General features: G+C 38.9%; 208 protein-coding genes, 2 tRNA genes, 1 other RNA gene, 2 pseudogenes and 1 riboswitch (2 of these 214 cut by a window edge). Of the genes and pseudogenes, 81 read left to right on the top strand and 132 right to left on the bottom strand.

The annotated features are described in order from the left end of the window. The 3 genes from H5122_RS07340 to H5122_RS07330 all read right to left on the bottom strand — a co-directional run. Positions 1–515, bottom strand: partial view of a TonB-dependent receptor domain-containing protein gene (locus tag H5122_RS07340; RefSeq protein ID WP_182681807.1) — the beginning only. 1,312 nt of this gene lie to the left of the window's left edge; the window shows 515 of its 1,827 coding nt (coding positions 1–515); its start codon is at positions 513–515; its stop codon lies off the left edge, out of view. 36 nt (positions 516–551) lie between these two features. Next, positions 552–736, bottom strand: a riboswitch (cobalamin riboswitch). A gap of 54 nt (positions 737–790) precedes the next feature. Then, a complete protein-coding gene (locus H5122_RS07335) occupies positions 791–1,585 on the bottom strand; it encodes an ABC transporter substrate-binding protein (protein ID WP_182681806.1) in 795 nt (264 codons plus the stop codon). A 188-nt stretch (positions 1,586–1,773) separates the two neighbouring features. Next, complete coding sequence (locus H5122_RS07330) at positions 1,774–2,256, bottom strand: YajQ family cyclic di-GMP-binding protein (RefSeq protein ID WP_002958753.1); 483 nt, start codon at positions 2,254–2,256, stop codon at positions 1,774–1,776. Positions 2,257–2,408: 152 nt separating this feature from the next. Here H5122_RS07330 and H5122_RS07325 point away from each other — a divergent pair, with 152 nt between their 5' ends. Together H5122_RS07325 and H5122_RS07320 are read left to right on the top strand one after the other, a co-directional pair. Beyond that, a complete protein-coding gene (locus tag H5122_RS07325) occupies positions 2,409–2,762 on the top strand; it encodes a VanZ family protein (protein WP_002958754.1) in 354 nt (117 codons plus the stop codon). Then, on the top strand, positions 2,755–3,657 hold the full coding sequence (locus tag H5122_RS07320; protein ID WP_182681805.1) for a ketopantoate reductase family protein: 903 nt from the start codon (positions 2,755–2,757) through the stop codon (positions 3,655–3,657). Before H5122_RS07325 ends, H5122_RS07320 begins: the two co-directional genes overlap by 8 nt. 40 nt (positions 3,658–3,697) lie before the next feature. On the opposite strand, the gene thiI is transcribed toward H5122_RS07320, so the two are convergent. Beyond that, positions 3,698–5,155: a tRNA uracil 4-sulfurtransferase ThiI gene (thiI, locus tag H5122_RS07315; RefSeq protein ID WP_149602230.1), complete on the bottom strand. Its 1,458-nt coding sequence runs from the start codon at positions 5,153–5,155 to the stop codon at positions 3,698–3,700. Between the two features lie 97 nt (positions 5,156–5,252). Next, the gene (locus H5122_RS07310) at positions 5,253–5,906 is read right to left on the bottom strand and encodes a TetR/AcrR family transcriptional regulator (RefSeq protein ID WP_182681804.1); all 654 of its coding nucleotides are present in this window, start codon (positions 5,904–5,906) and stop codon (positions 5,253–5,255) included. 198 nt (positions 5,907–6,104) lie between these two features. Here H5122_RS07310 and coaD point away from each other — a divergent pair, with 198 nt between their 5' ends. Then, positions 6,105–6,596, top strand: coding sequence for a pantetheine-phosphate adenylyltransferase (gene coaD, locus H5122_RS07305; RefSeq protein ID WP_024595945.1), 492 nt, complete (start codon positions 6,105–6,107; stop codon positions 6,594–6,596). A gap of 35 nt (positions 6,597–6,631) precedes the next feature. On the opposite strand, the gene H5122_RS07300 is transcribed toward coaD, so the two are convergent. The 9 genes from H5122_RS07300 to argC form a co-directional block, all read right to left on the bottom strand. Further along, positions 6,632–7,138: a hypothetical protein gene (locus H5122_RS07300; protein WP_182681803.1), complete on the bottom strand. Its 507-nt coding sequence runs from the start codon at positions 7,136–7,138 to the stop codon at positions 6,632–6,634. A 102-nt stretch (positions 7,139–7,240) separates the two neighbouring features. Continuing rightward, positions 7,241–7,756 carry a hypothetical protein gene (locus H5122_RS07295; protein WP_182672979.1) on the bottom strand — a complete coding sequence of 172 codons (516 nt, stop codon included), beginning with the start codon at positions 7,754–7,756 and terminating at the stop codon, positions 7,241–7,243. Between the two features lie 961 nt (positions 7,757–8,717). Continuing rightward, positions 8,718–9,251: a hypothetical protein gene (locus H5122_RS07290; protein WP_024596069.1), complete on the bottom strand. Its 534-nt coding sequence runs from the start codon at positions 9,249–9,251 to the stop codon at positions 8,718–8,720. Positions 9,252–9,267: 16 nt separating this feature from the next. Next, positions 9,268–9,468 carry a hypothetical protein gene (locus H5122_RS07285; protein ID WP_024596070.1) on the bottom strand — a complete coding sequence of 67 codons (201 nt, stop codon included), beginning with the start codon at positions 9,466–9,468 and terminating at the stop codon, positions 9,268–9,270. A 260-nt stretch (positions 9,469–9,728) separates the two neighbouring features. Then, positions 9,729–11,594: an argininosuccinate lyase gene (gene argH, locus H5122_RS07280; RefSeq protein WP_149602222.1), complete on the bottom strand. Its 1,866-nt coding sequence runs from the start codon at positions 11,592–11,594 to the stop codon at positions 9,729–9,731. Between the two features lie 51 nt (positions 11,595–11,645). Next, complete coding sequence (locus H5122_RS07275) at positions 11,646–12,848, bottom strand: argininosuccinate synthase (RefSeq protein WP_007377844.1); 1,203 nt, start codon at positions 12,846–12,848, stop codon at positions 11,646–11,648. Beyond that, positions 12,845–13,777, bottom strand: coding sequence for an ornithine carbamoyltransferase (locus tag H5122_RS07270; protein WP_149593651.1), 933 nt, complete (start codon positions 13,775–13,777; stop codon positions 12,845–12,847). Before H5122_RS07270 ends, H5122_RS07275 begins: the two co-directional genes overlap by 4 nt. Before the next feature lie 7 nt (positions 13,778–13,784). Continuing rightward, complete coding sequence (gene argB, locus H5122_RS07265) at positions 13,785–14,552, bottom strand: acetylglutamate kinase (RefSeq protein WP_182681802.1); 768 nt, start codon at positions 14,550–14,552, stop codon at positions 13,785–13,787. Further along, positions 14,553–15,563, bottom strand: coding sequence for an N-acetyl-gamma-glutamyl-phosphate reductase (gene argC / locus H5122_RS07260; RefSeq protein ID WP_024596072.1), 1,011 nt, complete (start codon positions 15,561–15,563; stop codon positions 14,553–14,555). A gap of 224 nt (positions 15,564–15,787) precedes the next feature. Between argC and argE the strand changes: the two genes are divergently transcribed. Further along, on the top strand, positions 15,788–16,936 hold the full coding sequence (gene argE, locus H5122_RS07255; protein ID WP_149602219.1) for an acetylornithine deacetylase: 1,149 nt from the start codon (positions 15,788–15,790) through the stop codon (positions 16,934–16,936). A gap of 53 nt (positions 16,937–16,989) precedes the next feature. Here argE and H5122_RS07250 read toward each other — a convergent pair whose 3' ends face one another. Together H5122_RS07250 and radA are read right to left on the bottom strand one after the other, a co-directional pair. Then, entirely contained in the window at positions 16,990–17,922 is a 933-nt protein-coding gene (locus tag H5122_RS07250) for a hypothetical protein (protein ID WP_182681801.1), read from the bottom strand. Positions 17,923–17,997: 75 nt separating this feature from the next. Next, positions 17,998–19,383, bottom strand: coding sequence for a DNA repair protein RadA (gene radA / locus H5122_RS07245; RefSeq protein WP_182672976.1), 1,386 nt, complete (start codon positions 19,381–19,383; stop codon positions 17,998–18,000). Positions 19,384–19,747: 364 nt separating this feature from the next. On the opposite strand from radA, the gene H5122_RS07240 reads away from it, so the two are divergent. Continuing rightward, on the top strand, positions 19,748–22,225 hold the full coding sequence (locus H5122_RS07240; RefSeq protein WP_182681800.1) for a PilZ domain-containing protein: 2,478 nt from the start codon (positions 19,748–19,750) through the stop codon (positions 22,223–22,225). Positions 22,226–22,245: 20 nt separating this feature from the next. Here H5122_RS07240 and serB read toward each other — a convergent pair whose 3' ends face one another. Continuing rightward, positions 22,246–23,274 carry a phosphoserine phosphatase SerB gene (serB, locus tag H5122_RS07235; protein WP_182681799.1) on the bottom strand — a complete coding sequence of 343 codons (1,029 nt, stop codon included), beginning with the start codon at positions 23,272–23,274 and terminating at the stop codon, positions 22,246–22,248. Positions 23,275–23,426: 152 nt separating this feature from the next. On the opposite strand from serB, the gene H5122_RS07230 reads away from it, so the two are divergent. Further along, on the top strand, positions 23,427–24,047 hold the full coding sequence (locus tag H5122_RS07230; protein ID WP_182681798.1) for an AhpA/YtjB family protein: 621 nt from the start codon (positions 23,427–23,429) through the stop codon (positions 24,045–24,047). Here H5122_RS07230 and H5122_RS07225 read toward each other — a convergent pair. The 4 genes from H5122_RS07225 to prfC all read right to left on the bottom strand — a co-directional run bounded on the left by H5122_RS07225 (position 24,014) and on the right by prfC (position 29,262). Continuing rightward, positions 24,014–24,781 (bottom strand): TatD family hydrolase, encoded by a 768-nt coding sequence (locus H5122_RS07225; RefSeq protein WP_182681797.1) that lies wholly within the window; start codon positions 24,779–24,781, stop codon positions 24,014–24,016. The two genes, H5122_RS07230 and H5122_RS07225, sit on opposite strands and share 34 nt — an antisense overlap. 21 nt (positions 24,782–24,802) lie before the next feature. Further along, entirely contained in the window at positions 24,803–25,441 is a 639-nt protein-coding gene (pdxH, locus tag H5122_RS07220; protein WP_002958774.1) for a pyridoxamine 5'-phosphate oxidase, read from the bottom strand. A gap of 428 nt (positions 25,442–25,869) precedes the next feature. After that, complete coding sequence (gene argS / locus H5122_RS07215; protein ID WP_002958775.1) at positions 25,870–27,612, bottom strand: arginine--tRNA ligase; 1,743 nt, start codon at positions 27,610–27,612, stop codon at positions 25,870–25,872. Positions 27,613–27,672: 60 nt separating this feature from the next. Beyond that, a complete protein-coding gene (prfC, locus tag H5122_RS07210; protein ID WP_002958776.1) occupies positions 27,673–29,262 on the bottom strand; it encodes a peptide chain release factor 3 in 1,590 nt (529 codons plus the stop codon). A 741-nt stretch (positions 29,263–30,003) separates the two neighbouring features. On the opposite strand from prfC, the gene H5122_RS07205 reads away from it, so the two are divergent. Next, positions 30,004–32,670 carry an ATP-binding protein gene (locus H5122_RS07205; RefSeq protein ID WP_182672969.1) on the top strand — a complete coding sequence of 889 codons (2,667 nt, stop codon included), beginning with the start codon at positions 30,004–30,006 and terminating at the stop codon, positions 32,668–32,670. Positions 32,671–32,743: 73 nt separating this feature from the next. On the opposite strand, the gene rimI is transcribed toward H5122_RS07205, so the two are convergent. The 5 genes from rimI to guaB form a co-directional block, all read right to left on the bottom strand. Continuing rightward, on the bottom strand, positions 32,744–33,211 hold the full coding sequence (gene rimI, locus H5122_RS07200) for a ribosomal protein S18-alanine N-acetyltransferase (RefSeq protein WP_182681826.1): 468 nt from the start codon (positions 33,209–33,211) through the stop codon (positions 32,744–32,746). Continuing rightward, the gene (locus H5122_RS07195) at positions 33,198–33,503 is read right to left on the bottom strand and encodes a hypothetical protein (RefSeq protein ID WP_182681796.1); all 306 of its coding nucleotides are present in this window, start codon (positions 33,501–33,503) and stop codon (positions 33,198–33,200) included. The genes rimI and H5122_RS07195 overlap by 14 nt, the downstream gene beginning before the upstream one ends. A gap of 64 nt (positions 33,504–33,567) precedes the next feature. Next, a tRNA-Trp gene (locus H5122_RS07190) sits at positions 33,568–33,644 on the bottom strand. Positions 33,645–33,799: 155 nt separating this feature from the next. Next, positions 33,800–35,377: a glutamine-hydrolyzing GMP synthase gene (gene guaA / locus H5122_RS07185; protein WP_002958782.1), complete on the bottom strand. Its 1,578-nt coding sequence runs from the start codon at positions 35,375–35,377 to the stop codon at positions 33,800–33,802. 102 nt (positions 35,378–35,479) lie between these two features. Continuing rightward, entirely contained in the window at positions 35,480–36,949 is a 1,470-nt protein-coding gene (guaB, locus tag H5122_RS07180; protein ID WP_182681795.1) for an IMP dehydrogenase, read from the bottom strand. Positions 36,950–37,084: 135 nt separating this feature from the next. On the opposite strand from guaB, the gene xseA reads away from it, so the two are divergent. Beyond that, positions 37,085–38,416 carry an exodeoxyribonuclease VII large subunit gene (gene xseA / locus H5122_RS07175; RefSeq protein ID WP_182681794.1) on the top strand — a complete coding sequence of 444 codons (1,332 nt, stop codon included), beginning with the start codon at positions 37,085–37,087 and terminating at the stop codon, positions 38,414–38,416. On the opposite strand, the gene H5122_RS07170 is transcribed toward xseA, so the two are convergent. The 3 genes from H5122_RS07170 to H5122_RS07160 all read right to left on the bottom strand — a co-directional run bounded on the left by H5122_RS07170 (position 38,413) and on the right by H5122_RS07160 (position 43,027). Then, positions 38,413–39,093: a hypothetical protein gene (locus H5122_RS07170; protein ID WP_182681793.1), complete on the bottom strand. Its 681-nt coding sequence runs from the start codon at positions 39,091–39,093 to the stop codon at positions 38,413–38,415. The genes xseA and H5122_RS07170 overlap by 4 nt on opposite strands. A 35-nt stretch (positions 39,094–39,128) precedes the next feature. Beyond that, positions 39,129–39,947, bottom strand: coding sequence for a serine O-acetyltransferase (gene cysE / locus H5122_RS07165; RefSeq protein ID WP_002958786.1), 819 nt, complete (start codon positions 39,945–39,947; stop codon positions 39,129–39,131). 197 nt (positions 39,948–40,144) lie between these two features. After that, entirely contained in the window at positions 40,145–43,027 is a 2,883-nt protein-coding gene (locus H5122_RS07160; protein WP_182681792.1) for a pitrilysin family protein, read from the bottom strand. A gap of 250 nt (positions 43,028–43,277) precedes the next feature. On the opposite strand from H5122_RS07160, the gene H5122_RS07155 reads away from it, so the two are divergent. After that, positions 43,278–44,234 carry a methylenetetrahydrofolate reductase gene (locus tag H5122_RS07155; protein WP_182672964.1) on the top strand — a complete coding sequence of 319 codons (957 nt, stop codon included), beginning with the start codon at positions 43,278–43,280 and terminating at the stop codon, positions 44,232–44,234. Between the two features lie 259 nt (positions 44,235–44,493). Here the strand turns inward: H5122_RS07155 and H5122_RS07150 are convergent, their stop codons facing one another. From H5122_RS07150 to H5122_RS07140, 3 genes are all read right to left on the bottom strand, one after another. Beyond that, positions 44,494–45,474: a sensor domain-containing diguanylate cyclase gene (locus H5122_RS07150; protein ID WP_182681791.1), complete on the bottom strand. Its 981-nt coding sequence runs from the start codon at positions 45,472–45,474 to the stop codon at positions 44,494–44,496. Positions 45,475–45,533: 59 nt separating this feature from the next. Beyond that, positions 45,534–46,781: a DEAD/DEAH box helicase gene (locus H5122_RS07145; protein WP_039484965.1), complete on the bottom strand. Its 1,248-nt coding sequence runs from the start codon at positions 46,779–46,781 to the stop codon at positions 45,534–45,536. 176 nt (positions 46,782–46,957) lie between these two features. Continuing rightward, positions 46,958–47,659 carry a DUF3581 domain-containing protein gene (locus H5122_RS07140; RefSeq protein WP_039484969.1) on the bottom strand — a complete coding sequence of 234 codons (702 nt, stop codon included), beginning with the start codon at positions 47,657–47,659 and terminating at the stop codon, positions 46,958–46,960. Positions 47,660–47,771: 112 nt separating this feature from the next. On the opposite strand from H5122_RS07140, the gene H5122_RS07135 reads away from it, so the two are divergent. Both H5122_RS07135 and H5122_RS07130 read left to right on the top strand, forming a co-directional pair. Further along, the gene (locus H5122_RS07135; protein ID WP_175413884.1) at positions 47,772–48,641 is read left to right on the top strand and encodes a CPBP family intramembrane glutamic endopeptidase; all 870 of its coding nucleotides are present in this window, start codon (positions 47,772–47,774) and stop codon (positions 48,639–48,641) included. Between the two features lie 104 nt (positions 48,642–48,745). Beyond that, on the top strand, positions 48,746–49,138 hold the full coding sequence (locus H5122_RS07130; protein ID WP_182681790.1) for a hypothetical protein: 393 nt from the start codon (positions 48,746–48,748) through the stop codon (positions 49,136–49,138). 16 nt (positions 49,139–49,154) lie between these two features. Here H5122_RS07130 and H5122_RS07125 read toward each other — a convergent pair whose 3' ends face one another. From H5122_RS07125 to proB, 5 genes are all read right to left on the bottom strand, one after another. Further along, positions 49,155–49,454: a hypothetical protein gene (locus H5122_RS07125; protein ID WP_021032137.1), complete on the bottom strand. Its 300-nt coding sequence runs from the start codon at positions 49,452–49,454 to the stop codon at positions 49,155–49,157. 163 nt (positions 49,455–49,617) lie between these two features. After that, positions 49,618–51,102: a glutamate--tRNA ligase gene (gene gltX / locus H5122_RS07120; protein ID WP_002961608.1), complete on the bottom strand. Its 1,485-nt coding sequence runs from the start codon at positions 51,100–51,102 to the stop codon at positions 49,618–49,620. 39 nt (positions 51,103–51,141) lie between these two features. After that, positions 51,142–51,501: a glutaredoxin domain-containing protein gene (locus tag H5122_RS07115; protein WP_002961611.1), complete on the bottom strand. Its 360-nt coding sequence runs from the start codon at positions 51,499–51,501 to the stop codon at positions 51,142–51,144. A gap of 56 nt (positions 51,502–51,557) precedes the next feature. Further along, a complete protein-coding gene (locus H5122_RS07110; protein ID WP_182681789.1) occupies positions 51,558–52,532 on the bottom strand; it encodes a GGDEF domain-containing protein in 975 nt (324 codons plus the stop codon). Positions 52,533–52,633: 101 nt separating this feature from the next. Further along, a complete protein-coding gene (gene proB, locus H5122_RS07105) occupies positions 52,634–53,737 on the bottom strand; it encodes a glutamate 5-kinase (RefSeq protein ID WP_182681788.1) in 1,104 nt (367 codons plus the stop codon). Between the two features lie 119 nt (positions 53,738–53,856). Here proB and H5122_RS07100 point away from each other — a divergent pair, with 119 nt between their 5' ends. After that, entirely contained in the window at positions 53,857–54,816 is a 960-nt protein-coding gene (locus H5122_RS07100) for a DMT family transporter (protein WP_024597327.1), read from the top strand. On the opposite strand, the gene H5122_RS07095 is transcribed toward H5122_RS07100, so the two are convergent. From H5122_RS07095 to pdsO, 3 genes are read right to left on the bottom strand one after another with little or no spacing between them, the layout of a single operon-like run. Next, positions 54,711–55,316: a class GN sortase gene (locus H5122_RS07095; RefSeq protein WP_081824594.1), complete on the bottom strand. Its 606-nt coding sequence runs from the start codon at positions 55,314–55,316 to the stop codon at positions 54,711–54,713. The two genes, H5122_RS07100 and H5122_RS07095, sit on opposite strands and share 106 nt — an antisense overlap. Further along, positions 55,313–57,343: a marine proteobacterial sortase target protein gene (locus H5122_RS07090; RefSeq protein WP_182681787.1), complete on the bottom strand. Its 2,031-nt coding sequence runs from the start codon at positions 57,341–57,343 to the stop codon at positions 55,313–55,315. Before H5122_RS07090 ends, H5122_RS07095 begins: the two co-directional genes overlap by 4 nt. A 46-nt stretch (positions 57,344–57,389) precedes the next feature. Next, complete coding sequence (gene pdsO, locus H5122_RS07085) at positions 57,390–58,121, bottom strand: sortase-associated OmpA-like protein PdsO (protein ID WP_182681786.1); 732 nt, start codon at positions 58,119–58,121, stop codon at positions 57,390–57,392. 204 nt (positions 58,122–58,325) lie between these two features. Between pdsO and pdsR the strand changes: the two genes are divergently transcribed. The 3 genes from pdsR (at position 58,326) to H5122_RS07070 (ending at position 61,599) form a co-directional block, all read left to right on the top strand. Continuing rightward, positions 58,326–59,015, top strand: coding sequence for a proteobacterial dedicated sortase system response regulator (gene pdsR, locus H5122_RS07080; RefSeq protein WP_182681785.1), 690 nt, complete (start codon positions 58,326–58,328; stop codon positions 59,013–59,015). Then, entirely contained in the window at positions 59,015–61,153 is a 2,139-nt protein-coding gene (pdsS, locus tag H5122_RS07075) for a proteobacterial dedicated sortase system histidine kinase (RefSeq protein ID WP_182681784.1), read from the top strand. The genes pdsR and pdsS overlap by 1 nt, the downstream gene beginning before the upstream one ends. 281 nt (positions 61,154–61,434) lie before the next feature. Further along, positions 61,435–61,599 (top strand): hypothetical protein, encoded by a 165-nt coding sequence (locus tag H5122_RS07070; RefSeq protein ID WP_182196201.1) that lies wholly within the window; start codon positions 61,435–61,437, stop codon positions 61,597–61,599. Between the two features lie 5 nt (positions 61,600–61,604). Here H5122_RS07070 and H5122_RS07065 read toward each other — a convergent pair whose 3' ends face one another. Further along, positions 61,605–62,855 (bottom strand): multifunctional CCA addition/repair protein, encoded by a 1,251-nt coding sequence (locus tag H5122_RS07065; protein ID WP_182681783.1) that lies wholly within the window; start codon positions 62,853–62,855, stop codon positions 61,605–61,607. A gap of 132 nt (positions 62,856–62,987) precedes the next feature. Here H5122_RS07065 and H5122_RS07060 point away from each other — a divergent pair, with 132 nt between their 5' ends. After that, positions 62,988–63,215, top strand: a complete 228-nt coding sequence (locus tag H5122_RS07060) for a hypothetical protein (RefSeq protein WP_007581571.1) — start codon at positions 62,988–62,990, stop codon at positions 63,213–63,215. 30 nt (positions 63,216–63,245) lie between these two features. On the opposite strand, the gene H5122_RS07055 is transcribed toward H5122_RS07060, so the two are convergent. The 4 genes from H5122_RS07055 to H5122_RS07040 are packed head-to-tail and all read right to left on the bottom strand — an operon-like array spanning position 63,246 to position 67,111. Next, on the bottom strand, positions 63,246–63,746 hold the full coding sequence (locus H5122_RS07055; protein WP_002961636.1) for a DUF1543 domain-containing protein: 501 nt from the start codon (positions 63,744–63,746) through the stop codon (positions 63,246–63,248). A gap of 8 nt (positions 63,747–63,754) precedes the next feature. After that, positions 63,755–65,104, bottom strand: a complete 1,350-nt coding sequence (locus H5122_RS07050) for a sigma 54-interacting transcriptional regulator (protein ID WP_024597600.1) — start codon at positions 65,102–65,104, stop codon at positions 63,755–63,757. 2 nt (positions 65,105–65,106) lie between these two features. Continuing rightward, positions 65,107–65,652 (bottom strand): hypothetical protein, encoded by a 546-nt coding sequence (locus H5122_RS07045; RefSeq protein WP_182681782.1) that lies wholly within the window; start codon positions 65,650–65,652, stop codon positions 65,107–65,109. Between the two features lies 1 nt (position 65,653). Continuing rightward, positions 65,654–67,111 (bottom strand): sensor histidine kinase KdpD, encoded by a 1,458-nt coding sequence (locus H5122_RS07040; protein WP_182681781.1) that lies wholly within the window; start codon positions 67,109–67,111, stop codon positions 65,654–65,656. Positions 67,112–67,441: 330 nt separating this feature from the next. Between H5122_RS07040 and H5122_RS07035 the strand changes: the two genes are divergently transcribed. From H5122_RS07035 to H5122_RS07020, 4 genes are all read left to right on the top strand, one after another. After that, positions 67,442–67,675, top strand: coding sequence for an EF-hand domain-containing protein (locus H5122_RS07035; protein WP_182681780.1), 234 nt, complete (start codon positions 67,442–67,444; stop codon positions 67,673–67,675). Positions 67,676–67,699: 24 nt separating this feature from the next. Further along, complete coding sequence (locus H5122_RS07030) at positions 67,700–67,927, top strand: hypothetical protein (RefSeq protein ID WP_024604359.1); 228 nt, start codon at positions 67,700–67,702, stop codon at positions 67,925–67,927. Between the two features lie 186 nt (positions 67,928–68,113). Then, positions 68,114–68,350, top strand: a complete 237-nt coding sequence (locus H5122_RS07025; protein ID WP_182681779.1) for an EF-hand domain-containing protein — start codon at positions 68,114–68,116, stop codon at positions 68,348–68,350. A 9-nt stretch (positions 68,351–68,359) separates the two neighbouring features. Next, a complete protein-coding gene (locus H5122_RS07020; protein WP_182681778.1) occupies positions 68,360–68,596 on the top strand; it encodes an EF-hand domain-containing protein in 237 nt (78 codons plus the stop codon). A 56-nt stretch (positions 68,597–68,652) separates the two neighbouring features. Here the strand turns inward: H5122_RS07020 and H5122_RS20195 are convergent. The 3 genes and pseudogenes from H5122_RS20195 to H5122_RS07010 all read right to left on the bottom strand — a co-directional run. Next, positions 68,653–68,889 (bottom strand): annotated as a pseudogene (locus H5122_RS20195) (energy transducer TonB); the annotation flags it as partial. A 12-nt stretch (positions 68,890–68,901) separates the two neighbouring features. Beyond that, positions 68,902–69,105: a hypothetical protein gene (locus H5122_RS20190; protein WP_259395751.1), complete on the bottom strand. Its 204-nt coding sequence runs from the start codon at positions 69,103–69,105 to the stop codon at positions 68,902–68,904. A 109-nt stretch (positions 69,106–69,214) separates the two neighbouring features. Beyond that, on the bottom strand, positions 69,215–69,697 hold the full coding sequence (locus tag H5122_RS07010) for an energy transducer TonB (RefSeq protein ID WP_182672839.1): 483 nt from the start codon (positions 69,695–69,697) through the stop codon (positions 69,215–69,217). 172 nt (positions 69,698–69,869) lie between these two features. On the opposite strand from H5122_RS07010, the gene H5122_RS07005 reads away from it, so the two are divergent. After that, on the top strand, positions 69,870–71,552 hold the full coding sequence (locus H5122_RS07005) for an amidohydrolase (protein WP_182681777.1): 1,683 nt from the start codon (positions 69,870–69,872) through the stop codon (positions 71,550–71,552). A 55-nt stretch (positions 71,553–71,607) separates the two neighbouring features. Here the strand turns inward: H5122_RS07005 and H5122_RS07000 are convergent, their stop codons facing one another. Continuing rightward, positions 71,608–72,447 carry an HDOD domain-containing protein gene (locus H5122_RS07000; RefSeq protein ID WP_039485043.1) on the bottom strand — a complete coding sequence of 280 codons (840 nt, stop codon included), beginning with the start codon at positions 72,445–72,447 and terminating at the stop codon, positions 71,608–71,610. A 296-nt stretch (positions 72,448–72,743) separates the two neighbouring features. Here H5122_RS07000 and H5122_RS06995 point away from each other — a divergent pair, with 296 nt between their 5' ends. Continuing rightward, positions 72,744–74,444 carry a dipeptidyl-peptidase 3 family protein gene (locus tag H5122_RS06995; protein ID WP_182681776.1) on the top strand — a complete coding sequence of 567 codons (1,701 nt, stop codon included), beginning with the start codon at positions 72,744–72,746 and terminating at the stop codon, positions 74,442–74,444. A gap of 41 nt (positions 74,445–74,485) precedes the next feature. Here the strand turns inward: H5122_RS06995 and H5122_RS06990 are convergent, their stop codons facing one another. Next, the gene (locus H5122_RS06990) at positions 74,486–74,890 is read right to left on the bottom strand and encodes an HIT domain-containing protein (protein ID WP_182681775.1); all 405 of its coding nucleotides are present in this window, start codon (positions 74,888–74,890) and stop codon (positions 74,486–74,488) included. 111 nt (positions 74,891–75,001) lie between these two features. Between H5122_RS06990 and H5122_RS06985 the strand changes: the two genes are divergently transcribed. Then, positions 75,002–77,227 (top strand): S9 family peptidase, encoded by a 2,226-nt coding sequence (locus H5122_RS06985; RefSeq protein ID WP_182681774.1) that lies wholly within the window; start codon positions 75,002–75,004, stop codon positions 77,225–77,227. Positions 77,228–77,369: 142 nt separating this feature from the next. Beyond that, positions 77,370–79,007, top strand: coding sequence for a methyl-accepting chemotaxis protein (locus H5122_RS06980; RefSeq protein WP_182673317.1), 1,638 nt, complete (start codon positions 77,370–77,372; stop codon positions 79,005–79,007). Between the two features lie 71 nt (positions 79,008–79,078). Here the strand turns inward: H5122_RS06980 and H5122_RS06975 are convergent, their stop codons facing one another. Further along, positions 79,079–80,599 (bottom strand): leucyl aminopeptidase family protein, encoded by a 1,521-nt coding sequence (locus tag H5122_RS06975; protein WP_039485056.1) that lies wholly within the window; start codon positions 80,597–80,599, stop codon positions 79,079–79,081. Positions 80,600–80,728: 129 nt separating this feature from the next. Then, a complete protein-coding gene (dinB, locus tag H5122_RS06970; RefSeq protein ID WP_039485058.1) occupies positions 80,729–81,781 on the bottom strand; it encodes a DNA polymerase IV in 1,053 nt (350 codons plus the stop codon). A 728-nt stretch (positions 81,782–82,509) separates the two neighbouring features. Here dinB and H5122_RS06965 point away from each other — a divergent pair. The 3 genes from H5122_RS06965 to H5122_RS06955 all read left to right on the top strand — a co-directional run bounded on the left by H5122_RS06965 (position 82,510) and on the right by H5122_RS06955 (position 85,049). Then, positions 82,510–82,938, top strand: a complete 429-nt coding sequence (locus H5122_RS06965) for a thioesterase family protein (RefSeq protein WP_182681773.1) — start codon at positions 82,510–82,512, stop codon at positions 82,936–82,938. A gap of 18 nt (positions 82,939–82,956) precedes the next feature. After that, on the top strand, positions 82,957–84,009 hold the full coding sequence (locus tag H5122_RS06960) for an aldo/keto reductase (protein WP_182681772.1): 1,053 nt from the start codon (positions 82,957–82,959) through the stop codon (positions 84,007–84,009). Positions 84,010–84,125: 116 nt separating this feature from the next. After that, a complete protein-coding gene (locus H5122_RS06955) occupies positions 84,126–85,049 on the top strand; it encodes an ABC transporter substrate-binding protein (RefSeq protein ID WP_182681771.1) in 924 nt (307 codons plus the stop codon). On the opposite strand, the gene H5122_RS06950 is transcribed toward H5122_RS06955, so the two are convergent. The 6 genes from H5122_RS06950 to H5122_RS06925 form a co-directional block, all read right to left on the bottom strand. Further along, positions 85,000–85,620 carry a fumarylacetoacetate hydrolase family protein gene (locus tag H5122_RS06950; RefSeq protein ID WP_149602190.1) on the bottom strand — a complete coding sequence of 207 codons (621 nt, stop codon included), beginning with the start codon at positions 85,618–85,620 and terminating at the stop codon, positions 85,000–85,002. The two genes, H5122_RS06955 and H5122_RS06950, sit on opposite strands and share 50 nt — an antisense overlap. A 332-nt stretch (positions 85,621–85,952) precedes the next feature. After that, on the bottom strand, positions 85,953–87,920 hold the full coding sequence (locus H5122_RS06945) for a hybrid sensor histidine kinase/response regulator (protein ID WP_039485072.1): 1,968 nt from the start codon (positions 87,918–87,920) through the stop codon (positions 85,953–85,955). 10 nt (positions 87,921–87,930) lie between these two features. Next, on the bottom strand, positions 87,931–88,392 hold the full coding sequence (locus H5122_RS06940; protein WP_039485075.1) for a response regulator: 462 nt from the start codon (positions 88,390–88,392) through the stop codon (positions 87,931–87,933). Beyond that, positions 88,393–89,877, bottom strand: coding sequence for an ATP-binding protein (locus tag H5122_RS06935; RefSeq protein ID WP_182672848.1), 1,485 nt, complete (start codon positions 89,875–89,877; stop codon positions 88,393–88,395). Positions 89,878–89,915: 38 nt separating this feature from the next. After that, a complete protein-coding gene (locus H5122_RS06930) occupies positions 89,916–90,125 on the bottom strand; it encodes a histidine kinase (RefSeq protein ID WP_039485081.1) in 210 nt (69 codons plus the stop codon). A gap of 14 nt (positions 90,126–90,139) precedes the next feature. Further along, complete coding sequence (locus H5122_RS06925; RefSeq protein WP_182673313.1) at positions 90,140–91,480, bottom strand: sigma-54 dependent transcriptional regulator; 1,341 nt, start codon at positions 91,478–91,480, stop codon at positions 90,140–90,142. Between the two features lie 237 nt (positions 91,481–91,717). Between H5122_RS06925 and H5122_RS06920 the strand changes: the two genes are divergently transcribed. From H5122_RS06920 to H5122_RS06905, 4 genes are all read left to right on the top strand, one after another. Further along, positions 91,718–92,233, top strand: coding sequence for an NUDIX hydrolase (locus H5122_RS06920; RefSeq protein WP_182672850.1), 516 nt, complete (start codon positions 91,718–91,720; stop codon positions 92,231–92,233). Positions 92,234–92,448: 215 nt separating this feature from the next. Beyond that, positions 92,449–93,825 (top strand): NAD-dependent succinate-semialdehyde dehydrogenase, encoded by a 1,377-nt coding sequence (locus H5122_RS06915; protein WP_182672851.1) that lies wholly within the window; start codon positions 92,449–92,451, stop codon positions 93,823–93,825. 414 nt (positions 93,826–94,239) lie between these two features. Continuing rightward, entirely contained in the window at positions 94,240–95,169 is a 930-nt protein-coding gene (locus H5122_RS06910) for a hypothetical protein (RefSeq protein ID WP_182681770.1), read from the top strand. Between the two features lie 282 nt (positions 95,170–95,451). Continuing rightward, a complete protein-coding gene (locus H5122_RS06905; protein WP_182673310.1) occupies positions 95,452–95,880 on the top strand; it encodes a hypothetical protein in 429 nt (142 codons plus the stop codon). A gap of 122 nt (positions 95,881–96,002) precedes the next feature. Here the strand turns inward: H5122_RS06905 and H5122_RS06900 are convergent, their stop codons facing one another. The 3 genes from H5122_RS06900 to H5122_RS06890 form a co-directional block, all read right to left on the bottom strand. Continuing rightward, positions 96,003–97,082 carry an endonuclease/exonuclease/phosphatase family protein gene (locus H5122_RS06900; protein ID WP_182681769.1) on the bottom strand — a complete coding sequence of 360 codons (1,080 nt, stop codon included), beginning with the start codon at positions 97,080–97,082 and terminating at the stop codon, positions 96,003–96,005. 23 nt (positions 97,083–97,105) lie between these two features. Continuing rightward, complete coding sequence (locus H5122_RS06895; protein ID WP_024595125.1) at positions 97,106–97,468, bottom strand: hypothetical protein; 363 nt, start codon at positions 97,466–97,468, stop codon at positions 97,106–97,108. Between the two features lie 76 nt (positions 97,469–97,544). After that, a complete protein-coding gene (locus H5122_RS06890; protein ID WP_024595124.1) occupies positions 97,545–97,793 on the bottom strand; it encodes a TIGR03643 family protein in 249 nt (82 codons plus the stop codon). A 123-nt stretch (positions 97,794–97,916) separates the two neighbouring features. On the opposite strand from H5122_RS06890, the gene H5122_RS06885 reads away from it, so the two are divergent. The 3 genes from H5122_RS06885 (at position 97,917) to H5122_RS06875 (ending at position 101,427) form a co-directional block, all read left to right on the top strand. Then, positions 97,917–98,606, top strand: coding sequence for an ABC transporter substrate-binding protein (locus H5122_RS06885; RefSeq protein ID WP_182681768.1), 690 nt, complete (start codon positions 97,917–97,919; stop codon positions 98,604–98,606). A 29-nt stretch (positions 98,607–98,635) separates the two neighbouring features. Continuing rightward, positions 98,636–99,292: a YoaK family protein gene (locus H5122_RS06880; RefSeq protein ID WP_182681767.1), complete on the top strand. Its 657-nt coding sequence runs from the start codon at positions 98,636–98,638 to the stop codon at positions 99,290–99,292. A gap of 74 nt (positions 99,293–99,366) precedes the next feature. Continuing rightward, complete coding sequence (locus H5122_RS06875; RefSeq protein ID WP_182681766.1) at positions 99,367–101,427, top strand: TonB-dependent receptor; 2,061 nt, start codon at positions 99,367–99,369, stop codon at positions 101,425–101,427. 19 nt (positions 101,428–101,446) lie between these two features. On the opposite strand, the gene H5122_RS06870 is transcribed toward H5122_RS06875, so the two are convergent. Beyond that, positions 101,447–102,238, bottom strand: coding sequence for a helix-turn-helix domain-containing protein (locus H5122_RS06870; protein ID WP_182681765.1), 792 nt, complete (start codon positions 102,236–102,238; stop codon positions 101,447–101,449). Between the two features lie 106 nt (positions 102,239–102,344). Between H5122_RS06870 and H5122_RS06865 the strand changes: the two genes are divergently transcribed. Next, complete coding sequence (locus H5122_RS06865; protein ID WP_149602180.1) at positions 102,345–103,541, top strand: MFS transporter; 1,197 nt, start codon at positions 102,345–102,347, stop codon at positions 103,539–103,541. On the opposite strand, the gene H5122_RS06860 is transcribed toward H5122_RS06865, so the two are convergent. The 10 genes from H5122_RS06860 to H5122_RS06815 all read right to left on the bottom strand — a co-directional run bounded on the left by H5122_RS06860 (position 103,530) and on the right by H5122_RS06815 (position 112,268). Continuing rightward, positions 103,530–103,751, bottom strand: a complete 222-nt coding sequence (locus H5122_RS06860) for a hypothetical protein (RefSeq protein ID WP_182673303.1) — start codon at positions 103,749–103,751, stop codon at positions 103,530–103,532. The genes H5122_RS06865 and H5122_RS06860 overlap by 12 nt on opposite strands. Before the next feature lie 112 nt (positions 103,752–103,863). Continuing rightward, complete coding sequence (locus H5122_RS06855; RefSeq protein WP_182673302.1) at positions 103,864–104,706, bottom strand: glycosyltransferase family 2 protein; 843 nt, start codon at positions 104,704–104,706, stop codon at positions 103,864–103,866. Further along, complete coding sequence (locus H5122_RS06850) at positions 104,696–105,754, bottom strand: glycosyltransferase (protein ID WP_182681764.1); 1,059 nt, start codon at positions 105,752–105,754, stop codon at positions 104,696–104,698. Before H5122_RS06850 ends, H5122_RS06855 begins: the two co-directional genes overlap by 11 nt. Then, positions 105,738–106,802 (bottom strand): glycosyltransferase, encoded by a 1,065-nt coding sequence (locus tag H5122_RS06845; protein ID WP_182681763.1) that lies wholly within the window; start codon positions 106,800–106,802, stop codon positions 105,738–105,740. The genes H5122_RS06850 and H5122_RS06845 overlap by 17 nt, the downstream gene beginning before the upstream one ends. Continuing rightward, positions 106,799–107,818 carry a glycosyltransferase gene (locus tag H5122_RS06840; protein WP_182681762.1) on the bottom strand — a complete coding sequence of 340 codons (1,020 nt, stop codon included), beginning with the start codon at positions 107,816–107,818 and terminating at the stop codon, positions 106,799–106,801. Before H5122_RS06840 ends, H5122_RS06845 begins: the two co-directional genes overlap by 4 nt. Continuing rightward, a complete protein-coding gene (locus H5122_RS06835) occupies positions 107,815–108,399 on the bottom strand; it encodes a glycosyltransferase (protein WP_182672954.1) in 585 nt (194 codons plus the stop codon). Before H5122_RS06835 ends, H5122_RS06840 begins: the two co-directional genes overlap by 4 nt. Positions 108,400–108,480: 81 nt before the next feature. Continuing rightward, a complete protein-coding gene (locus H5122_RS06830) occupies positions 108,481–108,633 on the bottom strand; it encodes a hypothetical protein (RefSeq protein WP_182681761.1) in 153 nt (50 codons plus the stop codon). Positions 108,634–108,957: 324 nt separating this feature from the next. Then, entirely contained in the window at positions 108,958–109,371 is a 414-nt protein-coding gene (locus H5122_RS06825; RefSeq protein WP_182672953.1) for a GFA family protein, read from the bottom strand. Between the two features lie 234 nt (positions 109,372–109,605). Continuing rightward, positions 109,606–110,898 carry an amidohydrolase gene (locus H5122_RS06820; protein ID WP_182681760.1) on the bottom strand — a complete coding sequence of 431 codons (1,293 nt, stop codon included), beginning with the start codon at positions 110,896–110,898 and terminating at the stop codon, positions 109,606–109,608. A gap of 380 nt (positions 110,899–111,278) precedes the next feature. Beyond that, positions 111,279–112,268, bottom strand: a complete 990-nt coding sequence (locus H5122_RS06815; RefSeq protein ID WP_182681759.1) for a fatty acid desaturase — start codon at positions 112,266–112,268, stop codon at positions 111,279–111,281. Positions 112,269–112,659: 391 nt separating this feature from the next. Between H5122_RS06815 and H5122_RS06810 the strand changes: the two genes are divergently transcribed. Next, positions 112,660–112,744: transfer RNA gene (locus H5122_RS06810), tRNA-Leu, on the top strand. A gap of 218 nt (positions 112,745–112,962) precedes the next feature. Here the strand turns inward: H5122_RS06810 and H5122_RS06805 are convergent. The 4 genes from H5122_RS06805 to H5122_RS06790 all read right to left on the bottom strand — a co-directional run bounded on the left by H5122_RS06805 (position 112,963) and on the right by H5122_RS06790 (position 117,259). Beyond that, the gene (locus H5122_RS06805) at positions 112,963–113,436 is read right to left on the bottom strand and encodes a VOC family protein (RefSeq protein ID WP_182673298.1); all 474 of its coding nucleotides are present in this window, start codon (positions 113,434–113,436) and stop codon (positions 112,963–112,965) included. Between the two features lie 100 nt (positions 113,437–113,536). Next, positions 113,537–114,007, bottom strand: a complete 471-nt coding sequence (locus H5122_RS06800; protein ID WP_182681758.1) for a GFA family protein — start codon at positions 114,005–114,007, stop codon at positions 113,537–113,539. Positions 114,008–114,110: 103 nt separating this feature from the next. Then, positions 114,111–116,183: a catalase gene (locus H5122_RS06795; protein ID WP_182681757.1), complete on the bottom strand. Its 2,073-nt coding sequence runs from the start codon at positions 116,181–116,183 to the stop codon at positions 114,111–114,113. Positions 116,184–116,425: 242 nt separating this feature from the next. Next, on the bottom strand, positions 116,426–117,259 hold the full coding sequence (locus H5122_RS06790) for a mechanosensitive ion channel family protein (protein ID WP_182681756.1): 834 nt from the start codon (positions 117,257–117,259) through the stop codon (positions 116,426–116,428). Between the two features lie 299 nt (positions 117,260–117,558). On the opposite strand from H5122_RS06790, the gene gss reads away from it, so the two are divergent. The 6 genes from gss (at position 117,559) to H5122_RS06760 (ending at position 127,337) form a co-directional block, all read left to right on the top strand. Then, positions 117,559–119,427 carry a bifunctional glutathionylspermidine amidase/synthase gene (gss, locus tag H5122_RS06785; protein WP_182681755.1) on the top strand — a complete coding sequence of 623 codons (1,869 nt, stop codon included), beginning with the start codon at positions 117,559–117,561 and terminating at the stop codon, positions 119,425–119,427. Positions 119,428–119,562: 135 nt separating this feature from the next. Continuing rightward, entirely contained in the window at positions 119,563–119,931 is a 369-nt protein-coding gene (locus H5122_RS06780; protein WP_182673294.1) for a DUF2237 family protein, read from the top strand. Positions 119,932–120,167: 236 nt separating this feature from the next. Further along, a complete protein-coding gene (gene dps, locus H5122_RS06775) occupies positions 120,168–120,692 on the top strand; it encodes a DNA starvation/stationary phase protection protein Dps (protein ID WP_182681754.1) in 525 nt (174 codons plus the stop codon). A gap of 608 nt (positions 120,693–121,300) precedes the next feature. Further along, complete coding sequence (locus tag H5122_RS06770) at positions 121,301–124,240, top strand: TonB-dependent receptor (protein WP_182681753.1); 2,940 nt, start codon at positions 121,301–121,303, stop codon at positions 124,238–124,240. Between the two features lie 309 nt (positions 124,241–124,549). Beyond that, on the top strand, positions 124,550–125,341 hold the full coding sequence (locus tag H5122_RS06765; RefSeq protein WP_182681752.1) for a hypothetical protein: 792 nt from the start codon (positions 124,550–124,552) through the stop codon (positions 125,339–125,341). Positions 125,342–125,597: 256 nt separating this feature from the next. Beyond that, positions 125,598–127,337, top strand: coding sequence for a SulP family inorganic anion transporter (locus tag H5122_RS06760; RefSeq protein WP_182681751.1), 1,740 nt, complete (start codon positions 125,598–125,600; stop codon positions 127,335–127,337). Positions 127,338–127,389: 52 nt separating this feature from the next. On the opposite strand, the gene H5122_RS06755 is transcribed toward H5122_RS06760, so the two are convergent. After that, complete coding sequence (locus H5122_RS06755; RefSeq protein WP_154903450.1) at positions 127,390–128,067, bottom strand: glutathione S-transferase family protein; 678 nt, start codon at positions 128,065–128,067, stop codon at positions 127,390–127,392. A 485-nt stretch (positions 128,068–128,552) separates the two neighbouring features. On the opposite strand from H5122_RS06755, the gene H5122_RS06750 reads away from it, so the two are divergent. Then, positions 128,553–130,730 carry a response regulator gene (locus tag H5122_RS06750; RefSeq protein WP_182681750.1) on the top strand — a complete coding sequence of 726 codons (2,178 nt, stop codon included), beginning with the start codon at positions 128,553–128,555 and terminating at the stop codon, positions 130,728–130,730. A gap of 3 nt (positions 130,731–130,733) precedes the next feature. Here H5122_RS06750 and H5122_RS06745 read toward each other — a convergent pair whose 3' ends face one another. Continuing rightward, a complete protein-coding gene (locus H5122_RS06745) occupies positions 130,734–131,075 on the bottom strand; it encodes a YajD family HNH nuclease (RefSeq protein WP_058154187.1) in 342 nt (113 codons plus the stop codon). Positions 131,076–131,219: 144 nt separating this feature from the next. Here H5122_RS06745 and H5122_RS06740 point away from each other — a divergent pair, with 144 nt between their 5' ends. Further along, a complete protein-coding gene (locus tag H5122_RS06740) occupies positions 131,220–131,696 on the top strand; it encodes a YqhA family protein (protein ID WP_007581432.1) in 477 nt (158 codons plus the stop codon). 95 nt (positions 131,697–131,791) lie between these two features. On the opposite strand, the gene H5122_RS06735 is transcribed toward H5122_RS06740, so the two are convergent. The 5 genes from H5122_RS06735 to H5122_RS06715 form a co-directional block, all read right to left on the bottom strand. After that, entirely contained in the window at positions 131,792–132,727 is a 936-nt protein-coding gene (locus tag H5122_RS06735) for a hypothetical protein (RefSeq protein ID WP_182681749.1), read from the bottom strand. Positions 132,728–132,812: 85 nt separating this feature from the next. Further along, positions 132,813–133,427 carry an ACP phosphodiesterase gene (locus H5122_RS06730; protein ID WP_182681748.1) on the bottom strand — a complete coding sequence of 205 codons (615 nt, stop codon included), beginning with the start codon at positions 133,425–133,427 and terminating at the stop codon, positions 132,813–132,815. Positions 133,428–133,659: 232 nt separating this feature from the next. Continuing rightward, positions 133,660–133,893, bottom strand: coding sequence for a ChaB family protein (locus tag H5122_RS06725; protein WP_182681747.1), 234 nt, complete (start codon positions 133,891–133,893; stop codon positions 133,660–133,662). Between the two features lie 16 nt (positions 133,894–133,909). Beyond that, entirely contained in the window at positions 133,910–134,479 is a 570-nt protein-coding gene (gene sodC, locus H5122_RS06720) for a superoxide dismutase family protein (protein ID WP_182681746.1), read from the bottom strand. A gap of 384 nt (positions 134,480–134,863) precedes the next feature. Beyond that, positions 134,864–135,358 (bottom strand): hypothetical protein, encoded by a 495-nt coding sequence (locus H5122_RS06715; RefSeq protein ID WP_182681745.1) that lies wholly within the window; start codon positions 135,356–135,358, stop codon positions 134,864–134,866. Positions 135,359–135,821: 463 nt separating this feature from the next. Here H5122_RS06715 and H5122_RS06710 point away from each other — a divergent pair, with 463 nt between their 5' ends. The 4 genes from H5122_RS06710 to H5122_RS06695 all read left to right on the top strand — a co-directional run bounded on the left by H5122_RS06710 (position 135,822) and on the right by H5122_RS06695 (position 138,844). Then, entirely contained in the window at positions 135,822–136,205 is a 384-nt protein-coding gene (locus H5122_RS06710; protein ID WP_182681744.1) for a hypothetical protein, read from the top strand. Between the two features lie 271 nt (positions 136,206–136,476). Beyond that, positions 136,477–136,722, top strand: a complete 246-nt coding sequence (locus H5122_RS06705) for a DUF4235 domain-containing protein (protein WP_002958040.1) — start codon at positions 136,477–136,479, stop codon at positions 136,720–136,722. Positions 136,723–137,106: 384 nt separating this feature from the next. Further along, positions 137,107–137,415, top strand: coding sequence for a hypothetical protein (locus tag H5122_RS06700; RefSeq protein ID WP_182681743.1), 309 nt, complete (start codon positions 137,107–137,109; stop codon positions 137,413–137,415). Between the two features lie 280 nt (positions 137,416–137,695). Further along, the gene (locus H5122_RS06695) at positions 137,696–138,844 is read left to right on the top strand and encodes a hypothetical protein (RefSeq protein ID WP_182681742.1); all 1,149 of its coding nucleotides are present in this window, start codon (positions 137,696–137,698) and stop codon (positions 138,842–138,844) included. Between the two features lie 729 nt (positions 138,845–139,573). Here the strand turns inward: H5122_RS06695 and H5122_RS06690 are convergent. The 3 genes from H5122_RS06690 to H5122_RS06680 all read right to left on the bottom strand — a co-directional run bounded on the left by H5122_RS06690 (position 139,574) and on the right by H5122_RS06680 (position 142,223). Beyond that, positions 139,574–140,548, bottom strand: coding sequence for a transposase (locus H5122_RS06690; protein ID WP_182681741.1), 975 nt, complete (start codon positions 140,546–140,548; stop codon positions 139,574–139,576). Between the two features lie 305 nt (positions 140,549–140,853). Continuing rightward, entirely contained in the window at positions 140,854–141,204 is a 351-nt protein-coding gene (locus H5122_RS06685) for a hypothetical protein (protein WP_310735956.1), read from the bottom strand. After that, positions 141,201–142,223 (bottom strand): hypothetical protein, encoded by a 1,023-nt coding sequence (locus H5122_RS06680; RefSeq protein WP_182672932.1) that lies wholly within the window; start codon positions 142,221–142,223, stop codon positions 141,201–141,203. The genes H5122_RS06685 and H5122_RS06680 overlap by 4 nt, the downstream gene beginning before the upstream one ends. A gap of 964 nt (positions 142,224–143,187) precedes the next feature. Here H5122_RS06680 and H5122_RS06675 point away from each other — a divergent pair. From H5122_RS06675 to H5122_RS06665, 3 genes are read left to right on the top strand one after another with little or no spacing between them, the layout of a single operon-like run. Further along, positions 143,188–143,871 (top strand): GNAT family N-acetyltransferase, encoded by a 684-nt coding sequence (locus H5122_RS06675; protein ID WP_182681740.1) that lies wholly within the window; start codon positions 143,188–143,190, stop codon positions 143,869–143,871. Beyond that, complete coding sequence (locus H5122_RS06670) at positions 143,868–144,719, top strand: ImmA/IrrE family metallo-endopeptidase (RefSeq protein WP_182681739.1); 852 nt, start codon at positions 143,868–143,870, stop codon at positions 144,717–144,719. Before H5122_RS06675 ends, H5122_RS06670 begins: the two co-directional genes overlap by 4 nt. After that, positions 144,712–145,761 carry a beta family protein gene (locus H5122_RS06665; RefSeq protein WP_182681738.1) on the top strand — a complete coding sequence of 350 codons (1,050 nt, stop codon included), beginning with the start codon at positions 144,712–144,714 and terminating at the stop codon, positions 145,759–145,761. Before H5122_RS06670 ends, H5122_RS06665 begins: the two co-directional genes overlap by 8 nt. Here the strand turns inward: H5122_RS06665 and H5122_RS06660 are convergent, their stop codons facing one another. The 10 genes from H5122_RS06660 to H5122_RS06615 all read right to left on the bottom strand — a co-directional run bounded on the left by H5122_RS06660 (position 145,762) and on the right by H5122_RS06615 (position 156,503). Then, positions 145,762–146,313: a sce7726 family protein gene (locus tag H5122_RS06660; RefSeq protein WP_182681737.1), complete on the bottom strand. Its 552-nt coding sequence runs from the start codon at positions 146,311–146,313 to the stop codon at positions 145,762–145,764. It abuts the gene before it with no gap. 821 nt (positions 146,314–147,134) lie between these two features. Further along, the gene (locus tag H5122_RS06655; protein WP_007579952.1) at positions 147,135–147,419 is read right to left on the bottom strand and encodes an addiction module antidote protein; all 285 of its coding nucleotides are present in this window, start codon (positions 147,417–147,419) and stop codon (positions 147,135–147,137) included. A 446-nt stretch (positions 147,420–147,865) separates the two neighbouring features. Continuing rightward, positions 147,866–148,066, bottom strand: coding sequence for a hypothetical protein (locus H5122_RS06650; protein ID WP_006794791.1), 201 nt, complete (start codon positions 148,064–148,066; stop codon positions 147,866–147,868). Between the two features lie 105 nt (positions 148,067–148,171). Continuing rightward, positions 148,172–148,906 carry a hypothetical protein gene (locus H5122_RS06645; RefSeq protein WP_182681736.1) on the bottom strand — a complete coding sequence of 245 codons (735 nt, stop codon included), beginning with the start codon at positions 148,904–148,906 and terminating at the stop codon, positions 148,172–148,174. Further along, positions 148,903–149,736 (bottom strand): hypothetical protein, encoded by an 834-nt coding sequence (locus H5122_RS06640; RefSeq protein WP_182681735.1) that lies wholly within the window; start codon positions 149,734–149,736, stop codon positions 148,903–148,905. Before H5122_RS06640 ends, H5122_RS06645 begins: the two co-directional genes overlap by 4 nt. A 20-nt stretch (positions 149,737–149,756) precedes the next feature. Beyond that, the gene (locus H5122_RS06635) at positions 149,757–151,118 is read right to left on the bottom strand and encodes a TnsD family Tn7-like transposition protein (RefSeq protein ID WP_182681734.1); all 1,362 of its coding nucleotides are present in this window, start codon (positions 151,116–151,118) and stop codon (positions 149,757–149,759) included. A 5-nt stretch (positions 151,119–151,123) separates the two neighbouring features. After that, positions 151,124–152,128 carry a hypothetical protein gene (locus H5122_RS06630; protein ID WP_156797363.1) on the bottom strand — a complete coding sequence of 335 codons (1,005 nt, stop codon included), beginning with the start codon at positions 152,126–152,128 and terminating at the stop codon, positions 151,124–151,126. Continuing rightward, positions 152,125–153,417: an ATP-binding protein gene (locus H5122_RS06625; RefSeq protein WP_182681733.1), complete on the bottom strand. Its 1,293-nt coding sequence runs from the start codon at positions 153,415–153,417 to the stop codon at positions 152,125–152,127. The genes H5122_RS06630 and H5122_RS06625 overlap by 4 nt, the downstream gene beginning before the upstream one ends. Next, positions 153,418–155,598: a hypothetical protein gene (locus tag H5122_RS06620; RefSeq protein WP_182681732.1), complete on the bottom strand. Its 2,181-nt coding sequence runs from the start codon at positions 155,596–155,598 to the stop codon at positions 153,418–153,420. Further along, on the bottom strand, positions 155,589–156,503 hold the full coding sequence (locus H5122_RS06615) for a TnsA endonuclease N-terminal domain-containing protein (RefSeq protein ID WP_182681731.1): 915 nt from the start codon (positions 156,501–156,503) through the stop codon (positions 155,589–155,591). Before H5122_RS06615 ends, H5122_RS06620 begins: the two co-directional genes overlap by 10 nt. A gap of 249 nt (positions 156,504–156,752) precedes the next feature. Here H5122_RS06615 and H5122_RS06610 point away from each other — a divergent pair, with 249 nt between their 5' ends. The 8 genes and pseudogenes from H5122_RS06610 to H5122_RS06575 all read left to right on the top strand — a co-directional run bounded on the left by H5122_RS06610 (position 156,753) and on the right by H5122_RS06575 (position 167,608). Beyond that, positions 156,753–156,989, top strand: coding sequence for a hypothetical protein (locus H5122_RS06610; protein ID WP_182681730.1), 237 nt, complete (start codon positions 156,753–156,755; stop codon positions 156,987–156,989). Next, complete coding sequence (locus H5122_RS06605) at positions 156,986–157,480, top strand: hypothetical protein (protein WP_182681729.1); 495 nt, start codon at positions 156,986–156,988, stop codon at positions 157,478–157,480. The genes H5122_RS06610 and H5122_RS06605 overlap by 4 nt, the downstream gene beginning before the upstream one ends. Positions 157,481–157,645: 165 nt before the next feature. Beyond that, positions 157,646–158,551, top strand: a pseudogene (locus H5122_RS06600) (restriction endonuclease). A 15-nt stretch (positions 158,552–158,566) separates the two neighbouring features. After that, on the top strand, positions 158,567–160,636 hold the full coding sequence (locus H5122_RS06595; protein ID WP_182681728.1) for an N-6 DNA methylase: 2,070 nt from the start codon (positions 158,567–158,569) through the stop codon (positions 160,634–160,636). Continuing rightward, complete coding sequence (locus H5122_RS06590; protein ID WP_182681727.1) at positions 160,629–161,900, top strand: restriction endonuclease subunit S; 1,272 nt, start codon at positions 160,629–160,631, stop codon at positions 161,898–161,900. Before H5122_RS06595 ends, H5122_RS06590 begins: the two co-directional genes overlap by 8 nt. A gap of 80 nt (positions 161,901–161,980) precedes the next feature. After that, a complete protein-coding gene (locus H5122_RS06585; protein ID WP_182681726.1) occupies positions 161,981–165,196 on the top strand; it encodes a type I restriction endonuclease subunit R in 3,216 nt (1,071 codons plus the stop codon). Positions 165,197–165,204: 8 nt separating this feature from the next. Further along, positions 165,205–166,761: an AAA family ATPase gene (locus H5122_RS06580; protein WP_182681725.1), complete on the top strand. Its 1,557-nt coding sequence runs from the start codon at positions 165,205–165,207 to the stop codon at positions 166,759–166,761. Next, positions 166,748–167,608 carry an HNH endonuclease gene (locus tag H5122_RS06575; protein WP_182681724.1) on the top strand — a complete coding sequence of 287 codons (861 nt, stop codon included), beginning with the start codon at positions 166,748–166,750 and terminating at the stop codon, positions 167,606–167,608. The genes H5122_RS06580 and H5122_RS06575 overlap by 14 nt, the downstream gene beginning before the upstream one ends. A gap of 124 nt (positions 167,609–167,732) precedes the next feature. Here the strand turns inward: H5122_RS06575 and gcvP are convergent, their stop codons facing one another. The 4 genes from gcvP to H5122_RS06555 form a co-directional block, all read right to left on the bottom strand. After that, complete coding sequence (gene gcvP, locus H5122_RS06570; protein ID WP_182681723.1) at positions 167,733–170,624, bottom strand: aminomethyl-transferring glycine dehydrogenase; 2,892 nt, start codon at positions 170,622–170,624, stop codon at positions 167,733–167,735. 161 nt (positions 170,625–170,785) lie between these two features. After that, on the bottom strand, positions 170,786–171,175 hold the full coding sequence (gene gcvH / locus H5122_RS06565; protein ID WP_024590231.1) for a glycine cleavage system protein GcvH: 390 nt from the start codon (positions 171,173–171,175) through the stop codon (positions 170,786–170,788). Positions 171,176–171,248: 73 nt separating this feature from the next. Beyond that, positions 171,249–172,331, bottom strand: coding sequence for a glycine cleavage system aminomethyltransferase GcvT (gcvT, locus tag H5122_RS06560; protein ID WP_182681722.1), 1,083 nt, complete (start codon positions 172,329–172,331; stop codon positions 171,249–171,251). 98 nt (positions 172,332–172,429) lie between these two features. Further along, positions 172,430–173,029 (bottom strand): hypothetical protein, encoded by a 600-nt coding sequence (locus tag H5122_RS06555; RefSeq protein WP_058154172.1) that lies wholly within the window; start codon positions 173,027–173,029, stop codon positions 172,430–172,432. A 126-nt stretch (positions 173,030–173,155) separates the two neighbouring features. Between H5122_RS06555 and H5122_RS06550 the strand changes: the two genes are divergently transcribed. Beyond that, entirely contained in the window at positions 173,156–174,001 is an 846-nt protein-coding gene (locus H5122_RS06550) for a LysR family transcriptional regulator (RefSeq protein WP_182681721.1), read from the top strand. Between the two features lie 212 nt (positions 174,002–174,213). Then, complete coding sequence (locus H5122_RS06545) at positions 174,214–176,370, top strand: TonB-dependent receptor domain-containing protein (protein WP_182681720.1); 2,157 nt, start codon at positions 174,214–174,216, stop codon at positions 176,368–176,370. A 419-nt stretch (positions 176,371–176,789) separates the two neighbouring features. Here H5122_RS06545 and rlmB read toward each other — a convergent pair whose 3' ends face one another. The 6 genes from rlmB to H5122_RS06515 all read right to left on the bottom strand — a co-directional run bounded on the left by rlmB (position 176,790) and on the right by H5122_RS06515 (position 182,941). Further along, entirely contained in the window at positions 176,790–177,533 is a 744-nt protein-coding gene (gene rlmB / locus H5122_RS06540) for a 23S rRNA (guanosine(2251)-2'-O)-methyltransferase RlmB (protein ID WP_002958023.1), read from the bottom strand. Further along, the gene (rnr, locus tag H5122_RS06535) at positions 177,530–180,025 is read right to left on the bottom strand and encodes a ribonuclease R (RefSeq protein WP_182681719.1); all 2,496 of its coding nucleotides are present in this window, start codon (positions 180,023–180,025) and stop codon (positions 177,530–177,532) included. The genes rlmB and rnr overlap by 4 nt, the downstream gene beginning before the upstream one ends. A gap of 201 nt (positions 180,026–180,226) precedes the next feature. Then, entirely contained in the window at positions 180,227–180,961 is a 735-nt protein-coding gene (locus tag H5122_RS06530) for an enoyl-CoA hydratase/isomerase family protein (protein ID WP_002958021.1), read from the bottom strand. Between the two features lie 98 nt (positions 180,962–181,059). Continuing rightward, complete coding sequence (locus H5122_RS06525) at positions 181,060–181,674, bottom strand: DNA-binding response regulator (RefSeq protein WP_182681718.1); 615 nt, start codon at positions 181,672–181,674, stop codon at positions 181,060–181,062. After that, complete coding sequence (locus H5122_RS06520) at positions 181,674–182,774, bottom strand: sensor histidine kinase (protein ID WP_182681717.1); 1,101 nt, start codon at positions 182,772–182,774, stop codon at positions 181,674–181,676. The genes H5122_RS06525 and H5122_RS06520 overlap by 1 nt, the downstream gene beginning before the upstream one ends. Further along, the gene (locus tag H5122_RS06515; protein ID WP_167380508.1) at positions 182,771–182,941 is read right to left on the bottom strand and encodes a hypothetical protein; all 171 of its coding nucleotides are present in this window, start codon (positions 182,939–182,941) and stop codon (positions 182,771–182,773) included. Before H5122_RS06515 ends, H5122_RS06520 begins: the two co-directional genes overlap by 4 nt. Positions 182,942–183,100: 159 nt before the next feature. Between H5122_RS06515 and H5122_RS06510 the strand changes: the two genes are divergently transcribed. From H5122_RS06510 to queG, 4 genes are all read left to right on the top strand, one after another. After that, complete coding sequence (locus H5122_RS06510; RefSeq protein WP_024594632.1) at positions 183,101–183,967, top strand: DMT family transporter; 867 nt, start codon at positions 183,101–183,103, stop codon at positions 183,965–183,967. Beyond that, entirely contained in the window at positions 183,964–184,668 is a 705-nt protein-coding gene (locus H5122_RS06505; RefSeq protein WP_182681716.1) for a glycerophosphodiester phosphodiesterase family protein, read from the top strand. Before H5122_RS06510 ends, H5122_RS06505 begins: the two co-directional genes overlap by 4 nt. Before the next feature lie 45 nt (positions 184,669–184,713). Then, entirely contained in the window at positions 184,714–185,934 is a 1,221-nt protein-coding gene (locus tag H5122_RS06500) for a methyl-accepting chemotaxis protein (RefSeq protein WP_182681715.1), read from the top strand. 66 nt (positions 185,935–186,000) lie between these two features. Continuing rightward, a complete protein-coding gene (gene queG, locus H5122_RS06495; protein WP_182681714.1) occupies positions 186,001–187,134 on the top strand; it encodes a tRNA epoxyqueuosine(34) reductase QueG in 1,134 nt (377 codons plus the stop codon). A gap of 34 nt (positions 187,135–187,168) precedes the next feature. Here the strand turns inward: queG and H5122_RS06490 are convergent, their stop codons facing one another. From H5122_RS06490 to H5122_RS06480, 3 genes are all read right to left on the bottom strand, one after another. Beyond that, the gene (locus H5122_RS06490; protein WP_058154163.1) at positions 187,169–188,296 is read right to left on the bottom strand and encodes a PleD family two-component system response regulator; all 1,128 of its coding nucleotides are present in this window, start codon (positions 188,294–188,296) and stop codon (positions 187,169–187,171) included. A 54-nt stretch (positions 188,297–188,350) separates the two neighbouring features. After that, positions 188,351–190,345: an ATP-binding protein gene (locus H5122_RS06485; RefSeq protein ID WP_058154162.1), complete on the bottom strand. Its 1,995-nt coding sequence runs from the start codon at positions 190,343–190,345 to the stop codon at positions 188,351–188,353. Between the two features lie 119 nt (positions 190,346–190,464). Further along, positions 190,465–190,953 (bottom strand): GNAT family N-acetyltransferase, encoded by a 489-nt coding sequence (locus tag H5122_RS06480; protein ID WP_058154161.1) that lies wholly within the window; start codon positions 190,951–190,953, stop codon positions 190,465–190,467. An 81-nt stretch (positions 190,954–191,034) separates the two neighbouring features. On the opposite strand from H5122_RS06480, the gene H5122_RS06475 reads away from it, so the two are divergent. From H5122_RS06475 to H5122_RS06450, 6 genes are all read left to right on the top strand, one after another. After that, entirely contained in the window at positions 191,035–191,610 is a 576-nt protein-coding gene (locus tag H5122_RS06475) for a glutathione peroxidase (protein WP_002958010.1), read from the top strand. 86 nt (positions 191,611–191,696) lie between these two features. Continuing rightward, complete coding sequence (locus H5122_RS06470; RefSeq protein WP_002958009.1) at positions 191,697–191,978, top strand: peptidylprolyl isomerase; 282 nt, start codon at positions 191,697–191,699, stop codon at positions 191,976–191,978. Positions 191,979–192,042: 64 nt separating this feature from the next. Beyond that, positions 192,043–192,621, top strand: coding sequence for a glutathione S-transferase family protein (locus H5122_RS06465; RefSeq protein ID WP_024605976.1), 579 nt, complete (start codon positions 192,043–192,045; stop codon positions 192,619–192,621). Between the two features lie 17 nt (positions 192,622–192,638). Continuing rightward, positions 192,639–192,989, top strand: coding sequence for a DUF2750 domain-containing protein (locus H5122_RS06460; protein ID WP_002958007.1), 351 nt, complete (start codon positions 192,639–192,641; stop codon positions 192,987–192,989). A 99-nt stretch (positions 192,990–193,088) separates the two neighbouring features. Beyond that, the gene (locus tag H5122_RS06455) at positions 193,089–193,769 is read left to right on the top strand and encodes a hypothetical protein (RefSeq protein ID WP_182673276.1); all 681 of its coding nucleotides are present in this window, start codon (positions 193,089–193,091) and stop codon (positions 193,767–193,769) included. A gap of 148 nt (positions 193,770–193,917) precedes the next feature. Continuing rightward, positions 193,918–196,491, top strand: coding sequence for a M1 family metallopeptidase (locus H5122_RS06450; RefSeq protein WP_182681713.1), 2,574 nt, complete (start codon positions 193,918–193,920; stop codon positions 196,489–196,491). Between the two features lie 82 nt (positions 196,492–196,573). On the opposite strand, the gene H5122_RS06445 is transcribed toward H5122_RS06450, so the two are convergent. Continuing rightward, positions 196,574–196,939 (bottom strand): hypothetical protein, encoded by a 366-nt coding sequence (locus H5122_RS06445; protein ID WP_007376965.1) that lies wholly within the window; start codon positions 196,937–196,939, stop codon positions 196,574–196,576. A gap of 75 nt (positions 196,940–197,014) precedes the next feature. Beyond that, the gene (locus tag H5122_RS06440) at positions 197,015–197,890 is read right to left on the bottom strand and encodes a hypothetical protein (protein WP_182681712.1); all 876 of its coding nucleotides are present in this window, start codon (positions 197,888–197,890) and stop codon (positions 197,015–197,017) included. Between the two features lie 157 nt (positions 197,891–198,047). On the opposite strand from H5122_RS06440, the gene H5122_RS06435 reads away from it, so the two are divergent. The 3 genes from H5122_RS06435 to yjjG all read left to right on the top strand — a co-directional run bounded on the left by H5122_RS06435 (position 198,048) and on the right by yjjG (position 200,244). Then, complete coding sequence (locus H5122_RS06435; RefSeq protein ID WP_002958002.1) at positions 198,048–198,947, top strand: phosphoribulokinase; 900 nt, start codon at positions 198,048–198,050, stop codon at positions 198,945–198,947. A 63-nt stretch (positions 198,948–199,010) separates the two neighbouring features. After that, positions 199,011–199,556 carry an inosine/xanthosine triphosphatase gene (yjjX, locus tag H5122_RS06430; RefSeq protein WP_100218333.1) on the top strand — a complete coding sequence of 182 codons (546 nt, stop codon included), beginning with the start codon at positions 199,011–199,013 and terminating at the stop codon, positions 199,554–199,556. A gap of 13 nt (positions 199,557–199,569) precedes the next feature. Beyond that, on the top strand, positions 199,570–200,244 hold the full coding sequence (yjjG, locus tag H5122_RS06425; protein WP_002958000.1) for a pyrimidine 5'-nucleotidase: 675 nt from the start codon (positions 199,570–199,572) through the stop codon (positions 200,242–200,244). Positions 200,245–200,325: 81 nt separating this feature from the next. Here the strand turns inward: yjjG and lpxC are convergent, their stop codons facing one another. From lpxC to mraZ, 16 genes are all read right to left on the bottom strand, one after another. Then, positions 200,326–201,237, bottom strand: coding sequence for a UDP-3-O-acyl-N-acetylglucosamine deacetylase (gene lpxC / locus H5122_RS06420; protein ID WP_002957999.1), 912 nt, complete (start codon positions 201,235–201,237; stop codon positions 200,326–200,328). Positions 201,238–201,343: 106 nt separating this feature from the next. Next, positions 201,344–202,588, bottom strand: a complete 1,245-nt coding sequence (ftsZ, locus tag H5122_RS06415) for a cell division protein FtsZ (protein WP_058154155.1) — start codon at positions 202,586–202,588, stop codon at positions 201,344–201,346. A 21-nt stretch (positions 202,589–202,609) separates the two neighbouring features. Then, on the bottom strand, positions 202,610–203,842 hold the full coding sequence (gene ftsA, locus H5122_RS06410; protein WP_007582937.1) for a cell division protein FtsA: 1,233 nt from the start codon (positions 203,840–203,842) through the stop codon (positions 202,610–202,612). Beyond that, the gene (locus tag H5122_RS06405) at positions 203,839–204,624 is read right to left on the bottom strand and encodes a cell division protein FtsQ/DivIB (protein WP_182681711.1); all 786 of its coding nucleotides are present in this window, start codon (positions 204,622–204,624) and stop codon (positions 203,839–203,841) included. The genes ftsA and H5122_RS06405 overlap by 4 nt, the downstream gene beginning before the upstream one ends. A gap of 1 nt (position 204,625) precedes the next feature. After that, positions 204,626–205,546 carry a D-alanine--D-alanine ligase gene (locus H5122_RS06400; RefSeq protein ID WP_182681710.1) on the bottom strand — a complete coding sequence of 307 codons (921 nt, stop codon included), beginning with the start codon at positions 205,544–205,546 and terminating at the stop codon, positions 204,626–204,628. Beyond that, complete coding sequence (gene murC / locus H5122_RS06395; protein WP_039485322.1) at positions 205,543–206,994, bottom strand: UDP-N-acetylmuramate--L-alanine ligase; 1,452 nt, start codon at positions 206,992–206,994, stop codon at positions 205,543–205,545. Before murC ends, H5122_RS06400 begins: the two co-directional genes overlap by 4 nt. After that, positions 206,995–208,071 carry an undecaprenyldiphospho-muramoylpentapeptide beta-N-acetylglucosaminyltransferase gene (murG, locus tag H5122_RS06390; RefSeq protein ID WP_024596376.1) on the bottom strand — a complete coding sequence of 359 codons (1,077 nt, stop codon included), beginning with the start codon at positions 208,069–208,071 and terminating at the stop codon, positions 206,995–206,997. Then, the gene (ftsW, locus tag H5122_RS06385) at positions 208,068–209,243 is read right to left on the bottom strand and encodes a cell division protein FtsW (RefSeq protein ID WP_024606332.1); all 1,176 of its coding nucleotides are present in this window, start codon (positions 209,241–209,243) and stop codon (positions 208,068–208,070) included. Before ftsW ends, murG begins: the two co-directional genes overlap by 4 nt. Then, positions 209,240–210,574, bottom strand: coding sequence for a UDP-N-acetylmuramoyl-L-alanine--D-glutamate ligase (gene murD, locus H5122_RS06380; RefSeq protein ID WP_182681709.1), 1,335 nt, complete (start codon positions 210,572–210,574; stop codon positions 209,240–209,242). The genes ftsW and murD overlap by 4 nt, the downstream gene beginning before the upstream one ends. Then, entirely contained in the window at positions 210,575–211,657 is a 1,083-nt protein-coding gene (gene mraY, locus H5122_RS06375) for a phospho-N-acetylmuramoyl-pentapeptide-transferase (protein ID WP_002957990.1), read from the bottom strand. Next, positions 211,657–213,039 carry a UDP-N-acetylmuramoyl-tripeptide--D-alanyl-D-alanine ligase gene (murF, locus tag H5122_RS06370; protein ID WP_165743106.1) on the bottom strand — a complete coding sequence of 461 codons (1,383 nt, stop codon included), beginning with the start codon at positions 213,037–213,039 and terminating at the stop codon, positions 211,657–211,659. The genes mraY and murF overlap by 1 nt, the downstream gene beginning before the upstream one ends. Beyond that, complete coding sequence (gene murE / locus H5122_RS06365; RefSeq protein WP_182681708.1) at positions 213,036–214,514, bottom strand: UDP-N-acetylmuramoyl-L-alanyl-D-glutamate--2,6-diaminopimelate ligase; 1,479 nt, start codon at positions 214,512–214,514, stop codon at positions 213,036–213,038. The genes murF and murE overlap by 4 nt, the downstream gene beginning before the upstream one ends. Beyond that, a complete protein-coding gene (locus tag H5122_RS06360) occupies positions 214,507–216,324 on the bottom strand; it encodes a peptidoglycan glycosyltransferase FtsI (RefSeq protein ID WP_002957987.1) in 1,818 nt (605 codons plus the stop codon). Before H5122_RS06360 ends, murE begins: the two co-directional genes overlap by 8 nt. Beyond that, complete coding sequence (gene ftsL, locus H5122_RS06355) at positions 216,321–216,647, bottom strand: cell division protein FtsL (protein ID WP_002957986.1); 327 nt, start codon at positions 216,645–216,647, stop codon at positions 216,321–216,323. Before ftsL ends, H5122_RS06360 begins: the two co-directional genes overlap by 4 nt. Beyond that, on the bottom strand, positions 216,644–217,582 hold the full coding sequence (gene rsmH / locus H5122_RS06350) for a 16S rRNA (cytosine(1402)-N(4))-methyltransferase RsmH (protein WP_024606338.1): 939 nt from the start codon (positions 217,580–217,582) through the stop codon (positions 216,644–216,646). The genes ftsL and rsmH overlap by 4 nt, the downstream gene beginning before the upstream one ends. A 28-nt stretch (positions 217,583–217,610) precedes the next feature. Next, a complete protein-coding gene (mraZ, locus tag H5122_RS06345) occupies positions 217,611–218,069 on the bottom strand; it encodes a division/cell wall cluster transcriptional repressor MraZ (protein WP_007582904.1) in 459 nt (152 codons plus the stop codon). Between the two features lie 496 nt (positions 218,070–218,565). Here mraZ and H5122_RS06340 point away from each other — a divergent pair, with 496 nt between their 5' ends. Genes H5122_RS06340 through H5122_RS06330 form a run of 3 tightly spaced genes read left to right on the top strand, consistent with a single transcriptional unit; the run spans position 218,566 to position 219,610 of the window. Beyond that, positions 218,566–218,904: a hypothetical protein gene (locus tag H5122_RS06340; protein WP_002957982.1), complete on the top strand. Its 339-nt coding sequence runs from the start codon at positions 218,566–218,568 to the stop codon at positions 218,902–218,904. A gap of 6 nt (positions 218,905–218,910) precedes the next feature. After that, the gene (locus tag H5122_RS06335) at positions 218,911–219,366 is read left to right on the top strand and encodes a hypothetical protein (protein WP_024596382.1); all 456 of its coding nucleotides are present in this window, start codon (positions 218,911–218,913) and stop codon (positions 219,364–219,366) included. A gap of 1 nt (position 219,367) precedes the next feature. Continuing rightward, positions 219,368–219,610, top strand: a complete 243-nt coding sequence (locus H5122_RS06330; protein WP_182681707.1) for a hypothetical protein — start codon at positions 219,368–219,370, stop codon at positions 219,608–219,610. Positions 219,611–219,613: 3 nt separating this feature from the next. On the opposite strand, the gene H5122_RS06325 is transcribed toward H5122_RS06330, so the two are convergent. Both H5122_RS06325 and H5122_RS06320 read right to left on the bottom strand, forming a co-directional pair. Further along, entirely contained in the window at positions 219,614–220,588 is a 975-nt protein-coding gene (locus H5122_RS06325) for a glutathione S-transferase family protein (RefSeq protein ID WP_182681706.1), read from the bottom strand. Positions 220,589–220,609: 21 nt separating this feature from the next. Then, the gene (locus H5122_RS06320) at positions 220,610–221,452 is read right to left on the bottom strand and encodes a pirin family protein (protein WP_182681705.1); all 843 of its coding nucleotides are present in this window, start codon (positions 221,450–221,452) and stop codon (positions 220,610–220,612) included. A 201-nt stretch (positions 221,453–221,653) separates the two neighbouring features. On the opposite strand from H5122_RS06320, the gene H5122_RS06315 reads away from it, so the two are divergent. Both H5122_RS06315 and H5122_RS06310 read left to right on the top strand, forming a co-directional pair. Next, on the top strand, positions 221,654–224,758 hold the full coding sequence (locus H5122_RS06315; protein WP_182681704.1) for an EAL domain-containing protein: 3,105 nt from the start codon (positions 221,654–221,656) through the stop codon (positions 224,756–224,758). Between the two features lie 88 nt (positions 224,759–224,846). After that, positions 224,847–225,755, top strand: coding sequence for a LysR family transcriptional regulator (locus tag H5122_RS06310; RefSeq protein ID WP_182670938.1), 909 nt, complete (start codon positions 224,847–224,849; stop codon positions 225,753–225,755). On the opposite strand, the gene H5122_RS06305 is transcribed toward H5122_RS06310, so the two are convergent. Continuing rightward, a complete protein-coding gene (locus H5122_RS06305; RefSeq protein ID WP_182670939.1) occupies positions 225,731–226,684 on the bottom strand; it encodes a YihY/virulence factor BrkB family protein in 954 nt (317 codons plus the stop codon). The two genes, H5122_RS06310 and H5122_RS06305, sit on opposite strands and share 25 nt — an antisense overlap. 135 nt (positions 226,685–226,819) lie before the next feature. On the opposite strand from H5122_RS06305, the gene H5122_RS06300 reads away from it, so the two are divergent. Beyond that, entirely contained in the window at positions 226,820–227,899 is a 1,080-nt protein-coding gene (locus H5122_RS06300) for a mechanosensitive ion channel family protein (protein WP_182681703.1), read from the top strand. Between the two features lie 74 nt (positions 227,900–227,973). Here H5122_RS06300 and rnpB read toward each other — a convergent pair. Together rnpB and rsmI are read right to left on the bottom strand one after the other, a co-directional pair. Next, positions 227,974–228,351, bottom strand: an RNA gene (gene rnpB / locus H5122_RS06295) — RNase P RNA component class A. A gap of 41 nt (positions 228,352–228,392) precedes the next feature. Continuing rightward, positions 228,393–229,250, bottom strand: coding sequence for a 16S rRNA (cytidine(1402)-2'-O)-methyltransferase (gene rsmI / locus H5122_RS06290; RefSeq protein WP_024595588.1), 858 nt, complete (start codon positions 229,248–229,250; stop codon positions 228,393–228,395). Positions 229,251–229,311: 61 nt separating this feature from the next. Here rsmI and H5122_RS06285 point away from each other — a divergent pair, with 61 nt between their 5' ends. Then, positions 229,312–230,686, top strand: partial view of a penicillin-binding protein activator gene (locus H5122_RS06285; RefSeq protein WP_182681702.1) — the 5' portion only. It continues 503 nt past the right edge of the window; 1,375 of the gene's 1,878 nt are visible here — the first part of the coding sequence; it begins with the start codon at positions 229,312–229,314; its stop codon lies beyond the right edge, outside the window.

Genomic DNA, 230,686 nt, shown 5'->3' with positions numbered 1-230,686 from the left:
TGATAATTTTGATAAGAGTCAGAACCAAATGTAGCGCTTAGGGATAAGTTATCTGACTCACGCGTAATAATATTAATAACACCAGCGAGTGCATCAGAACCATAAACAGCCGCGCGAGAGCCTTTAATAATTTCTATGCGTTCAATACTATTTAGAGGGACATTATTTAATGCTTTTTGACCTAGTGTTGCTGAGCCTGTACGTACACCGTCAATTAAAATCAACGTATCGCCAGAGCCCGTACCACGCAGTGACACACCTGTATTTTGACCAAAACCACCGTTTGGATTAACCTGAAAACCCACTCGCGTGCTTAAAAGTGTAGGTAAATCGCGTACATTACTAGCTTCTATTTCAGCACGTTCAATAACATTTACACTCGCTAAAACGTCGTTAATTGATTGCTCAAACTTATTAGCTGTAACGGTTATTTTTTCAATTGATTGCTCTGCACCAGACACAGAAAATGAAAGCGCAGCAGAAATTGCAACGCCTAGAGTTGTTTTGTTTAACATGAGGTCCCCTACCTTTGCCCACCGCAAAGATTTAAGTAAGTAAGATTGCATCAAGGCCGGTCTCCGGACTCAGTAAGCACATAAAAACATGCAATACTCTACCGTTGCGGGGGCAGTGTTGGGCTTGTAGTCATCATGAAAACGCACCAACTTCCCGATTATCCTGCTAAAAAAATCATTACATGAAGTGGCTAGCAAGCACCTTGAAAATATGCCGTCATTGTGAGTATTTTGTTTACAAATGTCAATGGACGTCTATATAGCTAAAAGCTATTTCAGTTCAGTGCTGTATTATTATAGCTTGAAGGAATACCGTACTTATCAAGTAGCTTCTGAAGTTGCATTTGTGTAGTAGGTAAATTTAATATTTCATCCATTTTGTGACTAGATATTTTATTTGATTGTGAGTTAATCAAAAAATGTGTTTCATACACTGCATCTGGTACGTCACTCTTAAATAGTAAATCCATATTTAAGATATTCTGCTTTTTAAAATACTGATAAGCAATACTGTTTAAAACCCCGACTTCAGCGCGCCTTAATAGCAGCATTTTAACTACATTGAATTCATCGATTGTAAGGCTTACCTGGTGCTCTTCTCTCAAGTATTCGGTATTTGTATTAAATCCTGCAAATTGATACGAGTACCCTAAAACCCCAACTTTGGTTAATTTGTCCAGATTGTCAAAATAAGTTTGTTCTGACGCATTCTCTTTGAGTGTATAAAGCTCGTTTTTGGTGATGGTATAAAATTCAGTTTTTTCAATATTTTTCTGCGTTTTTTTTGGCAACCATTGCATTGCCATTAAAAATAAAACGTCGAAGTTATTTTTTTCAACAGACAAAGTAAGCCTTTTTACAGGTAAAGAAATAAGTATAAAGTTAAATTCCTCCTGTGCGTCGTTTAAAATATTAATAAACTCAGGAGCAAAGCCCTGCTTTTTTTGCGCGTTTATAATAATTGGAAAGTAACCATCTTCGACCAATACATCAATATCAACTGGTTTTGATAAGCTTGGCTTAGTAAATATAAGCAAAACAAATAACAGAAATAATTGATGGGGTCTCATTTTAATGCCTTCTAGAGTGAAATTTTTATTATATTCAATTAAATATAATAGCTTAAATATCAAAAAATGGATTAATACATGCAGAACTACGAGAGGATAAGGAGGGAAAGTTGTAAAAAATTAAGTAGCTTTAATCTGTCTGCAAATACAGACAAATTAAAGCTCTTTTATTAAAAACAGTTTATAAATTAGTCGCGAAAGTTTTTAAACTGAAAAGGCTGACCTAAATCGGCACTGCGTACTACCTGCATTGCCTCTTGAAGATCGTCACGCTTTTTACCTGTCACACGTACTTCTTCGCCTTGAATAGCGGCTTGTACTTTAACTTTTGAATCTTTAATGGCTTTAACCACTTTTTTGGCCATGTCTTTTTCGATACCTTGCTTTAACCCAACGTTACGAAATACATTTTTTCCTGCACGGCTAATATCTTGAAGCTCTAAACTAGCTACATCCATACCGCGCTTTGAAATTTTTCCCGCTAAAATATCGAACAACTGCATAACTTGAGAGTCAGCTTCTGCTTTAAGCTTAATTGTTTTATCGTTTAGCTCAATAGATGCATCAACGCCTCTAAAATCAAAGCGAGTCTCTAGTTCACGGTTTGCGTTATCAACCGCATTTTTAGCTTCGTTCATTTCTACTTCAGATACAATATCAAATGAAGGCATTAGTATACTCCTAACTATTTAATCTTAATTTTATGTGGCAATTATAACGCTAAAATTATAAATCTTTACATTTTTCTGCATCTTGTTCAGGTGCGATACTAAATTAGTTTGATATACTTGCGCCTCTTTTTTAAGCGATTTTAGGATTTGTCGTGACAAGGCGTGTTTATCAAGCAGTTTTTTTAATCAGCATAGTGGCTTTCACCTTTTTATTTGCTAAAGAAATAAAAGGTGGCGTTGTAAATTTATTCCCTCATGTTGATAAAGTAGCCCATTTTGGGATTTTTTTTATATTAGCCATAATAATGGATAAGGCTTTTAAGCTTCCTTTATATGCTCAAATACTCTTATTAGCAGGCTATGGCGCCTCGATAGAAATAATGCAAGACGCACTTCCTTATAGGCAAGCATCACTTGGTGATTTTTTTGCTGATTTTGCAGGTGCTGCAAGCTACTTTTTACTTAGAGTAATTTTTACACCTCGAAAAAAGAACCCACATGGCTAATATTTTAATCGTTGGCGATGGCGCTATTGGCTTATTGCTGAGCCACTTTTTGAGCGCATCGCATAATGTCAGTGTTTTAACTCGTAAAACCCCAACAAACACCCGCTTTTACAGCAGAGGTAAGGGTGCATCAAAAAAAATTGACGCAAAATTTATTTCACTAAATCAGTTAGATAAAGCAACTGAATTTGATGTAATTTTATTTACCGTTAAAGCTTTTCAAGTGCTTGATGCTTTTTCTCAAATAAAGCCATTTTTACCAACACATTGCTCTGTTGTACTTTCGCATAATGGAATGGGCAACGTTGATGAGATAAATAACCAGCTAAACACTCATCAAGCACTCTACTTTTTAACGACAAGCATAGCGGGCTTTAAATCAAACCAATATATTGTGCAACACACAGGTGAAGGACAAAGCGTTATTGGTGGCTGTAATGCGCTTGCACTTCAAAATAGTGCGCCAATAGCTGATATTTTTAAAGTAATACCCAACCTAAAGTTTACTAATAACATTCAGCAGCTTCGTTTTGAAAAGCTACTCGTCAATATTGCCATTAATCCATTAAGCGCTTTAAGTAATGTAAAAAATGGCGAACTACGTGCACCTAAGTACAATACAATAATTTTTAATGCACTCACTGAAGCATGCAATATTGCAAAGGCTCAAGGGCTTAATATCCCATTAATTAAAGCTCTCAATACCGCTTATAAAATAATGGAGTTAACCGCAAATAATTACTCATCAATGCAGCAAGATATAGCTCACAATAGAGAAACTGAAATATCAGCTATATGTGGCTATATTAGCCAACAAGGTAAACTTCACAGTATTCCAACGCCTTACAACGATGAGTTGTTAGTCAAAATTCAGGCAAAAAAAAGCGTGGTATAAACCACGCTTATATAAATTCTTAACTTTAAGACGACAAACCTTATGGGCGATAAACTTTTACAGTTTCGAAGCCCTGTTCGTGCAGCATAAGTGCCTGTAGTTGGCTCATAACGCCTCTGTCACAATATAAATAGTAGTCAGTGTCTTTTGGTAAATCACCAAACTTTGTAGCCAAACGGAAGAACGGTAAATGCACCACCTCAACACCATCGATTGCAAGCGGTGCAGCTTCTTCTTCTTCAGGTGAGCGAATATCAATAACTACAGAGCCTGCAGGTAAATCAGCAACCGACTCAGCCTCTTTTAGCTCTTGCTTTGCCTCTACGTCAATATCGCGTACATCCATTATGCGAGCGTTATTTACTACGGTATCTAGCACATCAAAATCGAACTTTTCTTCTTCAGCTTCTATTACTTCAATTTTGGCTTTAACTGTCGGCTTTTTAGAAATAACACCACAATATTCAGGCATCGTTTCAGCCATTTCAGCAGTACCAATTTGGCGAGCAAGATTAATAATTTCTTGTTTATCATTTTGAATTAGCGGGCGTAAAATAAGCGTTTCAGTAACACGGTCAATCACACTTAAGTTCGCTAATGTTTGACTAGATACTTGGCCAATACTTTCACCAGTGACAAGCGCCTGAATGTTCAACTTTTCAGCCACTACACTTCCTGCTCGCATCATCATACGTTTAAGCACAACACCCATTTGGCTGTTTTCAACATTTTCTAGAATTTCAGCAACAACAGGTTCAAAATCAACTGTTATAAATTTCACTTTATGTGTTGAGCTGTATTTTTTCCATAAAAAATAGCTCGCTTGCTTAACACCAATCTCGTGCGCTGCGCCACCTAAATTAAAGAATAAAAAGTGCGTACGTGCGCCTTTACGAATCATTTGGTAACTTGCTACGCCAGAGTCAAAACCACCCGACATAAGCGAAAGCACGTCTTCTTGCGTTGGTAGTGGAAAGCCCGCCATACCAAAATGCGTTTGCGAAACAATGTAAGCTTTATCGTCTTTTACTTCTAAGCGTATTGTTACTTCTGGACGGCTAAGCTTTACGCTTGCGCCTTCAATATGTTGATTTAGCCCACCACCAACATAACGCTCTAAATCAGTCGAGGTAAAGTCGTGCTGGCCTATACGCTTAGCACGCACACAAAAGGTTTTGCCCACAATTGTGTGACCCACTAACGCTATTGTTTTTTGATAGATGTCATCAAGAGTTTCAAATTGCGTTTCAGTTACTTCAATAAACTGAACGATACCAGGTATGCGTTTAAGGCTGTCGATAAAATCAAGGCGAACTTGTGCATCTTCAAGCTTTGTAACAACTGAAATATTATCCCAGTTATTTCTTACTTGTACTTTTTCGTCAAGACGTCGCAATACAATTTTAATGTTATTTTCTAACACTTTAGTAAAGCGTTTACGGACCGAACGGCTTTTGATGGCTATTTCAGGATGTAGTTTGACGATAAATTTAAGCATAGTTCACTCTTAGACTGCGGGAATTCGCGCTCCCAGGCATTTGGCGCGCGATTATAGCAAAAAATTCAGCGTCTAGGAAACAGCCAATAATTATCGATTAAGCAACCGCAAGGGCCTGTTGTGCTAATTCGGTGTATTTTTCGCGTAGCAGGTTCATTTTATCAATGCTTTTATCGGTACTGTACGCTCTAAATAATGTAAGTACTTTTAAAATACCATGATATATATCTTGCTCAGCAAGGGTACCGCTTGGCCTACGAGCCTTAATATAAGGCGTCCAAAAGCTAACAGTTAACTTTAGTGTATGGGCCAAATCAATCACATCTTGCTCATCAATAGCAATCATTTCACTATCGCGAAGACCTAGAATAATTTTACGAACTTGCTCTAATAACTCTAACTGAAAATCAATGTAAGCTTGTTTTAGCTCAGTGTCTCTGGCGAGTATATCGCCAAGATTGTCGTAAAAAAAATGGTAACGCCACATCAATTCAAATAACGAATCTAAATAAGCCGTTAAATGATTAAATGCATCATCATCTTTATTAATAGGTTTAAAGTGAGTATTTAAATGATCGCGATACAGCGCAAAAATATGACGGATAATGTCTTCTTTATTTTTAAAATGATAATAAAGATTACCCGGGCTCATCCCTAAGTTTGATGCAATATGATTTGTCGTTATTGCACGCTCACCATTTTCGTTAAACAACAAAATACTGGTGTGTATTATTTTATCCTTGGTATTCATATGCTAATACTCAAATTATCTATAGGCTACATTACACTCAAAAGAGGTAAACAGTATAAACAAATATGAATCATTAAAACACTCAAACCTTGGACTGACCTGTTCAAAGAAAGTAAGTGTTTATATGCTTTATTAGCTAGGCTGCTTTGTGCCATAAACACTGTTAAACTAGCGCTAAAATCATAAATAGTGAACATTATGAAAGTTATTGCAATTTACCCGGGCACCTTTGATCCACTAACCAATGGTCATACAGATCTTATTCAACGTGCAGCTAAAATGTTTGATACTGTATTAGTTGCGGTTGCGAACAACCCAAGTAAAAAACCCTGTTTTAACCTTGAAGAACGTGTTGAACTTGCAAACTCTATTTTAAGTCACTTAGATAATGTTAAGGTCATTGGTTTTTCTGGCTTATTGGCTGACCTTGCGCGCGATCACAATGCTAATGTGCTTATTCGTGGTATTAGAGCGGTATCTGATTTTGACTATGAATTTCAATTAGCTAACATGAACCGCCGCCTGAATCCTGATTTAGAAAGTGTATTTTTAACACCCGCAGAGCGAAATTCATTTATTTCATCAACGCTTGTTAAAGAAGTAGCACGTCACAATGGTGATGTAAGCGAGTTTGTAGACCCTGTAATTGTCAAAGCGCTAAAAACTAAATTGGGCTGTGGTGCCAGTTAATAATAAATAAGGCCTGTTAGCACTGAAATCCATTACTAATAGGCCCTTTTATTAAACACTTTATTTAGCTTTCCTTCTAACCAAGCAAGTTTTAAAACATCTTTACCTATAAAGAAAACTAAAACCATGGTCAAATCTGTAAAATTTATACCTACTATGTACACCCACCAGAACCACCAAAATTCATAATGGTGCATAACATCATTATCTATATACATTGCAAAAAATAAAAAAGTGTTTATACCTAAACCAAATAATAAATAAATGTATACACCGCTAATTTTTATAAAAAAACCAGATAAAATAATAACAAATAGAGTAATACTATCGAATAAGAAAAAATCGAAGTAAGTTATCGAGTCCATATCAATAAAAATACTAGAAGAGTAAGAAAGTGCCATGATGAAAGATAGCCAAACAATGCTTTTATCTGCGTTATTTATAGAGCTTACTAAAGAATATAGAAAAGCCATCAAAAAGCCCCACTGTACAAAAGCACCTATATAAAAAGAGATATTTGTATTTAAAAGTAGCTCAATCATCTCACCCCAACACTATATAAACCGTTATTGTACCGCTTAACATATAACGGCAACATAAAAAATGCACAAAATCACTCTTCTTTTAAGTTGAGCTTTACTGCCTCAGCGATCTAAACTTAACCTTCTAACACACCTTAAAAGCTTGTTTAAGCCTAAAACATCCTTATTGATGATTAATACCAATGCCATTGTAAAGTCGACAAAATACATTCCAAAAATATAAACTGTCCAAAACCACCAATAGTAAAGAGTACCTGCAATTTCAATATCGTAATGCATACCTAAAAATAAACATGCATTAATAAAAAGCCCTACAATTAAATAGTCAAAAGCAATTGGTACTAATTTTTTATATATAAATCGCCAAAGTATCAGGGCGCTAATAGTAGCAAGATCATAATAGAAGTAATTTAGGTGAGGATTTTCAATCAGTGGATCCATAAAAAGACTAGATATGTATGAAACCATCATTATAAATGAAAGATGCGCTCTACTTTTATCATTTTTATTAATACTCGCTGATAGGTTATATAAAAATGCGATTAGGAAGAACCATGTAAATAGTATTGCTACGTTATATCCTAAATCTACCAGTGCCCAAAGTATGTCAGCTACCACTATTATTCCTTTTCATAATACTATTGTGGAACCATATTTTAATTGCAGCTAAAGCTAAAAAATCTTTGTTTATAAAAAATATAGCTAGCATCATAAAGTCGGCTAAATTAATAACAATTGAATAAAAAAACCAAAACCACCAAGGTTCGTAATTATTAAAAACTGACACATCTATATACATACCAAGAAATAATGATGAGTTTATAATCAACCCTAACAACAAGTAGATCGATATAAGATTTTCAATAATGAACAACCTTAAAATAATAATGGCGAAAATAGTTGTTATATCAAACAAAAAGAGCTGAAGATACGATATGTGTTGTATATCTATAAACAGGCTTGAGGAATAAGAAATTGACATAACAAATGATAACCATACAGCTTCTTTTCGAGGTTTGTTAATACTTATAACTAATGAGTACAAAAAAGCCATTAAAAAGCCCCACTGTACAAATGCACCTATGTAAAAAGAGATTGCTGGATTAACTAGAATATTATCCATTATTTTTGAGATTTTTGTTGAATACTAGTGACAGAATCATTAAAACATCGAACATATTTACACCAACAGAATAAACACTCCAATACCACCAAGGCTCATAGTTATACAAGACGTATAGATCGTAATGTAATATTAAGGTAAGCACAGCATTTATTATTAACGCAAAGATGATGAAGTGAAAAGCCATAGAGCGGTGAAGTACTTTAAAGTACTCTAAAATTAATAAAGCTAAAATAGTAACAAAATCGTAGAGCATCGAGTTTAAATATAAACCTTCTAATAAGTCTATATAACCACTAAAAACATATGAGCAGAGCATAAGCGCAGATAAATAAACAGGAGACTTATTTTCTTTATTTATCGTAGAGGTCAAACAATACAGAAAGGCCATTAAAAAGCCCCACTGAGTGAAGGCTTGTACATAAACCATTAGGGGTTCAGTAACGTACATTTAAGCTAAGTTACTTTGTGGGTATCGTTTGACTTGAAGTAATTAAGGAGTTTGCTTTTTAATTTATGAAAACCAAGTAAGTCTCTATCTACAATCAAAATAACAATCATTATAAGATCGATTATATTGACTGAAAATGTATACAAATCCCACAAGAACCAAGGTTCCCTGTTATTGTAAACATACATATCTAAGTACATACACAAACTCAATAATGAATTAACTATAAGGCCTATTAATAAATACATAAATGAGGGAGTTGTTTTTTTTAATAGTAAATAAACTGATAATAAGGCACCCACCGTAGCATAATCATAAAGTGCCCAATCAAGATAAAGTGAGCTTTCAACTGATAACCATGAGAAAAAATAGTCTGATGTAGAATAAGAAAACATCATAATGAAAGAACTGAGCAATAAGGTTGTATTTCTTTTTATATCTAATGAAAAAACAAAAATATTAAAAAAAAATGCCATCAAAAAACCCCACGAGGCAAAAGCTGATAGCGAAAAGAAACCAAAAAACTCAGTTAAAAACATTCATTACCTTCATTAATTATTTTGGTTTATTTGGGGGATAAAGTATCACACCACCACGCTGTAAATCAGTACTCGCAGCAGCCATAGCTTCTTGTGAGATGCTTACTGTATCAGATTGCAGGGTTTTAGGGCTAGCAGTTTGTTCCATTGCAGGCTTTAATTGTTGTGTTTTGTTGTATGCTTGCATTTGTAATTGGCTATTAGCTGAAACTTGCATGTGATTGATCCTTGTAAAAGTTTTAATTATATTTGGTGCAACTTTTAACCACATTATTATGTAGATAAATGCATTACCTGTTTTAAGCAGTGATAGCTATTTTGCTATCTATCTTATACTTAGCAACCAATGTGCCAACTTTTTTTGACGCATTAAAACTCACTCAAAAAAATATAATCAAACCAAACAACTCCGACCAGTTTACTGCAAATATAAAAAAACGCACAGGGATAACCGTACGTTTTTTGTATCCAGGGAGTTTAAGCTACGTATTTACACGGGATCTCCGCACGTGTACTTAGCTTCAAAATATATTCCATTGCTACTTCGTCGCAATTTTCTTTACGAAGGCAAAGTTCACAATCTTTCATTACTTTTTCTGGCAAAGAGTCTTTGCTACAAAAAGTAAAACGTTGCTGTTCAAAAAAATCGGGGACACGGGTCAATACAATAACTCGGTTAAGTGCCAATTTTTTGGCTTTAGCAAGTAGGTGCTCTACAAGCTGCCTACCCTGCCCCGTCACTTTACTTTTTGGGTCTATACCCAATGAGCGTATTTCAGCAAGGCCGGTATCGTAAATGTATAACGATGCACAACCTGACACTTTTCCATTTATTTCAGTAACTGCAAACTCGTTAATAGAGTGCACCATATCGCTTTTTGCACGAGGTAGGTTTTCGCCTACCGTTGCCCAGTGCTGTATAAGTGTGGCAATTGCCTCTACATCATCTAAATTTGCATCACGTACCGTTATTTGCTGTTTTTTTTTGGCTTCTTTAACAGCATTAGTTACTTGCTCAATAGACGTCCCACCAAGCGCTTGACGCGCTTTTATACACGCATCAATTTCAAGTACTGGGTAAACATCATCTTCAAATACAGTGTTTACTGATTTGTACTGCTCAAGTGATAGCTCCTCAAGCGTTTTACCTTCGCTAATCGCAAGCTGTACAAGTACACCAACAATGTGATGCCCTTCTCTAAATGGCACACCTTTAGCAACTAAGTAATCAGCAAGTTCGGTGGCATTAGCGTGGCCGCCTTTTGCCGCTGCTAACGTTTTATCACCATTTACTTTTACGCCTTTAATACATGCTTGCGCCATATGAATACATGCAAGCCATGTTGGCATGGCGTCAAACAGCCCTTCTTTGTCTTCTTGCATATCTTTATTGTATGCAAGTGGCAGCGCCTTTAATGTCATCATCATAGCGCTAAATGCACCAAATACACGTCCGGTTTTACCGCGAATAAGCTCAAGTGCATCAGGATTTTTTTTCTGAGGCATGAGCGATGAGCCTGACGTGACGTTATCAGCAAGCTCTATAAATCCGGCTTCACCTGAATTATAAAAAATCAGATCTTCAGACATACGAGATAAGTGAATCATCGAAATAGACGCACAACTTAAAAGATCTAACACGAAGTCACGATCAGATACGCCATCAAGGCTATTTTTTGTAGCCGCTGTAAAACCTAGCCCATGCGCTAATGCTTGGCGATCAATCGGATAAGCTGTACCTGCTAATGCACCACTGCCTAATGGGCAAAAATTCATGCGCGCTTTAGCATCTTGCAGGCGGCTTTCATCGCGCTCTAGCATTTCTACATACGCCATACACCAGTGGCTAAACAATACTGGTTGTGCGCGCTGTAAATGCGTGTAACCTGGTAATATTGTGCCAAGCTCTCGCTCTGCAAGCGCTACAAACTCGCCTTTTAGCTGTGCAATGGCATCTAGTAAATGATCGGCTGTATCACGGCACCATAGTCTAAAATCGGTGGCAACTTGGTCATTACGGCTTCGGCCTGTATGTAATTTTTTAGCTAAATCACCTACTTTTTCAATTAGAGCAGCTTCAACATGTGAATGAATGTCTTCTGCACCTGAAGTAGCAACTGATTGTGGATCAGCTTTAACTTCTTCAAGTAGCTCATTTAATGCAGCAACTAATTTTGTATGCTCATCACTTGAAAGTACATTTACCTGTTCAAGTGCACCAGCCCATGCCACAGAGCCAATAATATCTTGCTCTGCTAACTGGTAGTCAAAGGGAAGAGAGTCGTTAAATTGCTTAAACGCCTCATCTGGACCCGTAGAAAAACGTCCGCCCCATAATGCCATGAAATCTCTCCAAACCCTGTAATGCCCCTTTTATAAGGGGCTATAAATAATTTACTTTTTAGCCAATGCTGAAATTCTGCTTGAAAGCGAGAATAAACGAATAAAGCCTTCAGCGTGTGACTGGTCATATACATCATCTTCGCCAAATGTAGCAAATGCTTCGCTGTATAAGCTATTTGGTGATTGCTTTTGAACCGCAGTTACTTGACCTTTATATAGCTTAAGTACCACTTCACCTGTTGCCACTTTAGAAAGTGCTTCTGCACCGGCTAAAATAGAATCTTTAAGTGGTGTAAACCAACGTCCGTCATACACTAAATGTGAAAATTCACCACCTAGTACTTCTTTCCACTTACGGCTTGCTTTATCAAGCACTAGCTCGTCAATGGCTTGAAGCGCAGCCATAATTACTGTGCCACCTGGTGTTTCATAACAACCGCGTGACTTCATGCCAACTAAACGGTTTTCTACAATATCAACACGTCCAACGCCATGAGGTGATGCAATATCGTTTAATTTAACTAAACAGTCATATGGTTTAAGTTCTTCGCCATTTACAGCAACCACTTCGCCTTCAACAACTTTTAAAGTTACTAGTTCTGATTTATCTGGCGCTTGCTCTGGAGAGTTAGTCCAAGTCCATACTTGCTCAGTTGGTTGACACCATGGATCTTCAAGCTCACCACCTTCGTGCGAAATATGCCAAGCGTTAGCATCACGGCTATAAATTTTTGTAGCAGATGCTGAACACGGAATGTCACGCTCTGCTAAGTAATCAAGTAATGATTCACGACTCGATAAGTCCCACTCACGCCATGGCGCAATTACTTTTAAATCTGGAGCAAGGGCTGCAAAACATGATTCAAAACGAACTTGGTCATTACCTTTACCAGTACAACCATGAGAAAGTGCATCAGCACCTACTTTACGTGCAATTTCAACTTGTGCTTTAGCAATAATAGGACGCGCCATAGACGTACCTAGTAAATAAGTACCTTCGTAAATCGAGCCCGTTTTAAGTGTTGGATAAATGTAATCACTTACCATTTCATCTTTTAAATCAACAACGTAACACTCTGAAGCACCTGAAGCGATTGCTTTAGCTTCTACGCCTTCAAGTTCTTCTGCGCCTTGACCTACATCCGCTACAAACGCAACAACTTCACAACCGTAGTTTTCTTTTAACCATGGCACGATAGCCGATGTATCAAGACCACCTGAATAGGCTAAAACGACTTTTTTAATTGAACTCATAGGTGTTCCTTAACAAAATTTGGATTTAGTAATGTAACTAGCAAAGCATTTTGCGCGTGCATGCGATTCTCTGCTTGTTGAATAATTTTCGATGCTGGACCATCCATTACCTCAGAGGTAATTTCAAATTCACGGTGTGCCGGTTGGCAATGTAATACCGTAGTTGCACCTGTTTGATCTAGCAATGCCTGATTTAATTGATAAGGCATATATTTTTCTTTAACTTGCTCAAGTGGTGTTGTATCACCCATTGATACCCATGTATCTGCATATACAACGTTTGCACCCACAGCCGCTTCAACACGGTCACTTACCATCACTGATGCGCCATTCATTGCCGCTATTTGCTCTGCCTTTTTAAGAATTTGCGAATCAGGCGAGCTGCCTTTTGGCGTTACAGCAACAAAATCAGTGCCAAGCGTTGCCGCTAAAAGCATTAATGAATGAGTTACATTGTTGCCCTCACCTAAGTAAGCCACTTTAAGCTCGCTCACATCGCCGTGAACTTCTTGAAGCGTTAAAAAATCAGCAAGAGCTTGGCATGGGTGGTATAAATCACACAAACTATTTACTACCGGTACTGATGCGTATTCACCTAATGTAGTTAATGTGCTGTGCTGATTTACGCGCGCAACAATACCATCGGCCCAAGTAGAAATATTAAGTGCGAAATCTTTAATTGATTCACGTGCACCCATAGCGCCATTTTGCTGATCTAAATAAACTGCATGGCCACCAAGGCGGTTAATACCTATATCAAACGATAAGCGAGTACGTAAACTTTGTTTTTCAAACAATGTTACGATTGATTTACCCGATAATACTTGGCTGTATTTTTCTGGCTTTGCTTTTATATCTTGCGCTAACTTTAATAAATTAAGTGCGCCTTCTTGGTCTAATTCTAAACCCGTTAAAAAATTCTCAAACATAATAAACCTATGGTGTAATCTTTGTTCCGACATGCTCGCCTTGCAGCAGAGCAATTAAATTTTCTGGCTTTTGCCAGCTGGAAATATACACACCGCGTCGTAAATGTTGGGCAGCGTGAAGGCTGGTCTTAACTTTGACCTCCATCCCGCCCACAATTACTCCATTTGTAATTAAAGTATCAATGTGTTTTGTGTCAAGTTGATGTAACGGCTGTTTATTTTCGTCAAGCACTGCTTCAACATCCGTCATAAAAATAAGCTCAGCATTTAAGTTACTAGCAATAGCCGCTGCTGCTTCATCTGCATTTACGTTGTACCAAAGCCCTTGCTCATCAAAGCCTATAGAGCTAACGATGGGTAGGCGACCGATTTTAAGTAAATCATTAACAATAGAATCGTCGTTGCTTTTACATTTACCCACTAAGCAAAGCGCTTTTAGCTTTTGAGTGGCAGTAACACCTGCCTCAAAAAGACTTAAGCCCACAGGCTTGTGCCCAGCACTAATAGCTTGAGTCATTAATTGTTTATTAGCGCAACCTGCGAGTGCTCCGACTATATAAGGCATTTGCTCTGCTGGGCTAATACGTAATCCTTGGTGTTTAGCACTGGCAAAACCCGCTTGTTTTAACCATGTATCAACTAAAGCGCCACCGCCATGTACAATCACAAACTCATCATTTGTTTGCTCATTTAATACATCAAACAACGCTTTTGCTGCATTTTCTGTATTAAGTACTGCACCACCTAGTTTAATTACCCACGTTTTTTTACTCATTTAAAACGCTCCTTTTAAACCAGTGGTATGATCTAAATTCATAGAAATATTAATACACTGCAAAGCTTGTCCAGCAGCGCCTTTTAATAAGTTATCAATAGCAGACATCACAATTAACTGCGTTCCTTGTTGCTGCCAGCCAATATCAACAAATGGCTGCTTAGCTACACCTTTAATTGAAGGTACTTTATCGCCTAATAAGCGAATTAATGGCTCGCTCGAAAGTACTTGATAAGCCGATGCAACGTTTTCCTTGGTAACGCCTGGCTTAAGCTGTACATAAATAGTTTCTAAAATACCGCGCGGAAAATTACCTAGATGCGGTGTAAACAACACTTTGTGGCCAAGGTGTTGTTCAATTTCAGGGCCGTGGCGATGGTTAAACAAACCATAAGGTGCAAGCGACACTTCACAAAAATGCGTTCCTACACTGGCTTTACGCCCTGCGCCTGTAACGCCCGAAACCGCATTAATAATAATACTTTCGCTGCTCAATAAGCCTGCTTGCTTAAGCGGTTTTAGCGCATTAAGCGCTGCTGTTGGGTAACAGCCTGCAACAGCAATTAGCTTTGCATTAGCGATAGCATCATGGTTCCACTCAGCTAGACCGTAAGCCGCTTCATTTAAAAGCTCTGGATGTTGATGCTCAAAACCATAGTAAGTAACGTAGTCGTCATTGCTTGCTAAACGATAGCCACCAGATAAATCAAATACCTTTTTACCCATAGCTAAAAATTGCGGCGCTAGATCAACACTTACTTTGTGATCGGTACATAAGCATACGTAATCAGCATCACTTTGAATGTCATCAAAAGCTGATACGCTAAGAGGAAGTAAAGGGCAGTCTAGTAAGCCAAGGTGCTCCGGGTATAAATCACTTAGCAATTTATTTTTATCTAAGCTACCCTCTGATACATAACAGCCTGTTAAAGTTAAGTTTGGATGCTTAGCAACTAAACTTGCTAACTCTGCGCCGCTGTATCCGCTTGCGCCAATAATCACTACATTCATTTGTTACTCGTTATCTTAAAATTAATTACTACTTATCTATAATGTTCGCTTAAACTAGCTTAGACGCTAATTAAGTCTTTTTTATTAATGAATTTTGATTATCGTCGCATTATTTTCATGGCGTTACTTTTAATATATTTATGCTTAAAAAGTGAATTGATATTCATCATAAATACTTTTATATTGTTATGCAATTAAATTGAATAATAATTTTGGATTTTTTTATGCCTTTGCCTTCGTTTATTTCCATGTACCAACAATTGATTGCAGCCCCTTCTATTAGTGCTATTGAAGACAACCTGTGTATGAGCAATAAAAACGTAATCGAACTCCTAGCCAGTTGGTGCGAAACAATCGGTTTTACGTGTGAAATTATAGAATTAGAAGGAGGTAAAGGGCGCTATAATTTATTAGCAAAACGCGGAGAAGGTGATGGCGGATTAATGCTAGCTGGTCATACCGACACAGTGCCTTTTGATGACAGTCGTTGGAATCATAATCCATTTAAACTTACCGAACTCGATAACAAATTGTATGGGCTAGGAAGTATTGATATGAAAGGCTTTTTTGCTTTTGTATTACAAGCGATTAGTGAACTTGATGAAAAGCAGCAAACTCAGCCTATTTTAATCCTTGCCACCGCCGACGAAGAAACAACGATGGCTGGTGCACAACAAATATGTAAGCACCCGAATTTAAAACCTGCGCGTTGTATAATAGGCGAACCTACTGATATGACGCCAGTATTTATGCACAAAGGCCATATGAGTACAGCAATAAGAGTAGTTGGTCGCTCTGGGCATAGCTCCGATCCCGAACGTGGTCTTAACGCCATTGAAGTAATGCATAAAGTGATTACAAAATTAATGATCTTAAAAGAACAATTAAAGCATAAGTATTCAATAAACCACTTCGAAATCCCTTATCCAACATTAAACTTAGGTAATATTCATGGCGGCGATAACGCGAATAGAATTTGTGGTTGCTGTGAAATGCATATAGATATGCGCCCATTACCAGGTTTAAGTGTACAAGAACTACAAGCATTAGTACTCGATGCAACGAAAGAAATAAATCAGCAATACCCAAATGCGGTGAGCGTTATTGATTTACATGAACCAATACCGGCATTTAGTGGTAGCACCGACAGTGCTTTAGTAAAAATGGCTGAAAAAATAGCGGGGCAAAAAGCGGTCGCGGTAAATTACTGCACTGAAGCGCCGTTTATCCAGCAACTCGGTTGTGAAACGATTGTAATGGGCCCAGGCTCAATTAACCAAGCACACCAGCCTGATGAATTTTTAGCGATGGAAAAAATAAAACCATCACAACAAATAATCACTGATCTTATAAAAGCAAATTGCTTTAGCTAATAAGATTACAATAAAGGCGCCAATTGGCGCCTTTATTAATACAGAACTAAGGCCTAATCACCTTTAACTTCTAAGTTAATAAACTTAACTAGTTCTTCAGGTTGCCCTACTAGCATCATAACTTGTTGGTTAATTTCCATCATAGTTTTACCTTCAGGTAGCTTTGCAGACACACTGAATGAATTTAAACCTTTCGCAAAGCTAGTTAAAGCCTCTGCAATATCTTCAGTTACAGGAGCTTGTTGTAACTGTTGTTCTAGCGTCATTTCCATTTGCTCAAGCGTCATACCTTGCTTTTCAAGCTCGCTTGATAGTAAATCTTTTAATTTACCTTGGTTATTTAAGGCAAAGCTAACATTACGCGGCTCTAATTTACTCATTGCTTGCATAACAAGTGTTTGCTGCTGTAATTCTTGTTCATACGTCAGCGGTTGATCACCCGCTTCTTGCTGCGCCTTGCTAATAGCCAATGAAGCATCCATTAACGCTTTTGAATTAGCTAAACCCATATCCATATTAAAACTAACAATGTCTTTTGCATCAAGCTTAACTACTACATCACTATTGCCAGACTCTTCATCGTAATCAAGTGATGAATGTAAGTCGTAACTTGCCGACGCTAACATTTCATTTTTATCAGCTGGTAATTTTAATACGAAGCTTTTATCAAACTGAAAGCTTTTTACATCAAATGATGTATGTGGTGATATTTTATCCGGCTCGTAGCCAGTTATTTCAATGCTTTGAATATTAGCAACATTGTCACCTTCAGGGCTTATTACTTCCATGTTTGTTATTTCTACACTCTTTGAAATAACACTTGCCGATAAACCAGCGTATTTAAATGTAGCGCCAGTTTGCTCGCTTACTAAAGCAAGTTGCTTATCTACTTCTGCACGCACTTCTTGAGTTGCTACGTAGTTTGCGTAACTAACACCACCCACGCCTGCGGCCACAAGAGCTGCCACTATAACTAATTTTTTCATGTCATTTCCTTATTTAATTCTTTCTATAAAGTGTCTCAACTTAAGAGTAACACTGAAGAACATCACCGATAAGTGTTAATTAATCAAACTAAGTAACTCATGTACAGTTTTTACAGGGGTAATTTTAGCGCCTAGCCCCTCCATCGATTTATGGTAATTGCGAAATGGAATATATATTTCTGTAAAACCATGTTGTGCAGCCTCTTTAACACGCGGTACACCACTGTCTATTGGGCGTACATCACCGTTTAAGCTAAGTTCTCCCATAATACACGTGGTACGAGGTACAACAAATTCGTTTAAACTGCTAAGTAACGCGGTTACTAATGCTAAATCGATGCAGGTTTCTGTCTCATCAATTCTTAAACCACCCACAATATTAAAAAACGTATCGTGAAATATTTTAGTTTTAGTATGCTTACGTAATATACCGGTCAGCATTTTTATACGATTCATATTTAAACCAACACAAACACGCTGCGGAAATTCAGCTTCTGTTTCGGTAGTTAAACATTGAATCTCAAGCAATAAATTACGATTCCCTTTACGAATACAGGTAATAGTAGAGCCAGGTGAGTCAGTGGTTGAACCCGATAAAAATATTTCACTTGGATTATCAACACTTAACATCCCACGTTCACACATTTTAAAAATGCCAACAGTATCAATATCACCAAAGCGGTTTTTATTTGCCCTAAGGGTTCGTATTTGCCCATCGTTGGTATCTATGTGTAAAAGCGCATCAACAATATGTACAAGTGTTTGAGGGCCTGCTATTTCGTTATTTTTATTTACGTGAGCAATAATGAACATGGTTACATCATTTTGCTTACAGTACTGAGTTAATGCTTGGGCGGCGCTTTTTACTTGCGAAGGCGAACCTGGGCTACCATTTGCCGTATCGGTTACAACAGCTTGAATAGAGTCAATAACAGCAAACTTAATTTTATTTTTCTCGAGCTCTTCGATGATGGTTTCAACGCTCGTTTCTGAAAGTAAATAAAGCTCTTCCGGGTTATAGTTTAACTTTAAACGATTTACCCTGTTTTTAAACTGCGATAAAGATTCTTCTGCCGTACAGTAAAGTGACGGCATCCGTTGTGACATTCTCGCCACTAAGTCAGATAGCAAAGTTGTCTTACCCGCCCCCGGATCGCCCGAAATTATATTAACAGAGCCAGTAGTCACCCCGCCGCTTAGTACGCGATCAAGCTCGCCGATTTCAGTTAGCTGCTTTTCAGCCTCTGATGTAGCAATATCATTGATTTTTTTAGAGCCACCACCAACACCACCAGCATAACCACCAACGTTCGCTCGTATTGATGCTTTTTTACTGTGCCCTGCTGAAGGCTTAAATTCCGCTAATGTGTTCCACGCACCGCAGCGACATTGACCCTGCCAACGTTGATAGTTCATGCCACATTCGGTACAAACAAATTCTACTTTTGCCGCTTTAGCCATTGATAACTTTACCTACTATTCTTTAATTAAAAAAAATTCTTACTATTAAGCGCTTATTTTGCCATTTCAGGCATTTACTTAGCAACAAACTCTTGCCTGCTTAAAAATCTAGCGTCACAATCAATAAATACACATGGTGTTTCTTTTTAGCTATAATTTAGGGCATACTTTTTGCTTTGTAATAGTTTAAAGTAACTTGCCAATAAAATGGCAAATAACACATACATAACAAGAGCTAAACAGTAGTAACTCAAATAATCGTACCTATATTAATAACATAGCGCGATTTAACGTTTATTGAACTTCTAATAAATGGACTTAACAGTATACCTACTTTTTCAATTAGACGGTGATGGTTTTATAAATGGCTGATGACATAATGCTCAAACACGAAGACCTCGTGAATGAGTTAAAAACATATTTAGGCAACGCTAAATTTGATCTAATTTTCAAATCAAAAACCGCAGGGTTAACTAAACCTGAGCAATTTTTAATGAAAATGGAAATGTCGCGTTTATCTCAGCCAGTGGCACGTTTTGTTGATCTTCGTGGATTAGTGACAGGCCAAGTAAAACCATATGAGCATAACGGCAAGCAACACTTTATGGATGACACAGCCATTGAAGTGTTTGAAAAAGCGCTTAAACAACATGGTGAATACACCTTAGCTGTTTACGAAGCCGTAATGAATACAGAAAATAACCACCGCGTATTACAAAAACAAGCAGCCGAAAAATCAGAGTTACAAGAGTTAGAAAATAACTTAAACACTGAAGTAATTAAGTTTGCCTCTTACGAGAGCCGCCGTGAAGAACGGATGAATTACTCAATAAAAGTAACGATTGATTACAAAGATAAAAAGAACATTGCTGCTAGCACCTCAGATATATCTTTAAGTGGTTGTAAAGTTAAGCTTGCAACGCGCTACTCTATAAAAAAAGGTGAGCTCATCGCAATGCGCTTAGTAGGCCTTGAGCAAGACTTTGAACTTGGCCTAAAAAGCGGTATTCAATACGAAGTTGTTGCAGTAGAAAATATCTCTCGTGAATTTAATCACATCCGCTTAAAGCGCACTTATATAGAAAACAACGATGCCTTTAATGACTTTTTAGAAAGTTTTATTCATGGTAATAAGCGTCGTTATAAAGTAAATCTAGATAATACGCTCGATGCTGTAGTATCAAAGGGGTATGAGCAGTACTACATTCCTCGCGTAACGTCTTTATATGTATTTTTAAGTAAAAAAGATGAGCAATATTACCCAAGCCTTAGCCTTACCACTGAAAATAATATTTTTATTCAGCGCTACTTTACCGATGAAAGAAAAATACCGTGTTTGTACAATATACTTAATCATCAGCGTATTACACAATTACTAACTCAAATTACCGCAGTAAAAGAAGATTACCTCTATACATTTACACATATATCATCAGGTAAAATTTATTACTACTCAGCGACGCGTACAGAGTTAAATAACAACCCTAAATTACGTGATCTATTTTTAGGTTTTGGTAGCCAAAAAGAGAGCTGGCAGTGCTTTAAAATACAAATAATGCCAAGTCATCCAGATGATTCTTTTATACCGCTTTCACTACCTAATAGTGCCGGTGAAAACATAGAAAAATTAAATAAGCCACCTTCACCTCGTGTAAAAGGCCTTATAAAGGATGTTAAGTATATTGTTGTACTTACAAATATTGGCAATAAAACTGAACAAGCAAATTATAAACAACTTACTTTTGATAAAGCATTAGTAAATCAGCTTAAGCACTTTGGCCACGCAAAACACAAAACACCACCCTACTTAGATATTGTGCCACTTGAATACGTAAATTTACGCTCGCATAAGCGCTATCTTTATAAAACACCAGTTAGTGTTACTATTAATGATGAGGTATTTAACGGCTATACACGTGACTTTTCGGTAATGGGTTTACAGTTAGAGTGCGAACAAACTGCCACATTTAAAAAAGGCGATATAGTACTTTTAGCATTCCCTGAACTTCAAAAAATAACTAAAAAGCATAAGCTTAGTGAACTAAAGTACGAAGTAATGGCCATCAGTAAGTCATTTACTACTATTAACCTAAAAGCAAATCGTATTGCTGATTTACCCCATGCTGGCGTGACCTTTTTCACTCAGCTAATAGAAGGTAATAAAGACAAACTTAAAGTATCTGAAGAAGCACCTAAAGTAGAAGGCTTATCTACCGCACTTAGAAATATGGTAACAAAAAGCGTTTGCCAATTTCCGCTATATTTACACAAAGAAGCCGCACACTTTAAAACGGGTGCAATTGGATATGGGTTATACGCCAGCCCTATGCACGTAATTTTGCAAAACTTTGGTTTATTAAGTAACAAAACTGACTTTTCGAGCATTCTGACTGAAGAGCAAATTATTAATGTAATAACACCAAATATCAAAGATCGCAGCCGCCAAGATGCACCACTTGCTTTTACACTTGCTATTAACTTCGACCCTCGAAAAGGCAGTATTGAAGAGGCTATTGTTAGCCAATGCGCTTTAGGTGAAGACTACTCAAGCTTTTATAAACAAATTAGTAAAGGTATTACATCGCAACTTATATTCGTAATGCGTTTGTATATATCGCGCACAGGTCGCCCCGATACTGATTACCTTTCTAATGAGCTAAAATACGTAAGTCAGTACGCAATGCACAAAGCTAAAGATTTAGAAGAAGCCTTATGGGCCGTAGCTGGTGTGGGTGATGTAGTAGATATAACTGAAGAAGCGCTAAGCCATTTAGAACTTAAAAAAGAGCAAGTTGCACAAATGAGCCGCCGTAAGCTAATTTGGTTAAACCGCTTACGTTAAGCGGTTTAACTTAATTTATTTTAAAGTGTTGGTTGTTTTTCTAACGGAATAGCCAACATATACAACAATTGCAATAATGACCCTTCACAAATAGCCGCTTGTGCTTGCTCAACCACTTTAGGCTTACCATGCACGGCCACACCTAGGCCTGCTTTTGCCATCATCACTAAATCATTTGCGCCATCTCCAATAGCTACAGTTTGTGCTTTTTTAAGCCCTAGCTTTTGCTGAAGCACCTCTAAAACGACCGCTTTTTGCTGCGCATCGACAATCGTACCCAGTACTTTACCTGTTAGCTTGTCGTCTTTAAATTCGAGCACATTAGCGTGCACTTCATCTAAATTAATCAGCTCTTGTACACGCTCTGCAAAAGGCACAAAACCACCTGAGGCAATCGCCAAATACCAGTTATGTTGCTTTAAAATTTGGCACAGTATTTTAATACCAGGCATCAATGGTAATGAACTTTTCAGTTCTTCAATTAAGCTTTTTTCAATACCTTCAAGCTTAGCTACACGCTGATATAAACTCTCACTAAAATCAAGTTTACCCGCCATTGCAAGTGCAGTTACAGAGGCAACTTCATCGTATACGTTCGCAAGGCGTGCTATTTCGTCTATGCACTCAATAGTTATTGCAGTTGAATCCATATCCATAACCAATAAACCAGGCTCATATAAATTAGGCGGAGTAGTAACTTGCACTAATTGACAATCAAGCGTGTTTGAAAATTCTTGTAGTACTAACGGGTTTATAGTTTTATCTGCATTTTGCGCGTAAAAACACAGTGCTGGTGCAAGCCCTAAATCAGGTTGGTATTGGCATATAGCGGTGACGTTTTGGTTATGTGTCGCTAAAAAGTCAACAATATTGGCAATGTGTTTTTCTGCAAAATCACCTGCAAATGCGATGCTAAATAACCCTAATGCTTTGTTTGGAATATAATCGAGAGGTGTAGATACACCACCACTATAGCTAAACCATTTATTTAGAGTTAAGTGTTGTAATGGTTGCTCAGCAGCTTGCTGTGCCATGTTGATTTGCGACATGGGATCTCCGTGTTTATTTTTATTTTCCTGATAGTTGGCATCTCAAAACTGCTATTCTCAACACTAAATTCGCCATCAGGTGGGGTTTAAGGTTATAGTTAGTGTAGTTGTAACATCAAATCAAAATGCTGTCAGTAGCATAAACGGTGACTATGAAAAATAACCATATTAAAAACCCTATAAGCGCATCCCAAAGAAAGCGACTCGTTCGCTTAATTCTTGCGGCTGGCTGTTTTGTATTACTAAGCTGGGTGGGTGTTAATAGTAGTTTTCAGAGTCACCAGTTACTTTACGATAGCGCCGACAGCACCGCAAAAAGCCTCACTCAGTTTATGGCTTTAAATGTTAAAACACCTTTAATCGAAAAAAATAAACCCCAGCTCAATGCAATTTGTAACGATATAAGTAAAGATGAGTTCGTGCTTTCGGCCACTATTTACGATCAACAGGGTATTTTATTAGCCAGTAGCGACAATTGGCAGTCACACCATATTTATGGTCAACTTTCTGATTCTACCCCCGGAATAAGTAAGTTAAAAACACCTTTTATGGAACCTGTTATAAGCGATGATGACCGCCCTATAGGTTTTGTATCTATTACTTATTTAACTCGCGCTGCAATATCCGATAGCCATAATCATTTTCATGACTTAGGCAGGCAGGTTTTACTAATGCTAGTGATTGCTTGTATTTTTACGTGGCAGTTAGGCCGTGGATTAAAGCGCTGGCAGGTAAATCGTTATATGCAAAAAACATCTGAACAAGAATCATAAAGCTGCTTTGCAAGCGTCTCTTTTTCGCTGTGTGGCTTTAAATCACATAGTGCGTCAAACACATCAGGTAAATGCAATGGCGTGTTAACCTCCCCTTGGTAGCCACTTAACGGCATTGAAGGTGAATCCGTTTCAAGCACTAAGTGCTCGGGCTCAATAGCGGCAATAACAGCACGGGTTTTAGCTGCACGTTCATAGGTAATAACACCGCCTACGCCAAGCTTAAAGCCCTGTTTGATATAATACTTCGCTTGTTGGATTGAACCTGAAAATGCATGAATAACTCCCCCATTTTTTGGCTTACAACGTTTAAACGCTTGCGCAATTAAATCATGGCTTTGCCTGTGATGTACAATGAGCGGTAAGCTTAGCTCGTTAGAAAGCTTTATTTGCTGTTCAAATAAATAAGTTTGTTTAGAGAGGTTTTCAATGCTTCTATCAAGCCCACACTCACCAATGGCCACTAACTGATGCTTATTTGTAGTTGCAAACTCGAATAACGCTTCTATGTGCGATTCTTTATGTTGATCTAAGAAGTAAGGATGTAGCCCTGCCGCTATTTTTATACTTGGATAGGTTGCTTTGAGCTCTATAAGAGTATGCGATTGAGCAAGCGTAATACCCGGTACAACAAACTGATTAACTCCCTTTGCTACACACTCGGTTATGAGCGATTCACGACTTGAATCAAACTCACTAAAATCGAGGTGGCAATGAGAGTCAATAAATTGCACGGTTACTTACTCATCTATTTATTAAGGGTTTAAGCGTGTAATTTGCCAGCTGTTATCTGCTTGGCGCTGATACATAAAACGGTCATGTAAACGATGCGCCCCACCTTGCCAAAACTCAATTTTAGTGGGCACTACACAATAACCGCCCCAAAAATCAGGTAATGGAATTTCACCTTTAGCAAACTTGTTTTTCATATTAGCAAAGGTTTCCATGAGTACTTTACGTGATGACACCGGACGACTTTGCGCTGATGCCCACGCTGCTAATTGGCTTTCTTTAGGACGAGATAAGAAGTACTTTGCCACAGCAGAAGTTGGTAATGGTTTAGCCTCGCCATAAACAATAACTTGGCGTTCCATGTGATGCCACGGAAAGTGCAAGGAAATTTTGTTATTGCCTTTAAGCTCCTGCGCTTTACGCGAACCTGTATTGGTAAAAAATACAAAGCCGTTATCATCCAGATGCTTTAAAAGCACTATACGCTGTGAAGGCTGACCGGTTTCATCAACAGTTGCTACAACCATCGCTGTTGGATCGGGTAATTGGCTTGCTACAGCATGCTCAAGCCATGTTTCAAACTGCTTGAATGGGTCATCTTGCAAGTTATCTTCGCTTAACGCGTCTTGCAGGTATTCACGGCGGATATCTTCGAGTTTCATAACAAATCCTTTAAATAAAGACTTAGAAAAGAGCTTAGAGTAGCGAGCTTAAAACAATAGATATTGAGTAATAACAAGTATCGAGTCTCAGGTATATACGATAGAAATAGCACCGAGTCTCAGGTGTATCGTTGGGTTTCGTTTCACTCAACCCAACCTACAATGTAAAACATTACATCTGCAAGTGTAGAAGTGCTGACAAGGCGGAGTGCTTTTTTATGCCAAGGAGCATACATTTAGTATGTGACTTAGGCTAAAAAAGCACGACAACGCAGTCAAAGCGAACTACACGCAGCAGACGGTTCACCTAAGTAGTTTAGCCTAAGACAAGGCGTCCAACCCGACTTATCCCTATGAGCATACGGTTTGTATGTGATTAGGATAAGTCGGATTGGATAACGCAGTATTAGGTTAAAATACGACGGTGATTACATTTGCTCCATGACTTCAATGCCTAGCAAATCTAATCCCGTTTCTAAAGTTCTTGAAACCAAATTACACAATACTAAACGGCTATCGCGCACGCTTGGCTCTACGCCTTCTTTAAGTACTGGGCAGGCTTCGTAAAATGTCATGTATAAGCTTGCAAGCTCGTATAAGTAACCACATAGTACGTGCGGTGTTGCTTCGCTGATCATTAAATCAAGTACTTCTTCGAGCTGTAGTAGCTTAAGTGCAAGTGCTTTTTCTTGAGGCTCAACAATTGCAACGTCTGAATTTAATGTAGCAGCATCAACGCCTGACTTACGGAAAATACTGCGTACGCGTGTATAAGCATATTGTAAGTAAGGAGCTGTTGCGCCTTCAAAACTTAGCATGCTGTCCCAGTTAAAAATGTAATCACTGGTACGGTGCTTAGAAAGGTCGGCATATTTAACTGCGCCAATACCTACTTTACGGGCAATTTCGCTGCGATCGCTATCACTTAAATCAGACTCACGTTCAGCTAATTTTGCTGCTGCGCGGTTAATTGACTCTTCTAATAAATCAGCAAGTTTTACTGTGCCACCAGTACGTGTTTTAAATGGTTTATTATCGGCGCCCATCATGGTGCCAAACGGGCAAAACTCGTAGCTTGTTTCGTCTCTTAATAAACCAGCTTTACGCGCTGTTAGCTCTACTTGGTTAAAGTGTAGATTTTGACGTGCATCTACAAAAATTAAGATGCGATCAGCACCTAATTTATTTGAACGGTAGTCACATGCCGCTAAGTCTGTTGTTGCATATAAAAAACCACCGCCAGATTTTTGTACGATAAACGCTGATGGCTCGCCATCTTTATTAGCTAGCTCATCTAAAAACACCACTTGCGCGCCTTGCGACTCTACGGCAATGTTTTTATCTTTAAGTAGGCTAATAATATCGTTAAGCTCTGCATTGTATGCGCTTTCAGCCATAATATCGGCTTGGGTAAGCGTTACATTTAAACGCTTGTATACTTCTTCAGAGTGTTTAACTGAGGTGGCTATAAATAGTTTCCAAAGTTTTTCACAGTGCGCATCGCCGCCTTGTAATTTAACAACGTAGTCACGTGCTTTATCTGCAAAGCCTTCTTCGTCGTCAAAGCGTTTTTTAGCATCGCGGTAAAAAGTTTCTAAATCAGCAAGCGCAACAGTATCTAAGTCAACGCCTTGACTAATTTGATCTTCTAAATGCGCGATTAACATACCAAATTGCGTACCCCAATCACCCATATGATTTTGGCGCACAACCGTATCGCCTCTAAATTCAAGCGCACGTACAATTGAGTCACCAATAATAGTTGAACGTAAATGACCTACGTGCATTTCTTTAGCTAGGTTTGGTGATGAATAATCAACAACAACTTTTTGTGGCTTAGCGTGCTCGTTTACAGCTAGTTTTGCATCATTGTTAGCCGCTTTAACGCTTTGCGCTAAAAACTCAGGCTTTAAATGGATATTAATAAAACCAGGACCCGCAATTTCAGTCTTTTGTGCAATATCGCTTACATCAAGGTTATCAATAATTTTTTGTGCAAGCTCACGCGGGTTGCTTTTCATTTTTTTAGCTGCGCCCATGGCTGCATTAATTTGGTAATCACCAAATTGTGGACGCGTGCTTTGCGTTACTGCCGGGTTTGTGTCTTCAGGTAAGCCTGCACCGACCATAGCTGCAATGGCTTTTTCAATTAAAATAGTACGAATATTCATATTTTTTTACCTTTATAAACCCGCCAAAGCAGGTTTTCTTTTAATTCTTGTAAATGAGCTCTAGTTTTCGCGTGTATGGCTAAACGTTACTTCTGGGTAACGCTCTACCGATAAGTTAAGGTTTACACGGCTCGGTGCAATGTAAGTTAAGTTATCACCGCCATCGAGAGCTAAATTGCTTTCGCATTTACGTTTAAATTCTTCAAACTTTTTAACGTCATCACTGCTTACCCAGCGTGCCGTATTCACGTTTACGCCTTCATAAATAGCATCAACGTTATATTCTGCTTTTAAACGCGCTACAACCACATCAAACTGAAGTACGCCTACCGCGCCTACTATTAAGTCGTTATTAATAAGTGGTCTAAATACCTGTACAGCCCCTTCTTCAGAAAGCTGTACTAAACCTTTTAGCAATTGCTTTTGCTTAAGCGGATCGCGAAGGCGAATACGACGAAATAGTTCAGGGGCGAAGTTAGGAATACCACTAAATTTAAGTTTTTCGCCTTGCGTGAACGTATCACCAATTTGAATTGTACCGTGGTTATGCAAGCCAATAATGTCGCCAGCGAAAGCATCTGCGGCACGTTCACGATCGCCCGCCATAAAGGTTACCGCATCAGAAATGCTCACTTGCTTGCCAATTCGCACGTGGTTCATTTTCATGCCTTGGCTGTACTTACCCGATACAATACGCATAAATGCAATACGGTCACGGTGTTTAGGGTCCATGTTGGCCTGAATTTTAAATACAAACCCGGTAAAGTTTTCTTCAGTTGCAACAATTAGTCTGTCTTCGGTTTCACGTGGTAATGGCGTTGGCGCCCACTTAGTTAAACCATCTAACACGTGATCAACACCAAAGTTACCAAGTGCGGTACCGTAATAAACTGGCGAAAGCTCACCGGCTAAAAACAGATCTAAATCAAATTCGTTTGATGCACCAATAACAAGCTCAAGCTCATCACGTAACTGCGCAGCTAAGTCTTCACCAATGGCTATATCTAACTCTGGATTATCAAGGCCTTTAATTGTGCGAACATCTTGAATTTTATGACCTTGGCCCGTTTTATATAAAACAGCTTCATCATTATGAATGTGATAAACACCTTTGAACTCTTTACCACAACCAATTGGCCAAGTAATGGGTGCACAGGCAATATTTAGCTCTGTTTCAACTTCGTCCAGCACTTCCATTGGGTCGCGAATATCACGGTCACATTTGTTCATAAATGTAACAATAGGTGTGGTACGCAGGCGTGTAACTTCCATTAGCTTACGGGTACGGTCTTCTACACCTTTAGCCGCATCAATAACCATTAAGCACGAATCTACTGCTGTTAATGTACGGTACGTATCTTCAGAGAAATCTTCGTGTCCTGGCGTATCAAGTAAATTAACAAGTGCGTCGTTATATGGAAATTGCATTACAGACGTAGTAACTGATATACCACGCTCTTTTTCCATTTCCATCCAGTCAGATTTAGCATGCTGGTTAGAGCCGCGACCTTTTACAGTACCAGCTCTTTGAATAGCTTGTCCGAATAACAATACTTTTTCGGTAATCGTTGTTTTACCAGCATCCGGGTGAGAGATGATAGCAAAGGTCCTTCGCTTGCTGATTTCATTGATAATAGTCTGGTCTGCCATTGATAAATTCTTTTAGTTTATATGCGGGGTTGAATGCATTTTAATAAGCGTCTGCGAGTAAACCCGTTATGTTGATCGTAATTAACTACTATTCTCGCTGATTTTCACGTTGCAAACAGCTGATAATAAAGCGTCAATAGTTGATTTTTTAATAATGGCAATTGTAACAGGAGTCGGTATAAAAGTGTGCTATCTACTTAAAAATATCTTAGCTTTAAAATAAATGTGTACAGCAAGCGATATTTAAACGACCTACAATTTGCTCGTAGATCGTTTAAATAAAAATGAGTAGTTACTTAACAACATCAATAGTAGGTACAACCTACATTCCAACACGTAGTTGACTAAGTAAAGGCTGCTTAGCATCTAAACTAATCTTTACCGGTAGGCGCTGCGCTATTTTGGTAAAGTTGCCTGTTGCATTATGCGCACTAATAGTGGAGTAACTTACACCACTTGCTGGACTTAGACTGTCAACGTGTCCTTTTAATGTCACGCCTGGCAATGCATCAACTTTAATTAGTAACTTTAAAAGATGTAAAACTATGTAAGTTTTTTAAACAGCGAATTAATATTATATCCATGTAACTTGTTAAATTTAAATAACTTAAACATAAAAAAAAGAGCTAAAGATCATGCAACTAATGATTGTAATTTAGCCACCAAGACCGCTATAAGCTTGTGTAATCAGGTCGTAACGCATATTATTGGCAGATTGCATGGAGGATAAGTCGTTTGGTCATGAAAACCAGTAAGTTAAGTATAAGATTATTATGGTATATAACACCTCTTGTTATTCTACCACTGCTATTTTTAGGTGGCTTTACGCTCACCAATGTCACTAATTCAACACAAAAACAAGCTGATTTAATAATGAGCCGTTTTGTTGAGCAACAACAGCAAAAAATATTCAACTATATCGACTCTTTTCACTCTACTGCAAAACTACTTTCAAATTCGCCAGTACTTAGTGACTTTTTAGCAAACGATATTAGTGCCAACGGTAATTACACCCGAAAACTTGGCGCGCTTATGGATGTATTTGCCAGTTACAGCGAAGCTTATCCAGATATAATTAGCATTAATTTAGTTTCAGCAAGTGGGAAAAGTGATGCCTACTACTCTAATAACCTAACAACAGCACCTAAAAGCTATCCATTTTTTAATCAAGTATTGCAAAGTAATTTAAGTACACAGCAATTTATGATTCAAAAGGACGATGGCACCACGAGCTTATATTTCATTCAACGAATTGACAGCGTTGATTACTACTTGAAACGTCCACAGCAGCTTGGTTTTATTGTAATACATATAGAGCCTTCAATACTCAACTCCAGTATTTTAGAAGCGCCATATAACAACACACTTAATTTAATGTTGACCAAAGACGGGAAAATTTTATTTAGCTCCGACTACAACATGCGCGGCCAATACATAAGCGAATATGAACTTAACCAAGTACACGATCTTGCCGATATAGGCATGCTTTCTACCATTGAACTCTCAAGCATAGATAAAATAGAGCGTATGATTTTTGCCGTACAAATGCCCGGTGGATATTATTACGTTTCAACCATTCCCAAAGGTGTGCTTTATCAATCTGGTAAAGCCATAAGCTTAATAACAGGCTTAATTGTTATTATTTCGATAATCACCCTGCCAATATTAATTTTTATAGTGGTACGTAATTTATTACTTAACCCAATTGAATTATTAGGTGCTGCAAGCCACCGTGTTGGTGATGGCGATTTGTCGGTGCACTTACCAGCTCATACAAATGACGAAGTGGGTGTTTTGTTTAACGACTTTAACCACATGGTTAATCAAATTAGACACTACCAGCAGCAGCTTGAAGAATATAAACACCACCTTGAAGATAAAGTAGAAAGTCGTACTAAAGCACTTGAAGCCATGAACAGCCAACTAGAGCTTGCAATTGGCCAAGCCGAGCAAGCTAATCAGCTTAAAAGTCGTTTTTTAGCTAATATGAGTCACGAAATACGAACGCCACTTACGGCTATTATGGGCTTTACAGAGCAATTACTCCACAACGACAAAGTAGCCAACGACAAACAACATCTAAGCACTATTTTGCGTAATTCAAAACACTTACTAGAGTTAATAAATAACATACTCGACTTATCTAAAATTGAAGCTGAAAAGCTAGCTGTCGATTTGTCTGCGTTAAACGTAGTGCAGCTTGTGCATGACATTGAATCAATTATTCAACCACTGGCACAAGAAAAACAATTAACCCTTAATATTGATTACCAACTGCCGCTACCTCGCACCATTTATAGTGATGTGACCCGCTTAAAACAAATACTTATAAATATTGCAAATAACGCTGTTAAATTTACCGAAAATGGCAGTGTGTCTATTTGCGTGCATTATTTACAAGCAAGTCAAAAGCTAGAATTTGTAATTAAAGATACCGGCATTGGTATGTCTGAGCATCAAATAGAGCGTGTGTTTAAACCGTTTGAGCAAGCCGATGCCACAACCACACGTCGTTTTGGTGGTACAGGCCTTGGGTTGTGTATTTCTAAAAATTTAGCACTGTTACTTGGTGGCGATGTAACGCTTGAAAGTGAAGTTGGCGTTGGTAGCCGCTTTACAATTAGGGTGTCGTGTCAGTTATCTGATGATCAACCAATGCTTGAGTTTTTAACGCAAGAAAGCCAGTTAATACCAGAGAAAGACCCTCTCTTATCGTTTGCGACCAATAACTTTGAGGCTAATATTTTAGTCGCTGAGGATAACCCTGATAACCAACTATTAATTAAATTATTACTGCAAACTTGGGGCCTTGAACCCGATATTGCTAGTAATGGCGCACAAGCTGTAGAAATGGCACTCGTTAATGACTACCAGCTTATTATAATGGATATGCAAATGCCTGTAATGGGCGGATTAGAAGCGACTAAAATGCTTCGTCATGCAGCATACGATGGCCCCATTATTGCCCTTACTGCTAATGTTATGAACCACGATATAGGTACTTACCTAGAAGCTGGTTGTAACAAAGCACTCGCTAAACCTATTGATAAAGATGCTCTGGAAAATGTACTCGTAAGCTACCTACATCTTGAAAAGGATAATCAAAATAAGTGGGACAGCTTATTAAAAAGCGAAAAGTTTCAGCAAATTACTGATAACTATTTAGCCAACTTACCTACTTATTTAGAAGAAGTTAAAACTCTGCAACATTGTAATGACTGGGAAGCATTAAGAAGTATAGCGCACAGTATTAAAGGTAGTTCTGGGTGCTTTAATTTTGATGAAATTTATCACAGCGCTGCGGCACTTGAAGAAAATTTAAAAAGTAACAATAAAGTGCCAAGAGACGAGCTAGTAAATAAATTAATAGCAGCCATTGAGCAAGCAATTAGTGGCAAAGTAACCTAAAAGAAAACTTACAAAATAGTACAAGTTCGGTGTGTTAGTGCTCTATGCTTAAAACGCTAACCACCGACTTTAATTATGAAAAGTTTAAACCTAATGCCATGCCCATTAAAATAGCGTCTTCAAAGCCATTTTTGGCCGGATTATCACTTGGATAGTAGTTTTTACGCACTGACATCTCTGTAAAGCCAGCGTTCTCGTATAGCGCAATAGCCCGCGTATTAGATTCACGTACTTCTAAAAAGAGGTTTTCAGCATTTTGCTGTTCACCATATTCAATAAACTGGGCTAACAACTGCCTTGCAATACCCTTACCCTGGTAGCTCGGTGTTACACAAATATCCATAAGCGTAAAATCAGGCCCTGCTTTTTCACCAATATAAAAACCAATCATGCTCACCTCATCAAATGCGGCAACATTAAAATAGCGCCCGCCTATACATGAACTCATTGTATTTAAAGTCCACGGATGGCTATGACATGCTGTTTCGATGGCCATTAATTGAGGTATTGCAGTTTCATCTACTGATTTAAAGTTTATCAAGGTGTTCACTCATTAAAGCCCATAAAGCACGCTTCTCAGAGGCGTTAAGCTGTGGGGTTGGCAATGTAAGCTGATTGTCGTTTAATTGCATCTCACTACCCTGTACAACGCTATTTATAATAATAGCCCCTGCACTGAACTTAATGTCTGCAAATAGTTGCTCATTTATCGTTAAAGAACTAGCTGTCGTGCTTTGCGATAAAGTATCTGCTTGATCATTTGCTTGAGAACAATAATGCTGATTGAGTTCAAGATTTTCTATATCAAAAATAGCTGCGTAACGTGGATGCATAACAACTCAGTAGATTAGACATTTGAACAATATAAGAAGTAATAAAAACGATGTAAAGAAGAAATGGCAGGGGCGGAGAGATTCGAACTCCCAACCATCGGTTTTGGAGACCGCTGTTCTACCAATTGGAACTACGCCCCTGCAATGACGACGAATTATAGAGAAGTTTCGCCAAAGGTAAAGAGAAAAATCACTCTTTTAGTTCAACTGCTTTTTAAATAAACAAAACGGCGAATTAGCATGCTAATTCGCCGTTTTTTAATCACTTAAAATTAGTTAATTAAAACTAAAATTAATTATTCCCATTCGATAGTTGCAGGTGGTTTACCTGAAATATCGTAAACTACACGAGAAATACCATCTATTTCGTTAATGATACGGTTTGAAACCACACCTAAAAACTCATATGGTAAATGTGACCAGCGTGCTGTCATAAAGTCGATTGTTTCTACACAACGAAGTGATACAACCCAATCGTACTTACGTGCATCGCCCATAACCCCTACCGATTTAACTGGTAAGAATACAGTAAACGCTTGGCTTACTTTATGATAAAGCTCAGCTTTGTGTAGCTCTTCGATGAAAATCGCATCTGCGCGGCGTAGTAAATCACAGTACTCTTTTTTGATTTCGCCAAGTACACGTACACCTAAGCCTGGTCCAGGGAAAGGATGACGGTAAAGCATGTCGTACGGTAAACCAAGTTCTAGACCAATTTTACGTACTTCATCTTTGAATAATTCACGCAATGGTTCAACAAGGCCCATTTTCATGTCATCTGGTAATCCGCCCACATTGTGGTGAGATTTAATAACATGCGCTTTACCTGTGGCAGATGCCGCAGATTCAATAACGTCAGGGTAAATTGTACCTTGTGCTAACCATTTCGCATTTTTAAGCTTTTTGGCTTGCTCATCAAATACATTAATAAACGTGTGACCAATGGCTTTACGTTTATCTTCTGGGTCTGATTTACCAGCTAAATCATTTAAAAACTGCTCTTCAGCTTCAACTTTAACAATGTTTAAGCCAAATTTATTACCAAACATGTCCATCACTTGCTGACCTTCGTTTAAACGAAGTAAACCATTATCAACAAATACACATGTTAGCTTTGCGCCAATTGCACGGTGAATAAGCATAGCCACAACTGATGAATCAACACCACCAGATAGACCTAAAATAACTTCGTCATCACCTACAGTTTCTTTAATACGCTCAATAGCATCATCAATGATTTTTGCAGGAGTCCATAATTTTTCACAGCCACAAATATCAATAGCGAAACGCTCAAGCAAACGTAACCCTTGATGAGTATGCGTTACTTCTGGGTGAAATTGTACGCCGTAAAAACGCTTTTCTTCGTTAGACATTGCAGCATGTGGACAAGTAGATGTTTTAGCTGTTGTTGTAAAATCAGCTGGAATGTCCATTACTTTATCGCCATGACTCATCCATACGTCAAGTATGCCGTTGCCGCCATCAGTAATATGGTCTTCAATTGCATCAAATAATGCACAGCTGCCTACTTTTTCAACTTGTGCGTAGCCAAACTCTTTTTTATCAGAGCTGTGTACACTTCCACCAAGTTGAGCTGCCATTGTTTGCATACCGTAGCAAATACCTAGCACAGGCACGCCTGCATTAAATACATACTCAGGAGCGCGCGGGCTGTTTTCAAGTGTTGTTGATTCTGGACCACCAGAAAGAATAATACCTTGTGGGTTGAACTCGCGGATTTGCTCTTCAGTCACATCCCATGCCCAAAGTTCACAGTAAACACCAATTTCACGCACACGACGGGCGATTAATTGAGTGTATTGTGAACCAAAGTCTAAAATGAGAATTCGTGAATCGTGAATATCTTTGCTCATGGAGTATCTCGTAAAGTCTGATGCTAAATGCCGTTTGTTAATGTAAACGACTAAAAAGAGGGCTTGCAAAGCAAGCCCAGTATATTAAATTAATTACGCTGCTTAACCTAAGCGGTAATTTGGTGCTTCTTTAGTGATTTGCACATCATGAACATGCGACTCACCCATACCTGCTGAAGTAACACGGACAAATTGTGGTTTTGTATTTAGCTCTTCAATTGTTGCACAACCCGTTAAGCCCATAGCACTACGTAAGCCACCTACTTGCTGATGAATAATCGTTGCAATAGGACCTTTGTAAGCTACGCGACCTTCAATACCTTCAGGTACTAACTTGTCTGCTTCGTTTGATTTTTGGAAGTAACGATCTGATGAACCTTCTTTTTGATCCATCGCGCCCAATGAGCCCATACCACGGTAAGATTTGTAATAACGGCCTTGGTACAATTCAACTTCACCTGGTGCTTCTTCTGTACCAGCAAGAAGAGAACCCACCATTACACACGATGCACCAGCAACAAGTGCTTTAACAATATCACCAGAAAAACGAATGCCACCATCAGCAATAACAGGAATGTCGCGACCTTTTAAGCCTTCAACAGCATCTGAAATAGCGGTAATTTGTGGAACGCCACAACCGGTAACAATACGTGTAGTACAGATAGAACCAGGGCCGATACCTACTTTAACTGCATCGGCTCCGGCATCAGCTAGTGCAATCGCACCTTCAGCCGTTGCAATGTTACCTGCAATAATTTGTAAGTCTGGGTACTCTTTGCGAGTTTTAGTAACACGGTCAATAACGCCTTGAGAGTGACCATGCGATGTATCGATAAGTAAAACATCAATACCCGCTTCTACTAATGCAGCAATACGCTCATCAGTACCTGCGCCAACACTTACAGCAGCACCTACACGTAAACGACCTTGGTCATCTTTACATGCGTCAGGTTTGTCTTGGGCTTTTTGATAATCTTTTACTGTGATCATGCCTTTAAGTTTAAATTGATCATCAACAACTAAGATTTTTTCAATGCGGTGTTCGTGCATTAAGCCTAAAATCTCTTCGCGTGCTGCGCCCTCTTTAACGGTAACAAGCTTTTCTTTTTTAGTCATAACGGTAGAAACAGGCTGTTCAAGCTTAGTTTCAAAACGCATATCACGACTAGTAACAATGCCTACAAGCACATTATTGCTGTCGGTAACCGGAAAGCCTGAAAAACCTTTTTCGTGCGAAAGCTCAATTGCATCTGCAATTGTTAAATCGGCAGTAACCGTTACAGGGTATGAAACAATACCTGCTTCGTAGGTTTTAACTTTACGTACGTTTTTCGCTTGTTCTTCAATAGTCATGTTTTTATGAATAAAACCAAGACCACCTTCTTGCGCAAGGGCAATAGCTAAACGAGCTTCTGTAACAGTATCCATAGATGCTGAAATAAGCGGCAAGTTAAGTTTGATACCACGCGTTAAGCGAGTTGAAATATTTGCCGTGTGTGGCAAAACAGTAGAATGACCAGGTACTAAAAGTACGTCATCAAAGGTAAGAGCTTCTTTAGCGATTCTAAGCATTTTGGCAACTTCTCACATGTGGATCTAAGATAAGGAATTGCGGCCAAATTTTAACAGCGTTGTTGGCATGAGTAAATAATATTTCGCAAATATTTATGATAAAGTAGTGCAATAAATAGTTTTAGGTTGTTTTTTATGTTTTCGAAGCCTTCGCAGGCGGTTTACACCGTGTCACGCCTTAATAGAGAAATTCGCACATTACTTGAGCAAGGTTTTGCATCTTTAGTGCTCACGGGCGAAATTTCTAACTTTATTACCCCTGCATCTGGACATTGGTACTTTTCGTTAAAAGACGATAAAGCACAAATTAAAGCCGCTATGTGGCGTGGGAATAATCGCAACCAAAGCTATCGCCCTGCAAATGGCGCGCAAGTTACAGTAAAAGCGCGTGTATCACTTTATGAACCTCGCGGTGACTACCAACTTATTGTTGAGCATATGGAACCGGCCGGCGAAGGTCAGCTAAAACAAGAATTCGATGCACTTAAAATGCGTTTGGCCGCCGAAGGATTATTTAGCTCTGCGTATAAAAAACCACTTCCGCAAAACATTAATCGTATTGGTGTTATTACCTCTGCAACCGGCGCTGCTATAAAAGATATTTTAACGGTACTTAAACGCCGTGCGCCGCAGCTAGAGGTAATCATTTACCCTGCTATGGTACAAGGCAAAGAAGCACACCTACATTTAATTAATCAAATTGAATTAGCTAATGCTCGTGATGAAGTTGACGTACTTATTTTAGGACGAGGCGGCGGATCACTTGAAGATTTATGGTGTTTTAATCACGAACAGCTCGCACGAGCTATTTTTGAAAGTGAATTACCTATAGTAAGTGCAGTAGGCCATGAAATAGATACAACCATTAGCGATTACGTTGCTGATGTTCGTGCAGCCACTCCATCAGCCGCAGCTGAGCTTGTAAGCCCAAATACGCAAGAGTTACACAACAAAGTAACACAATTAGTTAATCGTTTATCTAACGCGTTTAAGCACGGTATTGCCGATAAACGCGCATTAGCAACGCAGTTACAACACCGCCTTAATTTGTGTCATCCGCGTAATCAGCTTAGTCAAAAATCACAACGTTTGGATGAGCTAAGCATTGCGCTGCAACAAGCTATGCGTAATCGTTTATATCAACAAGAACGCACACTCAATAACTTAACGCCGCGTATGATGCGCCAATCACCTGATAAAAAACTCGCTTCAGCAAGCCATCAACTCTCGCAATTACAAGCTAGGCTAAACCAAGCTATACAGCATCAGTTACAACAAGCGAATAATAGCTTAGCACTGCAAGCAAGCAGGTTAGACTCGGTAAGTCCGCTTAATGTTTTAGCGCGCGGTTATAGCATCACTAAAACACAGCAAGGAAAAGTAGTTAAATCTGTGGGGCAAATTAAAACAGGCGATGTTTTAGTTACAGAGTTAGTCGATGGCTCTATAGAATCACAAATTATTTAAAGCTCTGTACTTAGCAACATTTTAAGTTCGCTATCGCTCGATGTGGAGGTAGTGCTTTTAAATTGTTGCCAAAACTCTTGTTCCATCAACTTGTCGTTTAGCTCTCGCCATTGAGCATTACCAAATGTGTCGTTATCAGTGGGAGCGGCAAGTTCAAATTCACATACTGTTTTTTTACATTTTGCACTAACAACGTCAGGAATAATTGATAAATCAGCAGTTAATAAAAAATCTTGTAATGCCATTTCAGTACGATAAGCCCATTCTTCATCGCGCGTTTGATTTTCAAATTTATCACGTAAAATCTGCTCAAAATCTGAAGGGCCCCTCATTTTCTTTAAAACACTTTTGAGCGCCGCTTTCTGTTCGGCGAGTTGCTGCTTAAGCTGAGTTACTTGCTCTTCTAAAGGTAGTTCATCAAGCATTTGGGTTTCTGAATTGGTTGTAGGCGAGATTTCAGCGGGCTCTATACTAGCGACTTGCTCAGGTACTGCAGAGTCTGCATTACTCAATACCTCATTACTTTGTTGTTCAGTATGAAGCTTTTGCTGTTTTTCATAACTTGGCTGCGACTTAACAGATTCTGGATGACTTGAAGCTGCATTAAAGTAGCTCCAAGTTAAACCTACACCCGCAATAAACCCAATCCCTAGAGCCAATAAACTATTCTTGTTCATGTTAATTCCTTTTAAGTTTTATTATTTTTAGTTACTTATAACATTGCACTCGTGTGCGATTCGTTTTCAGGCTCAGGATTTGCTAAAAAGTTTTGGTTCATACTTTGCGCCGGACACTCACAATCCGGTCGACCAATAATTTTAGCGGGTACGCCAACAGCGGTTGTGTGTGGTGGAACATTGCTAAGTACAACTGAGCCCGCACCAATTCGTGCGCCCTCACCTACTTCAATATTACCCAGTACTTTAGCGCCGGCGCCAATTAATACGCCTGCTCTAATTTTGGGATGACGATCGCCCTGCTCATTGCCCGTACCGCCAAGCGTTACAGATTGCAAAATTGATACGTTATCTTCAATTACCGCTGTTTCACCAATAACAATACCGGTTGCGTGGTCAAACATAATGCCTTTACCCACTTTACATGCTGGGTGAATATCGACCCCAAACACTTCAGAGTTACGGCTTTGAATAAAGCGCGCTAGCTCTTTGCGGTTTTGTTGCCACAAGCAATTAGCCAAACGGTGCGCCTGAATAGCATGAAAACCTTTTAGATTTAATATAACCGTAAGATAGGTTTCTGATGCAGGGTCGCGGTCTTTTACCGCTTTAATGTCCTCAGCAACAAAAGATAGCATACGGTCACATTTTACAAATGCTTGGTCAAACAGCTCTCGGATAGTGAATGCAGATACCACCGCATCAGCCAACTTATTAGCAACAATAAAGCTCAATGCCGAACCTAAACAATCATGATTTAAAACACATGAATAAACATGACTTGCTAATAATGGTTCACGTTTTACTACATCGTTAGCTTCGTCGCGAAGCTGTTGCCAAATTGCATGACGCATAATACTGCACTGCCTTAAGTTGATATAAAATAGCCTTTTCCCAAGTCTAACGGATTTAACCACTAAGGTGTTAATCCCTTAGTTATTTGTTCTGGTTATTAGGTATAACTGTTTATTAAGTTTCATTATTAAATAATAAAAATGCCTCGATGCTTATAGCACCGAGGCATTATTTTAACGCTTAAAAAACACTTAAATTATTGAAATACTTTATCGACTTTCATCACTTCAATATTTTTTGCAGGAATTGCTAATTTATAATCAGCAATTACTTTATCCTCAGCAACCAGCTCAGCAGGTTTATTAGTGTTGTAAACCATTGGTGAGGTTTGCTGCGATGCTAAACGTTTTTGCATATCAGCGCCGTCACCAGTAATAAATACATAGTGAACATTGTCTGTTTGTAAGTTTTCTTTAATAACGCGATTAACATCAGCAAGCGTTAGCGTTTTAAGTTTATTAGTTACGTAACTTACAAAGCTATCAGTGTTGTAAAATTCGCTATCAAGCGCGTAACCTAATTGGCGATTTTGACTTGCAACCATTTGCGGCACAAAGTTAATTAAAAAGTTACGCGTAGCTTCAAAATCGCCTTCGCTCATACCATTTTTAATTAGCTTATCTAGCTCAAACAAGGCGGTACGTGTTGCAAAGTGCGCATCGTTATTAGAGCGAAGTGGGCGTAACCACACTTGAAATATTTGCTCTGAGCGCCCTAGGTTTGCATCTGGCTTGGTTTGAAACATACCACGTGGAAAGTATTCAATGTATGCGTAATCGCCATAGTTCATGCCGCGAGTTTCACGAATGCGCTCATATAAAAAGCTGTTAGAACTACGGTGCTCACCAAAGTACGAACGCACAAGCCAAAGGGCTGTCCAGTCTTCGCTACTTCTTATTGTATCAATAGGGAAACCAAACGATACCGCCGTCGATTGCGCTGACTTTTCTACAATAGTTGCATGATGACCTTTAAGCACTGGCGCATCAGGAATACTTAAACGGCTTTGCTCACCTTTTGGTAGCGTTGCAAAATCGCTCATCATTTTAGCTTTAAGGTTTGCACGCACAGCCCCAATTAAGCCAACCGTGAGTTTAGATTGCGTAAGCTCGCTGTTATAAAACGCTTTAACATCATCTAGCGTCAACGCTTCTAAATCCGAAATATCACCGTAGTTGTAACTTTCGTAAGGGTGATTTTTGTAAAGTGCACTGTATAGCACTTCTTTGCCTAGCTCTTCATCGTTAGATGCTTTTAAGCCTGATTTAATACCATCGATCATTTCTTTTTTAAGGCGTTTAAAGTCATCGTCTCTAAAGCCTGGGTTTAATAATTGATCGCTCACAAGTGAATACCACTGCGCTGCATTGTCTTTATGAATACGCCCTTGAAACGACAGCATTTCTTTATCTATTTGATAACCAAAGCTACCAGCAAGCGGATAAAGTGCTTTTTGAATATCTTTATAGCTTGTCGCCTCTGAGCCTCCTTGTGCAAGCATAGCCGCAGTGAGCGCAGCAACACCTTTTTTGCCTTGAGGGTCGGCAGCCGCGCCGGTATTGAATAAAAAGTTAACATCGATTAACGGCGAGCTATTGGTTTTATCAAGTACTTTAAATGCAGGTGCCGCGGGTGCTTGTTCAAGCTTTGCAGTAAGCGTATTTAAATTAACTTCTTGCTCAAAACCTGGGGCTTTATCAAGTGCCGACATTGTTAATGTGGTACGTGCGTTATCAGTAAAGTATTTATTAGCAACGGCTTTAATATCTGCGCTGGTGATGTTATCTGCCGATTTATACAGCTGGTTTATAACCTCTGGATCGCGCTCAAAATGCATGTAGCTGGCAAGGGTTGATGCAATCGCTTGCGACGAATCTAAGCCATTAATAAAGCTGTATTTAAGATTCGATTTTAAATCACTGAGCTTTTGCTCATCAACAAGCTCAGTGCGTGCTTTTGCATAAGTTCGATTAACGGCATCGCGCGCAGTGGCTAAATCGTCTGCGTTTTCTACTTTAACAAATACGTGTAATAAACCCGGATCTTTAGTCTCTGGGTTATAGGTAAACATTTGGCTGGCAATTTGTTTGTCGACCACTAGCTCTTGATATAAATCTGAATTATTTGAAAAATAAAGCTGCGAGATTAAATCTAGTGCAGCTCTGTCTTTTTTAGCAGGCTCCCACGCAGCGCCTTTGTACGATACAAGTAACCAATGCCCTGGTAGCGCTTCATCTTGCTGGTGCAAATATTTTGGTGCTTGTTGAACAGGTTCTGCTTTAATGTCAGCAACATAGTTACCCTTTTCCCAGCTGCCCCAATGCTTTTTAACCATTGCCATTGTTGCTTGTGGGTCTACATCGCCCACGATGACAAGTGACACATACTCAGGCTTATAAAACTTAGCAAAAAACTCTTTACCATAGGCCATTTGATCAGGCATGGCTTCTATGTCTTTAAAAAAGCCCATAGTGGTGTGTTTATACGTGTGCTTATCAAACGCTTCTTCGCGTACAGCGCTTAATAATTTACGAATTGGGCTCGCGTTGTTTTTTAAGTACTCACCTTTTACCGTTTGTGCTTCTGTTCTAAATTGCTCTTCGGTGTAGGTTAAGTTTTGAAAAATATCAGCTTCAAGCTCAAGTACTTTATCAAGATGCTGCTTTGAAAAGTTTAAATGGTAATTTGTGTAATCGTTTGTTGTATAAGCGCGGTTATCAACACCTGAATTTTTTAATATGTCTGAGTACACATCTTCAGGGTATTTTTTTGAGCCTTTAAACATCATGTGTTCAAAAAAGTGAGCAAAGCCTGTTTTGCCCTCTTCAACTTCGTTACGCGATCCAACCAATACCGGAATTTGCAGCGACACGACATCAGGGTAATCGGTTTTAACAACCATGACACGCAAGCCGTTTTCTAGCTCTTCAATTAAGTAATCTTGTGAAAAAACACGGTCATCAGCTTTATTTACTTGTTCTTGTTGTGCTGTTGTTTGCGTGCTTTGATTTTGTTGCATGGTGCAACCTGTTAACGCCAGCGATACCGCTAAGCTGGTTGCTAATAATTTAAATTTCATTGTTGTCCCTTTTTAAATTGAGCAAATTTGTTGTCAGATTTAACTCTTTAATTATGCCCCAAAGCCAATAAATATAAGAGCCCCAAGGGAATTTATTATGTAAACAACTGTGTCAATTATAAATAATGGGAACAAGCACTATGAATAAACATCATGTTAATTGAAAAACTTTCATTAAATAAATCTATCTAGACGTCTAAATGGCTGCTATATTAAATCCATCAAAACAAACTTAGCTGGAATGAGGATTATGGCTTTATCACTAAAAGAGAAGATAGTGGACACCAATCAAGGTGTTTATCTTATTGGTACTACCCCGCCTAAAATTGGCACCGATAAAGCGCAATTAAAAACCATTGCAGAAAAGCTATTAGGTCGCTTACACGAAATTGAATACGACGGCGTGATAATTTACGACATTCAAGACGAAAGCAGCCGAACTAACCAAGACCGCCCATTTGCGTTTAAACAAACCGTTGATCCGCGTGAATACAGCCATTTACTTCGTAATTTATCTGCACAAGATGTAATTACTTATAAAAGTGTGGCGCAGCGTGGTGTAGGCGAATTTAAAGATTGGCTAAGTGAAACTAAAAACGACTACGATTTACAAAATGTTGTTTTAGTAGGTAGCCCATCATCGATAGGCGATATAAAGCTAAGCCTGCCAGATGCTTATAAAGCATTGGCTGAGCAATCAGATGATTTCTTTTTAGGTGGCGTTACTATTGCCGAGCGCCATTCAAGTAAACGAAATGAGCACGAACGATTAACAGAAAAAACAGCACAAGGTTGTCAGTTTTTTATATCGCAAGCTGTTTACGATGCACAAGCGACTATAGAGCTAATCACTAGCTACGCACGTACATGTAAAGCGCAGGGTATTACACCACAACGTATTATATTAACGTTTACCCCGTGCGGCGGCGAAAAAACCTTAGAATTTATGCAATGGTTGGGTATCTCAGTGCCAGAGGCAACTAAATGGCGCATGCTTGATGCAGACAATACATTAAGCGAATCGGTCCGTATTTGCCGAGAAAACCTCGACTTAATACTTAAAAGCTGTGCACACCTAGACGTGCCACTGGGCTTAAATATTGAAAGCTTAACAAACCGTAAAGAAGAAATTGATGCATCAATTAACTTATACCGTTTATTAAAAGCTATTATGGAATTAAACCTTGCTGAAAAGCTAATAGCTTAAAGGCTAGATAAGAGCTAATTAACACCCTTCTTGGCAAGCCTCATGGCTTGCTTTTTTATGTCCGTACTTTGAAAAATAAATTAAGAAGTACAAGTAAAAATTTGCAGCTTAAGCTATTCATTGAAGCTATTTTTGGTTATTACTCTCAAGCCTTTTTAAGGCAAACCCCATAGAGGAGCACATAACACCTAAAATAAAACCTATCGCAGAAAAAACTAGCCAAGTTTTTGTGGCATGAGTCATGACGAACTTACTTTTATTATTGTGCTTTTTTAGCGAGTCTATACGCTTGTTTATTTTTATACATTGCGTGGTCTGCATCATTTAATAGCGCTTCAAATGGCTGCTTTTGTTTATTAGTAAAACTATAACCTATGCTGAGCGATAAATCGCAAACGTCTTCTTTGAGTAAAGCTTTTGAATACTCAGAGGATATTTTATCTATGATGTAGCTAATTTTACTTTTATCGCTTAATTGCATTACTGCAACAAACTCATCACCACCTAAACGCCCTACTATATCGGCATCTCTTAAATGTTTTTTTAGCGTATCTGCCAATATAATTAAGGCTTTGTCGCCCACTTCATGTCCGCAGGTGTCGTTTAATTTTTTAAAGTCGTTTATATCAATAAACAAGCAACATACGTCGAAGCCCAAACGCAGTGCTAAATTAAGCTTTTGCTGAGCTAGTAAGTTAAGTGCTCGGCGATTATAAATACTCGTTAATGAGTCTAACATGGCTATTTCGCGCATTTGCTCATAGCTATACACAAGCGCTAGGTCGTCTTCAATTAAATCGCGTAGTTGCTCTATGAGCTCAAAGTATTCATCGGTATAGCTAGTTATTTTAGTGTCTTTTAAGCATAGCGTGCCAAATACTTCGCCTTCAGGCCAATGAATAGGTAAACCTAAGTACGATTCAACACCATCCTCAACTACTTCTGGCAGTGTGTTCCATGCATCGTTATTGCTTGCATCATTAACATATAAAATATTATTAGTTTCAGCGACGTGCCGACAAAAAAGAGGTGTTTGAGGGGGAAGTATCGGGTTGGTTTCAAAGCTTGAGCCACCTTCGTTATTTCTAATAACAACGCGATAACCTTTGCTTGTTGCCTGAACTATATAACCAGACGGGGCTGAAAAAAGCCCCGTGATAAGGTCCATTGTTTTTTGCCATTTATGCAAAGATATTTGGCCATCAACACCAGAGAATGCCCATTTATCAGTTTCAAACATTAACTTTACCTCGGCTATTTAATAGCTCCAGTATAGGCAAAAAAGTAAAGTAAAAGCTATTATTTACGACGTCTACTTGGCTCTCTTTTACCCGTAATGCGTTTTTTATCGCGATCTTTTCGAGATTTATTCGTATTTTTACGATTATCTTTGGGCTTTTTATTTAAGTCAGGCTCGTAACCTTCTAACCACTGCGGCGTTAAACGCGTATCGAGTAATACTTCAATTTCTTCTAGCAGCCATTGCTCATCAAGACTTACCAATGACATAGCAAGCCCTTGTTCACCAGCGCGACCAGTACGGCCAATACGGTGCACATAATCCTCGGCAATGTACGGCAGTTCAAAATTAATTACGTATCTAAGTGTAGAAATATCTAAACCACGCGCAGCGACATCGGTTGCAACAAGTACGCGTGTAATACCCTCTTTAAAGTTTTGCAATGCACGGTCACGTGCGCCTTGCGATTTATCGCCATGGATTGATTCGGTTTTTAACCCATCTTTACACATTTCTTTAGCAAGCTGATCGGCCATTTGTTTTGTGCGAGTAAAAATAAGCACTTGGCGCCAGTTTTTCATGCCAATCATGTGCGATACAAGTTCGCGCTTACGGTCTTCATCTACAGCGTAAATAACTTGCTCTACTTCAACCGCAGCTGAGTTACGTTTATCAACTTCAATTAGCTCAGGGTTTTTAAGTAGTTTTTTACTGAGTTCAAACACGCTGTCATCAAACGTAGCTGAAAATAGTAAAGTTTGGCGATCGCCCGGGATATGTCGCAATATACGTCTAATTTCATCAATAAAGCCCATATCAAGCATGCGGTCGGCTTCGTCAAACACTAAAGAGTCTACGCTTGAAAGTACCACACTGCCTTTAACTATATGATCAAGCAAACGCCCTGGTGTGGCCACTATAACTTGTGCTGTTTTAAGTGCTTTTATTTGAGGGCCAATACTTGCACCACCATAGGCTAAAGCACCATTGATGTTAGTACCTTGTGCGTACTTTTCAAAGCTGGCAAATACTTGCTGAGCAAGCTCTCGTGTTGGCGTTAAAATTACAACGCGGGCAAGGCCTTGCTCATCTTTTTTAGGGGTATTTAAAAGCTTATGTAATAGAGGTAAAACAAAGGCGGCGGTTTTACCCGTACCTGTTTGCGCGCTGCCCATTACATCACTTCCGGCTAAAATAGGCGGAATAGTTTTAATCTGAATTGCGGTAGGCTGAGTGTAATTATTTTGCTCAATCGCTGTTAATAATAACGGGTCGAGATTAAGTGATGAGAACGTAGTGGCAGACATAGGCTTAGCTTTAAAATAACAAAGAGCGCTATTGTACGCATATTACTGTACTGCGTAAATTAACCAGTCCAGAAAAGTATTTAATCGTGATTGCTCTCTTTCGCTTTAGCGCTAAAACAATAAAAAAGGCGCTAAATAACTGTTGTATTTAGCGCCTTTTTTAATTTGCTGTAGCTTTAAGCTGGCTTTAGTGTCGCTTTACGTTCGTTGTAAAACGCTATTAAATCGTCAACTGTTGCTTGGCAGTATTCGCGAATACCCGAAACCACCATGTGCTTTTCACCACAACCCACTTTAACGCCGTTTTCTAACAGGTTGAAACGTAGTGTAATTTTTCCGCGCTTACCGGCGTACTCAAAGCTTGGCTCTGCAAATTCAAGTACTGGCGCTGTTATATCAAGGTTATCAAGATTAATAAGCATTGATTCGTAAATTACCATCGGACGAGCAGGGTTTATCATTACCTCTTGCTTGCCCATTAATGGGATAATTACATGCGGAAAGGTAGTACCAGAAAACTCAACATAATTTTTTATTAGACTATTAGTTAGTGCTGGGCATTGGCTGGTTTTACCGCTGCGCTTTACCTTTAAAATTACTTTTTCGCCATTGGTAACATCAAACTCATCTGCTCCCTCAGGGAAATGTAGTTTGGTGTTTTCATCAACCATACCGGCAAAAGTAAATTCCATTTGTTCACTAATACCGTAGCGGTCTAGTACCAATGAAAAAAGTAAGTCTCCTGGCGCGCAAAACTTTTTGGCATCTTTGTCATGAAGTGGATTGTAATCGTCAGCAACGCATTTAGCGAAGCGACAACCCTGCTCACGAGAGATAGAAACATAATCAGCATGCTGCTGAAAAAAAGGACTTAACATAGTTTGTTCACTGCTTAAACTGCTTATAACCTATCTATATTACCAGAAAAAAAATATTGAGAGGTCGAATCTGTTAGATTAATGGCTAAATAAAACAGAGTAATAAAAAACAATGACCTTTTATTTATTAGCACTATCAATTATATGTGTTTTTCCGTACTGCAAAATATCAATAATGCGGCAACCCCTTTGGCACTACTTAATGGCTTTAAGTGTAGTAAGTGGGTATTTTCAAGGTTATGTAAATTTGTATGCTCTGCTCAGCACTGGGCTTTACGTTGTTTTATACTACTGTGTGCTAAATGCAAAGTGGGCAATAATACGCGCTATTTTAAGTACTGTTTTTATAATTTCCTCACTGGCATTAGCACTTCATTGGGTGCCTGGTTTTAATAACCTCCCTATTGTTATAGATGAGCGTATTACAAGCGATGCGATTGCTTTTACCCTTTATGCTAATTTTGATAAAGCTATGGCTGGGTTATTCCTTTGTGCTTACTTTTATTCGAATAAAAAAGCTTTAAAAGCAGACTCTAATAAAGCAGGCCCATTAAACGTTAAACAACCTATTTTTATAATTATTGCTACTGTTTTAGCTTCGCTCACTGCGGCTTTAACACTTGGACTTGTAAGCTTTAACCCAAAAGTGCCCAACTTTTGGTTAGCCTTTATTGCTATTAATCTTTTATTTACCTGTGTAGCTGAGGAAGCTTTGTTTAGAGGTTTATTACAAACCAAACTTAGCCAAATAATCACATCTACTCGCCTAGCGCTACTTGCCCCAATAATGACAGCTGCAGTGTTTGCTTTGGCGCATATTGCTGGAGGATTTAACTATGTATTGGTTTCATTTATTGCAGGCTTAGGATATGGCTATATTTTTTATAAAACGCAGCGCTTAGCGTGGGCTATTTTATGCCATTGGTTAGTTAATGTTTGCCACTTCTTTTTGTTTACTTACCCTATGCTCAGTAAAATCTAAATACATTTACAAATGCTAACAATTTACTTAGTAGTAAACATTGCCCGCATTTAATTTTGTTAGTAATTTACTATTTCAAATAATAAATTAAGGGACTAATAAATATGCTACGTTTTATAATGGCAATAACAGTGCTGGCCACAATAACTGGTTGTTCAGGCATGACTTATCATACAGATATAGACAACGGTGTTTTATCTCAAGAAATTGGCACCCACGTTAATAAAAGAGATTTACAGCAATTTTATAGCGACCAAGAAGCACACGAAAGTGGCGCAACACTTTTAGGCCGAATAGAAGGTGAAAGCTGTGATGGCGACGGCATGGGCAGCAATAATGTAAGTTACAATCGCTCTAAATCAAACGCGATTGATTTACTTAAAGCTGATGCTATGCGCAGAGGCGGAAATGCTTTTACTATTAATTCTTGTAGTGAAACGTCCGTATCGTATTGCGACCTATCTGTTTTATGCACCGGACAGGCCTACGACTATTAATAAGTAAAAGTGCAAATTATATATTAAGCGCAAAGCTAAGTAGTACGCGCTTTCCAGACTCGATTTTAGATACGCTGTGTTCGTACTTATCGGGTCTGAATAAATACACGCGATTAAATAAATTTATAATGCATTTTGAGCATTTAAATACCCCACCCGCTTTAGGTTTTTCTAATACAAAGTTGAGCTTGTAATAGCGCCCTTGCTGTACAGGGTCAATATGGTTCATTACGCTGTGATTAGTTGGGTAAGTAACAAGGTTTATCGAAAATGTATTACTGCTAAAAATAGCTTTGTTTTTAACGGTTGCAATCATACTGACTCCTATGAGTTTATATGCCGCATTGTAGCATTTAGTAAATTATGAATGCTTAGGCTAAACAATATCAAAATACGATGTCATATAGCTAAACAGCCTGAAACAAAAAAGCCGAACTTATTTTACTAAGCTCGGCTTTTAAAAGTACATTGTTTAGTAATTATGCACTTGGGTATTCGCGGTACGCACGCTCTATATTTTTAGCCTGCTTTTTAGAAATACCTAAATGAGCAAGTGCTACACGTAAACGAGCACGTGATAAGTCAGAGCCTAATATTTCCATTGCATCAAGCACCGACGTACTTGATGTTTTGCCTGTAATTGCGACAAAAATTGGCTCTAAAAAGTCTTTAATTTTAAGCTCGTGGAATGTAGCCACTTCTTTTGCAATTGCAAAAATAGCGGGCTTATCAAAGCTACGTAAGCCTTCTAGCTGCCATACAAAAAATTGTAGTGCTTGGCGTATTACGTTTTCGTCTGCTTTACCAGCAGTTAATAGCGCAGGATCGTAAGTTGGAATACCACCTACAAAGTGCCCTGCCAGCTCAACCATATCCGAAAGGGTATTAATACGCGTTTTAGCCTCAGGTAATACTTTAGCTAACATTTCACCGTTAAACTTCCAATCAACAAAGCGCTGAATTAACTGCTCGTCGGTTAGGTTTTCGCGGATCCACATGCCGTTTAACCAGCTTAATTTATCTACGTCGAATACTGGACCACCAAGCGATACGCGCTTCATGTCAAAGTTTTCAATCATTTCATTAAGTGTGAACTTTTCACGCTCATCTGGCATTGACCAACCCATACGACCTAAATAGTTAAGCACGGCTTCTGGCAGGTAACCCATTTCTTTATAGTAATTAATAGATGTTGGGTTTTTACGCTTAGATAGCTTTGATTTATCTGGGTTACGTAGTAATGGTAAATGACCAAGTACCGGCGCTTCCCAACCAAAATCTTCGTAAAGTTTTAATAACTTAGGTGCTGAGTTAATCCACTCTTCGCCACGGAAAATATGACTAATTTGCATATGGTGGTCATCAACTACGTTCGCTAAAAAGTACGTTGGGAAACCATCTGCTTTTAAAAGCACTTGCATGTCTACGTTTTCCCACGGGATCTCAATTTCATCTCGTAGGTAGTCGTTAAACTTAAATGTGCCTTCGCTTGGAATTTTCATACGTATAACGTAAGGTTTGCCTGCCGCTAAGTTTGCTTTAATTTCTTCATCTGTATGGTTTAAACCACGACCGTCGTATTTAGGGCGCAAGCCTTCTGCCATTTGCTCTTCACGCATTTGATCAAGCTCTTCGCTTGTTGCAAAGCAGTAAAACGCTTTACCATCGTCAACTAACTGATGCGCGTATTTTTTATATAAATCGCTACGCTCAGATTGACGGTAAGGACCAAATTCGCCACCCACATCAGGACCATGATCCCACTCAAGCCCTAACCAGCGTAAGCTATCCATAATCGCAAGTTCAGACTCTGGCGTGCTACGTACTTGGTCTGTATCTTCTATACGAAGTACAAATTCACCGCCTTGTTGTTTAGCAAAACAGTAGTTAAATAAGGCGATATAAGCGGTGCCAAGATGCGGGTCACCAGTTGGCGACGGGGCAACACGGGTGCGAATTGTCATGGTAAATTCTCTTTAAATAAGTGAGATAATAAAAGTGGTTTATGCAGCTACTTTGTTTAAGTAAGCAATAATATCGTTTGATTCATACAGCCATTGTACTTGGCCATTTTTCTCTATACGCAGGCAAGGCACTTTAACTTTGCCGCCTTGCTCAAGAAGCTCTTGACGATATTGCTCATTATTTTTTGCATCACGCGTTTCTATGTTTAAGCCTTCGCGCTTAATAGCGCGGCGTACTTTTACACAAAACGGGCATGCTTTAAATTGGTACAGTTTAAATTGTGAGGTTTGCTGATCAAGCTGTGCTTGCTCGTCGCTTGCACGCTTTTTACTGCGAGGAGTAAATACAAAATTAAAGAATAAGATTATACAACCTAAAAACCAACGAACTAATTTCATGTTCTGTGCTCTGCTTACAACAATTTAAGGAGCCAGATTTTAGCACAAATTTACAATCAAAAAAGCTCAATACTGTTATCTATCTTTGGTTCGTTATTAACTTCTAATTCACTGTAGGAGGTAACTCTATTACGGCCAGTATTCTTAGAGTAGTAAAGCGCTAAATCAGCCTGATTTACAATACTCGATACAGTATCAATACTCACTAACTCTAAAAAACCAATGCTAATGGTTAATTGGCCAATTTGTGGAAAAGGGTATTGGGCAACATTAAGGCGTAACCGGTTAAGTGCAACATGTGCATCAGCCTCTGTTTTTGCTTGAAATAACATTGCAAATTCTTCACCACCATACCTAAATACATAGTCTTCTATTCTAAAATTATTTTTTAGTAGCCGTGCAACAAGTAAAATAACCTCATCGCCAATTACATGCCCGTAGTTATCATTAATATTTTTAAAGTTGTCGATATCGGCAATAGCTAAATACCAACGTCGCTTTTTATTGTTATCATTTCTTGGTAACAAAAAACCGTTACCCGATATAATCTCAATTACCTTTTTATCAAATGTTTGCCTATTTAAAAGCTCTGTAAGTGGATCTAACCGCGACTTATATAATAGCCCAAGCTGATTAGCATAAATATTTAAAATATGTACAGCTAACATAGTTGTTCGTTCTGGTAATTCTTGCTCGGTTTCTATTAATAAAGTGCCGACTACTTTTCCAAAATGATAAATAGGCACGTAACTTGTTGTGCTACTAAAGGCATAGCTCACCCTAATTTTATTTTGAGTGACCTTTTGTAATAACAATGATGTTTCATCTGGGCTTAATTGCTCTAAATTACTATTTGGATTAATAAGAGTAGGGGGTATGGGGGCTGAAAAATTTTTATTGACGTAAATGGCAAAATTATCAACTTCGAGCAAGTCGCCAATTATTTGTATTAATGCGCTATCTAAATCACTTTCTTCCTCTTGCTGGGTAAGCTTAATAATCCATTCGTGCCCACACTTATTTGCCTTCATTACACTGCCTAAACTAATTAAACTTTTATTAGTCTAGACAATACTCATGAATTTACTAAGTTATGAGGTAATACTTATTAACTAATCCTTTAGAATAGGTATTAAAGTAATACTAAGTCGTCGCGATGCAATACTTCTGCACCACTATCGTATTCAAGTAACTCACCTATTTGATTTGAGTGTGCGCCTTTAATTTTATTTACCTCGGTACTGCTAAAACGCGTTAAGCCACGCGCAATTACTTGATTTTTAGTATCTATTAAATCAATTAAATCGCCTCTTTCAAAACGTCCAAATGCATTAGTAACGCCTTTAGCAAGTAAGCTTGCACCTTTATTTTGAAGGGCACTAATAGCACCTGTATCTATAACAATTTGGCCGGTGCTTTTAGGCCCCGCTAGTAGCCATTTTTTACGGCCATCTTTTGGGGCGGTGAGTTTTAAAAAGCGTGTACCAGGTAACTCGTCACTCATGCATTTTAAAATAACGTTTTTACCTGCGCCTTTAGCAATAATAACTTCAACGCCTGCACGCCTTGCGATGTCAGCTGCTTGTAATTTGGTTGCCATGCCGCCAGTACCTAAGTTTGTACCACTGCCACCAGCAAGTTGGCGCAGCTCATCGTTTATATGTGTTACTTCACCAATGAGGGTAGCATCGGCATTGGTACGAGGATCGCTGGTAAATAACCCTTCTTGATCGGTAAGTAGCAATAATTTATTAGCATTAGCCAAAATAGCTACAAGTGCCGATAAATTATCGTTGTCGCCTACTTTTATTTCACTGGTAGCGACTGCGTCATTTTCGTTAATGATGGGCACAACATCGTAATTTAATAACGCATTGAGTGTATCGCGGGCATTAAGGTAGCGCTCTCTGTCGTCTACATCAGCGCGAGTAAGCAGCATTTGCCCTACATTTACCCCATATAAAGCAAACAAGCTCTGCCAAATATGAATAAGTTGACCTTGTCCAATTGCAGCAAGCATTTGTTTATCAATTAAGCTTCTGCCACAGGGTTTTAATAGTTGTTCGCGCCCAGCAGCTACCGCGCCGCTCGATACTAAAATAACCTGGTGGCCTTGCTTTTTAAGCTCGCAGCATTGGCGTACTAATTCAACCATATGTGCTTTGTCTAGCTTATCGGTGCCGCCAGTTAGTACGCTTGTACCAAGCTTTACAACTATTACCTGTTCCCTTTGCATGTGCTTTTTACTATTGATTAATTAAAGATGAATTAATTTATACCAGCTCGGTATTTTTGAACAAGTTAAAAATTTTCATGCTAGGATCTGATTTTATCAAATTAAGTAAATTACTCTCTATGCCTGCCAGTTTATGTTTAATTATTGCCACCTTTTTATGGGGCAGCTCTTTTATTGCGCTCAAATACGCCATTGCTATTTACGACCCTGCATTGGTGATATTTTTACGCATGCTCACCACGTTAGTTTTGTCGCTTTGTTTATGGCGCTACGTTATTCGGTTTGAGTACTTAAAAGGTGACTGGAAGTATTTAGTGGGTATGTCGCTTGCTGAGCCTTGCTTATACTTTTTATTTGAAGGCCATGCAATGGAATACACATCAGCCTCGCAGGCCGGTGTTATTGTCTCTTGCTTACCTATTATTATTGCGTTGCTTGCCTTTGTATTACTTAAAGAGCATATAAGCAAAGCCATTGTTGTCGGTTTTACGCTGTGTATAGGTGGCAGTATTTTACTTACGCTTCTTTCACCAAGTACCGACCAAGCACCTAATCCGTTACTAGGTAACTTTTTAGAGCTTATGGCTATGGTGTGCGCTGCATTTTATACCGTAAGTATTAAACATTTAGCTAATCGCTACTCGCCCCTGACTTTAATTGCGTTGCAAGGTATTAGCGGCAGCTTGTTTTTTGCGCCGTTTTTGTTTTTTATCGACCTACCAAGCGAAAACCAACACGACTTAACCGCGCTTATGAGCATTTTGTATTTAGGCTCGTGTGTAACCCTTGGCGGGTATGGCATGTACAACTATGCAATTAGCAAGGTATCGGTATTAACCGCTGCTGCGTACTCTAATTTAATTCCTATTTTTACACTTATTTTGTCAGCTATTATTTTGGGCGAAGTGCTCAACGTTTGGCAATGGCTGAGCATATTTGTGGTATTTATTGGCGTAATGGTAAGCCAGCGCCATCAAGAACTCGTGGTTGATATACCGCTTAGTGAATCAGGCGAAGACATTTGCGCAGATACAAGCAATCTTAAATCAGTACCCGAGGCAAGCGAATCAAAAGGGTAACAGGTAAGCAAATACAGCCCAGGTGTTTGTAAAAATGAGTTTTGGGATTGATGAATAACCTCAATCCCCGTTACTTTATAATTTTGTATCACCCCACTTTGCAGTTGCAAAGTAAACGCCTCTCCCACTTTGGCGTTTTGTAAAAATGCAAAGTGGGTGTCGTTATGCCCGGCTATTAGCGCGCCCTTTTCGTTTCCAAACTCTTTTCCGCCAAGCTCCCCTGCAGGTAAAAATTGGCTAGGCGCAAACGCTAAGTTACGACCACTCGCTCCAGCCAATACACTTAATGTTTTATTATGGCTTGGCCAATCGAGCTTTGCAGTCACGTAGCTGTCGGCGTAATACCACGGTTTTACTTTAGTGCCGGGTGATTTAAGTGCCTCTTGCCATGCTTGCTCAATTAATACCTGAGCAAGCCACGCTTTTGCCTGCATATAAGCGCCGTGACCAAATAATCCAAGCCCAGCGATTAGTAAACCCACGCTTAGCCACTTTTTCATTTACGTGCCCTGCTTAATTTAAGCCCTCTATTTATTTTAAGGGCGCCAAATCCCAATAATAAAATACAGCCTAGTAATATATGTAACCTGCTTTGCCCATCGGTTTGCGGTAAACGCATTGCCATACCTTGTGGTACTGCATTAGTAGCTTGCGCCGTTTGCTCTGCCACTTCTTTTATTTGAGTTTGTTCAATCGCTATAAAAGCAGTAAACGGGCTAAGTAATTGATGAGTAAGCGCAAGCTCCTGTACTTCATCTTTAACTACACTTTGCTCGTTGTATAAAAGTAATGACTTGATTTTTTGGCGCGCCCATAGTTTTGCAATACCTTGAGCGTTTGAGCTGTTTTGGGTGCTTAATTTAATACTTGAAGGACCTTGTGCTGTTTGCCCAGCAAGTACCAAATTTTTAGCATTATTAAGTTTTATAGCGACCATGATAGGCTCGCCAAAATATAAATCAGGTAGTGGTGATGGCCAAAAATCTAAGCTTTTACCGCTTTCATCGCTTAGCGCCAAATTAGTAATAGCCGGATGTGCAAGCTTATCAAACAACTGCTGCATTTTAGGTTGCACCTCGCTTGTGCTGCCTATAAACGTAAATGAGCCTTTACCTATATCTGCCGCTCGGCGCATAAAAAAGCTATTCGGTGCGCTGCCAATACCCACTGTGTATAAGCGGCTATCGCCTAACTTACTTTGAATATTTTTAAATAATGCATCTTCGTTGCTTACGCTGCCATCAGTTAAAAATACAACTTGGCGTACAAAACCATCAAACTCGCTGCCATCAAGTACGGCATTAAGCGCACCTTGTATTTCAGTGCCGCCGTCGGCTTCTAGGCTATAAATAAATCGCTCTGCACGGCGTAAATTAAAGTCACTGGCTATAAGTGGCTCATCGCTCATTGGAGTTACTATGTTGTCAAAACCAATAATGTTAAAGCTGTCGTCGCTATCGAGTAATGACAGCGCATAAAACAAGGCTTTTTTAGCTTGCTCCATAGATTGCCCGTGCATAGAGCCTGACGTATCAACGACAAATACCATTTCACGAGGTAAGCGCTGTGTTTGTGTAAAGTGATCCCCTGGTGGCATTAGCATAGCAAGTCCGTATCGGTCACCATTTTCAAACTGCTGAGTAAAAAATGCAGCTTGAGCTTGCTCTTTTTGCAGAGGTTTAAACTCAAGTACAAAGTCGCGATTAACTGCATTTGTCTCATTTAACGCTATTTTATATTGCCCAAATGCTGTGTTTTGTACATCAACATTGTGAAATTTAGAATTGATATCCACCAGCTCTAAGCCTACGTCTATATCAATGTTTAAGCTAAATTGGCTACTTGGTACGTTATCAGTTTGAGTACTATTTTGAGTGATGTTTTGAATGCTGTAAACAGGGCTTAACCATCCCGTTGGGAGCGGATTAACATGCGCTTGATTTTGAGTACTCACCTCAACCTCACCACTAATCGCGTGATAACGCGGTGTAATGGTAGTAGGAAATCTAATAGCGAATGTACCGCTGCTGTAGTCAATTATTTCTTGATACTCAAGCTCAATAATCACTTGCTCACCGGGGCCAATATTAGCCACATTCGTAATAAACATATTCGCACGTTGTTGGCGTACTAGGGCCGCTTGCTTGCCTGCTTTTTTAGCCTCCTCGTATTTTTTTTCGGCTTCCACTTTTTTATCAATTTGGCCTTTAATGACTCGCTCACCTATACGCATCGTCATGGCATGTACGGCGCTTTCATCAGGCAATGGAAAAACGTAGCGCGCGTTGACTGCAAACGGGTTTTCGTTTTGATAGGTTTGCGTAACTACAACATGATTAATTAGGCCAGTTAAGGTCATATTGGCGTCGCTTTTTAATATTATTGCTGGGCCTGCTGGCGCACCATTGCTATCAAAAAGCTCTAACTTGGGTGATTGCGCATGGCTTTTGAAGCTCGCTAACAGCACAATCGCTATGAATATAAAAATGCTTACTTTAGTAAGCATTTTGGTCGGTTTACTCAACATAAAATCACTCCATCGAACGCTTTGCTTTACTTAGATTCAGTTAGATTTAGTTACTCGCCGTTTGGCCATTTGCTGGGCTCATTGAGCGAGTGGTAAGCGTTACGCGTCTATCAAAAAAGTTATCTTCCACCGTGTCGCTGTTAGCCAATGTTTGCTGCTCGCCAAATGCCTGCGTACTTAAGCGTTTGTGGCTCACACCGTGTTTTATTAAATAGCTTTGCACGGCATTTACACGCGCTTTAGAAAGTAAAAGGTTGGCTTGCTCATCGCCGCGTTGATCGGCAAAGCCACTTAAATCAAGTGCGAGTTGTGGTTGGTTGTTTAACAAGTTAACCAGTTGGTCTAACTGCAGTGCAAAATGCGGGGCAATAACACTTGAACCTGTTTTAAATTGCACCGTCATCGCCAATAAGTTATTAATTTGAACTTGAGTTAACTGCTCATTTTGATTGGCAAGTACTTCTAACTGCTGCTCTAACATATTGTTGTGGTTAAGCACGTGTTGGTAATCGCTGGTTTTTTCTTTCATAACCGTAATTGCACGCTCTTGCTCTGCAATTTTGTTATCAGCTACTTTTGAATCACCTATTAAACCACCGGCAAATGCCCCAATAAACGCACCAATTGGCCCGCCTACTACGCCGCCAATAATAGCGCCTGCACCTAAACCAATAGCCGTTTCTTTATGGGCTTCTTTTGATGGCGTGTTAGATGTTGAGGCAATTGCTGGAGTACAAAAACTAGCAACGAGTGTTAATGCAATTAATGTCTTCTTCATGATTTGATCCTTAAACTTACTTTTTAATTTGTGATGTTTTGTTTTGATGGACCTATTAAAACAAGCTCAAGTGGCAACAAAGGGGATCAAAAATGGCAAACTGCTGAGCAATTGTGGCAAAAAAATGGCAATTGCCTTTTTAAGCGTACTTAGCTTAAAAACTTCGATATAGTGCACAGCAGAGCCGATAGGATAATGATTAAGATGAAAAAAATAGCCATCGTTGAAGATGAACCCGCAATCCGCGAAAACTACATAGAAATGCTGAGCGCACAGGGCTACCAAGTCAGTGGCTTTGAAAATCGCGCCAGCGCAGAAGCTGAATTTAAAAATGCCCTGCCCGATTTAGCCATTGTTGATATTGGCCTAGGCCATGAAATAGATGGTGGTTTTTTACTGTGCCAAACATTGCGATCGCTTTCTAAAACGCTGCCTATTATTTTTTTAACCGCCCGCGATAGCGAAATAGATACCGTATGCGGCCTGCGCATGGGCGCCGACGACTACCTAACAAAAGACATTAGCTTGGCTCACTTGGCTGCACGTATTGGGGCGCTGTTTCGCCGAATGGAAGCACTTGAACAACCCGCTGATGCAAACGCCCTCATAACACGCGGGCAGTTAACGCTCGACACGCAACGTATGCAGGTATTTTGGCAGCAACAATTAGTTGATTTAACCGTAACCGAATTTTGGATGCTGCATTCACTCGCCCAGCGACCAGGCCATGTTAAAAGCCGTAACGAATTAATGAGCGATGCAAAAATTTATGTAGACGACAGCACCATTACTTCACACGTAAAACGTATTCGTAAAAAGTTTATAGCACTCGACAGCTCCTTCGATCGCATAGATACCGTGTATGGCATGGGCTACAGGTGGGAACAACACTAATGCTACGATTTGGTCTGCGCAGTAAATTTATATTACTTTCATGTTTTTTGTTTTTGCTACCGTGGCTTGGCTACGAGTACGTATGGGAAATGGAAAAGTTTTTACGCCAAGGCCAAGAAAAAACTCTCGTAGGCACCACTCGAGCACTTGCTACAGCATTACATGAGCGCCCCGCATTATTTGACGAGCAAACCAACTTTTTAGACCAAGTAGTAAAAGGCCGCGATTTATACGCTTATAATCTTAAAAACCCTATTCAGCTCGACGGTAAACTTAACGATTGGGACAGCTATCAACCGCTATTTTGGCATTACGATAAACGCTACTTACAAAAAACAGATAACAAACATCAAGCCCGTGACTTATCGTTTGATCATATGGTGGGAAAATTTGATAACTACTTATACGCCGTATTTAAAGTCACCGACAATACTCTTATTTATCGCGCTAAAAATAGCTTAAGTATTACCAATAACGATTATTTACAAATTGGCCTAAAAACGCCTAACGGCCAGTTTAATACTTACATTATTGCGCCACGCCAAGACGGCTGGGTTAATGCGTTTGATGCAAATACCAAAGCCCCTTTTACAAAAATTCAGGGCTATTTTGAAAGTACCGAATCAGGTTATAACGTAGAGCTGCGCTTTCCAATTAGCATGCTGGGCAACAAGCTTGGCTTTGCTATTGTTGACATTGATAGTAAAGAGACATTGCTAGAGCCTAAAATAATGTCGACCTCAAACTTAAATAACCCAAACGATTTAGGCTCGGTATTAGTCCCTTCCCCAGAAATTAGCCGTATTTTAAAAGGTATGGGCCACAGCGGTAGCCGCATTTGGGTGGTTGATAACCATCATCGTGTACTTGCCCAATCGGGTACTATTCAAAATGCAGATGGCGTATGGGCTGATGGGCTTGCTAACAAAACACCTGAAACTTGGTGGCAGCGCTTTGAGCAAAATTACTTACACCCAATTTACTATAAAATATTAACGCGCCCCGAAAATGAGTTTTTAGATACCCTGCACGATGTAGCCTCTATGCAGGGCACACATTTAGCGAAAGCATTAAAAGGACAACCAGCATCGTCTTGGCGATTAACACCCGACAGTAAAGCCGTTATTTTATCGGCCGCTTACCCTATTTGGATTCAAGACCAAGTAATTGGCGCGGTAATAGCAGAGGAAACCACAAACGGTGTACGTACGCTGCGTAACAAATCACTCGAAAAACTGTTTAACGTTATTTTAGCTGTGATGCTAATTGGTACTGTCACCTTGTTCTTTTTTGCCTCACGTATATCAAACCGAATTAGGCGACTGCGCGATACTGCTGAGCAAGCGATTGATGCACAAGGGCGTGTTACCGGCAGTATTAATTACAGCGATGCTAACGATGAAATTGGCGACCTGTCTCGTAGTTTTTCAAACATTGTGAGCCGACTTGGTGGCTATACCGATTACTTAGAAAATATGTCGTCGCGGTTATCCCACGAACTGCGCACGCCGGTTGCCGTAGTGCGCTCATCACTCGAAAACTTACAAAGCTTGCCACAAAACGAGCTGAGTCAAAAATACCTCGACCGCGCCAGTGAAGGCGTTGAACGCTTAGGTAAAATAATAACCACCATGAGTGAAGCTACTCGCCTTGAGCAAAGTATTCAAAGCAACGAGCCTGAGCCTTTTGATTTACAAAAAGTAATAAATGGCTGCATGCAAGGCTATCAGCTTACTTACCCACACCAGTTATTTACGCTTGATGTATGCCAAAGCAAATTACCTATGCAAGGTGCACCGGAGTTTATAGCTCAGCTGCTTGATAAACTTATTAATAACGCGCTGGAGTTCAGCAAAGCCAATACGGCTATTAATGTAAGCCTTAAGCAGAGCGAAAATAAAGCAACATTAACAGTGAGAAACACAGGCCCTGCGTTACCCGAAGGATTAACTGAGCATATTTTTGATTCAATGGTGTCGGTACGTAGCCAGCAAATGCAGCAACAGCCACATTTGGGGTTAGGGCTTTATATTGTAAGGCTGGTGTGCGACTACCATAAAGGCAGTGTAACCGCGCAAAACAACGAGCAAGGTAATGGTGTCGTGTTTACCGTAACACTGCCGTTAGCTAATAGTTAGGGCTGTATTTGTACCGTTATATCTGTACCGTTATATTTATAGCCACAGCATTATATGCAAATAGTAAGTACGCAATAAGTTAAATTCAGCTGTATATTTTTAGTTAAAAAAAGCTACTTTAATTTACCTTAACTCCATATAAATTAACAAATACCTCCCTCTCATCCCTTAAAAGCTGCCGGTTACAATTTAGTACAACTACAAATGTAACTATTCACTTTTTATTCAGTCGAATGACCATACCCTACATCATATTAAAGTATTAAATTGAAGGAATACTCATGAAACCATCACTAGAGCGTGAAGAACTAGACTTTATTTTTGACTTATACAGGCCCTCTAAAAAGCCCAAGTCTGAAGAGGTAAAACCAAAAAACACCAATTACAAAGAGCTAAGAAAGCACGACGCGACTAAAAACCAAGGCGTATCGCACTACTTAGTCTAATTTTATTACGCTTGGGACTTCTCATGTTCTAAAAATGCTTTAATGCAGTTTATTTCTGCAAGTTTTACTTCTTCGCCTATTTCAGGGCCTTTTTTGCCATTTTTAAGTGCATCTTGCACTACTTGTTTCTTATCCATTTTTTGCAGTTCAGTATGAATTGCTCGCAGCTTAGCTGCTTGCGGGTATGGCTTATCGACCAGTGTTTCACCACGCCCTTGTGCATCGCATTGGCATGCTTGGGTAAACGCTATAAAACGTTCTGGGTGTACCAACGCATTTAAGTTAGTCACTATTAGCTTGTGAATGGTTTGCGGCCTTAACTGATCAATCGTGTGGCAAAGGGTGTGATTATCACTGGTGAGTACACCAACATCGCGAAAACGGTTTGGCACTTTTAAGCGCTCACAAAACGCCTCAATAACTGCAACGCCTTCGCGTTCGTGCCCTCGTAGGTTTCCATACTTTTTAAAACTCAGCGCTTTTCCAAAATCATGGGTAAGTGCAGCAAAGCGTGCTTCTAAGTTAAAATTCAAATCGGCTGCACGCCTAAGTACCAACATAGTATGCACAAATACATCCCCTTCAGGATGATGGTTTGCCGGTTGCGGTACATTAACCATGCGCTCAAGTTCTGGAAAAATACCTAAACCTTGCAGTGCTTCAAAATAAAGCTCAGGGTGCTTTTCACCCAGTGCTTTTTCGGTTTCAAGCCACACGCGCTCAGGTACTAAATGATTGAGCTCACCTTTATTTTTAAGCTCGCGCATTAATGCATAGGTACTTGGGTGAATACGCCAATCACTGCCATAGCGCGCTAAAAAACGGGCAATACGCAGTACTCGAACAGGGTCTTCTACAAATGCCTCAGTGGTGTGGCGCAGTGTTTTATTTTGTAAGTCAGTTTGGCCATTAAACGGGTCAATAATATTACCGTGTTCATCAAGCGCCATTGAATTTATGGTCAAATCACGCCTTGCTAAATCTTCTTCTAGCGTAACGGTTGGGCTGGCATCAACCACAAAGCCAGTATAGCCTTTGCCACTTTTACGCTCTGTGCGCCCTAGTGCATATTCTTCTTTTGTTTTTGGGTGTAAGTAAACCGGAAAGTCACTACCTATTGGCACAAAACCAAGCGATTCCATCGTTTTTGGTGTTTCCCCAATCACTACATAGTCGTTATCTTTTGATTTTATATTTAGCAGTTTGTCGCGCACTGCACCGCCAACGAGGTAAACTTGTTTTAAGTTACTTTTCACTTTATTCCCAATAACACTTGCCCAATTGTTTGACGCTAATCATATCATTAATTAAAAAATTCTGCGGTATTTGCCAAGCTTAAGTAAGCTCATTACAATGGCGCATTATTTTTAGCTATAGCCTCATAATTAATGAAAAACCATTCATCAAAAAAAGAACTCATGTTACTACCCATTTTATTAGTGGTTATTTTGATGTGTGTGGCGGGTCACTTTTTACTACAAGCAAATTTTCAAGACAGTAATGTGGTTGAATACATGTTGGCAGCACTGCCGTTTGCTATGTTTGGGTTGGTTATTGTGGCGTTTAAAATGGCGGCTAAAAGCGAAAAGGATGAACAAAACGAGCAGGACTCTTAATCCTACTCTGTTTTAGCTACTTATTATAATTTAAAGTATGTGATAGCCAAACCAGTCTGGCTTTATCGGCTGCGATATACCGCTGGGCGTGAGCTTAATGTTTAGCTGGCTGTCGAGTAAATCAATGGCAAAGCAATCGTCCACATCATGTAAATCATCTTTATGAATATGACTAAGCCCTGCGAGCAAATCGTTTTTAGCGCGCTCTTTAGCTTCATGGCTACTGCTTGCAACATACAGTGCAAAGTCATGTTGCTCAGCCATAGAATCACTTCTGTAAGCGCCTAAATTTACAAAATAGAGTTGTTTATTTTGCTCCACATAGCTATCAACAACTTCTACTTTAAAGCCATCAATATGATTAATTGCCATGTAGCTATCCATGTGAACACTACTTCTGTCGCCTACCCATTGGCTTTTTAACTTTGAGTAGGTTTGCTCTATATTCTCCCCTACTACAAAACGAATATCATGCATTTCAATGTGGCAACCCTGAATTCGCCCCCCTAAATACACCATAAATAACTGCATGCTTTTCCTTAACCTAAATTATCAACATCAATATTATGCTTTTTAATCAACTTATAAAAATCTGAGCGATTGCGCTTGGCAAGCTTAGCGCCTTCAGCTACGTTACCACCTGCCATTTTTAAAGTGTTAATTACATAGTCGCGCTCAAACTCTTTTTTAGCGTCGTTTAGTGATAATGGTTCTACGTTTGTTTCGTTACTATTTAGCGCAGCTAACACTAAGTGCTCTGAAATAACATCGCTTGGCGTTAATGCTACAACCTGCTCTACTACGTTTTGTAATTGGCGGATATTACCTGGCCAGTCGTAACGTACAAGCGCATGCATAGCATCGCTTGCAAAGTGTTTTTCAGTTTGGTTCATGCGCTTAGCAATGCTTGCACTAAAGTGCTGTGCTAATAAGCTTATATCTTCGCGGCGCTCACACAGTGGCGGTAATTTTAAATTAACTACGTTTAAGCGATAGTATAAATCTTCTCTAAATTGCTGGTTTAAAATAGCTTCAGGAAGATTTTTATGTGTTGCCGACACTATGCGTACATCAATTGCTATCTCTTCTTGAAAACCTACTGGGCGAATTGTTTTTTCTTGTAATACGCGCAGTAACTTAACCTGTAAGTTAAGCGGCATATCGCCAATTTCGTCTAAAAATAACGTGCCACCCTGTGCTTGTTGAAACAAACCTTGGTGATCTTTAATTGCACCCGTAAACGAGCCTTTTTTATGACCAAATAATTCGGACTCTAAAAGCTCCCCTGGTACAGCGCCGCAGTTAATTGCAACAAAAGGGCCACCGCTTACATGGCTATGCTGGTGAATCGCCTGTGCGAGTAATTCTTTACCAGTACCACTAGCCCCCGAAATAAGTACATTAACTTGGGTTGGCCCAAGTAGTTTTACTTGCTCTAACAAGTGCAGCATGGCACCACTGCGCGTAACTATATTACTTTTAGGTGCAGCTTCATCGGCGTTAACACCATGAATTTCTATCGCTTTAGCAAGGCTGTCAAATAGCTCGTCTTTATCCACTGGTTTAGTTATAAATGCAAAAATGCCCTGCTTAGTTGCCTCTACGGCATCAGGAATTGAGCCGTGCGCTGTCATCATAATGACAGGTAATGCAGGGTAGCGGCTTTGCAGCTGACGATGCAGTGCCATACCATCCATTTCATCCATGCGTAAGTCGGTTATAACGGCATCAAACACTTGGCTTTTAAGTATTTGTAGTGCAGTTAAGCCGCTTTCGCAGGTTGTTACTTCGTATCCTTTTGATTCAATACGAATAGCGAGCAGTTTTAATAAGCTAGCGTCGTCGTCTACGAGTAATACTTTTGCACCTTGTACTTTAGTTGCGGCCATCATTACTGCTCCTTCATTTCTTCTCGTAGTAAAAGTTGCTGCTCAATCGTTGCTAACGATGAGAGGGTTTCTTGCATTTTATTATTAAGTGCTTGCTGCTCTTTTTTAGCATTTATTTGCATAGTTACTTGCTGCTTTTGAAGCCATAAATATTGCTTTATGTCATCAGGCCAAAAGTAAGCAAGATCGAGCTTTAGCAACTGAGTCATTACCGTATTTGGATCATCATTTATGTTTAAGCACATGAACTTAAAAAAGCGTTTAAGCTCGCTTTCGCCTGTAAAAACATCTTTGCTAGGTACCAATTTAAATCCACCACACTGATTAGCATGCCATGCAATAACCTGCTCTGCAGGAGGATAGCTTGGCTCAATTTTTGGTCTAGGCTTTGGACTAGGGTTACTGTTTTTATCGTTCGCTTTTTTTGTATCGACCACAGGTGCAGGTGTAATTGACACACGCTCTTCTTGCCCATTATTAATTTCACAACCTGATATAACCATGCTGCTACTGAGCACACATAAAATAGCGATTAAACGCAAGCGCATGTTAATTAACTCCTAGATTTTTTGTTATGGGAATTTTAATTGAAAACCGGCAACCATGTGGCTCGTTATGCTCAACACTAAGTGTACCTCTTAGCTGTTCAACAGACTCTTTTACAATAGTTAAACCCAGTCCACTGCCTTGCAGCGTAACATTTTTACTGTGTTTACCTTGATAAAATGCGCTGAAAATTTGAGTTTTTTCTTGCTCTTTAATACCGCAGCCTTTATCAATCACAACGATACAAAGCTGGTTTTGCTCAAGCGCTAAATTAATAGTAACGCTTTGCTTATCTTGTGAAAATTTTAAGCCATTTGAAATAAGCTGTATTAAAATCATCTCAATAAGCTCACTAGGTAAAGCAAGCGGTTTGTTAGGTAAAGTGTTTTGCCACTGCAGAGCTTGCTGACGCGCACTTAAGCGATGCTCAAAATGGCTATTAATTTTATTAATAAGAAGACTAAATTCAACTTCGCTTAAGCTGTCTTTACTGGTGCGAATCGCATTATAACTCAGCAAGCTGTCAATCATTGTACGAAGGCGCACCATAGATTGGCTAATAAGCTCAAGCACTGCTTTTTGCTCAGCAGTAATTGGGCCTACTATTTCATCAGTTAATAAGTCAGTGCCTTCAACCATTGAAGCAAGCGGCGTTTTTAGCTCATGAGTTACATGGCGTAAAAAAGTATCTTTTTGCTGCTCAAGCATATGAAGCTGTTCTTGTACCCATTGGAGCTTTTCTCCTAGTTCAACAAGCTCAGCTGAACCTTTCACAGATATTTTTTGCTGCCAATGCCCCTGCCCAAGCTTATCAATAACCGTAGTTAACCCTTTTAGCCGCCCACTTATGCGCCATAAAAAACCTCCCCCAACAATTAAAGTCAGAGGGATAAGTGCCACCAGCCAGTTTATAAATGACGCTTGCAGGCTTGTAAGCTCATTTTGGTTATTGGTAATTTGCGCTTCGTTTTTATCACGTAACCATAAAGTAAGTTCAGCAATTAAATCGCTCACTGGCACAAATAGCTCAGCTTGTTGTTGTTTTTGCTCAACGAGTTTTACATGCGCGGTTTGTAAGGTGGTATATAAGCGTTGCCATTGGTTGATATACTCTTTATTCGTGTTTACAAATTTGAGTTCATCAATGCTTTGTAGGGATGATTGCCATTTATCGACAATGAGCTTATCTAGCGATTCACTTTTTAATACCCAGTTTTGCCTAGTAGCGCGTTCAAGGCTGTTGAGCTCTTGCTTTAAAGTGTTAAACGATTTGGTAACTTGGTAGTTACTACTCACAATACTTTGAGTAACCGCTAATTGCTTATTAAGCGCATTTAAAAATACGATCACCACTATAGAAAGCGGCAGTAACGAAAGCAGCATACTCATTGCAAATTGCCCAATTAAATTAGGCCGCCAGTTAAGCATTGCTTGGTATTTTTTAGCTATGGTTGCTGGCATTTCGTTTAGTCCTTTTAAGTTAAGCGTTCTATTATTAAGTGCTTACCTTATACACTAGCTGAACCAGCAATTATATTTAATACGATTAACAGCCAACACTACAAAACAATGTGTCGCCAAATAGAGACAACGTAACTCGTTGATTTTAATAAACTCCCCTTTAACCCCATTGAATAGTGTTGCAAAAGGCGCACAAAAATTACAATAAACCCAGTAAAAACTTCTCACTGGCTTAAAGCTAAAAAAATAACCATTTGAAAAATAACAACAATTATTATTGGCACCATTTTTGTAATAGGAGTAATAACTTTAATCAATAAGGAAATAATTATGAACAAACGCATTTTAGTAATTTCATCATTACTGACTTTAGGCTTTTTAGGCGCTAATGCACACGCAATGGACGTTCACGCGACTTTTAACGAACTTGATAAAGACAGTAACGGCACATTAAGTGAAGCCGAAGCAGGTGAAGATGCTGTGTTACACGAGAATTTTTCTCAAATTGATACTAATCAAGATGGGCAATTGTCGCTAGATGAATTCAAAAAATTTATTCAATAAACTCATTTAATAAGGAACGTGATTATGAAACAACTTATAGCCGCTTTTTCATTAATGTTTTTAGCAATTAGTGCCACCGTAATTGCATCGCCAACAAATGTGCGTTTTGCCCACTTAGATAAAGACATGGACGGACAAATATCAATTGCAGAAGCAAAGGAAGACAAGGAAGTAATGAGACAGTTTGCCGACTTAGATGAAGACGGTGATGAAAAAATCTCAAAAAAAGAATTTGAAAGCTTTAAACCTTAATGAGTAATTACTGATTAAGCTTTACTTAAGCTTGTTATAGGTAAACTGGAATTAAAAGCATTTGCCATAATCCCTGAGGGAGTGTGTAAAAGGATTTAATGTTGGGAGTTAAATTACGGCAAGTGCTTTTTCCTTTTCACTTTATTTTAGCCACAAACTTTAAATACATCTTTTGGAAGGAACACCATGAAGATACTTCCCCTTATTATAAGCATCTTAATGCTATTAAGCTTTGATGCCGCTGCACTTGATGTAAAGCAACGCTTTGATCACCTCGATAGCGACAAAAGTGGCTATTTAACGCATGACGAACTTGATCCCCAACCACAACTATTAAACACATTTGTAAAATGGGACAAAAACCAAGATAACCAAATTTCGTTAATCGAATTTAAAAATTACCTTACCGATAACCTCTACTGAGTATTTTTCATGAAAAAAACAAGCTATATAGCGCTTTTTGCGTTTAGTATTTTTAGCACATTAGGCTTTGCTGCAAGCAACAATGTTGCAAAGCAATTTGAAAAACTTGATAAAAACCAGGATGGTTTTTTAACACGTTCAGAAACCGCTGTAGACCCCGCTTTGTGGTCTCGATTTTCAAGCTATGATCAAGACAAAGACGGCAAGCTAACGCTAAGTGAATACAGTTTATATGCAAGTAAGTAATCTTATAGCTAGGTACACAAACACCTAGCTTATTATATTTATACTATTAATTACGTTTAGACTTTATTTTTACAACAATGCGCTAAGTACTCTGCATCAGTAGGTTTTGGGCTCACCATAAAATCCATTTTGAGATAAGTTAGAATCGGTTGCTTACTCGTATTTTCAACTGTCGGTTTCCAGCTCCATAAACCCACAGCAGCTGCCGCATCAATATCAAACACGCCCTCAGGGTAAGACGAGACAACCTTATACCCTTGGGCTTCACCTTGTGAATTAATTAACATAGCAAACTCAACACAGCCTTAAATACTTTTCTTTGCAGCTTCTATCTGATATCGCGGCTCAACTCTTTTAGCAACATCCCAGTATTCACCTACCTTACTTCGCAGTTCAGGACTTGATAAATCAATAAAACTCGGCATTTCATCGTTTATTTGTTTATCAGACATTGAGCTACAGACTGTCAGCATCATGCTCAAGGGGAGTAATAAATAGAGAGCTTTCATAGCATTTCCTTATCAATTCGTTATAAATAATTTTTTAAGTAGTTGCATCAATTACCTGTTATGCAAACGCACCACCAAAGTGAGGTATATAAATACTCCACTTAAAATCTTATGACTTTCTTCTTTCTCCCGTTATTTGAAATGCTTCGCCAGCCGGACAATTCTTTAAATATTTTTCACCTACTGGTTTTGATTCAATAGTAAAATCAATTCTAATATGAGTAAGAACAGGCTGTTTAGCTACATTTACGTTAGTAGGCAACCAGGCCCATGTACTTAAAGATTGAGCTGCGGCTTCATCAAATAACCCTTTAGGATATGAGGAGGTTACTTTATATCCTTGCGCCCTACCCTCAGAATTAATGATAGTCATGAGTTCTACACAACCTGCAAGACCTTTTTTTGCAGCAGCTATTGGATATTGTGGTTCTGTTCTTGTTAAAATATTCCAATAGTCTTTCACCCTATCGCGCAGCTCAACACTTGATAAATCTATATAATCTAGCTTTTCAACAGTTTCCTCTGTCGTAGGTGTTGCTCCACATGCCACAAGTAATGAAGTTAATGGGAGTAATAAATAGAGGGCTTTCATAGCGTTTCCTTATGCTTTATTGATTGTTTTACATACTAAATATTCACATCAATTACCTATTTTGTAAACAGTTAGTATAGAGAAAAACCTTAAAATGAGGCCTATCAATTCATTGGTATTATAAAATCAAGTTTGTTAATGTAAGTAAATTAACAATAAAAATTAAGTAACTATGCCGCTCAAAAAAATAATCAAACCACTCATACTAGCCAGCCTTTGCGCTAGTTCTAGTTACACTATTGCACAAACAAAAGTAATTTATAATGCCAACGGTTATACCCCTTTATATCAAGGTGAAGTACAGCAGTTTACTACCCTCGTTATTAAAAATGGCAAGGTAGTAAAACTAGGTAGCGATACACTTAAAGATAGCTACCCATATGCCAAGCTAATTGACGCGCACGGTAATACCTTATTACCAGGCTTAATTGATGCTCATGGGCACGTTATTGGCCTTGGCGATAATTTATCGCAACTTGATGTACGCGGTGCAAAATCGGTTGATGAAGTAACGAATAAACTAAAAGTATTTGCCGATAACAAACAAGGTTGGATTATAGGGCGAGGTTGGAACCAAGAGCTATGGCCTGATACACGCTTTCCTACGGCTAAAGATTTAGACAAAGTAGTTAACGATCGACCTGTGGTGCTTTCTCGAGTTGATAGCCATGCCATTTGGGTTAATTCAAAAGCGCTCGAACTTGCAGGTATTACCGCCCAAACAAAAGCACCTGAAGGCGGTGAGATAATTAAAGACGAATTTGGCAATCCTACGGGTATTTTTGTAGACAAAGCAGAATCGCTAATTACACAGCATATGCCAGCCCCTTCAAAACAAGATATAAGTGACTCACTAGATGCAGCTGGTAAACATTTATTAAGTTTAGGCATTACCTCTACTCACGATGCAGGTATTGATAAAACCACATGGGAGGTTTACAAAGAGCGCGGCGACCTTGGTAATTTACCACTGCGTATTGTGGCAATGTTAAGTGGTGCAAGCCCTGATTTAGACACAATGTTAAAGGCAGGCCGGTACCACGACAAAAATGACTTTATGGAAATTCGCAGTGTTAAAGTTTACGCCGATGGCGCACTGGGCTCTCGTGGTGCAGCACTTATTGAAGAATATGCAGACAGACCTGGTCACCATGGTTTAATGCTTGAAACACAAGAGAAACTCGAAGCACTCTTTACACAAAGCTTTAAAAGCGGCTTTAGCGCAAATACTCACGCCATTGGCGACAAAGCAAATAAAGTAGTACTTGATGCCTATCAAAATGTGTTTAAAAAAACGGGCGGTATATTACTGCGAAACCGAATAGAGCACGCCCAAATTGTAACCCCTGATGATATCCCTCGCTTTAAAGCGTTAAAAATAATCCCTTCAATGCAGCCGGTGCATGCCACTTCTGATATGCATATGGCAGAGCAGCGTTTAACTGAAAAACAACTAAGCGGCGCCTACGCGTGGCAAACATTTTTACAGCAAGGTTCGGTGGTTGCTGCGGGCTCTGATTACCCTGTAGAGCTTGCAAATCCATTTGATGGTTTGTATTCAGCCATTACACGCATGGATCATAACGAACTACCGGAAAACGGCTGGCGCGCAAGTGAAGTACTAAGCCGCGAAGATGCATTACGTGCATTTACTCTTGGTAGCGCCTATGCAGCTCATCAAGAATTTAAGGTGGGTAGTTTAGAAAAAGGTAAATGGGCCGACTTTATTTTAATTGATAAAGACTACTTTAAAGTGCCTGTTGAGGAGATATACAAAACAAACGTACTGCAAACATGGGTAGCAGGAATAAAGCGATACGAAAAAACTAAAACAGAAAATACCACCGAAAAATAAAACTAAAAAAGGGTTAACGCAAGTTAACCCTTTTTGGTTGTGTAGGAAGGCACTTTTAGCTAAACATGTTTTTCACATCTTTTAGCATGTCGTTGTACTCATCACTTGTGAATAGCTGCATAGACGGTATAACGCCTTTGTCTATATACGTTTGCAGCGCTGCAGACTTATCAGAAACTTGTAACGTGCCCTCTAAAATAGCCCCTACTCGAATAAAATCCACGTAACTTACTTTTTCAGGTTTGTAACTTGGGTCAGCCCAGCTCTGAGCTACATCAACAAACTCTTTAGGGAATTCCCACGCTTGCATAATAGATGAGCCAACCTTTCCGCTAAGCTTTTGAATTGCATGAGCCAAAAAGCTTGGATTAGCAAACACCTCTGGGTGGCGCTCAGCTTCAGTTAAAATTGGTAATACACCAATATTATAAACAAGTGCGGCTAGTGTAATAGAATCGCGGTTTAGTGACGTGTGCTTACTATTTTTTAAATAAAACTCCATGAGTGATATTGAATGGCTAGCAACGGTTAATGTTTTTTGCCATGCCTTACCCATGTAGCCTTTAATTAGCTCATTATTTGATACAAATAATTGTTCCATAGCCATAGCTGTAGCAATGTTTTTAATTTGACGTAATCCAATACGAGTCACTGCTTGTTGTAAATTAGATACTTTTACAGAACGTCCCATAATCGCACTATTAGCTACTTTTATCATACGAGCTGAAAGCGCTGGATCTTGTGAGATTACATCTGACATTTGGATTAAATTCACATCTGGGTTATCTGCAGCTTGGCGAACCTTAATCGCTACTTCAGGTAGCGTTGGTAAAACCAACGTATCGTTATTTATTCTATCGACTAGAATCGTTAATAAAGCGTTTTCTGTAGACATAAAGCTGCCATCCTTTTGTGTTCAGCCTGTAAAGTAACCGCAAACTCAGGCATTTAATTTTCGTATTAGTAATATAATTAGTATTGTCTAACTTACCGATAAAGTTAAGAAAATTATAGAAGTTTATTTTTATTTATAATGCTTTACCGCTCATGCTTGCCTTACAACGCCAAATACTTGCTATTTACCATTTAGTTTTGCTTTAATGCACTCACAATAAGGAAGCGTTTGTACATACTTAATATTTTAACTAAAGCAGTACAAATTATTAAACTTACTTTTTAACAGGCAATATAATGATCTTAAATAAAATTAGCCAAGCAATTATGCTCTCTGGTGTTGTTTTTCTTAGCGCATGTTCTGAAAAAGCGCCGTCTTCTACCGACAACACAGCCGTAGAGCTTGCTCAAAAAAGCAGTGCACAGTCAGGCCCTAAGCTTATTAATGCAGATAAACAACGTTTAGATATTTACACCGACTTTAGCTTACAAAGTGATTTATCGCACTTAAGCGATAATCAACGAGCAATGGTTGCAAAGCTTATTGACGCTTCAAAAATAATGGATGAGTTATTTTGGAAGCAAGCATTTGGTGAAAATAAAGATGCTTTTTTAGCAAAACTAAACGATGGAAAAGTACGTAAATTTGCTGATATTAACTATGGTCCATGGGATCGTTTAAATGGTGATGAAGCATTTTTATCCAGCTATAAAGAAAAACCTCTTGGCGCACAGTTTTACCCTGCTGATATAACCAAAGAAGAGTTAAACAATGCAGACGTTGAAGACAAAACAGGGCTTTATTCTGTAATTAAGCGTGATGAGCAAGGCAAGCTTTACAGCGTGCCATATTCAAAAGAATACGCTGATGAGCTTGCAAAAGCCGCTGATATTTTACGTGAAGCAAGCAAGCTTGCTGACGATAAAGAATTTGCTAACTATCTAAACTTGCGTGCCGATGCTCTACAAAAAGATGACTTCCAAGTATCTGACTTTGCTTGGATGGATATGAAAAATAACCCAGTAGATGTGGTTATTGGTCCAATTGAAACTTATGAAGATCAATTATTTGGTTACCGCGCAGCTTATGAATCTTACGTACTTATTAAAGATTTAAAATGGAGCGAACGCTTAGCTAAATTTGCAGCATTTTTACCTGAGCTTCAAAAAGGCTTACCTGTAGATGCTAAGTACAAACAAGAAGTACCAGGCTCTGACGCCGACCTAAATGCATATGATGTTGTTTACTACGCTGGGCATTCAAACGCGGGTAGTAAAACAATTGCAATTAACTTACCAAACGATGAGCAAGTACAGCTAGAAAAAGGAACTCGTCGTCTGCAACTTAAAAACGCAATGCGTGCTAAATTTGATAAAATTTTAGTGCCAATTTCAGAGCAGTTAATTGTACCAGAGCAGCGTAAACACATTACTTTTGATGCATTTTTTGCCAATACGATGTTCCATGAAGTGGCGCATGGTTTAGGTATTAAAAATACAATTACTGGTAAAGGTACTGTTCGTCAATCATTACAAGAACACGCAAGTGCCCTTGAAGAAGGTAAAGCCGATATTTTAGGTCTATACATGATTGAACAGTTACTTAAAAAAGGCGAAATAACTGAAGGCACTATTGAAGATTATTACACGACCTTCATGGCTGGTATATTCCGCTCAGTTCGTTTTGGCGCATCAAGCGCGCATGGTAAAGCAAATATGATCCGCTTTAACTTTTTTGCTCAAGAAGGTGCTTTTTCTAAAAATGAAGAAGGCTTATACCGCGTTAATATGGAAAAAATGAGCATTGCAATGGCCAAGCTTTCTCGCTTAATTTTAACTCTGCAAGGTGATGGCGATTACGAAAAAGTAGATCAACTAATTGCAACGCATGGCGACATTAAAGAAGAACTTGCTAAAGACTTAGAAAAACTAAGTAAAGCTAATATCCCTGTAGATGTAACATTTAAGCAAGGTAAAGAGGTACTAGGGCTTAAATAAGTTTAGTTAAACTTAGTTAAACCCTAAAAAAGCGTTGCGGCTTAAAACTGCAGCGCTTTTTTTAGCTCTGTGATTTGTACATCTGTATACGGCACTGCTGGGTGCTTACCCCATATTGGCGCAGGCCATGCAGCATCACTCGTAAAACGCGCAATATGATGAATATGCAATTGCGGCACCATATTCCCTAAAGCCGCTATGTTTAATTTATCTGGTTTAAATACATCCATTAATAATTTACTTAGCTTGGCTGACTCTTTTAAATAAACAATTTGATCATCCTCAGATAAATCAATTATCTCTTTTAAGTTAGCCTGCCTAGGCACTAATACAAACCACGGATACAAGCTGTCGTTCAGTAAAAGCACTTTACACAATGGCCAATCGGCAAGTTCTATACAGTCGCGTTTAAGTTCTGGCGCTAGTTTAAATTCAGGGTGAGTCATTGCTATGTCCTACTTTGTCTTTGATAATCGCCACTTTATAGCATTTAGTTGCAGTTGCACACGCTTGGCTTTACCATCAAAGCAATATTTATAATAAGCTAAGGCAACCTTGTGCTAAAAAAAATAAAACACCTCTCACTAGCTATACCGTTAATGGTTGGCGCTATTAGTGTTCAAGCAAAACCTTTATCGCTGGAGCGAATTTTTGACGATCCGAGCCTTTCTGGTAAATCACCTGTACAACTTAAATTTTCGCCTGACGGCAGCCGTGTAACTTACCTACAAGGCAAAAGCGATGACTACAACCGCTACGATTTATGGGAATACAATCTAAAAGATAACACCAACCGTGTGCTAGTTGATTCGGCAAAGTTATTTTCAGGCCCAGAAAACCTATCAGATGAAGAAAAAGCACGCCGCGAACGCCAACGTATTTTTGGTAAAGGCATACTTGAATACAAATGGTCTAAAGATGGCAAAGCACTTTTATTCCCACTCAATGGTGACCTTTATTATTACGATTTAGCCTCAGCTAAAAGTAAAAAACTAACCGACACTGAAGCATTTGAAACCGATGCACGCTTTTCACCTAAAGGTAACTACGTATCGTTTATTCGAGAGCAAAACCTATTCGCTTTAGAGCTTGAGACTGGTAAAGAGATTCAGCTTAGTAAAGATGGCGGCGGCGTAATTAAAAACGGCATGGCCGAATTTGTTGCTCAAGAAGAAATGAGCCGCATGACAGGTTACTGGTGGTCAGGTGATGAAACTAAAATTGCCTATACCCGCGTTGACGAAACCCCAGTAAAAGAAGCTATCCGTAATGAAATTTACGCTGACGAAGTTAAATTATTTAACCAGCGCTACCCGTTTACAGGTACCGATAACGTAAAAATTCAACTTGGTGTGGTTAAGCTAAACGACCAAAAAGTAGATTGGATTGATTTAGGTAAAAATGAAGACATTTACATTGCACGCGCTAAGTGGCTAAAAGACGGCAATACACTGTCGTACCAATGGCAAAATCGCTCGCAACATAAATTAGAGCTGCGTTTTTATAACAGCGAAACTAAAGCCCAAAAAGTAGCGCTGACCGAAAACAGCGAAACGTGGATAAACCTACATTTTGATCTTGAGTTTTTAAAAGACAAAAAACATTTTGTATGGGCATCTGAGCGCGACGGCTTTAAACATTTATATCTGTATCGCACAAACGGTCAACTTGTTCGTCAAATCACCTCAGGTGATTGGGCTGTTGATAGCTTAAAAGGTATTGATGAGAAAAAAGGCATTGTTTACTTTGCCGGTCGAAAAGATACACCGCTTGAAAGCCATTTATACAGTGCGCCTTTATTTAAAAAAGGCGATGCCAAACGTATCACCGAAAAAGGTCAGTACCACAATGTTGTGCTAGCAAAGGACAGCAAAACCTTTATCGATAATAGCTCGTCTGATAATAAACCAAACTCAGCAGCACTTCGTAAAGTAAACGGCGAATTTATTACCTGGCTTGAAGAAAATAAGCTAGATAGTAACCACCCGCTTACTCCTTATTTAAGCGACTTAACAAAACCAGAATACGGCACAATTAAAGCCGAAGATGGTCAAGTTATGCATTACCGTTTATTTAAGCCTAGCACTATTGCTGATGGCAAAAAGCACCCCGTTATTGTTAACGTATACGGCGGCCCGCATGCCCAACGAGTAACGAATAGCTGGCGCAGTAAAAATTTGTACTTTCAGTACATGGCGCAACAAGGTTATGTAATTTTTCAACTGGATAACCGTGGTTCGTACAACCGTGGTAAAAAGTTTGAAGATGCTATTTATAAACATTTAGGTGTGGTTGAAGTTGCCGATCAAATTAAAGGCGTAGAGTTTTTACGTACACTTGATTACGTTGATCCACAACGCATCGGTGTTTATGGCCACAGCTACGGCGGCTACATGGCGCTTATGACTATGTTTAAAGCGGGCGATTACTTTCAAGCCGGCGTATCAGGTGCTCCAGTAACCGATTGGGCTCTATACGATACACATTACACAGAGCGTTATTTAGGTCACCCCGATACAAATGCTAAAGGCTATGAAGACAGCGCAGTATTTCCATATGCTGATGGCTTAAAAGGCCCATTAATGATTTACCATGGAATGGCTGATGACAACGTATTGTTTACGCATTCAACTAAGTTGTTTAAACAACTGCAAGATAACGAAAAACAGTTTGAAATGATGACCTACCCAGGCTCTAAGCACAGCCTACGCGGTAAACAAGTGCAAACACACTTACATCAAACAATTACAAACTTCTTTAATCGCCATTTTGACGTTAAATAAGCAAGTAAAGTAATAACAGACTAAAGGCTGATTGATAAATCAGCCTTTTTTTTGCATTAATAGGCGTTAAGCCTAGATTAAACTCTTTTTTTAGCTACGCTTATTCTATGCGCTAAAGCGCACACTTTTTGAGGATAAATGTATGCCTAATCTACGAAGTTTTAGTATAACCCAGCGTTTTTCACTGTTAATAGCCATCGTTGTATTTGGACTAATAATACTTAGTATATCGAGCCTAACTCACCAATATAGTTCGCTAAAAGACGAGCAATACATAAAAACACAAAATGTAGTAGAAACGGCGTACAGTATAATCGAACACTATTATGCGCTTGAACAAGATAACACTCTCACTCAACAACAAGCTCAATCACAAGCACTTAATGCAATAAAAGCACTGCGCTACGACAAAACCAATTACTTTTGGATTAACAATTACCAGCCAACAATGGTTATGCACCCTATAAAACCTGCGCTTGATGGAAAAGATTTAACTAATAACAAGGACCCTGACGGCAAAGCATTGTTTGTTGATATGGTAAATATAGTTAAACGCTCTGGCGAAGGATTTATCCCTTATAAATGGCCAAAACCAGGTAAAGATAAACCGGTTGAAAAAATCGCATTTGTTAAAGGTTTTAATCAATGGCAGTGGATTATTGGCTCGGGTGTTTACCTTGATTCAATTGACGAAGCATTTAGTGAGCAACGTAACCTTATAGTCATCAGTGCAATAATTATGATTATTGCTGTTATTTTACTTAGTTACTTTATAGGTAAGAGTATTTTAATACCGACTCGCTTAGCAGCCGATATGATGAAAGATATTTCTCAAGGCGAAGGCGATTTAACCCGTAAATTAAATGAATCCGGTAATGATGAAATATCTGAACTATCACGTTCATTTAATTTATTTGCTCTAAAAATGCGAGAGTCACTTGTTCATGTAGCACAAAGTGCAAACGATGTAAGCGAACATGCGCATACAGTTGACGACTCAAGTAGAACAAGCCACTCATTTATTGAGCTTCAAAACGATAGTTCAACCCAAGTTGCAGCTGCCATGGAGCAAATGACTCACCAAATACACGATGTGAGCCGTAACGCTGAAGCCGCAGAGCAAGCAGCTAAGGATGCAGCACAAAACGCATCAACGGGTAAAAATGTGGTTGCGCAAACAATTACAGCAATAGAAACACTCTCAAGCAACATTGAAACAGTCAGCCGTGTAACAGAAGATTTAGCCAACGAGAGCCATAATATAGGCTCTGTGCTTGACGTAATAAGAAGTATATCGGAGCAGACAAACTTACTGGCATTAAACGCTGCCATTGAAGCTGCTCGCGCAGGAGAGCATGGTCGAGGATTTGCTGTTGTTGCTGATGAAGTAAGAACGTTGGCAAGTCGTACAGGGCAAAGTACTGACGAAATTCAAACCATGATCACTAAACTACAAGAAGGTGCAAAAGCAGCAGTAGAAGCAGTTAAATCAAGCCAAGCACTTTCAGTTTCTACCGTAGAGCAGGCGTCATCAGCCAATACTTCACTTAATGAAATAGAACGACTTGTTTCAATTATTACCGAAATGAACAGCCAAATAGCACGTGCCACAGAGCAACAAACGCAAGCTGCCGACGAGGTTAATTTGCGTATTAATGAGCTATCTCAATCAACTGAGCAATCATTAAATAATACTAAGCAGCTTACCGATGCCAGTGATAACCTTAAACAAAGTAGCGAAGGTCTTTCGAGCGTAGTTAATCGTTTTAAATTAGATTAATCGATAGCGTTCTCATAAAATGCAAAAGCCCTGAATTAACAGGGCTTTTTTATTACATGTAAGTTTTTAGCTTACAAACAATAACGTGCAAACAAGCTCGTTACTGATGCAGCTGTTGGCTTACCATGCTGCCAATCACCGCCTTCAACACCGCTACCTGCTATATCCATATGAACATAAGGTAGAGGCTGTGCAGAGTCATTACCGTGCTTATCAAGCCCACCAACAATAGCCATAAACGCCATAGGGAACTGATGTCCACGAGCAGTAACGGCAGATGCTGCGTTATTGCTAGATAAAACATCGTCAGCTAGCGTACGTGGTTTAATAAAGTCGTAGTCTTCACGGCGTGAACGCGATACTTCAGCGCCATCGGCCCACAAATCTCCAAGGTCAGCTATTTGACGTGAGACACCAGCACTACGAGCTGGACCATTTTCAACATACGCACCGTAAGGACCCATTGCACGTGCCGCATGACCCGTTAATGTAGCAACAGTAAACAGCGTTGGGTTAATCTCACCTTTAGCTAAATCTTTCATTTCGCTAAGCAGGTCGCCCATTGCTAAACGCCCTTCTGCATCGGTATTACCAATACGTACACGAACACCTTCACGGCTCGTAATAATTTCATCTGGCACAAAACAATCTGAGCCAATAGAGTTACGAACAACAGCTAAGTACGATACCACTTTAACGCCTTTAGGCTGATAATCAGCAACGGCTTTCATAAAGCCCGCAACAGAAGCTGCGCCGCCTTTATCACGACTCATGCCTGCCATATGGCCGCCTACTTTTAAATCTGCACCGCCTGTATCGTATACAAGGCCCTTACCTACAAACATAAGTGTGCGAGTAATTTCTCCCTCTGGTACATATTCAAGCTTAACAACACGTGGGTGATGGCGCTCAACTGCATACGATGCGCGAGCAACTGTACTTAGCATTGGGTAGTTTTTATCGATAGCTGCAATATCATCAATTACGTCAACTGCAATGTTTGAGCCTTTAAACAATTCGACGCAGTAATCAGCAAAACGTGGGGGAGCCATACGCTCAGGTTCAGTGCCACACAGGTCACGCGCTGCATATTGGCCAGCTGCAATTGCATTAACAGCTTTAATAGTTTGCTCGCTTGCGCCAACTAAACCAATCTGTGTAATTGGTTCAATGCTTTCACCGTGATATTCACGCGCTTCTAATGGCTGCCATAAGGCTTGGCAAGCGCCTAAATAAGCAACTTCTAAAGCATGCTGATAACGGCTATCGCCATTTAAATTTGGTAAAAATAATGCAGGGTTAACACTGCCCGACGCTTTTGCTTCGTTAATTGCTAATTTAGCAGCATCAAAATAACGACGCACGTCGTCGTAATCTCTATTTAACGGACCGGTTGGCGCAAGTACAACGCGCTTGTTTTCAATTACTAATAAAGTCACTTGCTTACCGATGCGAGAATCTACGTTTGCTTGAGCTAAAATAGCATCACGTAATGAGTTATTTGGTAACTGAGAAAAGTCATTACTAATAATAATAAGCGCATCATGAGATGTGCATTCAAGGCTTGCACTAACCGCTTGAGGGTATGCCATAAATAAGGTCCTGTTAGAAAACATAAGCCCCTATTATCGTCGATTTAAATATTGAAGACCAGCAAGGAGCGATGAGCTAATCACATAACCTATCAATAAATGGCAACTTGGAGTTACAGGCTTTACAGCTTAATCGAGAATACTAAGTTGGAAGTTTTGCTCTGGCTCGTTTTTAATGCCAACGCCTATGCCAAGTAATCTTACAGGCTGTTGAAGCCCACGCTGGTAAGCCTTAGTAAGTAGTTGAACAAATATTTCTGTATTTAGCTCGTGATATACCTGATCGGCTGAGGTCACTACAAAATTTGCAAACTTCACCTTAACACTCAATTTATTAATACGGTTTTGTAACTGCTGTTTATTTAGCCTTAAAACTAATTCCTCTAACAATCTTGGCAGCTCATCTAAGCACTCTTGCAAACTTGTTTTGTTGTACTCGTAGGTATGTTCAACACTCAGCGATTTTCTTATACGATCTGTGGATACTTTACCAACATACTCACCTGCACATTTTTGATAAAGCGACACACCAAAATTACCCACATGTTGCTGCATCCAGTTAACGCCTTTTTCACGTACATCCTTGCCAGTATATAAGCCTTTTAAATTTAGCTTTTCGAGCGTTACTTTGCCCACTCCTGGAATTTTCCCCAACGGTAATTGCGCTAAAAAGTCATCAACCTCATCAGGCAAAACGACAAATTGACCATTCGGTTTGTTTTCGTCACTGGCTATTTTGGCAATAAATTTAATCGGTGCAATACCTGCTGATGCAGTGAGCCCTGTAGCATTGTAAATATCGGCTCTTATTTGCTGTGCAATAAGTGTGGCACTGCCTTTACATGCGGTGCTGTCTGTTACATCTAGATAGGCTTCGTCTAAAGAAAGGGGTTCAATTAAGTCTGTGTAGCGGCTAAATACTTCACGTATTTGGTTTGAAGCTTCTTTGTATACAGCCATGCGCCCTGGGACAATAACTAAATCGGGGCATAATTGTTTAGCATGATAGTTCGACATAGCCGATCGTACGCCATACTCTCTAGCTATATAGTTAGCGGTTGAGAGCACGCCTCGTCGGCTATTGCCTCCAATAGCAAGCGGTACACATGCAAGTTTTGGATTATCTCGCATTTCTACTGCTGCATAAAAGCAATCCATGTCTATGTGAATAAACTTCTTCATCACCACAACAATAACTGGTTATTTATACAGTCATTATTATAGAATCACATGCGATAAGCAAGCCTAGGGCCTGTTTATCTTTCGAGGTTAAATTTGCAGCAGTATGTTTGGTATTTAGGCAAGGCAGAGCCTATATAGTGTGGTTATTCCCCATAAATAGGCGATAACGTAGCACAAATGCCAAACATACGCTGCCCGAAGGGTTCTGCCTAGGGGCAATTTACTCTTTGTTGCCTACATGGATGTAGGTAAGGGGCGTGAGCAGGACGCGGAAGCTTTGCTCGGTTTTTACTTAGCCCACTAGGTCACAAACCTCGCGCCGCGATTAAATAGCCCCTAGATTGAACAAATTTTAATCCTGAAAGGTCAACAGGCCCTAGTTAACGATTAAAAAAAGTGTTTATTGTCCTCTGATCTCTTATAACCACGTAGCCAATACATAACCTCAAATAAAAATCCTGCCAACATTAAAATGATAGCGCCAGATTCATTCCCCATCGCGTAACAGGTAAAAGAGGCTATAAAAACCAAACAAGCTAAGGACCAATTAATTATATTCTGCATATTTTTACCTTTGTGTGTGTTTTTGTGTGTCTGTGTAATTTAACTGTAGACCTAAAATTAAACAGGTACAATCATCTTATAAAAAAAACATACCATTAATTACCTTGAGCTCGTAACACCATGTTGATAATCTAAGTACTTTAAAAATCAAGGGCCAATAAATAATGCAAACGTTTAAAGATCAGCACCCTATTCATACCGATATCAACGTAGCATGGGCTGATATGGATGCGCTACAACACGTAAATAATGTAGTGTATTTACGTTACTTTGAAATAGCCCGAATCGACTTTTTAAATAAAATAAATCTGTTCGACACAATAAGCCCAAACGGTGTGGGCCCAGTAATAAGCGAAAATAACGTTCGCTATAAACGCCCAGTAACTTTTCCCGACACACTCACTGTAGGCGTTACAATTACAGATCTTAAAACAGATCGCTTTACCATGAACTACACAGTTTACAGCCATGCACAAAAAGCAATAACGACTACGGGTGCATCTAAAGTTGTAATGTTTGATTTTACTACAGGGCAAAAAGCCCCAATCTCCGAGCCTCTTTTATCGGCTTTAATCAGCCATGCTCAAAACTAATTTAGTTAAGGAATTTTTATGCAATACAACCCACTAGGTAGCAGTGGCGTAAACGTATCTCGAGTGTGCCTAGGGAGTATGACTTGGGGTAAACAAAATACTCAAAGCGACGCTGATGAACAAATAGCCTACGCGCTAGAGCAAGGCGTAAACTTTATTGATACAGCCGAAATGTATGCTGTGCCTCCTTCGCCAGAGACCTATGGTAAAACCGAGGAAATTATTGGCAATTGGCTATCGCGTAATCAGCAAAAGCGCAGCGATGTGGTACTAGCTACAAAAATTGCAGGCAATGGATTATCGTGGGTACGTGATGGCGGCAATATTACTCGCCAAACAGTAATAGAAGCCGTGGATGATTCACTTAAGCGACTTCAAACAGACTACATTGATTTATATCAACTACATTGGCCAAACCGCTCTACCCCTCACTTTGGCAGACAATGGCCCGGCACTCTTAAATTTACCGACGTAAATACACAAGAGCAGCAAGCTAGTATGCTTGATATTCTAGAAGGCCTTAATGAATGTGTTAAAGCAGGTAAAATTAAGCACTGCGGTTTATCTGACGATACGCCATGGGGTATAAGCCAGTTTTTAAGTTTGGCCAAAGAGCATAACTTACCGCGTATGGTATCTATTCAAAATGAGTTTAGCTTAGCGCACGCTAAAGACTGGCCGTATTTAATAGAACAATGTGTACACGAAGATATTGCCTACTTACCGTGGTCGCCTTTAGCAGCCGGTTTATTAACGGGTAAATATCTAAATGGAGCTCGCCCTGAAGGCTCTCGTTGGACCTTCATGCAGCGCAACGGTATTTTTAGAGATACACCCAATGCAGAGCAAGCCACTAAGCAGTATGTTGAGCTGGCTCATGCAAACAATATAACTCCAGCACAACTAGCCTTAGCATGGTGTAACCAAGTAGATGGCGTAACTTCTTCAATTATTGGAGCAACATCTATAGCTCAACTAAAGGAAGATATAGACGCATTTAGCATAACGCTAAACGACGAAATTCTTAGTGAGATTAACACCATATTTAGAAGCCATCCGATGCCTTATTAAGCATGTATGAGTTAAAAGCAGCCTTGAATGAGGTTGCTTTTAACTAAAATATTTGACCCTACTACAACCAACACTATACTTTTATTAAGTTTTCTTAATTCAACGAACACTTATCAATGCTGAAAAACGGATACTATGCATTTTGCTTATTGATTGTATTTAACGCGCACGCCGTTGAGCAAAAAGTACAGCCTCTAGAAGAAATTATTTGGCTGCAAAGTTACACGCCCCCTTTTCATATAGCTAAAAGCGAAAGCGCACCACAAGGCGGAATTTGCGACAACCTAACCGAGCAACTCATCAGAACCATAACTGATGTAAAACATACTCGCTTAATTGTTCCTCAGCAGCGTATAAATAAATATTTAAATGAAGGGAAAAATGTATGTTTTCCGTGTGTTATTTATAAAAAAAATAATAACCAACAACTTAACTACTCAAATCCAACAACGGTATATCCCCCATTTTCAATTATCACGACTAAAGAGCTAAAGCCGCAATTAGAAGAAAAGCACGGCTCGCCTATTCACCTGATTAATTTATTAACCGACCCGCAATATATATACGGGCAAGCGGCTGCACGTAAATTTACAACTAAAATTAATACAATTATTGAAAATACAAAACGAGATAAAGAGTCTTCGTTAAGTTGGAGTAGCGAAAATGAAAGTCAGGCTGTTATAGCACGCTTGAGTCACGGCTTTTTAGACTACTCAATTGATTACCCGTTTATGGCTGATTACTTTAATAAACAAGGGGAGTATACGAATATAGAAAGTGTGCCAATTGCAGAAAATGACATTCAATTTATAAGAGGAGCAATAGGCTGTGCGGCTAAAGCACCTAATAATTTTGCAGAGCAAGCCCTTAAAAAAATTAACCGCGCATTAAAAGATAATGTACTTCAATCGCCTGAGTATCAACAAAGTCAGCATAATTGGCTTAAAACCACCTTTACTGACTTTGATAAACACTACCAACAGCAAGTCATTAATTTTTACTTACTTGCCACTGATGCTCAAGCAAACACTGATCATTAGCATAAAGCGCCACTGCAAAAATACTTTTAGCTGTTACCTCACCTACGCCCGACGGTGTACCTGTCATTATTACATCACCGTCTTCTAAGCTCATAAATTCACTAATTTCTTGTAAAATTGAGTCAGGGTTGTGCAGCATAAAATGAGTATCACCTCGCTGAATCACTTCATTATTAATTTTAAGTTCAAAGGTAAAGTGCTTCATTGCATCAGTTAGCGCTACAAAATCAGTTAAAATTACAGAGCCGTCGAACGCTTTAGCGCGCTCCCATGGAAGCCCTTTATTTTTTAATTTACTTTGCACAGTACGCTTAGTTAAATCAAGGCCGAGTCCAACACCTGCAAATTTTTTATCTTTAACTACAAAACACAACTCGGTTTCATAATGCAGCGTATCGCCGTTGTGAGCTGCAAATAACGTATTAGTAATTGCGCTATTTGGCTTATTAAATAAAACCATTTGATCTGGCGTTTCGTTATTTAGCTCTGCAATGTGTGCGGTATAATTACGACCAACACACACTACTTTTGATGGTGTTAATTCTTCAGATACTAACTTTATTGAATGCATATAAATAATGTCTCAGTTATTGGACCTGTTGACCTTTCAGGATTAAAATTTGTTCAATCTAGGGGCTATTTAATCGCGGCGCGAGATTTGTAACCTAGTGGGCTCGATAACTGCTCCTGCGTTATTCTACTGACTTACATCCCTGTAAGAATAAGTAAAAACCGAGCAACAAAGAGTAAATAGCCCCTAGGCAGAAGCCTTCGGGCAGCGCATGTTTGGCATTTGTGCTACGTTATCGCCTATTTATGGGGAATAACCACACTACACAGGCTCTGCCTTGCCTAAAAACCAAACATACTGCTGCAAATTTAACCTCGAAAGATAAACCGGCCCTAGCTAATAAGCGTTTCAAGTAAGCTCAAATTAATAGGTTTAAGTAAAACTCGGTCAATATTTAAATCTTTTATTTCTCTTGGATCTGGCTCTGCGCCACTTACAATCACTAAACGTAATTCAGGATATCGTTCATTAATTTGCTGACCTAAGTCTACGCCACGACCATCAGGTAAATGCATATCTAACAATACCTTATTAAATTGCTGGTCGTGATTAAGTATTTGCAAACATTGTGCGCAGCTAGACGCAATGACGGTTTCAACACCTAAACTTTCTAAAAGTAGTTGCGTAATTTGCGCTGCATCATGATCGTCTTCCACAAGTAAAAAGCGCTGCTTTTTCTCGGTTAAGCCATTACTACAATTTATATCTTTAGCTTGCGGTGCATGCTCTGGCGCTACCAAGTAATCTTGCAAACATTGATATAAAGCCGCGCTATCAACAGGCTTTGGTATTACATCGTTAAAACCAAGTGCAGCAAGCTCCTCATGTATGCCTTTCATAGTAGCGGCAGTGAGCGCAATTATTGGGCCTTTGTAGCCCATTTTTCTAAGCTCTATGGTAGCTTCCTTGCCGCCCATTACAGGCATATGAATATCAATAAAAATAATATCGTAAGGCGCTTTATACGCATCTGCTATGCGTACTTTTTCAAGTGCTTGCTGGCCATGTTCGGCATAATCTACGCGCGCACCACAGGTACTGATCATATGACCAACTAGCATGCGTAAATCACGTAAATCATCAACCACTAATACTCGCCCATGCACTTTGCATGGAGCCGATTTACTTTGTAATTGTGGGGCACTACTAAAATTAAGTACTTGTCGTTCTACTTCGCTAATATCACCTGGATATACCGAAATCGTAAATGTAGAACCTTTGCCTATTTCAGAGTGCAAACTAATATCACCGTGCATACGCGCTAACAATTCAGCACATATTGCCAAACCTAAGCCTGCGCCACCTACAGAGCGTGATTCTACATCGGCTATTTGTTCAAATGGCTTAAATATGAGTTCTTGTTTTTCAGGGGCAATGCCCATACCTGAATCTTTAATGCTAAAAAATAGCATTTCGCGATCATCAACCCATTGCGTCCACGCATTAACAACAATTTCGCCTTTATCGGTAAATTTAACCGCATTGTTTATTAGATTTATTAAAATTTGACGAACTCTTGTTGCATCAAGTCGTGCAACCAAAGGTAATGGCTGATGAGATTCAAAGCGCAGCGTAAGGCCCTTATCAAGCACCGATACGCGCATTAGCGTGTAAACATCGGCAAGCATGCTATCAAGGTTAACTTCGCTTAGGGTAAGTTCCAGTTTATCGGCAGCTATTTTTGATAAGTCGAGCACGTCGTTTAACAAGCTCAATAAGTGTTTACCATTTCGATAAATAACACCCAATTCATTTTCAGCTTGCTGACTAAAATCGCTCTGCATTAACAGTTCGGTGTAGCCTAAAATAGACGATAGAGGAGTACGTAACTCATGGCTCAAATGAGCTAAAAATCGATCTTTTGAACGGTTTTCGGCCTCAGCTTTTAAGCGCTCTACTCTCTCGCCTTCAACATCTTTACGTGCCAAAGCATAACGAATAGCACGCGCAAAGCGGCTCGAACTCATTTCTGTTTTAATTAAGTAATCTACTGCACCGGCATCAAGCGCCGCCGAGTCTAACTCGTCGTTTGACTGCCCGGTAAGCATAATAATCGGTCCGCTAAAGCCATTGGCAATTGCTTCTTTTAATACATCTAAACCATTCGATGCACCCAAGCGGTAATCAAGCAGGCAAATGTCGTGCTCATTTTTACTAAGCGTTGCAATTGCCTGCTCTGGGGAGCTTATCCATTGAATGTTAAACGTGTGTGAATCCAATTGGTCCAGATAGTCGCAGGTGAGTATGTAATCATCTTCATCGTCTTCTACAAGCAGCAACTGAGTCACTTTATCTAACATACAATCTCCATTAATCGTTAAATGTTGTCGGTAGCTCTACAAATTCTACCCAGTATTTTCCTAGCGTTTTCATCAAATCAACCAAACCATCAAACGTTACTGGTTTTGTAATGTAAGATGCAGCACCTAAGTTATACCCTTTAACCATGTCTTCTTCTTGTTTAGACGTAGTTAATATAACAACCGGAATTCCCTTTAAGTTAGGGTTTCCTTTTATAGCTTCAAGCGCTTCACGGCCATCCATTCTAGGCATATTTAAATCAAGTAATATAAGTCCAGGACGCGGCGAAACTGCTTTGTCTTCAAACTTACCTTTACGCTCTAAATACTCAAGCAACTCAACGCCATCTTCAACAAAATGAAGCTCGTTAAGTACACGACTTTCAGCAAGGGCATCCTGTGTTAACAAACGATCATCTTCATCGTCGTCTGCCATTAAAATAGTAATCGGTTTTACTTTTGAATAGGGCATTTAAGCCTCTCCTTGCAATGTGAAAAGCTCAGCTTCCACAGGTAGTTTTATAATAAAGGTTGCACCTTCACCGTCTTTACTTTGGGCTGTAATTGTTCCGCCGTGGCGCTCCACAATACGCCTACATACAGAAAGGCCAATACCCGTGCCTTTATATTGTGAGCGTCCATGCAAGCGCTGAAACGGTACAAATATTTTATCGGCATAGTCTTGTGAAAAACCAATACCGTTATCTTCTATGGTAATAACTTGAAAACTTAAATGAGTATTATGATCAGAGCTGAAAATATCTTCATCTTGATAACTAATTTTTATGTGTGGGTTTACGTCGGGACACCTAAATTTAACAGCGTTCGACAACAAATTTAAAAACAGCTGCTGCATTTGGCTTTTATCTGCCTGAATAACTGGCAAATCATCTACATCAATTTGTGCTTCAGACTCTTTTATCGCTATCTCTAAATCACTTAATATATCAGCTACAACTTCATTTAAATTCGTGTCATCAAAATCTTTACCACGCGTTGTAATTCGCGAAAACTCTAATAAGTCGTTTATTAAATTAGACATACGCTGCGCTGCATTTTTCATGCGCCCAATGTAATCCATCCCCTTTTCACCCAATTCATCTTTAAACATGGTTTCAAGACGGTCGCTAAAGGCTTGGATTTTTCTAAGAGGTTCTTGTAAATCATGGCTTGCTACAAAAGCAAACTCTTCAAGCTCTCGGTTACTACGGCTCAATTCATCTGAATATAATGTTAGCTCTTGTGTCCGTTCAGAAACCTTCATTGCTAATGTTTCGTTTTGTTTTTCAAGCTCAAAACGATATTGTGCTGCATTTCTTAAATTAAGGCGCGTCATAATAAACATACCAATAATCAGTAACGCACTCGTTATTGCTGTTATAGCGAATGTAATTTTAGCTTCATTTTTAATCTGTGCTAATTTAGAAAAATGGCTTACTTTAAAGAGTAATTCACGGTCTTGAATTTCATTAACATACTCTCTAATTTGCTTATAAAGCTTTCTTCCTTTATGCGTATTTAATACATACAACGCACGTCTTTCTTTGTCATCTAGCGCAAGGTTTACAGTTTGTTTTAATTCTTTAATTTTACTATCTACAAGAACTAACAACTGGGCTATACGCTCAGCTTGACCGTCAATCTCAGAGTGAAGCGACTTGACATGATCTGTTTGCGCTTCAATTTGGCCTACAGCATCGTAGTACGGCGTTAAATAGTCAGCCTCTTCTGTCAATAAATAACCACGCTGTCCTGACTCAGCCTGCACTATGGATAGATGCAGCTTCTCAATTGCAGTGGTTAGCATGCTAGTGTTGTCTAAACTTTTTTGGGTTTGTGTTAAGCCTTGAATCGTATTCAATGCTAAAAATGCGTTGCCCACAATAATACCTAGCACAACCACCATAAATGTTGCCCAAGTGATATTCGCCTTACCTTGCTGTTTTTTCTTGCTCATTTAGCTTCCCGAATTAAAGTTTATACAACACTTAATATTTATTGAGAGTCTGATATTTTTTGCAAACTTTCGCTGCACTGTTGGCAATTATTGATAATTTTATCAAGTGCATCTAACGCTTTTTCTTTTGGCATATCGTTTTCAAGTACCAATTTAATCAGCTCAGCATTCATCGAAATACGATTTAGCGGCCCTCTTGCATCGTGCACTAATTTATTGAGTTGCTCTGTTTGGTTATCGGATGTCATGCCCTTCCTCAAATCTATTTATATTCGCCAATACCGCCATATGCATTAAGGCGGTTATAAAGTGTTTTAGTACTAATACCCAGCATTTGTGCAGCAAGCGTTTTATTACCTTGCACCTTATCAAGCGTTGCATGAATAAGTTCTTTTTCAACTTCTTCAATTGTTTGCCCTGCTGATACAGGCTTTTCGGCAGCTTGATTATTAACGCGCGAAAAAGGTGACTCTAAGTTATCAGGTAAAATAATGTCGCTGGTTTGTGGGTCGCTCATAATAAATGCACGGTGTATAGCATGGCGGAGCTCTCGCACATTACCCGGCCATTCATAGCTTTGCAGCTCTTTGAGCTGTGCGGCAGTCCAACTAAAGGCAGTGCCGTTTTCGTCATTAAGTTGATCTAAAAAGGCTTTTGCTAATAAAGGTACATCTTCTTTTCTATCGCGAAGTGGCGGTATATCAATAGGAAAAACAGCCAACCTAAAGTAAATATCTTCACGAATAACATTATTTTGTGCTAAATCGGTAAGCGAGCGGTTAGTAGCTGAAATAACACGGCAATTAGTTGGTATTTCTCTGTTACCACCTACGCGTGTTACCTTTTTAGTTTCAAGCACTCGTAGTAAATTTGGCTGCATATCAATTGGCATTTCAGTTACTTCATCTAAAAACAAAGTACCGTTATTTGATTGCTCAAATACACCTTCTTTACGTGCAATTGCGCCTGTAAATGCGCCTTTTTCGTGGCCAAATAACTCACTACCAATTAACTCTTTGGAAAGTGCGCCACAGTTGCTAGCAACTAATGGCCCTTCGCACTGGCTTGCGTTATGAATAGCTTGAGCCACTACTTCTTTACCTGCACCACTTTCACCCATAAGCATCACGTTAGCATTTGTTTTAGCTACACGTTCAATCATGCTGTAAAGCTTTTGCATTGGCTCAGATTCACCAATCAAACCGCCAAAGTGGCGTACAATACCGCTCGACTTTGCTTTTTTAACTGCTTTTTTAGGGCCATTTAAAACGAGTTCTAAATCTTCACGTTGTAATGGTTTTAATAAATGCCCTACATTTGGCTCACACATATCAGCTAAAATACCTTTAACTGAAGGATGGCCCGAAATAAGTGTAATTTTTGGAGATTGCCCAATCGTTTTTAAGTGATCAAGTAAGTGCAAACCGCTACCATCAGGCAGCATAAAATCAAGCAGCACATGATCAAAGGCATTATTTTCAAACCATTGATGTGCTTCTTTTAAACTGGTAGCTGTGCTTATATTGTGGCCGAGGAATTCGACTATGTGGCAAACAACGTCACTAAATTCAACGTCGTCATCTACTAAAAGTATGTCTAACATGATAAATCCCTATTCTTTTTCCTTATTCTACGCATCCTAGATATTAATTTAAAGGTGCGCACAGAATCTAATTTTTAAAATAAACTTAAGCGATTAAATGCTATTAATGTTACCAACCTAATATTTACGTATGCTGAAAAAAATCGATCATAAATTATGATTAATAATTAAAATCGTTTCTATTTATAGAATGCTAGCAACTATTATTATTATTAAAAACCTAAAAAAGGAGACGAAATGCAGCAATTAAAAACCTTAATACATTCAGGTATTAATATTGACCAAGGCACTCAATTTACACGCTTAACAGCTCGCGCCATTGTAATTAAAAATAATAAAATACTTTTAATGTATACAAACCGTTATGAAGACTACAGCCTACCCGGCGGTGGAGTAGATGACGGCGAAAGCATTGAGCAAGGCTTAATTCGCGAACTAAGCGAGGAAACCGGTGCACAACAAATAAGTGTAGTTAAAGCTTATGGACTCTATGAAGAGTATCGTCCTTGGTATAAAGACGATTTTGATATTATTCATATTAAATCGTATTGCTTTGTATGCAGTATTGCCGACGAGTTTGGCAAAGCGCAGTTAGAGCATTACGAGCAGCAAAATGGCATGACAGCTAAATGGGTTGATATTAACGACGCAATTGCACATAACGAGCGCACCATTGCTAACAGTGAAAAACAAGGGCTTTCTATTTTACGAGAAACTTACTTATTAAAGCGCATTGCAAAGGAGCTAATATAAAGCTCTGTGTTTGTCCCAGAGGGTGTTGTAAATTTTGCAACGCCCAGAATATTTTACTACCTCGAGCACCTCAATTTTTATATTTAAAAAATACCCCTTCAGCAAAAATATAAATTTAACTAATAAAATCAGATGGATAAAAACAAAAGCAACTTTTTTAAAAACTGGCTCTAGCCTTGCACCTTTTGAATAACTAAATTTGTAAGGAGATAGAAATGAGTAACACAGTTAAAACGATTAACCCCGCAACTGAGCAAACCATTGAAACCTACACGCTACTTTCTCAAAAGGAAGCAGAACAGGTAATCGAAAAATCTCACGAAACATATTTAAAATGGCGATTAACGTCATTCACTGAACGTGCAAAATACCTTAATAAGTTAGCATCGCTATTTGAAGATCAAAAAGAAGCTATTGCAAAACTCATGACCGAAGAAATGGGTAAAGTTTACGAGCAAGGCTTTCAAGAAGTTGAACTATGTGCAGGAATTTGTCGTTATACAGCCGAACAAGGCCCACAAGTACTTGCTGACGAAGAACGTGATATGGACGGCGGCCGCGCAATTATCAGCTACCAACCAACAGGTGTACTATTAGGTATTCAACCGTGGAACTTTCCGCTTTATCAGGTAATTCGCTACAGTGCTGCTAACATCATGGCGGGTAACACAACCGTATTAAAACATGCTGGTAATGTATTTGGCATGGCTGAAAAAATAGAAGAGCTATTTAAACAAGCTGGTTTCCCAGAGTATTGCTTTAACAATCTACTTATCGACGGCAAAACAGCCAGTTCTTTAATTTCGCACAAAGCAATTAGCGGCGTAACCTTTACCGGTAGTGATGCGACAGGTAAAAAAGTAGCAGAAGAAGCAGGTAAACACGTTAAGAAAACGGTGTTAGAGCTTGGTAGTAACGACGCTTACTTAGTACTTGATGATGCAGACCTAGAGCTTGCAGTTAAAACCTGTGTAACTGGGCGCATGATCAATAACGGTGAAACGTGTGTTTCAGCTAAACGTTTCGTTGTTGTAGAGTCACTTTACGATGACTTTAAAGCGCAAATTAAAGAGCAATTTGAAGCCATGAAAATGGGCGATCCAATGGCTGATGACACAGACTTAGGTCCAATGGCACGTGAAGACTTACGCGACGGTATTCACGACCAAGTAATGGAATCAGTTAAAGCAGGTGCAAACATAGTAACGGGCGGCGAAATACCTTCGCAAACAGGCTATTACTACCCACCTACTCTACTAGATAACTTAGCCCCTGGTATGCCAGCCTACGACGACGAATTATTTGGCCCAGTAGCTTCGCTTATTAAAGCCAAAGACAACGACGATGCAATGCGCATCGCTAACGACTCTCGCTACGGTTTAGGCGGCGGTATTTTCTCTAAAGATGAGAAAAAAGCCATTGAACTAGCTAAAAAGTACTTTGACACAGGCATGATCAATATTAACGGCTACGGTTTAGCACAACCTAACCTACCGTTTGGTGGTGTTAAAGAAAGTGGCTACGGCCGAGAGCACGGCGGCTTTGGTATGCGCGAATTTGTGAATATCAAATGTATTATGATCAATAGCTAATTTAGCTGCATAAATGAAATAAGTGTTTTAAATACAGATTCTTAATACCTGTTTAAAATACAAAAATTACTAAGCCTAAAAGTGGTTACCCACTTTTAGGCTTTTTTGTGGGCTAGTGTTACTCAGTGTTATGCGCTTTAAAATACAAATTTAAAACCTCACTTCACAATTTAGCTTATTTGATAAAAACACAGGCATGATTTTTAAACAGTTTGAGTGCAAATAGCTCGATAAACTCGATTAAACACAGCACTAATAATTGAAATGTAGAAGCTGATACTGAACTTAGAGTTTATATAGATACAGATAGACTTAATCAGGCTGGCAATAATGAGTGAACAACGATCGTTGATAAAGTTGGTTTTCACGTGCAAAATAAAATCTTAAATTGTTGTTGCTTTGCATGGTGTAAAATTGAATCAGTTTATCGTTACGAATATTGAAAACTATGAGGAGAAAGTCTATGAGCTCTCTGAAAATATTGTTGAAGATTTTTTAAAATCCAAAAAAGTTCTTTCTAACACTTTAAAAGCCGAAACACTCTACGACCAAATAATAGAAGCTCATTTAGATTTTAAAAATAAGTTAAACTATTGGAATATGAGAACAGCAGCGAGCATGCTACTAGATTATAATCTAAACTACGAAATAAGAAGCTCATTGAACCGCCTAGCATTTAATCTTCTAAACTTGGGTAAACTATATTTAGATTGGCATTACTTTGAAGAATCTAAGAGAAATAAAAAAAAGAGTAAAAACAATACCCCTCCCAAAACACTTGCTTACGACATCACAGAAGATGAAGCAGTAATTAAAAAAGTTAGAGAACAACGTGAGAGTATTTTTGATAATAACAACCTTTACCGTATCGCTTGTAAACTAAGGGGCTATAGCCAACACAGTGCATTACCAATTAACAAATTTAGAACGAATAACATTAATAACACCGGAGGTTTTTTTATATGTTTTGAAATATTCTATGAATATGATGAATTAATAAAGATCGGTGTGCCGAAAGAGATTTTAAATGAATTCAAAACTATTGATTTAAAAGAGATTATAGATGGTTATGTTTATGCTATTGGACAGAAACATACACTTAATAGAGAACTAATTAGCGATGCGGTAGAGCTAGCTAAAAATAATATTAATGAGCTTACGAATAACTACTTTAATTCTAGTGGATTTAATAAATGCTATGGTCGAATTATTACCATGGGACTAGTAAAACATAATGTAAATACTGAGTGGTTTGATGTCGTGAATTATCTTCAAAATAAAAATTGCTTTAACATTAACCATTCAAGCGTTAGTTTTGATTCATTTTCAGCCAAAAAAAGTTAATTTTAATGCTCTCTGGACATTTTTCTTAAATTATTTTCTAAATATTCAAGAAAAAAAGCGATTAATTTTGTTTTTTCAGTTATTACTGGCCACTTTCTCCTTAAATAGAATTAGCGACGTTTCTACAATTTAAAAGAAGAAAATACTTATTAAGTGTTTGACTAGTAAATCTAATTAATATTGATATATTGCTTTTGAATATAAATAGGCGAAGTTACGGCAGAAAAAGAGGCTACTTTCTTATAATTAAACCGTTATTCATCTGAAGGGCTTATGAGTGAAATGAATGAGCAGTTAAAAATAGCGACTTCTTTAGCTAAAGAGAAGCGATTTGATGAAGCAATTGAATTATTGCAAACCATTATTCCTCAAATGGGCCAAATCGGTGGTTATAGCCACTCAAGTTATACAAAAATAATCCCTTACTTTCAAAAAGCAGGCAAGTACTTCGAAGTAGAAGAATATTGTAAAGGCGACTTGTTCGCAGCAGTTGTTACAGATTGCAGAAACGTTTTAGGGCATCAACCTGAAGAAACAATCAATGCATTTATTCATTTATTTACCTGTAAAATCTACGATAAGTTACGCCTCTGTGCTCAAAGAGAAAGTGATTTGGATTCCAAGCTACGTTTTGAAGATGCAGGGCGTTATCACTATGAAATCTATGAAAAGTGGTTAGATAAACAAGGTTTCAATCTAGGAAAAATATAACAAAGCTACGATCAGTCGCAAGATATTCGGGTCCGCGTCTTGCACTGCGCGCAGTGTAAGGTGACTAACGACCACTTCACGCTCTAAGACTTATTCAACTGATAGCTAAAAACTAGCAGCTATCACTTTTCCTCAAACCTCGGCACTTTTCGCTTATCTGCCTTATTCATAGCAAGCTCTTGGATTTCTTCATGCTTTAGATCTTCGGGTTTATCTTCTAGTGACTCCTGATTGGCGTTCTCAAAAGAAAGCTCAGTCAGTAGCGCAAAGTGATCAGAGCCATACTTAGCTAAGCGCTTAATACGTTTTACTTTAAAGCCTTCGCTGTGAAATAAGTGATCGAGCGGCCAACGCATAAAAAAGTAGCTTGCATGAAAGGTGTTATAAAAACCACGGCCTTTTCGAGGGTCTAAAAAGCCACTTATTTGCATAAACAAACGGGTGCTACGCGACCATGCTACGTCGTTTAAATCACCGGCAACTATGGTAGGTCGTGTTGGGTTTTTAAGTGCTTTAGCCACCATTATTAGCTCAGAGTCGCGCGGACGTGATGAGTCTTCCTCTGTCGGGCTTGGTGGTGCGGGGTGAATAAAGTGACCTTGCATTTGCAGGCCTTCATCATTTTCAAACAGAATATGAATTGAAGGAATATCTTCTTCTATTAGCTCACATATTTGTGCATCGAGTATTTTAAACTTGCTGTATAAGTGCATGCCATAACGATTGTCTTTAGGGCATTCTATGTAATACGGGTAATTTTTTTTAATGACTGATAATTTATTTTCCCACCAGCTATCGCTCTCAAGCGTAATAAGTAGGTCGGGTTGATGCTCATCTACAAGGCTAATTAGCTGCTCACTTTTATGGTTCGACATAAGTACATTTGCCGACATAATTCGTACGCTGTGGTCTATATGCTTTGGTGCGCTTTGCACTTCTTTTTTAGCAAGCCACGTATACGGGTAAATCCATTTACCTTGTAAAATCATTATAAATAATGAGGTTAAGGCTATAAATACATAACCTATTGCGCTACTTTGCCATAATAAAAACAACGATGTAACGGCTACAAAACTGGCAATATAAAATACTTGTAAGCGCACAAAGTCGCAGCTACGCACTAAGTAATGCTGGCTGTACGACATAGGCAACAAGGTAACCAGTAAAAAAAAGCCAATAATTATAGCCAGCGCAATAAGCATTTTAATATCCTTATAAAGTTAGTTTAGCGACTTAAAATTGAAAGTATTTCTCGGGTGTCGTGCACCATATGGATAACTGTACGGTCTATTTCTATACTCACTGTACCATTATCTCTAGAGCGTTCAATCACTCTACCTCGTTTATATAAATCACGATCTAAATAGTCGCCTCGGTGGTAGCTTTTACTTAGCCCTGGTGGCGTCCAACCTGCGCGAATTAACTGCTTTGCCTCTTTTTTAGAAAGGTAGTCATTGTCGTTGTGTTTATGTGAATGATGCTTATTATGGCCGTGTTTATGACCATGCTTATCTTTATGCGGTTTCGCATCTGCGCTTATTGAACATAAAGCCAATGCTATTAGTGCTGTGTATGTTAGTGCTCTCATAAATAATCTCTAGCGTAATTAATAGCTAAAGGTTAACAAACACGGCTGAACATCATATGAAACAGCTTACATTTATTTAACGTTGTTTATATTGTGTTTTACAGTGGCTTCGCATAATAGCGGGATCGCGTAATTTTAAGTGTTTTGTTTTACGACCAGCATGGCGTTTACGCCACACTTTAAAACTGCCTTTTGAAATATGTTCGCGCATAAATACCACCAGCTGCGGGTATTTTAATCCGTATAACTGCTCTATTGCCTCAAAAGGGGTTCTATCTTCCCACGCCATTTCGATAATGCGTGACTGCTGCTCTGCGTTAAACATGGTATATCTCACAAAATTTAACTTATACGCTAGGTAAAAATACTTAGATCAATGCAATTAAGCTCAGTAACTGTATAATTGGCGTTCAATTTATGTATTTTAAAAGATATCGAATTTTTATTTATGCGCGCAATATTTCTGTTTTTAGCTTTAACTTTACCTTCATTATTACTTGCAGCGCCAAGTAAGACTTTGCGCTGCGTAACAACTCACTACCCGCCTTTTACTATATTTGATGAGAAAAGCGATACGTTCACGGGTTTAGATATTGAATACTTAACCTTTATTGAGCGTAACTTAAATCTTAAAATTGACGTAATTCATCTGCCATGGGCGCGCGTTAAAAAAGAAATGGCGCTGGGCTACTACGACTGCTATTTCTCTTTGGCCAATACAGAGGAACGAGCAAGGTATTTAGATTTTACAAGCGTGCCCTTGCATACTACTAAGTATGGTTTATTTGCTTTAAACAAAGATAAATTGCTCACTGACGATTTATCAAATACCCCAATAGCAATGCTGCGCGGCGTTCCTGTGCCTGAGGTTATTGCTAAAAAGTATAACCTTGATGAGAATAATCTGCTTCGTTCACTTTCAACTAAAGACACTTTTGAGCTGCTAGAAAAAAATCGCGTTGAATATGCAATAACTAACTATCAAGCGGGTTTGTGGTACTCAAAGGAATATAAAAACGTATCCGCTAGGCAGCTCAATGAGTTTACGTTTCCTACTTACATTGCTTTTAAGCGTGGCGTAATAGATACAAAATTAGTTGATGAGCAAATAAAGCGTTTTAAAACACAAACTCAATAATTAACACCGCACACGTTAAGAGATAACCAATGTTTACAAAACTACCAAAGTGGGTTGAATATGGCGCGTTTACGCTCGCATTTATAGCGGGCATAGTAAACGCTGTAGGCTTATTAGGATTTGAGCACCAGGCTATTTCGCATGTATCTGGCTCTGTTACTTTACTTGGTATTAAAGCAATAACTAATCCTAGTACTGCCTTATTGCTACTTTCAATAATTATTAGCTTTATGTTGGGTTCGGCACTGTCGGGCTTTTTGCTCTCTGGTGGCTCATTAAAGCTTGGTCGTCATTACGACACTTTGCTTTTTATTGAAGGATTGCTACTACTTGCGAGTGCTTATTTACTCAAAAACACATTCGTTTACGGCATTGTTTTAACGTCAGCTGCGTGTGGGTTACAAAATGCGCTAGCAACTAATTACAGTGGTGCTGTTATACGTACGACACATTTAACCGGTATTTTTACTGACCTTGGTTTAATGCTAGGTAAAGCGCTTAAAGGTGAGCAATTTGATACCCGTAAAGGCGTTATGTTTTTACTCATTATTGCAGGCTTTTTAATAGGCGGTATAACCGGCTACGTTTTATTTAAGCATTACTTAGTGCTGGCTTTGGTGTTTCCTGCTGTGGCTTGTTTTGTTTTATCAATTACATATCGGGTTTACAGGTTACGTACGCTTTAACGCAACAAGTTTAAATGCATATTAAAACCGCATATTATAGAGGCAATGCAATATAGATTACTTTCAAGGAATGTATGAAACCTTATTTTTTGCCGCTGATATTACCCTTTAGCCACACTGCGTTTGCCAATAATCAAAACAACGATGCAATAGAAACCATAACAACTACGGCATCACGTATTGAAGCACTATCTACCCCACTCCCTTTATCAATAAGTACACTTAGTGAAGCGCAGCTAAATAGCATAGCGCCTACCCATATTGAAGAAGCCCTGCAACGTGTAGCAGGGGCTAATATTCAACGCGGAAATGGCCAAGAGTATTTACCCGCACTTCGCTCTCCGGTACTTTCGGGCGCAGGCGCATGTGGTGGCATATTAACCTTAGAAGATGGTATACCACTGAGAGCCGCTGGGTTTTGTAACATAAACGAGCTATTTGAGGCGCACAGCGAAATGGCGCAGCGCATTGAAGTGCTAAAAGGCCCTGGCTCTGCGCTTTATGGCTCAAACGCTGTGCATGGTGTTATTAATGTAATAACGCCCGACACCACACAAGGCGGTGGCTTAGTTGGTTTAGATTATGGCTCGTACGGTTATACTCGCTACAAATTACGCTCAGGGCAAGATTACGGCAACAGCGGTATAGGCATTAACGCAAGTGTTACCGACGATAGCGGTTACCGCGACGACGAAAGCGTAGAGCAACAAAAAGTAAATATTCGCCATCGCTATTCAATTAATAATTTACTACTAACTTCAGGGCTTACTTACACAAATCTTGATCAGCAAACGGCTGGATTTATTACAGGCTTTGAAAGTTATAAAAACGAAGACCTCGCGCAAAAAAACTTTGACCCTGACGCATTTAGAAAAGCACGTGCATTTAGAGCATGGAGCAATGCAACATGGCAATTAAATAACGATGATGTGCTCTCTACTACGTTATATTTTCGCGACCAAAGCATGGACTTTTTTAAGCACTTTTTACCCGGCACACCGCTTGAAACAAACAGCCAAACAGGTTTTGGCATACAATCGCTTTATCAATATAATTTACAAAGTAATATAAAAATAAACCTAGGGCTTGATGGCGAATACACGCAAGCCGACTTTATTCAAAGCCAAAACGAGCCAACTCAGGGCTCTGCATTTTTAGTTGCTACAGTCCCCCAAGGTAAGCATTACGATTACGATGTAAACGCCACGCTTTATGCCCCTTTTGCATCGCTTGATTGGCAATTAAATAAATGGTTACTTACCGCAGGTTTGCGCTACGAGCATATGCAGTACGACTACACCAATAATATGCTAGCAGGTAGAACAAAAGACGATGGCACAGAATGCGGCTTTGGTGGCTGCCGATACAGCCGCCCAGCGAGTGCTAAAAATAGTTTTAGTAATCTATCGCCAAAGCTTGGGGTTAGTTATCAGTACAATACAAATAACACGCTTTATGCGAACTTTTCTCGTGGTTACAGAGCGCCACAAGCGGCTGAGCTATACCAATTACAACGCGAGCAAACTACTGCAAATTTAAGCGCCGAAATAGCGAATAACGCAGAGCTGGGTATTAAAGGGATTTACGAAAAACTACGTTATGGTGTGTCACTTTACGCTATGAGTAAACACAATACGATTTATCGCGATAGTGATTTTTTTACGGTAAATAATGGCAGCTCTCGCCATCGTGGTATTGAGCTTGAGCTTGACTACCAGCTCACTAAGTCGCTTGCGCTTAACTTTGCAGGCACTCACGCAAAGCATACTTATACTAACAACCAAATACTTAACGGTTTAAATATAAACGGCAACGACATAGACACCGCGCCGCGTAATATTGCTAATCTCGATTTAACATGGCAGGCACTCAGTAATACGCAATTTGCTTTGCAGTGGCACCGCGTTGGTAACTACTACACCGACCCAGAAAACTTAAATAAATACCAAGGGCATGATGTTTTAAGCCTGCGCGCACAGTGGCAAGTTACTAGTAATCTTGAGCTACTTGCTCGTATTATTAACTTAACTGATGAGGCTTATGCGGAGCGCGCCGATTACACCAGTTTCACCGGTGACAGATACTTCCCGGGCAGGCCTCGTAACGCGATGCTTTCGGCAACTTATACGTGGTAGTGCTTATTTAAGGACTAAGCTAATTTAGCTGATTTAAGTCGCTCATGTATTTCATGGGCGACTTTTTCATTACCTTTTTAAACATAGTAATAAACGCACTCACCGACTCATACCCTAATAACTCCGACACCTGCTGCACACTTTGCTTATCAGAAAGCGCTTTTAAGGCTGTAATTATATGCAATTGCGTACGCCATTTTCCAAATGCCATGCCTGTTTCTTTTTTAATTAACCGCGCTAATGTGCGCTCAGTTAATGCAAACTGCTTAGCCCATTGTGGTAGTGTTTTTCGGTTATTTGGCATATTTATAAGCTGATCGCTCATGGTTTGAATTATCTCGTTTTTAGATAATACAAAATCCAGTGGTTGTACGGGCATTTCAATAAGTTGATCAAATAACACCTGCGCTAAACGCGCTGTTTTACTATTTAAAGTATAGTGCTGATTATGCCCAGCCAACTCACACATTAGCTCTTTAACCAGCGGCGTAATGGCTAACGTACAGGTATTTAACGGCATACCGTTTTTACTACTATCAATAAATAAATGACAAAGCTGCGCGTTATCAGACGCCCTATTGCTATGCACCTTTTGTGCTGGGATCCAAATTGCACTGTGCGTAGGCACCATCCACATTTTTGCCGACACTTCACACGTTACATAACCATGTAGCGCTAAAATTAATTGCCCTTTTGGATGGGTATGCAGTGGTATTTCGTGACTTGCATGGGCATGCTCTATTTTGGCTATTATGGGCTGCGCCATAGTTTCAAAATTTTTAATGTCGTCCCAGCCAATTGCATCAAACATAGTTTTGTCTGTTTTTAGTTATTTAATGTCATTATCTCTAAATTATAGTTTTTGCTAAGCCTTTATACTAGCGCCCATTAAGTATTAGCTTTAATGGTCTCCCCTTTTGTTAAATAACACACCTAAATCACGCTTTGCTGGCATATTACTTGTGCTTGGCATATTACTTATTGCCGCAAATTTACGCGCCACATTTACAGGTATTGCACCTGTGCTTGAACAAATTATTAATCACTTTGGGCTTAGCGCATCGCAAGCTGGGTTTTTAACAACATTGCCACTCATTGCCTTTGCGGTTGTATCGCCAATGGCCGCAACTCTTGCTAAAAAGCAGGGGTTAGAGCGCACCTTGTTTGTAGCTTTGTTATTTATACTTGCTGGGGTTGCAGCGCGGGTAATAAATACCTCAGCCATGCTTTTTGTAGGCACCGCTATTATTGGTGTGGGCATTGCCATTGCAAACGTATTATTACCAAGTTTAATTAAGCGCGACTTTCCTGCAAAGGTTGCGTTAATGACCTCAGCCTACGTGCTTACTATGGGCGTGGTATCGGGTGGGTTTTCTACTTTGGTATTTCCGCTTAGTCAGTTAAACGGATTAGGATGGCAACTTGCGCTGGGCTCATCAGCTCTTATTACTTTGGCGAGTATTATTGTATGGATGTCGCAATTAAGTAAGCACACAAAACCCGCGAGTATTGCTCAACACACTGACACGTCAAAAAGTGTATGGCGTTATTTACTAGCATGGCAAATTACTCTACTGCTGGGCTTAAACTCGTTTTTAAATTATATAATTATTACGTGGTTACCAAGCATATTAACCGAAACCGGTCACTCAGCTACCCAAGCAGGTGCTTATCATGGTGCTTTTCAAATAGCGACTGCATTACCGGGTTTAATATTAATCCCCCTATTGGCAAAATTAAAAGATCAAAGCGCGCTTAGCTTTATTTTAGCCATGTTGAGTGCACTCAGTGCATTGGGGCTGCTTTACATGCCTAGCTTTGCTTTTGTTTGGACCCTAATGCTGGGTTTTTGCTCTGGGGCATGTTTTATATTGGGGCTGTCGTTTATTAGTTTACGAACTGACGATTCGCAACAAGCAGCGTCGCTTTCGGGAATGTCGCAAAGCGTAGGTTATTTGCTCGCGGCTATTGGTCCTATGCTAGCGGGTGCATTACACACGACTACGGGAAGTTGGAGTGCACCATTATGGCTGTGCGCTATTGCAGGAGTACTGTGTGCTTTATGTGGTTTGGGCAGTGGTAAAAACACCACTTTAGCTAAATCAGCTAACTAGCTGCTGTAACCACGAAAATAAACCAGACGAAGGTTTACTACTCGCATGCTTTTGCTCATAGCGTTTATTCGTTGCTTCGCGCTGTTCACGGCGCTCTTGTGCTAAATTAGCTTTTGCAGCAAAACGCAAGCGCTGCTCTTGAGTAAGCTCATCATTAAAGCTAATGGCTGACTTTTTAACGGCTCGGCTACTTTTAGGTGAACTACACATATATTTCTCCACATGACGGTCTTATAAATAGACAGTCATGTAGGAAAAAAATTTCAATAATCGTTTGTCATATCCATTGGTTGTTTCGCTTTTAGCATTTAACGCACCTAATTTAATACGGCGAGGTAGAGCGACATGCTTCTATTTCATCGGTGGTCGGTTTTTTTAAAAATTTAACGCTGTGGCTCTTTTCGTCAATTTTAACTATATCCATTGCGGCCATTTTTTTTAGCCAACCAAACATAGGTAAAAATTGCCACTTTTTTGCAAATGTATTGGCGTTGTTACAAATATCTTCGGTGTAATTTAAAGGTGGCGTAAACTTATCGTGGTACTGGTGCAATACCCAGTCATCAATGTAATTAAGCTTTATATTGCTTACTTTGCACTGCATTGCAAAGTCGGTGTCTTCTGCGCCGTAACCAATAAACTGCTCATCAAAACCATTAACTTTATTAAAGTCACGTTTGTTAATCACAAAAATTAAAGACCAAAAAGTTAAAAAATCTACCTCTTCGTTTATAGGTAAGTTTTTGCGTTTAGGGTGATCAACAGCTTCCTCCACTAATAATTCATAGTTACCGCTTTTGGGCACATACGGTAAATACTTTGCTTTAGCACTGACCACTAATCCGTGCGTAAGTTTAGCAAGTAAACTTTCAAAAAGTGTTGGGGAGCAAATGCAATCTACGTCTATAAATATAACGTCGTTTTGCTGCGCATTTTTAACCCCCGTGTTGCGCGCTTTAGCAAGGGGTAAGCCGTTTTCTTGTATGTACACATTTTTAGTCACAAAAGACGTGTTTGGGGTAACATTGTGGCTGTTTTTTTCATCCATCCACACCACCACCATATCAGATGGGCGAAGCGTGCTATTTTCTATACTATGGATAAGGTTAGCAAGCTGCTGGTGGCGGCCTTTTACAATAGTAACGATTGAAAAATTATGACTCAATTGCAACCTCCTTAACTAATTCTACAAACTCGCTGGTAAACTGTTCTGTAGCATTTATTATTTGTGTTTTACTTGTTCGGGTTTTTCTTACATTAACCAACGCAGCCTCTATTTGGGCATTGTTGTGCTGTAAAAACGCTGAAAAAGGCAAATGCACTGCGAGGTTATTTTTAGCTAACATGCGCGCTTTTTCATCTTGCTCTTGGTAGGGTCGGTTTTCGGGTATAACAATCAACTTTTTCCCCAGTGATAACAACTGTGATACTGCGTTATTGCCACCACTTGTTACAACCACATTTGCTGAAATCGCTTGATCTATATTGCTCACTTTGCCTTTGTAGGTTACTCCTTCAATGGCTTCACCTTGGCAACCAATAACCTCAACGTGTTCGGTGTACTTAATCAGTGTACGGGCAATTAATGCCGCGCTTTGGGCATCGGTCATTAGCAAAGTAATACAGCTGCCAAAATCTGTATTGGTGGCGCTTTCACAACCTGTGTATTTTGATATAAATCCTAAATAATGAGTTTTATTAAAATAGCTGTAGTGAGGTGTTTCTAGCTGCTTTGGGTACGGGGCATATAGTTTAGTCGCGCATTCGTAAGCAAACACTTGCGTGGGGTCGCCACTAATATCACCCGAATGGCGCTGCATTAAAACAGGTAAACCAATGCTTCTGGCCATAATAGTCAGTTCGGCCGATACATCACTAATAAATAGTACCGGTTTGTATTGCTGCGCCAATAGGTTAAAGGTTATGGAGCGTTCAAGTGGCGCTTCGCTATGTTCTATTCCTTCAAATGCAGTGTTATAGCTTCTTTGTACAGCGCTTTGGCCTGCCCATTTTGAAGGTAGCTTTTCAAAAATGCTCCGCTTACACACTTTATTCAAAGCAATTTTTACGTTTAAATCACCATAAAGCACCACTACGTTATAGCTATTTTGTAACTTAGTAATAAGTAACTCAGCACGTGTAATGTGGCCCGCGCCATGATGGTGAACATAAAAAAATACAGTCGGTAAATTTGGCTCATATAAGTGCTGCATATTCGGCCTCATAATTTGAAACAGTCACGTTAAAGTCGAAGTTTTTAGCAAAAGATTGGCACGCTTGCGGCGATACTTTGCCTAGCTTTTTAATGGCTGATACAGCTTCATCCACATTGTTTAGTGCAGTACACACGTTAGAAAATCGTAGTTCTTCTGGTATGGCTGTTTTAAAGCCTACAACAGGTATACCATGAGCAAGCGCTTCAATAGTGGTTAGGCCAAAAGGTTCATTCCACTTAGAGGTAGCTAAAAACAAACAAGATTTAGCAAGCTGTGTAAACAATTCATCGTGTTTTAAATGCCCAATATAATAAATGGAGTCTGTAAGTAGCGGTTCGACGTGAGCATTAAAGTATTCCCTATCCTCAACGGGGCCAGCTATGCATAATTTGCGCTGTAATTTTTGCGCTATTTTAATCGCCGATACTAGGTCTTTTTCGGCGTTAATACGTCCCATCCAAAATAAATCGTGGGTTTTATTAATTTTTTGCACACACTCACTTTTGGGTAGAGTAACGCCATTTGAAATCACTTTAATGGCACTACCTAGATGAGCCTCCCACTCTTTGCATAACCTGTTAGATACGGCAATATAGCGGTGATCGCTACGCGCTTTATGCAGCTTATGTATTAAGCCTAACTTTGGTGATACCGGGGCATGTAAAGTAATTACGCTTTTTATATTATGAAGTAATGCTACATCATAGAGTGCATGGTAGTAACTGTGGTAATGCACAACGTCGTAATACGAATTATCTATTAGCGCAAATTGGGCAGCCTGGTACAGCTTTTGGCCTTCTTCCTCTGTGGTTATGTTGTCTTTCATGCGCAGTGGGGATTCGTCTAACTGTAAAATGTTAAACTCGTTTTCTTCATCAGCATCTTTACACAACACATCAACAGTGTGGCCTTTTTTACACAACACATCAACAGTGTGGCCTTTTTTACACAATGCGTTAGCTAAATTAGCAACAAAGGCTTCTGTGCCCCCTTTAAAGGGCTGCCTTAAAGAGACTATTGGGCTTGCGACCATCAGTATTCTCATGCAATTCTCCCCAGTATATTGCTATATTCGCTACACATTTTTGCAATAGGAAAATTACGAGCGCTTTTAATTACATCGCTTTGATTTAGTGAGAATGAAGCTTCGAGCGCGGCGGCTAAACTATTTACATTATTGCCCTTAGCAAGCACGCCTGCGCCTTCACTGACTATTTCAGCAAATGCACCGCGATTAAACGACACCACAGGCGTACCTGTTGCCATAGCTTCTAAAGTAGAAAGCCCAAAAGGCTCATCCCATCGGGTGCCAAATACTGCAGCTTTGGCATGAGCCAATTGGTGTTTGATACTATGGTGATCAAGGTGCCCTAAATAGGTATCGCAGGGTTTTAGTAAAGGCCGCACTACGTCATCCATATAGTGTTGATCGGCTATGGGGCCGGCAAATTTAATAGCAATCCCCATTTGCTGAGCTGTAGATATTGCTATATCAATGCCCTTACTTGGTAATATTCGACCATACGTAAACACATAATCTTGCGGCTTTTTTGTTACCTGCCAGCGTTTAAGGTCTATACCATTGTAGGTCACTTCTACTTTATCGTTTATAAAAGGCTCCCACGCTTCTGCTAAAGAGTGCGACACTGCAGTAAAGTGTATAAATGGCGAGTAAGAAGCCAGCCCTACCACCGCTTTTAATTTTGAGTAAGGCGGTGTGTGCAACGTGGTTAACATAGGAATATTATTTTTACTGGCCCACAGTATGGGAATCGGGTTAAGGGAGTTGTTATGCACTACGTCAAACTGCTCTTTAGTTATATCGTCCATTACCTTGAGCATAAAATCGTTTTCAACTATATCGGGGTATTGTTGATATTGGCTGTTATCTATCGGGAACGATTTTAATTTACAGTCAACCTCACTGTCTGGGTGAGCATATAAAGTAACCTCATAAACTGATTGGTAGTATTCAACTAATGCGCCAGTAAAAGCTTCTAGCCCACCAGCATAGGGAGATTTAATAGGAAATCGGGGATGCGCTATTATTGCTAGTTTCATACAGCAAGCTCCTCGCGACCATGCGGTTTTTTATACAAAAGAACGAGTGGCACTTCCTTTTTGCTTTTTGTAGCAAACATCTTTTTCATTAGCTGCCAATCGCTGCTTGGGGCTGTTTCAAAAGGTAAAAACGCTAATAATGAATTCTTTTTAAATACCAGGGTTTCTATCGGTCTTTGATAAGTGTGCTCTACTTTTTTTGTATTATCAAAGTAATAGGGAGTAAAAACAAAGTCCTCTTCAAAGCCTTCGTTTATTAGTTTAAAAGTGTGCTTTTCATCAAATACATCGTCGTCAGTACGAAAAACAACAAAATCACTCAACGTTGTTTGCAGCCCCACGTTATAAGCCGTAAACCGACAGTTTAGTGTGTGATCAATATAAATAATGTTGGGGTCAATCGCCTTTAATCTTAGGCGTAAGTTATACCTTTGTTTGTACTTTTGTGTTGAGTTATCAACAATCGTGATGATGTAATTACTGGCGTATTTTTGTATTTCTTTAACGCGCTCTATAACACCTTCATTGCAGTGGTAAGTTACTAGCACGATGGCCGTTTTACAGTACCTTTTGCTTTTCATTGTTTTTCCTTAGCCATATTATTTAAAACCGCTTAAACAAGGGGATTAATTTCCATATCTATTACGCTAATAAATCAAACGCTAACTTTTGTATTCGTTAAAGTAAGCGCTTAGTTGTTTTAAGCGCAGCTCTAAGGCTAACTTTTCAGAGAGTTTCCAGTGGGGTAATTTTTTTAAACGTGATTTGGCTGCTTCTAATTCAGCCCCTACTTCGCTCGTGGATAAAATTTTCATTCGTTTCACCTCATCATTAATATGTAGTCCGTGGTGTTTATCAGCAATTAACAAGCCAAATAGGTACATATAAAAATAAACTTTATTTTTATAAATATCATGAGCTTAAATACAAAAACTGAGGTGAGGTATTACTACAAATGAGCATATAGGCATATATTTCAATAAAATATGAAAATAATTCACAAAGTCATTTGGCCTACAAATACTTTAATTTTTATATAAAGAGGAGGTAAAAGGAGGGAGTAAAATGCAGCTAGCGAGATTTTCCCACTAGCAAAGCATAGCTAATTAGCTGTTTTATTTTCTCAACGCTCACAGCACTTATGATTGAGGTGTAGTTTCAAAAGCAGGCACCTGGTGTAAATCGTTTAGCCATTTAAGCGTTGATTGCGACCAAATTTGTGCAGCTGGGGTAAATTCATCTCGCTGATCAACAGCACCTATACGCAGGCCGTACACTCTATCGGCCTTTGCTTCATTAGTTGCGTAAAGTGTAGTGCCGCACGTACCACAAAAGCCTTGCGCACGTTTATTGCCGCTCTGTGCTGTTTTAACATACTCTTTTGGCTCGCCTTTAGTAAAAACGACTGAGTTAGGCTCTGCAATTATGACTGCTCTAAATGGGCCGCTCGACATACGTTGGCAATCGCTACAATGGCAAACAAGTGCGTTGTTATTTTGAGACTTTGCTTGGTATTTAATTTCACCACAGTAACAGCTTCCAGTAATTTCCATTATTTAAATCCTTAATGCTTATGAAGATTGAATCGAGATATAAGACCGGCAATATCGATTCATTATTTTTAAAATATAAAAAACTGCTCGCCGGTTCATTTGTATGTTCGGTTAGATTTTTAATTTTTGAGAGTGATTTTTTAAAAGTTGAGCAAGTGCTAAAAACATGATCCGATGTTTTAAATAAAACAGCAATACCACGTTAAGCTAATAGCGTAACGTGGTGTGTTTAAGCTATCTTTTATGTGCGTTTAAATAATCAACAGCTAACAGGCTAAGCGCCTTAGTGCCTACTTTAAACGATGATTCGTCGGCATAAAAATAAGGTGAGTGATTACTAGCCACTGTATTTAAATCTTGCTCACTTGGTGTACCGCCTAAAAATACAAATACACTCGGCACTTCTAAAGCGTAAAACGAAAAATCTTCTGCGCCGGTTATTTTTCCCATTTCAACTACGTTTTCATTACCTGCTGCTTTTTTAAGGCTAGGTAACATTTGCGCAGTTAACTGTGGGTTATTAATCGTTACCGGATAACCTTCGTGAATGTGTACCTCTGCAGTAGCACCTGACGATTTAGCAATGTGCGTGGCTGTGGTTTTTATTTTTTCAAATATTTGTGCTCGGTTATCCATATCAAAGTTACGAATTGTGCCTACCATTTCGACTTCTTCAGGAATAATATTATTACGTACCCCACCCGCTATCTTACCAAACGAGACAATAGCAGGCTCTTTGGTAATGTTGATTTGGCGACTAACAATATGATTTACGCCTGTTACTATTTGCGCAGCTGCGGCAATGGGGTCAACCCCAGTCCACGGTGCAGAGCCGTGTGCCTGCTTGCCATGTACTGTTATTTCAAATCGGTCTGCACTGGCCATTGCAGGGCCACTTCTATAACCAATTTTACCGCTGTGCAAACTAGATGTTATATGTAACCCAAAAGCAGCCTCTGGTTTGTATTGTTTAAATATGCCTTCTTTAAGCATTAGCTCAGCGCCACCCTCTTCCCCCTCTGGTGCGCCTTCTTCTGCAGGTTGAAATACAAACATAATATTACCGTGTAGCTCATCTTTCATGTTTGCAAGCACTTGTGCAGCGCCCATTAGCATAGCCACGTGCGTGTCGTGCCCACAAGCATGCATTATGCCTACATCTACACCACGGTAATTAGTGGTTTTAGTTGATTTAAAATCAACATCGGCTTTTTCAGTAACGGGCAGCGCATCCATATCTGCGCGTAGCATTACTGTTGGGCCAGGCTTTGCACCTTTTAATAGCCCCACAACGCCTGTATAAGCAATCCCTGTTTGTACTTCCATACCCAGCGACTTTAAGTGCTTAGCGACAATACCTGCTGTGCGGGTTTCGCGATTTCCAAGCTCAGGGTTTTGATGAAAATCACGTCTCCAATCAATAACCTGTTGCTCAACCTTTTCCACTTGCTGATCAATGTTTGCATTGGCATAAAATGCACTAAGGGCAGCAAAGCCCAGCGCTACTGAAATTAGTGATTTTTTCATCCTGTGTGTCCTTATTATATTTATTGGTTTTATAATATTGATGAGCACGAGCCCTTATGTATTATTAAGAACATAATTAGTTCGCTCTATAACCACTATTACTGAAGGCTCTACAATAATCAATCCCATTTAAGTTAGATGCCCAACTATGGGGGGCTTTATCTATTTTTAGTGTAAAGATTTAGCGCTAATTAAACCTACCATTTTTGCTTTTGTTGATTTAAAAATGGCATTGAATAGTCAACCAACGCACGTTAAGTGAGTTTTAATAAGCGCGGTGGTGGATAGAAGAAGCTGGAGAGTAATAGGCTTGGTACATAATTGCTATTCAGATTATAAAATAAGAATAGCAATGTAAGACCTCCTAATGTTGGAGGTAATTATTTATAAGCATTCGCATTTTTAATGCTGTCAAAATCGTTAAAGCGCACGTTGTGCTGCGCCACTACTTTAAGTATTTTTTTACTTAGCATTTGGCGTAAATAAAACGGCTGATTTGGCACAAAATGATGGATGGTATGCGTTTTACCAAAGTTAAAACAAAATAAGTGAAACGGCATGAATAAACGACTCGTTAGTACATGAGTTTGTTCAAGCATGTTATTAACGCCACCATAGTAATGCATGCTTGAGGTAACAAAATTAAGCGAACTTGAACGAATAATATTAGGCACAATGAGCACAACCATTAAAAACTCAAACACATTCATTATGCTTAGTACCCAGCTAGGCGAATTTAGCGAAAGTGGTATAAATAAATCAACAATATGGAATAAAATAACGCTATATAAAATAGCGAAATACGCAGTTGTTACCGGAAATCCTGCATTAAAAACACTCGAAAAACTAAAGCCATTAATTTCTTTTCTAAAACGTTTAGTAGAAATAATTAGCCCTAATAACCCATCTACAATAACTAGCGCACGTAAAAATGGATTTTTAATACCGTTTCCCACCAAGCGTTCTTCTAGGTCTTGTTGTGTGCCTGAGGTTTTGTGGTGGTGTAAATGCATTTTACGTCGGTACCATGGGCTAATAGTATTTGGCCGCATTAACCATACTACTAACATCATAGAATTATGCATGAAAGGCTGATTGCTAAAGTATTGTTTATGTATAAGGTCGTGCTCTAACTCATGGGAAATAGACGCAGCAATAGCCGCAAGTACTATACATACCCAAGCAGGTATTAAGGCTAAATAATATAAAGCACCAACACCAATTAATGCGCTAAGCGACAGCAATAAAATAATTAACCCTAAGGTATTTTGATGTGCAAGTAATGGGTATTTTTGACGAAGTGATGCTTCCTCTGCCTTAATAGCTTTAACAATCGATTGAATGTTCTGTTTGGCACTTAATTGGATCATAATTAATGTCTTAAAAGCCTTGTTGTACAAATAATACCTGAATTAAACGCAAAATCGGCATAAAGCAGGAATAACTATTATAATACGATTCACTATTATCAATAGTTCAATTGCTCATTTATTCAATCGCATGACAATTTAATAGCACTCATAACCCAAAATATTCGCTTTATATATCAGCCCAAAAAGACTTAAAAAATTTGCCGGTGGAGTCTCCTTGCTATAAACGATTAATTATCAATCAGTTGTTATTACAAACAAAAGAAAATGCTTGCCGCCCCCTCTTTTGTTTGTATAATGCGGATACAGAATAAGAGGTATATAAGTATCCTTTTTATTTTAAGTGGTTTTTCTTTATCTTTTTATGCTTAAAAGATTAAAGAAAAATTATGCCAGCGTGATGAAATTGGTAGACATGGGGGATTCAAAATCCCCTTCCGAAAGGAGTGCCGGTTCGAGTCCGGCCGCTGGTACCACTTTTTGAACCTCAGCTAATTATTGGCTGAGGTTTTTTTATGCCTAAAATTTAACTAGTAATCTATACCAACTCACTTTACTAAGTGAGCTACTTTTAGGTAAGAAAACCGTGTCGATAACAAGGCAAAACCTAGTTAAGTTGAAGCAAAAGCCACAAGCCTTCCATTAAAGCCATCAACGTAAGTAGAAAGCTACATAAATCTAATTAGCATGTGAGTTATGCGTCTTGCTCTTGATTTGTTATATTCCCAATTCGATTATTTAACTCTTCGTCACTAACATCTTCTTTGTGTGTACCAATGATCCATATATGACCAAATGGGTCTTGTAGCGTGCCGGTCCTATCACCATAAAACTGATCATGTACGGGTCTTATTTCTGTTGCACCAAGCTCAATTGCTTTTTTAAACACGGTATCAACATCTTCAACATAAAGCATAAGGCTTAGCGCTGTACCACCGAGCTCTTTTGGGTTTTTTAAATGCTCTTCAGAACCATTATCTGAAAGCATAATATGCGAATCACCAATTATTATTTCTGCATGTGCTATTCCACCATCAGGTAAAGGCATCTGCATTACGTGTTCAGCACTAAATGCGTCACAATAAAAATCTATCGCTTTTTGTGCGTCATTCATAATTAAATAAGGTGTAACTGAATGAAACCCTTTTGGTATTGCTGAGACTGCCATAATATTCTCCTTTACTTACGCGGTGATTTTTAATATTTAATTAACTAAATATGCGTTTAATTGCCCCTAAATTTAAGCTTAGCTCATACAAAAAATTGCGTTACTTTTCGAGGTTTAAACGCTTATGCCAAGCAGCAATACTTTCATCAGGGTATTCTTCAAACTGCTTGTCACCTTCATTAATGGGCGCATTTACCCAATTTTCTTTACTACCAAGCATTAAATGAGTGCGCTCTGGCGGTATGGGTAACTCACTATCTATTGCACCTGCAAAGGGGTGAACTTGCTCAGGCCAACGTGCATCGTATAACCACAAGTTAGCACTACAATGCTTACAAAAATGACGCTCTGCAGGGCTGATTTTATCGCCTATTTTTGCATGATAAATAGTTATGTGTTCACGCCCTGTAACCTCAAGCGTGCTGTATTGCGCGTTTAAATTAATAACAAACCCGCCACTCCCTGCGGTTTTACGGCATATAGAGCAGTAACATAAATTGTAAGGATAAGGGTGTTTTGAGTTGACCTTAAATACCACTTTGCCACAGTGACAAGCGCCATTAAGCTTCATAATATATCCAATTTTATTGTTGGCTTGAACTAATACCTTAACTAGGTGAGCTAAAAAAAACCACAACAATTACATGTTGTGGTTTTTTTGATTATTGAGCTTACTAACGTTCCCAATATCTTAAATTACGCAATGTATTTATAAATTTATCGGCTGAATGTGCCTCTAAATCTATCCAACCATCATCTACTTTTCCATCAAGGCCTGCCGCTTTAAATAAAGGCTTAGCCTCATTTGTAAAGCCTATAAATTTCATATGTGCGTACGCATCACTTACAAAGTCTTTAGCTTCTGCTATGGCAGCTAGTTTTTCAGCTCCATCTTCGGTGGTGAGTACAAGTACCGCATCGTATAAAACCGATGGACCACCATTAATAACCTGATCAGCTTTAAAGTGCTTACCTTTACTGCATTTAGCACCGCCAACTTGCGGGGCAATAATTTCAAAGTTTGCACCTTCACTTTTAAGTGCATTGGTAACCGATTCAAAAATTTCTGCATTAAAGCCATCACTTACTAAAATACCTAATTTACGGCCTTTGAAGGTGTTGGGCGCATTTTTCAAAATACTTAACGCATCTGATACAGGTAAGTCTTTACGTGTTGGCATTGCAGCTTCAGCTGGAGCTGGCATTTCTTGCAAGCCAAGACCTTCGGCAACTTTATTTGCGAGGGTTTCGTCAATATTTAACAAGTGCGATACCAAACGTTCTCGTATTGGCAAATGCTCAACTTTAGACAGCTCAAACACGTACGCAGATTGAATATGCGCCTGCTCTACCTCTGTTTGACTTAAATAAAATTGACGAGCTTGACTGTAATGATCGCTGAATGTTTCTGAGCGATAACGCAGTTTATCACCGCCACTTACCTCAGGTTCGCTTGAGCTTTTAAAGCCATGTACTGGGCATTCGCGCGGGTTGTTTTCGCCTGCGTTCCATGAGTTTGGCTCATAATTAACACGCCCTTTTGGATTGTGCATTGCCATGTGGCCATCTTGCTGAAAATGACGCATCGGGCATTTAGGCGCATTGACCGGAATATGCGTAAAGTTAGGACCACCTAAACGCTTGGTTTGAGTATCTAAGTATGAAAAGTTACGACCTTGCAGTAGCGGGTCGGGAGTAAAGTCGAGCCCCGGTACAATGTTTTGAGTACAAAATGCTACTTGCTCTGTTTCTGCAAAAAAGTTGTCTACAACACGGTCAAGCACCATACGGCCAACAATTTGCACTGGTACTTGCTCTTCAGGTATAAGCTTGGTGGCATCAAAAACATCAAATTCAAATTCATCAGCAAATTGCTGATCAAACACCTGTACACCTAGCTCCCACTCAGGGAAGTCGCCGTTACCAATAGATTCCCACATGTCTCTGCGATGAAAATCAGGGTCCGCGCCGTTTAGCTTAAGTGCTTCGTTCCATACTACAGATTGCATGCCGCCTTTTGGCTTCCAATGAAATTTAACAAATTTCTCATCACCTTTGGCATTAATAAATTTAAAGGTATGAACGCCAAAACCTTCCATAAAGCGTAAAGAGCGTGGAATAGCTCTATCAGACATTGCCCACATAACCATGTGCATTGACTCAGGCGATAAGCTCACAAAATCCCAAAAGTTATCATGTGCTGTTTGCGCTTGCGGAAAACCTCGGTCGGGCTCGGCTTTAGCTGAATGAACTAAGTCAGGAAACTTCATCGCATCTTGAATAAAGAATACCGGTATATTGTTACCGACTAAATCCCAGTTTCCTTCTTGGGTATAAAATTTTACCGCAAAACCACGTACATCACGTGCTAAATCTGGAGACCCTTTATTACCTGCAACTGTAGAGAAACGAGTAAATACTGGGGTTTTTTCACCTTTTCGCTGAAAAATATCTGCACAGGTTAAATCTTCAAGCGTGTCGTAAGTTTCAAAGTATCCGTGTGCACCATAGCCTCTGGCGTGCACTACACGCTCAGGAATGCGTTCGTGATCAAAGTGAAAAATTTTCTCGCGCATTATGTGATCTTCTAATAATCCGGGGCCACGTTTGCCCGCACGTAATGAGTTTTGATCGTCACTTACAGGGCAGCCCTGCGCGGTGGTCATGGTAGGGTGTTCATCCGATGCCTTTTGATGCAATTCGCCGCCATGCCCTTTATTACCTGAGTATTTAAATGATTCAGCCATGTTTAGTCCTTCATACAGTTTGATTTAATGGGTCAATAGTTTTTATGAGCTTTAAAGCTAAAAGCGACTATGCAAATGCAAAATAAAGACCAGCCATCCAACCTAGCAAAAAAGGGCTGTACAGATAATAATGTAGTATTTGAGATGATTTATAAAAGAAAAGGTTACACAGGTATGTAACTTTTTCACACAAAAAAAGAGCACTTAAAAGTGCTCTTAGGTTTATATATTTTTAAATTTAATTAATCTTTGCTTTCGTTAACTAAAATAACTTTACGATGTGGGAAAGGTATTTCAATGTTGTTTTCATCAAGTGCTTTTTTAATTAACTCTGGCACCGTGTAAAGAATATCGAAGTAATGCTCGCCCTTACAAAATGGCCTTACTAAAAAGTCTACTGAGCTGCTGTTAAGTGTTTCTACTTCAACAAAAGGCGCTGGATCTTTTAGTATGTGTGGGTGCGCTGCAAGTACGCCATCTATAACTTTACGTACAGCCGTTGTATCTTCACCGTAAGCAACACCAAAATGCATATCCACACCACGAATTGGATGATGTGAATGGTTTATAATTTGCGCGCCCCAAATTTGACTATTTGGTATAATAACCTGTTGGTTATCGAACGTTTGTAAAATAGTAGTAAACATATCTACTTCTGTTACTTTACCAAAACGCCCTGCAGCCTCAATAAAGTCATTCACTTTATAAGGTCTAAATATTAGCAACATAACGCCTGCGGCAAGGTTCGACATTGCACCTTGTAACGCCAAGCCTATAGCAAGTCCCGCAGCACCGAGTAAAGCAATAATAGAGGCTGTTTGTACACCAAAGCGATTTAACACAGCAATAATAACGAACGCTAATATTATGTAGCGAGCCATGCTGCCTAAAAAGCGAAAAAGCGTATCGTCAAGATGAGTGTATTTATGACACAAGCCAATAATTAAATTGCGTACTTTGCCCGCTAACCATAAGCCCGCAAGTAAAATTGCAATTGCTAGTAATATGTTGGTTGCCCACGTAATTGCAGCGGGTAAATATTGATTAATATCAATGTTGTTTATTATGTCTTCCATTGTTTTTCCTGTTTTTAAAGCTTTTAACTAATTTTAGCTAGTTTTGCTATATCAAGCGCAACAGTTTAACAAAAAATTAACCAAAGTACGGATATAGGTTCAGTTTTACATGTATAAGCACTTTGAAGGATGGATTTCTTAACTACTGCTTTTAAAACTATGGATTAATAAAATATAATTTTAAGCCCTATTTAGCGCCAATTTTTAATTAAAGATTATACTCAGTAATATCTTGCTATAACGCAGTTTGGCTCATATAGTCAGCAAATTATCTCACCTTATTTTGAACATCTTTGTTTATGAAATCTTCTGCTCCTGCTAGTGATTTTGGTACTTTATTAGGTTATGCACCTGGTAATGTTGCTGTTTACTCATCTGATTATGATACGGCTGATGAAAGCATTTATCCTAATCGTAGTGCCTATCGTAGTTACCTAGACGGTATTTACATGGGCTATAAATGGCAATGCGTTGAATTTGCCCGTAGATGGATGTACCTCAATCATGGTTATATTTTTGATGACATAGCTATGGCTTACGATATTTTTGAGCTGCGTTCAGTGCGCGATGTAAATAGCCAAAACAGATTGCCACTAAACGCGTTTAAAAATGGTGCTAAACATCACCCTCAAGTAGGTAGTTTACTTATATGGGAAGAAGGCGGCGAGTTTGAAGAAACAGGCCATGTTGCTGTCATTGTTGAAGTGCATGAAGATAAAATACGTCTTGCTGAGCAAAATGTAGGGCATCAAATATGGCCAACAAATCAAAACTGGTGCCGTGAACTAAAAGCAAAAGTAACTAAAGATGGCGACTATTGGATTGAGTGCTCTTACAGCGACGCCACTATTTTAGGTTGGATGACACAAACTGATGAAACAGAATATGCTGAGCCAACGTTTGAGCTAAACACTGACTTATTTACTATAGAAGCCCATAAAGCAGCAGATACAGGCCAAGCAAACAAGTCATGGTTAAATATTGCGAATGACGATGAAGCTGCCTACGTAGAAATGATGCAAGGCCATAAACTTACATCCTTAGATGAAGATCAGCATAATTACTTTGCAATATCTCAAACGGCGCAGCAAAGCATTGAGCATGCAACAAATGAGCTGCATGGTTTATTTATGCATGCAACCGACTATGTACTGCAGCACCCTGAGTTATTAAAAAAGTTTAATTTACCCGATGTTGTACTTAATAAAATTCGCCAATCGTGGGATAACCGCTTAAACCAATTAATTACCAGTCGGTTTGACTTTGCCTTAACAACAGCAGGTTTAAAAGTTTACGAATACAATTGCGATTCGGCATCGTGTTACATGGAAAGCGGCAAAGTTCAGGGTAAATGGGCAAAACACTTTAGTGTTAAAACAGGTGTAGATGCAGGCCAAAATTTATTTAAAGATCTCGTAAAAGCATGGCGTAAAAGTGAGGTAAAAGGTCTTGTTCATATTCTGCAAGATGATGAACCAGAAGAACATTACCACGCATTATTTATGAAAGAAGCTATTGAAGCCGCAGGCTTTGAATGTAAGCTAGTAATTGGCTTAAGCACACTTCGCTGGAATGAGTCAGGCAACATAGTAGATGAAGACGGCGCACAACTGAGTTACGTGTGGAAAACGTGGTCGTGGGAAACCGCACTTGATCAAATTCGTAAAGAATGCGAAGCCGACCAATCATTAGGTGATAACTTTGAACCACAATTCAAAGCTGGTGAAACGCCACGCTTAGTCGATGTATTACTGCGTAAAAATGTCATGGTGTTTGAACCGCTGTGGACATTAATTCCTAGTAACAAGGCTATTTTGCCAATACTGTGGAGCTTATTCCCTAATCATGAATATTTACTTAATACCGCGTTTGAGCTTAACGACGAGTTATTACAAACCGGATATGTAGTTAAACCAATAGTGGGACGCTGTGGCGCTAATATTCAACTTGTTGATGAACAGCAGCAAGTTATAGAAAAGACAATGGGGCACTTTGCCGAGCAAGACCAAATATACCAACAGCTATTTGCATTGCCTAAAGTAGATGATTACTTCGTACAAATATGTAGTTTTACAGCCGCCGGTAAATACTCCGGTGGTGGCGTGCGTGTTGATAAAAGCATGATCATAAACGGCCATAGCGATTGTATGGCGCTGCGTATTAAATAATAAACAATACTAAGCCCGCAATTTGCTGCGGGCTTAAGTTTGTGTAGCCCTTCCCTCTTTTAAGTTTTATAGCTATCTCAAGCGAGTTACTCCTGATAGAGTAAATTTATTAAACACCACTAATTAAGGTATTTCATGGCGAATCAATTTAATGTACTCGGCACACGCTTAAAACTATGTTGCGGTAATGGTGGCTACACACGTGAAGGGTTTTGTTATGTACCAGAATCAGATCTTGGCAATCACAGTGTGTGTGCAATTATGACTGATGAGTTTTTACAATTTTCAAAATCACAAGGTAACGATTTAATAAGCCCGAACCCTCTTTACGATTTTGAAGGTTTAAAAGCCGGTGATAAATGGTGCTTGTGTGCGCTAAGATGGCTTCATGCTATTTCAGCAAACGTTGCGCCACCGGTGGTACTTGAAGCTACAAATAAAAAATCATTAGAAATAGTGCCGCTCGATGTTTTAAAAGCGCACGAATATAAAGCCAACGTTTAAATACACCTAAAAGTAACTAGATCGAAGTCTGCATATTTTACAAATATATGCAGGCTTTTCAAAAATCCAATCACCCCTCCAGCCTCTAAAACCTTAAATAAAAACATAACCCCATGTTTTTAAATGATTTTTAAAAGAAATCAACTTACGGCATAACAGTTGCTTTATTAAGTTTAAGTCACGCTCATCACGCAACATATTATATGAGCAACACATTACTTAATGTAGGAGAAATTATGAGTAACAATAACGAATCAAACAAAACAACTAAATTTACCGCGCCAGGTATGAGTGACGAATCAGCCCAAAAAACAATAGCTACGCTAGATAACCGCATGGTTGCATTGATAGATTTACAGCTTACTTTAAAGCATATTCACTGGAACGTAGTGGGACCTAACTTTATTGGCGTACATGAAATGATAGACCCGCAAGTAGACATTGTACGCGAAATGACAGATACAATTGCAGAGCGAATTGCGACACTTGGTGCAGTACCTGTTGGCACACCAAAATCAATTGTAGATCGCCGTACTTGGGACGAATACTCTGTAGGCAAAGGCCTAGTCACCGATCATTTGGCTGCGCTTGATAAAGTATATAACGGCGTTAATGCCGATCACCGTAAAGCGATTGAGACTCTTTCTGAGCTAGATCCGGTCTCTGAAGATATGATCACCAGCCAACTAGCCGATTTAGAGCAATTTCAGTGGTTCATACGAGCACATTTAGAATCATCTACAGGCGAATTACAGAGCTAATACATCTAAAGTAAGAAAGCCCAGCATTATTATGCTGGGCTTTTTTTTGCGTAAAAATCTATTTATCGCTACCTAGTGTATCGCCCCCACCCCAGCTAGTACAAAATCAATATAAAAACAATAGAAAATTGGTATTACCAAAATAATTTTTAATTATTTTAACCTCTCCACTATTTCGCAAATTTATAAATCATTTAGAACTTTTAATGGTCGCTCTTCCAAGTCAATATCACTTAAAAAGTAAACTAAACACGTATAAAAGTACGCATAAAATTTAAAAATAGTACTAACAAATGTATTAAATAGTACAAATAACATATAAAAATGCCTTTGGTAAAGATACTTCAATAAAATTCATTCAAAATACAAAAAATAAAAACACACTATAAGCCTTTAAATTTATTAAATATAAGCAAAATAAAAGAGGTTTTTGTAATACACATTGTGAAATTTTGGTAAACAAAGGTTGTAAATAAAGTTGAATTGGATTAATTTCAACCATACCACCTGTATGACACACTACAGGAAATAAACAGTTAAATTGGTTAACCAAACCAAGTAACAACACACACACAATGACGCAAGTCGTACCCAAACGGGAGAGATACATGAAACTCAATCAAATTACTTCAACATTAATTAATAAACATAAAAGAAGTAACTCTACAGCAATCAGTGCCGCAGCCCTTTTATTAATGGCTTCTTCAAATATTGCAGCGCAAGAGGCTCCGGCAGCTTCAGAAACGGCAGCTGCAGACATTGAAGTTATTGAAGTAAAAGGCATGCTAGGTAGTATGAAAGCCGCCGCTATGCTTAAGCGTACTGACGGACGTATTGTAGATGCAATTGTTGCTGAAGACATTGGTAAGTTACCTGATAATAATATTGCAGAAGCACTGCAACGAATTACTGGCGTATCTATTAATACCGATTTTGGTGTGGGTGACAGTGTTTCTATTCGTGGCTTACCTCAAAACCGTGTTGAATTAAATGGTCGCTCTACTATTGGTGACTCTCGTGACGGCATTAGCTTGCAAGATTACCCATCAAGCTTCTTAAAAACAGTAGAAGTAGTTAAGTCTCCTACTGCCGATATGATTGAGGGTGCATTAGGCGGAACAGTTAGTTTAAAGACAGTTCGCCCATTAGAGTTAGATAAACTAACTGGCGCAGTTTCATTAGATGGCGAATACGCTGATAAAACAGAAAATGTAGCTCCTATTTTTAGTGGTTCAATTGGTAACAACTGGGACTTTGATGAAATGGGTACCTTTGGTGCCATTGCTATGTTTTCATTCCAAGATCGCGAAATTCGCCAAGATGAAACATCTAGCCGTGTTAAACCTCAAGATATCGAAATTAATGGCCAAGAAGGTAATACACCTAGTGGCAACGCTATCGTAAGAGACGAGCACAGTGTTGAACAATATGTAGAACAACGTAAACGAACTGCTGTAAATTTATCTCTTCAATGGGCACCACAATCAGGTAATGGCATGGTGTATCTTGATTTAAGCGGCACAAAGCGCTCAGGTGAACAAGCTGGTAACTCTATTTTAGGTGTCGCAGGTTCACTATCAACAGATGCAAATACAACTCAAGATGCTAACGGCGTAAATAATTACACGTTAACAAACGAATTTGGTATTCCTAAAACATACAGTGACTTTCGTGAAACTGACTCGTTTTCAAATGCACTTGGTGCAGAGTGGAACCTTACTGACAGCATCAAAATCTCTGGTGAAATTGCGGTAGCATCATCAGAAAGCGTAAGACCTGATTCTGAATTTACACTTCGCCCAATCGAAAAATCAACATTTGAAGCAAGTGGCGGAACTCAGCTAACAAATCATTTATATGATGGTGCATTCTCTCAAGATGGTAATAAATTACCAAGCATCATTCATTCAGATCCTAATGCATTTACTGACCCACAAAACTTAGCACTTCGTACGTTTAAAAGTGAAGATAGAAGAACAGACAATGACGAAACAGCTATTCGTTTTGATGTTGAAATGTTTGAGCCACTCAGCAGCTTAAGCTGGGTATCTAAAGTAAAAGCGGGTGTACGTGTTACTAACCGCGATTACGAATATGAGCAATACAAAGTAGAAATTAAAGACATTTATAAAAATGCATTTAACGACTCAGACGGTTCGTTAGCCACTTTATGGGTTGATGACTACAACGCTGCTTTTTCAAATAGCTTTACAACAGTTAGCCACGACAACTCTTTTGACCAACTAGGTCATTCGGGACAAAACGACCTACTAACCTTTTTAAGCTACAACGGTTTATCTAACCCGGCCAATACTTACGCCCAACTTCAGCAGTTACTTGCAGGTACTAACTTAGCGTCAACAGGTAGTCTTTCAGATAACCAAGAGTTCCAAGAAAGCGCATACCGTAACGTAGTTGAAGATACAGCTGCCGTGTATATATCAGCCTACTTAGACTTTGATAACATCACTGCAATTGTGGGTGGTCGTTATGTAACTACAGATTTAGAATCAAGCGTATTTCTTAATGGTGAAAAAGTAACTGGCGACAATGACTACAGCGACTTTTTACCAAGCTTAAACGTAACGTATAACTACTCAGACGAAACATTATTCCGCTTTGCTGCTGCAAAAGTTATGCGCCGCGCTGACTTTAGCGAACTAAGCCCTGCATTTGACGTTAATAACGACATTACAGGTGCAACGCAAGGCTCTATTGATTTAGAACCATATCGTGCAACGCAATACGACTTATCTGTAGAGCATTACTTTGACCAAGGTAACGTAATTTCTTTCGCAGTATTTTATAAAGATGTTGAATCTTTCTTAAGTAACGAAAGTAGCTGTGTGGCGGCATCAAGCACTTCAACAGGCCAAAACGTAACTCAATGGAACCAAGTATGTCAGCTTGACGTTGCAGGTGTTTCACAAGATAACCTAGTTTACTCGGATGCAACTGACTTCCCAGTAGATGCTGATGGCTTTAACCATGTAGCAGGCTTACGTGACGCAGGACTAACGGGTATCGATACTGTTAAAAATGTAAACGGTGAAAACGGCTCAGTACAAGGCTTTGAAGTTGGTTATCAACAGTTCTTTACAGACCTACCTGGCGCATTTTCTGGCTTAGGCATTAACGCAAACTACACATACGCAGACAGCGAGCAACCAAACGGTAACCCGTTATTAGATATTTCTAAAAATACGTATAACTTACAAGTATTTTGGGAATACGAAGGTTTCTCTACTCGTCTAGCTTATAACTACCGTGACAGTTTCTTAGATACTGAAAACGAGAAACGTGTAGAAAATATTAACTCAGACGGCAGTATTTCAGCAGAAGGTACTGTTTACGGTAATAACTACCGTGACGACAGAGGCCAGTTAGACTTCTCTGCAAGCTGGGATATTAACGAAAACGTGACCTTAGTAGGTAATGCAACGAACTTAACGGGTGAGCCTTCTATTTACCTATCTGAACTAGGTGGTGCTTGGAAGTACACTGAAGCGGATCGCCGTTACAGCTTTGGTATTCGCGCTAAATTTTAATTTTCCCTAAAAACTAAAGCCTGCTTTTATGCAGGCTTTTTTACGTCTATAAAAAAGTGGCACTTGTGTTAAAACATCTCACAATTTTTATAACTAAATATTTATTTAAAGCAATAAAATTATCATTGAATAATACTTCAAACTAAAATTTAGATACCGCGTAAACAATATCAACCTCCTGCACTTCACTTTTAGCGCACAAACTAAGCACCATACATTGCACTAAAAACCAGCAACCTTGCAGCTTGGTTATAAAATGTCTAGTATTCTAAAGCCGTACTTATAATTGGTACGAAAAAAGGATTAACAATGTTTCTAAAATACATAACAACAATATCAATCACATTATCATTACTATTATTAACAGCATGCGGCTCTGGGGGAAGTAAAACAAAAGAGGCTGAAAGCATTGAAATACCACAATCAAAAGCGGTTATTAATAACAGTCCCTTAAGTGACTACAAAATAATTATCTATGGTAATAGCCATAGTTCACAGTTAGGGGGCTTATTAGAAATAATTATTACAAGCCAGTTACCTAGCACTTCAGTCAAAATAACGACTGTTAGTGGTCGATTTTTAGATGAAATAGTCGCAGTAGATGCAAATGTCGATAAATTAAAAAGTGATAACTGGAGTCATGCAATTTTTCAAGGCCAAAAGTACTCACAATCAGGTTCGACTGACTACCCTACAAGCGCAACTGAGCGATTAATCTCGAACGCAAAAGAGCATAAAATTACACCTATTTTATTTCCAGAGCATCCTCAAAAAGGGGATCCCGCAGAAGCAAAGCAGGTTTACGACCTCCATTTAGCAATCAGTCAAAAACAACCTAGCTGCATAGCGCCTGTTGGCTTTGTATGGAATCGAGTATTAGAAATAATGCCTAGTATAAACCTTCATAGTGCCGACGGTAATCATGCATCCTATGCTGGGAATGTCCTTACAGCGATGACTTTTTATCAAATCATTACCTCTGAATTAACAGACACAATGCCATTTATTCCTGCTATAGATTTAACACAGCAAGAACAAGCCTTATTTGGACAAGTAGTAACAGAGGTGCTTGAGTTATATCCGGCATGTGGTGCTAAATAATCTTAAAAATTTAAAACTAGATTTTAGATTTAGTGATTTCCTGAGGTGCTCAATATCAGTACATTAATACTACGCACATAAGCTGATTAAAAGACACCTCAGGAAAATTCAATTTTCACTTTTTTGCCAAATTATAAATTTAATATCTTGATAAATAATCACCTGCAATTTATTAAAATAACCGTCGTCCTAGCTATACTTATTTGAATATTAAATTTACTATCAAAACGTTGTAACTATTAGCAGGAAAACTAAAGTGCTGTCGCGTTTATATAATTTTATGCCCGGTTTAAATACATTGCTGCACTATGAACGCCAATGGTTTGCTGATGATGTAAGGGCCGCGCTATCAGTAGCTGCAGTGGCTTTACCTGTTGCCATTGCTTACGCACAACTAACCGGTGTTAACGCCGCCGTAGGGTTATATTCTTGCATACTGCCAATGATGCTATATGCACTTTTTGGTACTTCAAAACAATTAATAGTCGGCCCTGATGCCGCAACCTGCGCCGTTATTGCCGCTGTAGTAACACCTCTTGCTGCAGGTGACAGCTTTAAGCATTGGCAACTTGTTGTCACCATGACCGCTATGACCGGCTTTTGGTGCTTTATAGCCAGTAAATTTAAGTTAGGTGTATTAGCCGACTTTTTATCTAAACCTATTTTAATGGGCTTACTAAACGGCGTAGCCATCACTATTATTGTTGGTCAATTTTCTAAAGTATTTGGTTTTACTTTTGATGAGCGCTACTTACTTGAACGCCTCGGTGGTGTGCCCACATACCTAGCGCAAACACACGTTCCCACCTTATTAATGACTTTGTTTACACTGGCGGTCTATTTTGCCATGAAACGGATAAAGCCCACGTGGCCTGCATCTATGTTTGCTATTACCTTTGGTGCGCTTTTGGTATGGATTTTTGATTTAAAACAATTTGATATAAAAACCATTGGCACCGTAACTGGCGGGCTCCCCGTTTTTAATACCCCTGTTTTTGATTTAGGGATTATTCGTGAGCTGGTGGTACCCGCACTTAACTTAGCCATCGTGAGCTTTGTTAGTATGATGCTAACTGCCCGCAGCTTTGCTGCTAAAAATGGCTACGACATAGACGCCGATAAAGAATTTAGAGCGTTGGGTATTGCCAATATAGCGTCAGCTCTATCGCAAGGTTTTGCAGTCAGTGGCGCCGACTCACGCACCGCAGTTAACGATGCAACCGGTGGTAAAACACAGTTAGTATCAATAATTGCAGCAGCTATTATTGCGCTCATAGCTGTATTTTTAACAGCCCCACTTGAATTTATTCCAAGCGCAGCGCTAGGTGTTGTACTTATTATTGCCTCTGTACACTTACTCGATTTAAAAGCTGTTTGGCAATTAAAACGAAAAGACAAACACGCATTTTATCTCGCCTCAGCCACCTTACTTGCGGTGTTATTTATTGGCGTTATACCAGGGATCACACTTGCTGTATTACTGGGGTTATTTCAATTTATTCGCACTGTTATGCGCCCAACAGACAACATATTAGGCGTAGATGTTAACGGTGTAGTAAGAAGTTTAGACGCCACAGATAAAGCAAAAGCAGTGCAAGGTGTGTTCATCTATCGCTTTAATTCACCTTTAACTTACTTTAATGCCAGCTACTTTAAACGCAGATTACTTGAGCAATACGCAAGGCAAAAAGACGATACACAATGTGTAATAATTGACGCTGTGCCCTGCTTTACTCATTTAGATTTAAGCGTAATGGCCATGCTTGCAGATCTCGACGTTATATTTAAAAAGCGTGATATAAGGCTTGAGCTTGCAGGTAGAAAACGTCAGTTACTTTTGTGGTTTGATATTGCAGGAATGAAGTCAGGAAAAGAAGGTATATATATTCACTCAGACTTATACATCGCCCTAAAAAGAAATAGCGTAAGGCAGCACACGCAAGAGGTTAGCTTGTTTGAGTCAGACGAAAACAAAGAACTGCTCACACAGCAATAAAATACAATAAGCAGATCAGCTAACTGATCTGCTGTTTAGTATTAATTACTTTTTATACTTTTGGGTAGTTTGAAGGAAAAAACGCTTTTTTAGCGTCTTCATCAAACTCTTTTTTAAAGGCTATATCAGTACCAATTGCGCGTGCACGTGCAACCGCTGGGCGGCTATCAATGCTTTCAAACCAACGCTTAAGATTTGGGTATGGTGCTAAGCCCTCTTCACCTAGTACAACCGGTGCTTTATCAATCCAACCCCATGCAGATACATCAGCAATGGTATATGTATCACCCACTATAAAGTCACGACCTTCAAGGTGAGTATCAAGTACTTCGTAATGGCGCTGCGCTTCACGTAAATAACGATTAACCGCGTAATCAAGCCCTTCTGGCGCCATGTGTCTAAAGTGAACACTTTGCCCTGAATACGGACCTAAACCCGATGCGATAAACATTAACCACGACAGCATTTCAGCGCGGTCCTCGCCCTTGCCTTCAAGCTTCCCATACTTTTCAGAAAGGTACATTAAAATAGCATTCGAATCGAACACACGTGTTTCACCATCAACAATTGCTGGCGCTTTAGCGTTTGGATTAATTGCTTTAAATTCAGGTGTATGTTGCTCACCTTTTAAAGTATCAAGAGGAACAAGTTCAAACGGTAAGCCTGTTTCTTCTAAAAAGAGCGCAACCTTCATTGGGTTAGGAGTATGGTGAAAATAAAATTTAATCATGTAAAGTTCCTCAATAATTGAGCAACGATTAAAGCATAAATTGAGCGGGTGTTCAAATTAAGTTTTTACTAAGTAAAATACACAGTTAAAACGTGATTTAATTGTGAGAATTTCGTGATACTTCATTCGTAAATATCACTTATGCCAAGGAAAATATCAGCCTTTTCGAGCCATCACATGCTTTTAGAAGCTTATGATTCACAAGGTTGCAGAATTTGCCCACCAGCAGAGCTGCTGAGTTTCAAAATTTACAGATGATGTAAAACTATAGACTGGTTTAATCCCTATTAATTCCGATCTTAATTACTGAGAGTGTTCAGTATGGAAAGATCCTTTTTACTTTCGCTGGTTTTATAAAAACTTCAAAAAAGTAATAATAGAGTAGCAAAATGCAATGTCTTTTTTTTAGCCGGTTCTACATGTTAAAGTTGTCATTATCACTAAATTACTCTTATAGTGAATCTATATAAATATTGAGCAATACTATGATAAAAGCACAAATACCAGCTGACGAAGAATCTAGATTAAAGGCCCTTTACGAGTATGAAATATTAGATACTGAAGCCGAAAAAGTATTTGATGATTTAACTCAACTTGCTTCTGATATTTGTGAAGCCCCCATATCACTTATAAGCTTAGTTGATCCACAAAGGCAGTGGTTTAAATCAAAGTATGGTATCGATGTAGACTCCACCGAAAGAGATATCGCATTTTGCTCTCATACAATACTGCAAGACCAAGTATTTGAAATACAAAACGCTCTACTTGATGAACGTTTTTATGATAACCCTCTAGTAACCAGCGATCCAAACATTCGGTTTTATGCGGGCACACCGCTAGTTACACCTAGTGGCAGCACAATTGGTACATTATGTGTTATCAGCGACCAGCCAAAAAAGCTAACTCAAACACAAATCAACGCACTGAAAATACTTGGCAAAGAAGTTATCGCACAACTTGAGCTCAGGTTAAACAACAGAAAGCTGGCCACTGCATTAAAGCAACAACAAATCCATAATAAAAATCTTGAAGAACTAAAAAAAGAAGCTGACACAGCTAACACTCTAAAAGGTCGATTTTTAGCAAATATGTCTCACGAGCTAAGAACTCCGCTGCACGGCATTTTAAATTTAGCTGAGTTTGGACTAGCAGAAACTTCAAATATAGAAAAAGATAACGCCTTAAAGAGTATTTTAAGCTCCGCGAATATACTCTCAAATATTGTAAATGACATTTTAGACTTTTCAAAAATTGAAGCGGGTAAATTAAATATTGAGAATATTAACTTTAACCTGAGCGAAGTCATTAACAATGTAATTAATCCACTAATGAAACAAGCCACAGATAAAGGCATAAAATTTATTCCATCTATAGATAAAAATATCGCTACAACCCTAAAAGGCGACCCTGTCAGAGTTTCTCAAATTTTAAATAACTTATGCTCAAATGCGATTAAATTTACACAACAAGGCCAGGTAGAGTTTAAAGTCACTGTAAAGGAGAATCTCTTAAACACGCAAAATATTGTATTTGAAATAATCGATACGGGTATTGGTATTAGTAAAGCTGCGCAGCAAAACCTATTTCAAGAGTTTCATCAGGCCGATTCATCTACATCTAGAAAGTACGGGGGCACGGGACTTGGTCTCTCCATTTGCACCAAGCTAAGTGATTTAATGAATGGCAAAATCAACTTCACGAGTAAAGAAGATAAAGGTTCTGTATTTACTTACCAACAAAGCTTTGAAACATCAGAACTCGATGAATTATTAAAACCAAATAAAGAAATAACCGATTTACAAGGGTGCACTATTTTGGTTGCCGAAGACAATAAAGTAAATCAAGTTGTCGTAAGTAAAATGCTACAAGCTCATAATGCGAAAGTAATATTTACCGAAAATGGCAAAGAATGCATTGATTACTTTTTTGCCAACCATGTTGATTTAATTTTTATGGACATTCAAATGCCAGTGATGGATGGAGTGCAAGCCACTAAGATAATTAGAGAGCAACAAACAGGTAAAACAACGCCAATTATTGCCATGACAGCCAACACCATGAAACCAGATATTGAACACTATTTGAATATTGGTATGGATGGCTATTTAACGAAGCCATTTAATAAAGATCATTTAAATAGCTTGCTCAATGTTTATAATCCAAAAAACTCAAATCTCAAAAATTTAGCAGTTAAAGTTAGTAACCCAAACATTACGAGTGAACGTAAGCTAAAACAGATATGCAATGAGCTAAAAAAGTTAATTTCAAATGCCGACAGAGTCAGTCTATGGTTGTTTAATCACGACTATACTGCCATTAATAGCTTAATTTGCCTTGATGAAAAAAATGAGATAGTAAGTAATGCAGTTTTAAAAGCTGAAGACTTTCCTGCATACTTTGACTATATTTTAGAGCATAAAGTATTAGACGCATCAGATGCGAGAAACCACGAAATCACTAAAAACTTAACCAAGGTTTATTTTGAACCATCAAACATTTACTCCTTGCTTGATTACATCTACTTTATTGATAACAAACCGCTAGGTGTTATTTGTTGTGAAAGTGTTGGCTCAAAAATTTCATGGAGCCATGCAGATAAACTGTCACTTATTAAAGTAGCTGATGTAACAACCTTGTTTTTATCCAAACAGTTGAAATCATAGTAGCTACTTTGATTTATTAAGCATCGCTTTTAAATCGGCAAATGGAGAATGCGTTGCAGCCTCAACTTTTCGCTCTGTAGTCGACCCGCCATACATAATATATTCGTGGTATTTATTGTGCTCATTGTCGTGGCAATAAATACACAATAACTCCCAGTTACTGCCATCCTCTGGATTATTACTATGGTTATGATCTATATGATGCACCGTTAACTCTCGTAAATTAGAGTACTCAAACTCACGAGCACAACGCCCGCATACCCAAGGGTATAATCTTAAGGCTTTTATTCTATAACCTTCCTCTTGCTTAACATAAGCCTGAGGTACATCGTTATTCTTACTCATAATATTCCAGTTAAATTTGTTATTTCTATGCTTAACAAGTAAATAGCCAATATGTTAAAGCAAATATAAAAGTAAAAAGTTCGTAAGGGATCTAACTTAAGCTACGTTTCGTATAAATCAGGTCTAATTATAAAGTTGAGCAACATGGAAAATATATTCCAAACAAGTCGGTTTTTGGTCGTAATCGCCGTTATTACCGCTGCAATATCATCATTACTCGTTTATGTTTCATGCATTAATATTGTAGCTAATATAGTAATAACAACGCTATTTGACCTGCCTGATTCAGCTAAAGCCGGTAAAGCCCTAATAGTTGAACTACTGAAAATTCTTGATTTGCTACTAATCGGAATTACCTTACAAGTTATTGCTATTAGCTTGTACCGACTATTTATAACACCATCTAAGCCTGAGGAAAGTAAATTTCTTGCTGCTTTTAATATTAAAGACTTTCATGATTTAAAAATAACTCTGGTACAAGTAACTTCGGTTGTACTGGTAATACTATTTTTAGAGCACGCAGTTGAGTTCGGGGGCACAATAGAAACACTCTACTTAGGTATTGCCATTGCGATCGTTATTGCAGCATCTACATTTGCATGGCGCTCAATGAAAGACTAACTAAGCACTCATTACTATTAAGTAATTACATGCAGGTGTAATTACTTATCCCTAAAATTCTGCAAAAACTTAAGTGAGAGCCCCAGCACTCAATATTAAAAAAACTTAATTACTGACAAGTCACCAAAAGAAGTATCTATATGCCTACCTGTTTGCTCCCACGCACGTAGTACTACCATGAGTTTTTTGTTACTTGAAGTCCAAGAAATTCCACCACCGTATGCCTCGACTTTTTCGGCGCCCGAATCTTTTAACCCCAGCCCAGGGTTTGTGTTTTGAATATGCCCTTTACCTACTTTGTATTCAGCAAATACGTGAACATTGTGCGGTAACGAAAATGATAAAAGCGAGCCAATACTCGCCCCATACGAATTAGAAATTAACTTAGTGATCTGTGGCACAGGTGAACTTAAAAAATCAGCCTGAAACACAATATTATCTTTGTTCTCAAGAGATACATGCTTGAAAGACCAAGCGCCAACAACACTTAACGACAAATCAAATTTGCTGCTTAGCTTTGGCCTATTAAGAAAAAAATGCTCAAACAAAGACTCTTTATTATTAAAGGTATAAAAGTTGTGTTGGCCAGATAGCTCAAACTTGGTTGAACGTGTATTTTGCGAGAAAATTTGATCCGTTTGATTGCCGCTTAAATTGCTAGCCGTGCTTTGCAGCCCTTCAAGCGTTTGATAGTTAAATGTGATTTTAGAATTTTTAAATTTTCTATACGAGAGCAGTATATCTTGTGTTTTTGTTTCAACATCATCTTCAAAAATATCGGCTGAGTAGCCAATTTCAATGTCGTTAATATCAAAAAACACACCCACACGCTGGTTATTTATGGGCTCTAACGAAAACAGTATTTTTTGATTACTCCCATCCAAGTCATCGTATATTAGCGCGTGGCTAGTGCTTGGGTTTGAAATAGTTGTGCGTACCGACTTTAAGTCAAAGTCGAAAGCCAATACAGCACCAGATTGAAATGCCGATAAAACAGCAAAGCCCACAATAACCAAGTAATTGCGATTCATTAAAAACACTCAAAAATTAATTTGTATTAGAGTAGCGTTTTTTTCACCTTAACTTATCACAAAATATTAACAATTGATGAAAACTTTAAATAATGCGCTTTATGCCATTTTTTGGGGTGCTTTCAAGGTCAAACTCACTTACATGCTTAATTAGCTCCGGGAAGAACGCTAAAAACACGGCTTCTAATTCATCGTAATTCTGTGCTATGTCGTCAGCCGCACCTGCAAAAGTGTTCGTAAAACGAATACGTTTGGCTATATTATCGAGCGCAAGCCCTACTCCCTCAACGGTTTCGTACTCTTTAAACCAATCATTTTTAGTCATACTTGTTACAACATGCTGCATTCGCGTTGGCATAACAGGTATACGGTTATTTAAAAGCTGATAGCTGGTGTACTTAAAATCACTTAAAGGTTGCTTGCTAAATTGTTGCCAATGCACAATTAAAAAATGATCAAACACCACATCAATAGCTACACCAGCAAAGCGCTTACGCTCGGGTGAAAAGTACTGCTTAGCGTGTTTTACTGCGCGGTGAGAGTCGGTAAATTTATCAACTAAATAATGGTTATCGAGGCCATTTTTAACTGTGTTTGGTAAGTGCTTTACATGCCTTTTACCACCAAAGTCGCCCAGCAAGTTCCCAAAGTGAGAATCGGCTGTAGGCTGTGCTAAATAAAGGTGAGCTAAATAATTCAAAGTGTTCTCTGATTGGCTAATACAAACAAATAATAACGTAAATTTAGACCAAACTCACATTCGTGTTTAAAGCAGTACTTATGGTTTTGCTTACCAGTTTTTACTCAAACATAATGCAAAGTATTGTATAAACAGCGCAACTATAAAACGAGTATATAAAAAGCCGCTATATCAGCTACATCAGCTACAGCGGCTTTTTAATGCGTTAGCTTTGTTATTAGTTTGATCAAAGCTAGTTACTCGACTTTACCCAATTTCCATTATCATTTTTGCTATAACTATTTTTAACCGCCGACCAAGCTACTTTGTGCGCTGTTGTTTCGCGGTCATCATCGTTTTTTCTATCGCTAGGGTCCTTATAGGTATCCCACGCACTATTAAACGCCTCTTGATATATCTCTTGAGCATGTTTAGGTAAGTTACTTTTTACCGACTTAGGTAATTCATCACGATTTTTATATGGCATAACTTTCTCCTTGTATTTACTCAATTACGCCACAAGCAACACGTTTGCCACCGCCACCTAATGGCTTTGGCTTATCTGCATAGTTATCACTTCCTTCGTGAATCATTACTGCGTGTTGTTTAAGTTTTTCAAGCGTGAGCCTTGGCGCTAAAACAGGTGATTTAGCTTGGCCACTTTCATTTACATACAACGCCGGTAAATCGCCTAAATGGCCATCCCCCCAAGGAGCATCATGATGCTCGCTAGCTTTTGGATCGAAATGCCCACCTGCGGCGCCCCCTGGCACAACTTTATCGCCTTTTTTCATGGGTTCACAACTTGCAAATTGGTGAACATGAAAACCATGCAGCCCCGGTGTTAAACCTTTTAAACTTGATGAAAAAACAACACCGTTATCATTTTCTGTTAGTGTAATAGTACCTAGTGATTGCCCTTGGCCTGACTTAGTTACTTGGTGCATTTGAACTTTTACATTAGCCAGTGCGCTATTTTGTAGTAACACACCAGTAAGGAGTATTGCAAAAGTGGGTTTTAAAGCGCGGGTTAAAGATCTTTTAGCGTTTGAATCAAACTGTAAACAACTCATCATCATCTCCTCGTTTAGTATCAAATTAATAAAACAATAACGCTAAATTAAGCGACTATTAAGCAAGTAGTTTCAATGTATATACCAGCCCTACGCGGAAGCATTAATTTATGAATAATTTATTTTTAATTTATTGATTAAAAAGTAAATTTATAGTTTTTATTAAACTTAAATAAGTAGCTAATTAACTAACAAAACTGACTATCAGCCAAAGATTGAGCAAAAACCAAGGCATATTTACAAACAAAATGGCAACTTTACAAAACTCATAAAAGGAGATCACCAACGATCCAGCTCAAAAAGACAAGCCAAGTTAAAAAAACGAAAAAAAAGGTGAAACTAAGTTTCACCTTTATAGTTAATTTTGAAATTAATTAGTTAGCGTTAAGCCGTAGAAACGTTACTTGCGCCTGCATTGTTAAGTATTTCTTCAATAGCGTTTTTATTGTCACTATCGTACTTAACACCAATTAATATAGAGCCCTTTTCAATGGCATCTTCATAATATTTAATTTCGTGCTCAGGGATAAACGCACCAATTGCAGCACCTAAAGTACCACCTACTGCGGCGCCTGCGCCACCAGCTGCAAATGCTGCGACTAATGGTCCGGCAACTAATAAGCCCGTACCACCTGTTGCCACAGTACCCACTGCAGTAAAACCGCCAATAATTGCAGCAAGAATACCACCTGAAGCCGCGCCTACAAGGCCACCTTCAGCAGCTTTTGTACCTTCGTCTACAGCAAAATCTTCCTTTGCGTATGAGTCATTGGCTACAATGCTTATGTTAGCTTCATTAATATCTAAAGCTTCTAATCTATAAATTGCGAGTGTTGCTTGTGATGCACTTTCGAATAACCCAGTAATAACGGTACTCATAATAACTCCTTTATTTATTTAAGAAAATACACTTACTACTAAGCAAAACCCAAACCAATAAATTTATTATTTAAAATCAATGAGATAAAACAAAATCATCAACTAACCCTTTCATTGTTAGAGTAAAAATTGCCAAATTTTGTAAAAAACTCCTATCTACAAAAAAACGCCTTACGAAATAAAGGGTGGTTTTTATTACTCTCTTGTTTATGGTTATTACCATGCTTACCAATAAAATTAAAAACGCCAAAAGAGCATTATTTTTCATACGCTTTAAAGGTTAAAAAAGACGCTTATGCTCTTCAAGCTCCCTACCCAGTTACAATTGAGTTTTATTAATTCAGTAAAGAGTCAGCCTAATTTTGTTATCACTACTGCTCATTTTTAGGTGCGCATGAATCGTAAAATACTGTGCTAAATCTCCTTTTTATATTGCCCTGCTATTAGCAGATATAGGCTGCCCATGGATTACGAAAACAACTTTTTAAGTCAATCACAGCAAGCTGCACTTCAACAATCGCTAATTAATACCAAGCTATTAAGTCACCTTTCAGTAAATAGTGAAGATGTACCTTCGCTTGAGCAACAAGCTTATGGGGCTATTGCAGTTATACTTTATCGCTTTAATTTACAAAAAATAAAATGGTCATCATTTTTAAAAACAGCGATAAGCACTGCTGGCAAAGCCTGCCAATGGCTAGCCAGCGAGCTTACAAGATGCCAACAAGAATACAAAGCCCAACCTAATGACACTATAATAATTGAGCAAAACGCTTTTTTGAATGGCATTTTTAGCGAAGAGCTCGCCTATATTGACGCCTTACTAGGTACTGAGTTATTAACTTAAGAAATACCCCAACAACAGTAGAGTAATCTTTAACCTAATATTCTAACTAATGCCACGGTATTGGTTGCTCTGCAACCACCAACCCTCAACTAAGTTAGCATCAGGCTCATGCTTCAAATTGATTAGTATTATTGCGGGTAGATATAAATGCTTTGTGTTTCTCGTAATACCTATTTTAAGCCTATCGGTATATAAATTGCTGTTACTACTGTTCTTACTTAAAGAGTTACCTATTAATAACTCAATTTACAACTAAATAATCGAGGATAATATGAGTAATAAACAGCTAATTACGACAATAGGTATAGGTCTCGCCGCTGCATCTGCAGGTATGTTAACAAGGAAAACTTTACAAAAATCGTGGGAAAAGGTTACCAACGAACCAGCCCCAAAAGATAGACCAAGCGAAGAAACAGATCTTAAAGAGGCCGTTACATGGGCTGTAGTCTCAGGTATTGGTGCGGGTGTTGCAAGAATGGCCGTACGCTACGTACTAGACAAGCGCCGCTCCAAATAAACCTACCCAATTAATACCTCTTATAAGTATTAAGCGTAATGTGGTGAGGCGCTAAAGGCGGCTTGCGACAACCACTCCCGAGTTGTCGCAAGCAACTTGGCAAAAGCCTAGGTTAAGGTTACTTAACTATTGAGTTAAAAAATGGATTAATACCCAAATCGGGGTTCAGTGATGAAACTTAAAAAGTCGGATGGCGCGGCTGCGCCACTTATCTGACCTACATAGATAGAAAAACTGGAGGTACCTTGCAACATGACCCTTTATTTTAAGCAGATACACTCTATTGGACATTAACTCCCTTTCAAAGTTGTTGCCTGCCTACAAGCTTGCGTATAATGCCCATATTCCGGCTGCCTTTTTTAGCCGCTAACTTGGATTTTAATAATGAAAAAACTCTCTGCAGTGCAAATAAAACAGCAAGCGCTTGTACTTAATACTGCTGAAAAATTAGAAGAACAAGGCCGCGCTGAGCTCCCAGGCATGCTGCAATGCTGGTTTGATGTGGAATACCACTTATTTCCAAGTACACTACTGCTGTGCTTTCAGTTTGAAAACGAGCAAGCCTTAGCGGCCGCAGAGCCTGACTTATTAAAGTGGCAAAAACGCTTAAGCGGCGCAATGCTTAAAAAAGGCGTTATTTTAAAAGATATGCGTAAACATTTAAAATTTACGCTCAAAGGGCCTGATGAATAAAGCGAAGGTGTTCAAAGGTTACTTCGGGCTAACGCCATAAAAAAGCCGCTGCATTACTGCAACGGCTTTTTACTATTATGAGAGCTTAAAGTAGAACCTATAAAGATCAATTTTTGACTCAGGGATTTTTTATTAGCCGGTGATACTAATTGGCCGTTAAACAATACTAATGCACGGCAAAAGCAAATATCAGTCGATTCAACGTTAATTGGTTGCCCTAAGTTAGCAATAGTAGGATAGTAAATTACACATAAAACAATAGCTTTATCTTAGGAATATTATGATCAAAGTATTATTAGCGACCAGCTTAATTGCCTCTTCATTCGCTGCTTTAAGTAATCCTTTAACTGTTGAAGAACAGCGCATCAACAAAGCCCAATCGGCAATGCCAAATGTTTTAAATGCATTTACCTCACAAGTATCAAGTTTTGAGCAACAATTTAAAGAATTAAACAACTTTAAAAGTGCAAAAGCATTAGTACAAAGCTTTAGCTTTGAGCTGTGGGAAAACGCAAAACAACGCATAGTAAAAACCAATAACTACGACGACCGAGAGCTTTACTGGGCGCGCCTGCTTTCAAGCAAAGTAATACGCACAACTTCACCTAAATTTTCAATTACGCAGGCTCAACTAAATACTTTACTAACCCTACTTGAGGAAGGCAGCAGAGGCCGCACCGACCTTGCTTTTTCATCAGGCAGCACTAAAAAAATATTACTTACGGGCTTTGACCCTTTTTTACTCGATAGAAACATAAACCAAAGTAACCCCTCAGGTGTTGCGGCGTTATTGCTCGACGGCCAAATTATTAATTACAACGGCATCAGCGCAGAAATTAACACCGTTATGGTACCTGTACGCTACGAAGACTTTGATCAAGGCATAATAGAGTCACTACTTGCCCCCTACTACGCACTTAATAATGTAGACATGGTAGTAACCGTAAGTATGGGCAGAACAGAATTTGACTTAGAGCGTTTCCCAGGTAAACGTCGCAGTGTAACCGCCCCCGATAATGCCAATATTGTATATGGTGGAACGCAAACAAGCCCAGTAATACCAAAGCTTAATGGCCGACCACTCCCGGGCAACGAGTTCGTAAAATTTAGCTTGCCTGTAACTTACATGCAACAAGCCAAAGGCCCTTATAAAGTTATCGACAATCACGAAGTCACCACGCTTGAAAAAACCTATAAAGCTGGTTCGTACGGTGAGCTTAAAAATAGTATTGCGGTAAATGGCGGCGGTGGTGGTTACCTGTCTAACGAAATATCGTACCGAAGTATTCGCCTGCGCGATGCGCTTAATTCAAGTATACCTACAGGGCATATTCACACCCCACGTATACAACAATTCGAACCTGAAACAGAAGCTAAAATAGTAAAGCAAATAAAGGCAATGCTAGAGCAAAGCTTAGTCGCGCTATAGTTTATAAAAACAAATTTAAGCGCGTAAAAAAGGGCAATAACATTGCCTTTTATTTTAACCAGCTGTAAAGAAGTAGTAATAGGGTTTCTTCTGCTCTAAGCTTTGTTAGTTTAGATATAAGAACTTTTGTAGGATCAGCTCCCATAATAGGCGAATTTTACTAGAGGTTTATAAAGTTGAATGAAAGCAAGCGGAAAAGCAGTATTCAATCTCAAACAATGAATTAATAGCCGAGCTAGCCGGCCAAGTTGAAACAACAACACTGAAATTTGTGATATTTCCGGCCTTAATTACCGTGTTAACAAGTGGAGTCCGTACAATGACCTTAGTTTGTGAAGAGAAAAATTTAAATGAGCTATATCTTATAAGTATTAGCGAGCCAAAATGATAGGGCTTATTATATTAGGCTTAGTTACATTAATTTATTATGGGAAAATTAAATTCACTAAGCCTACAAACATCGCCTCTGAAAACGGAATAAGTAAACTATTTATCTTATATATAATCCACTGCGGTACAGCGCTAGGGCTAGGTATAGCTTTGCCTGTAGTTGCTCTTTTTACAGTGCCAGATCTTTTGCTGCTACTTATTCTATCATTGGCTATTCTAGCTGAGTTTATCGTTTCATATTTCTATATTTCATCCAAGGAAGTTGAGTGAGTTTAGGGTCAAAGGGCTTGTGGTCTGTGAAGGTTTGCAAGGCTAGGCTTGGAGTCGGTAGGCTTGGAGTCAAATCTTGACTTCATACATCAAACTATCTCGAAGTTTTTCGAACTGTAAGTTGACCTTATCATCTTCAATTATTAACTTATTTAGCCTGCATACCGCTTGAGATATGGCAGAATAATGTTGAACATTAAAAGCAACGGCCAACGCTTTCAAATTTTGCCTTGTTAAATCTTGGCATAATTTTATGGCAAACATACGAGGCAAGTTTTTCTCTTTGCGCCCTTTTTTAACCGTTAAAATATCATGTGTATCTATACAAAAATATTTAGCTAAGTACGCAATAACATCATCAGTTGAACGCCTCTGAACAACAACGCTTTTTTCGTTGTCTGATTTTGCGATATACTCCTTAATATTCTGAATAAATTCATCGCCGCCCAACACCGAAAATAACTTTTTAGCGCCATAAAAAGCACTTATTTCTTTATTGTTTTCATATTCAACAAACTGTTTGTACGCAGCATATTTACGATTTTTTCCTTGAAGCGAAAATATAAAGTCTCGAACCAACCATTTTGGCGTTGCTGTTTTTTTGATAAAAGCTGAATAGCTAGACCATTTATAGTCAATTAGCTCATCTACTAACGGTGTACTTGTTTCTATTGGGTTACGATGTATATGACGACTAACAGGTAGTAAGTAATTATCAGAATCCACCAGCACCGCCTTGTAGCGACCTCTAAACAGTGCACCATCTGTATTATGTGTTCTATTAAAATATTGCGTATAAAGGCCATTAATATGCTTCATGGCTCTGCCTAAATTTGCATCAGGGGTTTTTATAAGTAGGTGGTAATGATTGGTCATTAAACAATACGAATGCACTTCAATATTAAAACGAAGGTTTGCTTGTTCAATGCAGTATAAAAAGTGCTTAAAATCGTCATCACTCAAAAAAGTGTTTTCACGCCCTCTGCCGCGATTCATCACATGATAAAACGCATTTTCATAATCTATTCGCAACGGTCTAGACATAATAATAAACTCAATGAGTAATAAACTATAAATCAAGACCATTGATGTATGAAGTCAAGATTTGACCCCTTTGGTTTCCGCATAATAAGTACAAGGGGCAGGACTGGCTTCTTGCCACGACCAAACTCCAATATCACGTTTAAAAACCTCTCAACGTCATTGCTAGGTGCGTAGCCATATTTAAATTGAGTTTAAATAATAAGAACACTTGGTTTTTGAATAAAAAGCTCAAGTAAACACAGCTGCCTGCTTGACTGGGACTTTCTAATGGGTGACCCCTCTGGTTTTTCTATCGCCTAAAGTCATTATTCAAAAAATAATGTAGATAAAAACATTAAAAGTACGCAAAGCATAAAAATTACAAAATACACTTTAAATAGTATCGAGGCTTGAGCTGGCACCTTGTTTCTATCACTTAATAAATTATAACGCTTTGCATACCAATCAAATAAAAATACACTGCCATAATGAAGCAAACCATGAAGCGCCATAAAAATATTTAGAGAATAATAGCGGTTTCCTGACTCTAAAATGTCTTCAACTGTTCTGAGCTTTTTCCCTTTTAAATAAAAGGCTAAAGGGAAAATAATGACAAAAATGACACCTAAGCCAATCCCAAATAAAAGCAAGCCAAAAAGTTCGCTATCAATAGTCACTTTTCAATCTTCTCATATAAAACTCCTCCCAATTTATCTCCTTTTTCTGAGAAATATTTTCCACCTAAATACCCGCCACCTCCTCCGACAACAATACCGCACCATAGTAAACTTGTTCCTCCAGAGGGTAGACCAAAAGCTACAGAACAAACTCCCCAAGTCGCCAGCCCGCCAGAAACAATGCCACCGCCTATTGCTCCTGCCGCTTTACCTGTCTCAACATACTTAGCCTTAGTACAAGCTTGCTCATTTCCTTCTGTGCATGCTTTTACAATATTTGCACTTGCCTCGACACCTGTCAGCGCAATTCCAACATACCCAACTCTTTTCAGGTTTTTGGCCATATTGGCTACTGTTTTATAGTTTTGGGCAAATTCAGGAATACTTTTAGCCATCCCACCTTGTTGTTGCCAATGATGTATCATGCTTTTAGAGCTTAATCCTAAATTTCGTCTTATATCACCCGCCACTAAACTTCCGCCTAAGGCTGGCTGAGCAAAGCGGCTTAGAGCTGTATCTAAACGAGTAAAAAGAAGTTTGCGCCTATGGAAAAACTGTTGGTTATTTAAATTGCCATGCGCATTGTATTGATTAACATATGTCTTTTCTAACTCCTTTAAAATCGCTTTAACTTGCCCAACGTGTGAATTCCAAGAGTTGTTAGCAACACCTAAATACAACCCATTATACTTAGCGACATTACTAAGCAGCTCATAACGCTTAGAAAGTATTTCTTTTTCATGCTCATCGAGCTCTCTTAGCTTTTTATCTACTTCAAGAGCTGAAGCCTGAAATTGCTGTTCTAGCTCAGTGCACTCCATTGTATTGATTGGCGATATCAACACGATCTGACCTGGCTTTGCATAGCCATCAACAATATGTGAGTTTACAAATTTAAAGTGTTTGAATGTCTTTTCAGAAGGGGTGTTATAGAGTGCGATTATTAAAGCATCGATACTCATTCGCTTTTCTACAATATGAATCGCGTAGTCGTTTGGTACTAAGAATTGATCAGTCATATTCGCTCCTTGCGTTATTAATTACTCTAGAAAGCATACTACAGCATGTAGTTTTTTCATATATCTCAATGCTTACATATATTAAAAAATGAATCAATAAAACACCCTAGGATAATTAGAAGTACAATCTATAAAAATTATATTAATTTGTACAAAGGAGATGAGAGCTGTTCACGTCATTAAAAAATATGAATGCACTTCAATATTAAAGCAAAGGCTTACTTGTTCAATGCAGTATAAAAAACATTTAAAATCGTCATCACTCAAAAAGGTATTCTCACGCCCTATTCCACGGTTCATCACATGGTAAACGCATTCTTAAACTCTACTCGTCGTGGTCTCGACAGAGTAATTAAATCAATGAGCAATAAATTAAAAACCTAGATACCTGATGTGTAGTCAAAATTCAGTGCCTTTGGTTCTGTTAGAAAGTCGACTTGCTGCACAAATGTTATGAGGCTTTGGGGAGCTGCATGAAGGCTAAATCCTTTTACCATGCTATAGAAATAATTAACCCCTCGCAGGGCGCTGAGCTTACGGGTAGCGGGAGGGGTGTTGTTGATGTCAATAATAGAGATTAAAAGTATAATTTCAAGATATTTGTAGTTTAGGCTGATACTGGCGCTAAACGATAACTGTGGGGCAAGCCAAGGGCCTTAATTAATCATCAATGATGCGCAATTAAAACGCTTAAACTCATATGGCGCTCTTTATTCAAGCCATGGTGAATATTCGCTCCAATCGACGACATTACTAGTTAAGTATTCATATTTAAATTGAGTTTAAAAATAATAAGAGCACTTGGTTTTTGAATAAAAAGGTCAAGGAGATAGAGCAGCCTGCTTGACAGAAACTTTCTAATGGGTGGCTACTTTGGTTTTCATCTAATATACCCCTTTTATATTAGGTCTATTAAGCAGTTTAGTTTATTATGTAACCAGACCCACTGTAGAGTTGTAAGATAATGAAAACTATACGAGAACTACAAAAGCTGCTGGATAGTGGCCGAACCAGCTTCGACGGTACAACATCCATTGAAACTTGTGAAATATCTGACTGCGAAGGAAATAAGTTCGATGCAAATATTGTACATGGTTGGGATCTAGGCCCTGCATCGCAATGTGATTCTCAGTGGGGGGCGTTTTCATACCAAATCCTTGAGTTCATCAAAAGAGCAGATGAATCGATTCAACAACAATTACTCGATGATTGTCATCTAGAAGACTTTCACTGGCAATGGTTAACAAAACACAAACTTTATCACTCAGACCAATATAATTGGTTTTTCTTGATGGCAGATGGAAAGCCTCAAGCGTCATGCTTAATCTATCACCCTAAAAAATCATCCCAGTCCGATGATGATATTTTTTATATAGAATTTCTTGCCGTTGCCCCATGGAATAGACCGAACCCTCTGCAAGAACAATCTTTTAAAGGCCTAGGCTCCTTATTATTGAAAACTGTAATTATGCATGCAGAAAATGATCTTGGTATGCAGAAAGGCTTTTCACTGCACTCCTTACCAAAAGCTGAAGGTTTCTATTCAAAAATAGGAATGATTCGTGTGAATAGCTTAGATAAAGATAGTCTGGCGTACTTCGAGATGCTAGAAAAACCCAAGCAACAGTTTTTGGGAGAAATAGCATGACTACATCCAAATTTGATTCGCTAATAGTTAATGGCGACGCTGGTAATTCTAGTACATCAAGAGATATCTTTGAGTCATTCATAGAAAGCCAAGCTCAATTCGAAAGCTTACCTGACAAGCTGAAAACCGACCCTGATACAGTAAAATTAAATTTACTCAGAGAAGTCCACTCAAGAAAATCATGCGCACCTTTATTCAGGCAACAAGAAAACACTAATACTGCTTTAGTTAATTACTGGCTTTCTCGTGTCAAAAATTTAGCTCACCTCTCACTTGCTATGAATGAGATACCGAAGTTTGAAGGCTTAACAAAGCAAGACCTTACAGAGTTTGCAAAAGGCAATTTAGAACCAAAGTATCTGAAAAACATAGAGTTCGACTTGGCTGAGAGGGGCGTAATTTTTATCGCGGAGCCATCAGTAGACGGACTAAAAACTGATGGGGCTGTATTCAAATTAAAAACAGGGCATCCTGTTGTAGCAATGAGTCTTAGATATAAGAGGTTGGATAACTTTTGGTTTACGTTGATGCATGAGCTAGCGCATGTAGCATTGCACTATGAACAATTGGATAACTACATTATTGATGACCTAGATTCGATTAGTGAAGATATAGTCGAATTAGAAGCCGATAAGATTGCTGGTGACTCTCTAATTCCAAGACATATCTGGAGAACATGCCACGCAAGGCGTGACCTGAAGGAAGCATCCTTAATAGCTTTCTCAAAACAACATGGAATACACCCAGCGATAGTAGCTGGTCGCATTCAAAAAGAAAGGGGTGACTATCGAACATTCAACTCTTTAACTAATAAATTTGATACAAGGAAGATCCTATTTCATGAATAAATACACTCCATTTCTTAAGTTTAAAGTGGCTGAAATTGGTGCTTTGAAAGCACTAGAAGATGATGAACTCTCTTCAATCACTCCATTTTTTGACTTAGCGACTAAGCAAGATATCACTAACACCGACGTTGAAAATACCATAACAAGAGGTGTTAGAAAGTATGAGCTAAACTTCAAAAAGGCGAATAGTTTTTATATTGATGACTACGATATAGACGACTCTATATTAATCAATGGAGATATAGTTTATAACTTCTTAATTGATACATTCAAAGATATCAACTATATCCCTGTTGTAGGTCTCGACCGTACCCCCCAGAGAATCAACTCTATCGTCAGCCCACTAATTATTAGTGATACGCTGGCCATTCGCTTGAACCAAGAAGACTTTGTTAGCTACACGCTAATAGAAGATGAATTCACAGACCTAATTGAACTAGCGGAAGACAAGTACACTAAGCTTCACCTGATTCTGGATTGTAGGCTTTGTGCCGATGCTGATGTGAGCGATTTATCTAATAAAATCATTCAGTTTATCAAGTCCATTACTGAAGAGTATACTTTTGAAAAAATCATAATAGCTGGCTCTTCAATTCCTGCTTCGATTGCGGACATCCTGCCAGTTTCAACAGAAGTAACAGTCTCTCGCACAGAATGCAAGATACATGAATCTGTAGCTAAGGAGCTAGAGGCACAGATCGAATTCGGAGATTATACTGTCATATCTCCGAACTATTCAGATGCAAATATCCCACAAGCAGCTCTGAGAAAGATAATGACTCCCAAAATTATCTATTCATATGACCATGAGCAGCACTTCTTGAGGGGAGGAGCGATTGAAACCCACTCTAGAGGAGCAAAACAATATGACGATATGTGCGTGAAGTTAGTGAGTTATCACTTTTACCGGAACACAAATTATTCCGTCGGCGATAAGTACCTATATGAGAAATCAAAAGGTATCGGAACTGATGCACTACCCCATTCAATTGGAAAATATCTAATCAACGCCCATATGACATTCATGATCTGTGACTATTGATTAGGCGGTTCTAGTCGCAAGAAGGTTTGCTATAGAGCGGTTAATTTGAATTTTATTCATTTTATCGGATAGCTCCGTAGCAAAATCTCTTTTGTTCTTCTTACTCGGAATTGCTAACTTGAATTCATCGTTTAAGTTTGTCAGCTCACTTTTCCACAATGTAGCAAGTGCTAATTCCTTATCAAAATAGGGATTACTACTGGTCTTACGTACATGTCTAAATTTCACTTGGCCCTGTGAGTCGTAGGCAACAATAATCCCCCAAAAAATCGGTGATTTCTTAATGGCTTCTTGCAGTTTACGCTCGGTGGTTACCAAAGATATCTTTCTAAACACCTTATTGTAGTATTCACCCTGCCTAGCTAAGCGTTCAATTTTGTCTTTATCACCTTTAATCTCGTAGCAATGAGCTTCAGAATGAACAGTGACAACATCAGCTATAGCGTTCCCCCTATGGACATGCAGTTCCTCTAAAATACGCCTAGGTTTTAGAGCTTTAGAGTTTAAAAACTCAATCAATCGAGGTCGAATATTTATATCATTCAAATACATAGCAAACCTAGTGAATTAGAAAACGTGTATTATATATTCTAGTACTTATAAATCAAAATTTCAGTCTTATAATTGAGTCTTTGAGCACCAATGATGTCAAACCTTGACTTCATGCATCAAACTACCTCTCAAATTTTCGTATTGTAATTTGACCTTGTCATCTTTAATTATTAACTTATTTAGCCTACATACCGTTTGAGATATAGCAGAATAATGTTGAACATTAAAAATAACGGCTAACAAATGCAGAGGGTCAGGTCTTGTTTCTTGCCAAGACCAAACACCAACCTCACGTTTAACACCCTTCCCCGTCATCACGCCCTGAAAATAAGCAATTAATGAGTAATGCATTTCATGGATGAAATGAAAGCCATGCTTGCACATGGATGTGCTTTCATGGCGTTTACGTTCACATCAATTGTGGTTTTGAAGGAAATAGCGTGATGTTCGGGTGCGCTGAGAGGTGACGAATAACCGAAGCGCAGCTTCGCAGTATGAGGAAGTGAAGGCATGGATGCCGACAGTAACCCAGCTTCAAGGATGAATTACTTGCAGCAGAGTAAAATTTGAAAATCTATAGCCCCTCTTTGGCTGCTGTCGCCAGCGCGACAAAACCTTGAATAAGGTTTCTAATCATTAGAAAGTGCCAAACGTATTCGCGTTATCTGTAATAGAAATTCTAAGCACCTATTTAGATACTTATTCGGGCTATCGCCCGCGCGTCAGCAAGCTAAACGTCTACAACAAATAACACATACTCTTGGCTTTTAAGCGAGTAAGTATATTTGTGATTCGTCGGGTTTCGTTGCACTTTGCCTAACCTATGCAACTTGTGTTGTAAGGCGAAAGTTAAGTGCTTTCATAACTTTAAAAATAGTTTCCCAACGTGGCTTGGTTTTACCGTTAACGGCCTTATATAAGCTTTCACGGTTTAATCCCGTTGCTTTAGCAATATCACTCACGCCATGTTTTTTAACTAATAAGCCAAGTGCTTCAATAAAGGTATTTGGATCGTCATCAGCTAAACACTCTTCTAAAAATGTATTAATTTCTTGCTGTGTTTCCATATAGTCAAACGGGTTAAAATCTGATGTTTGTAGCGCCATAATAATTACTCTAATTTATTCAACTTGCTAAATTAATGTAGCCTAAAAGCTACAGGCGCACAATGTTATTTATAGCTTTAAAGCTGCCGCCAGCACGTCAGCAAGCTAAGCGCCTACAATAAATAACACATACTCTTGGGTTGTGAGCGAGTAAGTATATTTGTGATTTGTTGGGTTTCGTTTCACTCTTCCCAACCTACGCCCATATTATTTATGGCGAATCACCACACACAAAAAAGCCGTTGCATTGCTGCAACGGCTTTTATAATTTTGATAAATCCCCAAACTATAATGGAACTTACTACCCATTAAAGGTCAAAAAATTAGTCTCTTGTTTACGATAAATAAGTTTGCGAATACCCCCTCCATTTTTATTGGGCTGGCGGACAGCAAAAAAAATAAATAAGTTTGCGAAAAAGCACCTTTATTACCCATTTAAGGAACAATTATCTAGTGTGGCAATTAGGAATGCAAAACTTGCACCCATCCACATTAGGATAAATATTCTTTGCTTTTTGTACTGCCGAAGAGCATGTGCTGTGCATACCTAGCTCTGCTTTATTTGAAGGCATAAAGTTACAGCCATTTTTATGTACTTCATGTTCACCAGTAGTCTGCGAGTTATTGTTTACATAATATAGATCCATCTTAAATATCCTTAATTTTAATATATACAAAGTCACTTCAAATAAGCTTATTTAAAAGTGTAGAACTTAAATTTAAAATATCTAGTATGCTTTTTAGGGATGAAGTTATTGAGGGGGTAAATACTTTTTTATAAAAGAGAAGTGTTTAATATCTAGATAAAACTCATAGCCGTTTAGATATGGGCTACGTTTTATGTATATAGCATTATTGGTTAACTCAATGTCTTGGTAAATTATTAATTCAAGAAGCTTCTTAGAGATGTAATCAAATCTGGAGCCTAAGCCAAATAAGGCTGCTCCATAATGAATAACAGCTGCAATGTCATCTGACGTCGCTATATCGGGTTTTACTGACCAGCCAGCAAAACTGTATTCTTTTAGTCGAGCTTGCATCACTTCGTTAATATTACATGCTGCACTAGCTGGCGTAACTGTGGATTCCCTTAAAGGGATATAGAACCATTTGGTTCCCGTACGATAGGCTTTCAGCCCCAAACTTAAAGCAGTCTGTCTATTTGAAATCGTATGTATTACATGAGTCTTATCTCGTAATCGCTGCGTGAACTCATAAGTATAGGGAACGGAGGATTGATAATTTAAAGTCAATTCAAATGCAGTATCAGCATCTTTGTAAATAACAAAAATCTCTCCCCACCATGTTATCGTAATGGTGTACTTCATTGATTTAAGCTCTTTAAACAGTCCATACAAAAAAGGGGCTATCCATATCCAGTCTTCGGTACTTATATCAACCCCATTTTTCGGTGAGCGATGGTAATCGAATATAACTCTGCGCTTTTTGGCTTGCTTTAGCTTTGAAATCAAGGATTGGATATTCATCCCTCTTTCCTAATATCAACACTAATTGATTGATAGCGTTTACCCACTTTACCTGCCTTAGTAATACCCACACCACTAAATGTAATTACCTTATTATGATAACTACAATGCTCAAAACGTAAGCTGACTTTATTCTCTGTCCCAGCACTAATATGTGTTAACCAATCACCGTAATCGATACCAAACAAGCGCTTTACTAACCGCCTTAGAAGTTGCTCTATATAAAGTTCTAGCTTTTCCAGCCTTGCTTCTAAATGATTAATCTCCTCGTTAATACTTAGCAAAGTGGAATCACAACCGGCGGATAAACTATTTATACAATCATTATCCAGTGCGTGTATTGAGTTCCCTACTTCGTCTAAACGCCAAATTAAATTAGATAATTCTTCGAGTTCAACTTCCTTTACTTCAAGCTCTTTAACCATAGATAAAGCCAACGTATAGCGCCTTTTATCTAGCTCGACCTTTTTAAGAGTACAACCGTCTATTAAGATGTCAGTTGTAGCTATATAAGGAGTGGTAAAGTAAGGCTCTTTATTAGGTGGCACTAACCCTGAAAAAGCAATCTTGTAGGGTGTTACATGTAAGTACGATACTGTGTTGTGCCCATACCTTTTTGTAAGTTCAAAAAACCAATTAATACCCGTTACTTTTAATACCACTTCTTCTAGCTCATTGCTCAAAAGTACCTGCCGCGCGCGTTCGATTTGAGCCATTAAATCATCACTATATTCAATTAAACAAAAACTAGGCGTTGTTAGTCGATGGTGCATATAGAGGCTACTTTTATTAAGCTCACTAACTTGAATACAAATAATTTGATGGCTCACCAGTCTCACTCCTCTATTAATTATTTTGAACGATAGGATGCTGGCGGTAGATGCAAATACAGCCATTGGGTGTCGTATTTATAAAGCCACATATAACAAGCTGGGTACATAGTTTTAATTTCGGCACGTGTAGAAAAGGAGTGTTTTTTAAGGACTGAACGCATCTCAATACGATACTTGTCTCTTTTACCCAGTGCCCTTAAGTATTGTCTCCACTCTGAAAGCTGATAATGCTCACCACATATTTTCTCAACAGAGCTAACTGATACTTGCTCTTCGCGTGCTATTGCATCTCTAGCATCACCTTTTACTAAACGCATTAAAATTCGCTTTTCTGTATCAGCTGAAATAAATTGCGTCCGTTTTAAATAAGCTATATTTTCTTGTTTAGCTAGCTTAATCACATAACCTATAGAGCAGCTTATACGTCTAGCTATTTCAGTAAAATTTAACTCACCTCCCTGTAGTAATAATAGACACTGTTTCTCACGTTTTTTATCTTTATCTGTTGGTTTCAATAACTGTAAATGCTCTTGCGCCGCTATGTCAGGCAGTTGCTCCAAGGCAAAGCGAAATAATATAAGTTTAAGCGGATGGCATGCATAATAGGGCTTGCGAATAAGATTTCTTACTACGTGTTCAGTAAAAACATCGTTATTAAACAGGCGCACAGTTATGTTTGATATAACCGCTATTAAGCATTGCATACTGATGCTGTCATTACTCATAAACCCTTTTTGTCTAACCAGAGCATTCAAATTATTTTTGTCCAGTAACAAATCATTGCGCTTCTGGCTTTTAGCCGACTCATTAACTTCCAACACATAAGAAGTGAAAAACCGCTGTAAATCACTCGCTGGCGCATCAGAAGATGATATTGCTTGTGGAGGCAAGCTGTATACTCTTGATGAAGGCGGTGTACCGATAAGTAACGTATTGTGTATATGGCAACTTTGTATGCCTGTGAACTGATGTGACAGGTGCCAATAAGCAACGCCATACTTCTCTTTATCAGCTTCAATACACGATAAGCAGTATTTATCCTTGCTTAATGCTTTCAGACCCGATTGGGAGATTTTAGCGTAATTGCCTAATCGATAAGATGGACCCGTGAGCATAACTTTTTTAAGCTTTTTCGGCTCATGACCCGCTAAAGAAAATAAGGGATAGTAAGTATGCTCATTAAGTAATTGTTCTACTGGGAAGTTCGTTTGCGCAGAAAAATACGCTAAGTGGGTGGCTAGCTTTTGGTCTAAACTTAACCCATATTGTTCAAACCAAAGCAAGCTCGCTGAACGATGATTATAGCTACCCGAGTAAACTCTGAGCCGTGCCAAAAATGAATATATAGTCTCATCAGGTAGCAACGGCAGTATATTCATTAGCTTTAACTCAGTAGCCCATTACAGTTCAATGAATGTTTTTTAAAATGATCTGCGCGGTAGCTAGCTATATTTTCACCCGTATATTCTTCTGCAAATTTAATTAAAAGCAAAAATATCATAGGGTGTGTCTGCCTAACTTTAGGAGATAATATGCGTTGAATTTTAAAGCTTGTAGATTTCTCAAGTTCAGCACCATAACGCTTGGTAGGCTCCAATTTGTTAAATGATTCTCTTAGAAATAAACCCCATTGGTTAATTAGCTTAGATGAAAACACAACGCCCCTTGACGTATATTTTGCCTCGAATAGTTCATATAAAATTTCGCGAACTGAGGCAACCCATGCCCTAGTGTGTGGTAAGGGCTGAGTTAATAAATATTTAGATTGCTTATCCAACCAAACTTGTAAGGGGGTTATAGCTACCCTAGGTAATTTACACGCATTATTAGAAGATATAATAGGGTTATCGATTAAGGTTTTTTTATGATCCCATACGACATGTTCTAAAACTGACGAATGCTTTGAGCAAGTGTAAATTGTTGGTATTTGATGCTCACTATACCAGTACGCTAAGCCTATTGATTTTCTATCATTTTCAGCGCACATTCTGCAAAACTTAAGAGGTTTAAATACTTTTAAAAGCTGCTCACCTTCAAATAGATTATGACTTGCCTTATGACCATTTATAATCGCTGCATTGTAAAGGTTAAGCTCACCGGGTTTAATAAAGCCTTGCCAATAATTAGCACTAAAATGATCAATTAATACCGCACGGTTTATAAGCCCAGTATTATTTTCAATACTTGTTGGCTCCAATATATTTATGCAAGGAATAATGGAGCGAGGATAGATATTATCGGGTATTGTTGAAGCCCTTATATCGGATATAAGCATTTCGTTAGGTAAGCTTAAATGCTTTCCTAGATAGCGTAATCTCATTATATACGCGGGGTAATATTCATTAGCTTGAATTGGAAAGAAGTTAATGAAATGTTCGAGGTCGCTCACTTTGAAACCCCACTATCAAACGAATTAATGTCAATCATCCCATCTACTTTTGATAATTTTTCAAGCAGCAGCTTTTGTTTATTGACAGCTTTTTTTTCTGGTGGTTTAGAGCTCTGTTTACTTGTTCCATTTTTGCTGTCATCTGCATAATAATTTCTTTCTCCATTAAAAAATGTTTCAACATCCATTTTTATAGTATCCATTGCATAATCTAATAACTCACTGCTTATGTCTTTGTCATTATTTTCAAAAGACAAAACTAATACTTTTTCAGCAAGCTTGAGTAATATCGACATGTTCCCACGACAAAAAACCAATACTTTATTTATCTGTGCTTTCGTTATTTTTTCTTCTGACTCGGGGAAAATATAGTTGTTGAAAAGAACTTTAATTACTTCAACGATAGTACCTTTATCTATTGTCATGCAGCTGTAATTTTTACTCATAAACTGCTCATAACGACGTTGAGTAGCGTTACTATCAACAATAGCATCTCTCAAAATCGGCGTTCCAATTAATAGAACAGGAACATTGAATTCATTGTATATTTCTTGCAGAAAGCTGGCATTAATACCATCTTTATCAGCTCTTCTTCCTGAACTAAACCATTGGCTCTCATCAATAACCAGTATTCCTACTGAGTACTGTAGAAAAACAGAAGTAACCTCTTTTAAATAGTGATCTACTGATTTATTTTTTGTTGATTCACTATAGATCGAGCCTGATAAACAATGAACTTCTTTTAGTATACTTCTTAAAGTCGCTTTTTTAGATGATGTACTACATGTTACTTTTACCCACACAATTTGTTTTAACGGCGTTTTTGTTGCTGTCGCTTGATGATTATGCTCAATTACTTGTGGGATAGTATTTAAAACTCTCTCAACCGTCATCGTTTTCCCATATCCTGCTGGGCCACATAAATAACCACCAGATGAAGATGATTTGCTTAATTGATTGGAAGAAAATAACTTCTCATTTATTTGTTTAAAATACGCTTCATCGTTAATATTTTTTGCCAAATAGCCTGTTGATATTGCATTTTTTAATGAACAATAGACTGCCCAAGTTTCATCGTCCGGTAAGAAAAAAAACTTATCCATTAATTTTCTTTTAAGAACTACAGCTTCATATGCATTTTTACCTTTTATAGCTTCAAGAACATCTGCTTTTTTAAGTAAAACTTTACTCTGAAGCATAAAATCTTTTTTATTAGCAATAAGGTTGAGTGCTTTTAATAATGGATTTGGAGCCACAAGTTTTTCTATTTGCTCAAAATAATTACTCATTTACTCATCCCCTTCTATCTGGTCAATCAAACTACACACTTTCTTAGCGTTACTGTTAACTTCGTTCTTTTTATCTTCCTCGACATTAGACTTTGTATCTTTGACACATGATTTAGCCATAGACTTGGGTACGCAGCTTTTCTTGTTGCCATCTTCAGCAACTTTAATGCTCTTTGCGAAATTAGCATTTGCCAGACTTTTATCGTAATTCTGCTTACTTTTTTTTACTCTCTCCTTCTGAGCGAATAAAGATAGATCGAACTGATCAGCACCTTCAAATTTGCAATACTTCTCATCTAAAACGAATTCAATTAACTTACCCTTACTATGAGATCCTCTGTACCATATTTTATCAGCACAACTAGGATTGTATTTCACTTCAATCTCAACGACCTTTTCATGGTTATTTTGAGCGGTTTCCATTCTAAACTTCTCAAAGTCGATGCAGTCTGTTTGATAGACTAATGATACGACTTTACGCACCCCACACTTTCTTTTTATTTCAACGCCACCTTTCCCTACTTTTGCCGTAATTAGAGGAAGAATGGCTTCCATTATTTTCTGCGGAGTACACTGTGGCAATTCATTTACTACTGAATTTAAACTATAGTTCCAGATTGCTACGGGGGTCGGGTCAACATCAGCAATCATCATTGCTTTGTCCAACTTTTTAGAAACATCCGCAGTGCTATTACGTTTGATAATCCACTCTATAATTAACCTATTTAGATCTTTAAGCGTTAGGGAGGCTTTTCTTGAAGCATGCTGAAACGCTTTAGGACCATTTTTATCTACAAAACTTTCCAGCCTTTTAGCAAAATCATCTTTAAAACACCTAAAAGCGCCCTCAACAGTTCCTTTGCCTTTGCCAAAGTATGCTGTTGGAAGAGAGACCGTTTTGATGCCGATATCTCCATCAATCATACTTTCTATATTTCTTTTTTTAAGCTCAGTACCACGATCAAAAACAAGCTCCCGACACACATGATGACAGGGCCAATCTCCATCTTTATATTCGACGTTATGCTTCTTGCATAAAGCTGACTTCTCAACAAACGAATTAAATAAAGCCATCCTAAATGACTCTTCTGATTGGCCTAGATGAGTCAGATAAAAGCCCACAATACAACTACTAAAAACGTCTATAACAAAATAGAGTGTAAGCCTAGGAACTGCTTTAAAGTTAAACTCTGACACGACATAAGCATCTATGGTAGTTGAATCAATCTCATAGCGCTCTGATACACAAGATAAACCAGATCTAGACGTAGAGGTTCTAGTTGCATAGCTATTATTAAATTCCTTAGCGCCGAATATACGCTTCCGATGCTCTGCTTTTGTTACAAGCTTATAATAAAGCCGCCTAAATTGACCTAGTGTGAGTAACTTTGAATAATCTATTTCTCTATTAGCCTGCTCGCTAACCGCAAATCTCTGGTTAAACTCATCACACAAAATAGACAGTGAACTTTGTCGTTTAATTCTTTTTATGAAATGAGACACATTGATTTCATCTTGCTGATTAACAACTCGACGTTTCTCTTTATAGGACATAGGAGGCCTTCCGAGGCCTTTTGAAAACTTTTTCTTAGCTTCAATGGCATTTTTAGCTATGCTGCGAAATTTTCCTATATTTTTGTATAGAGGTATAAATGAGTCACGGCATTCACCAAATGCTAAGTAAATATTCAAGATTCGGTAAGCTGAAGATAAGTGAAACCCAAACTCAGCACTTAAAGCTTTAATTTCACTGTGTAATAGGCCATTAAGGTATAGTCGAATTCCATTTGGTCTTTGGAAAAGTAGTTTAGAGAACTTGTACTTATGATTCGTTTTAGAAAGTACCTTTTCATAGCTCAATTTTTTTTTAAGCTGTATTGAGTTGCATTGCCCCTGAGATAATTGATGTTCTTTAAACCACCGCACACGTTCAGAATTAGCAAAATCGCAGTTACGTACCTCATAATCTTGAAAATAAAAACCACCGAGTACATCACCAATCGAATATATAAATGGCTTTTTAGGTTTTGCATAATTTTGCTCAATTAAAATTAGGCACTTAACACCACTCTCATATAAAAAATCGAGTACTGTATAAGTATCACAAACATATTTACCATTTTTCTTGTACTTCGGTGAATATAATTCTTGACCAATAGTAATAGCTTCTGTTACTCCCATAACCACGACCCCTCTGACTTATAGAGTAAACCAAATGGTTTGATCTTTCGGTGCATATTAAATGGGAGCTGGTGTTCCCTCATTAAAACCCAAAAGCACCCTCTAATCTTACACTCAGCGATTTTTAAAGATGCAGCAACTAATTCTATTAAGGCGTGAAATTCGATAAATGCAGCGTGTTTAGAGTAAATTAAGAGGATTTTTCTTCTAACTTTTTTTAGAAGGGTTTTGGGGTAATTAACATCATCATACACACTCATTTGCGAAAGGTTATCTTGAAAGTCTTTATTGATAAGCGGATGTTTTTGTGTGATCTCAGACCACTTCACCTCTTTTATTTCCCAGTAGATTGCCTCTATTTGTAACTTATTTTTAGTATTAAGTTCTTTATTTTGAGTGCTGCGGTAGCAACCATCCTCTGAAATATACTTAAGCGAAAAAGCTTCTTTACAAGTATTCCCTCTAGAATCGATATATGTAATGAGCACGTCAGTTGTCATAACTGAAACTTGCTCGTACCTAGACCGTTTATTAGAAACTATGTTTGAGGGATGCCTTACACCTAAATTTTCTGCTATGGATAAAGTTTCAGTAATTTTTAATAAAGGATATTGAGTGCTAATAGCGACTATATTTTTATAATAAGCTAGTCCTTTAACAAACTTAGTTTCTAGCTTGGAGAGTGTGTCTAGCTGAACATCAAAGCCCTTAAGTAAATTAACTGATGCAAATCCACTGGTTGGCACAGTTTTAATCGATAAAAAAGGAACATGCCCACCTTTAACTTTACACTTATGGTTCCAAGCACCAATACTGTTTATTACACTTACGCTAATTGGCGGCTGCGTCTCGTAAAAGTTGAACAACTCTTCATTGCCGTCTTTAATATCTTCATAATTTTTCATACCCGTAACCTTCTCTTGATATGTATTTAAATCTATATACACAAAAAAATAGTGTCAAGTACAAAAAACCGTCTAAAATTAAAATTAACACATACAAATCAACAACTTAATAACACGGATTTTAATTTTGTCAACCAAGCTCATTCTTACAAAGCATAATTTTTTCAATACAACAAAAGGTTAAAAAAACGACAAATAACAATAATATAAGCAGTAGTTAATCAATAATAAATCGGAAGGGGAAACCAAATGGTAATAACTGAAACGAAGCTAAAACTATTCGAAAAGCTGATTAAAAGCAGACTTTTTTCTCAAAAAAAATATTTTTATTTTTTTATAAAAAAGCAAAAAATTAACAAAATGACAACGCTAATTGATCTACTTGAATCACCAGAGGGGCTGGATAAGCTCGAAAAAGAGCTCGATTTTTTTATTCGTACTAATAAAAAACAACATATAAAGCGCTTTTTAGGAGCATTAAAATGAATGATTTCTCGCGAGCTCAACAGTACATTCAGTTTTTTACTGAAGTACTCAAACTTAATAAACTTACAAATGCGCCTACTGAGCAACACCGTATTTATTACAATCAAATCAACTTATTCTTATCGCATCACGCTCTTTTATCGGCGGCTCAAGTCATTGATTTACTTTCGACACCCACTAAGCTATTTACTGAACAAGATTTAAAAAACTTAGTCGATACAAATAAAGCCTTTTTTGTAACAGCACCAACTTTCGCAGGATATGAAGGCTACCCTGCTTTTCAGTTTGATATCTATAATCGACGCGTTAAACCTATTTTAGAACCTATTATTGAACAGGTAAGTAAATACTATTTCGACTGGGATATTGTACTTTGGTTAGGGTCATACTTTGGCGACCTGAATAGCTCAGCGATTGAAGCAATAGATAACCCTAAGCAACATTACTTGTTGATTCAATTAGCGAGGAATATTGAAAATGAGTGCTTGTAGCTAAAATTCAGTTCTATTTATACGCTATACAACACATAAATATTGAGCTTTTAGCTAAATTACAATACTGTACCTAGATAGTATAAAAGTTACAGTGCGCAGTATTGTCGGCCATTGTACTAACAACACAAAGGACTGCTAGTGATACCTAATTACCAGCAATTTATGCGCCCATTTTTAGAGGTTGCACATAGAGCCCATGGAAGAGAAGTTAAGTTAAGGGATGTAATTAACGAACTAGCTGAACAGTTTAACCTTACTGACGAAGAAAAAACGGAGACACTCCCAAGTGGGAGGCAGCCTATTCTCGATAATCGAGTTGGCTGGGCACGCACATACCTCACAAAGGCTGGACTTCTAGAAGTTACAAGACGCGCGCACTTTGTAATTACTACACGAGGCATAAAAGCACTCAAAGATGAAGCAACGGTAATAGACAAAAACTATTTAAAACAATTTGATGAATTTGTCGCCTTTTCTGAACAAAAAAATGAGGCAGCAGTAATAACTGCCCCAATAAATCCCCAAAGTAATGATAATATAGAAGACATAACGCCAGATGAAGCATTAAGAAACGCTTACAAAGCAATTAATGACGCTCTTACATCGGACCTTTTATCTAGAACACGTAAAGTTACACCTGCATTTTTTGAGGAGCTGTTGATAGAGCTACTAATTGCTATGGGCTACGGAGGTACTGGTGAGGGTGCAGCTCATGCATTAGGTAAAACTGGAGATAATGGCATTGATGGTGTTATAGACCAAGACCCTTTAGGCGTAGATCAGATATACATACAAGCTAAACGTTATACCAAAGGTAACAATGTGGGCGCTGGTGATATTCGTGACTTCTTTGGTGCATAAAACCTGAAAAAAGCACAGAAAGGTATTTTCATTACAACATCTGAATTTACATCATCAGCCATCGAAACCGCACAAAACTTAGGTATTCGTATCGTACTTATAAACGGCACAGAATTAGCTAACCTCATGCTGCGATACAACATCGGTAGCAGAGACGAGCAGGTATTGCACCTGAAAAAAATAGATGAAGAATTTTTTGAATTATAAGCTTGAGAATTAAAAATGAATCAACAAGAAATTAAACAGTTAGAAGCTGAGCTTTGGGACAGTGCTAACTCATTACGCGCTAATTCTAAACTCACAGCCGCAGAATATAAAGACCCTGTATTAGGGTTAATTCTATTGCGTTATGCGCAAAATCGATACGAGCAAGCAAAACAGCAAATTGAAGCGAATACTCCGAATGGGCCTCGTGGTAAACGTGCGCCTTCAAAGGATGATTTTCTAGCTGCTGGTGCGATGATGTTACCGGAGGAATCGCAATTTGATTACTTAGCAGACTTACCCGAGTCAGAATCATTAGATGAAGCTATAAATAATGCTATGAAGCTTATTGAAGAGCTATATCCCGATTTAGCGGGTGTACTACCCAAAAATTATCAAGAGTTTGATACAGACCTTTTACGTGAGTTAATTCGTGTTTTTAACAAAGACTCTGTAAAGGAGATTAAAGGTGATATCTTTGGTCGAATTTATGAGTTTTTCTTAATGAAGTTCTCAATGGATGGCGCAGGTGCGCAAGAAGGCGGTGAGTTCTTCACACCACCGTCATTAGTGCAATTAATTGTAAATATGATTAAACCAAATCACGGTATCATTCATGATCCAGCTTGTGGTTCAGCAGGTATGTTTGTACAAACGGGTCACTTCATTGAAGAACAAGAAAAGTACGCTTCGGTCAACCAGAAAGTGAAGTGTTATGGTTCAGAACTTAAGTCTAACAATACCCGTTTAGCCAAAATGAACTTAGCGATTCATGGCATTGAGGGCAAAATAGTTGAAAGTAATAGTTTTTACTCAGATCCCCATGCGTTAGTGGGTAAATGTGATTTTGTTATGGCTAACCCACCTTTTAACGTTAAAAAAGTCGATAAGAAAAAGGATTATGTTAAAAATGACATTCGCCTTTTTAAAGATGTAGGCATTCCTAAAGCTGATAATGGCAATTACTTATGGGTGCAATATTTCTATCACTATCTAAATGAGCAAGGTCGTGCTGGTTTTGTAATGCCTAGCTCAGCCACAGATGCTGGCAATACTGAGAAAGCCATTCGCCAAAAACTAATTGAAACCGAGGCGGTTGATTGTATTGTTGCGGTTGGAAATAACTTCTTCTATACCCGCTCGTTACCTTGTCACGTTTGGTTTTTAGACAAAGGTAAAAAAGAAGAAAATAAAGATAAAATTTTAATGATTGATGCTCGCAATACGTTTCGTGTAGTGACTAATACCATTAATGATTACTCACCGGGTCAGTTATCAAATTTTAATGCGATTACAGAGTCTTACCGAGGTGACAATACAGCCATTGCAGCGGCGAAACAGTCACATAATCATGAAGCTATTTTGTTAGCAAAAGATATAGCACAAGAAATTAATCAATTGCGTAAAGAGTGCAAAACGATTCTAGCAGCATCTAATGCCGATGATTTCACCGGCAATAAACCAAATCTAGATTTCAGTTCAATCTCAGGAGAGCTAGATGAGCAACTTAGTGTTGCTGATGGCAGTGATTTTGATAAATGTGAAACATGGAGCGAGCACTTTAAACTACCTGTTGAAAAGCTATTTTCTTTAATTGAGCAATACCAAGCGCAGTCAGAAAAAGCCTTGGCTGACTGTAAAGCACAAGCCAATAGTATCAAGGAGAGCAGGGAAGACAAAGCAACAAAAGACCAATTGAGTAAGCTGAACAAACAGCTCAGAAAACAACTTGATGCGAATAGCCGTCTACTTAAATCATTGAATACAGCATTAAACGATCATAAAGAACTTCTTAAGCAAGAGATTGCTGATTACAAACAACGAATCACAGACTGGGCTTCACTGAGAGAGAACTTCCCTAACGACGAATATCAAGATGTTGAAGGCCTGTGTAAAATTGTTAGTCGTGAAGAAGTTGAAGAAAATGATTACAGCTTAACGCCTGGCCGTTATGTTGGTTATCGTATTCAGATAGATGAAAATTTTGATTACCGCAGTCGTATGAAAGAAATTAAATCTGAGTTGTCGGAGTTATCTAGTAGTGCAAATGAACTCCTCGGGAATATCCAGGAGTTAAAGTATGACTAAAGATTGGTCAATTAAAAAAATTAAAGAGTTTTGTGTATTTAAGTATGGAAAGAACTTGCCAGCCGACAAGCGAATAGATGGTCCTTATCCTGTCTACGGTTCCTCTTCTATAGCTTCTTACCACGAAGACTATTTAATTGAAGCTCCAGGATTAATCATCGGGAGAAAAGGTACTGTCGGTAAAGTTCAGCTCAGTAAAGAGAATTATTTTCCTATTGACACAACATTTTATGTTGATAAAACATGCACAAAAGAAAACATATATTTCTTATATTACTTTTTTCAGCTTTGCGGTTTTGAAGGAATGAACTCTGATGCTGCGGTTCCTGGCTTAAACAGAAATGCGGCTGTAAATCTCAAAGTATCTTTACCCCAAAGAGTATTACAAAACAAAATTGCTACAGTTTTGCTGACTTATGATGACCTCATCGAAAATAACTTAAAACGCATCAAGTTGTTAGAAGAAATGGCGCAAATAACTTACGAAGAGTGGTTTGTTCGGATGAAATTCCCTGGCCATGAAACAGCGGTTTTTGATGCAGAAACAGACTTGCCTGAAGGTTGGACTACAAAAAACCTAGGACACTTTATAGAACACGAAATTGGCGGTGGATGGGGTGAAGAAGAAGCTTCGAAAGAGTTTTCAGAATCAGCTTATGTCATTAGGGGCACTGACTTTGATAGTTTACCAACAGGAAAGACGCAAAATGTTCCGTTAAGGTGGCATAAAAAGTCAAATCTAGCCTCAAGAAAACTAGCTCCTGGAGATATCATCTTTGAAGTGTCGGGCGGAAGTCAAAACGAAGGAGTTGCTAAAACAGCCTTGATGACAGAAGAGTTTTTGTCGCTATTTAATGAAGGTGTAATGTGTGCAAGCTTTTGTAAGCTAGCTAGACCGACTTCAATGGAAGTTGGACATTATCTTTTCTACTTTTTGAGATTCTTACGAAAGATAAAAGCTTCTGAAGTATTTGAGATTAGAAGTGCAAGTAATATTGTAAATTATAACTGGACAGCTTTCTTAAAGTTCCAAGAAGTAAACCTTCCAAGTGAATCGCTTCTAGATGAATTTCATGCCTTGAGCGAAAATTCGACTAAGCAAATATCAGTATTAGCAAAGCAAGTGAAGCTATTAAAAGAAGCCAGAGATATTCTCCTGCCAAGATTAATGACAGGCATGATCGATATCGAGAAAGTGGAATTGCCGGAAGCTATGTTAAGACGGCTAGAAGAACAAGAAGATAAGATGGCAACAGCCGTATAAGTAAATATAAGAAAGAACAATGACAAATGCTTTAGCTTTAAAAATAAGTTAATAAAGCGTATTGAATGGAGTATCAATAAATGAGTTATGAGTATTCTGAAGATGGTTTAGTAGAAGCTGCCAGCGAAGAGGTATTGCTTGACCTGCAATGGCAGGTTGAAACCGCTTGGCATAATGAAATCCTATCGAGCCAAGACGACCGCAGTGATGGTTTACTTGGTCGTGCTAATAAATCAGAAGTCATACTCATTCGTTACTTACAACAAGCACTGGTTAAGCTAAACCCTCAACTACCTGATATGGCCTATCAAAATGCCATTGATCAAATAACCCAAATTGAAGCCGATAAAAGCCTAGGTGCAATTAATAAGGCCAAGCACGAGCTATTAACTAAAGGTGTGCAAGTTAGCTATCAAGACGATAATGGGAAACTGCAAAAGAAACGCCTTAAAGTATTTAACTTTAAGGCGCCTACAGAAAACCATTTTCTCGCAGTTAGGCAGTTTGAAGTAGTCGGTAAGCTTTATAACCGCCGCCCAGATATTGTTGGCTTTGTTAACGGTATTCCGCTGGTGTTTTTTGAGCTTAAAGCCCATCACACAGATTTACGCAACGCTTATGAAGATAACCTAAGCGATTATAAAGATACGATTGAAGAAGTATTGCATAGCAATGCCTTTATCATTTTAAGTAATGGTACTGACTCTCGCGTAGGTACAGTGACCAGCCCTTATAAGTTCTTCCTTGAATGGAAGCGTATTGAAGAAGACGACAAAGGTGAAGTGAGCCTAGACACTATTTTACGTGGCACCTGCGAAAAGCATCGATTGCTCGATTTATTTGAGAACTTTTTGCTATTCGATGGTGAAGGCGATGATGTTGTAAAAATCATGGCGAAAAATCACCAATTTATTGGTGTAAACAAAGTAGTCAATAAAGCCAAAAATATTAATGACTTAAAAGGTAAGCTAGGCGTTTTCTGGCATACCCAAGGATCAGGTAAGTCATACTCTATGGTATTTATTTGCCAAAAAATATTACGAAAATTTGGCAAGAGCTACACCTTCCTAATTGTGGTTGACCGTACAGAATTGGAAAACCAGCTTTATGATACCTTCACTGGCTGTGGCGCATTGACCGAAGAAAATATGCGAGCTAAATCACGAACTCATTTACGCGAATTATTGAGTGAGAATCATCGTTATGTATTTACGCTTATTCATAAGTTCGCCATTGATAAAAAGAAAGAAACCGAATACCCAAAGATCACTGATAGAGATAACATCATTGTTATTTCAGACGAAGCTCATAGAACGCAAGGCGGTACATACGCACAAAACATGCGCTTTAAAGCCATCCCTAATGCGTCTTTCCTTGGCTGTACCGGTACACCGTTAATCGATGATGAAGTTGAATTAACTAAAAAAATATTCGGTGGTTATGTATCTATCTATGACTTTAAAAAAGCGATGGATGATGGTGCAACACTGCCTTTGCGTTATTTAAATCGCGGTGAAAAGCTCGATATCGAAAACCCAGACTTAGACGAACGCATGGCTGAAATCATCAATAATGAAGATTTAGATACCGATCAAATTGCTAAGCTTAGAAGAGAGTTTGCTAGAGATTATCCAATTCTAACTTCCGATGATCGCCTTGACAAAATCGCTAAAGATTTAGTGTGGCACTTTAATGATCGAGGCTATCAAGGTAAAGCGATGTTTGTAGCGCTTGATAAACCTACCGCTGTTCGTATGTATGAATTAGTGATGAGTTATTGGCCTGAGTATATTAAAGAGTTAAAACAGCGCATTGAAGATGTAAGCGATCAGCAAGAAGAACTCACCATTAAGAAACATTTAGCTCGTGTTGAAGAAACCGAAGTTTGTGTGGTGGTCAGTAGTGAACAAAACGAAGTTAAGAAATTTAAAGCGCTTGATTTAGATATCGAAACCCATCGCAAAAAAATGGTGGAGCGTGATCTTGAAACTGAGTTTAAGGATGAAGACAACCCGTTTCGCTTAGCTATAGTGTGTGCCATGTGGATTACAGGCTTTGATGCCCCCTGTGTATCAACCGTTTACTTAGATAAGCCTATCCAAGGCCATACGTTGATGCAAACCATTGCTCGTGCCAACCGAGTGTATGATGACGAAAAAGAAAACGGCTTAATTGTTGATTACGGCAATGTGTATACCCAATTAGAAAAAGCCTATTCAGTTTACGGTGAAGGCGGTAAGCCTTCGTCATCTGGAAGTAAAGGCAATGGTGGCGAAGAAAAGCCAACCAACCCAGTTGAAAAACTAGAAGAAATGGCTGAAGAACTTAATGCAGCTATTCTTGCTGTTGCTAATTTTTTATCAGAAGTTGACTTTAACCTTGATGATCTTGTTAACGCAAAAACCGCTATGGAGCGTTTAACTTCATTGGGCAAAGCGGCAAATGCAGTAAGCTTAAATGAAACTACCCGAACTCAATTTGAAGTTGCTGCTCGTGAGGTAATGCGCAAATACAAAGCACTTTACCCAGAAGAGATTGTTAAGCAATTTATTCCTCGTTATAACGCTGTTGAAGCCATTTATAGTCAACTTAATCAAAAAACAAAATCTGCGGATATCTCATCAGTTATGCGCAAACTTCAACAAGAAGTCAGTATGAGTGTTAGCACGCTCAAGAATGAAGTTCGTGGAGATGATTATGTTGATTTAGGTAATTTAGACTTTGATAAATTACGACAAGCGTTTGCCAAATCAGAACAAAAAAATGCTGTTGTTTTTGACCTGCAAGAAGCAATAGAAAAACAGCTTGAAAGAATGATACGAGAAAACCCTATTCGCCTTGAGTTTTACGAGAAATATAAAAAAATTATTGCCGAATACAACGCTGGCAAAGATATTCAAGCTGTTCAAAAAGCATTTGACGACTTAAGTGACTTTATGAAGAATGATTTGACCCCTGAGCAAGAAAGGGCTGTGCGAGAAGGCGTAGACGAAGAAACCCTTGCGATTTATGACTTACTTAAAAAGCCAACGTTAACTTCAGATGAAGAAAAGGAAGTAAAAAAAGTAGCAAAAAAAACATTAACAAAACTTAAAGCAGAAAAGCTAAAAGTAGAGCGTTGGCGTGAAAGCACTCAGGTTAGCTCTCAAATAAAAACGATGATTAAAAATAGCTTAGAGTGGTTACCTCAAGATGCTTACCCAGATGAAGAGTTAGCGGATATGAATTTAGTTATTTACCAGCATGTTTATACTAACTACCAAGGTGCTGGGAATAGCACATATGGTTCTTTTTAGGTGTAATTATGGACTTAACATTTAAAAAAATAGGACATAAATCATTCCCTTCTTCGGGCCGTAAACTAATGGCATATTTATGGGAAGATAACTGGGACGACCATTCCTTCAAGACAACATTTTCATTGGTAGTATGTGACGAAAATCGAGAGCAACATACGATAGGTAAACTTAAACTAGGTATAGCTGGTATGGAGGCAGGATGGTCTTCGGAAAAGCTAAACGATACCTTTGAAGATTTAGACGAAAGCCACTTTAGCTTAGGGCAGGATGAAGAATATTATAAAAATATTCGTGAACTACTCAGCCCAAGTTTAGGTAATTATATTTTGGAAAAGTTAAATGACGTCGCTTATTCTAAAAAGTGCTTCGATCTTGCTTTAAATGAGCCTGTTTTTAAAACGTCATTATTACGTTCTGTGAGTGTTTCAATTATTCATGGTCAATACTCTAGAATACTAAATGGTGAAACACCGTTAACAGAGTTTAACTTTTTTTATAGAAAAGAACAGACAGAAGAAAGTGCGCAAGTAGATTTGAGTTTCGAAGTAACTCCGGGATCTCTTCCTTCTAGCAATATTCATGTATTAATTGGTCGTAACGGGGTTGGCAAAACCACTCTATTAAATAATATTGTAAAAGCTATTATTGATGAACCTTCGGAAGATTCAGATGTTGGTTTACTGCACTGCGAGCAAGATTTCGAAATAAAGACTAATTTACCTAAAGACTATTTTAGTAGTATTTCATCAGTTTCCTTTAGCGCTTTTGATCCATTTATACCTCCACAAAACAGGCCTGATCGTAGCTTAGGAACATGCTATTTCTACATAGGCTTGAAGGTAAATAATGACGAAAATATAAATGAGTTAAAGAGTACAGAACAACTTAGGTGTGATTTTATTGACAGCTTGGAAGTATGTTTTGGCTTAGATAGTAAGAAACGTCGTTGGTTAAGAGCAATTAAAACTCTTGAGTCTGATAATAACTTTGCTGATATGAACTTAACACGTCTAGGTTATTTAGAACGCTTCAGCGAAGTCGAAAAGTCAATATCTAATTTGGTCGAGCGCATGAGCTCTGGTCACATGATCGTTTTACTCACAATAACAAGTCTAATTGAAACTATTGAAGAGAAGACGTTAGTTTTAATTGACGAGCCAGAGAGTCATTTGCATCCTCCTTTGCTATCAGCTTTCACTAGAGCATTGTCAGATTTATTGATTGACAGGAATGCAGTGGCAATTATAGCTACTCACTCCCCTGTGGTACTGCAAGAAGTACCTAAAAATTGTGTTTGGAAACTAGAAAGAACTCGTAATGAAGGCAAATCATTTCGGCCTGAAAACGAAACCTTTGGGGAAAATGTGGGTATTTTAACAAGAGAAATATTTGGATTAGAAGTTATTAAGTCTGGATTTCACGCCTTACTTGCAAAGTCCGTTAAAAGTGGCAGTACCTTTGATGAGATTATGGATAATTATGAAGCTCAGCTGGGATTTGAAGGACAAGCTATTTTAAGAGCTCTGATTGCCAATAGAGAGGCAGATAATGAGAGCTATTAACCCGCCACAAGTAAACTTTACTGACGTATTAAACACATGCGTTGGAAGCATTAGTTGCCAGAAACTGACACAAGAGCTTAATGCAATTAACCCTCAATTTAATAATGCAGTACAAGATTTTATTTTAAAAGTAGCCACTGCTGATTTGTTTCAAATTCCTAGTTTTCAAGGTGGAGATGACGATACAGTAACAGGAAATATAACGAAAAAAGAGCTTAAAGGCCTATATACACAACATATGGTCCCAGAAAGAAAACCTGCTAGATCTTATTATGACCAGCTCATGATGTCGGCTCCTCTACGTATTTGTCCATTTTGTGGTTTTGGTCATGTAACGACGTTAGACCATTATTTGCCTAAAGCTAAATTTCCGTTGCTATCAATTTTGCCAAATAACTTAGTACCAAGTTGCGCTGATTGTAACAAAGGAAAAAGTGCTGGGATTGCAGGTACAAAGCAAGAGCAATGCTTACACCCATATTTTGATCAAAAACACTTTGTTGATGATCAATGGTTATATGCTGATGTACAGGAAACATCTCCACCCACAATAAGGTATTATGCTCGACCTCCACACCAATGGCATGATGATGATAAGGTAAGGGTTCAAAACCATTTTATTGATTTTAAGTTAGAGAATAGATTACGCACACAAGCAGGAACCGAAATACCTCATTTAAAAGGTGAGTTGGAGTATGATTTTCAAATTAATCAAGCTGTAGGAGTAAAACAAGCATTGCAAAGAAAATTTAATATAGCTGTGGCACAACACGCTAACTGTTGGAAAACTGCAATGTATCAAGCATTAGCTAATAGCGATTGGTACTGCACTGGTGGTTTTAAATAAATTTATTACCCGATTAATTTAAACAGTGAATGAAAAGGTGAGCTATAAAAGCTCACCTTCTTTATCCATTCGCAAACTTATTTATACGCGTTCGCAAACTTATTTATCATGAACATCTCTGCTCTTAGTCGCGATATGTCTCAACCGCTGGGCATGAACATACTAAGTTACGGTCGCCGTATACGTCATCAATACGTGTAACGGTTGGCCAAAACTTGTTTTTAGCTACTGCAGGCACTGGGAATGCAGCGTAAAAACGGTCGTACGCGCGGTCCCATTCGTTACCTAATACGTCGCCTTGTGTATGCGGTGCAAACACTAGCGGGTTGTTTTCGATTGACCATTCGCCAGAGATTACTTTTTCAATTTCGCCTTTAATCGAAACCATTGCTTCGATAAAGCGGTCAATCTCACCTTTTGATTCAGACTCAGTTGGCTCAATCATTAATGTGCCAGCTACTGGGAACGACATAGTTGGTGAATGGAAGCCGTAATCTTGCAAGCGCTTAGCTACGTCCATTTCAGTAATGCCTGATAGCTCTTTAAGTGGGCGCAGGTCAACAATACATTCGTGAGCAACACGGTTGTTACGACCACGGTATAAAATTGGGAAGTGCTTGCTTAGCTCATGCGTTAAGTAGTTAGCATTAACGATTGCCATTTCAGTAGCTTGTTTTAAGCCCTCTGAACCCATCATGGTAATGTAAGCCCATGAAATAGGTAAAATAGCGGCTGACCCGTAAGGCGCTGCCGATACCGCACCGTTACCAATGTTAGTACCTGGTACGTTAATTACGCTGTGGTTCGGCATAAACGGCGCAAGGTGCGATTTAACACCAATTGGGCCAACACCTGGACCACCGCCACCGTGTGGAATACAAAACGTTTTATGCAAGTTTAAGTGCGATACGTCTGAGCCAATAAAGCCTGGGCTTGTTACACCAACTTGCGCGTTCATGTTTGCGCCGTCCATGTAAACTTGGCCGCCGTGCTCATGAATAATGTCACAAATTTCGCGAATTGTTTCTTCGTATACGCCATGCGTAGACGGGTATGTGATCATGATGCACGATAAGTTTTCAGACACTTCCTCAGCTTTCGCTTTAAGGTCTGCCATGTCTACGTTACCGTTTTTGTCGCAGTTAACTACCACAATTTTCATGCTTGCCATTTGCGCTGATGCAGGGTTAGTACCGTGCGCAGAGCTTGGAATTAAACATACATTACGGTGTGCATCGCCGCGTGACTCGTGGTATTTACGAATCGCGATTAAGCCTGCGTATTCACCTTGCGCGCCAGAGTTTGGCTGTAGTGATACTGCATCGTAACCGGTAATGTTTACTAGCCAGTCGTGTAGCTCGCCAATCATTATTTGGTAACCTTCTGCTTGATCTAGCGGGCAGAATGGGTGAAGGTTTGCAAACTCAGGCCACGTAATTGGGATCATCTCGGCGGTCGCGTTTAGTTTCATGGTACATGAGCCTAACGAGATCATTGAGTGATTAAGCGATAAGTCTTTGCTTTCTAGTCGCTTAATGTAGCGAAGCATGTCTGTTTCGCTGTGGTAGCTGTTAAAGTTTGGATGCGTTAGTACTTCGTCGTCACGTACTAAACTTGCAGGAATTGACTCGCTGCCGTTTGCTTCAACGTCGGCGGCAATAGCGTCAACACTTAGGCCATGACCTTCGCCTAAAATAATATCGAATAACTGTGCAATATCGGCACGTGTTGTTGTCTCTGATACCGAAATTGAGTACTCGCCTTCGTGGTTTGTTGCAAAGTTTACGCCTTTTGCAATTGCACGTGCTATTACGTCGTCTTTGCTATCGCTTACTACTGTTAGCGTATCAAACCAAGTGCTGTGCTTAAGTGCGATGCCTTTAGCTTTAAGGCCACTTGCTAAAATATCAGCAAAGCGATGTATACGCTGCGCGATAGTTTTTAAGCCTTGTGGACCGTGGTACACCGCGTAAAACGCTGCCATGTTGGCAAGTAATACTTGCGCTGTACAAATGTTTGAGTTGGCTTTGTCGCGACGAATGTGTTGTTCGCGCGTTTGCATTGCCATACGTAGTGCGTCGTTACCTAAACGGTCTTTAGATACACCAATAATACGACCTGGTAATGAACGTTTGTATGCGTCACGTGTTGCAAAAAATGCAGCATGTGGGCCGCCGTAACCCATAGGTACGCCAAAACGCTGAGCCGAACCAAGTACTACGTCTGCACCTAGCTTACCCGGTGCTTTTAATAGTAATAAACTCATTATGTCGGCAGCAACACAGGCAATGGCCTTTTTGCTTTGTACGCCAGCAATTAGGTCAGTTATGTCGACCACTTCGCCTGATGTAGTTGGGTATTGGAACAATGCGCCAAAAATATCAAAGTTAACGGCATCTTCTGCTTTACCTACAATTATTTCAAAACCAAACTGCTCGGCACGCGTTGTTACTACGTCGATTGTTTGTGTGTGTACGTCGTCTGCAATAAAAAAGGCATTGGCTTTTTTTGCTTTTGATACGCGTTTTGCAAGGCCCATAGCCTCTGCAGCCGCTGTTGATTCGTCAAGTAGTGATGCACTTGCTAAATCAAGACCTGTTAAATCTAGGGTCATAGTTTGGAAGTTTAATAATGATTCTAAACGCCCTTGAGCAATCTCTGGCTGATACGGTGTGTACGCTGTATACCAACCTGGATTTTCTAGTACGTTACGTAAAATTACGTGCGGTACGTTAGTTGGATGATAGCCTTGGCCAATGTACGATTTGAAAACTTTATTTTTGCTTGCTACTGATTTTAGGTAGCTTAGTGTTTCAACTTCAGTACGGCTTTCGCCAACTGTTAATGGCTGCTCTAAGCGAATGCTTGCAGGTACAGTTTGGTCAATGAGCTCTTGCACACTCGATACTTCTAAAGCACTTAGCATATCGCTTACTTGTGCTGGGCTTGGCCCAATATGGCGGCGAATAAAATCTTGCTTTTGCTCTAGTTCTTCAAGAGATTTGGCGTTTGACATGAATCCAGATTCCTATGATCCTAAATGCTAATGGGTAACTAGCATTAATTAAAATATTTGACGATTTAACAGCTCACTCAGTATGGGGTTGTGCGCTGTAAAATCATAAAAGCCCCATTTTTATACATTAAACGGGGCTTTTAGTTATCTACAAAAAATGATTATTCTTCGTCGATAGTGTGCGAGTAACCTTCAGCGTCTAATAAGTTATCTAGCTCAGACTCGTCAGATGCTTTAATACGGAATAACCAACCGTCGCCGTAAGCGTCGTTGTTTACTGTCTCTGGTGAGTCTTCAAGTTCTTCGTTAATAGCAACAATTTCGCCACTGATAGGTGCGTAAATGTCTGATGCCGCTTTAACTGACTCTGCTACTGCACAGTCTTCGCCAGCGTCTACTTCGTCGCCAACTTCTGGTAATTCAACAAATACCATGTCGCCAAGAAGTTCTTGTGCATGCTCAGAAATACCAACAGTAAATGTACCGTCGCCTTCACTGCGAACCCACTCGTGTGAAGGTGCGTATTTTAACTCGCTAGGAATGTTGCTCATTTTATTTGTCCTTTGGTTTATATTGGGAGGATATCAATCACTGTAATTACACTGATTGATATAACCAAATTATTTAAATTATTGATTTACCGTTACGTACAAAGCTAGGCTTTACTACTTTAACGTTTACTAATTTTTTACGCATTTCTACTTGAGCTGTGTCGCCTGTTGAACGTGGTACACGTGCAAGGGCTACACTAAAACCAAGTGTTGGTGAGAAAGTACCTGAGGTAATAACCCCTTCACCACCATCAACAATTACTTTAGAACCGCTACGCAAAACGCCTTTTTCTTCAAACACTAAGCCAACTAGTTTGTCAGTGCTTTTTTCTGCGCGTTGCTTAACAAGTACGTCACGGCCAATAAAGTCACGATCTTCTGGTTCCCATGCAATGGTCCATGCCATGTTAGCTGCAAGTGGTGATACGCTTTCGTCCATATCTAGGCCGTAAAGGTTCATACCTGCTTCTAAACGTAGCGTGTCGCGTGCACCTAAACCAGCAGGCTTAACACCTGCGTCTAGCAGTTGTTGCCATAAATCGGCTGCTTGGTCGTTCGGTACTACTATTTCGTAACCGTCTTCGCCAGTATAACCCGTTGTGGCAATAAATAAATCACCTACTTGAACACCAAAAAATGGCTTCATACCTTCAACAGCGGCTTGTTGCTCAGCATTTAAAAGAGTGGCTGTTTTTGCTTTAGCGTTAGGGCCTTGTACTGCAACCATTGCAAACTCTGGGCGCTCTGTAACAGTTACGTCAAAGTCGCTCGATACGTTAGCTAAATGCGCTAGGTCTTTTTCGCGCGTTGCTGAGTTAACAACTAGGCGGTAAAACGTTTCACTAAAGAAATAAATAATTAAGTCGTCTATTACACCGCCTTGCTCGTTAAGCATGCCTGTGTAAAGCGCTTTGCCTGGTACGGTTAATTTTGCAACGTCGTTAGCTACTAGCTTACGTAAAAATGCTTTTGCTTGAGGCCCTTCAATATCAACAATAGTCATGTGTGATACGTCAAACATACCAGCGTCGGTACGCACGCTATTGTGCTCTTCTATTTGTGAGCCGTAGTTGATTGGCATTTCCCAGCCATGAAAATCAACCATTTTTGCGCCCGCTTCTAGGTGCTTAGCATGTAGTACAGTTTTAGAAGTCATAACATTCCTTCACGTTTAAATTAACCCTGTTTAGGGCGTGGCTTAAATAGATATAAAAACAGGCAAGCATTGTTATGCTTACCTGTTGTTTGTATTCGTTATGCGGCTTCACTATGCATAAGTGCAAAACCTTGCGCTTGCATGTAGCTTTGCCATTTTTGTAGTTTTTGTTGTTTAGCTACTAATACAAAGTGTTGTTCGTCGTTTTTATCAATGGCGGTAATAAATACATCACCGCTTTGTGCACCGTAGCAAAGTTGCGCGTCAGAAAGGCGCAAACCTGGTGTTAATTTAAAAGCATTAACTAGGGTATCAAATGCGTTGTCGCCACTTAAAATAAAGCTTGCAAGGTCGGTGCGTACTACATAATCAATATCAAAACGTAATTGCTGCTCGTTTATAAGCGCTTGTAGTTGAAGGCTTGCGTTGTGTGGTAGTACGAATCTAAAGGCGGTTTCGCTAAAGTAATAAACAGCAAAACTGTAGTCAGAATTATAGTCGCCATCAAGCGTGCCTTTTAAGCCTAAACCGCTGGCGGTAAGCTTAGTTAAATCAAGGCCTAAAATAGTGCTTAAAAATACACTGGTTTCGGTGCCGCTAAAATCCATTACAACGTGATTGTTGTTAGTTTGCAAAGCGTTAGTAACCGCACTACTTGCGTTGCTGTGGCGGGCAAACATTATTGGGTTAAAAGTCATAACAAACACCTGTGTATTTTCGATTACAAAAGTATATTGCCCACGCCTATCAACAACAAATTGTAATTATTTATCAATTGATAAATAATACTTATATATATGGCTATATAAATTGTAATTTTAAATATGAAAAACATATCAACAGACGGTTTACGTACTTTTGTGATGGTAGTTGAAATAGGTGGCTTTGCTAAAGCAGGCGATTTACTTGGCCTGTCGCAACCTGCTGTCAGTTTGCAAATCAAGCGCTTAGAAGATGTGCTTGGCTATAAACTATTTAAAAAACAAGGGCAGCGCCAAGTATTAAACCAATACGGCGAGTTATTATTGCCTTTGGCAAAACAAATGATGCAACACAACGATGCTATTTTGCAGCAGTTCACCTCAGAAAACATTGCAGGTAAAGTGCGCTTGGGTATTCCGAGCGAATTTGCAGCGCGTATTTTACCCTCAATTATTGGCGACTTTGTGGCGCTCTACCCTGAGGTGTCGTTAGAGGTTAAGTCGCGTTTAAGTAAGCATTTGCTTTCGGCTTCTCGCCAAGATCAGTTTGATTTAGTACTTGCGCTAAATGAGCGACTCAACTCTGATAAGTTTCCTATTTTTATGCAAGACGAACTAGTGTGGGTGGGCGACCTGTCACTTGCGCATAATGAGGTGGTTACCCTAGTTACCGCACCAGAGGGGTGTATTTATCGTCGCCGTGCTACTGATGCATTAAAAAGTGCAGGCATTAAATACCGAATAGTTTATAGCAACGCCGATTTAACCGGCCTTATTGCTGCATTAAAAGAAGGCTTAGGTATTACGGTACTTGCCAAAAGTACAGTACCGAGTGAGCTTAACTATCAGGTTCAAACCAAGCATTTACCAGCTCTTGGTAATATTGGTATTAGCTTGGTTAAAAGTTCGGGTGAGTCGGAAAATGCGGTAGATAAACTCGCTGAATTTATAGCTCTACGCTTGGGCTAGCGCTTACGTAGCACATATAATTCGTTCAGCCTTTATAGTTAGTAAAGCAATTACAAAATAATACAAAAGAAACAATTTAGTTAATTAAGTTGCATAAGCAGGTGTTTTTAGTTCTATTAAACTGAATAATTAAATAGTTAATAACATTGATTCGTATTCGTTAACGTGTTCAAATTGCGCCAATTAAGATAATTGACATGATTAGGAACACAATGAACCCTAAGTTTTTAGTATCTACTTTGGCAACTGCGGTTGCTTTGTCTTTTAGTGCTACTGCAATAGCAAAAGACACCAGCAATAAAGAACAACGCTTTGAACAAATTACTGTTATTGGCTCTCAGCAAGCAATTAACGATATTCCTGGTTCGGCTACGTTTATTTCTGAAGAAGAGCTTCAAAAATTCCAGTTTACCGATATTTCTCGCGTTATAGCGTCTGTTCCGGGCGTTTACGTGCAAGAAGAAGACGGTTATGGCCTTCGTCCTAATATTGGTATGCGCGGTACAGGTACTGGCCGTAACGATAAAATATCAGTAATGGAAGACGGTGTATTAGTTGCACCAGCACCATATTCAGCACCTTCTGCATACTACTTCCCTACTATGGGTCGTATGGAATCTATTGAAGTATTAAAAGGCGCAGCCTCAGTTAAGTACGGCCCGCGTACTACGGGTGGTGTTTTAAACTTACTTTCGCGCAGCTTACCAACTGAGCCAAATAGCTCAAAAGGTATGGTAGATGCAGCCCTTGGTAGCGATGGTTACTACAAAGGTCACGCTTACTTCGGTAAAGAAAAAAACAACACAGCAGGTTTAATTGAAGTATTTACTTACGGCGCAGACGGCTTTAAAGAACTGCCAGTAGGCAATGACAACACCGGCTTTGAAAAAACAGATTTACTACTAAAGTTTGGCCATACGTTTGGTCAAAACGATGCACATAATCTTGAGCTAAAAATTAAGTACTCTGACGAAACATCAGACGAAACTTACATGGGCTTAACTGACGAAGACTATCAAGAAAGCCCTTACCGTCGTTATGCTGCATCGCAAAACGATGAAATGAATACGCGCCACAATGCATACCAACTAAACTATGCATACCGTTTTGGTGATGGCTATGAATTTTTAGCTACGGCTTACTTAAACGATTTTCATCGTAACTGGTATAAAGCCAGCAAAGTAAGCGAAAGCTACCTTGAGCAATACAGTGAATTTGAAGCAAACCCTACAAGCGAAGGTATTGAAGGTATTGGTATTAAAGCTAATAACCGCGATTACCAAGCTAAAGGTATTCAGTCTGAATTACATATTCCTGCAGGCGATCACTATGTGACTGTTGGCGTACGTTACCACGAGGACGAAATGGATCGTTTTCAATGGGAAGATAAGTACACACTTAATCAAGACCTAAGCTTAACGCTTACAGAGCAAGGCGTTCCGGGCTCTGATAGCAACCGTGTAGATAGCGCAGAAGCAAGTACCTTGTTTATACAAGACGAGTGGACAATTGATGCATTAGTAGTAAGTGCAGGACTTCGTTATGAAGACATTACTATTACGCGTGAAGAGTGGTCTAAATCAGATCCAACACGCAGCAACGGTTTAACTAAAGATGTGTCGAACGACACTGAAATTTTAGTCCCGTCACTAGGTGCTACTTACACGCTTAACGAAAACGTAACGCTACTTGCGGGCATTCAAAAAGGTTATGCACCAGCTGCACCTGGTAATGCTGACCAAGAAGAAGAAGAAAGTGTAAACATTGAGTTTGGCTCTCGCTTTAATATGGATGGCTTTAGCGGTGAAGTAATTGCGTTTTACTCAGACTACGACAACATGCACGGTAACTGTACTGCAGCGGTTGGTTGTAGCGACGACAACATTGGCGACCAATACAACTACGGTGAAGTAGAAGTAGCGGGCTTTGAATTTAGTGCAGCACGTACGTTTGCAACTGATACAGCTATGTTCCCCGTTAAATTAACGTACACCTACACAGACTCTGAGTTTAAAAACGATTTTGATTCAGAAATTTGGGGCGCGGTAGAAAAAGGCGATGCAATGCCTTACGTACCAGAAAACCAAGTAGCGTTATCGTTAGGTGCTGAGTTTTCTGCGTTTGTAGTTAACAGCCAAATACGTTACGTATCTGATGCGCATGCTAACTTAACTGAGGCGGGCTTAAACGCAATTGATAGCCGCGTAGTATGGGATTTAGCTGCTAAATACTTAATCGATGAAAATCAAAAAGTATACCTAAGCGTTGATAACTTGTTTGATAAAACATACGTTGCTAACCGTTCAAACGGTGGCATTCAGCCAGGTAAGCCGCGTACTGTACAGATGGGCTACACTTACTCATTCTAAATTGAAAGCTGGTTAAACGATTCACTAACAGCGTTAATAATTTTTTATGTAAGAACACTACACGTCTAAATTATTGCCTTGTTATTAAACCGCTTACCTGCGCTTTGTATAGGAGAAATGGTTCACTAACAGCGTTAATAATTTTTTATGTAAAAGTATTACACATCTAAATTATTGCCTTGTTATTAAACCGTTTACCTGCGCTTTGTATAGGAGAAATCGTTCACTAGCTGCGTTAAAAATAACTCATATAAGAACAACTATATTGCGTTATTTTTGCCTTGCTATAGAGTTATTTTCCTATCGCTATAATAGAGTATCAATTGGTGTAAAGTTAAAGCGTAAATTACAGACACAAAAAAGCCGAGATTGAATTTCAATCTCGGCTTTTTAATACATAAAACTTATCGTTTTATATATTAGTTATTTGCGTTACGTTGGCGTAATACTTCAAACAAACAAATACCCGTGGCTACCGATACGTTTAAGCTTGAAACAGTACCTGCCATTGGGATTTTAACGAGCATATCGCAATGCTCACGCGTTAAGCGTCGCATGCCCTCGCCTTCTGCACCCATAACAATAGCCATTGGCCCCGTTAAGCTTGCATCAAATACGTGGTTATCAGTTTCGCCAGCAGTGCCTACAACCCATACTCCTGCATCTTTAATTTCACGAAGCGTACGTGCAAGGTTAGTCACTTGAATAAGCGGTACTGTTTCGGCTGCGCCACAGGCCACTTTACGTGCTGTGCCGTTAAGCTTTGCCGACTTATCTTTAGGTACAATCACAGCGTGAACACCTGCCGCGTCTGCACTACGTAGGCATGCACCTAAGTTATGAGGATCGGTAATACCATCAAGCACAAGTAAAAATGGTGTGTCTTCACGAGCGATTATCGCATCAAGATCTTTTTCATTAAACGTTGGCGCTGCTTTTACGTTAGCAATAATACCTTGATGCTGCTCACCTTTTGATTTGCTATCAAGGGCTTTACGCTGCATAAACTGTACTGAAATACCAAATTTACGTGCTTCATCAATAATCGGAGTTGAGCGTTTGTCGTCACGGCCTTTAAGGGCGTAAATTTCTACAAAGCGCTCTGGTTCGCTTTCTAAAATTGCTTCAACAGAATGAAAGCCAAAAATTAATTCATTACTCACGTATTGTCTGCTCCTGGGCTAGTACGTTTGCGGGCATTTTTGCCTGCTCTTTTAGGCTTTTTAACGGCCTTCTTCTTTGGTTTTTTCTTTACGGCAGAGTCTGCTGCTTTTTTATCTGCAGGTTTTGTTGCAGACTTATTTGCAGGCTTGCCTTTATCTTTATTTGCTGGCTTTTTTTTACCTTTTGGTTTGTCATCGCTGTGCGATTTTTTACCAGGTACTTTGCCTGCTTTTAATTGCGAACGCACACTTGCTGGCGCATGCTCAGACTTACCTGAGCCTTTTTTTGGTGCACGACGACGTGAGTATCTGTCTTGTGCAACATCGCCTTTAAGCGTTAAGTTTATACGGCGATCGTCTAAACTAACCGACGCAACTTTTACTGTTACTTTATCGCCAAGGCGATAAACTTTGTGAGAGTGCTCACCTATTAGGGTGTGTTTTGCAGCATCATGTGCAAAAAACTCGTCACCTAAATTAGTAACGTGAATAAGTCCATCAATTTGTAAATCGTCTAAACGAATAAACAAACCAAAATTGGTAACCGATGAAATAACACCATCAAACTCTTCACCTACATGGTCTTGCATAAACTCACATTTAAGCCAATCAGCTACTTCGCGAGTTGCATCGTCAGCACGACGCTCTGTTGTAGAACACTGCTCACCTAGTTGATCAACTTCATCATCGGTGTAAGCATATTCGCCAGACGTTTGCTGACCTTGTGCTTTTATTACTGCTTTAATAGCACGATGCACTACTAAATCTGGGTAACGACGTATTGGCGATGTAAAATGCGCGTAAGCCGATAACGCTAAACCAAAGTGACCAATGTTATCTGGCTGATATACTGCTTGTTTCATTGAACGCAGTAACATAGTTTGAATAAGTTCAGCTTCTGGGCGCTCACCTAATCGCGCTAATACTTGCGTAATTTCTTTTGGTGTTGGCTCGTCGCTCAATGTGCTTTCAATACCTAACTCGCCTAAAAACTTAGTAAAGTTACCTAGTTTTTCTTGATCTGGTTCGTCATGCACACGATAAAGCGCACTCGCTTCATGCTTTTCAAGAATTTTAGCCGCTGATACGTTGGCTAAAATCATACATTCTTCAATGAGTTTGTGCGCGTCATTACGAATAACAGGCACTATTGACTCTATTTTACGCTGAGCGTTAAATACAAAACGTGTTTCTAGGGTTTCAAACTCTATGGCACCACGGTCTTGGCGTGCTGCTTTAAGTGCCATGTACATTTGCTGTAAATCAGTTAAATGTGGCACAACGGCTGAGTATTCTTCGCGTAGTTTTTCGTCGTTTTGTAAAATGGCATTTACTTTGGTGTAAGTTAAACGTGCATGCGAGTTCATTATCGCTTCGTAAAACTTATAACCCGAAAGTTTACCCGCGCTCGACACGGTCATTTCGGCAACCATACATAAGCGATCTACTTTTGGATTAAGCGAACATAATCCGTTAGAAAGCACTTTTGGTAGCATCGGAATAACTTGCTCAGGAAAATACACTGAGTTACCACGCAAAATTGCTTCTTTGTTAAGCGGCGTGTTCATTCCTACGTAATGCGATACATCGGCAATAGCAACCCATAAGCGCCAGCCACCTGATTTTTTAGGTTCACAATATACGGCGTCATCAAAGTCGCGTGCATCTTCGCCATCAATAGTTACAAGTGGTAAATCACGTAAATCTACACGACCTTGTTTGTCAGCTTCTTCAACAAATTCACCTAGGTGAGCAACTTGTGCTTCAACTTCTTCTGGCCATACATGTGGAATATCGTGATTGCGCAGTGCAACTTCAATTTCCATACCTGGGGCTAAATGCTCACCAAGTACATCTATAACTTTACCTACCGCGTTCATGTTACGGCTTGGGTTTTGCGTAATTTTAACCTGCACCATTTGGTTATGGCGGGCACCGTTTTCGTTGCCTGGTAAAATCATTATATCTTGCGTTATGCGCGGGTCTTCAGCGACTACAACAGCAACACCGTGTTCAACAAAGTAACGGCCAACAATTGGTGCGCGCTCGTTAGTAAGCACTTTTATAATACGTGCATCGCATTTTGAGCCAGAACCACGTTTAGTGCCTTTAGCTAGTACAATGTCGCCATGTAACACCATATTCATTTGGTGCTTAGCAATAAACCAATCTTTACTCTCGCCTTCAACTTCTAAAAAGCCGAAACCGTCTCTGTGGCCTATTACTTTGCCTTTGGTTAAACCGGCTTCGTCAATTAGGGCGTAGCATTTAAATTTATTGAAATACAGCTGTCCGTCACGCTCCATAGCGCGAAGGCGGCGTTTAAATGCTATTTGGCGTTCGTCATCATTTACTGCTAGTTCTTCACATAATTGCGCGTAGTTAGCAGGCTTTGAACGCTCTTGAAGGTGAGTAAGTATAAACTCACGACTAGGGACTGGGTTTTCGTACTTTTCTTGTTCTCGACTGAGATTTGGATCTTGGTTTGACATTCACTATCTTGTTAGTTGGTTATGTAGGTATTTTAACCCATATAGTTATAATGAGACAGGTAAAAGCTATTAAACTTTTAAGAAAGCACTTTTACCTTGCTGTTTACCTTGGTGTATAGTTTAAAAATCTAGCGCAATGGGGCTTAACGATCCCTTAACTGCAAAGTGTTTATTCATCTCGTAGCAATGCTAAAACCTATACTATTTTTTTTGTAGGTTTTTCCACAGCAGTTTACTTATATTATCAATAAAGCTTGGGTCTTCTTCTTTCATTGTAAGTAAAATCTGCTTATTCATTTGTGTTTTATTTTGAGCGTAAATCCAACGATTTTTATTAAACTGCTGGGCAAACTCAAGTACACCCGCTTGTAGTTCATCGTTATTTGCAAACACAGCTTCAACTACTTTGTTCTCTAGCAACTGCTGTGCACCAACCCGCTCTCCTGACATAGCTAGACGATTAAAGAAGGTTTGCGAAATAGCCTTATTAATTATAGGAAACATCGACGGAACAAATGGCACCATTACATCCACTTCAGGAAAACAAAAAAAGCCTTTGTCTGATTTCATAAATCTAAAGTCGCACGCACACGCAAGTACAGAACCATTACCATAGGTATGCCCGTTTAACGCAGCAATAATAGGCATAGGAAAAGTAACTATGCGTTTAAATAAGTCACTTATTTGAATCATAAAGTCTGAAATTGCTGCAGGTAAAATACTTGGATTAGACATCCATTGGAGGTCGATACCCAATGACCAGTTTTTATCACTTGAAGACGTTAAAATAACTGACTTAATATTTTGTTCTGCTTCAATGTGGTCTAGGTGTAAATTAAACTCAGCCAAAAACGCTGGGTTGTGGCGGTTTTCAGCGGTATTCATGGTGAGTATAGCGATATTATTTTTAGTTGTTAGTTCTATTAAATTTGCCATTAAAACCTCTTTTAGCGCTTTTTAAGCTAATTTTAAGCGCTGTTCGTTACTTTTACATATCATAGTAATACTTTGCTTATAATTTATAAACCCGCTAATTAAAGCCACCCTTTTTGTTTAGCTATACGCGCAGCATCTATGCGGTTAGTGGCGTTTAATTTTGCAATGGCATCCGATAGGTAGTTACGCGTAGTCCCTTCGCTAATAAATAACTGCTTGGCTATGTCGCTTGTTTTAAGGCCATCGCTTGCAAGTTTAAGGGCTTTGCGTTCTTTATCGGTAAGTGGATCTGCGTCGTCTAATGCATTAATAGCAAGCTCTGGGTCAATTACCTTTTGTCCCTGCATTACTTTTTTAAGCGCATTTATTAACTCTTCACTTGGTGCTTCTTTTAAAATAAAACCTTTAACGCCTGTCGTAAGCGCTCGCCTAATATAACCCGCACGAGAAAATGTAGTCATAATAACCATTTTTATAGCAGGAAATTTAACAGCTATTTTTTCGCTAAGCTCTATACCATTCATGGTTGGCATTTCTATATCGGTTAAAATTATATCGGGATGTAAATCACTATCAAGCGCCTCAATTGCATTAAGTGCATCTTGCCCGTTACTTGCTTGCCCAATAATCTCAATATTAAAATCAAGCCCTAACAATGCTGCTACTGCGTCGCGCACAAGCGCCTGATCTTCCACTAAATATACTCTGATCATTATAAATCCTTAGCTGTAATTGGCAGCACTACTTTTAAAGTAAAATTATCGCCACAGGTAAATGCTGCACTGCCATTTAGTTGCTCTGCTCGCTCTTTAATACCATTTAGGCAATTGCCCGAATTCAATGTACTGCACGGACCATGGTCAATTACACTTATAAGTAACTGCTGCGCAGTTTGTTCTATATTTATTTCGCAATTTTTTGTGTTGCTATGGCGTAATAAGTTAGTAACTGCCTCTTTAATTATAAGGCCTGCTATACCCTCTACTTTAGCGGGCAGAGCATTTAAAACCACATTAAATGAAACGTTAAACCCTTGCTCTATTAACCTTTGCTTTAACTGTGCTACTTGGCTGACAAGATTAAGCTGTTTTAAATCACTTACGGCGCTTCTTACATCGCTAAGTAACTGCCTTGCCAAATCGGCCACTTGTGCAATTTCGCTATTTGCTTGAGCGTATCGCTCTCCTTGGTTTAATTTATTAGCAAGCTCAGCCTTTAGAGCAATAGATGAAAGTGAATGGCCTAAAATATCATGCAAGTCGCGAGCTATTCGTTCTCGCTCTGCAATAGCTGCTAATTGCTCTAGTTGGTTAGCGCTTTCTTGTTCGCGCTTTTTGTATAAGCTTTCTCTTTTTGCTGCAATACCGTAACTAAATAATGTGGCGCATAGAATCAAAGCAACGCCTAAAAAGTATTGAACCTTACCTATATCACCAATATATGTGCTTAATAAAACCGTGAATATAATTGCGACCGCAGCATAAATTCTTTGACGGGAGCTGTAAGAGTAGCCTGCTATATAGGCTACGAAACCAAATAAAGTAGGCGTACCTGTGGTGTAAAAAGTAGCGCAAAAACAAATTAAGAGCATGGCTACAAATAACTTAGTCACCCCTGCACTTTTACAGTTTATTGCTTTTATATACAAAAGAATAAAAGCAACATAGAAGGCTAAAGACATAACAATTTGGTTAACGGTAAAGCTCGCAAAATTAATTATTAGCGGGAGTAAATAAAAGCCGGTAAAAATTAAATGTCCATATTTCCAAAAACCTTTATCACTTTGTTGAGAAAAGCTGCTTAACGAGCTCATACTAATACCTCAGACATATTATTTTTACTTATAGCACTATTTTTATTAATAAATATAAATAACATAAAAATGCATACCAGCATAAAGCAATCTGCGTACGTAATAGTAAAACTTAACGCCTCTAGCACTTCATTAATAGTTAAGCTGATTAAAATTAAAGAATTCATAATTACCTCCTGTTGAGTAAGGTAACTATGCCCGCGTACAAAAATAATAAGAGTGTGAAGTGTCATCAACTTTAATGACTTTTGTCATGCGGTAAAAAATTCATCTTAAGAATTTTTAAGCAATGTTAATATATTCAAAAAGTACAACAAGGAAACTAAATGCAGCCTCAGCAACAAAGTTTAATTTATTTACACATAGCGGTATTACTTTTTGGCGGGACCGCTCTATTTGCCAAACTTATTGGTTTAAATGCTTTAGATATTACCGTTTACAGAACTGCAATTGCAGGAATGGCTATTTTAGCCATGCTTTATTTTCAAAAAAAACAAATTAAACTCAATAAACCTAAAGACTATCTTATTGCATTATTTTTAGGTGTTGCGGTGGGTATTCACTGGGTTACCTATTTTGCTGGTATGCAAATGGCCGGTATAACTATTGGAATGCTGGCATTTTTTAGCTACCCCGTAATGACGGTGTTTTTAGAACCCTTATTTAATAAAAGCAGGCCAAAAGCAAAAGATATAATAAGTGCAGCGGTGGTTGTTTTAGGTATTTACTTATTAGTACCAAGTGCAAACTTGGGCGATGATGTAACCCTAGGTGTAATAACAGGTGTGATATCAGCATTGTTTTTTTCAATAAGAAACATTACTCATAAGCGCTACTTTAGCCAATATGGCGGGCCGCAAACGATGTTTTATCAAACCTTAGTGGCAAGCATTATGTTGTGTGCATTTATAGAAGTACCAGTGTATGAGGTTAGTAATCACGACCTGATTTTAATTGCTGTAGCGGGTGTTATATTTACAGCTACACCGCACTCGTTATTTGCAGCAAGTTTAAAGCATTTATCAGCGGCAACCGCGGGGTTAATTTCTTGCTTGCAGCCACTTTATGGCACCATACTGGCTATAGTAATTATTCATGAACGTCCTACTGTTATGACGTTAGTTGGTGGTGCACTCATAGTGAGTGCCGCTTGTTTTGAAACGTGGTCAATCACTAAAAAGGCTCGACAATGAAAGTATTTGCACACCGTGGTGCCAGTGGGTATTTTCCTGAAAACACCAAAAGCGCTATTTTAGAAGCGTTAAAAGTAGGTGTTGATGGTATTGAAGTAGATATTCAAAGTTCCTTAGATGATTACATGGTAATACATGACTCATGGCTTGATAGAACCACCAGCGGTAAAGGTAGGGTGAGTAACTTTACCGCTCATGAGCTCTCTAAGCTTGATGCTGGAAATGGTGAAAAAATTCCTACTCTTCAGCAGCTGTTTGATTGGAATAACAATAAATCTTTATTAAATATTGAGCTTAAACACACGTTTGCACTAGAAAGGTTTGTGGCTCAATTAGAACAAAACATTGAAGCTAAAAAAATATCGAAAGCCAATATTTTAGTATCATCGTTTGATCATCATCAACTACAGTGGCTTAAAAACAAGCTACCATGGCTTAAAATAGGTGCCCTTACTTCTTCGATTCCAATTAACTATGCAAAGTTTGCTAGTGATTTAAACGCTTATAGCGTACATGCAGATAAAACCTTTATAAATAAGGCTTTTGCAGAGGATGCAAAAAAAAGAGGCCTAAAGATTTATGCTTATACAGTCGATAGGGAAGAAGATATAGCGCTAATGCTTGAGTATGGCATAGACGGAATTTTTACAAATTACCCAGCGCGAACCAAAGCTTACTTGTTGTCGTTACAAAAAGGCTAACTTACATTCCCCTCACTTAAATAACAATCGTAGGGCTTGAGCATAATGAGTGGTTTTATGAAAATTTATAACTATATAGAGCAAACATTCTTTTTTACGTTAACCCGTAAAATAGTCGGTAATTTAAGTTTTGTATTATTGTTCCAAGCAATTACGTTATTTTGGCTGCATCAGAGTTTAAGCGAACAACAGCAAAGTACAGGGCTATTTTGGCTGCTTACGCTTGTGATTATATCTGGTTTTATTTTTACTCTTTTTTATATGCGTTTTTTAATTGTTCGCCCTGTTACTGCTATGCGCGATACTTTGATAGAAATAAACCAACAAGATGCAAATTTAGCAGCAAAACTTCCCCACTTTTCGTATGACGAATTTAAAGATTTAAGTTCACAATACAATATATTTACTGCCCATTTAAGTGAGTTACTCAGCACAACATATAACAGTGCTCAAGCTAGTGCACACAGCAATACACAAGTCACTGAATCAATGAAAAATACTAAGCAATCAAGTGAGCAACAAATACAGTTAAGCCACAGTATTATTAATGCCAGTATGCAAATAACCCAAAGCTTACAAGACATAGTAAATAATACAGATAGCGTACATAACGTTAATAATGAACACCTTAACTTTGTAAAACTATCTGCATCAGAACTCGCTGCTTTAGTAGAGCAGGTGAAACTTATTACTAATATGCTAGGTAGCTTTTCAAATACAATTGCGGGACTAAAAGAGAACAGTGAAAACATTCGTAGTATTTTAAAAATGGTTGAAGAGTTTTCTGATCAAACTAATTTGTTAGCCCTCAACGCCGCAATAGAAGCAGCTAGAGCGGGTGAAGCTGGCAGAGGATTTGCCGTAGTTGCAGACGAAGTACGCACGCTTTCAATAAAGGTAAGTGGCGCAACTAGGCAGATTAGCGACTTTATAAATCAGATGAATCATTTGGTAAACGAGACAAATAAAGAGTCAGAGCAATTAATGACTCACTCTAATAACGCACAAAGCTCAATTAGTGCAACCTGTGATGGCTTTACTAAAATGCTTAGTGAGTTTGAGCACAACCAGCAGCAGCTGCAACAAATAGCCAGTGCTGTGCATTTGCTTGAGGGCACCCAAAGTACGACTCACCAATCGGTAGAGCAAATCGTAGCTTTAGGGGAGCAAGCTAAACAGCAAATAGATACGGCATTAGCCGATAGCGAGCAATCTCAACAGCTAAGCTTGCAAACCCAACAACAGTTAAAACGCTTTGTGCACTAAGAAGCGTTTTCGGGCTCAGAGAAATATGGTAAATTACGCAGCTATTAATTTAAGTGTGTAAAGCGTGTGAGCAACCCTACCCCAGACTATGAAAAATTAGCCCTGCAAATAAAAACCTGGGGGCAAGAGCTTGGCTTTAGCGAAGTGGGCATTACTGATATTGACTTATCTAAGCACGAAGCCCAATTGCAACGTTGGCTTGATGCAGGCTACCACGGCTCGATGGATTATATGGCTGCCCACGGTATGAAACGCGCCCGCCCTGCTGAATTAGTACCTGGTACACAGCGTGTTATATCTGTAAAAATGAATTATCTGCCTCCCGATGCTGGCTTTGCAAAAACCTTAAAAAATAAAGAAAAAGCATATATAAGCCGCTATGCATTAGGTCGCGATTACCATAAATTAATGCGTAATCGTTTAAAAAAACTCGGCCAAAAAATAGAGCAAGAAGTTGGCGAGTATGGCTTTAGACCCTTTGTAGATTCAGCCCCTGTACTTGAGCGTCAACTTGCCGAAAAAGCCGGTTTAGGGTGGCGTGGTAAGCATTCGTTATTAATTAACCAAGAAGCGGGGTCGTGGTTTTTTTTAGGCGAGCTATTTATTGATTTACCTCTACCAATTGATGCAGAAAACAGCTTTGAAGGCTGCGGTAAATGCGTTGCTTGTATTACTCTTTGCCCAACAGGTGCAATTGTAGAGCCCTACGTTGTTGATGCACGTAAATGTATATCGTATTTAACCATAGAACACCAAGGGCCAATACCAGAGCAGTACCGTTCTTTATTAGGCAATCGTGTTTATGGTTGTGATGATTGTCAGTTGGTATGTCCTTGGAATCGTTATGGACAAATAACTGACGAAAATGACTTTCATCCTCGCACTCAATTAAAAGATAAAGATTTACTTGAGCTGTTTGCTTGGGATGAGCCTACATTTTTAAAAAATACCGAAGGCAGCCCTATTCGTCGCATTGGCCACGAACGTTGGTTACGTAATTTAGCAGTTGGTTTAGGTAATGCAGAGTTTAGTCCCGCTATTATTAATGCCCTACAAGATAAAAGCCAAATATGCAGCGAACTTGTTTTAGAGCATATTGAATGGGCACTTGCTCAGCAAAACGATAAACAACGATTACAAATTCGTAAAACAGCTAGGTTAATTAGAATTGTAGAAAAAGGCTTACCAAGGGATGCATAGCACCGCTTAAGTAAACCTTTATATTGCGAAGTAACTAGTTTTTCAAAAGTAACGATAGATCTTGTTCTATCTCTGTAAAGGCTGCTTTGACTTGTTTAACAGACTCTTCTCTTGCTACTGAGTTTTGGATAGTTTCATCTACTTTTTTATAAATAAACACCTCCTGATCTTCATCCAGTCCCATTGATGGGATACGTTCTTCGAGCTCTTCTTGTAACTGTTTAAACACTTTTTCGTTGTTTTGACGGTTTTCATTCAACAAGCTAATTAAGCTATGAAACTTACTATGAACAGTACTTGCTACGGCATTAAGTTTCGCTCGTTGTGATTCAAGCATTTTCTTGGTCATGATGGCGCGTAGCTGCTGCTCGGTAACACTGACAATAAAACATACGTGGTCGCGTATACGACCATGCTTATCAGGGTCATGATCGGGCATATTTAAAATAAGTAAGCTAATCAATTCATAGTTAACTAAAATTCGGTGCGAAAACTCATGTAAGCGCCCTTTGTTTTTCAGCATTTCAAATAGCTCCACCACAATAGGTGAACACACGCCGTTTAGCGCAAAGTGGCTAATTTCATTATTTTCTCTAAATTCTACATTGCTTTGTAAATCAAAAGACTGCAGGCAATCTACAAGCGCTTTACCTAGCTCTTGAGGATCGTTAATAAAGCCTATGTTTTCAACGTAGTTAACTATTTGCCCCATTTCACTGCTATTGGCCATTGCATTAAATGCAGTTGATGTTGCATCTTCAACTTGCTTTTCTAGGCTTTGTTTTTCAACGAGTACTTGATTTAAATTTTTAAGCTTTGACTTAAGTTCATCATGGCCAAAGGGTTTTACAATATAGTCTTCTGCACCAACCGAGTAGCCTTCCATGCGCTCTTCAACTGTGCCACGAGCAGACACAAACATAACAATAATGTGTGCTGTATTTGGGTTTGCTTTAAGTGCCTTACATACTTCATAGCCGTTCATTTGCGGCATACTTACGTCGAGCAATATAACCTGAGGCATATAGCCCTCAACCATGTTTAAACACTCAGGACCATTCGTTGCTACTTGTAATTCAAAATCAAGATCCTCTAAAATTTCCTCAATAATTTCAAGGTTAAAGGGTTCGTCATCAACGGCAAGTATTTTAGTTAAGGCCATAATTTATCATCCATTTAAATTCTTTAAAAAGTTACTTGGTATGCCAAAAAACAATTAATTAGTGTGTTGTATTAACTGATCTTCAGCTAAATGCTCGTCTAAGTTTATTTCTAATGGCACTTGTATAGATATAGTTGCACCACCATTTTCGTTGTTACGTGCAGTGATTTCACCTTGGTGTAAAGATACAAACTCTCTACACAATGCAAGGCCTAACCCTGTGCCACCAGCACCACTATTTGTTTTACTGCTTTGCACAAACTTAGTAAAAATATGCTCCAACTCATCTTCTGGTATACCGACCCCATTATCGGTAACCTCTATAGTAGCAAGCTTATTATCTGACTCTAAATTTACCCGTATTTTACTTTTAGGTTCGCTAAATTTAAGTGCGTTACCTAGTACGTTTCGAAGTAACTGGTTTATTTGCTCTTCATCACATTGTGCAATTACAGGTAATGGCTGTGCGGTAAATATAATCTCAATTTCTTTTTCCATTGCCGTACCAGACACATCATCAATACTTGTTTTAATAATATTCGCTAAATTATAGGGACGAGGGTTAAATGGAAACTTGCCTACATCTAGCTTAGATAGGTCGAGTAAATTATTTAGTAACGACAGTAAACGCTCACCACTACTCTCTATTCGCGATAAGTACTTAATGAGTTTTTCTTTTGCAAAATCTCCAGCTTCTAATTTACTTAAACCAAAACGAGAAAAGCTTAAAATAGAGTGCATAGGTGTTCGAAGTTCATGCGACATGTTTGCTAAAAATTCTGATTTACTTAAGTTTGCAGCCTCAGCCACATTTTTAGCATGCTCGAGTTGTGAAGTACGTGCTCTTACTTGCTCTTCAAGAACATCTTTTGCTTCAAGTAATAAATCCTCTTTTTGCTTAAGATGGGTTACATTTTTAAATATGACCGCAAGTGCTATTTCGCCATGGTGATCTATCTCATTAAAAGAGCCAACCAAGGGTATATAACCTCCCGCTGTTTTAGATAAACGTAAATCGCAGCTAAATTGTCGATTACTATTTAATGTCGAAATCTTATCTTTAATACCTAAAATTGAATCATCATCTAAAAAATCAAATACTGATTTACCTTCGAGTTCATTAAACGGTAAGTTAAATAGTCTCAAGCAAGCATCATTAGCTTCTATCACTCTACCGCATTTCTCAAACAACATAATTGCATCGGGCGTATGCTTATAAATAACCTGAAGTAGGCTGTCTTTTTCAATCAGGGCATCAACTGTATCTTGTAGCCTTTCGACAAGTTCTGCGTTATGGCGTTTTAATAGCTCTGTTTGCCACAGTTTATGTATTGATTGTAATAATGAGCTGTCGTTCAATGGCTTAATAAGTACGTCTTCTACACCTTGACGAATAGCTTCAATCATTGAAACTTGATCGGGACGTGAGGTAAATAATAAGCAACGGCAATGTGGTTGCATTATTTTTAAGTTTGAAAAAATTTCTAAACCGGTTCCGTCATCTAAAATAAAATCGCTTATCAGTATATCGATTTGCTTTTCTTTCGTAATTTCTAAAGCTTCTGCAGAGGTGGTTGCTGTATGGGTCTCGATATGAGCACCGATTAAGCTATTTTTCATTTTTTCGAGACGCTCAGGAACATGATCGACGAGTAAAATAGCGGGTAATTGCAAAATATGATTAGAGCCTAATTCTAGTAGGCTCTCTAAAAGAGAAGTAATTTCTTTATTAGAAAAAAATGGATATATCACGGTTGCGTCAGGCGCAACATGATTTAGCTCACTAAACGCAGTTAGTTGCTCACCACTTTGTGCTTTTGGAGCAAGCAGCATAAAACGCTCTTGCGCTACTTCGCTTACAAGCGGTTTTATAGAATCAACAGGCACACCATTGGCAACAACAACTAAGTCGTAGTCGCCTATATTGGTATACATGTCTAGCATGCTGAAATGAATTAATTCGACTTCACATCCTATTAATTCTAAAAGCACTTTCACACGCATTGCGATGACACTGCTACTATCAACAATTAATATTTTTCGAATCATCAAGCTACACTTCAAATTAATAAACTTAATATGTTAATAGCGTAGACTATTTTTATTTAATTGGCATAAACCCTTCGTCTTATTTTGTAAAAAAATATTACAACATTATGAAAAATAATTTATTCCAGATGTTTTCCAAAAATAGTAAGGCTATACGCCTTATCATCCATTATGGCAACGCTTGGCAACTCACCCCATATTGCAAAATCAAAATGCTTAAACAATTTAACACTCGGTAAGTTATGACTAAAAATAAAACCAAGCAATACTTTAATATTTAATTGCTTAGCTTGTGTTTGAGCAAATATCATTAGCTTTTTACCAAGCCCTTTACCTTGTGCTTTACGGGTAATGTAAATGCTCATCTCTACTGTGCCATCGTAAGCAGGACGCCCATAAAACGATTTATAACTTACCCAAGCAAGTACTTGGTTATTTTCGCAGTAAACATAAATAGGCCTTTTATCGTTATGGCTATTAAACCAGTCACGCTTTTCGTCAACAGTAACTTCTTGCGTATCTGCAGTTACCATTCGCCCTGCAATGGTTTCGTTATAAATGGCTACAATTTCACTAAGATCGTCAATAGTTGCTAAACGGGTTGTCATAGGTCATTCAAAGGTTGATCAATTTGTTTCATATTAGCGTATGATTATCCAATCAAACAATTGAAAAGTTTAGGTAATGTAATGCTAAAAAAAATTATAATAGGATTAATGGCTTTATTTATTAATGCCCCACTCCACGCTGAAACATCATCAACTATAAACCAAACCTCTACCCAAGACTGTCAAGATTTTACCAATGTCGATATTCGAAAGCTGCGCTCAAAAGAATCTATTAATTTATGCCAATTTAAAAATAAGCCTTTATTAATAGTAAACACGGCAAGCAACTGCGGTTTTACACCCCAATTTAAAGGCCTTGAAGCGCTATATCAGCGATACAAAGAACAAGGTTTAGTCGTATTAGGCTTCCCTTCTGATGATTTTTTTCAAGAAGAGGATAGTGAAAAAGAAACTGCAAAAGTATGCTTTGTAAATTATGGTGTAACCTTCCCTATGTTTGCTACAAGCGAAGTGCGTGGTAGTAAAGCGAATCCAATTTTTAAATATTTGAATGAGCAAACTAGCTCTCCAAATTGGAACTTTTATAAGTATTTAGTGTCTGCTGATCGTGAGACGGTTTTACGGTTTAACAGCAAAGCAGCACCTGATTCAGAACAAATGATTGCTGCAATTGAAACTGTGCTTTCTGATAAATAAGTTTATACTGGTACAATTAGTTCAAACTAACTAGAATGATATTTTAATTCGGTTAAAAAAACACCACACTATACTCGGGAGATTTTATGACAGTAGCAAGCGCACGACATATACTTGTAGACAGTGAAGCACAATGCTTAGACTTAAAAACAAAAATTGAGCAAGGCGAAGACTTTGCTGAATTAGCCAAAGCGCATTCAAACTGCCCATCAGGTCAAGATGGCGGTGCTCTTGGTGAGTTTGGTCCTGGTATGATGGTTCCAGAGTTTGATAAAGTTGTGTTTTCAGCTCCAATTAACCAAGTACAAGGCCCTGTGCAAACTCAATTTGGTTATCATTTACTTGAAGTTACTAGCCGTTCAGAATAAATTTAACTGTATCGTAAGTAACGTTTTATAAAAGCCGCTTATGCGGCTTTTTTATGGAGTAATTATGCAATTAATTGGTTCTGTACCTTCACCTTACGTGCGCCGAATTAGAATTTGGGCACAACAAAACAACTGTAAACTAGAGCTTGTGAGTCTTGATATATTTTCTGAGCAAGATCGCCCTACTATGGCCAGTAAAAATCCAGCTCGAAAGATTCCCATTCTGGTAGATGGCGACTTAACACTTAGTGACTCTAATTCTATATTGCGCTATTTACTTGAAAAAACAGGGCAACCAAAACTAACGTGGCCGCAAGAGCACTTACTTACGACTATAAATGCCTGTAACGATTCGCTAGTAGAAATGCTGCTATGTGAACGCTCTGGATTTGACACCAAAAGCGATAAACTCTTTTTTAATTTGCAAAACGAACGAATTGAACAAACATTAAGCTTTTTAAATACCCATTTAAGCGATGAAGAATTTAAAAGCTGTGAATACCTCAACATCAGTTTATACTGCCTGCTTGATTGGATTTGCTTTCGTGAATTAACTGACTTTAGTCAGTATTCAGAGCTTGTTGCTTTTCATAAGCAATATGGCAAGCGTCAAGCAGCAATAGATACTAATCCTCGTCACTAATTTAAAAAGGTAAACACATGAGCGATATCGAAATTGAATCACAACTAGTTAACTTTGTAGAAAAAGTACGTGTTAGCGAAGTAATTTGGGCACTTGGTGCAGAAGATAATGGCTTTGTAGTGTGCGATTCTAACCAATTTGACGAAACTGACGTACTACTGCTTTGGGAAAGTGAAGAAGCAGCTAAAGCGCAATGTAAAGAAGAGTGGAAAGACTACAGCCCTGTAGAAATAAATCTTGATGAATTTTTAGATGCATGGGTTGAAGATTTAAATGAAGATAACGCACTTGTTGGCATTAACTGGAATGATGACCAAGTATGTACAGAGATTGAACCTACTGGTTTAGCTCGCGCATTAAGTGAGTAATACTTTATACGCTTTATTTTAAGAGCGGATAAAACCCGACTAGCATCTACTGCTAGTTGGGTATAAAATAAAACACATCATTATTTTCAAGGTATTACGTTGAAAACCCATCTTGGTCGCCGGCCCTTTTCAGCCATGGAACTGCACACTCTTTATAATGGATATATATACGGTGATTTTAAAGTTGCACGTGAGCAACCAAAACACTGGCATTTTTGGCTTCCTCTAATTGCATATTACAGTGGTGCATATAGCGATGAAATTGGCTATCTAACGCTTGATGATCTGTTTCTTGAGAAAGATGTCTTATGTTTTAATTTTCATACTCACGGTAAGATAAAACCTCGCTTAGTTCCAGTGCATCAGGCACTTATAGATGCCGGGTTTAATGAATATTTAGCATTCATAAAATCACAAAATCAACAACGATTAATGTTCGACTTACCCGCTAAAACTGGCAGATACAGTGAAAAAGTCCGTATTTGGTTTTCAGGTGAAGGTGAGCGAGCCGGCTATTTACAAAAATGTGATATACCAAACGTTGATCAACTCGGTATGAAAACAGCCATAAGCAGCCTTCGTCTTAACTTTGAGCAACAAGTGCGTATACATGCTCTGCAAGCCAACTCTAAAGACGCCTTTAATTACCTCATGGGATTTAACGAATACCCACATAATGAATTTAAGGACGTGCTTTTATTAGATAACGTGATTCAAAAAATACGTATTATTAACTCACACCTGCATTGGCAGCGTTTTATAACACGCGAAAGCCACTGACAAACTTTGTTACTATTTCCCCTTAAAGTCACCGTTATAATCAATTACTCTATTAAAAAAAACTGTTAGGATATCTAACCCCCTAATAATATGAGCATAAAAAAGCCTATTTAGGGTAGTTTCTAACAACAACAATCTAGGGATCACTATGTTTCTTAAAAGCCTCTTAACAGTGAGCGTTGCTTTGGCAATGGGTGCTGCAAACGCTAACGAATTCGTTATTGAAAAACTCGCAAAACCAAGTTCACAACAGGTATCGTTAACACTCGATCCGAGCCAAGATACATTCACAGGGATGACTGAGATTTCCCTAGAAGTACTAAAACCAACAAAATACATTGAATTAAATGGCGTAGCTTACGCTGTTAAAATGGCGCAACTGCTTGGCGACGAAAACTGTGACTTAAACAACGAAATGCTTAAAACAGGTAAAGTTAAATTTAGCTGTGATGAGCAAATCCAACCAGGTAAATACACCCTTAAAGTTGATTTTTCAGCGCCATATAACCGTCAAAGTGTTGGTTTATACAAAACGTTAGACCAAGGCACACCTTATTTATTTACTCAATTTGAAATGAGTGATGCACGCCGTGCATTTCCTGTTTTTGATGAGCCAAGTTACAAAATTCCATTTCAGTTAACGATTACTGCACCTACATCACAAAAAGTATATTCAAATACGCCAGAACTAAAAACAACGGTTGATGGCGATATGACCACACACTTTTTTGATAAAACGCCGCCAATTCCTTCATACTTAGTCGCGATGGCTGTTGGCCCGTTTGAAGAATTAGATATTAAAGGCATGCCAATTCCTGGTCGTGTAATTACCCCTCAAGGTAAAATCCACTTAGCCCAATACGCAAAAGAAAACATGCCAAAAGTACTGGGCGCACTTGAAGCGTATTTTGGTATTCCTTACGTTTACAAAAAATTAGACTCAGTAGCGGTACCAGAGTTTCCATTTGGCGCAATGGAAAACTCCGGCTTAGTAACCTACCGAGAAGATATTTTATTAGTTGATTTAGCTGCAGCAACACGCAGTAAAAAACAACGTAATGTATCAATTATTGCTCACGAACTTGCTCACCAATGGTACGGTAACTTAGTAACCATGAAATGGTGGAACGACTTATGGTTAAACGAAGCATTTGCTAGCTGGATGGCTGCAAAAATTACTAAGCAGCTTAACCCTGAGTTTGAATCGCACTTAGACCTGCCACAAAACAACGTAATGGCACTTGATGCACGCCTAAGCACCAAGCCTATTCGTAAGCCAATTAAAACCGAAGCCGACATTATGGACGGTTTAGGTCTTGCTTACAGTAAAGGCAGCTCAGTACTTGCTATGGTTGAAAACTGGATTGGCGAAGATGCATTTCAAAAAGGTATTCAAAGCTACTTAAAAGAGTTTTCATATAAAAATGCAGAAGCAGCCGACTTATGGGAAGCACTTGGTAAAGCATCAAATAAAGACGTAGCGAGTGTTTTAAAATCGTTTATTGAGCAATCTTCTTTCCCACTAGTTAAAGTAACTCAACAAGGTAGCAAAGTAACTATTTCACAAAGCCGCTTTGTAAACGCAGGCGTTGATGCGCCAAAGCAGTTATGGAATGTACCGTTGGCAATTAAATATGGTGCTGGCGATAAAGTAAAAACAGCAAACGTATTACTTAATAAACAAAGCCAAACACTAGATTTAGACTTTGAACCAGAGTGGATTTATCCTGACCAAGGTGCATTAGGCTACTACCGCTGGGTAATGGATGATGCACAATTTAGCGCGCTTGTTAAAAAGGCGCCAAGCGTACTGAGTGACCGTGAACGCTTAGCGTTACTATCGGCTACTGATGCGCTACTTGATGCTGGTGTTATATCTGCTGCTAAGTTAATGCAAACACTTGAAGTGTTCGTAAGCGATAGCCACCCTCGCGTAGCAAATACCGCACTAGGTTACTTAGTATCGCAACAGCGCACTTTTAAAGACGATAGCAATAAAGACCTATGGCCTGAATTTATTCGCGGTGCAGTAACGCCTGCAGCTAAAAAATATGGTTTAGAAGCAAAAGCGGGAGAAGACGGTGCTATTGCACAACTTCGTGCAGCCGTTGTATCACGCTTAGGTTTTGATGGTGAAGATCAAAACGTCATCAATAAAGCCAAAGAACAAACGCAAGTTTATTTAAATGATCCACAAAAAGTAGATCCATACTTAGCAGGTACGTACTTAACTCTTGCTGCTTTTCATGGTGATAAAGCACTGCTTGATCAATTCATGACAACGTTCAAAACGACTAAAGATCCGCAAGTACGCACAAACATGCTTGCAGCTATGGGCTTTTTTGGTAAACCTGAGTTACAAAAAGCAGTATTAGCTTATAGCTTAACGGATGAAGTAACTGCATCTGACATGCGTACTATTTTGTCAGGTCAAAGTTACAAAGATGAGCGCCAAGCATTATTTATTGATTGGGTTTACAGTAACTACGATAAAGTAACAGCAAGTTTACCGCCGTTCTTTATACCTAACTTGCCGTACTTTACAACTGCAAGCTGTGATGCAGAAAGCTTAGCGACAACGAAAACCTTCTTTAACGAAAAAGTAGCTGATGTAGCTGGTTACGCTCGTACATTAAGTAAGCTTGAAGAAAGCACAAACGATTGTATCGCGCTTAAAACACGTGAACTTGAATCGGTTAATAGCTTTTTAAAAAGTAAGTAATTATTAGGTTTATTGAGCTATAAAAATACAAAAGCCGCTGAATATAAATTCAGCGGCTTTTTACGTTTATATTTTTGCTTTATTAATTACCAATAATCATAGTTAGCTTGGCTATAAAATCTTTGGCTGCTTGCTCAGAATTTATTTTAAACGCAACACCGTAGTGAATAGGTTGGGCGCTTTTAAAAATGCGCGTAGGAAAGCGTGTCATCTCACTGCTATGGAAATACCCTTGCGCACGTGTTACGCCATCTATATCATTAAAATCATCGCTAAATACTTCAAATGCTGGGCGAATTACTATTTTCCCCTTGCCGCTTTCGCTGTGGGTATAAAATGCTTCTTTAGAGTTTACTAACATGTACTCTGCAATATTTTTAATCTTAAAATTACTTCTGCACTGTAATTTAATGAGCTGTTCTGTCAGCTCGTCTGCACTATAAGCCACGTGTAATCCCTATTAGTTAATTTGCGTATTAGATTAACGCATACACACAATAAAATCTGAATTTATTTGCCTGCTTTACTTTGTTATATCACATACAAAAGCGAGTTTTTCATTGTTGTAACTCATTCTTGTTATATTTGTTTCGCAGTAGGCGCTTAAATTAAGCCATTGCGATACTTCATCACTTCCATCAAGTTTACGCTGATAAACGCGGTTTTTAATAGCATAAGCAATGGTCGCATTATCTTTTAAAATAAAATCTTGAACTTGAGCCGGTAACCTTAATAGGTCTTCAACTTGTTTATCTTGTGGATTAAAACTCGCTAAAATGTGTTGCTCGTTTTTAGTGTAACTAAATAAAAATGCAGCCATCGAGTTGTTATAAATAAGCGTTCGGCCAATATTACTGGCAGCTATTTCCCCCTTCGCTTGTGCAACAGAAGTATATTGAAGAGTGTGAGGCTTTCCTAAAATAAACATCACTAAATCATTTTGGACACCCCATGCATGGTATCCAACAGGTTCAATCCAATCAAAAATACGACTTGGCGCATCTTGATTTTTGAGTGGGTATTGCCACAATTTTTGCTTACCGTCAGCTTCTACAACAATCGCTGATATCGCATCACCACTTGGCATAACCGTTGGTGAATATTCGCTTACAGGAGAGTTTGTTATATTGGTAACTTTTTTTGACGTGAAATCATAATAAGCAATATCAGTTTGGCTTTGCACTTTATTAATTACTTCATGAGTAAAGTATAAACCTGTACTTGTTAAGTGCGGTTGGTTGTTATAACTATTTTTATCGCTCACTATACTAACTTGTACCCCGAAAGGTGTATTTAAATCAGCAAGTAATACTTGGCTTTTTGGCATGCTAGCCTGCACCACTATTGGGCTCAGCGCTGCTATAGAAAATAATCCAAGTAATGGTTTAATAAGTTTCATGCTTTCTCTCGTTTTAATTTTAAGCACCTCATGATAACGTTATTTGCTGATGACGTCACTTGAGCTAAGTCAGTCAACTCTTAAGATACCCAAACGACTTAAAATAATGTTAAGTTTAGTCTGGTTATAAAACCTGGTCCTAAAAAAGAGAATTAACATGTCAGCTAAAAATCCTATTATTGCGATTACGGGTTCATCTGGTGCGGGTACAACCACCACAACGAATGCAATTAAACATATTTTCCGTAGCCTTAATATTCAAGCGGCTTTTGTCGAAGGAGATAGCTTTCATCGTTACACTCGCCCCGAAATGGATAAAAAAGTTCGAGAAGCACAACAAGAAGGTAAACATATTAGTTACTTTGGCAGAGAGGCCAATGACTTTGGCGCTTTAAAAACGCTGTTTGAAAACTATAGCGAAACAGGTCAAGGAAAGTTACGCCGCTACTTACATACCTTTGATGAAGCCGTTCCGTACAATCAATTACCTGGTACATTTACACCTTGGCAAGATCTTGATCATAATACTGACATTTTGTTTTATGAAGGATTACATGGTGGTGTAGTTGATCAAGATGTAGACGTGGCAAAGCATGTCGATTTATTAATAGGCATGGTTCCAATTATTAACCTTGAGTGGATTCAAAAATTAATACGCGATACATCCGAACGAGGCCATTCTCGCGAAGCGGTTATGGGCTCTATTGTGCGCAGTATGGATGACTATATAAATCATATTACCCCGCAGTTTTCTCGTACCCATATTAATTTTCAACGCGTGCCAACTGTTGATACATCAAACCCATTTAGCGCCAAAGATATTCCATCTCTTGATGAAAGCTTTGTAGTTATTCGCTTTAGGGGTATTGATGATGTTGATTTTCCTTATTATTTACGGATGATCGAAGGCAGTTTTATGTCTCGTATTAATACGCTTGTAGTACCAGGGGGCAAAATGGGCTTAGCTATGGAGCTGGTTCTTACTCCACTTATTAAAGATATTATTTTGAAAAAGCGTGCACTTGAAAACTTAGCACCTTTGGATATACCTATTTAACTCCTCTTCTAAGATTGAGCTCTCTCACGTACACTGCTGATTTTAGTAACAATAAGGGACATTGTGTTGTACTCATTAAAAATTATTGTGGGTTCTAAAAACCCTGTAAAAATTAACGCTGCTAAACATATTTTTGCAATGTATTTCCCTGAACATGAAATTGATTGCCAAGGTGTTGATGCCCCATCCAATGTGCCAGATCAACCTATTGGCGAAGAAGAAACACGTGTTGGCGCACAAAACCGTGTTAATTATTGCAAAGAGCATTACCAAGCTCACTACTACGTGGCAATGGAAGGCGGTGCAGAGCAATTTAGCTATGGTGCAGCAACCTTTGCTTACGTAGTTATTGATAATGCCTTAAATCAGGTTGTAGGGCGCAGCAGCAACCTCCCCTTGCCTCAAGTGCTTTATAACGCATTACTTAATGGCGAAGAGCTTGGCGATGTAATGGACAAAGCATTTAATACCACCAACGTTAAACAAAAGGGGGGCGCTATTGGGTTACTTACAAACAATCACGCCACGCGCGAAAGCACCTATACACAAGCACTCACTTTAGCTATGGCACCTTTTCTACACGTAGATCTCTACAGCCAAACAAATTAATTTAGGAAGTTTAATGAAATACAACTATGTATTGTTTGATGCAGACGAAACCTTATTTAGGTTTGATATTTTAGCGGGCATGACTCGCATGTTTAAAGCTTACAACGTAGATTTTAGCCAAGACGATTATATTCATTATCAAAAAACCAATAAGCAGCTGTGGGTTGATTATCAAAATGGCACTATTAGCGCAGATTACTTACAAGTAACACGCTTTAATGAGTGGGCTTCAAAGCTTAATGTGCCCGCAAAAGAGCTAAACGATGCTTTTTTAGATGCTATGGCGCAAATTTGCGAGCCATTACCTGGTGCTATTGAGCTTTTAAATAAACTTAAGCCAAATGCTCGATTGGGTATTATTACTAACGGATTTGCCCGCTTACAAACCGTACGCCTTGAGCATACTGGCTTAAAAGATATGTTTGAATGGTTAGTAATATCTGAACTTGTGGGTATAGCAAAACCAAATAAAGCGATTTTTGAGCACACATTTGAGCTAATGGGTAACCCTGATAAAAGCGAGATACTTATGGTGGGTGATACTGCTGCAAGCGACATACTTGGCGGCAACAATGCAGGTATTGATACTTGCTGGTTACAACACCCTGGTGAGCAATTAGCCGAAGGAATAAAGCCAACTTATACAGTAACTCATTTAAATCAGTTACAAGATCTTTTAGAGTTGTAATAGAGTAAATTTTACGCAAAAAAAATGACGCTAATTAGCGTCATTTTTTATAACTGTTTGCGAGCTGTTCATTTGCTGCTTTTAGGCTGGAGCTAACTCAAGACCGGGTGCAGGCATCGTCACAGGCGTTTCAAATGTTGCCCACTCCCATGCTGACTCTGTAGCCATAATTTTACGAAGTAATTTGTTATTTAAATCATGACCCGATTTAAATGCAGTTACTTTACCTAAAAGATTATGACCTGTCATAAACATGTCACCAACACAGTCTAATATCTTGTGCTTAACAAACTCATCGCTATAACGTAAGCCATTAGGATTTAAAACTTTGAATTCATCAAGTACCACAGCACTATCCATGCTACCACCTAGCGCTAGGTTGTTTGCATGCATGTATTCAATATCTTTCATAAATCCAAAAGTACGCGCACGGCTAATTTCTTCAATAAAGCTTTGCGTTGTTATATCCAACCCAATACGTTGGCGACTTTCATTGATAGCTGGGTGGTTAAATGCAATCTCAAAGTCGATATGAAAACCATCATATGGTTCAACTTCAGCCCACTTGCCATCTTCTTCAATGCGTACTTTTTCTTTAATACGGATAAAGCGTTTAGCAACGTTTTGTTCTTCAATTCCGCCTTTTTGTAACAGATATATGAATGGTAATGCACTACCATCCATAATCGGCACTTCTGAGCTGTCCAATTCTACAATTAGATTATCAATGCCCATTGCAGCAACAGCTGCAATAAGATGCTCAGTAGTTGATAAGCGAACACCATCTTTGTTAATTAAACAGGTACACAACTGCGTATCACCAACGGCTTCAGGTGTTGTTTCAAAATCAACAACCGGATCAAGGTCGACACGACGAAATACAATCCCAGTATTTGCGCTCGCAGGTCGGAGAGTTATTGTGACCTTCTCACCTTTATGAAGTCCAATTCCTATGGCTTTGACTACTTGTGCAATCGTACGCTGTTTAATCATAGGTATGCTCACTTTTAAATCAGTTACAGTTAGACGGCGGAGTTTAACATAAATCCTTTTGCCTTTCAATATTTGTACATATTTCAAACAAAAGTATTATTAAATGTTAATCTGCCTGCTTACGTAAAAAAGCGGGAATATCAAAATAATCACCACCTTCTGATTTATCTGCTTTTTTACTATTTTGCGCTGAAGAACTTGAACTACTTGAACTCGTTGAAGGCGCTTTTTCTTTGCTTTGCGCTTGCTCTTTAGTCGTGTTTTCTTCAGCGTTTGTATCTTGGCTTGCAAAGCTTGGTACGTACATGCTGCTCGTTTGGTTTGATGTGCTTGCAACATCAGAACCTGATGCTTTTTTAAAGCCGTTATCAACAATACCAAACTGTGGACGGCGATCGCCGCCTAAACCAGTTGCAACAACCGTTACACGTAGCTCATCAGTCATTTCTGGGTCGATTACCGCACCAACAACAACCGTTGCGTTTTCTGACGCAAGTGCTTTAACGTGATTACCAACAATTTCAAATTCTTCAATCGCAATGTCCATACCAGCGGTAATATTAACTAAGATACCTTTAGCACCTGTTAAATCAACGTCTTCTAGTAGTGGGCTTGAGATAGCGGCTTCTGCAGCTTCTTGTGCACGATCTGGACCTGACGCAGACGCCGTTCCCATCATTGCAGTACCCATTGCAGACATTACTGTTCTAACATCGGCGAAATCCACGTTAATTAAACCAGAACGTGTAATTAGCTCTGCTATACCTTGTACCGCACCAAATAATACGTCATTAGCTTTAGCGAAGGCATCTAGAAGTGTAGTCCCTTTCCCTAAAACTTTAAGCAATTTATTGTTAGGAATTGTAATAAGTGAATCTACAATTTCTGACAATTCATTAATGCCTTGTTCAGCGGCTGCTGCACGTTTTTTACCTTCAAAATCAAAAGGACGTGTTACAACTGCAACAGTTAAAATACCGAGTTCTTTAGCAATTTTAGCAACTACCGGTGCAGCACCAGTACCTGTACCACCGCCCATACCGGCTGCAATAAATACCATATCGGCGCCTTCAAGGCTGGCACGAATTGTATCTGCATCTTCTTCAGCCGACTTACGGCCTACTTCAGGGTTTGCGCCCGCACCTAACCCAGAGGTTATTTGCGTGCCTAGTTGAACTGTAATATCGGCAGCAGAGTTACGTAATGCTTGCGCATCCGTATTAGCGGCTATAAAACGCACGCCTTCTATTTGTTGTTTTACCATGTGCTCAACAGCGTTACCGCCACCACCGCCCACGCCGATTACTTTTATTACAGCTTCTTCGCTGTGTTGTTCCATTATATCAAACATGTTTACTCTCCGACTTGAGTCTTAAAACTCGCCTTGGAACCATTTAGTAATGCGGTTCCACCAATTATTGTTATCCTCTGCTTTCGACTTTTGTGCATTCATCGATTGCATGGTACGCCCGTATTGTAACAAACCAACAGCGGTTGCGTACGAAGGATCATCTACATAGTCTGTCAAACCAACCATCCCGATTGGTTTGCCTATTCTTACTGGCATTTGGAAGATGTCTTCTGCCACTTCCATCGCGCCAGTCATTTTAGCAGTTCCGCCTGTTATAACGAGACCTGCCGCAATTTGGTCTTCTAAGCCTGAACGACGAATTTCTTCCATCGCAAGCTCAAATAATTCTCTAAAACGAGGCTCTACCACCTCAGATAATGTATGGCGCGACATTAACCTTGCTGGTCGCCCGCCTACACTTGGTACTTCAATTGTGTCTTCGCTACTTGCCATTTGGCTACTAGCACATGCGTATTGTACTTTGAGTGACTCGGCATGTGATATAGGTGTGCGAAATATTTTTGCAATATCACCAGTAACTTGGTTACCCGCTACAGGTATAACGGCAGAGTGACGAAGTGCGCCATTGATATAAATGGTTATATCCATAGTGCCGCCACCAATATCAAGTACTGCAACACCTAGCTCTTTTTCGTCATCTGTTAGTACAGAATAACATGACGCAAGTGCAGTAAAGATAAGTTGATCGACTTCAAGACCACAGCGTTCTACACATTTTTCGATATTTTTTGCCATGTCGTTTGAGCACGTAATGATATGTGCACGCGCTTCCATACGAACGCCGCTCATGCCTAGTGGGTTTTTAATGCCCTCTTGCATATCGATGCTGTATTCTTGCGGCAATGCATGTAGCATTTTACGCTCTGCTGAAATAGGCACAGAACGCGCAATATGTATTACGTTTTCAATGTCTTCGTCAGTGACTTCGGTGTTATTAATTGCCACCACACCACTTTCGTTTTGACACTGTATATGTTTGCCAGAAATACCCAAATACACAGAGCTTATACGACAATCAGCCATTAACTCGGCCTCGTCTATTGCTCGTCGAATAGACTCAGACACTAAGTTTAAATCGTTAACGCCGCCTTTATCCATACCATGAGATACTTGGCTGCCCACACCAACAATGCTGAGTTTGTTATCTGCGGTGATTTCACCTACAGTGGCAACCACTTTCGAGGTGCCAACGTCTAATCCTATTACTAGGTTTCTTTCTGCTGACTTAGTCATGCCTTACTCTTATTTTGTAATTGCTCTTCTTGCATTGGCTTAAAGCTTACTGCAAGGCCGGTATCATACCGTAAATCGATTGTATCTACTTGTGCATCTGCACGTTGTTCCATTCGTGGATAAACGTCTATAAAACGTTGTACACGCTTGGCTTTATCTTTACGCCCTAAATTTAAGCGAATCCCGTTATCTAGCCAAAGTTGCCACGAAAAACGTTCCGATAATGCCAAACTTGTTAATGTTAAACCATTAACTCTGAGCATTTCATCAAATTGCTTAAAAGCAACCCACGCCTCTTCTTCGCTACCTTCTGGGCCATATAACTGTGGTAAGTTATCATCTAACTTATCGCTGCTGGCTTGAAATGCTTGGCCACTTTGGTTGAGCAACAAGTCGCTATTCCAGTGAGCAACTACTTCATGTTCAACTACATACACCTGTATAGTATCAGGCCATTGTTTACGTACCGAAGCGGTAGCAACCCAAGGCAAGTCTTGAACTAGCTGCTGCACGTGCTTAACATTAAGTTCAAAAAAACTACTTAAATCGGCTTTTTTAATTGCTTTTATAATTGCCGTTTCATCTGTGTATTTGGGATGCCCTTGCACTGTAAGGTGCTTAATTTGAGCATCTTTATTTTCAACTAACCAATCAGATACACCTGTGGTTATTTGTACTAAGCCTATAACCACAACCAGAAAAAAACTCACTCCAAAAATCAGCGACCAATTAAAGTTAAGTTGCTGTTTTAGTTGTTGAGCTTTTTCCAAAAGGGGATGCATATTAAAGCGTTTGCTCTAAAATGCGAACAACTAATTGCTCAAAAGTTGCCCCGTTCGCTTTTGCAGCCATCGGTACTAGTGACTTTTCAGTCATGCCTGGTACTGTATTTACTTCAAGCAGGTAAAAATTCCCTTGCTCGTCTTGCATAGCATCAACACGACCCCAACCACTTGCACCCACTAAATCAAACGCATCTAGCGATATGGCTTGTAAGTACTTAGTATCTTGCTCTGATAAATCTGCAGGGCAATGATACTGGGTTGTATTTGATTGATACTTAGCTTGGTAATCGTAAAAACCATTAGGTGTCGTCATCTCAATGACTGGTTGTACATCGTCGCCAAGCACCGTAATTGTAAACTCACGTCCCGTGATCCACTGCTCTACAAGTACTTGGTTATCAAACTTAAATGCATTAGCTAGTGCATCTTCAAGCTCTTGTGTTGTACTTGCTTGCGCCATACCTATGCTTGAACCTTCATGCGATGGCTTAACCATTACCTTTTTAAACTCATTCATAATGGCTTTAGCATCAAAGCCTTTTTTAGCATCAACTACGGTATAAGGTGCAGTGCTTAAACCCGCTGATTTAAATAAGTGCTTACAACGTACTTTATCCATAGCAAGTGCTGAACCTAGTACATTACTGCCCGTGTAAGGCAAGTTCATAAATTCAAGTGCACCCTGCACTGTGCCGTCTTCGCCACCACGGCCATGCAAAGCAATAAAAACGCGATCTACATTTAATTCTTTTAACTCCCACAAAGAACGACTTTGTGGGTCAAATGCAATTGCATCAATACCACTATTTTGCAGCGCCTTTAAAACAGCCTGACCCGATCGTAAAGACACTTCACGCTCTGCTGAGTTACCACCTAGCAGTACCGCTACTTTACCAAATTGTGTGTTTACCTGAGTCATACTTCACCTTGCTTAAGTTTTTCTATCGACATACCCGTTGCAGCTAATGTTTTTACTAGCTGACCTATATTACCAGCGCCTTGGGTTAATACTAAATCATTGTTTTGTAAATTTGCGGCCAAAACACCTGCAAGCTCAGCATTTGTTGCTACGTGCAGCGGCTCTTTGCCACGTTGGCGAAGGCTACGACATAAACTTTTGCTGTCGGCCCCTACAATAGGATCTTCACCAGCGCTGTACACATCAAGTAATAGCAACTGATCTACATCAGCAAGTACTTTTACAAAATCTTCGTATAAGTCGCGTGTACGAGAAAACCTATGAGGTTGATAAACCATTACTAAACGCTTATCAGGCCAACCTTCACGCACTGCTGCAATTGTTGCTGCAACTTCTGAAGGGTGATGCCCGTAATCATCAACTAACATCACATTGCCCCGCTCGTTTTCAAATTCACCATAGTGCTGAAAACGACGACCAATGCCTTCAAACTTCTGCAGCGCTTCTAAAATTGCATGATTCGCAATGTTTTGATCTTTTGCAACAGCAATCGCAGCGGTTGCATTAAGTGCGTTGTGTCTACCTGGCATATTCAACGTGGCAGTTAAACACTCACCTTGCTTGTTAGTTACTGTAAATGTGCACGTATTAGCTGATTGGCTAAAGTCGCTCATGCGATAATCAGCATCCTTCGATTCACCATACGTAATAACTGGGCGACCAAAGCGCGGAATAAGCTCAGCTGCAACTTCAGAATCAATACATACAACAGCTAAACCATAAAACGGCAAGTTATGGATGAAATCGACATACGTGTCTTTCATTTTTTCAAGACTGCCGCCGTAAGTATCCATGTGATCTTCTTCAATATTTGTGATCACCGAGACCATTGGCTGCAAGTGTAAAAACGACGCATCGCTTTCATCAGCTTCTGCTATTAAAAAATCACTTTTACCTACTTTTGCGTTACTACCTGCGCTATTTAACAAGCCACCAATAATAAAAGTTGGATCAAGCCCTGCTTGTCCATAAATACTTGCAATTAGGCTTGTTGTCGTTGTTTTACCATGCGTCCCCGCAATCGCTATACCGTGGCGAAAACGCATTAGCTCTGCGAGCATTTCTGCGCGGCGCACAACAGGGATTCTTGCGGCTTTAGCTGCAATAATTTCAGGATTTGTTTCATCAATCGCGCTTGAAACAACCACTACATTGGCATCTTTCACGTTATTTTCATGATGGCCAATAAATACCTCAGCACCGGCTTTAATTAAGCGATCTGTCATAGCGCTATGAGCAATGTCAGAACCTGTAATACGGTAGCCTTCAAAAGCGAGTACTTCAGCAATACCGCCCATACCGGCTCCACCAATACCAATAAAGTGAATGGTTTCTATTCGGCGCATTGCTGGGCGCGTGTGTTTTTCTTGTACTGACGTTTCTTTCACTTATTTTCTCTTATTTGTTACTTGCTCACAGTGCGTTGCTACGCTTGCTGTGGCATCTAAAATGGCTTGTTTTTTTGCATTTGTAGCCATTTCAGTAATTAATGAAGGTTGGGCTAAATATGGGCTTAATAGTTCAACAATTGATTGTTTATTAAACTGCCCTTGTGGCATTAATAATGCGCCATTAGCCATCACTAAATATTGTGCGTTTGCTGTTTGATGGTCGTCCACGGCATGTGGAAAAGGAACAAAAACAGCCATTTTACCTGCTGCTGCAATTTCGCTAACAGTTAATGCACCAGCGCGGCAAACAACAATATCAGCCCAGCTATACGCCGCGTCCATATCATCAATAAATTCAGCTATTTTTGTATTACCATCCGCAAAGCCATGCATTTTATAAGCTGTTTCTACAGTAGATAAATGACCTTTACCTGTTTGATGCCATACGCTTATAGGAGCTGTATTATTTAGTACTTTAAATGCTTCTGGTAATGTTTGATTAAGCACTTGTGCACCGAGCGAGCCCCCTACCACTAAAATATTAATAGGGCTTGATACATCGCGTTTGGCTATATTCATAACGCTTTGGCGAACTGGGTTACCTACTAGCTCGGCTTGACCCTGTGCAAAAGCACTTGGAAATGCTGCTAATACACGTGTAGCCACCTTAGCTAGCAGTTTATTGCTCATACCCGCTACAGCGTTTTGCTCGTGAATAACTAACGGAATACCTAAACTCTTTGCGGCAATTCCCGTTGGTCCCGTAACATAACCGCCCATTGCGAGTACTACATCAGGACGCTGTTCTTTCAATACCTTACGCGCTTGCAATACTGCATTAACTACCATGAATGGGGCTTTAATAAGACGTTTTAATCCGTTACCACGAACACCTTTTACATTAATAAAATCAATATCTATATTATGCTTAGGTACAACGCTTGCTTCCATTCGATCTGGTGTGCCAATCCAGCTAACTTGCCAGCCCTGCTGTTTTAAATAATCAGCCACTGCAATACCAGGAAAAATGTGTCCGCCAGTTCCACCAGCCACTACTACTAATTTTTTACTCATCGCTTGCCTCCACGTGAGGTGGCTTGTTTGGTTGCCATTTTGGTTTCAAAATCAACACGCAATAAAATGCCCGTGGCAATGGTCATAATTAACAAGCTTGAACCACCATAAGAAATAAATGGCAGGGTTAAACCCTTAGTTGGCAAAATACCCGCGCTCGCACCTACATTCACCATGGTTTGAAATGCAAACCAAATACCAATGGCAAACGAAAAATAACCTTCGTATTCTTTGCCACACTTAAGCGCTTGTTGGCCTATTAATAACGCTCTAAATACTAAAGTAGCTAATACCATTAAAATACTTACAACGCCTATTAAACCAAGTTCTTCACCTATTACAGCAAAAATAAAATCGTTATGCGCTTCAGGTAAATATTGCAGTTTTTGTACACTGTTACCTAAGCCTTGGCCAAACCAACCACCTTGGCTATAAGCCATTAGCGATTGAACCAACTGATAACCTTTACCAAAAGGATCATCCCAAGGGTCTAAAAAGCCGACAACACGCGCCATTCGATATGGTTCAACAATAATCAGTAATACAACCAAACCGACGCCAGTTAGAATAAGTACAAAAAACTGCCATAATTTAGCGCCAGCTAAAAACAGTAAACCAACCGTTGTTACAAACATAACAACCACTGTGCCTAAATCAGGTTGCAGCAAAATAAGCAGCGCATACACTGCAAATACAGCTATTGGCTTTGCAAAGCCTTTAATATTTTCTTGTACTTCTTCGCGTTTTCTTACCAAATAACCCGCAATATAACTAAAAAAGTATAATTTAGCGGCCTCAGCAACCTGAAAACCAACAGGACCAATAGGTATCCATCGTTTAGCACCATTCACTTCACGCCCAACAATCAATACAGCTATTAACAGCACCATGCCTAGTATTAATAAATAAGGGTTGGATCGTTTCCACCAATCCATTGGCACACAAACACTTATCCAAAAAAGCACAAAAGACATTGCCAAAAACATGCTGTGGCGAATAGTAATATGGTATGGGTCATCAAATAACCGCTCAGCGGTCGGCATTGAAGCGCTGGTTACCATGATAAAACCAACACCAATTAACATAATTACGCAGTACAACAGCGGTACATCATACAACTGACCTGAAGGTTTTGGTGTTAATGCATCTCTTATATCGGCAAAAGCAATCATAGTTGCCCTGCCATAACACATTGAATAAAATCATCACCACGTTGCATATAGTTGTTATACATATCAATGCTGGCACATGCAGGTGCTAACAAAACAATATTGCCTGTACTACTAAGTACGTTGGCCAAAGCAACGGCTTCTTCCATGTTGTTAGTTAAATAGCTCTTATTGGTAATCGCAGCTAAGTCACTTGCATCTTTACCAAAACAAATTAATGCTTTTACATGCTGTTCTATGTAGGATTTAAGTGCGTTTAAATCAGCGCCTTTAGCATCGCCACCTGCAATAACAATCAGGTTTTCACCATCACTAGCCAAACTATCTATTGCAGCAATGGTCGCTCCAACATTCGTTGCCTTTGAATCGTTAAAATACTTTACACCCTTAAGCTCAGCTACAAATTGGCAGCGGTGAGCCAATCCATTAAATTGACCTAACGCGTTCTTATATTGCTCTTTACTTACTTCAAACGGACTTAAAAGCGCCATTACTGCAAGCGTATTTAAATAATTGTGCTTACCCACTACCGCAAGGGTATCAACAGGTAAAAATGCATCGCCTTTAAGCATAAAATGAGTTTCGTCATTATGCTGCGCTAAATGGTAATCACCTTGTTGAGCACCAAAGCTGATTAGGGGGGTTGTACCGCGCTCAACTGGATGAGTTTGAATATCGTCGGCATTGACAACTATCAGCTCTGCACAGTCATAAATACTTAGCTTTGAGTCTATATAAGCTTGGTAACTGTCGTATCGATCAAGATGATCTTCTGACACATTTAATACCGTTGCACTTACAGGTTTTAAACTCGTTGTGGTATCTAGCTGAAAACTAGATAACTCAAGCACATACACATCAAAATCATCATTGAGCAAATCAAGCACCGCGGTGCCAATATTCCCACCCAAAGCAACTTTATAGCCGGCTTCTTTTAATACTTCATAAGCAAGCGTAACCACGGTTGATTTGCCGTTAGAGCCCGTTACAGCAACAACCGGTTTTGTATTAATACGAGCAAATAACTCAACGTCGCCAATCACTTCAACACCTGCGTTAATTGCATTTTCAACAGCTGGTATTTTTAAGCTAAGCCCAGGGCTTATAATAATCATATCGTTTGAACAAAGCTCTGCGTCATCCAAATTACCAAAGTGGGTATCTAGATTTGGCGCGTGCTCTTTTAGCCAATCAATCCCCGGTGGGGTTACTCGGCTATCAACGACCTTGGGGGCGAGGCCATGAGATAATAGAAAACGCACAATGCCCAGACCGGTTACACCGAGTCCGAGCACTGTTATTTGTTTGTTTTTTATCTCGTTTAAATACTGCATTTATCGAATCTTTAAAGTAGCTAAGCCAGCAAGCACTAGCACAACAGAAATAATCCAAAAGCGCACAATAACGCGAGGCTCTGGCCAACCTTTTAATTCATAATGATGATGAATCGGCGCCATTCTAAAAATGCGTTGTCCGCGTAATTTATACGATCCCACTTGTAATATTACCGATAGTGCTTCCATTACAAATACACCACCCATAATAATAAGTAGTAACTCTTGGCGTACTAAAACAGCAATAATACCTAATGCGCCACCAAGTGCTAATGAGCCAACATCGCCCATAAATACTTGTGCTGGGTAAGTGTTAAACCATAAAAAGCCAAGCCCTGCGCCCACAATGGCAGTACACACAACTACAAGCTCACTCGCTAGCGGTAAATGTGGAATATGTAAGTAAGCCGAAAAATTAATATTACCTGTTAAGTAAGCAATAATTGCCAATGCCGCAGCCACCAAAATAATTGGCACAATCGCCAAGCCATCTAAGCCATCGGTCAGGTTTACTGCGTTTGATGTACCTACTATCGCAAAGTACGTAAGCACAATATAAAACAAACCTAATTGCGGTAATACGTCTTTAAAAAATGGAACAACAAGAGATGTCTCAGATGCTTGAGCACTAGTAAAGTACAAAGCAGTAGCTACAACTAATGCAATGACCGATTGCCAAAAGTACTTCCACTTAGCAATTAAACCTTTTGGGTCTTTACGAATAACTTTACGGTAATCATCAACAAAACCAACAATACCTAATGAGCCAATTACAAACAGTGTTGCCCACACATATTTATTTGATAAATCGGCCCAAAGTAGCGTGCTGGTAAAAATAGCCGCTAAAATAAGTAAGCCACCCATTGTCGGTGTACCCGACTTAGACAAATGCGATTGCGGACCATCGTCGCGAACTGTTTGACCTATTTGCATACGTTGCAAACCACGAATTAATTTAGGCCCCAAATAAAGAGACATAATTAGCGCAGTTAAAATACCTAAAATGGCACGTAGCGTTAAATACGAAAAAACATGAAAACCACTAAAATACTGTGTTAAATACTCTGCCAGCCAAACTAACATTATGATACTCCATTGATGGCTTGTTGCTGGCCATTAACTAAATCGGTTACTAATAATTCCATGCGAGAACTGCGCGATCCTTTCACTACTATTGTTGTTTTTTTATTCACTTTATTAATGCTTTCTTGAATTTTTTGCTGCATCTGTTCGCGGCTCGAAAAGTGACGATTAGGGAGTTCAAACACATCGCTTGCGTATTTACTTAACACGCCTAATGTAAATAACTCATCAATCCCTTGCTCAAGTGCGTACTCACCAACTTCTTGATGGTATTTACGTGCATCTTCACCCAGCTCACCCATGTCTCCGAGTGCCAAAATGCGGTGACCTTGCATATCACTTAACAAGTCAATCGCAGCCTTTACCGACTTAACATTGGCATTATAGGTATCATCAACCACAGTGAGTAAATCAGACACTTCAATTAAATTAACGCGCCCTTTTACATCACCCATAGTGGCAAGTGCATTGGCTATTTCTTCAAGGGTTACATCAAATTCACTGGTCAGTGCCGCAGCGATAAGTGCATTACTAATATTATGCTTACCAGGTAGTGCCAAAGTAACAGGTACTTGCTTGTTTTTAGTGCAAAGCGTAAAGCTTGCACGTGCATTGGCATCAAGCGTGATGTTCTCTGCCCAAATGTCTAGTTTTTCGGTTGTGGAAAAGCGTTTAACATTACGCCCTTCAAGTTTATCTAACCAATACTGGCTAAATTCACTATCGCAATTAACAATGGCAACACCGTCATCTTTTAGGCCATCAAAAATCTCACCTTTAGCTTTTGCAACGCCCATTAAGCTACCAAAACCTTCTAAGTGAGCTGCTGCAACATTACATACAACGGCCACATCTGGTTTTGTCATTGCCGTGGTGTAAGCAATTTCACCTAAGTGATTTGCACCCAGTTCAATAACAGCAAAACGATGTTGAGGCTCTAAGCGCAATAACGTAAGTGGTACGCCAATATCGTTGTTAAAATTACCTTTAGTAGCTAATACATCACCGTGAACCGACAAAATTGCCGCACACATTTCTTTTACGGTGGTTTTGCCTACACTCCCTGTAATTGCAATTGTTTTAGGCGCTACTTGCGCCATGACAGCGGTGCCAATTGTACCTAGTGCAATACGTGTATCGCTTACTATAAATTGTGGAATATCTACATCAACTTTGTGCTGAACAATAACGCCTATAGCGCCTTTTTGTTTAGCCTCAGCTATAAATTTATGGCCATCAAAATTTGGCCCTTTAAGTGCTAAAAACACTTCGCCATCGCACACTGTGCGAGTATCAGTATTTATATTTAGCACGTGTTGATTATCACCTTGATAATCGGTTGTTAGCACATTAGCTAACCAATCAAAATCCATTGGGATCATTGTGTTATCCCTCTTACTGCTTTTTTTAGTTGTTCTTGTACATAGCGGCGATCGCAAAAGTCGATGCGCTTATCGCCTATAATTTGATAATCTTCGTGGCCTTTACCTGCAATCAAAATAACATCATCAGCTGTAGCATTTTCTATAGCAAAACGAATTGCAGTTGCTCTATCTGCCTCTAAATGTGCATTTTGTGGATGGGTTAGACCGCCTGCTACATCTGCAATAATGTCATCAGGATTTTCAGATCGAGGGTTATCACTGGTAATAATAATTTTATTAGCGTTTTGCTCAGCAGCTTGCGCCATTAATGCGCGCTTACCTTTGTCTCTGTCGCCACCGCAACCAAATACACAACTTACGCCACCTGGCACATGCAACTGCAATGCTTGTAATGCAAGTGCAAGTGCATCGGGTGTATGGGCGTAATCAACAACACACGTTGGCATGCCAGCTTGACTAAAAGCTTGCATTCGCCCAGCTACTGGCTGTAACTGCGCACAACCTGAAACTAATTGCTCAAGCGGATAACCAAGCCCTAGTAATGCAGCGATCGCGGCCGTTAAGTTATATAAGTTGAATTCGCCAAACAGAGGCGATTCAATTGAAATATCACCCCAACTTGTCGACAACTGCGCCGAAATACCTTTACTTGAATATTCAACATCAGAAAAATAAACGTATCGGGCATTCTTAGGAGCTAAGTTTTTTCGGCCATAACAAATTAGGTTATTAAAGTCATACTTTTCAAGCCATTGCTCAGCTTGAAAGTCATCTTGATTGAGCACTACAACTTGCGGTTCAAAATCACGGAAAAGCATTAATTTCGCATCACCGTAACTTGCCATATCACCATGGTAATCTAAGTGATCGCGCGAAAGATTAGTAAACACAGCCGCTTTAAACTGACATTTAGCAACGCGTTGTTGCACTAACCCATGAGATGATACTTCCATGGCTACCAGCTTTTTATGCTGCGAATTTAAATCGCTCAAAATATGCTGTAAATCAACTGTTGAAGGCGTTGTGTTTATCAGTGGAATTAAGTTATCAGGATGGCCATAACCTAAAGTACCTATAATAGCCGACTCAGTACTACAAAATTGTGCTAAGTGGGCAATCATTGCTGTGGTGGTCGATTTACCATTTGTACCTGTCACACCAATTAAATCAAGAGTCTGACTTGGTTGGCTATAAAAGCGACTAGCTAATTCTGGAAGCTTTTTATCAAGCTCTGAGACTAAATACAGTGGCTCAAAACTGCTTTCAAATTCACATAATCTGTCAGCAATGATAGCTATTGCGCCATTTTCAATTGCTTTATTAATAAATTGTCCGCCATCAAGTGTATGGCCTTTAATAGCAACAAATACATCCCCTGGCGTTACTTCACGGCTATCAAGGCGTAAATGCTTTACCAGTTGCGAGGGCGCATCTATTTCGATGTATTTTAAAATATCCTTTAAATCACGCATCGTTATCTTTACCTTGTACGTACGCAACCTCTTCCTTGTCAGGCGCTACGTTTAATATTCTTAATGCGTTAGAGATGATTTCTGCAAATGCAGGGCCAGCGGTGGCACCTCCATAGTACACATCACCACCTGGTTCATTAATCATAACTACCACGGCTAAACGAGGATTACTTGCCGGTGCTACACCTGCAAAGTAACCTACATATTCATCACCATAACCACCTGCTACGGCTTTTTTAGATGTACCTGTTTTACCGGCAGCACGATACCCATCAACTTTTATGTTGCGAGCAGTACCGTCTTTTTCAAATACACTTTCCATCATGTGGACTACGGCTTCTACGTCTTTTTGTTTAAAAATACGTTCGCCTTCAGGTATATTATCTTGCTTTAAAATAGTCAGTGGTCGATTAACTCCACCAGCGCCTAACATGGTATAAAATCGCGCCATTTGCGCAGTACTTACCGAAATTGCATAACCAAATGATAAAGTTGCAATTTCAAAGTCAGACCAACGACGATTTGGATAAAACAAACCGCTGCTTTCACCTACCATTCCAGTACCGGTGTCACTGCCAAAGCCTACTTTTTGATATAAGCCAACAAGGTAATCTTTAGGCACTAACTGAGTAACCTTCGCAACCCCCATATTTGAGGAGTACTTTAGTATTTCGCGCAGTGTTAGTTCGCCGTGATTACGAGTATCTCTAACTAAACTACCACCTAAACGCATCCAACCTGGGTAGGTATCAATCGTGTCATCTGCCTGAATAGCGCCGTAGTCTAGCCCAGCTAAAATGGCTAGAGGCTTAACAGTTGAGCCTGGTTCAAACAAATCTGTAATTGCGCGATTACGACGCTTATGAGGTGCAGCATCGCTTAAGTTATTTGGATTAAATGAAGGACTATTTACCATTGCCAGCACTTCACCGGTTTTAACATCAACTACCATAGCTGAGCCCGATGTGGCTTTGTAAGTCAGTACAGCTGATTTTACAGCTTTGTAGGCAATAGCTTGAATTCGTTGGTCGATACTTAATTCTATACTTTCTGGCTCTACGCGCTCACGCTCGTCAAGCACTTCTACTTCACGCCCTTGTGCGTCTTTACGTATAGTGCGGCGGCCTTCCTCGCCCGTTAAAGCGTTTTCGTATAGCTTTTCAATGCCTTCAATGCCTTTACCGTCTATATTAGTAAAACCAATAACATGAGCGGTAACCTCACCGGCGGGGTAATAGCGTTTAGATTCATCTAGTAAATGAATACCTGGTAGGCGTAAATCGCCAATATAATTTGCTACAGCAGGAGTAACTTGGCGCTTTAAATAAACAAAGCGACGCGAGGGATCGTTTAAAAGTCGAGAGTTAATCTTCTTAGGATCAATACGCAGCACATCTGCAAGCTCACGCCAGCGTAAATCGTTTTTATAATAAAGTGCAGTACGCTTATCAAGCTCGGCGGTATTTTCAGCTAAAGATAAATGATCTTCGCCGCTTTTACGTGCTTGTTTAATTACTTTAGAGACTAGCGACTTGTGCAATGCTTTAGGATCAGCATATACACTTACAACAGGCACACTTACCGCTAACTCTTTACCATTACGGTCAAAAATCATCCCGCGTTGCACATGTAGTTTTTCAACGCGCACGGTACGTTTGTCACTTTCTGAACGTGCTTTATCAGGTTCTATTACTTGTAAATAAGCAGCGCGAGATACGAGTGTTACAAACACCATAAACACAACTGCACACACCAGCATAAAGCGCCATGTGATTAAATTAGTGACTGGTTTTTTGCCTCTATTTCTCATTGTACTATTATTACCTGCTCATCTTGACTCGTAGGTCTTTTCATTTTCAATTGTGATGTAGCTACTTCTTCAATGCGTGCATGTTGCGAATAAAATTCTTCTTCAACAAGTAAGTAGCGCCACTCTAAATCGAGCTCATCGCGTTCTTGTAATAATTGATCTTGCTGTATAAGTTGGCCACGAGCTAAGTGGGTTGTTTGCACAACAGCTAAACTAGAAGCGAATATCACAACCAACAAGGCCGAGGTTAGCTTATTAGCTCCTAGGCCTTTTAATATTTCAAAGAATAAATTAGGTTGCCGATAGCTCGCTTTTTTACTCATCCCAACCTCTGTGCAATCCTAAGTACAGAACTACGAGAACGTGGATTACGCTCTACTTCTGCAGCACTTGGCTTAATAGCTTTACCCACTGCTTTTAACGTCAGATTTTTATTTATTTGTGCATCAGTTAAAGGCAGACCTCTGGGTAATGCTTCTCCCTTACTCTGTTTTCTAATAAACTGTTTTACAATACGGTCTTCTAAAGAATGAAACGAAATCACCACTAAACGTCCGCCTGGCTTTAGCACTTTAACTGCAGACTGAAGCGCAGTTTGAATTTCTTCAAGCTCACTATTAATGTAAATACGAATAGCCTGAAAAGTACGGGTAGCTGGGTGTTTAAACTTATCTTTTACCGGTACAGCTTCATCAACAAGGTCAGCAAGCTGCTTGGTAGTTGTGATTGGCGTGTGCTCACGAACTTCAAGTACTTTGTGTGCAATGCGTTTACCAAACTTTTCTTCGCCCAATTTTTTAATTACGTGGGTAATATCATCCAACTCAGCCTCTGCTAACCACTGTGCTGCACTGCGACCTGTTGTAGGGTCCATACGCATATCGAGTGGGCCGTCTTTCATAAAACTAAAGCCACGCTCAGCGTCATCTAGTTGTGGTGACGAAACACCAATGTCTAATAAAATGCCATCGACTTTACCAATTAGATCGTTTTGCTGTGCTACTTCGTATAAGTTTGAAAAGCGAGTGTGTGCAATTGCAAAACGTGGGTCATCAGCAAATTTTTCAGCTGATTGTATTGCTTGTGGATCTTGGTCAATTGCTTGCAGGCGACCTTCATCACCAAGGCGTGCTAAAATTTGCCCAGAGTGGCCACCACGTCCAAATGTACCATCCATGTATATACCGTCTGGCTTAATTGCAAGAGCATCGATGGTCTCATCCATTAATACGGATACGTGTTCAAATTGAGCTGTCATTAGCTATTGTGTGCCTTTTTTTGTGCCGTTAGAGTGTAAAATTATCTAAATCTTGGTTAGGTTCAAAATCACCAAGCCTTTCAAGCTCAGTATCTTGCTGCATTTGCTCGTGCCAACGCGCCTCGTCCCAAATTTCAAACTTATTCATCAAACCAACCAGCATGATTTTTTTGCCAAGAGATGCATGGGCACGTAATGACGGCGCAAGCAAAATTCGACCATTTTTATCAAGTTGATACTCTGTAGCGTTACCTAGCAACATACGTTGCATTCGTCGAGCTCGTGGATTCATATTAGATATTTTCGCTAAACGGCTTTCTATTTCGAGCCACTCAGCTAATGGATATAACCATAAACACGGTTCATTTAATGCGACGGTACAAATAACTGTCCCCTGATCTTCAGACAACAGAGATTCTCGGTACTTTGTCGGTACCGCAAAACGCCCCTTATCATCCAAACTCAGTGAACTCGCGCCACGAAACATAAAAAACCTACTTTGAAATTGTTTTATTCAATTTTTTGTTTATTTTATCCAATGAGATCCACTAAAAACCACTTTTTACCACAGTGCTCCAGTTTAGGGCTTGACAAGCCATTTTGTCAAGTAAGCTGACCAGCTTTAGTGAGTCTCAAAGCTAGAAAAAATAAGGGCTCAAGCGAAGCGTTTGAATTACGTGGGAAAAAGTGGGATTGGGGTAAAGAAAAATATCAGCTTTGCTTTTATAACTTTCTGTTTACATGCATTGCTTACTGAATAACCAATGAATATTTACAATTTTTAAGGCGTTTTTATCCTCTTTGTAAAATTTACCTAGCCGTGTAGTAATAGTTACTGTTTATTTTAAAATACTAATTATCAAAAATTAAAAAACACAAACAAAACCTATCAAATTCAGTCAGTTAAAATAAATAACAAGTTTGGTTTAATCATTGCATTATCTAAATCACTATTTAAATTTTTAACTTATTAAGGATTGATTATGGCTACTGCAACGAATACGAAACCAAATACAACTTCAGATGTTAAGCCTGACGTTAAACTAACAAATACTGAGTCTCCTCTTACAGAGAAAGCAACATCAGCGGCGCACGATGCTGTAGATGCACTTTCTAGCAAAGCTGCAACAGCTGAAAGCAGTGTGCGTAAAGGAGCTTCTAGCTCAGCAGATGCATTGAGCGAAAAACAACTTATCGCACGTGAAAAACTAAGCGAATGTACTGCAAAAACTCGTGCTTTTGCTTCTGAAAATCCATTAGCAACTGCGGGTATTGCTTTTGCTGCGGGTATGCTAATCACATCACTACTTCGTCGTAAGTAATTAGTGATGAATAACCCACAAACAACAGCAACCAAGGATGGTAATGCGCAAGACCAAACTACTGAGCAACATAGCCAAAAGGACGATTGGCAAGATCATGTTGCAATGCTTTTAGAGTATTCTAAGCAGCTCAAGGATGATTACCAAACTCAAGGAAAGATCACCCACCAGCTTGCTAAAGCTGAATGGCGGTTATCGCTTAGATCGCTTGCATTGATCACTATATTTTTAGGATGCTTTGCCAGTGGTTTGGTTTTGTTGTGGGCAGGATTTCTAGGTGCTGTTGGATACGGTGTATACGATGTTTTTGGGTCGGTATGGCTAAGTATAGCAACAGCTACTTTGCTACAAGTTGCTTGTTTAATATGGCTTTGGAAAAATACAGTTTACTTAAGCAATAAAATTGGCTTTAGTAAAACGCTTAAAAGTTTAAAGCAGCTATTTAACCTACAAGGAAATTAGTATGTTAGTTAACTACTTAATTAAAGCACCTAATGAAAACGTTGATGCTCTAAGTAGGCAAATGGATACGCGCAGTGAATTGAAACGCCAACATCATGCAGCGTTCCAATATAGACTAAAGCGTTTTGCCGTAACCAAAGTTGGGCTTTCAAGTGCCTTTATCGCAGGTGCAGCAGTGCAAGCGGGTAAAAGCGAAACCAGCTTCGTAAGAAAATATGGCTGGCTAGTGAACTTGATAGCTTAAGCGCTAAACATTTCTACCGTGATCAGATAAGTAATCAATACTTGGACCACTTGGCACGACTTGTGTTGGGTTGATCATTGTGTGACTAAAATAGTAATGACGCTTAATATGATAAAAATCAACTGTTTCAGCCACTCCTTTAACTTGATATAGCTCCCTAAGGTATCCACTTAATGCTGGATAGCTTTTAATTGTGCGTAAATTACATTTAAAATGGCCAACGTACACACTATCAAACCGAATGAGTGTAGTGAATAGTCGCCAATCTGCCTCGGTGAGCCTATTACCTGTTAAATAACGCTGCTTGCTCAGTATCCCTTCTACTTTATCGAGTGCTTTGAATAAATCGTTAAACGCCTCTTCGTATGCATCTTGAGTTGTTGCGAATCCCGTACGATAAACACCATTATTTATATTTGGATAAATCAACGCATTTAATTCATCAATTTTTGGTCGTAGTGCCTCTGGGTAGTAGTCATCGTTATTACCTGTCAGCTCATTAAACGCACTATTGAACATACGTATAATATCAGCAGACTCATTACTGACAATTTTATTTAGCTTTTTATCCCACAATACGGGGACGGTGACTCGCCCGGAATACTTAGGATTATTTTTTGTATACACTTGATGTAAGTAGTTACTATTGAATAAAGCATCACCAGTACTGTGGTTTTGCGTATCAAAAGCCCAACCACTATCAAGCATATCAGGGCTAACAACCGACACCGTAATTAAATCTTGCAGTCCTTTTAACGCTCTAAATATAAGCGTTCGATGCGCCCAAGGACACGCAAGTGATACATATAAATGATACCTGTTCGCTTGTGCTTTAAAACCGGCCTCGCCCGTTATTCCAGCGCTACCATCAACAGTTACCCAGTGACGTAACTGCGCCGCTTCGCGTTCAAACTTACCGTTACTTGAACCAGTGTCGTACCATTTATCTTGCCATTGACCGTTAACTAATAATCCCATAAAACTCTCCTAAAAATACCGTTATATTTTGCCAAATTCGCCGTTTTGATAATCACGCACTGCTTGCTGTACTTCTGCTTGCGTCGTCATTACAAACGGCCCCATATGAGCAATCGGCTGATTAAGTGGATCGCCTGCTAAAACCAAAACACCAGCGCCGTGCTCAGAGCTAATATTGATATCACTGCCTGGTTCTAAAATAAGTAACTTACCCGCTGGTATTGTTTGATTGTCGCTCATTATTAGTGAGCCGCTATGAATATAAAGCATTACTTTTTGTTGGCTAAGAGGCTCTAAATAAGTGCTTTTACCAGCAGGTAATGTAATATCAGCGAGCGCCGCATTAGCAGCTAAACTTTGCAGCTCGCTTGCAAGCGTTTCACTTTCGAACTGCCACGATCCCGCAAGTGCTTTTAACGTCACGCCTTGCGTATTTGTAAAACTAGGAGCTGGGTTTTTAGTCGTATCTTGATAACGTGAATCACGCATTTTTTCTGCGCTTGGCATGTTTATCCAAATTTGAAAGCCATGCAGACCATCTATAGCATCAGCGAGTGGCATTTCACTGTGCATGACGCCGCGCCCTGTGCTCATCCATTGCACATCGCCTGCTTTAATTGCTTCTTTGTTACCCATTTGGTCACGATGTTCAAAGCCACCTTTTAGAATATAAGTAAACGTTTCAATTCCTCGGTGCGGATGCTCAGGAAAGCCTCCCATATAATCTTTTTTGTCATCTGACTTAAGTTCATCAATCATCAAAAATGGATCTAAATATTTACCATCAAACCCAGGTATACGGCTAATGTTCACGCCATCGCCATCTTGAGTTGCATAAGCTGTAAGTATTTTTGATATTTCCATTTTTTAATTCACTCTAAAGAATAAGTTTATGAGGCTATTAAATCATTCATTAAACAAAACAACTATGTCTTTAAATCGAGCTTAAGGTTCTAAAAAATAGAACGACATTGATTCATTGGTTACATTTTCAACCTTATAATTACTATGGTTATTTGGAGTGAATTTGGCTACAATTGTTATTGCAAAATACGAAATTAAGGAATGGTTATTTTTACTTATTCTCTCAAACATCAGCTTTATCGTTTGCTTATATTGCTAAGTATTCCGGGCACCGCTGTAATTATTTTTACTCTGCTGCTTGAACGCCACCACTCTATTGAGCAAAGTGAAAAAAAAGTAGAAAACATTGCTAAGCAATTAATTTTACAGCAAAAGCACTTAGTCGATGATATTGACCGTTTAGCTCGTTATTTGGCTAAAGAGGAAAGTAAGAAAGAAAATTTAGCAACGTCATGCCCTAATTATTTTAATCAATTTAGAGCTATTTATGCCCATGTTGCCAATATAGGGATTATAGATCCAAATGGCATTGTTATGTGTACAACAAGCGGATTAACCAAAACAATAAGTATTGCAGATCGTGCGTATTTTCAAAATGCCTTAAAAAGTAACCAATTGTCAGTAGGTTATTTTCAGCACGATAGAAACTTGCAAAAAAACACCCTTAACTTTGCGTTACCTATCATTAATAAAAAAAATGTAATTCAGGGCGTTGTAGTTATCGTTGTTGCGCTTGACTGGTGGAACAATGCTTTTAATAATATTGAACTGCCACCTGGCTCTATTGCTGCAATCGCTGATTCTAATGGAAAAATTTTAGCGCGTTACCCACCAACAACTGCAGCCCTTGGCGATAATATTGCAAAGACTTTATTAGCAACTGATTCTTCGATTGATAATGAGGCATCAACAAAAATAAAATCTATCAAGGGTGAAGATCGAATGCTTCATCACTCTATTATTTATAAAGATCCGAGTAATAACAGCTTAAATATACATATTGCACTTCCTATTACACATGCTTTAAAGCAAATAAATAATAATTTTTTTATAGCGATTGGTGTGTTTATTTTATCACTGCTAGTGCTATGTTTAATTGCACGTAAGCTGCTTAAAACCAGCATTATCGACCCAATTAATAATCTAACAAATGCAACAAACGTGTTGGCTAAGGGCGAAATGCCGTCACAAAAAATACAGCCAAATAATCCAGAGCTAAATACTCTCTATCAGCGCTTTAAATCAATGGCGCAAACCAGGTTAACAGCCGAGGCTAATTTAAAAAACAAGCACGATGAGCTTACCAGCTTGCTTAATACTCTACCCGACAGTTACGTTAGAATTAACATCCATGGCGATATTCTCAACATAACGGGACAATTTAAGCCTCAAGTAAACCCAAACAGCACTGCAGTACCTCATTTATCATCAATACTTTCTCACAACAATGTGCAGCTTTTGTTATCGCAGTTATCTAAGCTTGATGTTTCGAGTAATTTAGAATTTACACTCGAAAAATCAGATCCTAAACGCAGCTTTGAAGCGCGTATTAGTGCAATGCAAAGTAAAAATGAATACGTTGTTGTGCTAAGAGATATAACACAACGAAAAATAAATGAAGAAGCACTCCACCTTGCCTCGCTAGTATATAACAACAGTAGTGAAGGCATGGCAATCACCGATCCAGCGGGTATAATATTTGATGTAAACCCTGCGTTTTGCAAAACGACTTTATATAATAAAGAAGAAGTTATTGGGCGCTCCTCTTCAATTCTTTCATCAGGAAAACATGATAAGAATTTTTACAATAAAATGTGGTCTGAATTACAGCAAACAGGCCGCTGGCAAGGCGAGGTTATTAACCGTAAAAAGAACGGGCAGCTTTACTCTGAGTGGCTCACAATCGATACGGTTTATGATACAAACAACGCACCTATTCGTCGAATCGCGATATTTACAGACCTCACTGAGAAAAAACAAGCCGATGAAACAATTTGGCGACAAGCCCACTATGATCACCTAACTGACTTACCAAATCGTTTAGAGTTAAAGGAGCGATTAAATCAACGATTTTCAAATGTTGTTACTCCCGACAATCAATTGGTTGTCATGCTTTTAGATATAGATCACTTTAAAGATATTAATGACACATTAGGCCATCACTATGGCGATAACTTATTAAAACTCGTATCGCAACGCATAGTTCAGTCGGCAAAAAATGCTGAGTTTGTGGCACGTATTGGTGGTGATGAGTTTGTTATTGTGTTTAATCGTATAAAAAGTACGCGTCATATTAATCAAATTGCCAGTAATATTTTGCTTAGCCTATCGTCGGCTTTGCATCTTGAAAACGAAGAGTTATTTATTAGCGCCAGCATGGGCATAGCATGCGCCCCTAATGATGGTGAAAATACTGAACAGCTTTTAAAAGCAGCCGATCAGGCTATGTATAAAGCAAAAAGTAATGGTCGTAACTGTTTTGAGTTTTTCTCTGCTGACATGCGCGAATATGCACACGCGCGCATGGTGCTATTAAAAGACTTACGAAGTGCCATTGAACTTGAACAATTTGAATTGTTTTATCAGCCCATTGTTGCTTTGAATGATTTACATATTCATAAAGCTGAAGCACTTATTCGTTGGCAACATCCCGAAAAAGGCCTAATTAGCCCTGTCGTATTTATTTCACTTGCTGAAGAAACCAGGCAAATAAATGCAATTGGCCAATTTGTATTTGCTCAAACCCTGCAAACGCTTAACGATATAAAAACCCTAACCGATGACACTTTTCAAATAAGTGTAAACGTGTCGCCAGTGCAGTTATCCACGCCAGAGAGTGGTATAGATGAATGGTACGATATGCTAAAAGCTGCAAAATTACCTGCATCCTCAATTGTGGCAGAAATAACTGAAGGCCTAATGATTAACCCCGAAGCATTAACGCAACGTCGCTTAAAAGAAATAGTAAAATCAGGTATGCAGCTTGCCCTTGATGATTTTGGCACCGGATATTCGTCGCTCGCTTACTTACAAGAAATGGATACCGATTATTTAAAAATAGATAAACGTTTTGTTGATAATATCCAAGTAGGCAGTCAAGAACTTGCACTGTGTGAAGCAATAATTGTTATGGCGCATCAACTGGGCTTAAAAGTAATCGCCGAAGGAATTGAAACTAAATTACAAATGCAGCTATTACTTAAAGCCGGATGTGATTACGGACAAGGTTATTTATTTTCAAGACCTTTAAATAAAAGCAGCTTTATGGCACTTCTATCTGATAAAAAAGTCGCTTTATTAAAATAAATAAACAAAAAATTACTGTTACGCAATAAATAATGCGTCTGCGCGGTCAAGTTAAGCAATCAGATATAAGTAGTAACAGGATTTAAAAATGGCAAAAGCAACATTAGAGCAATGGCGAATGTTTAAAGCGGTTGTGGATCACGGCGGATTTGCAGGCGCAAGTGCGGCTGTACATAAAAGTCAGTCAACCGTACACCATGCTGTTCAAAAACTTGAAGCCGCCTTGCAAATTAAGTTGCTTGAAGTAAAAGGTCGTAAAGCATTTTTAACCGATAGCGGTAAACTAATTTTACGCAGAGCTGAATTTTTAATTGAAGAAGCAACTAAAATAGAATCGGTAGCGAGCACACTAAGCGAAGGCGTAGAAAGCACATTAAAAATAGCTGTTGATGAAGTTTTTCCACACACCATTTTATACCAGGCACTTGCTAAAACGAGTGAACTTTACCCGCTTTTAAAGATTGATTTAGTAGAAAGCGTGCTAACCGGTGCAAACGAATTACTACATAACTCAGTGGTTGATTTAGCCATTTCATCAATTCCTATCTATGGAATTAGTTGCAGTACGTTATGCGATATAGAGTTTATAGCCGTTGCGCATAAAGACCATGTATTACACCAACAAACTGAACAACTCAACTTTCGCGATTTAAAGCTACACCGGCAAATAGTAGTTCGCGACTCAGCAACCCACACCAGTCACAATGATGGCTGGTTAGGTGCTGATATGCGCTGGACAGTCAGCCATTTACGCAACTCTATTGATATGGTTAGTCAAAATTTGGGTTACGCTTGGCTGCCAAAAACACAAATAGCACATTTAATTGAAGATAAAACGCTCATCCCACTTAATTTAGACCAAGGTACAACCCGTACCCTTAATTTATATTTAATGTGCAACGACAACGACAGGCTTGGTCCTGCAGCACAAGAGTTTAAAGAGCAGCTTACGGCTCTCACTAACTTAGCTAGCTATTCGTTTTTTACATCGAGGTGATCTGCCACATAGGCGCCTCGCTGCCCACGCTCTTTAGCTGGGCCTATAGTACTGTCTTTACCTGTTTGCTGCTCAGTAGCTGCATTAATAACAGCACCTAATGTGATTATATAAGCGCTGATGTACAACCACATCAACATGATCACTACACCACCTAGTGAGCCGTAAGTTTCGTTGTAACTAGAAAAACGCGACACATAAAAAGAAAAACCTATAGATGCCAAAATCCAAAGTACAGTAGCAATAGACGAACCCATAGTGATCCAACGCCATTTGGCCGGTTTACGGTGTGGGGCATAACGATATAAAAGTACCAATGCAAAATTAAAGGTAAAAGCTAATAATGGCCAAGAGATGAGTTTAATTAATAAATCTATACTTTCTTTTAGCCCCACTAAATTAAGCACAATAGGTAAAATACCAATAATTAATAACGCAAAAATTGCGACAACAATCGCCCCTACCGAAAATAAAAAGCGTACTAATTGAGCTTTAAAAAATGAACGTTTTTCATATTCACGATAACTAATATTACACGCAGTAATAAGTGCTTGGCTGCCCTTAGAACTACTCCAAATGGTAAGTATAAGCGTACCAATTGCACTTAAGCTCAAGCTGGCACTTGATGTTTTTGCAAGGCTAGAAACCTGAGATAAGATTAGTTCACTGGTACTTGGTGGGAGCAAAGTAACTATTTTACTTAAATGATCACTTATATCTGCAGGGGATGAAAAGTATGCATACACAGATACCATCGCCGCAATGGCCGGAAAAATAGCAAGTAACGCATAAAATGCCACACCCGCTGCCACTATAGATAAGTTATCTTCACTCATTTGCTTAAAAATGCGCTTAACAATATCCCACCAACCTATAAAAGGGATATGACCAGGCTGCTCAGCTTGCTGTCCTCGTTTAGCTTCTTTCATTCTAAACCTCAATATTTGTATTACATTACTACAGCACTACAGCAAAATGTTTGCCAAGTTAAATAAAGTATTTGGTACTAAACTTGCTGTTACCTAATATTAACGATTATAAAAACCAAATACGGACGATAAGCCATGCCTAGTAGCCAATCAAACATTATAGCTTTAAACAATACGCTTCCCAGCACACAAAGTTTTCAAGGCGATGTGTTTACGTGGCAGTTTTTTCATGAACAAGCTGTGCAATTACTTCATGCAACAGCGCAAATATTACCCACACTATTACTCGGTATAATACTTTTAGCATTAAGCTATTTAATTGCAGGGCCACTTTCTCGATTGCTTATAAAACCTATTGACTACATGACTGACAGTAAACTAGTTCATCTAGTTGTTAGGCGCAGTATAAGCACTTTAATTATTTTATTTGGCGTGTACTTATTCCTGCGCTTAGCAGGGCTTACCGAGTTTGCTGTTGCCATTATGAGTGGAACGGGACTAATAGGACTTATATTAGGTTTTGCCTTTAGAGACATAGCTGAGAATTTTATCGCCAGTTTATTACTGAGCATACAAAGGCCTTTTAAAATCGACGATGTAATTGAAGTAGACAATCGTTTAGGTGTTGTTAAAAAAGTAACCGCAAGAGCAACCACACTTGTTGATTACGATGGCAATCATATTCAAATACCCAATGCGACGGTATATAAAAATACTATTAAAAACCTGACTGCCAATCCAAAAATGCGCGGAAAAGTAGAAATTGGTATTGGCTATGATAACGATATACGCAGCGCACAAACCCTCGCCCTAGATATTGCCAATCAACAAAATGCGGTGCTTAGCGATCCACCTGCGCAGGTTTTAATAAAAAACTTAGGCTCATCTACTATTAATTTCGTTTTGTATTTTTGGGTTAATAGCGAGCAGCACAGTCCATTAAAAGTAGCTTCCCAGCTTATGCGCGAATTAGTCAATGAGTTCACAAAACAAAACATCAGCATGCCTGATGACGCACGAGAAAGAATTATACTCACCGACCCTAGTGAAAATGTTTCTAGTTTAGAGGAAAAACAACCACCGCAAGTGCAAAGCGAAAAAAGTGAAACTGTTGAGCAAACTAAAACACTTGATGATGTGAGCAGTGATACTGACGAAATACGTGAACAAGCAGAGCAATCTCGCGATCCAGAACAAGGTAAAAATATTATTTAAAGATGCTGAAGTTGTATTAACTAAAATTTAGACACAAAAAAGCCCGCAGCGTTAACTGCGGGCTTTTTATTGAATGAGTGAGTCAGCCGGTAAGCCGGGTTTTGTCCTTTCCGAAGAAAGTGATAATCATTCGTCTAGGCCATAAATCGCTCTATGGCTCAAGCAACCTACCCGGTTCTCACGTGGGCCACGCGTTCATTATTTAAAATGATAGAACCCTATTTGGTCTTGCTCCGAGTGGAGTTTACCTTGCAACCGACTATTACTAGCGGCCCGGTGCGCTCTTACCGCACCCTTTCACCCTTACCAATCGAGATTGGCGGTCTCCTCTCTGCTGCACTTGTCGTGGGCTCACGCCCCCCAGCCGTTAGCTGGCACTCTGCCCTATGGAGCCCGGACTTTCCTCCCCCTGATCATTTTCGTCACAGGCAGCGATCATCTTGGCTGACTCGGCGCGCAGTATACATGAGGCTAATACTAAGCGCAGTAAAATTTACTCTTTTTCTTCAATAATTGTTTTATATAAAGCGTTTTTCTTCATACCAAAGTATTCGGCTACAACGCCACAGGCTTTTTTCATTGGCATTTCACTTTCAAGAAGTGCCAGCATTTTGCGCGCTTCTGGCGGAACATCGTCTATTTGCTTTGGTTTACCCGCAAGCATCAGCACTATTTCGCCGCGCTGCTTGGTAGGATCATCAGTTAAAAATTGTTTAAGCTCACTTACACTACCATTAAAAAATGTTTCAAAGGTTTTGGTTAGCTCTTTAGCAAACACGACTTGCTGCTCATCACCAAGGGCTAGTGCTAAATCATCAAGGCTTGCCATAATACGGTGCGTACTTTCGTACATTATGCTGGTAATGCCTGAGTTAACAGCTTCGGTAAAAAAGTCTTGGCGAGCTTTGCTTTTAGCTGGCGTGAAACCAATAAACTGAAAGCGGTCAGTTGGTAAGCCTGAACAACATACGGCTGTAATTGCAGCACATGCACCTGGAACAGGTGTAACATGAGCGCCTTGTTCGCGACATAGATTTACCACAGCGTAGCCTGGATCACTAATTAGCGGTGTACCAGCGTCAGATACTAAAGCAATATTTAAACCTTGATTAAGTTGATCAATAATTTGCTGTGCTTTTTGCTTTTCGTTGTGGTCGTGTAATGCAAACGTTTTTGCCTTAATTCCAAAGTGGCTAAGTAGCTTGCCGGTATGGCGAGTGTCTTCAGCAGCTATTAAGTCAACTTGCGATAATGTCGCAATGGCACGGTGACTTAAGTCGTCATAATTGCCAATTGGGGTGGCAACAATGTAAAGAGTGCCAATTTTCTGTGAATTCTCCTCATTTAACATTGAGGTCTCCTGCGTCAGTCAGTAATATAAGCAAATCGCGTTAACGTATTGGGAAATCATTGTGCGACTTAAACTAGTTAGTCTATTAATTATATTGTCAGGGTTATCGGCGTGTAGCACAACCGAAAAACCAACTAAAAACAGCGATAACGTAAGTAACCGCACTAATGCACTGCAAAATCAGGCAACCAGTGCGCAATCTATCTACCAATTGGCGCAAAACCGCCAAGGTGCCGATAAAATACAGTTATTGTATAGCGCCCGTGATGCCGCAATTAGTGAGCAAAACTGGCCTTTGTTAGAGAAAATAGGTAATGAGCTTGAATTAACCGCAAGTGTTGATCAAATCCAAAACCGTCTTTATATAGCATTTGCACAAAAACAACAGAATAAGAATGATCAAGCTTTGGTGATTTTACAATCGCTAGACGGACAACTTACTCAACCTGAGCATTTTGCTTGGCATCAGTTTTTAATAGCCAGTATTTATGCATCGCAAAATTTTCCAAAAAAAGCTGCCCCCTATTTCTTTAGAGCTTCTGAAACAGCCACAAAAAATAATATAGAAATCCCTCAGCTCAATCAAAATTTGTGGGATAACTTAAAACAGCTCTCTTCATATGCGCTTGAACGTTTTAACCGTGGTTCGGTTATCCAGCAAGGCTGGGTAAACCTTGGTCTATACTATCAAGTATATGCAAGTAGTGGTGTGGAGCTAGACCAAGCAATTAATAATTGGCGCAGGCGCTATATTGGGCATCCGGCTTCTTCTGTATTACCTGAACAAGACGAAATGCTTACTGAGCTCGCCCCTATTAATATAGAGCGTTTAGTTGTGTTGTTTCCACAATCAGGCCCTAACGAACGCTTAGGTGATGCGCTTAAAGCCGGTGTGTTAGCTGCACTTGATACGCAAACTATCAACGACACTATTTTTATTGATGAAAACCTAAGCATTGAGGAAATCGCAGCGCAACTTGAAGAAATAAAGCCTGATTTTGTAATTGGTCCTCTACTTAAAGCAAATATTGATAAACTAGCCAATGCACAAACTCTTATTGATACTCCAGTACTGCATTTAAACACCTTTGATGGTGAGCGCATTTCGCTTCAGCATTATTACTTTGCATTGAACCCTGAGCACGAAGTACAGCAAGCTCTGGAACACTTTTTAACTAAGGGCTATCAAAAGCCTATGCTGCTTGCGCCAAATAATGCAAATGGCCAACGTTTAGTTGATTATTTTAACCTACAGTGGCAACGCTACAGCGAAACCAAGCCACAAATCGGTTTTTATAACGATAAAAAAGATATGCCGAACACAATTACCAGCTTATTAGAAGTTGATAAGTCAAAAGATCGCATACAAACAGTTAAAGCATTATTTAAGCAAGAAGTAGAAAACGAAACGCGTTCACGCAGTGATATAGACGTTA

Source organism: Pseudoalteromonas sp. SG43-8, assembly GCF_014164245.1.
Lineage (GTDB): Bacteria > Pseudomonadota > Gammaproteobacteria > Enterobacterales > Alteromonadaceae > Pseudoalteromonas > Pseudoalteromonas distincta.
The sequence above is the reverse complement of the archived record's forward strand: the minus strand, read 5'-3'. Positions and strand labels throughout refer to the sequence as shown.

Coding starts and splice junctions, on each gene's coding strand:
- H5122_RS07335 (WP_182681806.1), bottom strand. CDS start 1,585: ATGAGACCCCATCAATTATTTCTGTTATTTGTTTTGCTTATATTTACT.
- H5122_RS07330 (WP_002958753.1), bottom strand. CDS start 2,256: ATGCCTTCATTTGATATTGTATCTGAAGTAGAAATGAACGAAGCTAAA.
- H5122_RS07320 (WP_182681805.1), top strand. CDS start 2,755: ATGGCTAATATTTTAATCGTTGGCGATGGCGCTATTGGCTTATTGCTG.
- thiI (WP_149602230.1), bottom strand. CDS start 5,155: ATGCTTAAATTTATCGTCAAACTACATCCTGAAATAGCCATCAAAAGC.
- H5122_RS07310 (WP_182681804.1), bottom strand. CDS start 5,906: ATGAATACCAAGGATAAAATAATACACACCAGTATTTTGTTGTTTAAC.
- coaD (WP_024595945.1), top strand. CDS start 6,105: ATGAAAGTTATTGCAATTTACCCGGGCACCTTTGATCCACTAACCAAT.
- H5122_RS07300 (WP_182681803.1), bottom strand. CDS start 7,138: ATGATTGAGCTACTTTTAAATACAAATATCTCTTTTTATATAGGTGCT.
- H5122_RS07290 (WP_024596069.1), bottom strand. CDS start 9,251: ATGTTTTTAACTGAGTTTTTTGGTTTCTTTTCGCTATCAGCTTTTGCC.
- H5122_RS07285 (WP_024596070.1), bottom strand. CDS start 9,468: ATGCAAGTTTCAGCTAATAGCCAATTACAAATGCAAGCATACAACAAA.
- argH (WP_149602222.1), bottom strand. CDS start 11,594: ATGGCATTATGGGGCGGACGTTTTTCTACGGGTCCAGATGAGGCGTTT.
- H5122_RS07275 (WP_007377844.1), bottom strand. CDS start 12,848: ATGAGTTCAATTAAAAAAGTCGTTTTAGCCTATTCAGGTGGTCTTGAT.
- H5122_RS07270 (WP_149593651.1), bottom strand. CDS start 13,777: ATGTTTGAGAATTTTTTAACGGGTTTAGAATTAGACCAAGAAGGCGCA.
- argB (WP_182681802.1), bottom strand. CDS start 14,552: ATGAGTAAAAAAACGTGGGTAATTAAACTAGGTGGTGCAGTACTTAAT.
- argC (WP_024596072.1), bottom strand. CDS start 15,563: ATGAATGTAGTGATTATTGGCGCAAGCGGATACAGCGGCGCAGAGTTA.
- argE (WP_149602219.1), top strand. CDS start 15,788: ATGCCTTTGCCTTCGTTTATTTCCATGTACCAACAATTGATTGCAGCC.
- H5122_RS07250 (WP_182681801.1), bottom strand. CDS start 17,922: ATGAAAAAATTAGTTATAGTGGCAGCTCTTGTGGCCGCAGGCGTGGGT.
- radA (WP_182672976.1), bottom strand. CDS start 19,383: ATGGCTAAAGCGGCAAAAGTAGAATTTGTTTGTACCGAATGTGGCATG.
- H5122_RS07240 (WP_182681800.1), top strand. CDS start 19,748: ATGGCTGATGACATAATGCTCAAACACGAAGACCTCGTGAATGAGTTA.
- serB (WP_182681799.1), bottom strand. CDS start 23,274: ATGTCGCAAATCAACATGGCACAGCAAGCTGCTGAGCAACCATTACAA.
- H5122_RS07230 (WP_182681798.1), top strand. CDS start 23,427: ATGAAAAATAACCATATTAAAAACCCTATAAGCGCATCCCAAAGAAAG.
- pdxH (WP_002958774.1), bottom strand. CDS start 25,441: ATGAAACTCGAAGATATCCGCCGTGAATACCTGCAAGACGCGTTAAGC.
- argS (WP_002958775.1), bottom strand. CDS start 27,612: ATGAATATTCGTACTATTTTAATTGAAAAAGCCATTGCAGCTATGGTC.
- prfC (WP_002958776.1), bottom strand. CDS start 29,262: ATGGCAGACCAGACTATTATCAATGAAATCAGCAAGCGAAGGACCTTT.
- H5122_RS07205 (WP_182672969.1), top strand. CDS start 30,004: ATGAAAACCAGTAAGTTAAGTATAAGATTATTATGGTATATAACACCT.
- H5122_RS07195 (WP_182681796.1), bottom strand. CDS start 33,503: ATGCATCCACGTTACGCAGCTATTTTTGATATAGAAAATCTTGAACTC.
- guaA (WP_002958782.1), bottom strand. CDS start 35,377: ATGAGCAAAGATATTCACGATTCACGAATTCTCATTTTAGACTTTGGT.
- guaB (WP_182681795.1), bottom strand. CDS start 36,949: ATGCTTAGAATCGCTAAAGAAGCTCTTACCTTTGATGACGTACTTTTA.
- xseA (WP_182681794.1), top strand. CDS start 37,085: ATGTTTTCGAAGCCTTCGCAGGCGGTTTACACCGTGTCACGCCTTAAT.
- H5122_RS07170 (WP_182681793.1), bottom strand. CDS start 39,093: ATGAACAAGAATAGTTTATTGGCTCTAGGGATTGGGTTTATTGCGGGT.
- cysE (WP_002958786.1), bottom strand. CDS start 39,947: ATGCGTCATGCAATTTGGCAACAGCTTCGCGACGAAGCTAACGATGTA.
- H5122_RS07160 (WP_182681792.1), bottom strand. CDS start 43,027: ATGAAATTTAAATTATTAGCAACCAGCTTAGCGGTATCGCTGGCGTTA.
- H5122_RS07155 (WP_182672964.1), top strand. CDS start 43,278: ATGGCTTTATCACTAAAAGAGAAGATAGTGGACACCAATCAAGGTGTT.
- H5122_RS07150 (WP_182681791.1), bottom strand. CDS start 45,474: ATGTTTGAAACTGATAAATGGGCATTCTCTGGTGTTGATGGCCAAATA.
- H5122_RS07145 (WP_039484965.1), bottom strand. CDS start 46,781: ATGTCTGCCACTACGTTCTCATCACTTAATCTCGACCCGTTATTATTA.
- H5122_RS07140 (WP_039484969.1), bottom strand. CDS start 47,659: ATGTTAAGTCCTTTTTTTCAGCAGCATGCTGATTATGTTTCTATCTCT.
- H5122_RS07135 (WP_175413884.1), top strand. CDS start 47,772: ATGACCTTTTATTTATTAGCACTATCAATTATATGTGTTTTTCCGTAC.
- H5122_RS07130 (WP_182681790.1), top strand. CDS start 48,746: ATGCTACGTTTTATAATGGCAATAACAGTGCTGGCCACAATAACTGGT.
- H5122_RS07125 (WP_021032137.1), bottom strand. CDS start 49,454: ATGATTGCAACCGTTAAAAACAAAGCTATTTTTAGCAGTAATACATTT.
- gltX (WP_002961608.1), bottom strand. CDS start 51,102: ATGACAATTCGCACCCGTGTTGCCCCGTCGCCAACTGGTGACCCGCAT.
- H5122_RS07115 (WP_002961611.1), bottom strand. CDS start 51,501: ATGAAATTAGTTCGTTGGTTTTTAGGTTGTATAATCTTATTCTTTAAT.
- H5122_RS07110 (WP_182681789.1), bottom strand. CDS start 52,532: ATGAAGGCAAATAAGTGTGGGCACGAATGGATTATTAAGCTTACCCAG.
- proB (WP_182681788.1), bottom strand. CDS start 53,737: ATGCAAAGGGAACAGGTAATAGTTGTAAAGCTTGGTACAAGCGTACTA.
- H5122_RS07100 (WP_024597327.1), top strand. CDS start 53,857: ATGCCTGCCAGTTTATGTTTAATTATTGCCACCTTTTTATGGGGCAGC.
- H5122_RS07095 (WP_081824594.1), bottom strand. CDS start 55,316: ATGAAAAAGTGGCTAAGCGTGGGTTTACTAATCGCTGGGCTTGGATTA.
- H5122_RS07090 (WP_182681787.1), bottom strand. CDS start 57,343: ATGTTGAGTAAACCGACCAAAATGCTTACTAAAGTAAGCATTTTTATA.
- pdsO (WP_182681786.1), bottom strand. CDS start 58,121: ATGAAGAAGACATTAATTGCATTAACACTCGTTGCTAGTTTTTGTACT.
- pdsR (WP_182681785.1), top strand. CDS start 58,326: ATGAAAAAAATAGCCATCGTTGAAGATGAACCCGCAATCCGCGAAAAC.
- pdsS (WP_182681784.1), top strand. CDS start 59,015: ATGCTACGATTTGGTCTGCGCAGTAAATTTATATTACTTTCATGTTTT.
- H5122_RS07070 (WP_182196201.1), top strand. CDS start 61,435: ATGAAACCATCACTAGAGCGTGAAGAACTAGACTTTATTTTTGACTTA.
- H5122_RS07060 (WP_007581571.1), top strand. CDS start 62,988: ATGAAAAACCATTCATCAAAAAAAGAACTCATGTTACTACCCATTTTA.
- H5122_RS07055 (WP_002961636.1), bottom strand. CDS start 63,746: ATGCAGTTATTTATGGTGTATTTAGGGGGGCGAATTCAGGGTTGCCAC.
- H5122_RS07050 (WP_024597600.1), bottom strand. CDS start 65,104: ATGGCCGCAACTAAAGTACAAGGTGCAAAAGTATTACTCGTAGACGAC.
- H5122_RS07045 (WP_182681782.1), bottom strand. CDS start 65,652: ATGCGCTTGCGTTTAATCGCTATTTTATGTGTGCTCAGTAGCAGCATG.
- H5122_RS07040 (WP_182681781.1), bottom strand. CDS start 67,111: ATGCCAGCAACCATAGCTAAAAAATACCAAGCAATGCTTAACTGGCGG.
- H5122_RS07035 (WP_182681780.1), top strand. CDS start 67,442: ATGAACAAACGCATTTTAGTAATTTCATCATTACTGACTTTAGGCTTT.
- H5122_RS07030 (WP_024604359.1), top strand. CDS start 67,700: ATGAAACAACTTATAGCCGCTTTTTCATTAATGTTTTTAGCAATTAGT.
- H5122_RS07025 (WP_182681779.1), top strand. CDS start 68,114: ATGAAGATACTTCCCCTTATTATAAGCATCTTAATGCTATTAAGCTTT.
- H5122_RS07020 (WP_182681778.1), top strand. CDS start 68,360: ATGAAAAAAACAAGCTATATAGCGCTTTTTGCGTTTAGTATTTTTAGC.
- H5122_RS20190 (WP_259395751.1), bottom strand. CDS start 69,105: ATGAAAGCTCTCTATTTATTACTCCCCTTGAGCATGATGCTGACAGTC.
- H5122_RS07010 (WP_182672839.1), bottom strand. CDS start 69,697: ATGAAAGCCCTCTATTTATTACTCCCATTAACTTCATTACTTGTGGCA.
- H5122_RS07005 (WP_182681777.1), top strand. CDS start 69,870: ATGCCGCTCAAAAAAATAATCAAACCACTCATACTAGCCAGCCTTTGC.
- H5122_RS07000 (WP_039485043.1), bottom strand. CDS start 72,447: ATGTCTACAGAAAACGCTTTATTAACGATTCTAGTCGATAGAATAAAT.
- H5122_RS06995 (WP_182681776.1), top strand. CDS start 72,744: ATGATCTTAAATAAAATTAGCCAAGCAATTATGCTCTCTGGTGTTGTT.
- H5122_RS06990 (WP_182681775.1), bottom strand. CDS start 74,890: ATGACTCACCCTGAATTTAAACTAGCGCCAGAACTTAAACGCGACTGT.
- H5122_RS06980 (WP_182673317.1), top strand. CDS start 77,370: ATGCCTAATCTACGAAGTTTTAGTATAACCCAGCGTTTTTCACTGTTA.
- H5122_RS06975 (WP_039485056.1), bottom strand. CDS start 80,599: ATGGCATACCCTCAAGCGGTTAGTGCAAGCCTTGAATGCACATCTCAT.
- dinB (WP_039485058.1), bottom strand. CDS start 81,781: ATGAAGAAGTTTATTCACATAGACATGGATTGCTTTTATGCAGCAGTA.
- H5122_RS06965 (WP_182681773.1), top strand. CDS start 82,510: ATGCAAACGTTTAAAGATCAGCACCCTATTCATACCGATATCAACGTA.
- H5122_RS06960 (WP_182681772.1), top strand. CDS start 82,957: ATGCAATACAACCCACTAGGTAGCAGTGGCGTAAACGTATCTCGAGTG.
- H5122_RS06955 (WP_182681771.1), top strand. CDS start 84,126: ATGCTGAAAAACGGATACTATGCATTTTGCTTATTGATTGTATTTAAC.
- H5122_RS06950 (WP_149602190.1), bottom strand. CDS start 85,620: ATGCATTCAATAAAGTTAGTATCTGAAGAATTAACACCATCAAAAGTA.
- H5122_RS06945 (WP_039485072.1), bottom strand. CDS start 87,920: ATGTTAGATAAAGTGACTCAGTTGCTGCTTGTAGAAGACGATGAAGAT.
- H5122_RS06940 (WP_039485075.1), bottom strand. CDS start 88,392: ATGCCCTATTCAAAAGTAAAACCGATTACTATTTTAATGGCAGACGAC.
- H5122_RS06935 (WP_182672848.1), bottom strand. CDS start 89,877: ATGAGCAAGAAAAAACAGCAAGGTAAGGCGAATATCACTTGGGCAACA.
- H5122_RS06930 (WP_039485081.1), bottom strand. CDS start 90,125: ATGACATCCGATAACCAAACAGAGCAACTCAATAAATTAGTGCACGAT.
- H5122_RS06925 (WP_182673313.1), bottom strand. CDS start 91,480: ATGTTAGACATACTTTTAGTAGATGACGACGTTGAATTTAGTGACGTT.
- H5122_RS06920 (WP_182672850.1), top strand. CDS start 91,718: ATGCAGCAATTAAAAACCTTAATACATTCAGGTATTAATATTGACCAA.
- H5122_RS06915 (WP_182672851.1), top strand. CDS start 92,449: ATGAGTAACACAGTTAAAACGATTAACCCCGCAACTGAGCAAACCATT.
- H5122_RS06905 (WP_182673310.1), top strand. CDS start 95,452: ATGAATGAGCAGTTAAAAATAGCGACTTCTTTAGCTAAAGAGAAGCGA.
- H5122_RS06900 (WP_182681769.1), bottom strand. CDS start 97,082: ATGCTTATTGCGCTGGCTATAATTATTGGCTTTTTTTTACTGGTTACC.
- H5122_RS06895 (WP_024595125.1), bottom strand. CDS start 97,468: ATGAGAGCACTAACATACACAGCACTAATAGCATTGGCTTTATGTTCA.
- H5122_RS06890 (WP_024595124.1), bottom strand. CDS start 97,793: ATGTTTAACGCAGAGCAGCAGTCACGCATTATCGAAATGGCGTGGGAA.
- H5122_RS06885 (WP_182681768.1), top strand. CDS start 97,917: ATGCGCGCAATATTTCTGTTTTTAGCTTTAACTTTACCTTCATTATTA.
- H5122_RS06880 (WP_182681767.1), top strand. CDS start 98,636: ATGTTTACAAAACTACCAAAGTGGGTTGAATATGGCGCGTTTACGCTC.
- H5122_RS06875 (WP_182681766.1), top strand. CDS start 99,367: ATGAAACCTTATTTTTTGCCGCTGATATTACCCTTTAGCCACACTGCG.
- H5122_RS06870 (WP_182681765.1), bottom strand. CDS start 102,238: ATGTTTGATGCAATTGGCTGGGACGACATTAAAAATTTTGAAACTATG.
- H5122_RS06860 (WP_182673303.1), bottom strand. CDS start 103,751: ATGTGTAGTTCACCTAAAAGTAGCCGAGCCGTTAAAAAGTCAGCCATT.
- H5122_RS06850 (WP_182681764.1), bottom strand. CDS start 105,754: ATGCAGCACTTATATGAGCCAAATTTACCGACTGTATTTTTTTATGTT.
- H5122_RS06845 (WP_182681763.1), bottom strand. CDS start 106,802: ATGAGAATACTGATGGTCGCAAGCCCAATAGTCTCTTTAAGGCAGCCC.
- H5122_RS06840 (WP_182681762.1), bottom strand. CDS start 107,818: ATGAAACTAGCAATAATAGCGCATCCCCGATTTCCTATTAAATCTCCC.
- H5122_RS06835 (WP_182672954.1), bottom strand. CDS start 108,399: ATGAAAAGCAAAAGGTACTGTAAAACGGCCATCGTGCTAGTAACTTAC.
- H5122_RS06830 (WP_182681761.1), bottom strand. CDS start 108,633: ATGAAAATTTTATCCACGAGCGAAGTAGGGGCTGAATTAGAAGCAGCC.
- H5122_RS06825 (WP_182672953.1), bottom strand. CDS start 109,371: ATGGAAATTACTGGAAGCTGTTACTGTGGTGAAATTAAATACCAAGCA.
- H5122_RS06820 (WP_182681760.1), bottom strand. CDS start 110,898: ATGAAAAAATCACTAATTTCAGTAGCGCTGGGCTTTGCTGCCCTTAGT.
- H5122_RS06815 (WP_182681759.1), bottom strand. CDS start 112,268: ATGATCCAATTAAGTGCCAAACAGAACATTCAATCGATTGTTAAAGCT.
- H5122_RS06805 (WP_182673298.1), bottom strand. CDS start 113,436: ATGGCAGTCTCAGCAATACCAAAAGGGTTTCATTCAGTTACACCTTAT.
- H5122_RS06800 (WP_182681758.1), bottom strand. CDS start 114,007: ATGAAGCTTAATGGCGCTTGTCACTGTGGCAAAGTGGTATTTAAGGTC.
- H5122_RS06795 (WP_182681757.1), bottom strand. CDS start 116,183: ATGGCTGAATCATTTAAATACTCAGGTAATAAAGGGCATGGCGGCGAA.
- H5122_RS06790 (WP_182681756.1), bottom strand. CDS start 117,259: ATGGAAGACATAATAAACAACATTGATATTAATCAATATTTACCCGCT.
- gss (WP_182681755.1), top strand. CDS start 117,559: ATGAAATCTTCTGCTCCTGCTAGTGATTTTGGTACTTTATTAGGTTAT.
- H5122_RS06780 (WP_182673294.1), top strand. CDS start 119,563: ATGGCGAATCAATTTAATGTACTCGGCACACGCTTAAAACTATGTTGC.
- dps (WP_182681754.1), top strand. CDS start 120,168: ATGAGTAACAATAACGAATCAAACAAAACAACTAAATTTACCGCGCCA.
- H5122_RS06770 (WP_182681753.1), top strand. CDS start 121,301: ATGAAACTCAATCAAATTACTTCAACATTAATTAATAAACATAAAAGA.
- H5122_RS06765 (WP_182681752.1), top strand. CDS start 124,550: ATGTTTCTAAAATACATAACAACAATATCAATCACATTATCATTACTA.
- H5122_RS06755 (WP_154903450.1), bottom strand. CDS start 128,067: ATGATTAAATTTTATTTTCACCATACTCCTAACCCAATGAAGGTTGCG.
- H5122_RS06750 (WP_182681750.1), top strand. CDS start 128,553: ATGATAAAAGCACAAATACCAGCTGACGAAGAATCTAGATTAAAGGCC.
- H5122_RS06745 (WP_058154187.1), bottom strand. CDS start 131,075: ATGAGTAAGAATAACGATGTACCTCAGGCTTATGTTAAGCAAGAGGAA.
- H5122_RS06740 (WP_007581432.1), top strand. CDS start 131,220: ATGGAAAATATATTCCAAACAAGTCGGTTTTTGGTCGTAATCGCCGTT.
- H5122_RS06735 (WP_182681749.1), bottom strand. CDS start 132,727: ATGAATCGCAATTACTTGGTTATTGTGGGCTTTGCTGTTTTATCGGCA.
- H5122_RS06725 (WP_182681747.1), bottom strand. CDS start 133,893: ATGCCATATAAAAATCGTGATGAATTACCTAAGTCGGTAAAAAGTAAC.
- sodC (WP_182681746.1), bottom strand. CDS start 134,479: ATGAGTTGTTTACAGTTTGATTCAAACGCTAAAAGATCTTTAACCCGC.
- H5122_RS06715 (WP_182681745.1), bottom strand. CDS start 135,358: ATGAGTACCGTTATTACTGGGTTATTCGAAAGTGCATCACAAGCAACA.
- H5122_RS06710 (WP_182681744.1), top strand. CDS start 135,822: ATGGATTACGAAAACAACTTTTTAAGTCAATCACAGCAAGCTGCACTT.
- H5122_RS06705 (WP_002958040.1), top strand. CDS start 136,477: ATGAGTAATAAACAGCTAATTACGACAATAGGTATAGGTCTCGCCGCT.
- H5122_RS06700 (WP_182681743.1), top strand. CDS start 137,107: ATGAAAAAACTCTCTGCAGTGCAAATAAAACAGCAAGCGCTTGTACTT.
- H5122_RS06695 (WP_182681742.1), top strand. CDS start 137,696: ATGATCAAAGTATTATTAGCGACCAGCTTAATTGCCTCTTCATTCGCT.
- H5122_RS06690 (WP_182681741.1), bottom strand. CDS start 140,548: ATGTCTAGACCGTTGCGAATAGATTATGAAAATGCGTTTTATCATGTG.
- H5122_RS06680 (WP_182672932.1), bottom strand. CDS start 142,223: ATGACTGATCAATTCTTAGTACCAAACGACTACGCGATTCATATTGTA.
- H5122_RS06675 (WP_182681740.1), top strand. CDS start 143,188: ATGAAAACTATACGAGAACTACAAAAGCTGCTGGATAGTGGCCGAACC.
- H5122_RS06670 (WP_182681739.1), top strand. CDS start 143,868: ATGACTACATCCAAATTTGATTCGCTAATAGTTAATGGCGACGCTGGT.
- H5122_RS06665 (WP_182681738.1), top strand. CDS start 144,712: ATGAATAAATACACTCCATTTCTTAAGTTTAAAGTGGCTGAAATTGGT.
- H5122_RS06660 (WP_182681737.1), bottom strand. CDS start 146,313: ATGTATTTGAATGATATAAATATTCGACCTCGATTGATTGAGTTTTTA.
- H5122_RS06655 (WP_007579952.1), bottom strand. CDS start 147,419: ATGGCGCTACAAACATCAGATTTTAACCCGTTTGACTATATGGAAACA.
- H5122_RS06650 (WP_006794791.1), bottom strand. CDS start 148,066: ATGGATCTATATTATGTAAACAATAACTCGCAGACTACTGGTGAACAT.
- H5122_RS06645 (WP_182681736.1), bottom strand. CDS start 148,906: ATGAATATCCAATCCTTGATTTCAAAGCTAAAGCAAGCCAAAAAGCGC.
- H5122_RS06635 (WP_182681734.1), bottom strand. CDS start 151,118: ATGAATATACTGCCGTTGCTACCTGATGAGACTATATATTCATTTTTG.
- H5122_RS06625 (WP_182681733.1), bottom strand. CDS start 153,417: ATGAGTAATTATTTTGAGCAAATAGAAAAACTTGTGGCTCCAAATCCA.
- H5122_RS06620 (WP_182681732.1), bottom strand. CDS start 155,598: ATGGGAGTAACAGAAGCTATTACTATTGGTCAAGAATTATATTCACCG.
- H5122_RS06615 (WP_182681731.1), bottom strand. CDS start 156,503: ATGAAAAATTATGAAGATATTAAAGACGGCAATGAAGAGTTGTTCAAC.
- H5122_RS06610 (WP_182681730.1), top strand. CDS start 156,753: ATGGTAATAACTGAAACGAAGCTAAAACTATTCGAAAAGCTGATTAAA.
- H5122_RS06605 (WP_182681729.1), top strand. CDS start 156,986: ATGAATGATTTCTCGCGAGCTCAACAGTACATTCAGTTTTTTACTGAA.
- H5122_RS06595 (WP_182681728.1), top strand. CDS start 158,567: ATGAATCAACAAGAAATTAAACAGTTAGAAGCTGAGCTTTGGGACAGT.
- H5122_RS06590 (WP_182681727.1), top strand. CDS start 160,629: ATGACTAAAGATTGGTCAATTAAAAAAATTAAAGAGTTTTGTGTATTT.
- H5122_RS06585 (WP_182681726.1), top strand. CDS start 161,981: ATGAGTTATGAGTATTCTGAAGATGGTTTAGTAGAAGCTGCCAGCGAA.
- H5122_RS06580 (WP_182681725.1), top strand. CDS start 165,205: ATGGACTTAACATTTAAAAAAATAGGACATAAATCATTCCCTTCTTCG.
- H5122_RS06575 (WP_182681724.1), top strand. CDS start 166,748: ATGAGAGCTATTAACCCGCCACAAGTAAACTTTACTGACGTATTAAAC.
- gcvP (WP_182681723.1), bottom strand. CDS start 170,624: ATGTCAAACGCCAAATCTCTTGAAGAACTAGAGCAAAAGCAAGATTTT.
- gcvH (WP_024590231.1), bottom strand. CDS start 171,175: ATGAGCAACATTCCTAGCGAGTTAAAATACGCACCTTCACACGAGTGG.
- gcvT (WP_182681722.1), bottom strand. CDS start 172,331: ATGACTTCTAAAACTGTACTACATGCTAAGCACCTAGAAGCGGGCGCA.
- H5122_RS06555 (WP_058154172.1), bottom strand. CDS start 173,029: ATGACTTTTAACCCAATAATGTTTGCCCGCCACAGCAACGCAAGTAGT.
- H5122_RS06550 (WP_182681721.1), top strand. CDS start 173,156: ATGAAAAACATATCAACAGACGGTTTACGTACTTTTGTGATGGTAGTT.
- H5122_RS06545 (WP_182681720.1), top strand. CDS start 174,214: ATGAACCCTAAGTTTTTAGTATCTACTTTGGCAACTGCGGTTGCTTTG.
- rnr (WP_182681719.1), bottom strand. CDS start 180,025: ATGTCAAACCAAGATCCAAATCTCAGTCGAGAACAAGAAAAGTACGAA.
- H5122_RS06530 (WP_002958021.1), bottom strand. CDS start 180,961: ATGGCAAATTTAATAGAACTAACAACTAAAAATAATATCGCTATACTC.
- H5122_RS06525 (WP_182681718.1), bottom strand. CDS start 181,674: ATGATCAGAGTATATTTAGTGGAAGATCAGGCGCTTGTGCGCGACGCA.
- H5122_RS06520 (WP_182681717.1), bottom strand. CDS start 182,774: ATGAGCTCGTTAAGCAGCTTTTCTCAACAAAGTGATAAAGGTTTTTGG.
- H5122_RS06515 (WP_167380508.1), bottom strand. CDS start 182,941: ATGAATTCTTTAATTTTAATCAGCTTAACTATTAATGAAGTGCTAGAG.
- H5122_RS06510 (WP_024594632.1), top strand. CDS start 183,101: ATGCAGCCTCAGCAACAAAGTTTAATTTATTTACACATAGCGGTATTA.
- H5122_RS06505 (WP_182681716.1), top strand. CDS start 183,964: ATGAAAGTATTTGCACACCGTGGTGCCAGTGGGTATTTTCCTGAAAAC.
- H5122_RS06500 (WP_182681715.1), top strand. CDS start 184,714: ATGAGTGGTTTTATGAAAATTTATAACTATATAGAGCAAACATTCTTT.
- H5122_RS06490 (WP_058154163.1), bottom strand. CDS start 188,296: ATGGCCTTAACTAAAATACTTGCCGTTGATGACGAACCCTTTAACCTT.
- H5122_RS06485 (WP_058154162.1), bottom strand. CDS start 190,345: ATGATTCGAAAAATATTAATTGTTGATAGTAGCAGTGTCATCGCAATG.
- H5122_RS06480 (WP_058154161.1), bottom strand. CDS start 190,953: ATGACAACCCGTTTAGCAACTATTGACGATCTTAGTGAAATTGTAGCC.
- H5122_RS06475 (WP_002958010.1), top strand. CDS start 191,035: ATGCTAAAAAAAATTATAATAGGATTAATGGCTTTATTTATTAATGCC.
- H5122_RS06470 (WP_002958009.1), top strand. CDS start 191,697: ATGACAGTAGCAAGCGCACGACATATACTTGTAGACAGTGAAGCACAA.
- H5122_RS06465 (WP_024605976.1), top strand. CDS start 192,043: ATGCAATTAATTGGTTCTGTACCTTCACCTTACGTGCGCCGAATTAGA.
- H5122_RS06460 (WP_002958007.1), top strand. CDS start 192,639: ATGAGCGATATCGAAATTGAATCACAACTAGTTAACTTTGTAGAAAAA.
- H5122_RS06450 (WP_182681713.1), top strand. CDS start 193,918: ATGTTTCTTAAAAGCCTCTTAACAGTGAGCGTTGCTTTGGCAATGGGT.
- H5122_RS06440 (WP_182681712.1), bottom strand. CDS start 197,890: ATGAAACTTATTAAACCATTACTTGGATTATTTTCTATAGCAGCGCTG.
- H5122_RS06435 (WP_002958002.1), top strand. CDS start 198,048: ATGTCAGCTAAAAATCCTATTATTGCGATTACGGGTTCATCTGGTGCG.
- yjjG (WP_002958000.1), top strand. CDS start 199,570: ATGAAATACAACTATGTATTGTTTGATGCAGACGAAACCTTATTTAGG.
- lpxC (WP_002957999.1), bottom strand. CDS start 201,237: ATGATTAAACAGCGTACGATTGCACAAGTAGTCAAAGCCATAGGAATT.
- ftsZ (WP_058154155.1), bottom strand. CDS start 202,588: ATGTTTGATATAATGGAACAACACAGCGAAGAAGCTGTAATAAAAGTA.
- ftsA (WP_007582937.1), bottom strand. CDS start 203,842: ATGACTAAGTCAGCAGAAAGAAACCTAGTAATAGGATTAGACGTTGGC.
- H5122_RS06405 (WP_182681711.1), bottom strand. CDS start 204,624: ATGCATCCCCTTTTGGAAAAAGCTCAACAACTAAAACAGCAACTTAAC.
- H5122_RS06400 (WP_182681710.1), bottom strand. CDS start 205,546: ATGACTCAGGTAAACACACAATTTGGTAAAGTAGCGGTACTGCTAGGT.
- murG (WP_024596376.1), bottom strand. CDS start 208,071: ATGAGTAAAAAATTAGTAGTAGTGGCTGGTGGAACTGGCGGACACATT.
- ftsW (WP_024606332.1), bottom strand. CDS start 209,243: ATGATTGCTTTTGCCGATATAAGAGATGCATTAACACCAAAACCTTCA.
- murD (WP_182681709.1), bottom strand. CDS start 210,574: ATGCAGTATTTAAACGAGATAAAAAACAAACAAATAACAGTGCTCGGA.
- mraY (WP_002957990.1), bottom strand. CDS start 211,657: ATGTTAGTTTGGCTGGCAGAGTATTTAACACAGTATTTTAGTGGTTTT.
- murF (WP_165743106.1), bottom strand. CDS start 213,039: ATGATCCCAATGGATTTTGATTGGTTAGCTAATGTGCTAACAACCGAT.
- murE (WP_182681708.1), bottom strand. CDS start 214,514: ATGCGTGATTTAAAGGATATTTTAAAATACATCGAAATAGATGCGCCC.
- H5122_RS06360 (WP_002957987.1), bottom strand. CDS start 216,324: ATGAGAAATAGAGGCAAAAAACCAGTCACTAATTTAATCACATGGCGC.
- ftsL (WP_002957986.1), bottom strand. CDS start 216,647: ATGAGTAAAAAAGCGAGCTATCGGCAACCTAATTTATTCTTTGAAATA.
- rsmH (WP_024606338.1), bottom strand. CDS start 217,582: ATGACAGCTCAATTTGAACACGTATCCGTATTAATGGATGAGACCATC.
- mraZ (WP_007582904.1), bottom strand. CDS start 218,069: ATGTTTCGTGGCGCGAGTTCACTGAGTTTGGATGATAAGGGGCGTTTT.
- H5122_RS06340 (WP_002957982.1), top strand. CDS start 218,566: ATGGCTACTGCAACGAATACGAAACCAAATACAACTTCAGATGTTAAG.
- H5122_RS06335 (WP_024596382.1), top strand. CDS start 218,911: ATGAATAACCCACAAACAACAGCAACCAAGGATGGTAATGCGCAAGAC.
- H5122_RS06330 (WP_182681707.1), top strand. CDS start 219,368: ATGTTAGTTAACTACTTAATTAAAGCACCTAATGAAAACGTTGATGCT.
- H5122_RS06325 (WP_182681706.1), bottom strand. CDS start 220,588: ATGGGATTATTAGTTAACGGTCAATGGCAAGATAAATGGTACGACACT.
- H5122_RS06320 (WP_182681705.1), bottom strand. CDS start 221,452: ATGGAAATATCAAAAATACTTACAGCTTATGCAACTCAAGATGGCGAT.
- H5122_RS06315 (WP_182681704.1), top strand. CDS start 221,654: ATGGTTATTTTTACTTATTCTCTCAAACATCAGCTTTATCGTTTGCTT.
- H5122_RS06310 (WP_182670938.1), top strand. CDS start 224,847: ATGGCAAAAGCAACATTAGAGCAATGGCGAATGTTTAAAGCGGTTGTG.
- H5122_RS06305 (WP_182670939.1), bottom strand. CDS start 226,684: ATGAAAGAAGCTAAACGAGGACAGCAAGCTGAGCAGCCTGGTCATATC.
- H5122_RS06300 (WP_182681703.1), top strand. CDS start 226,820: ATGCCTAGTAGCCAATCAAACATTATAGCTTTAAACAATACGCTTCCC.
- rsmI (WP_024595588.1), bottom strand. CDS start 229,250: ATGTTAAATGAGGAGAATTCACAGAAAATTGGCACTCTTTACATTGTT.